The organism is Pseudomonas sp. SLBN-26 (assembly GCF_006715895.1).
Lineage (GTDB): Bacteria > Pseudomonadota > Gammaproteobacteria > Pseudomonadales > Pseudomonadaceae > Metapseudomonas > Metapseudomonas otitidis.
Window position 1 is genome coordinate 5,452,449 of sequence record NZ_VFOB01000001.1, and the last position, 227,653, is coordinate 5,680,101.

Annotated in this window: 202 protein-coding genes and 1 tRNA gene (2 of these 203 only partly in view); 115 read left to right on the forward strand and 88 right to left on the reverse strand. The window is 67.6% G+C overall.

Going from position 1 to position 227,653, the window contains the following annotated elements:
* Positions 1-112, reverse strand: partial view of a Bro-N domain-containing protein gene (locus FBY21_RS25310; RefSeq protein ID WP_142014737.1) — the 5' portion only. Its footprint begins 341 nt before the window's first position; 112 of the gene's 453 nt are visible here — the first part of the coding sequence; its start codon is at positions 110-112; its stop codon lies off the left edge, out of view.
* Between the two features lie 645 nt (positions 113-757).
* Between FBY21_RS25310 and FBY21_RS25315 the strand changes: the two genes are divergently transcribed.
* Entirely contained in the window at positions 758-1,438 is a 681-nt protein-coding gene (locus FBY21_RS25315; protein ID WP_142016606.1) for a helix-turn-helix domain-containing protein, read from the forward strand.
* An 81-nt stretch (positions 1,439-1,519) separates the two neighbouring features.
* Here FBY21_RS25315 and FBY21_RS25320 read toward each other — a convergent pair whose 3' ends face one another.
* The 3 genes from FBY21_RS25320 to FBY21_RS25330 form a co-directional block, all read right to left on the reverse strand.
* Positions 1,520-2,167, reverse strand: coding sequence for a transglycosylase domain-containing protein (locus tag FBY21_RS25320; protein WP_142014741.1), 648 nt, complete (start codon positions 2,165-2,167; stop codon positions 1,520-1,522).
* A 195-nt stretch (positions 2,168-2,362) separates the two neighbouring features.
* Complete coding sequence (locus tag FBY21_RS25325) at positions 2,363-3,247, reverse strand: sterol desaturase family protein (protein WP_142014744.1); 885 nt, start codon at positions 3,245-3,247, stop codon at positions 2,363-2,365.
* A gap of 156 nt (positions 3,248-3,403) precedes the next feature.
* On the reverse strand, positions 3,404-3,664 hold the full coding sequence (locus FBY21_RS25330) for a YebG family protein (RefSeq protein WP_069559413.1): 261 nt from the start codon (positions 3,662-3,664) through the stop codon (positions 3,404-3,406).
* A 257-nt stretch (positions 3,665-3,921) separates the two neighbouring features.
* Between FBY21_RS25330 and FBY21_RS25335 the strand changes: the two genes are divergently transcribed.
* The gene (locus FBY21_RS25335; RefSeq protein ID WP_142014747.1) at positions 3,922-4,413 is read left to right on the forward strand and encodes a phosphate-starvation-inducible protein PsiE; all 492 of its coding nucleotides are present in this window, start codon (positions 3,922-3,924) and stop codon (positions 4,411-4,413) included.
* 6 nt (positions 4,414-4,419) lie between these two features.
* Here the strand turns inward: FBY21_RS25335 and FBY21_RS25340 are convergent, their stop codons facing one another.
* Complete coding sequence (locus FBY21_RS25340) at positions 4,420-4,743, reverse strand: DUF3509 domain-containing protein (RefSeq protein WP_142014750.1); 324 nt, start codon at positions 4,741-4,743, stop codon at positions 4,420-4,422.
* A 226-nt stretch (positions 4,744-4,969) separates the two neighbouring features.
* On the opposite strand from FBY21_RS25340, the gene FBY21_RS25345 reads away from it, so the two are divergent.
* From FBY21_RS25345 to FBY21_RS25370, 6 genes are all read left to right on the forward strand, one after another.
* Positions 4,970-5,464 carry a sigma-70 family RNA polymerase sigma factor gene (locus FBY21_RS25345; protein ID WP_044404423.1) on the forward strand — a complete coding sequence of 165 codons (495 nt, stop codon included), beginning with the start codon at positions 4,970-4,972 and terminating at the stop codon, positions 5,462-5,464.
* Positions 5,461-6,414: a FecR domain-containing protein gene (locus FBY21_RS25350; RefSeq protein WP_142014753.1), complete on the forward strand. Its 954-nt coding sequence runs from the start codon at positions 5,461-5,463 to the stop codon at positions 6,412-6,414. The genes FBY21_RS25345 and FBY21_RS25350 overlap by 4 nt, the downstream gene beginning before the upstream one ends.
* A gap of 105 nt (positions 6,415-6,519) precedes the next feature.
* Entirely contained in the window at positions 6,520-8,949 is a 2,430-nt protein-coding gene (locus tag FBY21_RS25355) for a TonB-dependent siderophore receptor (RefSeq protein ID WP_052807567.1), read from the forward strand.
* A gap of 18 nt (positions 8,950-8,967) precedes the next feature.
* Positions 8,968-9,264: a DUF3649 domain-containing protein gene (locus FBY21_RS25360; protein ID WP_172434603.1), complete on the forward strand. Its 297-nt coding sequence runs from the start codon at positions 8,968-8,970 to the stop codon at positions 9,262-9,264.
* A complete protein-coding gene (locus FBY21_RS25365; RefSeq protein WP_142014760.1) occupies positions 9,261-10,778 on the forward strand; it encodes a PepSY-associated TM helix domain-containing protein in 1,518 nt (505 codons plus the stop codon). Before FBY21_RS25360 ends, FBY21_RS25365 begins: the two co-directional genes overlap by 4 nt.
* Positions 10,778-11,098 (forward strand): DUF3325 domain-containing protein, encoded by a 321-nt coding sequence (locus FBY21_RS25370; protein WP_205894982.1) that lies wholly within the window; start codon positions 10,778-10,780, stop codon positions 11,096-11,098. Before FBY21_RS25365 ends, FBY21_RS25370 begins: the two co-directional genes overlap by 1 nt.
* A gap of 241 nt (positions 11,099-11,339) precedes the next feature.
* Here the strand turns inward: FBY21_RS25370 and FBY21_RS25375 are convergent, their stop codons facing one another.
* From FBY21_RS25375 to FBY21_RS25390, 4 genes are all read right to left on the reverse strand, one after another.
* Positions 11,340-13,883, reverse strand: a complete 2,544-nt coding sequence (locus FBY21_RS25375) for a TonB-dependent receptor (protein WP_253543788.1) — start codon at positions 13,881-13,883, stop codon at positions 11,340-11,342.
* Between the two features lie 107 nt (positions 13,884-13,990).
* On the reverse strand, positions 13,991-14,953 hold the full coding sequence (locus tag FBY21_RS25380) for a FecR domain-containing protein (protein ID WP_142014763.1): 963 nt from the start codon (positions 14,951-14,953) through the stop codon (positions 13,991-13,993).
* The gene (locus FBY21_RS25385) at positions 14,953-15,462 is read right to left on the reverse strand and encodes a sigma-70 family RNA polymerase sigma factor (protein ID WP_142014767.1); all 510 of its coding nucleotides are present in this window, start codon (positions 15,460-15,462) and stop codon (positions 14,953-14,955) included. The genes FBY21_RS25380 and FBY21_RS25385 overlap by 1 nt, the downstream gene beginning before the upstream one ends.
* Before the next feature lie 419 nt (positions 15,463-15,881).
* Complete coding sequence (locus FBY21_RS25390) at positions 15,882-16,754, reverse strand: helix-turn-helix domain-containing protein (protein WP_074970759.1); 873 nt, start codon at positions 16,752-16,754, stop codon at positions 15,882-15,884.
* A 147-nt stretch (positions 16,755-16,901) separates the two neighbouring features.
* On the opposite strand from FBY21_RS25390, the gene FBY21_RS25395 reads away from it, so the two are divergent.
* The gene (locus FBY21_RS25395) at positions 16,902-17,807 is read left to right on the forward strand and encodes a DMT family transporter (RefSeq protein ID WP_142014771.1); all 906 of its coding nucleotides are present in this window, start codon (positions 16,902-16,904) and stop codon (positions 17,805-17,807) included.
* A complete protein-coding gene (locus tag FBY21_RS25400) occupies positions 17,804-18,121 on the forward strand; it encodes a cupin domain-containing protein (RefSeq protein WP_021220921.1) in 318 nt (105 codons plus the stop codon). Before FBY21_RS25395 ends, FBY21_RS25400 begins: the two co-directional genes overlap by 4 nt.
* On the opposite strand, the gene FBY21_RS25405 is transcribed toward FBY21_RS25400, so the two are convergent.
* A complete protein-coding gene (locus FBY21_RS25405; RefSeq protein WP_142014775.1) occupies positions 18,118-18,936 on the reverse strand; it encodes an AraC family transcriptional regulator in 819 nt (272 codons plus the stop codon). The genes FBY21_RS25400 and FBY21_RS25405 overlap by 4 nt on opposite strands.
* Positions 18,937-19,080: 144 nt before the next feature.
* Here FBY21_RS25405 and FBY21_RS25410 point away from each other — a divergent pair, with 144 nt between their 5' ends.
* Positions 19,081-19,959, forward strand: coding sequence for a DMT family transporter (locus FBY21_RS25410; protein ID WP_142014778.1), 879 nt, complete (start codon positions 19,081-19,083; stop codon positions 19,957-19,959).
* Between the two features lie 291 nt (positions 19,960-20,250).
* Here the strand turns inward: FBY21_RS25410 and FBY21_RS25415 are convergent, their stop codons facing one another.
* From FBY21_RS25415 to yaaA, 17 genes are all read right to left on the reverse strand, one after another.
* Entirely contained in the window at positions 20,251-20,490 is a 240-nt protein-coding gene (locus tag FBY21_RS25415) for a hypothetical protein (protein WP_074970766.1), read from the reverse strand.
* 239 nt (positions 20,491-20,729) lie between these two features.
* The gene (locus FBY21_RS25420; RefSeq protein WP_233473317.1) at positions 20,730-21,098 is read right to left on the reverse strand and encodes a hypothetical protein; all 369 of its coding nucleotides are present in this window, start codon (positions 21,096-21,098) and stop codon (positions 20,730-20,732) included.
* Positions 21,095-21,934 carry an SDR family oxidoreductase gene (locus tag FBY21_RS25425; RefSeq protein WP_074970770.1) on the reverse strand — a complete coding sequence of 280 codons (840 nt, stop codon included), beginning with the start codon at positions 21,932-21,934 and terminating at the stop codon, positions 21,095-21,097. The genes FBY21_RS25420 and FBY21_RS25425 overlap by 4 nt, the downstream gene beginning before the upstream one ends.
* 39 nt (positions 21,935-21,973) lie before the next feature.
* On the reverse strand, positions 21,974-22,438 hold the full coding sequence (locus tag FBY21_RS25430) for a multidrug transporter (protein ID WP_142014781.1): 465 nt from the start codon (positions 22,436-22,438) through the stop codon (positions 21,974-21,976).
* Positions 22,439-22,621: 183 nt separating this feature from the next.
* Positions 22,622-24,070, reverse strand: a complete 1,449-nt coding sequence (locus FBY21_RS25435; protein WP_142014785.1) for a mannose-1-phosphate guanylyltransferase/mannose-6-phosphate isomerase — start codon at positions 24,068-24,070, stop codon at positions 22,622-22,624.
* 283 nt (positions 24,071-24,353) lie between these two features.
* Positions 24,354-24,998 carry an alginate O-acetyltransferase AlgF gene (locus tag FBY21_RS25440; protein ID WP_142014789.1) on the reverse strand — a complete coding sequence of 215 codons (645 nt, stop codon included), beginning with the start codon at positions 24,996-24,998 and terminating at the stop codon, positions 24,354-24,356.
* 56 nt (positions 24,999-25,054) lie between these two features.
* Complete coding sequence (locus FBY21_RS25445; RefSeq protein WP_142014792.1) at positions 25,055-26,188, reverse strand: alginate O-acetyltransferase; 1,134 nt, start codon at positions 26,186-26,188, stop codon at positions 25,055-25,057.
* 13 nt (positions 26,189-26,201) lie between these two features.
* Entirely contained in the window at positions 26,202-27,758 is a 1,557-nt protein-coding gene (locus FBY21_RS25450) for an MBOAT family O-acyltransferase (RefSeq protein ID WP_142014797.1), read from the reverse strand.
* A gap of 173 nt (positions 27,759-27,931) precedes the next feature.
* On the reverse strand, positions 27,932-29,038 hold the full coding sequence (locus FBY21_RS25455) for a mannuronate-specific alginate lyase (RefSeq protein WP_142014801.1): 1,107 nt from the start codon (positions 29,036-29,038) through the stop codon (positions 27,932-27,934).
* 14 nt (positions 29,039-29,052) lie between these two features.
* Positions 29,053-30,483: an alginate O-acetyltransferase gene (locus FBY21_RS25460; protein ID WP_186355574.1), complete on the reverse strand. Its 1,431-nt coding sequence runs from the start codon at positions 30,481-30,483 to the stop codon at positions 29,053-29,055.
* A gap of 13 nt (positions 30,484-30,496) precedes the next feature.
* Positions 30,497-32,056, reverse strand: coding sequence for a mannuronan 5-epimerase AlgG (algG, locus tag FBY21_RS25465; protein ID WP_142014808.1), 1,560 nt, complete (start codon positions 32,054-32,056; stop codon positions 30,497-30,499).
* A gap of 26 nt (positions 32,057-32,082) precedes the next feature.
* A complete protein-coding gene (locus tag FBY21_RS25470) occupies positions 32,083-33,534 on the reverse strand; it encodes an alginate export family protein (protein ID WP_074970782.1) in 1,452 nt (483 codons plus the stop codon).
* 10 nt (positions 33,535-33,544) lie between these two features.
* Positions 33,545-34,918: an alginate biosynthesis TPR repeat lipoprotein AlgK gene (algK, locus tag FBY21_RS25475; RefSeq protein WP_142014811.1), complete on the reverse strand. Its 1,374-nt coding sequence runs from the start codon at positions 34,916-34,918 to the stop codon at positions 33,545-33,547.
* An 11-nt stretch (positions 34,919-34,929) separates the two neighbouring features.
* Complete coding sequence (locus FBY21_RS25480; RefSeq protein ID WP_044411755.1) at positions 34,930-36,096, reverse strand: alginate biosynthesis protein Alg44; 1,167 nt, start codon at positions 36,094-36,096, stop codon at positions 34,930-34,932.
* A gap of 25 nt (positions 36,097-36,121) precedes the next feature.
* Positions 36,122-37,603 carry a mannuronan synthase gene (alg8, locus tag FBY21_RS25485; protein WP_044411752.1) on the reverse strand — a complete coding sequence of 494 codons (1,482 nt, stop codon included), beginning with the start codon at positions 37,601-37,603 and terminating at the stop codon, positions 36,122-36,124.
* A 110-nt stretch (positions 37,604-37,713) separates the two neighbouring features.
* Positions 37,714-39,024, reverse strand: a complete 1,311-nt coding sequence (algD, locus tag FBY21_RS25490; RefSeq protein WP_044411749.1) for a GDP-mannose 6-dehydrogenase — start codon at positions 39,022-39,024, stop codon at positions 37,714-37,716.
* A 738-nt stretch (positions 39,025-39,762) separates the two neighbouring features.
* Entirely contained in the window at positions 39,763-40,542 is a 780-nt protein-coding gene (gene yaaA, locus FBY21_RS25495; RefSeq protein ID WP_142014814.1) for a peroxide stress protein YaaA, read from the reverse strand.
* 180 nt (positions 40,543-40,722) lie between these two features.
* Between yaaA and FBY21_RS25500 the strand changes: the two genes are divergently transcribed.
* From FBY21_RS25500 to moaE, 6 genes are all read left to right on the forward strand, one after another.
* Positions 40,723-41,907, forward strand: coding sequence for a tetratricopeptide repeat protein (locus tag FBY21_RS25500; protein WP_044411744.1), 1,185 nt, complete (start codon positions 40,723-40,725; stop codon positions 41,905-41,907).
* 68 nt (positions 41,908-41,975) lie between these two features.
* The gene (locus tag FBY21_RS25505) at positions 41,976-43,103 is read left to right on the forward strand and encodes a polysaccharide deacetylase family protein (RefSeq protein WP_142014819.1); all 1,128 of its coding nucleotides are present in this window, start codon (positions 41,976-41,978) and stop codon (positions 43,101-43,103) included.
* 311 nt (positions 43,104-43,414) lie between these two features.
* Positions 43,415-44,806, forward strand: a complete 1,392-nt coding sequence (locus FBY21_RS25510) for a PhoH family protein (protein ID WP_044411740.1) — start codon at positions 43,415-43,417, stop codon at positions 44,804-44,806.
* Between the two features lie 119 nt (positions 44,807-44,925).
* Positions 44,926-45,396: a cyclic pyranopterin monophosphate synthase MoaC gene (gene moaC, locus FBY21_RS25515; protein ID WP_044411737.1), complete on the forward strand. Its 471-nt coding sequence runs from the start codon at positions 44,926-44,928 to the stop codon at positions 45,394-45,396.
* Positions 45,397-45,398: 2 nt separating this feature from the next.
* A complete protein-coding gene (locus FBY21_RS25520) occupies positions 45,399-45,647 on the forward strand; it encodes a MoaD/ThiS family protein (protein ID WP_044411734.1) in 249 nt (82 codons plus the stop codon).
* Between the two features lies 1 nt (position 45,648).
* Complete coding sequence (gene moaE, locus FBY21_RS25525) at positions 45,649-46,110, forward strand: molybdopterin synthase catalytic subunit MoaE (protein WP_044411731.1); 462 nt, start codon at positions 45,649-45,651, stop codon at positions 46,108-46,110.
* Between the two features lie 3 nt (positions 46,111-46,113).
* On the opposite strand, the gene FBY21_RS29660 is transcribed toward moaE, so the two are convergent.
* A complete protein-coding gene (locus FBY21_RS29660; protein ID WP_164707481.1) occupies positions 46,114-46,278 on the reverse strand; it encodes a hypothetical protein in 165 nt (54 codons plus the stop codon).
* A 299-nt stretch (positions 46,279-46,577) separates the two neighbouring features.
* Here FBY21_RS29660 and FBY21_RS25530 point away from each other — a divergent pair, with 299 nt between their 5' ends.
* On the forward strand, positions 46,578-47,354 hold the full coding sequence (locus FBY21_RS25530; RefSeq protein ID WP_044411728.1) for an ABC transporter substrate-binding protein: 777 nt from the start codon (positions 46,578-46,580) through the stop codon (positions 47,352-47,354).
* Between the two features lie 281 nt (positions 47,355-47,635).
* On the opposite strand, the gene FBY21_RS25535 is transcribed toward FBY21_RS25530, so the two are convergent.
* The 8 genes from FBY21_RS25535 to FBY21_RS25570 form a co-directional block, all read right to left on the reverse strand.
* On the reverse strand, positions 47,636-48,277 hold the full coding sequence (locus tag FBY21_RS25535) for a transcriptional regulator (protein WP_044411726.1): 642 nt from the start codon (positions 48,275-48,277) through the stop codon (positions 47,636-47,638).
* A 76-nt stretch (positions 48,278-48,353) separates the two neighbouring features.
* Positions 48,354-49,478, reverse strand: a complete 1,125-nt coding sequence (locus FBY21_RS25540) for an NAD(P)/FAD-dependent oxidoreductase (RefSeq protein ID WP_142014822.1) — start codon at positions 49,476-49,478, stop codon at positions 48,354-48,356.
* Positions 49,475-50,431, reverse strand: a complete 957-nt coding sequence (locus FBY21_RS25545; protein WP_142014825.1) for an ornithine cyclodeaminase family protein — start codon at positions 50,429-50,431, stop codon at positions 49,475-49,477. Before FBY21_RS25545 ends, FBY21_RS25540 begins: the two co-directional genes overlap by 4 nt.
* A 173-nt stretch (positions 50,432-50,604) precedes the next feature.
* Positions 50,605-52,101, reverse strand: coding sequence for an ATP-dependent RNA helicase RhlB (gene rhlB, locus FBY21_RS25550; RefSeq protein ID WP_186355575.1), 1,497 nt, complete (start codon positions 52,099-52,101; stop codon positions 50,605-50,607).
* 95 nt (positions 52,102-52,196) lie between these two features.
* Positions 52,197-53,360, reverse strand: a complete 1,164-nt coding sequence (locus FBY21_RS25555) for a dipeptidase (protein WP_044411720.1) — start codon at positions 53,358-53,360, stop codon at positions 52,197-52,199.
* Positions 53,361-53,428: 68 nt separating this feature from the next.
* On the reverse strand, positions 53,429-54,367 hold the full coding sequence (locus FBY21_RS25560; protein WP_044411717.1) for a GGDEF domain-containing protein: 939 nt from the start codon (positions 54,365-54,367) through the stop codon (positions 53,429-53,431).
* 232 nt (positions 54,368-54,599) lie between these two features.
* Positions 54,600-56,507 (reverse strand): acyl-CoA synthetase, encoded by a 1,908-nt coding sequence (locus FBY21_RS25565; RefSeq protein WP_142014832.1) that lies wholly within the window; start codon positions 56,505-56,507, stop codon positions 54,600-54,602.
* A gap of 26 nt (positions 56,508-56,533) precedes the next feature.
* Positions 56,534-57,193, reverse strand: a complete 660-nt coding sequence (locus tag FBY21_RS25570) for an alpha/beta hydrolase (RefSeq protein ID WP_142014835.1) — start codon at positions 57,191-57,193, stop codon at positions 56,534-56,536.
* 464 nt (positions 57,194-57,657) lie between these two features.
* On the opposite strand from FBY21_RS25570, the gene FBY21_RS25575 reads away from it, so the two are divergent.
* From FBY21_RS25575 to FBY21_RS25590, 4 genes are all read left to right on the forward strand, one after another.
* Positions 57,658-58,686, forward strand: coding sequence for an amino acid ABC transporter substrate-binding protein (locus tag FBY21_RS25575; RefSeq protein WP_142014837.1), 1,029 nt, complete (start codon positions 57,658-57,660; stop codon positions 58,684-58,686).
* Between the two features lie 63 nt (positions 58,687-58,749).
* Positions 58,750-59,934 (forward strand): amino acid ABC transporter permease, encoded by a 1,185-nt coding sequence (locus tag FBY21_RS25580; RefSeq protein ID WP_142014840.1) that lies wholly within the window; start codon positions 58,750-58,752, stop codon positions 59,932-59,934.
* A 10-nt stretch (positions 59,935-59,944) separates the two neighbouring features.
* On the forward strand, positions 59,945-61,039 hold the full coding sequence (locus FBY21_RS25585; RefSeq protein ID WP_142014843.1) for an amino acid ABC transporter permease: 1,095 nt from the start codon (positions 59,945-59,947) through the stop codon (positions 61,037-61,039).
* 10 nt (positions 61,040-61,049) lie between these two features.
* Positions 61,050-61,811, forward strand: a complete 762-nt coding sequence (locus tag FBY21_RS25590; RefSeq protein ID WP_044411703.1) for an amino acid ABC transporter ATP-binding protein — start codon at positions 61,050-61,052, stop codon at positions 61,809-61,811.
* 203 nt (positions 61,812-62,014) lie between these two features.
* Here the strand turns inward: FBY21_RS25590 and FBY21_RS25595 are convergent, their stop codons facing one another.
* A complete protein-coding gene (locus tag FBY21_RS25595; protein ID WP_142014846.1) occupies positions 62,015-62,968 on the reverse strand; it encodes a GlxA family transcriptional regulator in 954 nt (317 codons plus the stop codon).
* Between the two features lie 124 nt (positions 62,969-63,092).
* On the opposite strand from FBY21_RS25595, the gene FBY21_RS25600 reads away from it, so the two are divergent.
* The 4 genes from FBY21_RS25600 to FBY21_RS25615 all read left to right on the forward strand — a co-directional run bounded on the left by FBY21_RS25600 (position 63,093) and on the right by FBY21_RS25615 (position 65,630).
* Entirely contained in the window at positions 63,093-63,563 is a 471-nt protein-coding gene (locus FBY21_RS25600; RefSeq protein WP_074970808.1) for a nuclear transport factor 2 family protein, read from the forward strand.
* Positions 63,564-63,643: 80 nt separating this feature from the next.
* The gene (locus tag FBY21_RS25605) at positions 63,644-64,342 is read left to right on the forward strand and encodes a glutathione S-transferase family protein (protein ID WP_044411694.1); all 699 of its coding nucleotides are present in this window, start codon (positions 63,644-63,646) and stop codon (positions 64,340-64,342) included.
* Positions 64,339-64,647 carry a GIY-YIG nuclease family protein gene (locus FBY21_RS25610; protein WP_074970810.1) on the forward strand — a complete coding sequence of 103 codons (309 nt, stop codon included), beginning with the start codon at positions 64,339-64,341 and terminating at the stop codon, positions 64,645-64,647. Before FBY21_RS25605 ends, FBY21_RS25610 begins: the two co-directional genes overlap by 4 nt.
* A gap of 50 nt (positions 64,648-64,697) precedes the next feature.
* The gene (locus FBY21_RS25615; RefSeq protein ID WP_142014851.1) at positions 64,698-65,630 is read left to right on the forward strand and encodes a glutathione S-transferase family protein; all 933 of its coding nucleotides are present in this window, start codon (positions 64,698-64,700) and stop codon (positions 65,628-65,630) included.
* A gap of 21 nt (positions 65,631-65,651) precedes the next feature.
* Here FBY21_RS25615 and FBY21_RS25620 read toward each other — a convergent pair whose 3' ends face one another.
* From FBY21_RS25620 to FBY21_RS25640, 5 genes are all read right to left on the reverse strand, one after another.
* Entirely contained in the window at positions 65,652-68,054 is a 2,403-nt protein-coding gene (locus FBY21_RS25620; RefSeq protein ID WP_142014854.1) for a TonB-dependent siderophore receptor, read from the reverse strand.
* 92 nt (positions 68,055-68,146) lie between these two features.
* Positions 68,147-69,094: a FecR family protein gene (locus FBY21_RS25625; protein WP_142014857.1), complete on the reverse strand. Its 948-nt coding sequence runs from the start codon at positions 69,092-69,094 to the stop codon at positions 68,147-68,149.
* On the reverse strand, positions 69,091-69,597 hold the full coding sequence (locus tag FBY21_RS25630; RefSeq protein WP_142014859.1) for a sigma-70 family RNA polymerase sigma factor: 507 nt from the start codon (positions 69,595-69,597) through the stop codon (positions 69,091-69,093). Before FBY21_RS25630 ends, FBY21_RS25625 begins: the two co-directional genes overlap by 4 nt.
* A 158-nt stretch (positions 69,598-69,755) precedes the next feature.
* Positions 69,756-70,763, reverse strand: a complete 1,008-nt coding sequence (gene yejK, locus FBY21_RS25635; RefSeq protein ID WP_074970821.1) for a nucleoid-associated protein YejK — start codon at positions 70,761-70,763, stop codon at positions 69,756-69,758.
* A gap of 173 nt (positions 70,764-70,936) precedes the next feature.
* Entirely contained in the window at positions 70,937-71,320 is a 384-nt protein-coding gene (locus FBY21_RS25640; protein ID WP_069559360.1) for a hypothetical protein, read from the reverse strand.
* A 216-nt stretch (positions 71,321-71,536) separates the two neighbouring features.
* Between FBY21_RS25640 and FBY21_RS25645 the strand changes: the two genes are divergently transcribed.
* The gene (locus FBY21_RS25645; protein ID WP_142014862.1) at positions 71,537-76,501 is read left to right on the forward strand and encodes a C39 family peptidase; all 4,965 of its coding nucleotides are present in this window, start codon (positions 71,537-71,539) and stop codon (positions 76,499-76,501) included.
* 48 nt (positions 76,502-76,549) lie between these two features.
* On the opposite strand, the gene FBY21_RS25650 is transcribed toward FBY21_RS25645, so the two are convergent.
* The gene (locus tag FBY21_RS25650; protein ID WP_142014866.1) at positions 76,550-77,890 is read right to left on the reverse strand and encodes a TAXI family TRAP transporter solute-binding subunit; all 1,341 of its coding nucleotides are present in this window, start codon (positions 77,888-77,890) and stop codon (positions 76,550-76,552) included.
* 138 nt (positions 77,891-78,028) lie between these two features.
* On the opposite strand from FBY21_RS25650, the gene sbcD reads away from it, so the two are divergent.
* Positions 78,029-79,249: an exonuclease subunit SbcD gene (gene sbcD / locus FBY21_RS25655; protein ID WP_142014870.1), complete on the forward strand. Its 1,221-nt coding sequence runs from the start codon at positions 78,029-78,031 to the stop codon at positions 79,247-79,249.
* 4 nt (positions 79,250-79,253) lie between these two features.
* On the opposite strand, the gene FBY21_RS25660 is transcribed toward sbcD, so the two are convergent.
* The gene (locus FBY21_RS25660) at positions 79,254-80,741 is read right to left on the reverse strand and encodes a PLP-dependent aminotransferase family protein (protein WP_142014874.1); all 1,488 of its coding nucleotides are present in this window, start codon (positions 80,739-80,741) and stop codon (positions 79,254-79,256) included.
* A 152-nt stretch (positions 80,742-80,893) separates the two neighbouring features.
* Between FBY21_RS25660 and FBY21_RS25665 the strand changes: the two genes are divergently transcribed.
* Positions 80,894-84,316 carry an AAA family ATPase gene (locus FBY21_RS25665; RefSeq protein WP_142014878.1) on the forward strand — a complete coding sequence of 1,141 codons (3,423 nt, stop codon included), beginning with the start codon at positions 80,894-80,896 and terminating at the stop codon, positions 84,314-84,316.
* A gap of 565 nt (positions 84,317-84,881) precedes the next feature.
* Here the strand turns inward: FBY21_RS25665 and rlmF are convergent.
* Entirely contained in the window at positions 84,882-85,868 is a 987-nt protein-coding gene (gene rlmF, locus FBY21_RS25670) for a 23S rRNA (adenine(1618)-N(6))-methyltransferase RlmF (RefSeq protein ID WP_142014882.1), read from the reverse strand.
* 207 nt (positions 85,869-86,075) lie between these two features.
* Between rlmF and FBY21_RS25675 the strand changes: the two genes are divergently transcribed.
* A complete protein-coding gene (locus FBY21_RS25675; protein ID WP_044406053.1) occupies positions 86,076-86,537 on the forward strand; it encodes a bacteriohemerythrin in 462 nt (153 codons plus the stop codon).
* Positions 86,538-86,549: 12 nt separating this feature from the next.
* Here the strand turns inward: FBY21_RS25675 and FBY21_RS25680 are convergent, their stop codons facing one another.
* The 8 genes from FBY21_RS25680 to FBY21_RS25715 all read right to left on the reverse strand — a co-directional run bounded on the left by FBY21_RS25680 (position 86,550) and on the right by FBY21_RS25715 (position 96,084).
* Entirely contained in the window at positions 86,550-88,379 is a 1,830-nt protein-coding gene (locus tag FBY21_RS25680) for an SLC13 family permease (protein ID WP_142014886.1), read from the reverse strand.
* 35 nt (positions 88,380-88,414) lie between these two features.
* Positions 88,415-88,711, reverse strand: coding sequence for a helix-turn-helix domain-containing protein (locus FBY21_RS25685; protein ID WP_142014889.1), 297 nt, complete (start codon positions 88,709-88,711; stop codon positions 88,415-88,417).
* Between the two features lie 51 nt (positions 88,712-88,762).
* Entirely contained in the window at positions 88,763-89,227 is a 465-nt protein-coding gene (locus FBY21_RS25690) for a hypothetical protein (RefSeq protein ID WP_142014892.1), read from the reverse strand.
* 14 nt (positions 89,228-89,241) lie between these two features.
* Positions 89,242-90,591, reverse strand: a complete 1,350-nt coding sequence (gene nhaD, locus FBY21_RS25695) for a sodium:proton antiporter NhaD (protein WP_142014895.1) — start codon at positions 90,589-90,591, stop codon at positions 89,242-89,244.
* A 79-nt stretch (positions 90,592-90,670) separates the two neighbouring features.
* Entirely contained in the window at positions 90,671-93,520 is a 2,850-nt protein-coding gene (locus FBY21_RS25700) for a valine--tRNA ligase (protein WP_142014898.1), read from the reverse strand.
* A 90-nt stretch (positions 93,521-93,610) separates the two neighbouring features.
* Complete coding sequence (locus tag FBY21_RS25705; RefSeq protein WP_142014902.1) at positions 93,611-94,114, reverse strand: DNA polymerase III subunit chi; 504 nt, start codon at positions 94,112-94,114, stop codon at positions 93,611-93,613.
* 8 nt (positions 94,115-94,122) lie between these two features.
* A complete protein-coding gene (locus tag FBY21_RS25710; protein WP_069559346.1) occupies positions 94,123-94,542 on the reverse strand; it encodes a DNA polymerase III subunit chi in 420 nt (139 codons plus the stop codon).
* A 57-nt stretch (positions 94,543-94,599) separates the two neighbouring features.
* A complete protein-coding gene (locus FBY21_RS25715) occupies positions 94,600-96,084 on the reverse strand; it encodes a leucyl aminopeptidase (protein WP_142014905.1) in 1,485 nt (494 codons plus the stop codon).
* A gap of 141 nt (positions 96,085-96,225) precedes the next feature.
* Here FBY21_RS25715 and lptF point away from each other — a divergent pair, with 141 nt between their 5' ends.
* Complete coding sequence (gene lptF / locus FBY21_RS25720) at positions 96,226-97,344, forward strand: LPS export ABC transporter permease LptF (protein WP_044406030.1); 1,119 nt, start codon at positions 96,226-96,228, stop codon at positions 97,342-97,344.
* On the forward strand, positions 97,337-98,398 hold the full coding sequence (gene lptG, locus FBY21_RS25725) for an LPS export ABC transporter permease LptG (RefSeq protein ID WP_044406028.1): 1,062 nt from the start codon (positions 97,337-97,339) through the stop codon (positions 98,396-98,398). The genes lptF and lptG overlap by 8 nt, the downstream gene beginning before the upstream one ends.
* Positions 98,399-98,447: 49 nt before the next feature.
* On the opposite strand, the gene FBY21_RS25730 is transcribed toward lptG, so the two are convergent.
* The 4 genes from FBY21_RS25730 to FBY21_RS25745 form a co-directional block, all read right to left on the reverse strand.
* Positions 98,448-98,945, reverse strand: coding sequence for an RDD family protein (locus FBY21_RS25730; protein WP_044406027.1), 498 nt, complete (start codon positions 98,943-98,945; stop codon positions 98,448-98,450).
* Positions 98,946-99,050: 105 nt separating this feature from the next.
* On the reverse strand, positions 99,051-99,263 hold the full coding sequence (locus FBY21_RS25735; protein WP_044406025.1) for a cold-shock protein: 213 nt from the start codon (positions 99,261-99,263) through the stop codon (positions 99,051-99,053).
* A 327-nt stretch (positions 99,264-99,590) separates the two neighbouring features.
* A tRNA-Leu gene (locus FBY21_RS25740) sits at positions 99,591-99,676 on the reverse strand.
* Between the two features lie 97 nt (positions 99,677-99,773).
* On the reverse strand, positions 99,774-100,109 hold the full coding sequence (locus FBY21_RS25745; protein WP_142014910.1) for a hypothetical protein: 336 nt from the start codon (positions 100,107-100,109) through the stop codon (positions 99,774-99,776).
* 173 nt (positions 100,110-100,282) lie between these two features.
* On the opposite strand from FBY21_RS25745, the gene queA reads away from it, so the two are divergent.
* The 6 genes from queA (at position 100,283) to FBY21_RS25775 (ending at position 106,446) form a co-directional block, all read left to right on the forward strand.
* The gene (gene queA / locus FBY21_RS25750) at positions 100,283-101,332 is read left to right on the forward strand and encodes a tRNA preQ1(34) S-adenosylmethionine ribosyltransferase-isomerase QueA (RefSeq protein ID WP_142014913.1); all 1,050 of its coding nucleotides are present in this window, start codon (positions 100,283-100,285) and stop codon (positions 101,330-101,332) included.
* Positions 101,333-101,346: 14 nt separating this feature from the next.
* Positions 101,347-102,462, forward strand: a complete 1,116-nt coding sequence (tgt, locus tag FBY21_RS25755) for a tRNA guanosine(34) transglycosylase Tgt (protein WP_162484937.1) — start codon at positions 101,347-101,349, stop codon at positions 102,460-102,462.
* Between the two features lie 57 nt (positions 102,463-102,519).
* Positions 102,520-102,861 (forward strand): preprotein translocase subunit YajC, encoded by a 342-nt coding sequence (gene yajC, locus FBY21_RS25760; protein WP_044406020.1) that lies wholly within the window; start codon positions 102,520-102,522, stop codon positions 102,859-102,861.
* Between the two features lie 60 nt (positions 102,862-102,921).
* Positions 102,922-104,784: a protein translocase subunit SecD gene (secD, locus tag FBY21_RS25765; RefSeq protein WP_044406018.1), complete on the forward strand. Its 1,863-nt coding sequence runs from the start codon at positions 102,922-102,924 to the stop codon at positions 104,782-104,784.
* Between the two features lie 7 nt (positions 104,785-104,791).
* A complete protein-coding gene (secF, locus tag FBY21_RS25770) occupies positions 104,792-105,706 on the forward strand; it encodes a protein translocase subunit SecF (protein ID WP_074970857.1) in 915 nt (304 codons plus the stop codon).
* Positions 105,707-105,879: 173 nt separating this feature from the next.
* Complete coding sequence (locus tag FBY21_RS25775) at positions 105,880-106,446, forward strand: glycine zipper 2TM domain-containing protein (protein ID WP_142014916.1); 567 nt, start codon at positions 105,880-105,882, stop codon at positions 106,444-106,446.
* Between the two features lie 60 nt (positions 106,447-106,506).
* On the opposite strand, the gene suhB is transcribed toward FBY21_RS25775, so the two are convergent.
* Complete coding sequence (suhB, locus tag FBY21_RS25780) at positions 106,507-107,322, reverse strand: inositol-phosphate phosphatase (RefSeq protein ID WP_044406015.1); 816 nt, start codon at positions 107,320-107,322, stop codon at positions 106,507-106,509.
* A gap of 152 nt (positions 107,323-107,474) precedes the next feature.
* Between suhB and trmJ the strand changes: the two genes are divergently transcribed.
* From trmJ to FBY21_RS25895, 23 genes are all read left to right on the forward strand, one after another.
* Complete coding sequence (gene trmJ / locus FBY21_RS25785) at positions 107,475-108,248, forward strand: tRNA (cytosine(32)/uridine(32)-2'-O)-methyltransferase TrmJ (RefSeq protein ID WP_074970859.1); 774 nt, start codon at positions 107,475-107,477, stop codon at positions 108,246-108,248.
* Positions 108,248-109,024, forward strand: a complete 777-nt coding sequence (gene cysE / locus FBY21_RS25790; protein WP_142014920.1) for a serine O-acetyltransferase — start codon at positions 108,248-108,250, stop codon at positions 109,022-109,024. The genes trmJ and cysE overlap by 1 nt, the downstream gene beginning before the upstream one ends.
* A 138-nt stretch (positions 109,025-109,162) precedes the next feature.
* Positions 109,163-109,669: a Fe-S cluster assembly transcriptional regulator IscR gene (iscR, locus tag FBY21_RS25795; RefSeq protein ID WP_044406009.1), complete on the forward strand. Its 507-nt coding sequence runs from the start codon at positions 109,163-109,165 to the stop codon at positions 109,667-109,669.
* A gap of 30 nt (positions 109,670-109,699) precedes the next feature.
* Positions 109,700-110,914 carry an IscS subfamily cysteine desulfurase gene (locus FBY21_RS25800; protein WP_074970863.1) on the forward strand — a complete coding sequence of 405 codons (1,215 nt, stop codon included), beginning with the start codon at positions 109,700-109,702 and terminating at the stop codon, positions 110,912-110,914.
* Between the two features lie 30 nt (positions 110,915-110,944).
* Positions 110,945-111,331, forward strand: a complete 387-nt coding sequence (iscU, locus tag FBY21_RS25805; RefSeq protein ID WP_044406005.1) for a Fe-S cluster assembly scaffold IscU — start codon at positions 110,945-110,947, stop codon at positions 111,329-111,331.
* A gap of 16 nt (positions 111,332-111,347) precedes the next feature.
* The gene (gene iscA, locus FBY21_RS25810; RefSeq protein ID WP_044406003.1) at positions 111,348-111,671 is read left to right on the forward strand and encodes an iron-sulfur cluster assembly protein IscA; all 324 of its coding nucleotides are present in this window, start codon (positions 111,348-111,350) and stop codon (positions 111,669-111,671) included.
* Positions 111,672-111,679: 8 nt separating this feature from the next.
* The gene (hscB, locus tag FBY21_RS25815; RefSeq protein ID WP_107329411.1) at positions 111,680-112,201 is read left to right on the forward strand and encodes a co-chaperone HscB; all 522 of its coding nucleotides are present in this window, start codon (positions 111,680-111,682) and stop codon (positions 112,199-112,201) included.
* A gap of 49 nt (positions 112,202-112,250) precedes the next feature.
* A complete protein-coding gene (gene hscA / locus FBY21_RS25820; RefSeq protein WP_142014923.1) occupies positions 112,251-114,110 on the forward strand; it encodes a Fe-S protein assembly chaperone HscA in 1,860 nt (619 codons plus the stop codon).
* Between the two features lie 4 nt (positions 114,111-114,114).
* On the forward strand, positions 114,115-114,453 hold the full coding sequence (gene fdx, locus FBY21_RS25825; RefSeq protein WP_044405997.1) for an ISC system 2Fe-2S type ferredoxin: 339 nt from the start codon (positions 114,115-114,117) through the stop codon (positions 114,451-114,453).
* 10 nt (positions 114,454-114,463) lie between these two features.
* Positions 114,464-114,664 carry a Fe-S cluster assembly protein IscX gene (gene iscX / locus FBY21_RS25830; protein ID WP_142014927.1) on the forward strand — a complete coding sequence of 67 codons (201 nt, stop codon included), beginning with the start codon at positions 114,464-114,466 and terminating at the stop codon, positions 114,662-114,664.
* 94 nt (positions 114,665-114,758) lie between these two features.
* Entirely contained in the window at positions 114,759-115,190 is a 432-nt protein-coding gene (gene ndk, locus FBY21_RS25835) for a nucleoside-diphosphate kinase (RefSeq protein ID WP_044405994.1), read from the forward strand.
* A gap of 24 nt (positions 115,191-115,214) precedes the next feature.
* Complete coding sequence (gene rlmN / locus FBY21_RS25840; RefSeq protein WP_044405992.1) at positions 115,215-116,363, forward strand: 23S rRNA (adenine(2503)-C(2))-methyltransferase RlmN; 1,149 nt, start codon at positions 115,215-115,217, stop codon at positions 116,361-116,363.
* A gap of 13 nt (positions 116,364-116,376) precedes the next feature.
* A complete protein-coding gene (pilW, locus tag FBY21_RS25845) occupies positions 116,377-117,132 on the forward strand; it encodes a type IV pilus biogenesis/stability protein PilW (protein ID WP_107329408.1) in 756 nt (251 codons plus the stop codon).
* Complete coding sequence (locus FBY21_RS25850; RefSeq protein WP_142014930.1) at positions 117,129-118,145, forward strand: helix-turn-helix domain-containing protein; 1,017 nt, start codon at positions 117,129-117,131, stop codon at positions 118,143-118,145. Before pilW ends, FBY21_RS25850 begins: the two co-directional genes overlap by 4 nt.
* A gap of 3 nt (positions 118,146-118,148) precedes the next feature.
* Positions 118,149-119,261 (forward strand): flavodoxin-dependent (E)-4-hydroxy-3-methylbut-2-enyl-diphosphate synthase, encoded by a 1,113-nt coding sequence (ispG, locus tag FBY21_RS25855; RefSeq protein WP_044405987.1) that lies wholly within the window; start codon positions 118,149-118,151, stop codon positions 119,259-119,261.
* 14 nt (positions 119,262-119,275) lie between these two features.
* Positions 119,276-120,565 (forward strand): histidine--tRNA ligase, encoded by a 1,290-nt coding sequence (gene hisS, locus FBY21_RS25860; protein ID WP_142014933.1) that lies wholly within the window; start codon positions 119,276-119,278, stop codon positions 120,563-120,565.
* 26 nt (positions 120,566-120,591) lie between these two features.
* The gene (locus FBY21_RS25865; RefSeq protein WP_044405983.1) at positions 120,592-121,236 is read left to right on the forward strand and encodes a YfgM family protein; all 645 of its coding nucleotides are present in this window, start codon (positions 120,592-120,594) and stop codon (positions 121,234-121,236) included.
* Between the two features lie 2 nt (positions 121,237-121,238).
* Positions 121,239-122,378, forward strand: a complete 1,140-nt coding sequence (bamB, locus tag FBY21_RS25870; protein ID WP_142014936.1) for an outer membrane protein assembly factor BamB — start codon at positions 121,239-121,241, stop codon at positions 122,376-122,378.
* Positions 122,379-122,456: 78 nt separating this feature from the next.
* On the forward strand, positions 122,457-123,935 hold the full coding sequence (gene der, locus FBY21_RS25875) for a ribosome biogenesis GTPase Der (protein WP_107329403.1): 1,479 nt from the start codon (positions 122,457-122,459) through the stop codon (positions 123,933-123,935).
* 127 nt (positions 123,936-124,062) lie between these two features.
* Positions 124,063-125,211, forward strand: a complete 1,149-nt coding sequence (locus FBY21_RS25880; RefSeq protein WP_142014939.1) for a pyridoxal phosphate-dependent aminotransferase — start codon at positions 124,063-124,065, stop codon at positions 125,209-125,211.
* Complete coding sequence (locus FBY21_RS25885) at positions 125,199-125,993, forward strand: amidohydrolase (RefSeq protein WP_142014942.1); 795 nt, start codon at positions 125,199-125,201, stop codon at positions 125,991-125,993. The genes FBY21_RS25880 and FBY21_RS25885 overlap by 13 nt, the downstream gene beginning before the upstream one ends.
* A 30-nt stretch (positions 125,994-126,023) precedes the next feature.
* A complete protein-coding gene (locus tag FBY21_RS25890) occupies positions 126,024-126,389 on the forward strand; it encodes a winged helix-turn-helix transcriptional regulator (RefSeq protein WP_044405973.1) in 366 nt (121 codons plus the stop codon).
* Positions 126,390-126,543: 154 nt separating this feature from the next.
* On the forward strand, positions 126,544-128,265 hold the full coding sequence (locus FBY21_RS25895) for a GEVED domain-containing protein (protein WP_142014946.1): 1,722 nt from the start codon (positions 126,544-126,546) through the stop codon (positions 128,263-128,265).
* A gap of 67 nt (positions 128,266-128,332) precedes the next feature.
* Here FBY21_RS25895 and leuA read toward each other — a convergent pair whose 3' ends face one another.
* The 7 genes from leuA to FBY21_RS25935 form a co-directional block, all read right to left on the reverse strand.
* Positions 128,333-130,003, reverse strand: coding sequence for a 2-isopropylmalate synthase (gene leuA / locus FBY21_RS25900; protein WP_074970883.1), 1,671 nt, complete (start codon positions 130,001-130,003; stop codon positions 128,333-128,335).
* 283 nt (positions 130,004-130,286) lie between these two features.
* Complete coding sequence (locus FBY21_RS29490; protein WP_172435140.1) at positions 130,287-131,960, reverse strand: flagellinolysin; 1,674 nt, start codon at positions 131,958-131,960, stop codon at positions 130,287-130,289.
* A gap of 84 nt (positions 131,961-132,044) precedes the next feature.
* Complete coding sequence (locus FBY21_RS25915; protein WP_142014950.1) at positions 132,045-133,280, reverse strand: mechanosensitive ion channel family protein; 1,236 nt, start codon at positions 133,278-133,280, stop codon at positions 132,045-132,047.
* A gap of 130 nt (positions 133,281-133,410) precedes the next feature.
* Entirely contained in the window at positions 133,411-134,232 is an 822-nt protein-coding gene (locus FBY21_RS25920) for a peptidoglycan DD-metalloendopeptidase family protein (RefSeq protein WP_142014953.1), read from the reverse strand.
* Positions 134,233-134,235: 3 nt separating this feature from the next.
* Positions 134,236-135,615: an exodeoxyribonuclease VII large subunit gene (gene xseA, locus FBY21_RS25925; RefSeq protein WP_142014957.1), complete on the reverse strand. Its 1,380-nt coding sequence runs from the start codon at positions 135,613-135,615 to the stop codon at positions 134,236-134,238.
* Between the two features lie 47 nt (positions 135,616-135,662).
* Positions 135,663-136,214, reverse strand: a complete 552-nt coding sequence (locus FBY21_RS25930; protein WP_142014960.1) for a sugar ABC transporter ATPase — start codon at positions 136,212-136,214, stop codon at positions 135,663-135,665.
* Between the two features lie 51 nt (positions 136,215-136,265).
* Positions 136,266-137,180 (reverse strand): LysR family transcriptional regulator, encoded by a 915-nt coding sequence (locus FBY21_RS25935; RefSeq protein WP_142014963.1) that lies wholly within the window; start codon positions 137,178-137,180, stop codon positions 136,266-136,268.
* 100 nt (positions 137,181-137,280) lie between these two features.
* Between FBY21_RS25935 and FBY21_RS25940 the strand changes: the two genes are divergently transcribed.
* From FBY21_RS25940 to FBY21_RS25975, 8 genes are all read left to right on the forward strand, one after another.
* Positions 137,281-138,057: a sulfite exporter TauE/SafE family protein gene (locus FBY21_RS25940; RefSeq protein WP_142014966.1), complete on the forward strand. Its 777-nt coding sequence runs from the start codon at positions 137,281-137,283 to the stop codon at positions 138,055-138,057.
* A gap of 94 nt (positions 138,058-138,151) precedes the next feature.
* Positions 138,152-139,621 carry an IMP dehydrogenase gene (gene guaB / locus FBY21_RS25945; protein ID WP_044405951.1) on the forward strand — a complete coding sequence of 490 codons (1,470 nt, stop codon included), beginning with the start codon at positions 138,152-138,154 and terminating at the stop codon, positions 139,619-139,621.
* Between the two features lie 98 nt (positions 139,622-139,719).
* Entirely contained in the window at positions 139,720-141,300 is a 1,581-nt protein-coding gene (gene guaA / locus FBY21_RS25950) for a glutamine-hydrolyzing GMP synthase (protein ID WP_142014970.1), read from the forward strand.
* A gap of 186 nt (positions 141,301-141,486) precedes the next feature.
* Complete coding sequence (locus tag FBY21_RS25955) at positions 141,487-142,506, forward strand: extracellular solute-binding protein (protein ID WP_142014973.1); 1,020 nt, start codon at positions 141,487-141,489, stop codon at positions 142,504-142,506.
* Between the two features lie 98 nt (positions 142,507-142,604).
* Positions 142,605-144,086: an iron ABC transporter permease gene (locus tag FBY21_RS25960; protein ID WP_232060875.1), complete on the forward strand. Its 1,482-nt coding sequence runs from the start codon at positions 142,605-142,607 to the stop codon at positions 144,084-144,086.
* Between the two features lie 166 nt (positions 144,087-144,252).
* Positions 144,253-145,620: a multicopper oxidase family protein gene (locus FBY21_RS25965; RefSeq protein ID WP_142014975.1), complete on the forward strand. Its 1,368-nt coding sequence runs from the start codon at positions 144,253-144,255 to the stop codon at positions 145,618-145,620.
* A 2-nt stretch (positions 145,621-145,622) separates the two neighbouring features.
* A complete protein-coding gene (gene tadA, locus FBY21_RS25970) occupies positions 145,623-146,114 on the forward strand; it encodes a tRNA adenosine(34) deaminase TadA (RefSeq protein ID WP_142014977.1) in 492 nt (163 codons plus the stop codon).
* Positions 146,115-146,354: 240 nt separating this feature from the next.
* A complete protein-coding gene (locus FBY21_RS25975; protein ID WP_044405941.1) occupies positions 146,355-147,611 on the forward strand; it encodes an amino acid permease in 1,257 nt (418 codons plus the stop codon).
* A 60-nt stretch (positions 147,612-147,671) separates the two neighbouring features.
* Here FBY21_RS25975 and mltF read toward each other — a convergent pair whose 3' ends face one another.
* Entirely contained in the window at positions 147,672-149,132 is a 1,461-nt protein-coding gene (gene mltF / locus FBY21_RS25980) for a membrane-bound lytic murein transglycosylase MltF (protein ID WP_044405939.1), read from the reverse strand.
* Positions 149,133-149,343: 211 nt separating this feature from the next.
* Here mltF and purL point away from each other — a divergent pair, with 211 nt between their 5' ends.
* The 3 genes from purL to FBY21_RS25995 all read left to right on the forward strand — a co-directional run bounded on the left by purL (position 149,344) and on the right by FBY21_RS25995 (position 154,008).
* Positions 149,344-153,240, forward strand: a complete 3,897-nt coding sequence (gene purL / locus FBY21_RS25985) for a phosphoribosylformylglycinamidine synthase (RefSeq protein ID WP_142014979.1) — start codon at positions 149,344-149,346, stop codon at positions 153,238-153,240.
* A 76-nt stretch (positions 153,241-153,316) separates the two neighbouring features.
* On the forward strand, positions 153,317-153,532 hold the full coding sequence (locus tag FBY21_RS25990) for a CDGSH iron-sulfur domain-containing protein (protein WP_232060758.1): 216 nt from the start codon (positions 153,317-153,319) through the stop codon (positions 153,530-153,532).
* Between the two features lie 158 nt (positions 153,533-153,690).
* On the forward strand, positions 153,691-154,008 hold the full coding sequence (locus FBY21_RS25995; protein ID WP_044405934.1) for a YqfO family protein: 318 nt from the start codon (positions 153,691-153,693) through the stop codon (positions 154,006-154,008).
* A gap of 59 nt (positions 154,009-154,067) precedes the next feature.
* Here FBY21_RS25995 and FBY21_RS26000 read toward each other — a convergent pair whose 3' ends face one another.
* Both FBY21_RS26000 and FBY21_RS26005 read right to left on the reverse strand, forming a co-directional pair.
* Positions 154,068-154,571 (reverse strand): murein L,D-transpeptidase family protein, encoded by a 504-nt coding sequence (locus FBY21_RS26000; protein ID WP_069559298.1) that lies wholly within the window; start codon positions 154,569-154,571, stop codon positions 154,068-154,070.
* Positions 154,572-154,605: 34 nt separating this feature from the next.
* Positions 154,606-155,160, reverse strand: a complete 555-nt coding sequence (locus FBY21_RS26005; RefSeq protein WP_044405930.1) for an NUDIX hydrolase — start codon at positions 155,158-155,160, stop codon at positions 154,606-154,608.
* 152 nt (positions 155,161-155,312) lie between these two features.
* Between FBY21_RS26005 and FBY21_RS26010 the strand changes: the two genes are divergently transcribed.
* The 5 genes from FBY21_RS26010 to FBY21_RS26030 all read left to right on the forward strand — a co-directional run bounded on the left by FBY21_RS26010 (position 155,313) and on the right by FBY21_RS26030 (position 158,654).
* Positions 155,313-155,915, forward strand: coding sequence for a CoA pyrophosphatase (locus FBY21_RS26010; RefSeq protein ID WP_142014983.1), 603 nt, complete (start codon positions 155,313-155,315; stop codon positions 155,913-155,915).
* Between the two features lie 22 nt (positions 155,916-155,937).
* The gene (locus FBY21_RS26015) at positions 155,938-156,462 is read left to right on the forward strand and encodes a gamma carbonic anhydrase family protein (RefSeq protein ID WP_044405926.1); all 525 of its coding nucleotides are present in this window, start codon (positions 155,938-155,940) and stop codon (positions 156,460-156,462) included.
* The gene (locus FBY21_RS26020; protein ID WP_170832296.1) at positions 156,462-156,653 is read left to right on the forward strand and encodes a DUF1289 domain-containing protein; all 192 of its coding nucleotides are present in this window, start codon (positions 156,462-156,464) and stop codon (positions 156,651-156,653) included. Before FBY21_RS26015 ends, FBY21_RS26020 begins: the two co-directional genes overlap by 1 nt.
* 61 nt (positions 156,654-156,714) lie before the next feature.
* A complete protein-coding gene (purT, locus tag FBY21_RS26025) occupies positions 156,715-157,896 on the forward strand; it encodes a formate-dependent phosphoribosylglycinamide formyltransferase (protein ID WP_142014986.1) in 1,182 nt (393 codons plus the stop codon).
* Between the two features lie 44 nt (positions 157,897-157,940).
* Positions 157,941-158,654 carry an SGNH/GDSL hydrolase family protein gene (locus FBY21_RS26030; protein ID WP_301308380.1) on the forward strand — a complete coding sequence of 238 codons (714 nt, stop codon included), beginning with the start codon at positions 157,941-157,943 and terminating at the stop codon, positions 158,652-158,654.
* Here the strand turns inward: FBY21_RS26030 and FBY21_RS26035 are convergent.
* The 3 genes from FBY21_RS26035 to FBY21_RS26045 all read right to left on the reverse strand — a co-directional run bounded on the left by FBY21_RS26035 (position 158,651) and on the right by FBY21_RS26045 (position 161,838).
* On the reverse strand, positions 158,651-159,967 hold the full coding sequence (locus tag FBY21_RS26035) for an MFS transporter (protein ID WP_142014993.1): 1,317 nt from the start codon (positions 159,965-159,967) through the stop codon (positions 158,651-158,653). The two genes, FBY21_RS26030 and FBY21_RS26035, sit on opposite strands and share 4 nt — an antisense overlap.
* Before the next feature lie 253 nt (positions 159,968-160,220).
* The gene (locus FBY21_RS26040) at positions 160,221-161,036 is read right to left on the reverse strand and encodes a transporter associated domain-containing protein (RefSeq protein ID WP_142014996.1); all 816 of its coding nucleotides are present in this window, start codon (positions 161,034-161,036) and stop codon (positions 160,221-160,223) included.
* A gap of 1 nt (position 161,037) precedes the next feature.
* Positions 161,038-161,838, reverse strand: a complete 801-nt coding sequence (locus tag FBY21_RS26045) for an inner membrane protein YpjD (RefSeq protein WP_074970922.1) — start codon at positions 161,836-161,838, stop codon at positions 161,038-161,040.
* Between the two features lie 156 nt (positions 161,839-161,994).
* Here FBY21_RS26045 and ffh point away from each other — a divergent pair, with 156 nt between their 5' ends.
* The 5 genes from ffh (at position 161,995) to rplS (ending at position 165,535) form a co-directional block, all read left to right on the forward strand.
* A complete protein-coding gene (gene ffh, locus FBY21_RS26050) occupies positions 161,995-163,368 on the forward strand; it encodes a signal recognition particle protein (protein ID WP_044405912.1) in 1,374 nt (457 codons plus the stop codon).
* 211 nt (positions 163,369-163,579) lie between these two features.
* Positions 163,580-163,831 carry a 30S ribosomal protein S16 gene (rpsP, locus tag FBY21_RS26055; protein WP_044405910.1) on the forward strand — a complete coding sequence of 84 codons (252 nt, stop codon included), beginning with the start codon at positions 163,580-163,582 and terminating at the stop codon, positions 163,829-163,831.
* Between the two features lie 9 nt (positions 163,832-163,840).
* On the forward strand, positions 163,841-164,377 hold the full coding sequence (gene rimM, locus FBY21_RS26060) for a ribosome maturation factor RimM (protein ID WP_044405908.1): 537 nt from the start codon (positions 163,841-163,843) through the stop codon (positions 164,375-164,377).
* Between the two features lie 10 nt (positions 164,378-164,387).
* Positions 164,388-165,140, forward strand: a complete 753-nt coding sequence (gene trmD / locus FBY21_RS26065; RefSeq protein ID WP_044405907.1) for a tRNA (guanosine(37)-N1)-methyltransferase TrmD — start codon at positions 164,388-164,390, stop codon at positions 165,138-165,140.
* 44 nt (positions 165,141-165,184) lie between these two features.
* A complete protein-coding gene (rplS, locus tag FBY21_RS26070; protein WP_044405904.1) occupies positions 165,185-165,535 on the forward strand; it encodes a 50S ribosomal protein L19 in 351 nt (116 codons plus the stop codon).
* A gap of 287 nt (positions 165,536-165,822) precedes the next feature.
* Here rplS and FBY21_RS26075 read toward each other — a convergent pair whose 3' ends face one another.
* Positions 165,823-169,479: a transporter substrate-binding domain-containing protein gene (locus tag FBY21_RS26075; RefSeq protein ID WP_142015000.1), complete on the reverse strand. Its 3,657-nt coding sequence runs from the start codon at positions 169,477-169,479 to the stop codon at positions 165,823-165,825.
* A 492-nt stretch (positions 169,480-169,971) separates the two neighbouring features.
* Between FBY21_RS26075 and FBY21_RS26080 the strand changes: the two genes are divergently transcribed.
* On the forward strand, positions 169,972-170,394 hold the full coding sequence (locus tag FBY21_RS26080; RefSeq protein WP_074970929.1) for an acyl-CoA thioesterase: 423 nt from the start codon (positions 169,972-169,974) through the stop codon (positions 170,392-170,394).
* Positions 170,395-170,409: 15 nt separating this feature from the next.
* Here FBY21_RS26080 and FBY21_RS26085 read toward each other — a convergent pair whose 3' ends face one another.
* On the reverse strand, positions 170,410-171,087 hold the full coding sequence (locus FBY21_RS26085; protein WP_044405897.1) for a hypothetical protein: 678 nt from the start codon (positions 171,085-171,087) through the stop codon (positions 170,410-170,412).
* A gap of 98 nt (positions 171,088-171,185) precedes the next feature.
* Positions 171,186-173,000 carry a cation:proton antiporter gene (locus FBY21_RS26090; protein WP_044405895.1) on the reverse strand — a complete coding sequence of 605 codons (1,815 nt, stop codon included), beginning with the start codon at positions 172,998-173,000 and terminating at the stop codon, positions 171,186-171,188.
* A gap of 75 nt (positions 173,001-173,075) precedes the next feature.
* Between FBY21_RS26090 and xerD the strand changes: the two genes are divergently transcribed.
* From xerD to thrC, 4 genes are all read left to right on the forward strand, one after another.
* Entirely contained in the window at positions 173,076-173,972 is an 897-nt protein-coding gene (xerD, locus tag FBY21_RS26095; protein ID WP_044405893.1) for a site-specific tyrosine recombinase XerD, read from the forward strand.
* A gap of 349 nt (positions 173,973-174,321) precedes the next feature.
* A complete protein-coding gene (locus FBY21_RS26100) occupies positions 174,322-175,053 on the forward strand; it encodes a DsbC family protein (protein WP_142015006.1) in 732 nt (243 codons plus the stop codon).
* A gap of 111 nt (positions 175,054-175,164) precedes the next feature.
* Positions 175,165-176,469 carry a homoserine dehydrogenase gene (locus tag FBY21_RS26105; protein WP_044405888.1) on the forward strand — a complete coding sequence of 435 codons (1,305 nt, stop codon included), beginning with the start codon at positions 175,165-175,167 and terminating at the stop codon, positions 176,467-176,469.
* 88 nt (positions 176,470-176,557) lie between these two features.
* The gene (gene thrC, locus FBY21_RS26110; RefSeq protein WP_074970934.1) at positions 176,558-177,967 is read left to right on the forward strand and encodes a threonine synthase; all 1,410 of its coding nucleotides are present in this window, start codon (positions 176,558-176,560) and stop codon (positions 177,965-177,967) included.
* A gap of 67 nt (positions 177,968-178,034) precedes the next feature.
* On the opposite strand, the gene FBY21_RS26115 is transcribed toward thrC, so the two are convergent.
* The 3 genes from FBY21_RS26115 to FBY21_RS26125 form a co-directional block, all read right to left on the reverse strand.
* Positions 178,035-178,337, reverse strand: a complete 303-nt coding sequence (locus FBY21_RS26115) for a hypothetical protein (RefSeq protein ID WP_142015009.1) — start codon at positions 178,335-178,337, stop codon at positions 178,035-178,037.
* Positions 178,338-178,498: 161 nt separating this feature from the next.
* Entirely contained in the window at positions 178,499-178,837 is a 339-nt protein-coding gene (locus FBY21_RS26120) for a hypothetical protein (RefSeq protein ID WP_142015013.1), read from the reverse strand.
* Positions 178,838-179,037: 200 nt separating this feature from the next.
* The gene (locus FBY21_RS26125) at positions 179,038-179,661 is read right to left on the reverse strand and encodes a hypothetical protein (protein WP_044405879.1); all 624 of its coding nucleotides are present in this window, start codon (positions 179,659-179,661) and stop codon (positions 179,038-179,040) included.
* 188 nt (positions 179,662-179,849) lie between these two features.
* On the opposite strand from FBY21_RS26125, the gene FBY21_RS26130 reads away from it, so the two are divergent.
* Complete coding sequence (locus FBY21_RS26130; protein WP_142015016.1) at positions 179,850-180,545, forward strand: EndoU domain-containing protein; 696 nt, start codon at positions 179,850-179,852, stop codon at positions 180,543-180,545.
* A 42-nt stretch (positions 180,546-180,587) separates the two neighbouring features.
* Here FBY21_RS26130 and FBY21_RS26135 read toward each other — a convergent pair whose 3' ends face one another.
* Together FBY21_RS26135 and FBY21_RS26140 are read right to left on the reverse strand one after the other, a co-directional pair.
* Positions 180,588-181,148, reverse strand: a complete 561-nt coding sequence (locus FBY21_RS26135; RefSeq protein ID WP_074970941.1) for an RNA polymerase sigma factor — start codon at positions 181,146-181,148, stop codon at positions 180,588-180,590.
* Between the two features lie 186 nt (positions 181,149-181,334).
* Positions 181,335-182,534, reverse strand: a complete 1,200-nt coding sequence (locus FBY21_RS26140) for a CaiB/BaiF CoA transferase family protein (protein WP_142015020.1) — start codon at positions 182,532-182,534, stop codon at positions 181,335-181,337.
* A 226-nt stretch (positions 182,535-182,760) separates the two neighbouring features.
* On the opposite strand from FBY21_RS26140, the gene FBY21_RS26145 reads away from it, so the two are divergent.
* The 8 genes from FBY21_RS26145 to FBY21_RS26180 all read left to right on the forward strand — a co-directional run bounded on the left by FBY21_RS26145 (position 182,761) and on the right by FBY21_RS26180 (position 194,538).
* Positions 182,761-183,378: a YjfI family protein gene (locus tag FBY21_RS26145; protein WP_044405874.1), complete on the forward strand. Its 618-nt coding sequence runs from the start codon at positions 182,761-182,763 to the stop codon at positions 183,376-183,378.
* Positions 183,379-183,392: 14 nt separating this feature from the next.
* Positions 183,393-184,079, forward strand: a complete 687-nt coding sequence (locus FBY21_RS26150; RefSeq protein ID WP_074970945.1) for a PspA/IM30 family protein — start codon at positions 183,393-183,395, stop codon at positions 184,077-184,079.
* 47 nt (positions 184,080-184,126) lie between these two features.
* A complete protein-coding gene (locus FBY21_RS26155; protein WP_044405869.1) occupies positions 184,127-184,768 on the forward strand; it encodes an OB-fold-containig protein in 642 nt (213 codons plus the stop codon).
* Between the two features lie 37 nt (positions 184,769-184,805).
* Positions 184,806-186,854: a flotillin family protein gene (locus tag FBY21_RS26160; RefSeq protein ID WP_044405867.1), complete on the forward strand. Its 2,049-nt coding sequence runs from the start codon at positions 184,806-184,808 to the stop codon at positions 186,852-186,854.
* Positions 186,855-186,956: 102 nt separating this feature from the next.
* Positions 186,957-187,196 (forward strand): hypothetical protein, encoded by a 240-nt coding sequence (locus FBY21_RS26165; RefSeq protein ID WP_044405865.1) that lies wholly within the window; start codon positions 186,957-186,959, stop codon positions 187,194-187,196.
* Positions 187,197-187,279: 83 nt separating this feature from the next.
* The gene (locus FBY21_RS26170; RefSeq protein ID WP_142015023.1) at positions 187,280-192,523 is read left to right on the forward strand and encodes a DNA repair ATPase; all 5,244 of its coding nucleotides are present in this window, start codon (positions 187,280-187,282) and stop codon (positions 192,521-192,523) included.
* 13 nt (positions 192,524-192,536) lie between these two features.
* On the forward strand, positions 192,537-193,226 hold the full coding sequence (locus FBY21_RS26175; protein ID WP_044405861.1) for a phospholipase D-like domain-containing protein: 690 nt from the start codon (positions 192,537-192,539) through the stop codon (positions 193,224-193,226).
* Between the two features lie 133 nt (positions 193,227-193,359).
* A complete protein-coding gene (locus FBY21_RS26180) occupies positions 193,360-194,538 on the forward strand; it encodes a GGDEF domain-containing protein (protein WP_142015027.1) in 1,179 nt (392 codons plus the stop codon).
* Positions 194,539-194,566: 28 nt separating this feature from the next.
* Here FBY21_RS26180 and FBY21_RS26185 read toward each other — a convergent pair whose 3' ends face one another.
* Positions 194,567-196,297, reverse strand: a complete 1,731-nt coding sequence (locus tag FBY21_RS26185) for a hypothetical protein (protein WP_142015030.1) — start codon at positions 196,295-196,297, stop codon at positions 194,567-194,569.
* Between the two features lie 200 nt (positions 196,298-196,497).
* On the opposite strand from FBY21_RS26185, the gene FBY21_RS26190 reads away from it, so the two are divergent.
* Positions 196,498-197,037 (forward strand): YaeQ family protein, encoded by a 540-nt coding sequence (locus tag FBY21_RS26190; protein ID WP_044405855.1) that lies wholly within the window; start codon positions 196,498-196,500, stop codon positions 197,035-197,037.
* A gap of 34 nt (positions 197,038-197,071) precedes the next feature.
* Positions 197,072-198,787 (forward strand): single-stranded-DNA-specific exonuclease RecJ, encoded by a 1,716-nt coding sequence (gene recJ / locus FBY21_RS26195; protein WP_107331321.1) that lies wholly within the window; start codon positions 197,072-197,074, stop codon positions 198,785-198,787.
* Between the two features lie 24 nt (positions 198,788-198,811).
* Here recJ and FBY21_RS26200 read toward each other — a convergent pair whose 3' ends face one another.
* The 4 genes from FBY21_RS26200 to FBY21_RS26215 form a co-directional block, all read right to left on the reverse strand.
* On the reverse strand, positions 198,812-199,120 hold the full coding sequence (locus FBY21_RS26200) for a hypothetical protein (protein ID WP_074970958.1): 309 nt from the start codon (positions 199,118-199,120) through the stop codon (positions 198,812-198,814).
* On the reverse strand, positions 199,117-199,647 hold the full coding sequence (locus tag FBY21_RS26205; RefSeq protein ID WP_142015034.1) for a thiamine pyrophosphate-binding protein: 531 nt from the start codon (positions 199,645-199,647) through the stop codon (positions 199,117-199,119). The genes FBY21_RS26200 and FBY21_RS26205 overlap by 4 nt, the downstream gene beginning before the upstream one ends.
* Entirely contained in the window at positions 199,644-200,825 is a 1,182-nt protein-coding gene (locus FBY21_RS26210) for a PepSY-associated TM helix domain-containing protein (protein WP_142015037.1), read from the reverse strand. Before FBY21_RS26210 ends, FBY21_RS26205 begins: the two co-directional genes overlap by 4 nt.
* Before the next feature lie 209 nt (positions 200,826-201,034).
* A complete protein-coding gene (locus FBY21_RS26215) occupies positions 201,035-201,337 on the reverse strand; it encodes a DUF1883 domain-containing protein (protein WP_044400048.1) in 303 nt (100 codons plus the stop codon).
* Positions 201,338-201,579: 242 nt separating this feature from the next.
* On the opposite strand from FBY21_RS26215, the gene FBY21_RS26220 reads away from it, so the two are divergent.
* The 10 genes from FBY21_RS26220 (at position 201,580) to FBY21_RS26265 (ending at position 214,550) form a co-directional block, all read left to right on the forward strand.
* Positions 201,580-202,416: a GyrI-like domain-containing protein gene (locus FBY21_RS26220; RefSeq protein ID WP_074970964.1), complete on the forward strand. Its 837-nt coding sequence runs from the start codon at positions 201,580-201,582 to the stop codon at positions 202,414-202,416.
* A gap of 235 nt (positions 202,417-202,651) precedes the next feature.
* Positions 202,652-204,076, forward strand: a complete 1,425-nt coding sequence (locus tag FBY21_RS26225; RefSeq protein ID WP_142015042.1) for a purine-cytosine permease family protein — start codon at positions 202,652-202,654, stop codon at positions 204,074-204,076.
* Positions 204,073-204,909 carry a nitrilase family protein gene (locus FBY21_RS26230; protein WP_142015045.1) on the forward strand — a complete coding sequence of 279 codons (837 nt, stop codon included), beginning with the start codon at positions 204,073-204,075 and terminating at the stop codon, positions 204,907-204,909. The genes FBY21_RS26225 and FBY21_RS26230 overlap by 4 nt, the downstream gene beginning before the upstream one ends.
* A gap of 261 nt (positions 204,910-205,170) precedes the next feature.
* Positions 205,171-206,202 carry an ABC transporter substrate-binding protein gene (locus FBY21_RS26235; protein ID WP_142015048.1) on the forward strand — a complete coding sequence of 344 codons (1,032 nt, stop codon included), beginning with the start codon at positions 205,171-205,173 and terminating at the stop codon, positions 206,200-206,202.
* Positions 206,203-206,350: 148 nt separating this feature from the next.
* Positions 206,351-207,457: an NAD(P)/FAD-dependent oxidoreductase gene (locus FBY21_RS26240; protein WP_142015051.1), complete on the forward strand. Its 1,107-nt coding sequence runs from the start codon at positions 206,351-206,353 to the stop codon at positions 207,455-207,457.
* 765 nt (positions 207,458-208,222) lie between these two features.
* Positions 208,223-208,582, forward strand: coding sequence for a DUF3509 domain-containing protein (locus FBY21_RS26245; RefSeq protein ID WP_142015055.1), 360 nt, complete (start codon positions 208,223-208,225; stop codon positions 208,580-208,582).
* Positions 208,583-208,806: 224 nt separating this feature from the next.
* Positions 208,807-211,074 (forward strand): ATP-binding protein, encoded by a 2,268-nt coding sequence (locus FBY21_RS26250; protein ID WP_142015058.1) that lies wholly within the window; start codon positions 208,807-208,809, stop codon positions 211,072-211,074.
* 6 nt (positions 211,075-211,080) lie between these two features.
* The gene (locus tag FBY21_RS26255; RefSeq protein WP_044400070.1) at positions 211,081-211,542 is read left to right on the forward strand and encodes a response regulator; all 462 of its coding nucleotides are present in this window, start codon (positions 211,081-211,083) and stop codon (positions 211,540-211,542) included.
* A gap of 36 nt (positions 211,543-211,578) precedes the next feature.
* On the forward strand, positions 211,579-213,966 hold the full coding sequence (locus tag FBY21_RS26260) for a response regulator (protein ID WP_142015061.1): 2,388 nt from the start codon (positions 211,579-211,581) through the stop codon (positions 213,964-213,966).
* The gene (locus tag FBY21_RS26265) at positions 213,963-214,550 is read left to right on the forward strand and encodes a biliverdin-producing heme oxygenase (RefSeq protein WP_142015066.1); all 588 of its coding nucleotides are present in this window, start codon (positions 213,963-213,965) and stop codon (positions 214,548-214,550) included. The genes FBY21_RS26260 and FBY21_RS26265 overlap by 4 nt, the downstream gene beginning before the upstream one ends.
* A gap of 587 nt (positions 214,551-215,137) precedes the next feature.
* Here FBY21_RS26265 and FBY21_RS26270 read toward each other — a convergent pair.
* The gene (locus tag FBY21_RS26270) at positions 215,138-216,376 is read right to left on the reverse strand and encodes an NADH:flavin oxidoreductase/NADH oxidase family protein (RefSeq protein WP_142015070.1); all 1,239 of its coding nucleotides are present in this window, start codon (positions 216,374-216,376) and stop codon (positions 215,138-215,140) included.
* A gap of 100 nt (positions 216,377-216,476) precedes the next feature.
* Here FBY21_RS26270 and FBY21_RS26275 point away from each other — a divergent pair, with 100 nt between their 5' ends.
* Positions 216,477-216,902 carry a MerR family transcriptional regulator gene (locus tag FBY21_RS26275; RefSeq protein ID WP_142015073.1) on the forward strand — a complete coding sequence of 142 codons (426 nt, stop codon included), beginning with the start codon at positions 216,477-216,479 and terminating at the stop codon, positions 216,900-216,902.
* 180 nt (positions 216,903-217,082) lie between these two features.
* Positions 217,083-217,529 (forward strand): hypothetical protein, encoded by a 447-nt coding sequence (locus tag FBY21_RS26280; RefSeq protein WP_142015076.1) that lies wholly within the window; start codon positions 217,083-217,085, stop codon positions 217,527-217,529.
* A gap of 13 nt (positions 217,530-217,542) precedes the next feature.
* On the opposite strand, the gene FBY21_RS26285 is transcribed toward FBY21_RS26280, so the two are convergent.
* Positions 217,543-218,238, reverse strand: coding sequence for a DUF4241 domain-containing protein (locus FBY21_RS26285; RefSeq protein WP_222119535.1), 696 nt, complete (start codon positions 218,236-218,238; stop codon positions 217,543-217,545).
* Between the two features lie 147 nt (positions 218,239-218,385).
* Between FBY21_RS26285 and FBY21_RS26290 the strand changes: the two genes are divergently transcribed.
* Positions 218,386-219,030: a DUF6348 family protein gene (locus FBY21_RS26290; protein WP_044400085.1), complete on the forward strand. Its 645-nt coding sequence runs from the start codon at positions 218,386-218,388 to the stop codon at positions 219,028-219,030.
* Positions 219,031-219,100: 70 nt separating this feature from the next.
* Here FBY21_RS26290 and FBY21_RS26295 read toward each other — a convergent pair whose 3' ends face one another.
* Together FBY21_RS26295 and FBY21_RS26300 are read right to left on the reverse strand one after the other, a co-directional pair.
* Entirely contained in the window at positions 219,101-219,472 is a 372-nt protein-coding gene (locus tag FBY21_RS26295) for a hypothetical protein (RefSeq protein ID WP_074973233.1), read from the reverse strand.
* 39 nt (positions 219,473-219,511) lie between these two features.
* A complete protein-coding gene (locus tag FBY21_RS26300) occupies positions 219,512-219,889 on the reverse strand; it encodes a hypothetical protein (RefSeq protein ID WP_142015080.1) in 378 nt (125 codons plus the stop codon).
* A gap of 507 nt (positions 219,890-220,396) precedes the next feature.
* Between FBY21_RS26300 and FBY21_RS26305 the strand changes: the two genes are divergently transcribed.
* From FBY21_RS26305 to FBY21_RS26320, 4 genes are all read left to right on the forward strand, one after another.
* Entirely contained in the window at positions 220,397-221,560 is a 1,164-nt protein-coding gene (locus tag FBY21_RS26305) for an efflux RND transporter periplasmic adaptor subunit (protein ID WP_142015084.1), read from the forward strand.
* A gap of 15 nt (positions 221,561-221,575) precedes the next feature.
* The gene (locus tag FBY21_RS26310; protein WP_142015088.1) at positions 221,576-224,713 is read left to right on the forward strand and encodes an efflux RND transporter permease subunit; all 3,138 of its coding nucleotides are present in this window, start codon (positions 221,576-221,578) and stop codon (positions 224,711-224,713) included.
* Between the two features lies 1 nt (position 224,714).
* Positions 224,715-226,160, forward strand: a complete 1,446-nt coding sequence (locus FBY21_RS26315) for an efflux transporter outer membrane subunit (protein ID WP_142015091.1) — start codon at positions 224,715-224,717, stop codon at positions 226,158-226,160.
* Positions 226,161-226,347: 187 nt separating this feature from the next.
* Positions 226,348-227,653, forward strand: the 5' portion of a protein-coding gene (locus tag FBY21_RS26320; protein WP_142015094.1) for an FAD-dependent oxidoreductase. The gene runs 95 nt beyond the window's last position; the window shows 1,306 of its 1,401 coding nt (coding positions 1-1,306); the start codon lies at positions 226,348-226,350; the stop codon falls past the right edge of the window.

Sequence of the window (227,653 nt, forward strand, 5' to 3'; positions counted from 1 at the left end):
CCAGGAGACGGGCGAAATCCACCGCAACGAACCAGGGCTGGTTGTCCAGCATCAGCGCACGCAGCGGGCGGTTATGGCGGAGGAAGGTCAGGGCGGGGTAGGTGTCGTGCATGGTGTGAAGCTCCATCTTCAGGTACAGGAGCCGCCACACTTCTCGCTACGAAAGGGTGGCGGACCGCGCAGGGTTAGCGAACCGGAAGATGTCACCGGCAGACCTTGCGGTCTCCCTGCGCAGTCCGCCATGGAGCGATGTGGAAGGGCGAAGCACGTCTGTAAAAAGCGTACGCCGCCTTCCACATGTACCCGTGGGTACGATGCGCCATCTTGTCGGGTCGCTAAACCCGTTCGCGGGATTGACCGCGACCGCCGGAGGATAGGGAGGGGGTATTGAGCGAACAATCGGCCCGCCTCGGGCATTGTCCTTTCCCGCTGTGGGAAAACGCCTCAAGTCGGCCCGTATCGCCGAGCCGCCGCTGCACACCGTCCCGTAGGGTGGGCTTCAGCCCACGCGGTGCCTGTGCTGGTGGGCTGAAGCGGAACGCCGCCCGGACCACCCTACGACGGAGCACCATTGCTGCCGGTTGCACCGGTGTAGGGGCGAATTCATTCGCCCGCTTCTGGATAGGGGCCGCTGCGCTGCCCTTGGCGACTGAAGTCGCCCCTACAGGGCCCCGTGAGCGAACGATCGCCGCCGCCCCTTGCCCTTGGCGCCCCGCCCCCTGAAGCTGTCCACCCCGCAACCGACAACATGTCCCCGATGATCGAGTCCCCCTGGCAAGGCGCCCTCTGGCTGGCCCGTGACTTCTGCCTGATCGACGGTGCCAACGGCGACACCCGACCTCATGCCCATTACGCCCACCAGGTCCTGCTGGCACGCGGGGCTCCCGTGCACCTGCTGGTGGAAGGAGAGCCCGTGAGCGGCCAGGCGGTGCTGGTGGAGTCCATGCGTGAGCACGCGTTGGCCCTGCCTGGCCAGGTGCTGCTGGCCGTCTACGCCGAACCCCTGGCCTTCGCTCCCCAGGCATTGCACGCATTGGTAGCCGACGCCGGTACGGACCTGCAGGCCCTGGCCGAACGCCTGCTGGCCGCGCCGCGCCCGACGCTGGACGCTCGCCTGCAACGGGCCCTGGACGAGGTGGACGAACTGCTGGCCGACAAGGTCAGCGCCCAGGCCCTGGCCAGCCGCGCCTGCCTATCCCTGAGCCAACTGGAGCGGCTGTTCGGCGAGCAGGTGGGCCTGTCGGTCCGCCGCCTGGTGCTCTGGCGCCGCCTGCGCCTCGCCGTGCGCCTGGGCCTGGAGGGCCAATCCCTCACCCAGGCTGCCCACGGCGCCGGTTTTGCCGACGCCGCGCACTTCTCCCGCACCATGCGCGCTACCTTCGGCATCCGCGCAGACCGCAATCTCGGCAACCTGCAATTGCACCTGCTGGGCGACTGAAGTCGCCCCTACAGGGCACGGCGCAATCGTAGGGTGGGATTTCATGCGGTTTGATCATGGGGCTCGCGGGGTTCACCCGCTTTAGGATGCGTCTGCGCTGTCCGTTACCGGTTGTCCACAGGCGGCCTCCAGGCCTGTCTGGTGGATGAAACGCTCCGAAGCCTCCGAGCCTGGGGCGAAGTATCTGGGGGCGCGAACCATCACCACCAAAGCCGCCAGGTCATGGCAATCCAGCTCGCGAAGAGGACGTCCGAAGTAGTGCAAGGCGGTCGCCTCCATCCCTTTTCCTGCAGGTGAGATGACCTGTGCACTCCACAGAGCCGCCATGGCCTCGTGGTCGTAGCTGATATTCAGCGACAGTTGCCACGCGATGCCGTCCAGATGGCGCCACAGGCTGGAGCGGTAGAGGCCTTCCTTGGCCGTGATGAAACGTGCGACCTGCCCGGTGATCCTTGCGTCCGGCCCATCCAACCAATGACCAGGGGTGGGATGTGCAGGATTGCCCTGGACGTTTGCCCAGACCAGGCCCCTCAGCATCCGCAGGTGCGGCGCCGGCCCCTGGTAAGGCACCAGACTCGCATCCAGCTCCGACTTGGCCGGCAGGAAACGGGTGACCACGAAGACAAGGTAGGCGCCCACCGGTATGAGCAGCAGCACGAGCAGCAGCCGGAACAGCCAGCGTGTGACGGCCCTGGCAATCGAGGCGGGTGTGTAGGTTCGTGTCTGCATCGTTCATCCCTGTGTACGAATGCGCATCCTAAGGGAGGTCGCCCCTACAGGGCACGGCGGAGCGCCTTTGCTGCCGGTTGCACCGGTGTAGGGGCGAATTCATTCGCCCGTTTTGGGGCAGGGGCCGCTGCGCTGCCCTTGGCGACTGAAGTCGCCTCTACAGCCCCTACAGGCTCCTACGTGGAGTTCGGCGGTCTACGAACGCATCAATTCCTGCGGCACTTCCGGGCTGGGGTGTTGGGCTGGGCTTTTGCGGAAGGGTTCGGCCAGTTGCGCGAGGTAGGCGTCGGGGTAGTCGGGGCGGCTGCCGATGCCCAGGTCGTCGCCGCGCATGGGGTAGTCGCTGTGGAAGGCGGTGCCGAGCAGCCTGTCCCAGACGCTGAGGAACAGGGCGAAGTTCACGTCGCCGGCGCGGCCGTATTTCATGTGGTGGAAGCGGTGCACCGGTGCCCAGGCGAACAGGTGGCGCAGGGCGCCGATGCGCATGTCGACGTTGCTGTGCTGGAGCAGCAGTTGGAGGGTGATGGCCAGGGCGAGGAGGGCGGCGACCCGTTCCGGCATGCCCAGCAGCAACAGCGGCAGGGTGCCGGCCAGGGCTTCGCAGCCCAGGTGCAGCGGGTGCTTCATCAGGCCGTTGAAGCCATACATGCGCTTCACGCTGTGGTGCACGGCGTGCAGGCGCCAGAGAGCGCCGACACGGTGGCTGGCGTAGTGCATGAGGGTGATGCCCAGGTCGGCGACGACGATGGCAACCAGCAGTTGCAACGCCAGCGGCCAGTGATGGGGCCAGAGCCCGGCCTCCGGCAGCAGCGCCGCGCTCAGGGGGATCACCAGGATGCCCAGGCAGTTGAGCCCTTCGTTGACCACGGCGTGCAAGGCATCGCGCAGGCGGTCGCGGTGGCTGCGGTTCCAGTCCCGCTCGTAGGGCAGCCAGGCTTCCGCGATGAAGGAGACGGCGATGGCCGCCGGTACCAGGGCCAGCAGCCCGGTTAGCGGCAGGCGCTCGCTTATCCACAGGGCCAGGGCGAGGAAGCCGAAGAGAAAACCGGGGGCGTAGAGGCGGGCAAGCAGGAATCGCATGGCGGAAGCTCCTTGGACGAGGGGCTTCCAGCGTGGCGGCAGGTGGTCTCCGGGGGCTTGAACAAACGGCGCAAGGTGCCGGCGCGGAATAAAAAAAGCCCGCCGGGGCAGCGGGCTCGGTGCAGGACGGGCATCGCCTGCAAGCGGGGGAATCGGTCACTGCGCCTCGGCAGACTCCAGTTCGGCCAGGGCGTCGGGTTGGTTCTTGAAGGCGCGGGCGAAGATGTCGCGGTTGCGGGCCATGTAGATGCCGAGGTCTTCGACCTGCTGCTCGCTGAGGGAGGGCACGGCCTTGTGCAGCACACCGGCCAGGGATTCGGCCAGCTCCAGCATCTTGTCGTAACGATCCGCTTCGGCCTTATCCATGAACAGGCGCTCCGGATCGCGGCTGCTGCGGTACACCACTTCGACGGCCATTCATCACCTCTCACCTTTGCAAGCGTCAATATGGAAATACTGTATGTGCGTACAGTATTTGGGGCGTTCCCTTTCGTCAACGATTTCTTTCATAGCCCAGCCTTCGGCTTCGTGCTTGCCGACCTGCGACAACCTGTCCCGTGGCGCAACGTCGCACCTTGGCATCTCATCCGCTGCCGTGGCCTCGCTCGTGCATGGACGAACCGTCATGCACAGGCGCCACGCTAGGCCAACCAGACGTACCGGGGAGTAATGACGTGAAGATCAAATGGGCGGAAGCCTTGCGCGAAAACATGCACGGCCTGGCCGAGTCGCTGGGCAACCTGCTGGTGGAGGCATTCCACTACCTGGCGCTGTTCGCCATCGGCGGGATCACCGCCTGGGCGGCGGTGGTGGCGTTCCTGGGGATGGTGGAGAAGGGGCACATCACGGTGGATGACATCCTGCTGCTGTTCATCTACCTGGAGCTGGGGGCGATGGTGGGGATCTACTTCAAGACCAACCACATGCCGGTGCGCTTCCTGATCTACGTGGCCATCACGGCACTGACGCGCCTGCTGATCTCCGACGTTTCGCACCACAACCGGCCGGACGAGAGCCTGGTGTACGTCTGCGGTGCGATCCTGCTGCTGGCGCTGTCGATCCTGGTGGTGCGCTATGCCTCGTCGCGCTTCCCGGCGGTGGCCAGCGAAACCACCCACCCGCGCCGGCAGCTGCTGGGTTCGCGGACCCTGGACGACGAGTCCTGATCGGCCTCAGTAACCCACGCCCAGGCTGCCGCCGGTGCTGCCCACCCGTGGGCGGGCCAGCGGTGGCAGGGGCTTGCCGCTGGTCATGGCGGTGAGCATTTCGCTGACGTTGCCGCCTTTTTCGATGGCGATGCCGAAGCGGATGCTCTCGATCACCCGCTGCAGGCGCTTCGGGTCGTTGCGCTGGGCGGGGCTGATCATCCGCCGCGCCACCACGCCGCTGTCGTCGGCGAGGGTGAGCATGATGTTGCCGTCGAGCCGTTCCAGGCTGAGGTTGACCCGGTAATCGGCCTGGAAGGCATCGGTCAGGATCTGGAAGGGGTTGTACATGGTGAGCCACCTGGTTGATGCACTGGATCGATTGACTGGGGTGGCCGTTGCAAAGTTCGAACCGATTGGACGAACGGAAAGCCGGTTTCACGACGTCTGTCGCAAACGGCAAACCTCGGGTCGCGCGGCCCGGCGGCACTTGCGCTGGGGAAGGGCGGCGTGACAGCATTCGCAACTGCAATTATTTCGCATTTGCGTTGGACGCCCGCCGAGGTCAGCCGTGTCGCTGCAACCTACCTCCCCCATCACCGAGCTCTACCGCGGTCACCACAGCTGGCTGCTGGGCTGGCTGCGGCAACGCCTCGGCTGTCCGCACAACGCCGCCGACCTGGCCCAGGACACCTTCGTGCGGGTGCTGCAACAGCGCGAGTCCCGCGAGGTCCGTGAGCCGCGCGCCTTTCTCGCCACCATCGCCCGGGGCTTGCTGGTGGACCATTACCGCCGCGCCAGCCTGGAGCGCGCCTACCTGGAGGCGCTGGCCAGCCTGCCGGAGCACGAGGCGCCTTCGCCCGAGTCCCGCGAACTGATCCTGGAAACCCTGCTGGAGATCGACCGCCTGCTGGATGGCCTCAAGCCCCGCGTGCGCGAAGCCTTCCTGCTGTCCCAGCTCGATGGCCTGACCTACCCGCAGATCGCCGCGCGCCTGGGGCTGTCGGTGAGTTCCATCCAGCAGTACATGACCCAGGCCCTGACCCATTGCTACAAGGCGGTCTATTCATGAGCGCACTCGACCCCCAGGTGGTGGAGCAGGCCATCGCCTGGCGCGTGCGCCTGGCTTCCGGTACCTGCGCGGCCGAAGCCTTCACGGCCTGCCAGCAGTGGCGGAGCGCGCATCCCGAGCATGAACTGGCGTGGCAGCGGCTGGAGGCCCTGGGTGGGCGCTTCGCCGGCATCCCCGCAGCCCTTGGCCACGCAGCGCTGGAGGGCGCCCGGCATGACCCGCAGCGCCGTCGGGCGCTCAAGGCCCTGGCGATCCTGCTGGCCGCTGGTGGCGCCGGCGTGCTGGGCGTCCAGGGGTCGTCCACCTTCCAGCCCTGGCTGGCCAACCTGCGCACCGGCACCGGTGAGCGCCGTTCCGTTGGCCTGCCGGACGGTGGTCGGCTGCACCTGAACGCCGGCAGCGCCGTGGACATCGACTACGACGCCGACCGTCGCCTGCTGCGCCTGTACCAGGGCGAGATCCTCGTCGAAACCGCCGCCGACCCCTCCCGCCGTCCGTTCCTGGTGGATACCGGGGCCGGCATGCTGCGGGCCCTGGGCACCCGGTTCCTGGTGCGCCAGCGGCCGGACCGCATCCAGCTCGCCGTGTACGCCGGCGCGGTCGAAGTCAGCCCCCGAGAAGGCAGTGCCCGGGTCCTGAAGGAGGGCTGGCAGAGCCAGTTCGACGCCCACGGCATGGTCGAGCCCCAGCGTGCCGAGGCGGACCGCGCCGGCTGGCTGGACGGCGTACTGGTGGCCAGGGACATGCGCCTGGACGAGTTCGTCGCCGAATTCGACCGCCAGCGCCACGGCGTGCTGCGCTGCGACCCGGCGGTGGCCGGGTTGCGCATCTCCGGGGTGTTTCCCCTGGACGACAGCGAGCGTGCCCTGGCCGCCGTGGCCCGCACCTTGCCGGTCCAGGTGGTGTACCGCACCCGCTGGTGGGTGACCCTGGCCCCTGCCAGCGCCTGAGTGCCTGGCTGGATGAAAATAATTCTCATGAAGTTCTGCAGGTTTTCCGAACTCGTTCGGCCTCCCTTCGCATCCCCATTCTTCATGGCTTTCGAAGGACCCAACATGGCCGTTCAACGCTCCCCGGAATCCCTTGCCCGCGCCGTGCGCGCGGCCCTGCTCAGCCTCAGCCTGCCGCTGGCGGCATTGCCCACCCTGGCGCTCGCTGCCCCGGTCGCCCAGGAGTACCGGGTCCCCGCCGGTTCGCTGGACAGCGCCCTCAATGCCTTCGCCCGCCAGGCCGGCGTACTGCTGAGCTTCGATCCGGCGCTGACCGCAGGCCGGCGCAGTTCTGGCCTGCAGGGGCGCTATCCGGTGGAGCAGGGTTTCGCCCAACTGCTGGCCGGCTCCGGCCTGCGTGCCCACCAGATGGCCGATGGCGGCTATCGCCTGGAGCCGGCCCCGTCCGACGACGGGCAACTGGAGCTGGACAGCCTGAACATCACCGGCAGCTCCGTGGGCGACACCGCCGTCGGCCCGGTGGGCGGCTATGTGGCCAAACGCACCCGCACCGGCACCAAGACCGACGCCTCGATCCTCGAAACCCCACAGTCCATCACCGTGATCAGCCGCGAGCAGATGCAGGCCCGCGGCGTCGCCACGGTGGAGGAGGCCCTGCGCTACAGCCCCAGCGTCAGCACCCCCTACGGCTACGACCCGCGCTACGACTGGATGAGCCTGCGCGGCTTCGACGCCAAGGGCTCCACCTACCGTGATGGCCTGATGCTCAACCGCAGCACCTACGGCCTGGCCCGCCCGGACGCTTACCTGTTGGAGCGCGTGGAAGTGCTGCGCGGCCCGGCTTCGGTGCTCTATGGCCAGAGCGAGCCCGGCGGCATCGTCAACCTGGTGAGCAAGCGCGCCCCGGACACCCCGCTGCACGAAGTGCGCGTGCGCGCCGGCAGTGATGACCTGGGCGAGCTGGCCGGGGATTTCGGCGGCCCCCTCGATGATCAGGGCCAACTGCTCTACCGCGTCACCTTCCTCGGCAATGACGCCAATGGCCAGGTGGACAAGACCGGCAACCAGCGCCAGGCCCTGGCCCCGACCCTCACCTGGCGCCCCAGCGACGACACCGAGCTGACGCTGTTCGGCATGTACCAGAAGGACGAGGGCGACTTCGCCTTCAGCCGTCGCTTCTCCCCGGTACTGATGAGCGCCTTCCGCCTGCCGGCCAACCGCGACGACGATTTCTACGAGGGGGAACCGGGCTTCAACCGCTTCTACCGCGCCTACACCTCCTTCGGCTACGAGCTGTCCCACCGCCTGAACGACAGCTGGACCTTGCGGCAGAACCTGCGCTACGAGCGGATGAACTTCGACTACCGCTACCTCAACAACAGCGGCGTCTCCTTCGCCGGTACCACCCTGTCGCGCACCGCCAACGACAAGGACGAGCAGTTCGACGGCTGGACGGTGGACAACCAGGCCCAGGTGAACTTCGACACCGGCCCGCTGGCCCATACCCTGCTGATGGGCCTGGACTGGCGCCGCGTCTCGGCCCACGAGATCAGCCGCTTCGGCAGTGCCCCCAGCCTGAACCTGCTCAACCCGGTGTATGGCCAGACGGTGCCGTGGCCGGCCAAGGATGCCGACAACGACATCACCCGGCGCCAGACCGGTTTCTACGCCCAGGACCAGATCGCCTTCGACGACCATTGGCACCTGCTGCTGGGGGGGCGCTACGACCTCGCCCGCAGCGAGACCGAGAGCAACCTCAACGGCTCGCGCACCAGCCGTGACGACGAAGCCTTCACGGGCCGTGTCGGCCTGGTCTACGTCGCCGACAACGGCCTGGCGCCCTATGTCAGCTACAGCGAATCCTTCAACCCCAGCACCTCCAGCGACCCGCTCAGCGGCCGGCCCTTCGACCCGGAAACCGGCAAGCAGTACGAGGTGGGCATCAAGTTCCAGCCCGAGGGCGCCCGCAGCTTCGTCAGCCTGGCGCTGTTCGACATCACCAAGCAGAACGTCGTCAGCACCAACCCCAACAACCCCAACGAGCGTCGCCAGGTCGGCGAGGTGCGCAGCAAGGGCCTGGAGATCGAGGCCCTGGCCAATCTGGCCGACGGCCTCGACCTGACCGCCAGCTACAGCCGCACCAATGCGCGCATCCAGAAGAGCGTCAACGCCTGGGAAGAGGGCGCGCGCCTGCAATTCGTGCCCCGCGAGCAGGCCGGCCTGTGGCTGGACTACACCCTCCAGGGCGGCCCCCTGGCGGGCTTCGGCGTCGGGGGTGGCGCACGCTACATCGGCGAGACCTCCTTCACCGGGCAGAACCCCTTCTTCGGGCTGTACGGCCCCCGCGTGCTCGAAGTGGAAACCGGTGGCTACACCCTGTTCGACGCCAGCATCCACTACCAGCTCGACGGCCTGCGCCTGGCCCTCAACGCCAGCAACCTCGCGGACAAGGAATACGCCAGCTCCTGCGACGCCCAGGCCTGCTACTACGGCTACGGTCGCACCCTGACCGCCAGCGCCACCTACAACTGGTAACTCCATGAAAGGAACGACGTGAGCAACGCCACCTCCTCCACGCGCCGGGCCGTCGCCTCGCGCGTGCTGGCGGCGGTGATCGGCGGATACGCGGTGGCCTACCTGGCCACCGCCTTCCTCACCGTCCACCTGCCGCTGGCCCGTGCCGACCGTGTCACCTTCGCCAGCCTGGGCTGCTTCGCGGTGTACACGGCGGCGATCCTCTATGCCTTTGGTGCCCGCTCGGCCTGGCGTGCCTGGCTGGTGCTGGCGGGTCTGGCCCTGCTGCTGGCCCTCGCGGCCTACCTGCCCGGTGACTACGGAGTGCGTCCATGAGCCTGCGACAATCCATGGCCGGCCTGCACACCTGGGGCGGCCTGCTGCCGTCCTGGCTGCTGTTCGTCATCCTCTTCGGCGGCAGCCTCGCCTGCTTCGACAAGGAGCTGGAGCGCTGGATGCGCCCCACCCTGCAGGCGCCTGGCGAACAGGCACTCTCCCTCGACCGGGTACGCGAACTGCTGCTGGCCCAGGCCCCTGATGCCCATGCCCTCTGGATGCGCCCGCCGAGCGAGCGCGAGCCGTTCTGGTGGGCCGGCTACGAGCCGGCGGACGAAAGCGAGATCCGCCGCTTCGCCCTCGACCCGGCCACGGGCGAGGTGCTGCCGGACACCCTCGGCGGTCGCTTCTGGTTCACCCTGCACTACGACCTCCACGCCGGCATGGTCGGGCTGTACATCGTCGGCCTGGCCGGCCTGTTCATGCTGGTGGCGCTGGTCAGCGGCATCATCATCCACCGGCGCTTCTTCAAGGACTTCTTCACCCTGCGGCCCAAGGTCAACGGCCAGCGCGCCTGGCTCGACGCCCACAACCTGTTCGGCGTGCTCGGGCTGCCGTTCCACCTGCTGATCGCCTACACCGGGCTGGTCATCTTCGTCGTCTACTACATGCCGGCCGGTATCCAGCGCGCCTATGGCGGCGACGCCAAGGCCTTCTTCGGTGACGTGCTGGGCCGCTACGAACGCGAAGCGGTGCAGCGCCCCGCCCCGCCGCCGGCGTCCCTCGATGGCCTGCTGGCGGATGCGCGACAGCGCTGGGGCGGCGGCGAGCCGGGCTGGATCAGCGTCCACCACCCCGCTGACGAAGCTGCCGTGGTGGACATCCGCCGCAGCGATGCACGGCGGGTGGCGGGCTTCCAGTGGACCCTCTCCTACGACGCCCGCAGCGGCGAGCTGCTGCACGAGCAGAAGCCCTACCTGGCCGGTTATCGCAGCTACACCTGGCTCAGCAACCTGCACATGGCCCAGTTCGGCGGGCAGATCGTCCGCGCCCTGTACCTGCTCCTGGGGCTGATGGGCTGCGCCATGGTGGTGGGCGGCCTGCAGGTGTGGCTGGCCAAGCGCGAGGCACGCGGCAGCCGGGGCATCGGCCTGGTGCGTGCGCTGAACGGTGCGGTGATCGGTGGCCTGCCCATCGCCAGCCTGGCGCTGCTCTGCGGCAATCGCCTGATTCCTGCCGACCTGGCCGAGCGTGCCAGCGCGGAAGCCTGCGTCTTCGTCGGTGCCTGGCTGCTGGTAGCGACCTGGGCGGTGCTGCGCCGCAACAGCGGCCGGGTGGCGCGCGACCTGCTCGCCGTCTTCGCCCTGCTGGCCCTCGGGCTGCCGCTGCTCAATGCCTTCACCGGTGACCAGGCCAGCCTGCTGGCCACAGTCGGCCGTGGCGACTGGGCGCTGGCGGGCATCGACCTGAGCCTGCTCGGCTGCGGGCTGCTCTGCGCGGCGCTGGCCTGGCGCACGGCAAGCGAGCGCCGGGCTTCCGAGCCGTACCTGCAGCAGACAGGGGAGCGCGCGTGATGTTGCTTGGATTCGCGTTCTGCTACCTGGCCATGACGGCGCTGAGCCTGGCCATGGCCCGCCACCACAAGGCGCTGTTCCAGGGGGCGCTGTCCCAGGCGCGGGCGCGCCTGCTGCGCGGCGTCGCGGTGCTCGCTTTCGGCGTCGGCCTGGTGCTGGCGGTGAGTGACCAGGGCGGCGAGATCGGCACCATCCTCTGGCTCTGCCAGGTGATGCTCGCCGGCCTGCTGGTGGCGGCCCTGCTGGCCTGGCGCGGTCGTTGGGTGCTGCCGGCAGCCGTCCTGCTGCCGTTGGGGAGTGGGGTGCTGGCGCTGCTTTGATGCTCCGCCGCAGGCGGGTCTGCGGCCCACCGGGCGACTGAAGTCGCCCCTACAGGGATGGCGCGGTGGGCAGATGCTTGGCCCACGCAGAAGTTGTCGCTGCGCGGGGTGGATGGCGCTCTTTCCATCCACCAAGGGCGTTCGCCGTGAGCCCACAGGGTGGACCGATGAAGCGCGGTCCACCCTGTGCACCGAGGGGCGATGTAGCCCGGGCTTCAGCCCGGGGACGGGGCCAGGCGGCTCAGAACTCGACGCTGTAGCTCAGGCTGTAGGTGCGGCCACGGCCGTGGTAGTCGAACAGGTCGGCGGTGGCGTTGGTGCCGTAGAACACCTGGGCGCGCTGGCCCCAGACGGTGGTGTAGTCCTTGTCCAGCAGGTTCTGGATGCCGAAGTTCAGCGTGCCCACCGGCAGGGCCTGGCTGCCCAGCAGGTCGAAGGTGGTGTAGCCGTCGATCTTGTGGTCGTTGCCGTCGAAGGTGCCGTTGGCCAGGACGTTGCCGTCATCGCTGAGGTTGAAGCTGCGCACGGCCTGCAGGCGCAGGCTGGTCTCGCCGTCCTGCCAGCCGGCGAAGGCGGTGAGCTTGGACGGGCTGGCGGCGGTGACGTCCTGCTTCTGCCAACGGTCCGCGATCTTCTGCTGGGAGCGGATGGCCAGGGCGCTGGCGCCGATCTGCCAGTTGTCGTCCAGCCAGTAGGTGGCCTGGCCTTCGAGGCCGTAGTTGCGCTTCTTGTTGCTCAGCTGTTCCACCAGCAGGGTGGTGCGGTTGTAGGTGATGCTCTTGTCCGACCAGGCGTAGAAGGCCGCCAGCTGGGCGTCCAGGCCGTCGGCGTAGTGGCGCCAGCCGAGTTCCACCTGCTTGGTCTTGATGCCGTCGAGGGCGGAGTTCTTGACGTTCACACCCTGCCGCAATTCCCAGTGGGTGCCGTTGCGCACGTAGTTGCCGCGGCCGTAATACTTGGCCGGGTCGGGCAGCTCGAAGCCCTCGGAGTAGTTGGCCCAGACCTGCTGCGCCTTGCTCAGCTTGTAGACGGCGCCCGCGTTGTAGAGATCGACCTGGTAGTCCTTGGAGCCGCCCGGTACAGCGTCTGCGGTCCTACCCGGGTTGCGGACGATATCGATCTGTTGCTCCGCCTGAATGAAGTCGCCGATCTCGTTCTCGATGCGCTGGTGGCGGATGCCGGCGGACAGGGTCAGGTCGGCGGTGGCCTTCCAGTTGCCCTGGGCGAAGAGGGAGGCGCTATCGGTGTCGATGCCGGGATAGCGGCCGATCTTGGCGATCTCGTCCGCCACAAGGCCACCGGTTGCTGCGGCCTTGGTCAGGTCGAACATGGCCTGGTCGGAGTCGAAGCTCTCTCTTTCGAGGTCAGCGCCGTAGGTGAGGTTGAAGCGTTCCCAGTCTTTGACCAGGACCGCTTTCAGTCCGTAATAGTCGGTGTCCTGCTGCGACGCGGAATAGTAGGAGCGTGCGGTATCGAGGGCACCACTGGTGAACGCCACGCTGGGATAGGGCTGGAAGGCCATCTCCTCGCTGCGGTAGTAGGCCTGCAGGTAGAAGTCGTGGCCGAGCACTTCCGGCACGTGCCAGGTGGCGTTGAACTGCTGGCGCTCGGTGTGCGGTTCGCGGTCGAAGCTGGCGCCGCCTTGCACCTCGAAGGGGGACTGGCCGCGCAGGCCCTGGAAGTTGCGCCCCAGGTTCACGCCCTTCTCGCCGTCGTAGCCGGAGTCGTACCACTGCATGCCCAGGTTCAGGGTCTGGCCGTTGTCGAAGGCGAAGTCCAGGCTGCCCATCACGTCCACCGCCTGGTTGTACTGCAGGTCGGTCTGGGTGATGTCGAGCATCACCTGGTCGCCGTTGCCGTCGTAGGCGGCGCCGTTCTTCTGGTAGGCCACCGAGACGCGGCCCTTGACCTGCTCGCTGCCGCCGCTGACCGACTGGGCCACGCGCCAGTCGTGGTCCTGGTGGGTCTCGAAGCCGCTGCGCACGCCGATTTCGCTGGTGAAGCGCGCCTCGCCTGCCTCGGCGCGCTTGGTGACGATGTTGATGATGCCGCCGGTGGCGCCGCCGCCGTATACGGCACTGGCACCGGAGAGCACTTCGATGCGCTCGATGTTGAACGGGTCGATGGAGTCGAACTGGCGGCTGATGCCCCGGGAGCTGTTCAGCGACACGCCGTCGATCATCACCAGGGCGCTGCGGCCGCGCATGTTCTGGCCGTAGTTGGTGCGGCCCTGGGGGCCGATGTCCAGGCCCGGGATCAGTTGGCCGAGGGCTTCCTTGAGGGGCACGCCGCCCTTGGTCTGTTCCTGCAGCTGGTGGCTGTCGATCACCCACACGGTGCCCGGTAGCTCGCTGATGCTCACCGGTGCACGGGAGCCGACCACCACCTGGCGGTCGATCTCCAGGGCCAGGCTGTCGTCGGCATTGCGCAGGCTGAAGCCACCGTCGCTGGCTTCGGCACGCAGGCCGCTGCCCGCCAGCAGGCGGTCGAGGCCCTCGGCCACGCCGAACTCGCCCTTCAGGCCCTGGGTGCTGCGGCCCTGGGTCATTTCCGGGTTGAAGGCCAGCAACACGCCGGCTTCGCGGCCGAAGCGGTTGAGCGCGGGCTCCAGGGCGCCGGCCGGGATGTCGAAGGCCTGGCGCTGGTCGGCACCGATCACCGCATCCTGGGCGCTGGCGACGGTGGGCAGCCCGGCGGCGGCCAGGCTCAGGCCCAGCAGCAGCGGTTGCAGGGCGCGGGCCAGGGGCGTGCGGGTGAAGCGGCGGAGGGTCGGGTCGGCGTTCATGGCGGCACTCGTCGAGAGAGGGAAAGGGGTTCTGCCTTCCCTGTCACGCGAGGCCGGGAAAAAGGTTCAGGTCGGTGGAAACTTTTTTCACAGGGCCGATGCGCGGCTCAGGAGGCGGCCCTGGGGTGCACGCTGATCCAGTAGCGGGTGACGCTGCGCACTTCCACCGGCAGGGTGCGCGGCAGCAGGGCGAGGATGCGGTCGGTGTGGTCCAGCGGGTAGGTGCCGGAGAGGCGCAGGTCGGCGATGGCCGGGTCGCAACCGATGCGCCCGTGGCGGTAGCGGCCGAGTTCGGCGAGGAAGTCGCCCAGGCGCATGGAACTGGCCACCAGCATGCCGTTGATCCAGGCCACGCTGTTCTCGTCCACCGCCTGGGCCGCCCCGCTGCCACGGGCGTCCAGGTCCAGGCGCTGGCCGGGGTGCAACGCCAGGCGCTGGCCATGGCTGAACACCTGGGCATCGCCGGCGAACAGGCTGACCTGGCTGCGGCTGTCCTGCAGGCGTACGGCGAGGCGACCGCTGTTGAGCAGGACCAGCCCCTGGGGCGTTTCCACCCGCAGCGGGCGCGCCTCGTCCACCGCGTTCACCAGCATTTCGCCCTGGCGCAGGTGCAGCAGGCGCTGGCGGGCGTCGAAGCGGATGTCCAGCGCGCTGTCGGTGTTCAGCGACAGGGTCGAGCCATCGTCCAGGGTCAGGTGGCGGCGCTCGCCCACGGCGGTGCTCTGGTCAGCGCGCAGGGCCAGCAGCGGCTCGCTGTCCCGCACCGCCAGGGCGCCACCACCGGCGATCACCAGCAGGGTGAGCAGCTTCAGGGCCTCTCGACGGCCGCGTGAGGCCGGGGCATCCAGCGCGGCGAGGGCGGTGGGGGTGTTCAACCCGCGCAGGCCCCGGTTGACCGATTCGATGCGCTGCCAGGCGCGCTCGTGCTCCGGGTCGGCGGCGCGCCAGCGTTGCCAGTCCTCCTCGCGCTGGCGTGAGGGCGTGCCGTCCTGCAGCTCCACCAGCCATTGCACCGCCTGGGCGGCGACGGCGGGGGCGATGCGCGGCTCGCCGCTCTTGCGCAGGGCCATCAGAGGCACTCCGCGAAGTAGCAGCGCTCGGCGGCCTTGGCCATGTAGCGCTTGACGCTGGAGAGGGAGAGGCCGAGCTGTTCGGCGATCGCGGCGTAGGTGCAGCCGTCCACCTGGGCCAGCAGGAAGACCTTCTTGGCCTGGGGCGGCAGGCCGTCCAGCAGGCGGTCCAGCTCCACCAGGGTCTCCAGGATGATGGCGCGGGCCTCCTCGCTGGGGGCCTCGTCCTCCGGCAGCGCGGCGAGGGCCAGCAGGTAGGCGCGCTCGATGTCCTGGCGGCGGTAGTGGTTGGCCAGCACGCGCTTGGCGAGGGTGGTGAGGAAGGCCCGGGGTTCGAGGATGCGATGCGCCTCGCGCCCCAGCAGCACCTTGAGGAAGGTGTCCTGGGCCAGGTCGGCAGCACTCTGCGGGCAGCCGAGCTTGCGTTGCAGCCAGTGCCGGAGCCAGCCGCTGTGGTCGCTGTAGAGCTTGTGCAACGCCTGCTCGGGGGCTGCCGGGCTGTGGGTCAAGGAAGGCTCCGGGAAGGTTCGGAAAGCGATTAAATAGGAATGCTTCGCATTCTATTTGTGCCGAGGGGCGTTGCGCAATGCGCTGGGCTATCCGCAGCGAGGCCTCATCCTTCCAGAGGGTGTTGCGGAGCCCGCGTGGGAGCGGTTTCAACCGCGATGGCGCATGCAGCCGTAGCCCGGACTTCAGTCCGGGGTTGCCAGGGGGGCCGGTCCCGGGCTGAAGCCCGGGCTACGGTGCTGTGCTGCCGGCGGCTGCGGCGGTGGGCTGAAGCGGAACGCCGCCCGGCCCACCTTACGGCCCGGTGCGGCTTCTCCGTGGGAGCGGTTTCAACCGTGATGGCGCTTGCTGCCGTAGCCCGGACTTCAGTCCGGGTTGCCGGGGGAGGCCGGTCCCGGGCTGAAGCCCGGGCTACGGGGGTTCAGCTCATGGCCGCGCGGTATTCGCCGGGTGTGCCGCCGAGTGCGCGGCGGAAGCGGTTGCTGAAGTGGCTGGCGCTGGAGAAGCCGCAGGCGAGGGCGACGTCGCCCAAGGGCAGGGTGGTGCGGGCCAGCAGGTGGCGGGCGTGGGCCAGGCGGCGGGCGAGGACGTACTGGTGCGGCGGCAGGCCGAAGCTTTCGCGGAACATCCGCGCGAAGTGGTACTCCGAGAGCGCCGAGAAGGCCGCCAGCTCGCCCAGGCTCAAGGGCTCGGCCAGGTGCTCTTCGATATAGGCCATCAGCCGCTTGCGCAGCGCCGGGGCGAGGCCGCCCTTGAGCTGCGGGCCCTGGCGCAGTCCCACCTGGGTGAGCAGGGCGTGGTTGAGCATCTCGTGGGCGAGGCTGGTGGTGAGCAGGCGCTCCCCCGGTTCGTGCCAGTCCAGCTGGACCAGGCGCTGGAAGCGCAGGACCTGCTCGGGGTCGTCGAGGAAGGTCGCCTCGCGCATCTCCAGCTCGCGGGGTTCGCGGTCCAGCAGGGTGACGGCGGCGTGGGCGAACTGCTCCGGCGGGATGTACAGGTGGGCGAGGCGGATCTCGCCGTTGACCACCCAGGACGAGTCGTGCCCCGCCGGCATGATGCACAGCTTGCCCGGGGCGCCCTTGGTGTCGGGGCGTTCGCGGCGGAAGGTGCCGGTGCCGCCGGCCAGGTAGCAGGACAGGGTGTGGTGGCTCGGCCCTTCGTAGTCGCGGGCGTCGTGGTGGTTGCTCCACTGCGCGGCGGCCAGGCCGTCGCCCAGCTCGGTGCAACGCTCCAGGCGGGCGTTGGGCGAACTGGCCATCGACTGGAAGACCTGGTGGTGCAGCAGTGGCGACATGGACAAAGCCTCCGTGGGACGAACGCCATGCTAGCGCGGGCGTGGCGTGCGAGGCAGCGGGGCGCGGTGGATAAGCGCAAGTTTTTGCAAGCCGGCCGACGGGCTGCGCGGGAGACTGGCCACTCGACGCACCACCGGAAGACCGCCATGAACCTCTCGCTGTACCTGCTCACCGTGCTCATCTGGGGCACCACCTGGATCGCCATCAAGCTGCAGATGGGCGAGGTGGCCATCCCCGTGTCCATCGCCTACCGCTTCGCCCTGGCGGCCGTGGTGCTGTTCGCCATCCTGCTGCTCAGCCGTCGCCTGCAGAAGCTCGACGGCCGCGCGCAGGCGATCTGCCTGGCCCAGGGGCTGTGCCTGTTCTGCGTCAACTTCATGTGCTTCTACACCGCCAGCCAGTGGATCCCCAGCGGGCTGATCGCCGTGGTGTTCTCCACCGCCACCCTGTGGAACGCGCTGAACGCGCGGGTGTTCTTCGGCCAGCGCATCGCTGCCAACGTGCTGGCCGGCGGCGCCCTGGGCCTGGCCGGGCTGGCGCTGCTGTTCTGGCCGGAGCTGGCCGGCCACCAGGCCAGCCGTGAAACCTGGCTGGGTCTCGGCTTGGCGCTGCTGGGCACGCTGTGCTTCTCCGCCGGCAACATGCTCTCCAGCCTGCAGCAGAAGGCCGGCTACCGGCCGCTGACCACCAACGCCTGGGGCATGTTCTACGGCGCCTCGCTGCTGGCCCTGGGGTGCCTGGCCAGTGGCACGCCCTTCACCCTGGACCTGAGTCCGCGCTACCTCGGCTCGCTGCTGTACCTGGCGATCCCCGGTTCGGTGATCGGCTTCACCGCCTACCTGACCCTGGTGGGGCGCATGGGGCCGGAGCGCGCGGCCTACTGCACGGTGCTGTTCCCGGTGGTGGCGCTGAACATCTCGGCCTTCGCCGAAGGCTATGCCTGGACCGCCCCGGCGCTGCTCGGCCTGGTGCTGGTGATGGCCGGCAACCTGCTGGTGTTCCGCAAGCCGAAAGCGCCGGTGGCCGCCGCGCCCCTGGGGAGCCGAGCATGAGCCAGCGCGTGGTACGCAGCCGCGACTTCACTGCCGAACGTGCCTGGGGCGCGCTGGACATCGCCAACCTCGACGGCACCACGGTGCGCCTGCACTGGACCGACCAGCCGTACATCTGGCACGTCAACGACGGCAGCGAAGTCTTCGTGGTGCTCGATGGCGAGGTGGAGATGCGCTACCGCGAGGGTGGCGAGGAGCACGCGGTGCTGCTGGGCGTGGGCGACCTGTTCCACGCCGGCCCCGGTTGCGAGCACGTGGCCCACCCCCGAGGGGCGGCGCGCATCCTGGTGGTGGAGCGCGAGGGCAGCGTCTAGCCGCGCAGTGCCCGTGCCAGCACACCGGGGGTGTAGCCGTAGGCACGGGTGAAATGGCGGTTGAGGTGGCTCTGGTCGGCGAAGCCGCAGGCGAGGGCGGCCTGCACCGGCGCCTCGCCCGCCAGCAACTGGCGGTGGGCCTTCTGCAACTGGCGTTGCAGGCGATAGGCGTGGGGCGGCAGGGCGGTGACGGCCTTGAAAGCGCGCAGGAAGTGATGGGGGCTGACGCCAGCATCCCGCGCCAGCTCGCCGAGGCTGACCCCTTCCTCCGGCGCTTCGTCCAGGCGCCGGATGGCCCGGGCCACGGCGCCCGTGGGCAGGCGTGGCGGGTCGGCGCGACGTGCCTCCAGCAGTGCCCCCAGCACCTGCAGCAGTTCCTGCTCGGCCACCTCCCACCAGGGCTCGTCGGCCGGCCCGGTGAGGGCCGCGTGCAAGGTGAGGAAGGCCTGTCGCGTGGCGCTGCAGGGCAGCACCGGGTGGGCCAGCTCGACGCCGGGGCTCTGGTCGAGCAGCCCGGCCGCGCGGGCGATCAGGGCGCTGTCGAAATACAGCATGCGCCAGCTGCGCGGGGCGTCCGCCACGGGGCGGCCGTCGTGCACTTCGTTGGGGTTCACCGAGATCAGGCTGCCCGGTTCGGCGCGCACCTCGCCGCGGCCGCTGGCGGAGTCCTGGGCGCCGTGGAGGATGACGCCGATGCCGAAGCCGTCGTGGGTGTGACGGCCGAAGGCGCGTTGCGAGGTGGCTTCCACGGCCAGCACGCCGGCCAGGCGGCTGGGCTGGATGTCGAAGGCTTCGGTGTGCGTCCCGCTGGCCATGGGCGGCTCCCGGTCGTGTGCGAGGCCGCAGTATAGCCAGGGTGGGCACGGGCCCTGGCAGATCAATTTCGTTCAAGAACCGAGGCGGCGGATGGGCCTGAATGGGGCCTCGCAATCCAGCGAGACGCTATTCGGGAGGTCGGGGTGTCGAGACGTGCGCAAGGCTATCTGCTGCTGTCACTGGCGATGATGACGGTGGGCACCACGGTCATCGCTTCCAAGGTCCTGGCGGGCAGCGTGCCGCCGTTCCAGGCCACCGCGCTGCGCTTCGCCCTGGCCCTGCCGGTGATGCTGTGGCTGCTGCGGCGCCAGGGCGCAGCGTGGCCGCGCCTGGGGGCGGGGGACCGCGTGTTGCTGGTGCTCCAGGCCGCCGCCGGCAGCGTGGGCTACACGGTGCTGCTGGTGATGGGCCTGGCCCACCTGCCGGCGGCGGATGCGGGGGTGATCATCGGCACCTTACCGGCGGTGTCCGCGCTGTTCTCGGTGCTGGTACTGGGGGAGCGGCCGGGGCTGCGGCAGGTGGCTAGCGTGGCCTTGGCCACCCTGGGGGTGATGGCGGTGGCCTGGAAGGCCAGCGGGCCGGGCAGCGGGTTCGGGATGCTCTGCGTGTTCGGCGCGGTGCTGTGCGAGAGCGCATTCATCCTGCTCAACAAGCGCATGCGCCAGCCGCTGGGCGCGGTGCAGCAGGCCACGGCCATGGTCGTCCTCGGGCTGCTGGTGTCGGCGCCGGCGGCCCTGCTGGAGGGGCCGTTGGCCTGGCCTTCACCGGCATCCCTGGGGGCGCTGGCGTGGTACGCCTGGGTGCCGACGGCGGCGGGCTTCCTGCTCTGGTACGCCGGCTCGTCGCGGGTCAGCGGCGGGGAGGCGGCCACCTTCACGGCGGTGGCCCCGCTCACGGCAGTGGCGCTGGCGGCCGTTCTGCTGGGGGAGCCGCTGGGGCTGTCCCAGGGGCTAGGGATTGGGGCGGTGGTCCTGGCGATTCTGGTGCTCGCCGCGCCGTCACGCGACACGGCCAGCCGCTAGCCCTCCACGCAGGTTCATCGCTGCCCGTTCCGTAGCCCGGGCTTCAGCCCGGGAGCGGTGCCGAGTGTTCCCGGACTGAAGTCCGGGCTACGGTCGGGTGCTGGCCTTGGCATTGCCCGGCATGGCCAGCCGCTAGCTGCTGGCTTCGTCGGCCTTTTTCGCGCCGCGCAGGTTCATTGCCGCCAGTTCCGTAGCCCGGGCTTCAGCCCGGGAGCGGTGCCGGGTGTTCCCGGACTGAAGTCCGGGCTACGGTCGGGTGCTGGCCTTGGCATTGCCCGGCACGACCAGCCGCTAGCCGCTGGCTTCGTCGGCTTTCTTCGCGCCGCGCAGGTTCATTGCTGCCAGGCACAGTTGCAGGACGATCAGCGCCCAGGCGTGGGCGTGCAGACCCCAGGCGATCCACAGGGCGTTGCTGGCCAGGAACACCCAGAAGCCGATATGCCGCCGGGCGGGTGTCTTCGAGCCGATCAGCCAGGCGGCGGCCACGGTGACCAGCATGGCCGGCCATTGCAGCAGGTCGAGGTAGTCCATCGAATCCCCCCTTGTTCTCCTGTTTAGTGAGGCAGCGGGGGTGAGGGTTCCGACGTTTTCACGGCGCATGGGTGGGCTTCCATTCGCGTGCCCAGGAGTCTCGAAGCCCCTCGCCCGGAGCCCGTCACGATGGGCTTCGCACAGCTCAGCCCATCCTACGGATGGAGCGGGGCCGTAGGATGCGGTGGGTTCGGCGAACCGCATCGCGGTGATGAGGACCGAGCGAGGCGCAACGCGGGTCAGCGGCGGTGCAGGAGCACGAGGCCGGCGAGGACGGGGTAGCAGAGGTAGTGCAGGACGAACAGAGCGATGGCCATGGGGCCGGGGGCGTTCTGCAGGGTCATCATGCCCAGCAGGCCGAGGTAGAGCACGCCGAGCAGGGCGCCATAGCCGAGGACGATGCGCCAGGCTTCGCCCCGGGTCGGCGGGCGTTTGTACAGCAGGCGGAAGGCGAGGGCGATGAGCAGGGCGGTGACGCCGGCGATCACCAGGGTGGCCAGCAGCCCGCCGAGGTGCACCAGGCTGCGCAGGGCGAGATTGAGCAGCATGGCCAGGGCCACGCCGCCGATCACCACGTAGCGCAGGGCCAGCGGGCGGGGTGCGTTCACGAGCGCTCCAGGGCCACGTTGAGGCCGAAGCGTTTCTTCAGCACCGCCTCCAGCAGGCCCTTGGGCACCAGGCTGGCCAGCAGCGGCAGGGCGCGGCTGCCGTTGCCTAGGCGCAGCAGGCGCGGGCGCGGGTGGTGCTGGATGGCGTTGAACAGGTCGCGGGCGAATTCGGTGGCGGGGGTGGGGTTGTCCTGGGAGGCGCGGGCCCGGGCGCGGATGCCGTCGCGCAGGGGCCACCAGGGCGAGCCTTCGGCGATCAGCGATTCGGCTTCGCGGCTGGCGTTGGCGCCGAAGCTGGAGGCGATGGCACCGGGCTGCACTTCCATGACCTCGATGCCGAAGGGCGCCAGTTCCAGGCGCAGGGCGTCGGAGAGGGCGTGCACGGCGGCCTTGGAGGCGCAGTAGGCGCCGGCGAAGGGGGTGACCAGCACGCCGGAGACGCTGCCGATGTTGACCACCAGGCCACGGCTGGCGCGCAGCACGGGGAAGCAGGCGCGGGTGAGGCCGACCAGGGAGAACACGTTGGTCTCGAACTGCCGGCGCAGGCCCTCGGTGCCGCCGTCCAGCAGCGGGCCCATGGCGCCGTAGCCGGCGTTGTTGATGAGCACGTCGAGCCGACCCGTTTCCTGCTGCAGGCGCTCACCCAGGCGCGCCACGGCGGCTTCGTCGTTGACGTCCAGCTGCACGCCGGTGAAGCCGGCGACGTTCAGGGCGTCCACGTCGTTGGCCTTGCGGGCGCAGGCCCAGACGCTGTAGCCGGCGGCCTTGAAGGCGTCGGCCAGGGCCCTGCCGATGCCGCTGGAGCAGCCGGTGATGAGGGCAACGGGTTGGCTCATTGCGAATTTCCTTGTTGGTCTTGTTGTGGTGGAAGTCGATCAGTCGGCGAATCTGCCATGCAATCGTTCGGCGCGGAACTCCAGGGTGTCGGCTCGATAGCCACGGCGCAGCGGCGGCAGCGGCAGGCAGTCCTGCCAGTCGGCACCGGCCTGCAGGCGCGGCGGGCCGAGGCTGCGCTCGGCCTCGTAGGGGGATTCGGCGAGGTTGAGGTCGTCGCCCGGGCGGTAGGCCTGCACGATCCAGGCGAGGTCCAGCAGGGTGGTGTTGCTGCCGTTGTGCACGCTGATCTTCAGCGGGCGGTCGGCGGGGCACTGGTCGGGCTGGTAGGCGAGGCGGACGTCGAGGCGGGCCAGCTGTTCGTTCACCAGGCGCTCTTCCCACAGTACCCAGGCGGCCATGAGCCCGATGACCAGCACCGCAGCCAGGGAGATGGGCAGCGCCTTGGCCGGGTGGCGGATGACCAGGATCAGCCAGGCGAAGAGGAGGATGGCGCCGAGGAGCATGAGGAGGGCCCATGACGGAAAGGCTGCAATGCTAGCGCAATCCGTGGGCAGGCAGGGGTAAAAGGCACGGGGCCGTTGGCCGTTCCTGGCCCGGGCCCCGTGAGGCGGTGCGCGCGGCGGCACCCGCTGGCACAGGCGCCGGGAGCCTCCCGATGGGGGAGGGAGGCTCCGGGGCGTGGCCCCTCAGCGCGCGGTGGACACCTGGCTGACGCGCACGCCGCTGTCACTGCGGCCGTAGACGTCCTCCAGGCGTTCGATGTCGTCCTCGCCCAGGTAGCTGCCGGACTGCACCTCGATGATCTCCAGGGGGATCTTGCCGGGGTTGGTCAGGCGGTGCACCGACGTCATGGGGATGTAGGTCGACTGGTTTTCGGTGAGCAGGAAGGTCTTGTCGTCACAGGTCACCTCGGCGGTGCCGGAGACGACGATCCAGTGCTCGGCGCGGTGGTGGTGCATCTGCAGCGAGAGCTGGGCGCCGGGCTTGACGGTGATGTGCTTGACCTGGAAGCGGCCGCCCATGTCCACCGAGTCGTACGAGCCCCAGGGGCGGTACACGGCGCAGTGGTTCTGGGTTTCCGCGCGGCCCTGGGCGTCGAGCTCGTTGACCAGCTTCTTGACGTCCTGCACGCGGTCGCGGTGGGCGATCATCATGGCGTCCTTGGTCTCGACCACGACGATGTCGTCCAGGCCGATCACCGACACCAGCTTGCCGTTGCCGTGTACCAGGCAGTTGCGGCTGTCGTGCACCACCACGTCGCCCTTGGTGACGTTGCCGTGGGGGTCCTTGTCGTGGACTTCCCAGATGGAGCTCCAGCTGCCGACGTCGTTCCAGCCGGCGGAGAGCGGCACCACGCAGGCGCGGGCGGTCTTCTCCATCACCGCGTAGTCGATGGAGTTGTCCGGGCAGCAGGCGAAGGTGGCGGCGTCGATGGTGACGGTGGTGCCTTCGCGCTGGCTGCGTTCCAGGGCCAGCAGGCAGGTGTCGTAGATGTCCACGTCGTGGTGCTTGAGCTCGTCGAGGAAGCGGCTGGCGCGGAACAGGAACATGCCGCTGTTCCAGAAGTAGTCACCGGCCTCGACGTACTGCTGGGCGCGCTCGGCGTCGGGTTTCTCGACGAACTGGGCGACTCGGCTGATGCCCTCGGGCAGCTCGCCGCTGGCCTGGCCACGGATGTAGCCGTAGCCGGTCTCGGGGCGCAGGGCCGGCACGCCGAACAGCACCATCTCGCCCTTCTCGGCGGCGATGGTGGCCAGGGCCAGGGCCTGCTGGAAGGCGCGCTGGTCTTCCAGCACGTGGTCGGCCGGCATCACCAGCATCAGCTCGTCGCGGCCCTCGGCCAGCAGCTGCATGGCGGCGATGGCGACGGCGGGCGCGGTGTTGCGGCCGAAGGGTTCGAGCAGCATGGCCTGCGGGGTGACGCCGATGCTGTCGAGCTGCTCCTGGACGATGAAGCGGTGGTCCTTGTTGGCCACCAGCACCGGCGGCTGCATGCCGTCGAAGGCCAGGCGCTGCAGGGTCTGCTGGAACAGGGTCTTCTCACCGGTCAGGGCGAGGAACTGCTTGGGGTACTGCTTGCGCGAAAGGGGCCAGAGCCGGGAGCCGCTACCGCCAGAAAGGATTACAGGGATCATGGTGTTTCTCCTAAGAAGCTTGTCTGTTTGTGAGTAGTTGCTGCTCATCACATCGATCACTGAGAACATGCCCAAGACCTGCTGCGCGTCGGGTCTGCTGCGTTGAAAGCTCACTCGGAATGCTCATTTACAGCTCGTAAACTGCGCGTCCTCGCAAGCTTTCGCCTTGCATCCCTCTAGCTCGCTAGGCCTTGGGCATGTTCAAACCTCTGTCTTGTAGTCCCACTGTCTCGTGCGGCGGGTACGAAGCGTGGCCCGGGGCGTCGGCCCCGGGCGGGGCGGATCAGGACTCGGCGGGGCGCTTGACCCAGACCGGGGAGAGCTTGCCGCCGCTGCCGGTGACGTAGAGGCAGACCACCTCGCCGCGCTGCAGGGAGACCGGCTTGAGGTCGCTGACCTTGCGGTTGCCGTCGAACAGGGCCAGGCCCACCTTCACCGGGTTGATCTCGCGCTCGCCACGGCCCTGGGGCGCGACGTCCTCGACCACGGCGGTCTTGCCGTCGGCGGTCTTCAGGGTGAGTTTCGCGTCGGAGAGGTTCTGCACCCGCAGCAGGGCCTTCTGCTTGTTCTTGAAGGCCGGCTCTTCCACCAGCTTGGGCTCGGCGCCCGGCTGGCTGACCAGGGTGTAGTAGCGGTCGGACTCCAGTTTCACCGGGACGCTGGCGCTGCCCACCTGGGCGTTGTAGTTGCCGGCGGGCAGGAACTTGAAGTCGCTGGAGCCCAGCGGGGCGACGTCGTTCAGGGCGGTGTTGCCGACGCTGACGTCCAGTTCGCTGGCACCGGCGTTGTAGGCGCGGACGAAGGCCGAACCCTTCGGCGCCTGCGGGCCGTAGAGGCCGCCTTCATCGGCCAGGGCGGAGAAGGCGCTGACGCCCAGGGCCAGGGCGCAGGCGTACGACGTCCAGGTGCGTTGCTTCTGTCGGTTCATGGTGTTTCCTCCTTTGGTGCAATGCGCATGGCGCTTGGGACCCGAAGGCCCGTTCGTTAATGGGTGGCGGCGACGCGCTCGCCGGGGGCGCCCTTGCGCAGCTGGGCGATCCACTGTGGGTCGAACTCGCTCAGGTCGTTGGGCATGGGCAGGTAGCGCTCGGGGAATTCCCAGATCACCAGCTCGGGGGCGGCGTCCTTCAGCTCGTCGCTCTTGAGGTACTTGAGCATCGGCAGGATCGGGCCGTGGCCGTCCTCGGCGTGGTTCACCAGGTCGCGCTGCAGGGACTGGCGCAGGGCGCCTGCGAAGTTCCAGTTGGGGTTGGCGCTGTAGCTGGTGCCCACCAGGGCCACTGGCACGGTGCTGTCGCCGAACAGGTCGCCGGATTCCTCTTCGCCTGCGGCGCGGGTCTCGCGCTTCTGCAGGGTGTCCGGGGCGGGCATCAGGTCGGCGAACAGCGGGTCGAGCGGCAGGAAGCGGGTCAGGTCGCCCTTGTAGTCCTCGTTCTTCACCGCTTCGGTGACGAAGGCCTGGTCGCTGCCGGAGAGGCTGACGCGCTCGCGCACCACCTGGCCCAGGCGCTGGGCCACCACTTCGGCGCCCTGGGGCGTCCAGTGGGTGTCGGTGCGCAGGAACACCTGGCCGTTGTTCTTGGCCTGTTCCAGCGGGCCGAGCAGGTCCGGGGCGATGATCCCGGCCTTGCGCACGGCGCCACGGAAGTGGGCGTAGAGGTCCTGGCGCAGGGCGGTGGGACGGGCCTCGCCGACGTGCTCGGGATACAGCCGCGACTTGGACGGGACGATGGCCAGCACCAGCTTGATGCCCCGGCTGTCCAGCTCGTCGCGCACGCCCTGGATCAGCGCCAGGTTCTCCTGCAGGTGGCGCTCGCCTTCGGCCACCGGGTCGAACTCCTCGTCGGAGAACAGCCAGCCGTCCTGGCCGATCACCACGCCCTGGCGGCCTTCGCCGAACAGGCCGTAGTCCACCAGGGCCCAGAGGTTGGTGCCGATCTGCTTGATGGGGAATTCATCGTCGTAGTGCTTCTCGAAGGCGTGGGCCAGCTTGCCGTTGAGCACGGTGGTTTCCTTGGCGACGCTGAAGCCGACGATGCCGCGCATGGACCACAGGCTCAGGGCCAGCAGCATGCCGGCGAAGGTCACGATGTAGAGGGTGTTTGCAGTTCTGCTCATGTGTGCGCTCCCTTCAGAACTGGAAGTAGAGGAAGGGGGAGAAGCTCTGCGCCGAGAGCTTCAGGATCGACGCGGCGAACAGCAGCAGCAGGGCGACCCGGGTGGCCAGCACCGGCAGCTGGGTCATCCAGGTCTGTTGCCAGACCAGGACACCGCTGGGGGAGTAGGCGATGGCGGCCGGGTCGTCGGCGGCGGCCTGCGGGCTGCGCGGCTGGGCGGTGGCCGGGCCGTTGGCGTCGACCTGTTCGTCGGCACGGGCCTTGGGCGCGCCGGTCAGCGGCTTGGCGTGGAACTGGCGGATGCCGAACCAGGCCAGCACCACGTAGGCCAGTACCAGGGTGGCGATCTGCAGGCTGGTGAGCTGGGCGCGGTTGAGTTCGGAGAGGCCCAAGTCACCGAAGCTGAACATGGCGGCGTACATGCGCCAGGCGACGTCGAGGTTCTCGGCGCGGAAGATCACCCAGCCGATCACCACCAGCAGGAAGGTGAAGGCCCAGCGCAGCGGGTTGATCACCTTCGGCGCGGCGTCCACGCCCAGGGCGCGTTCGATCGCCAGCCAGGCGCCGTGCCAGGCGCCCCAGATGATGTAGGTGAAGTTGGCGCCGTGCCACAGGCCGCCCAGCAGCATGGTGAGGAACAGGTTGCGGTAGGTCTGGAAGGTGGTGCCGCGGTTACCGCCCAGGCTGATGTACAGGTAGTCCCGCAGCCAGGTGGAGAGGCTGATGTGCCAGCGCCGCCAGAACTCGGTGATGGACTGGCTGATGTAGGGCTGGTTGAAGTTCTCCATGAAGCGGAAGCCCATCATCAGGCCGAGGCCGATGGCCATGTCGCTGTAGCCGGAGAAGTCGAAGTACAGCTGCGCGGTGTAGGCCAGGGCGCCGAGCCAGGCATCCCCCGTGGTCGGGTCGGAGAGGGCGAAGCAGTGGTCGGCGATGGGCGCGATGCTGTCGGCGATGAAGACCTTCTTGATGAAGCCCTGCATGAACCGGGTGCAGCCCTCGGCGAACTTGTCGACGGTGTGGGTGCGGTGGTTGAACTGGTCCACCAGGTCGCGGAAGCGCAGCACGGGGCCGGCGATCAGGTGCGGGAAGATCGCCACGAAGGCGGCGAAGTCCACCAGGTTGCGGGTGGCCGGGGTGTCGCCCCGGTACACGTCGATGATGTAGCTGATGGACTCGAAGATGTAGAACGAGATTCCGATCGGCAACAGGATGTGGGTGATGACGAAGGGTTCCATGCCGAACTGGGTGAAGATCGCGTTGAAGGTCTCCACGCCGAAGTTGGCGTACTTGAAGTAGCCCAGCACGCACAGGTCCACCGCGACGCCGAGCAGCAGCCAGCGCTGCGCGGGCTTGGTGCGCACCCCGGCGGCGCCGATGCGCAGGCCGATCCAGTAGTTGAACACCGTGACGGCGGCGAACAGGGCGAGGAAGTCGATCCGCCACCAGGCGTAGAACACGTAGCTGGCGATGAGCAGGAGCAGGTTTCGATAGCGTGTCCCGACCAGGTAGTACAAGCCGAGGAAGATCGGCAGGAACAGGAACAGGAACACGTTTGAAGAAAAGACCATCCGAGTCTCTCCACTTGTACGTAACTTTCTGGGCCGCCGCCGGACGTTCCAGCCCGGTGTGCGACCCGCCATTCCCTCCCCAGGGTGTGGCGTTCAAATCCTTGCGCCGCCGCGTCTGCCGCGCGGTCGGTTCGTTGCGTCAGGTGGCTCCCCCGGTGGGGGAGGGCACCGGGTCAGCTGCCGCTGCCGCCCTCCTTCTTCGGGTGGAACACCTGGGTGATGTCGCCCCCCAGGCGGAAGGTCTTGTAGGGGGCCATGGAGTCCTTCCAGCGCAGGGTCTCGGGCTTGCAGCCGTAGAGGGCGCACCAGGGTTCGAGCCAGGCGAACTTGGCGCGCTTCTCCAGGTCCTCCATGTCCTGGTCCTTGCCGGTCTTGTCGTCGAAGGGTTCCTGGTCATCCACCCCGGCGATGACCTTTTCGCCGAGACGGCGCAGGGCGCCGTCGTTCTCGTTGCGCAGGTCCACGCCGTTGGCCTGGGCGAAGGCGGCGATCATGGCCAGCGGCGGCAGGCTGTAGTTGTGGTAGGCCAGGGCGCGCTGCTCGCGCTTGAGTTCGTTGGGCAGGAAGCCGTCCTTGTCCACCTGGCTGGCGGCGACGCGGAACTGGGCGACGGACCAGTCGAAGAGGTCGCGGCGGTTGGTGGCGACGGCGGTGGCCATCACCGACCAGGCGGCCCAGTAGGAGTGGTTGTTGATCTTCTTCAGCGGCAGGCCGCTCCAGTCGTGCACCGTCTGGTCGGCCAGGCGCGAGAACCAGGACTCGATCTGCTGGCTCTGCTGGGTGTAGCCGGCCAGCGGGTGGGAGTTGGAGAACTTCAGCCGCAGGTAGGCCGAGGACAGGCTGCCCAGGGCCCATTTGCGGATGGACTTGCCGGTGTGGTTGTACTCGGTGCTCTGCAGGGCGTTGGCCTGGGCCCAGCTGCCCATCCACTGCAGGGCGCACTCCAGTTGCGCCCGCTGGCCGTCGCGCATGTACGCCATGACCATCTTGTTGACCCCGCGCTCCATGCGGGTGATGTCGGCGGTGCTGTCGCGGAAGGCCCGTTCCGCCGTGAGGTTGAGGGTGGCGCGGGCCTGGTTGGAGCCCTCGTACTTGCTGCGGAACTCCAGCTTGCCGGTGTAGGGCGGCGGCGGGGCTTCGCAGCTGTCGGCCTTGTGCTCGTCGACCTCCACCGGGGCGTAGTAGCCCGAGGGCGGGACCAGGTCGCCGGCGTGGGCGAGCGGGCCGAGCAGGGCACCGCTGAACAGGCAGGGGGCGAGCAACCGGAGTCGGGGTTTCATGATGACCTCCTTCCTCACTCGGCCTTGGCCGCGAGGTGTTCACCCGAGTGGCCTGGGCGCTTGCACAGGGTCACGTCGACGCTGAGGTTCTCAGGCATCTCGTCGGGGCTGTGGATTTCCAGGGCGAGGACGTTGAGGTCCCGCCAGTCGGGGTCGTTGCGCAGTTCGAAGGCGTAGCGGCCGCCGGTGTCGACGCGGTCGCTCTGTTCGATCTTGAAGTTCTCGCGGCGGCCGTTGAGGTACCAGACGGTGGCCTTGGACTCGTGCACGGACGGGTCGCTGAAGGTCAGGTCCACCTGGTAGTCGCCGCCACGGATGTCCTTGATCGGCTGGTTCTGGCCGTTGACGAAGACTTCGTTGGCGCCGGGCTTCATGCGCACCTTGCGGTGCATCACCGCCGGCTGGCCCTCGCAGCCGTTGTTCACCAGCGGCAGGGCCTGGCGGTAGAAGCTCTTCTGCGCCATGTCGTAGTGGGTGGCGAACTCCCAGATGATGATCTTGGGCGGGTGCTCGTGGAATTCCGGGCTGCTCATGTACTGCAGCAGGGCGCTGTCGAAGCCGCCGCCGCTGACCGCCATGTTGAGCACCTCGGCGCCGCTGTGCTGCTGCAGGAAGCCGGCGAAGTTGTAGGCCGGGCCGCTGTTGCTGGTGCCCACCAGGACGATCTGCGGGTTGGATTCGTCGCCGAACAGGGCATCGCCGGCGGCGCCGTCGCCCGAGGCTTCGGTCTCGTAGCGGTCGACGTACTGGGTGGCGTAGGTGGTGCCGCAGAGCTGGCCGGCGGTCTTGTGCAGGGTGCCGGCCTTGGGTAGCAGGCCGACGACCTTGCTGTCGAAGGTTTTCTTGGGGATCTCGTCGAAGCCGGGCATCTGCTTCAGCGTCTCGGCCACCAGCTTGGCGGTGCGGTTGGCGCCGGCCGGAGTCCAGTGGTGGTCGGCTTTGAAGTAGTAGTCGGTGTCCACGCCCTTCTCGTCGAACAGCGGCGAGAGGTCGGTGACCCAGATGCCGGTCTTGCGGAAGTCGTCCACGGCCTTGAGGTAGTTCTTCTTCGCCAGGTCGTAGTCGAAGCGGGCCTTTTCCGCTTCGGTGAGCTGTTCGCGGTTCACCAGGCCACGGGTCGGCTGGTAGACCACCATCAACTCGACGCCCTTGGCCTTGAGGGCGTCGCGCAGGCGCTTGAACTCGCTGTAGCCGAAGGCGCTGGTGCCGAAGTCGGTGCGCAGGTCGTAGCGGGTGCGGAACAGCCAGTCGCCACGGCCCTGGACCAGGGCGGTGAAGAAGCTCAGGTACTTGGTGTTGTACACGCTCGGGTCCTGGGCGACGGCGCACAGGGGGCCGGTGCGCTGCACGCTGTACTCGGGCGCGGCCCAGGCCCCCTGGGACGCGGCCAGCAGGGCAGCGGCGAGGGTGGAGGGGGCGAGCCATTTCATGGGGTGTCTGTGCATGGTGGTGTGTGCCTCAATCCTGGAGTTCGGCCTGGCTTTCGACGGGGTCGATGAGCACCGCTTTGTTGCGGCGCACCATCAGGTCGAGGATTTCCTCCTGTTTCTCGCCCAGTACGCCGGCGAAGCTGATGCCGGTGGATTTGCTCGGGGCGAGCATTTCCACGCGGTACAGCTCCACGGAGAGGGGGGAGTCGATGGACAGGGGCGAGGAGCCGTTACCGGCGAGCTTGCCGCCGACCACGATCATCGAGACCTTGGTGTCGAAGGGGTCCAGCTCGATGTCGCGGTCGGTGTTGGACAGGTCCTTGATGTGCCCGTAGACGCCGGTCAGGCCGTTGGCCATGGACAGGTTCTCGTACAGGCGGATGTTGACGCTGTTGCGCAGGCGGATGCCGTGGCGCTGGTTGCCGACGATCTTGTTGCCCCACAGCAGGTTGTTGGAGCTCTCGTAGAGGGTGATGCCGTCGGAATGGTTCTGGTAGACCTCGTTGTAGGCCACCAGGTTGTTCACCGAGTTGCGGTCGATGACGATGCCCGACAGTTTGTTGTCGTAGGTCTTGTTGTTGATGATCCAGCTGTCGTCCACCTCGCGGGAGATGATGATGCCGTGCTTCTTCCTGGTGCCGTGGACGGTGTTCTCGGCGATGACCAGGCCGTGGGAACGGTCGTGGGGGTCGATGCCGTAGACGATGTTGTCGCGGTAGGTGTTGCCCTTGATGACCACGTCGCGGGCTTCGTAGCAGTAGAAGCCGTACCAGTGGTCGACGAACTCCGAGTTCACCAGCCAGCCGGTGGGTTCCGGGCGCTTGAGGCGCTCGTGCATGCCGGGGGTGTACTGGGTGATGGAGACGCCGTAGGACTTGGAGTTGTCGTAGCCGAGGCTGGTGACGGTGCTGTCGGCGATGTACAGCTCGCTGCCGCCCCAGGAGACCAGGAACGGGCGGAACTCCGAGGGCTTGCGGAACCAGGCCGGGGTGTCGTCCTGCTCGCGCCAGGCCGTCAGCTTGGTGCCGGTGATGAACAGCTTGCCGTCGTTGACCAGGAACGCGCCGCGCTCCTGGGACAGGCGGAAGTCACGGGTCTCTTCGCCGATGCGCAGGCTGGCGCCCTGGGCCACCACCACCGGCAGGCGGGCGATGTAGACGCCCGGTGCGGTTTCGGCGAACTGGCTGTCGGGCAGGGCCTTGGCCAGGTCGGCCGGGGTGACGAAGCCGCCTTCGATGAAGATCGCCTGGGGCATGCCGCGCTGGCGGCTGACCCATTCGCGCATGCGCTCGTTGCCGCCGATGAAGTCCTTCAGGGCGTCCTGCTGGAGCATGCGCCGGACCACCACCTTGCCGGCGGTGCGGCGGTCCACCTTGGCCTCGATGGCTTGGCGGGTGTAGCCGGAGAGGTCGGGCAGCTCGGGCGGGTCCAGGTGCAGCTGGTCCACCGGGGCGCTGGTGACGGTGTAGTTCTTGGTTTCCTTGAGGCCCTTGGCCGGCTCGGCCGCGTGCACCCACGGGGCGCTGGCCAGCAGCGCGCCGAGCACCAGGCCGCTGAGCGGCCGGGGGGTTGCGAGGAGGTTGGGCATGGCTGTTCTCCCTGGGCTCGCTGGCATCAGAAGCGCCAGATGAAGTCGACGAAGGCGCGGTGCATGAGCGAGTCGGTGCCGCTGCCGTAGGCATCGCCCGGCTTGAACACGCCGCCACGGAAGCGCACCAGGGCGGAGGCGTCGTCCAGGTGCTCGGCCATCCCGGCGGGCAGCAGGCCCTGGCGGAAGTAGCGGGTCACCACCAGGTCGACTTCCTGGCCGATGTCCTTCTCGCCGTCCTCCAGCGGGGCGGTGATGCCGGCCTGGCCGACGTCCTGGTTGTCGTCCACGCGCCAGAAGCGGTGGTAGACGAGGCTGGCGTCGTAGTCGTCGTGCAGCTGCCAGGAGGCGAAGGCGGTGGCCACCTGCAGGTTGCTCAGCTCGCCGCGGAAGGCTTCGCCGAAGCGGTGCATGCGGGCTTCGGTGCCGGTGAAGTTGGAGCGGTTGCTCTCCATGCCGGTCTGGCGGAACTGGCGGGAGCTGTCGTCGTCACCGCCGCCGCTGCCACGGGCGTAGGCGCCGCCGACCTTCCATTGCTCGGAGAGGTTCCAGCGCAGGCCGAGGTCGACGCCCCAGGCGTTGACGTCGACGTTGCGCGAGCCGTTGGCGAGGCGCTGGTCACCGACCACGCTCTGGGTCAGTTCGTCGGTATCGCCGGTGAGCCAGGTGGCCTGGGCCCAGTAGTTCAGCGGGGCGGTGGAGCGCCGGTCGAAGAAGCCGCCGTCGGCGTCGATGCCGACCCAGGTGAGGTCGCCGGTGTAGCGCTTGTCCAGGGGCTCCACCACCTCGCCGGCGTCGGGCAGGCTGCCGTTGTCGCGGCTGTGGTGGACCTTGAGGCCGACCCAGTGGCCCGGGGCCCACTGGGTGGCGATGTCGCCGAAGACGTGCTGGCGGTCCTTGTCTTCGGGGGCCAGTTCGTCGAGGTCGGTGCGGTATTCGCTGAAGCGTTCGGCGACGCCGACGTGGGCGGTCAGCAGGGTGGTGTCGAAGCTCCAGCGCAGGGCTTCGATGTTGGTGTCCCACCAGGTGCCTTCGGCGCTGCGCACGCGCTGGCGGCCGAAGCGCAGGTGTTCGCCGGGGTAGGCGGTGAGGCCGCCGTAGTCGACCCAGAATTCGCGCAGGGCGAGGTAGCTCTTGTCCGGCTGGCGGCCGTCGTCGCGCGCGCCCTGTTCGCCGTCGGTGTCGCTGGATTGCAGGGTGTCGGTCTCGACGATGTCGGTGGCGCTGACGGCCTGGCCCATGGCGAAGGCGCTCCAGTCACCCCGTTCGGCGTAGACCCAGGGGCGCAGGTCGATACCCACGCCGCTGACGTCGCCACCCTTCTGGGTGCCGAGGTCGCGGTCGTCCTCGGACTGGGCGGTGATCTTGATGTCGAGGCCGAAGTTCTTGTCGCTCATCTGCACGGCGAAGGCGCTGCTGGTGGAAAGAAGCGTGAGGCCCAGGCCGAGGCTGGCGGTCGTCCAGAGGTTGAATTTCATGTCGGTTCCTTCAAGGGGTCTGCATGGCCTGCATCTGCGTGGTGTCCTGCAGGGCGACGCCGCGGAACTGGCGTTCCTCGCGCAGGCGCTGTTCGGCGCGGGCGCGGTCGGCGGGGCTCAGCTGCTGTTCCACGGTCTGCGCCAGTTCGATGGCCTGCGGGGTGTTCTTGGGCAGCGCCAGTTGGCTGAAGACGTAGGCGTTGACGAGGTCGGGGCGGATGCCCTTGCCCTGGGCGAACAGTTGGCCGAGGGCGTAGTCGGCATTGATCTGGCCGCCGCGGGCGGCGCTCAGCAGGTAGTCCAGGGCCTTGTCCGGGTCGATGTCGCCGAGGTAGCCACGGATGTAGATCTGCCCCAGCAGGTAGTTGGCGGTGGGCTCGGTGGCGGAGGCCTTGAGCAGGTGGCGCTCGGCTTTCACCGGGTCCAGGGGGACCAGCTTGCCTTCATAGTAGAGGCGGCCGAGCAGCAGTTCGGCGCGCGGCTGGGCGGCTTCGCGGCCGTGGTCGAGGTACTCCATCATCTTGTCGATGTCGCCCAGGCCCGGGTACTCGTAGAGCAGCTTGGCGAGGCTGACCCAGGCCGGCGGGTAGGCCGGGGCGATGCGTTCGAGCATGTCCTGGGACTTGCCTTCGTCAGGCTTGCCCAGCTCGGCGTCGGCCAGCACCTGGGCCACCGAGTCGACGCGCTGGGCGGGCAGGGTGCCGGCGGCGTAGCGGGCCATGACCTGCTCCACCAGGGCCTGGCGCTCGTCGGCCTTGCCCTGCTTGCTGTAGACGGTGGCCAGTTCGACGTAGCAGGCGTCGGCCTGCTGCAGGTTGCGGGTGCAGATGTCCTCGATCTCGGCCAGGTGCTGGTCGTAGGTGCCCTGGGTCCGGTAGTAGAGGATCTGCGCCAGCTCGGCCTGGGGCTGGCCGTCGGCGCGCCACTGGGCGATGCGCTGCTGCACGTTCACGCCGGGGAAGTCCTGGGGGAAGGTGAGGTAGAGCATCACCAGGGGCAGCAGGCTGTTGGGCTCGCCGGCCTTGTAGGCGTCTTCCAGCAGCTGGGCGGCTTCCTGGCGTTCGGCCGGGGTGCCGTCGGGCTTGCGCGCCAGCAGCTTGCCGAGGCGGGCCTTGGCGCGCGGCGACTGGTCCATGGCCTGGCGGTAGGTCTGCTCGGCCTGGCGCATCTGCTCCGGGTCGCCACTGTCCACCTGCAGGTCGGCGAGGCCGACCTGGGCGTTGACGTAGCCGAGCTCGGCGAGCTGGCGGAAGTTGCGCTCGGCGGTGGCGGTGTCGCCGCGCTTGAGTGCTTCGCTGGCCAGCCGCTGGTCGGGCAGGCCGGCGCAGCCGGCCAGCGCGACGGCGACGCCGAGCAGCAGGGTGCGGGAGGGAAGGGTCGCCACGGGTGTCCTCCTCAGAAGCCGGCCGCCAGGGCGCGGTTGATCATCCAGTCGAAGGAGGGACCGCGGTCGATGCTGACTTCGACGGGCTGCCCGGCGAGCTTGCTGTCCAGTACCTGGTCGGGCTGGATGACGACGCGGATGTCGGAGGACAGGCCGCTGTCGATCAGGCTGGAGCTGATGATCTTGCCGTGGCGCGGGGTGTCTTCGCCGGCCACCTGGAAGGTGACGCTTGCGCCGGGCTTGGCCTGGGCGAAGTTGCGGTAGGGGAAGCGGGCGCTGACGGTGGCTTCGAAGTCCTGGGGCACCAGTTCGAAGATGACGTCGCCCTTGCCGGCGAACTGGCCGTCAGCCACCAGCTGGCGGGCGACCTTGCAGTTGCAGGGGCTGGTGAGGGTGCCCTTCATCTGCTTGCCGAACAGTTCCTCGACGTTGGCGGGGGCGAGCTGGTCGTCGGTCAGGTGGCCCTTGAGCATCTCCAGCATGGTGGCGGAGAAGGAGGCGATCGGGGCGCCCTTCTGCACCACGGCGCCTTCGCCGCCGATCAGGCTCTGCACGGTGCCTTCGCGGGGCATGGTGACCTGCATGGCGGGCACGGCGACCATGCCGGATTCGGCGTGGGTGACGAAGTACAGGCCGTAGAGCGATTTGAAGATGAAGCCGAAGGCGGCCAGGCCGACGAGGAACAGGCCGGCGCTGAAGGTGACGGCGCGCAGGCGGCCGAACATGCCCATGCCGCCGCCGCTGCCGTTCTTGCGTGGCTTGGTGAAGTTCTCGCGCTGCAGGGTGTTGAGGATGTCGCCGGCGCTGACCACTTCGCCCGAGAGGTGGGCGCTGATCAGGTAGCGCAGGGTGGCGATGTCACGCGGCTTGAGGTTGTGGAACTGGCAGCCGGCGCGCTCCTGCTGGGGGTCGAGGAAGCGCACCTGGAACTCGACGTCCAGGCCGAGGCTGAGGTTGTCCACTTGGAACTGCATGCGACCCTGGTGGTAGTCGCCCACCTGCACCTTCTGCCCCGGTTCCACCTGGAAGGCGAACCCGCCGGCGGAGAGGTCGAGCAGGCGGTGCTCGACGCGCTCCTTGCCCACCAGGTAGCGCACCTTGGCCGGGAGCTTGACCCGGGCGTGCTGGCGCTGGGCTTCGGATTCGTGCACCACATTGACGTTGACGGCTGTATTCATGGTCTGGATTTCCTATCGGGTTCGGTCACACGAACGCCATCAGCGTGGCTACGAAGACGCTGGTGGCGGTGAAGGTCATGGCACGGGAAGACCAGGTGTTGAACCAGCGGGTGAAGCTGGCCAGGTCCCGGTTGAGCTTGGTGTTCTGGCGCGTCCAGGACTGCTGGTCCAGGCGGAAGAAGACGTAGATCTTCACCAGCGCGCCGACGATCTGGTTGTAATAGAGGATCAGCGGGTAGGCCGGTCCTATGGGGTGCCCTGAAACGCTCAGCAGCAGGGTGAGGATGAAGCGGGTGAGGCCGATCCACAGCAGGTACACCAGGAGGTAGGCGATGCTGTACTTGAGGCTGGCGATCACCGCGACGGCCAGGCCCAGCAGGCAGGTCCACATGGACACGCGCTGGTCGCTGAGCACCAGGGTGGTGAACCAGCCGAGGCGGCGCGGGCCGAGGGCCAGGGCGCGGGTGTTCTGCCGCAGGTTGTTGCCGTACCAGCGGAACATCAGCTTGCGGCTGGCCTTGATGAAGCTCTTCTCCGGCGGGTGCTCGACGGTGTTGATGGCGGCGTCCGGCACGTAGAAGGTGTCGTAGCCCAGGCGCATCAGGCTGTACCAGCTGGACTTGTCGTCACCGGTGAGGAACTGGAAGCGGCCCAGGCGCCAGTGGTCGAGGTGGTCGCTCTCCACGTCGGCGATGAAGCCGGGGTCGGTGACCACCTTGGCGCGGAACACCGACATGCGCCCGGTCATGGTCAGCACGCGCTTGGAGAGCGCCATGGAGCACATGTTGATGTGGCGCTGGGCGAAGCGCAGCTTGTGCCATTCGCTCATCAGGTAGCTGCCGCGCACCTCGCAGAACTCGTTGGTGGTGAGGCCGCCGACGTTGGGGAAGTACTTGAACCAGGGCACGGTCTTCTTCACCACGCCCTGGGTGAGCACGGTGTCGCCGTCCACCACGGCGACCACGGCGTCGTCGTCGGGCAGTTGCCGGGAGATGGCGCGGAAGCCGTAGGCCAGGCCGTCGCGCTTGCCGGTGCCGGGGATGCGCACGAAGTCCAGCTTGACGCGCTCCGGTGGGGCCAGGCGGTTCCACTGGTTCTTGATCAGCAGCTCGTCGGAGAGTTCGACGATGGAGCAGACCACGGTGGTGGGGTAGCCGCAGTCGATGGCTTCCTGGATCACCGAGCGGTAGACCATGGCGGTGGTCAGGGCGTCGATGCGGAAGCTGGTGACCAGCAGGTAGACGTGGGACGGGTCGGCCGCTGCGCCGAGCTTGCGCACCTGGCGGCGCTGCCAGGGGTAGACGACGTAGAGGAACAGGGTGCCGCGCAGGAAGTGCAGGGCGCCCATGGAATAGCGCCAGATACCGACCACGCCGATGAGCAGCAGGAAGTGCTTGGACTCGGGATCGAACACCGAGCGGGGCAGCGCCAGCGCGAGCAGCATCAGGCCCGTCAGGAAGAACAGCCAGCCGGCTGCCTCGGTGAGGCTTCGCTTGAGCTTGTCCATTGATTCATCCATTCCTTCGTGAACGCTGGACGGACCTCGGGCGTGGGCGCTGCTTGTCATTGTTTCGCTCGCCCAAGGTGCGTCATCGCGTTGCGCTGAAGCGGTCGCGGTTACCAGCAGATGCCTTCGGCGTTGCCGTGGCTGGCCTTGGGCATGAAGCCCACCAGGTCGATCACGTGCTTGCCTTCGGGGGCGCGCTGGGCAAGGGGGGCGAAGAGTTCGTCGCGGTTGCCCAGGACGATCACGTCGGCGTTGTCGACGACGCCGTCGAAGTCACTGTCGAGCAGGGACGAGACGTGGGGGATCTTCGATTCGATGTAGTCCTTGTTGGCGCCGTGGACGCGGGCGTATTCGACGTTGCGGTCGTAGATGCGCAGGTCGAAGCCCTTGCCGATGAGCATCTCGGCCAGCTCCACCAGGGGGCTCTCGCGCAGGTCGTCGGTGCCGGCCTTGAACGACAGGCCGAGCAGGGCAACCTTGCGCTTGTCCTGGGCGGCGATGATGTCGAAGGCCTTCTGCACCTGGGCCGAGTTGCTGCGCATCAGCGAGCCGATCAGCGGGGCTTCGACGTCCAGGGAGCTGGCGCGGTAGCTGAGGGCGCGCACGTCCTTGGGCAGGCAGGAGCCGCCGAAGGCGAAGCCGGGGCGCATGTAGTACTTGGAGAGGTTGAGCTTGTGGTCCTGACAGACCACGTCCATCACTTCGCGGCCATCGACCCCGACGGCCTTGGCGATGTTGCCGATCTCGTTGGCGAAGGTGACCTTGGCGGCGTGCCATACGTTGCAGGTGTACTTGATCATCTCGGCGACCTCGATGTCCTTGCGGATGATCGGGGCGTCCAGTTCGCGGTAGAGGGTTTCCAGCAGGTCGCCGGACGTCTTGTCCAGCTCGCCGATGACGGTCATGGGCGGGAAGTCGTAGTCCTTGATGGCGGTGCTTTCGCGCAGGAACTCGGGGTTCACCGCGACGCCGAAGTCGACGCCGGCCTGCTTGCCGGAGCAGTCTTCGATGATCGGGATCACCACGTTCTTCACGGTGCCCGGCAGGACGGTGCTGCGGACCACGACGGTGTGGCGCTCGGCCTTGTCGCGCAGGGCGAAGCCGATCTCGCGGCAGACGCCTTCGATGTACTCCAGGCCCAGGTCGCCGTTCTTCTTGCTCGGGGTGCCGACGCAGATGAAGGACATGTCGGTATCGCGTACGGCGGCGGCGACGTCAGTGGTGCCGCGCAGGCGGTTGGTCTTCAGGCCCTGTTGCAGCAGCTCTTCCAGGCCCGGTTCGACGATGGGGGATTTGCCTTTGTTGATCAGGTCGATCTTGGTGCTGGAAACATCCACGCCGACAACTTCATGACCACGAGCGGACAGGCAACCGGCACATACTGCACCGACGTAGCCCAAACCAAAGATGCTGATACGCATCGCTATCACCTCATTCCATTTAGTACGTGTTAATAAGTGGCTTATTAGCCACGGCCGTTTCTGCAGTTGTCACCAAACAGCAACTTTCTACTGCGTGCAGGCATGACGGATACCGGGCACCGAAACTGCGGGTACCTGAAGCGGAGCCTGTAATGACGCTGGCTCCAGAGAGTCCTGGACTGATCACCTCAACGGCTCTGGCCCTTGGTTTTTATGTCACTCGTCGAAAATGGCGTTGCACTCCTTGTTCAAGTGGAACTTTCCGTTACGCATAACTACCCCCTCGGAGTGCTCCGATAGCGGGGGCAGTTTTCATAGTCAGTAAGAAACGGAAATATGAAGAATTATGTGTCGCGGTTTATGAGTGTGGGGCTGTTTGGATAGTTCCGGCCATTCGTCAATATTTTGCGGCGTTTCACTTTTTCGATGAGCGGTAAGTTTGGCATCACAATGATGGCAAAGTTTGCTTACTTCTAACTTGCGAAAAAGTTCAAACTTTCAAGCGCCAGGCGTGGCGCGGGTTTGCGCTGTAGGGCGCGTGCTAGAGGGCGTGAAGGAAGTTGGAAAAGTATTCGCTGGTAGGCCGCTACCGTTATTGCACGGTGATATCAAAATCTGCCGGCAAGCGGTGAAGTGGGAAGTGCGTTGGGCGGGATGGTTATAAGACTCTTCATCGGGTCGGGGGCATAAGCGGGGGGAGGCACGTGCCCCTCCGGGGAGGAGGGGCGAGGGGGCGGGTCAGTCCTGCGGGGTGTCGCGCAGGAACACCAGCTTGTTCTCGCTGGAGGCTTCGGCGGCGAAGCGGTAGCCCTGGTAGTCGAAGTCCTTCAGGCCCTGCGGGTCGGTGAGGCGCTCCTTGATCACGTAGCGGGCCATCAGGCCGCGGGCCTTCTTGGCGTAGAAGCTGATGATCTTGTACTGGCCGTTCTTCAGGTCCTTGAATTCGGTGTCGATGATGCGGGCGTCCAGCACCTTGCGCTTCACGGCGCTGAAGTACTCGTTGGAGGCCAGGTTGAGCAGGACGTTGTCGCCCTGTTCGGCCAGGGCTTCGTTGAGCCAGGTGCTGATGCGCTCGCCCCAGAAGGCGTAGAGGTCCTTGCCCCGGGCGTTGGCCAGCTTGGTGCCCATTTCCAGGCGATAGGGCTGCATCAGGTCCAGCGGGCGCAGCAGGCCGTAGAGGCCGGAGAGCATGCGCAGGTGGCGCTGGGCGAAGTCGAAGTCGGCTTCGGCGAAGCTCTCGGCGTCGAGGCCGGTGTAGACGTCGCCCTTGAAGGCCAGCAGGGCCTGCTTGGCGTTCTCCGGGGTGAAGTCGGGGTGCCAGCTGCCGTAGCGCGCGGCGTTGAGGCCGGCGAGCTTGTCGGACAGGTGCATCAGCTCGGCGATGTCGGCCGGGGGCAGGGTGCGCAGTTGCTGGATCAGCTCCTGGGCGTGGTCCAGGTGGCGGGGTTGGGTGTAGCGGTCGGTGACCGGTGGGGTTTCGTAGTCCAGGGTCTTGGCGGGCGAAATCACCATCAGCATCGGCTTGTCTCCTTCGGCAATGGCGCGATTGTAGGGACTTGCCCGGGCAGGCTCCACCTATCGCCCCGATTGAGCCGGCAGGGGCCATGCCCCGTGTCACACACCGGGCCGGGAGGCTGCGCTATAGTGCGCTCCCCTGCGGCCCTGGCCGCCCATTCCCCGACTGACAAGGAGGTCGTTGTGAAGACCCTCTCGCGTATCGCACTTTCCCTGCTGTTCGCTTCCGGCGCCGTGGTGGCCCAGGCCGCGCCGGTCTCCATCGAGGTGCTGAGCGCCGTGGTGAAGGACGAGAAGATTGCCGGCGCCGAGGTGCTGCTGCAGAAGAACGGTGCCCAGACCGTGACCGGCCGCACCGACGCCCAGGGCCGCGTGACCCTGGACAGCAGCTTCGCCGATGACCCGGAAAGCCTGGTGATCGTGAAGAAGGACGGCTACTCCAACCTCGTTGCCAAGTGCCCGTGCACCGGCATGACCTATGCCATCAGCCCGGTGATGAAGGACCTGGACGGCTTGCGCATCGTGCTGAGCTGGGGCGAGAAGCCGGAGGACCTGGACTCCCACATCGCCTACCCGGGCAACCACATCTACTTCGCCGAGAAGGAAGGCACCGACGCCGACCTGGACGTGGACGACACCGACAGCTACGGCCCGGAGACCATCACCCTGCACAAGAAGCGCTACGGCGAGACCTACGTCTACGCGGTGCACGACTTCACCAACCGGGACAACCCGTCCTCCAAGGCACTGGCGGGCAGCCAGGCGAAGGTGTTCGTCTACGTCGGCCAGTCCCTGGTGCGCACCTACTACGTGCCCAAGGAACAGCGCGGCAACCTGTGGAAGGTGTTCCGCATCACCGCATCCGGCGACTTCCAGGACATCAACACCCTGGAGGGCAGCCAGGCGAAGGATGCGGCCTACGTGCTGGGCGACATCGAGCCGCTGCTCAACGAGGGCCGCAGCGTGGCTGCGCAGGCGGCTTCCCAGGCTGCACAGGGCGATGCCAAGGCGCTGAACCGCAAGGGCGAGGCGGCCTACCACGAAGGCAAGCTGGACCTGGCCATCGACTTCTACCGCCAGGCCATCGAGCTGGATGCCAACTACGGCCAGGCTTACAGCAACCTCGGCCTGGCCTACCAGAAGGCCAACCGCACCGCCGAGGCCATCTGGGCCAACCGCAAGGCCATCGCCCTGGCCACGGGTGCCAACGCGGCCACCGTGCGCGCCAGTTCCTACTACAACATCGCCCGCATCTACGAGGCGGCCGAGCAGTACGACGATGCCCTGCGCCACTACCACCTGGCCAAGGAGCAGAAGGCGAACCCGGTGTACGACAAGGCGATCCAACGGGTTCAGGACCGCCACTGATCCCTCCCTGCTGACAGCGCGCCCCTTCGGGGGCGCGTTCGTTTCCGCCGCCGTGAACGGAGAACGCCATGTTCCGTACCCTCGCTTTCGGTGCCGCACTGCTCGGCGCCACCTTCGCCCAGGCCGCCGGCCCCAGCCGCATCGCCCTGATCGACCGCTCCACCTGGCCCGCTGCGCTGGATTCGCCAGCGGCCTTCGATGACGCCTCCCGGGGCGAGATCCTGGTCTTCGCCCAGACCCTGCTGCAGAGCGAGGGGCTGGACGCCGCCGCCTGGCAGCAGCGCCTGGGCTTGAAGGCGGTGGACCTGGACGGCATCGCCACGGTGCGCAAGCGCTTCTGGGCGCGCCTGGCGGAGAACTACCGGCTGGCCAGCCAGGGCTGCGACGCCACGCGGCCGTTCTGCGAGCCGGCGGCTGACGAGGCGGCGCTGCGCGAGCGCGCCCGGCGCTTCGAGGTGACGCCGGATTCGCCGTTCTTCGCCTGGTCCGAGGCCAGCCGGGGCTTCCACCTGCGCTACCTGGACGAGCAGATGCGCCTGGCGGCGCTGTTCCCGCGCATCAGCAGCGAGATCGGCCTGTTCTCCGAGCAGGAGCGTAATGGTGATGAGCTGAGGGACCGGCAGTTCCTGCTCACCTTCGACGATGGCCCGACGCCCCGTGACGGCCTCAGCGATCGCCTCACCACCTGGCTGCGCGAGCAGCACATGAGCGCGACCTTCTACGTGCTGGGGCAGGGGTTCCAGACCCGCCTGGGCAAGTCCTCGCCAGAGGCGATGCGCCAGCTCTACGCCGGCCAGTGCGTCGGGCTGCACGGCTGGGAGCACAAGTCCCACAGCAGCTGGGAGCAGTGGCAGGACTCGGTGGTGCGGGTGCGCGACCTGGTGGCCCGCACGCTGCCGGACAACGCCGTGCCGCTGTTCCGCCCGCCCTATGGCCAGCGTCGTGCCGACAGCGGGGCGTTCTTCGCCACCCAGGGGCTGACGGTGGCGCTGTGGAACATCGATTCGCAGGACTGGAATGCGCGCATCAGCGGCGACGAAGCGGCGCAGCGGGTGCTGAACCTGATGCTGCTGTGGCGCCGGGGCGTGGTGCTGTTCCATGACATCCACCCGAAGGCCCTGGCGGCGGTGCCCTGGCTCAAGGACCGGACGGCCCTGGCGGGGGTGGACTGGATGCCGTGCAACACCTACCGCTGAGGGCAGCGGAGCGGCGAGGGCAGGGGGGACTTCGGACTTTAGCGGCGCCCCTGTCCGGCGCCAAGGGTTATTCGTCGAGGGATAAAAAAAGGTTTTTGCGGACCAAAAAGTTCTTTTTTCTGTCATCTCTCTTGGGTTATTAACGAATCAGACCGCCGAATCCTGAGGACAGGGTGGCGGCCCCAGGCCCTCATCCTCCTCATGGAGTCCCTGGCTCCCGGCATGACCCGGGCAGGCAGGGCGGCAGTCCTTCCTCGGCGGAGCGCCGTACCGGCATTCCGTCGCCCGGACCGACAAGAAGGTGACCGAGTATGGATGACCACGGACGCGCCCGCTCCACCGCTCCAACCCTCTACGCCCTCGATACCAACGTTCTGATCCACGATCCCAACGCCCTCCTCAACTTCGAAGAACACCACGTGGCCATCCCCATGACGGTGCTGGAGGAACTGGACAAGCTCAAGAGTGGCAAGCAGGGCGTGGCCGCCGAATGCCGGCAGGCCATCCGCCTCATCGACAAGATCCTCGGTGGCGCGACCCCCGAGGAGGTGGAGCACGGCGTACCGATCCAGCGCGAGAAGAGCGGCCCCTGCGGCTTCCTCTCGATCCTCATGAGCAAGAGCGCAGCCCCCATCACCTGGCTGCCGGACAACCTCAACGACAACCGCATCATCAACCAGCTGGTGGAGCTGAAGACCCGCCGGCCCGGCCTGTCCGTGGTGCTGGTCACCAAGGACATCAACATGCGCCTGAAGGCGCGCGCCTGTGGCATCGATGCCGAGGACTACCACACCGACCAGCTGGTGGACGACGTGTCCCTGCTGTCCCGTGGCTACCACGACATGCCCGGTTCCTTCTGGGAGCGCGTCAGCAAGGTGGAGACCCGCCAGGACCACGGCCGCACCTGGCACCGGGTGCAGCTCACCGACAACCTGCCGGCGGTGCACGTCAACGAGTTCATCGTCGACGAGCAGGGCTTCGTCGGCTGGATCAAGGGCATCCAGGGCACCGAGCTGACCATCCTCGACCTGCACCAGGAGCCGTTGCTGCACCAGGAGGCCTGGGGCCTGCGCCCGCGTGACGTGTACCAGGCGCTGGCGCTGTACGCGCTGCTGGACCCGGACATCCACCTGGTCAACCTGTCCGGCGCCGCCGGCTCGGGCAAGACCATCCTGGCGCTGGCCGCAGCCATCGAGCAGACCATGGTGACCAAGCGCTACCGGCGCATCATCGCCACCCGCAGCGTGCAGGGGCTGGACCAGGAGATCGGCTTCCTGCCCGGCACCGAGGCCGAGAAGATGGAGCCCTGGCTGGGCGCCATCACCGACAACCTCGAAGCCCTGCACATGGATGACGAGAGCACCCACGGCAGCGTGGACTACATCCTCAGCAAGGTGCCGCTGCAGTTCAAATCGCTGAACTACATCCGCGGGCGCAGCTTCCAGCAGAGCCTGATCATCATCGACGAGTGCCAGAACCTCACCCCGCACCAGATGAAGACCATCATCACCCGCGCCGGCACCGGCTCGAAGGTGATCTGCCTGGGCAACCTCGCGCAGATCGACACCCCCTACCTGTCGGCGCCCAGCTCGGGCCTGACCTACCTGACCGAACGCTTCAAGGACTTCCCCCACGGCGTTCACATCACCCTCCAGGGCGTCCCGCGTTCGGTGCTCGCCGAATACGCCGAAGCCCACATGTAGCCGCCGTCGCCGCCGGGCGCTCACCCGCCCGGCGGCGAAAGCGCGACCGCTGCCGGCTCTTCTGTATACAATTCGCCTCCTGCGGCCCGCTCCCACCGGGTCGCCCGAGGAGACTTGCAGTGCTGACCCATCTCGATTCCCAAGGCCGCGCCAACATGGTCGACGTCACCGAAAAAGCGGTGACCGCCCGTGAGGCGACGGCCGAAGCGCGGGTGCGCATGCGCCCGGAAACCCTGGCGATGATCCAGGCCGGCGGCCACCCCAAGGGCGACGTGTTCGCCGTGGCGCGCATCGCCGGCATCCAGGCGGCGAAGAAGACGTCCGACCTCATCCCTCTGTGCCACCCGCTGATGCTCACCAGCGTCAAGGTGGAGCTGGCCGCCGAAGGCGACGACGTGGTGCACATCGTCGCCCGCTGCAAGCTGGCCGGGCAGACCGGCGTGGAGATGGAGGCCCTCACCGCCGCCAGCGTCGCCGCGCTGACCCTCTACGACATGTGCAAGGCCGTGGACCGTGGCATGACCATCGAGTCCGTGCGGCTGCTGGAAAAGCTCGGCGGCAAGAGCGGCCACTACCAGGCGGAGGCGTGACCATGATCCGTGTGCAGTACTTCGCCCGTTACCGCGAGGCCCTCGGCCTGGATGGCGAGCAACTGGCCTGGGACCCGGCCTTCGCCCGCCTCGACGACCTGCGCCAGCACCTCGCGGCACGCGGCGGCGTGTGGGCGGTGCTCGACGAGCAGAACCTCATGTGCGCCCGCAACCAGGAGCTGTGCAGCCTCGACGAGGCGCTGGCCGAAGGCGACGAAGTGGCCTTCTTCCCCACCGTGACCGGAGGCTGACATGGCCATTCGCGTGCAGAGCGCTGCCTTCGACCCGGGCGTTGAACTCAATGCCCTGCACGCCGCCAACGTCGGTGTCGGTGCGGTGGTGGGGTTCGTCGGCTACGTGCGGGATTTCAACGACGGCCAGGACGTGGCCGGGATGTTCCTCGAGCACTACCCGGGCATGACCGAGAAGGCGCTGCAGAAGATCGCCGACGAGGCCTCGGCCCGCTGGCCGCTGCTCAATATCGACATCCTCCACCGCATCGGCCGGCTGGAGCCGGGCGAGCCCATCGTCTTCGTCGGCACCGCCAGCGCCCACCGCCAGGCCGCGTTCGACGCGTGCAACTTCGTCATGGACTTCCTCAAGACCCGCGCGCCGTTCTGGAAGAAGGAAGACACCCCCGACGGCCCCCGCTGGGTCGAGGGCCGCTGCAGCGACCAGGCCGCCGCGAAGCGCTGGGATACCCCCGAGGGCTGAGGCTCAGCCCAGCTCGATGTACATCTTGAAGACGATGGGCATGAACATGGATGCCGTGCCCAGCCCCGTCAGCCACACCCCCCATTCCTTCTCCCGGTTGCTGAAGCCGATGCCCAGCAACAGGAAGCCCGCCACCAGCAGCGTGATCATCAGGTGTACGTGGTCCATGGCCTGCCTCTCCCGTTGGGTTGCCTGTAGGCAGCCTAGACGCCCCGTCGGGTCACGGCATGACCTGGGTCAGCCGTGCCGGCCATTGAGCGGCCGATTGACGATCTGTACATAAAAGTCCAGAGTGGACTGAAATTCCAATAACAAGGCGTCGCCGTGCCGCGCGATCCCCTTTTCCTTCTCCACACCGCCTGCCTGCGCCAGCCGCAGGTGCCGGTCACTGCCCTCCTTCAACGTCCACCACGACAGGGCTCGCCCCTCAGCGGCCGGGCCCACACATGCACAGCGGGAGTCGCACCATGAAGAAACTCGTCCTCCTTGGCAGCCTTGCCCTCGGCCTCCTGGCCTCCACTGCGTTCGCGGCCGACAAGCCGTTGCGCATCGGCATCGAGGCGGCCTATCCGCCCTTTGCCTACAAGACGCCCGACGGGCAGATCGCCGGCTTCGACTACGACATCGGCAACGCCCTGTGCGCGGAGATGAAGGTGCAATGCCAGTGGGTGGAGCAGGAGTTCGACGGCCTGATCCCCTCGCTGAAAGTGAAGAAGGTGGACGCCATCCTCTCGTCCATGACCATCACTGAGGAACGCCGCAAGTCGGTGGATTTCACCGGCAAGTACTACTACAGCCCCGCACGGCTGGCGATGAAGGCCGGCAGCAGTGTCGACGACGGCTTCGCCAGCCTGGTGGGCAAGACCGTCGGCACCCAGCGCTCCACCACCACCGACCGCTTCGCCACCGAGGTGCTGGAGCCCAAGGGCGTGAAGGTGGTGCGCTACAGCACCCAGAACGAGATCTACCTGGACCTGCTCTCCGGTCGCCTGGACGCGGTGCTGGCCGATGTGTTCCCGCTCAACGAGGGGTTCCTCAAGACCGAGAACGGCAAGGGCTACGCCTTCGTCGGCCCGGTGCTGAACGATCCTCGCTACTTCGGCGAAGGCGCCGGCATCGCCGTGCGCAAGGGCGACACCGCTTTGCGTGACAAGCTGGACGCCGCCATCAAGGCCCTGCGCGCCAACGGCACCTACCAGACGATTCAGGCGAAGTACTTCGATTTCGATATCTACGGGGATTGATCGGAAGCGAGCTCTGCTCGCGAAGAGCCGGGCGACTGAAGTCGCCCCTACAGGGCCCCGGATGGTTTCCTGTAGCCCGGACTTCAGTCCGGGTTCGCGGGCTCCCGGGCTGAAGCCCGGCTACGGACGCTTTAGGAGCGAGCTCTGCTCGCGAAGAACCGGGCGACTGAAGTCGCCCCTACAGGGCGCCGGATGGTTCCTGTAGCCCGGACTTCAGTCCGGGTTCGTGCGTATGTCCCGGGCTGAAGCCCGGGCTACGGGGCTGGCGCAACGAGTGGCCCCTACCTATCCGTTTCGGGTTCTTCCTTGAGTTCGCGCAGGTGCTTGTAGACCGTGGCGCGGCCCATGTTGAGGACGTTGGCCACGTAGTTGGCGGCGCTCTTGCCCTTGAAGGCGCCCTCGGCATGCAGGGCCAGGACCAGCTCGCGCTTGTGCTCGCGGGTCAGCAGGTTGAGGCCGAGCTGGCGCTGGCGCATCCAGCTGTGGAGGAAGGTGTTGATGCGCTCCTGCCAGTCGTCGCGGAACAGCGCGTCCGGCTGTGGGATCAGCTTGCCGGGGGCGAGGAACAGATCCAGCGCCGCCTTGGCCGACTCGAACAGGGAGATGTTCAGGTTGATGCACAGCACCGCCACCGGCTTGCCCTCGGCATCGCGTAGCACGGTGCTCACCGAGCGGATCTTCTGGCCGTCCCAGTTGAGCTTCTCGTAGGGGCCGATGTTCCGCTCCTCGACCCCTTCTTCGAGCATGTCTTCCAGGGCCGAATCGTCACCCACCGAGCGCTTGGACAGGTTGTGGGCGATGTAGTCGATCGCCTGCGTGCGCAGGTCGTGCACGACCACTTCGGCGTGGGGGAAGAACAGCGTGGCGATGGCGTCGGCGATGGCCCGGTAGTTGTCCAGATCGGGGGCAGGGCTTGGCGTCATGCGGGGCTCCAGGGACGGGAAACGGCGCCGGCCCGGTGGCCGGCGCGGGGGAGTGTGGCGCAAAGCGCCGGGGCCGTCATCCCAGGCGGGCGGGGGCCAGCATCGCCTCGGTGAGACCGAAGCGGGCGAGGTGCTCGGGCAGCGGCTGGCGGCGGATCAGCGCGGCGCTGGCCTCGCCCATGGCGGCGGAGGTCTGGATGCCGTAGCCACCCTGGCCAGCCACCCAGTAGAACCCCGGCAGGCGGGGGTCGTAGCCGGAGACCAGGTCACCGTCGGCGAAGAACGAGCGCAGGCCGGCCCAGGTGCGGGCGGGGCGGCGGATGTTCAGCAGGGTGTGCTCCTCGATCTGGTAGATGCCCAGGGCGATGTCCAGCTCTTCGGGCTGCACGTCCTGGGGCTCCACCGGGTCGGCATTGGCCGGGGAGCCCAGCAGCATCCCGGCATCGGGCTTGAAGTAGAAGGATTCGTCGAGGCTCACCAGCGCCGGCCAGGCGTGGCAGTCCATGCCTTCCGGTGGGGCGAAGATGAACGCCGCCCGGCGCTTGGGCTGCAGGCCCAGGGGACGGGCCCCGGCCAGCTCGGCGACGCGGTCGCACCAGGCGCCGGCGGCGTTCACCACCACGGGGGCGCTGAAGCGGCCGGCACGGCTGTCCACCTGCCAGGTGTCGCCCTGGCGTTCGAGGGTGGCGACTTCGGCCCCGGTCAGTACCTCGCCGCCGTTGCGGCGGATGCCGCGCAGGTAGCCCTGGTGCAGGCCATCGGTGTCGATGTCGGCGGCGCTGGGGTCGAGCATGGCGCCGTGCACCTTCTCCCGGCGCAGCACCGGCACCAGGCGGCAGGCTTCGTCGGCGTCCAGCAGGCGCACGTCGGGCACCTGTTCCCGGGCGCTGTCGAACTGGCGCTGCAGTTCGTCACGGTCGCCGGTGAAGTCCACCACCATCTCGCCCCGTGGGGTGAGGATCGGGTGTTCGCAGAAACCCTCCGGCGGTGCATCGAAGAAGGCCCGGCTGGCCGCTGTGAGGGCTCGCACCTGGGGTGTGCCGTAGGCCACGGTGTAGAGCGCGGCGGAGCGCCCGGTGGCGTGGTAGCCGGCGTGCTCTTCGCGCTCCAGCAGCACGACCCGGCCGTGGCGCGACAGCCAGTAGCCGGTGGAGGCGCCGGCGATGCCGCCGCCGATGATGATGAAGTCCGCCTGGGTCATGCCGTTTCCTCGTTGCTGAGCCGGTGCAGGGCGTGGGCCAGGGCGACGTCTTCGAGGCCCAGGCCGATGGAGCGGAAGAATACCGGACGCTGGTAGTCCGGGCGGGGCGCACGACCGGCCAGCAGCTCGGGCAGGTCGCCACGCAGGGCATCGATCTGCCAGCCGTGGTGTTCGGCCGCCAGTTGCATCTCCCCGGCGCTGGCGGGGGTGGTGGCGCGGTAGTCGCAGTACACGTCCATCGCGGCCAGGGCCTCGGGCGGCACCTCGTGGGCGCGCGGGGCATTGGTGCTGATGGAGGTGACCAGCGGCGCATGGCCGAGGCTGCGCGGGTCCAGCACCGGCCCGGCGGACGAGGTGCAGAGCAGGATCACCCCTGCACCGGCCACGGCGTCGTCCTGCCGGGTGCAGAGGGTCACGCGCGGGTCCAGAGCGCGCAGGGCGTCGGCACGCTCGCCCTCGGCCTGCAGGCGCGGGGAGTGCACGCGGATGCGCTGCCAGGGCCGCAGCGCCAGGCAATGGCGAATGTGCGCGCGGGCCACGGCGCCGCTGCCGATGACGGCCAGCTCGGTGGCATCGGCCGGCGCCAGGGCATCCACCGCCAGCGCCGTGGTGGCGGCGGTGCGCTCGGTGGTGAGGGTGGCGGCGTCGCAGAGCAGCAGCGGCTGGCCGTCCTGCATGGACATCAGCAGGGTCCAGGCGGTGACCACCGCGCCCTGTGGCTTGGGTAAGTAGGGCGAGGTCTTGACCCCGTAGACCTGCTCGCGGGCCAGTACGCCGAGGTAGTTGATGAAGTCACCGCCGCCGGGAAACGGCACCAGTTGCTGGGGCGGCTGCACGGCCTCCCCGGCGGCGAGGTCGAGGAACATGCCGCGCAGGGCGGCCTGGACGTCGATCCGGGGCAGCAGGCGTTCGGCTTCGTGGGCGGGGATGACCCGGGGCAGGGCGCTGGACATGGTGGGACTCCGCTGTAAACAATTTGTCTATAGTGGAATTTATTGTATCGATCGGCAAGGGCCGGACGATGGAGGGCGAGGAAATGGTGAGGTGTTTACATCGGTCTGCAGGGGGCTGAAATGAAAAAGGCGAAGCCCGGGGGCTTCGCCTTTTTCTGTCGCCTGGTGGCGGATCAGTGCTTGTTGCGCGGAACCGACTTGAGCAGTTCGGCCGGCGGCATTTCGCAGTTGATCTTGCGGCCCAGCAGTTCTTCGATCGGCGGCAGGGCGAAGGCGTCGTCCTCGCCGGCGAAGCTGATGGAGGTGCCGCTGGTGCCGGCGCGGCCGGTACGACCGATGCGGTGCACGTAGTCGTCCGGGTCTTCCGGCAGGGTGAAGTTGATCACGTGGCTGATGCCGTCGACGTGGATGCCGCGACCGGCCACGTCGGTGGCGACGAGGACGCGGATCTTGCCTTCGCGGAAGCCTTCCAGGGTCTTGATGCGCTTGTGCTGGGGCACGTCACCGGACATCTGGGCGGCGCTGATGCCGTCCTTGGTGAGGCGTTCCTCGATGCGGCGCACTTCGTCCTTGCGGTTGGCGAAGACCATCACCCGTTCCCAGTTGTTCTGGGCCACCAGGTTGTAGAGCAGCTTGTACTTGTCGCTGCTGGCCACGGCGTAGACGTGCTGCTCGACGGTGTCGCTGGCGACGTTCTCCGGCTCGATCTCGACGATGGCGGGGTCGACGGTCCACTGCTTGGCCAGGTTCATCACGTCGTCGGTGAAGGTGGCGGAGAACAGCAGGGTCTGGCGCTCGCCCTTGGGCGGGGTCTGGCGGATGATCTGGCGGACCTGGGGGATGAAGCCCATGTCGAGCATGCGGTCGGCTTCGTCCAGCACCATGACTTCGACCATGTCCAGGTGGACTTCGCCGCGCTGGTTGAAGTCCAGCAGGCGGCCGGGGGTGGCCACGAGGATGTCGCAGAAGCGGCATTCCAGCTGCTTGAGCTGCTTGTCGAAGTCCATGCCGCCGACGAAGCTCATCACGTTCAGGCCGGTGTATTTGGTCAGCGCCAGGGCGTCCTTGGCGATCTGCACCACCAGCTCGCGGGTCGGCGCGATGATCAGCGCACGGGGCTCGCCCATGTAGCGCTCTTTCGGCGGCGGGGTCTGCAGCAGCTGGGTGATGATCGAGATCAGGAAGGCGGCGGTCTTGCCGGTGCCGGTCTGGGCGCGGCCGATGGCGTCCTGGCCCTTGAGGGTGAAGCCCAGTACGCCGGCCTGGATCGGGGTGCAGTAGGGGAAGCCGAGGTCGTGGATGGCGTGCATCAGGCTCGGGGCGAGCTTGAAGTCGTGGAAGCGGGTCTTGCCTTCCATCGGCTCGACCACGAAGTCTTCCAGCTTCCAGGTGTCCACCGGCTTGGGTGCGCGCTCACGGCGCGGCTTCTCGCTGCGGGGCTTGTCGGTCTTGGGCTTGTCGGCGCGGGGGGCGTCGGCGGTCTTCTCGGCGCGCGGCTTGCGCTCGCCACGGGGGGCGTTGTCGCGGGCCGGCTTCTCGGCGCGTGGCGCCTGTTGCGCCGGTACGGGGCTGTTTTCACCTTCGCGGGTGGGGGTGGCCGGTGCGCTGGGTGCGCTACCGGCGAAGGGCGCTTCGCCCTTGCCGAATATCTTTTTGAGTGCTTTGAGCACGGTCATCTCGTCGATTGGTTAAGGAGTGAACGGGCGCCAGTGTAAAGCAAGAAGCCATCGCGGCGAAGGCCCCGGACTTTCCGGGGCCTGCAGCCTCACTCGGTGGGCAGGTTGGCCAGCAGCAGGCGGCGCACGTTGCCGCCCATGATGGCGGCGATATCGTCCTGGCTGAAGCCGGCCTTCTGCAGGCCTTCGGTCAGCAGGGCCAGGCCGCTGGTGTCGAACGGGGTGTGCACGGTGCCGTCGAAGTCCGAGCCCAGGGCGACGTGCTGGACGCCCGCCCGGTCGGCGGTGTAGCGGATGGCCTTGACGATGGCGTCCACCGAGGTGTCGCAGACGGCGGCGTCCCAGTAGCCGATGCCGATCACCCCGCCGGTGGCGGCGATCCGTTTGATGTGGTCGTCGGTGAGGTTGCGCGGCCCCTTGCAGGTGCCCTCGACACCGGTGTGGGAGACCAGCACCGGGCGTTCGGCGATCTTCAGCACGTCATCGATCAGGGCGCGGGAGGCGTGGGCCAGGTCCACCACCATGTGCTTCTCTTCGAGGCGGGCGATGACCCGGCGGCCGAAGCGGGTCAGGCCGCCCTTTTCCATGCCGTGGGCGGAGCCGCCGATCTCGTTGTCGAAGAAGTGGGTCAGGCCGGTGATGCGGAAACCGGCGTCATACAGGCGGTCGACGTTCTCCAGCTTACCCTCCAGCGGGTGCAGGCCTTCGGTGGCGAGGATCGCGGCGACCCGCTGCGGGTCCTTCTGCCAGGCGGCGAGGAAGCCTTCCAGGTCGCCCCGGGTGCGCACCAGCACCAGCTTGCCGTCGCTGCGGCGGGCGGCGTCCTCCAGCTTCTCGCCCTGGTACAGCGCGCGTTCCAGCAGGCTGTGCCAGGTGCGCGCCGGCCAGCGCTGGGCCATGGCCAGCAGGGTGATGTTGTCGCTGTCGCTGTCGTTCTTCTCGTAGTTGATGCCGCGCGGCGTCTTGGTGACGGTGGAGAACACCTGCAGGCCGACGTGGCCCTCCAGCAGGCGCGGCAGGTCGCTGTGGCCGTAGTCGTGGCGCTCCAGCAGGTCGCGCTGCCAGAGCAGGGCGTCGTCGTGCAGGTCGGCGACGAACAGGGTCTTGTGCAGGTCGGTGGCACTGGCGCCGGCCTGATAGGGGCCGGGCTGGGCCACGGTGTTCATCCGCCGGTCCAGCAGGTTGGGCAGGGTGAAGAACACGGCCAGACCGAGCACGGCCACGACGGCCAGCGCGATGAGGACTTTGCGCATGGGAGCATCCCGCTTCTGTTGTTGTGGAGACGCACTCTAGCAAGCCGTCGGGGCCGATGCAGTGGGGCTCAGCCGCTAAGGCAGTTTCGTCCCCGCATCTTGGCGTCATAGAGGGCCTGGTCGGCCCGGGCGATCAACGACTTGAGGTCGTCGCGCGGGTCCATCTCGGTGAGCCCGATGGAGACGGTCACCCCCGGCAGCACGCCGACCGGTGAATAGAAGGAGGAAATCTGCTCCAGGCTGGCGCGCAGGCGCTCGCCGATGCGGCGGGCCTCGTCCAGGGCGATGTCCGGCAGGAGGATGACGAACTCCTCGCCGCCGAAGCGCGACATGCTGTCCTTCGGCCGCAGCTGGTTGCGCAGGGTATGGGCCACCAGGCACAGCGCGTAGTCGCCGGCCAGGTGGCCGTGGCGGTCGTTGTAGGCCTTGAAGTGGTCCACATCCAGCATCAGCAGGCACAGCGGCTGGCCGTTGAAGGCGCAGCGGGTGCTCTCGCGGGCGTACACGTGTTCCAGCCAGCGCCGGTTGTAGAGGCCGGTGAGGGTGTCGACGTTGGCGTTCTGCTCGGTGTCGAGGATGACCCGGTTGCCGCCGCGCACCCGCTCGCAGAGCAGCTCCAGCAGGTTCTGCATCATCTGCGGGGACTGCTGGAACAGCTTCAGCAGCGCCTCCCGGTGCAGGCGCAGCACGGTGCTGGGCTCGGCGGCGACCACGTAGGCAGACGGGTGCTCGTGGTCGATGAAGCTGATTTCCCCGGCGCAGTCACCCACGCCCAGGGTGGACATGGGCTGGTTGTCCAGCGAACCGAGGTAGACCTGCAGGGCGCCGCGCACCACCAGGTAGAGGTACTGGTTGCGGTCGAAGGGGGAGAGCAGCACCTCGCCCTGTTCCAGGTCGTAGGCGGTGAATTCGCGCAGGACCTGTCGGAGGCTGTGGGCGGCGACGTTCTGGAACAGCCGTTGATCCTTCAACTGCTGCACATCGGCCTGCCAATGGGCGTTCTTCATGGATCACCTCCATCACGGAGGCCAACGGAAGGAGACATTGCAGAACGGTCCGTGTCATCGCGGGAATTGCATGACCCGACATTATTGCTGCGCAGAGGCGCTTTCAACGCACGCCGGAAGTCGGGCCGACCGGTGGCCGGCGAAAATCCGAAAGGCGTCACAAACCGGCCATTCCATCGGCCGGTTGCAGGGTGGGGAGGCCCCCGTCCGGGTGGTCCGGGGGCGGTGGATCTCAGTCCGCGAGGTACAGCGCGTAGCGCACGGCGAAGCCGGCCAGGCCCTGCTCCAGAGCGCTGCGTCGGGCATCGTCCAGGCCCGGTACATGGATGTGGGCCAGCTGGCCGTGGCGGTCATCGCTGCGCACCTCGACCCGTACGCCGGGGGCGACCTCGGCCAGGCGCTCTTCGAACACGCGACGGATGGCGTCGTGGCGCAGGGCCGGCTTGAAGGTCTTGCCCACGGCGGTGACCGGCAGGGCGTCGATGATCCACACATCCTTGGGCACGGCGGCGCGCTCCGGCACGTGGGCGGCGGCGTGGGCCAGCAGTTCGTCCTCGCTGGCCTGCTGGCCGGGCTTGAGCTGCACGTAGGCCACCGGCAGTTCGCCGGCCTTCTCGTCGGGCTTGCCGACGGCGGCGGCCATGGCCACGGCGGGGTGACCGTGGAGGGCCTCCTCGATCATCTGCGGGTCGATGTTGTGACCGCCGCGGATGATCAGGTCCTTGCTGCGGCCGGTCAGCCATATATAGCCGTCGGCATCCATGCGCCCCAGGTCGCCGGTGTTGAACCAGTCCCCATCGACCCAGATGCCGGCGTTCTTGGCGGCCTGCAGGTAGCCCTTGAACACCGTCACGCCGCGCAGGCAGACGTTGCCGATCTCGTTGGCAGCGGCATCGCGCAGGTAGCGACCGTCCTCGTCCAGCACCTTGATGCTCACCTCGCAGTAGGGCATGCGCAGGCCGATGGAGCCGGGGCGGCGCTCGCCGGCATTGGGGTTGCCGCAGCTGCCGCAGGTGCCTTCGGTGAGGCCGTAGCCCTCGATGAGCGTGAGGCCGGTCTTGGCCTCGAACTGGCGGATCAGCTCCACCGGCATCGGCGCGGCGCCGCACAGGGCGTAGCGCAGGCTGGAGAGGTCATGCCCCTCGCTGGGCACCTGCAGCAGGCCGGCGTAGATGGTGGGCACGCCGCTGAAGAAGCTCACCCGGTAGCGCTCGATGACCTTCCAGAAGTTCTGGATCAGCGTGGTGCTGCGGTAGCCCTGGGGCGTGGCCAGCAGCACCTGGGCGCCGACGAAGAAGGGCGCCAGGCCGGTGACCATCACGCCGTTGACGTGGAACAGCGGCAGGCCGCAGAGCGTCACGTCCTGCGGGCCGAGGTGGATGGTGTAGGCGAGGATCATCGCCATCGCCACCTCGTTGCGGTGGGTATGCGGTGCCAGCTTCGGCGTGCCGGTGGTGCCGCCGGTGTGGAAGTACGAAGCGATGTCGTCCGGGGCGATCACCCGGCCGCTCTCCAGGTGGTCGGCCGGGCAGTCGGCGATCAGCGTGTCGAAGTCCAGCACGCCTTCCGGCAGCGGGCCGCGCTGGGCCTTGAGGGCGCTGCGCTGGGGTTCCGGCAGGTAGTTGGCCAGGTCCACGGTGACGATGGCCTTGAGCGAGCCGAGGTGGTCGCGCAGGCCGGCCACCTTGTCCCACAGGTCGGTGCCGGGGAAGGGCGCCAGGGTCACCAGCACCTCGGAGTCGGCGGCGCGGACCAGTTCGGCGATGTGCTCGGGCTCCAGCAGCGGATTGATGGCATTGACGATGCCCGCCGCCTCGCCGCCCCACAGGGTGAAGTGGGTGTGGGGCAGGTTCGGCAGCAGGAACGACACCGCCTTGCCCGGGCGCACGCCCAGACGGTGGAAGGCGTTGGCGGTGCGGGTGACCTGGGCCAGCAGCTCGGCATAGGTGAGCTGCCAGGGCGTTTCCTTGGCGCTTCCCTGGAGCAGGAAGCTCATCGCGATGGCGTCGGGGCTGCGCTCGGCGCTCTGGCGGATCAGCTCGTAGGTACTGGCGGGCATGCCGCGCTCTTCGAGCGGGGTGCGCTCGATCGCTTCGATGTCGCGCAGGGTGACGATGGGCGTGATGGGCGTCTGGGTCATGGCCGGCTTCTTGTGGATTGTTCGGGTCAGCGGACGAGGCGCTCGGCCAGCCAGGCGCCGATGTCGCGCACTTCCTCGGGCAGCACTTCGTGGCCCATGGGGTAGTCGCGCCAGGTCACCGGCACGCCGGCAGCGGCGAGCTTGTCATGGGCGGCGCGGCCCATGGCCGGCGGCACCACGTCGTCGAAGGTGCCATGCAGGCAGAGGGCCGGCAGTTGTAGTTTTGTATCCGCCAGCTCCAGCGCATCGGGGAAGGTGGGCGCGTAGGTGGACAGCGCCATCACTCCGCCCAGGGGGCCGTTCCAGCGCAGGAAGGCGGTGTGCAGCACCACCGCGCCGCCCTGGGAGAAGCCGGCGAGGAGGATCCGCGCGGGGTCGACGCCGGCATCGCGCTGGCCTTCGATCAGGTCGATCACCGTCTGCGCCGAGGCTTCCAGCTGGTCCTGGTCGATGGCCCGGGCCGGGGTCATGGCAAGGATGTCGTACCAGGAGGGCATCGCCCAGCCACCGTTGATGGTCACGGCGCGGGTGGGCGCCTGGGGCAGGATGAAACGGGTGCCGGTGAGCTGCTGCTGCAGGGCCTCGGCCACCGGCTGGAAGTCGTAACGGTCCGCCCCCAGACCGTGCAACCAGATGACGCACGAATCGACGGAGTGTGTAGGTTCCAGGATCAGGGATTCACGCATGTGGGGCTCCGGTTTGGGGCGTACGCACCAGTGTGGTGCTGGCGCATTGCAGGGTTGTGGTCTATCTGTGAAGAACATGTCGCACCATCAAAACTTTTCCTATTGACCTATCGGAAGAGTCCTTCGGAAAAGGTACTGGTACGGGCCTTGCTAAGGCCGTAGCAGACTGCTGGCACCGGCCGTGAGGTAACACTCCGGGCGGCGGCCCAACGGGTTGGGGCACGGTTCGCCGTGCCCTTGCAAACGTCCGCTGGCTGCGGGGTTCCGCGAAGCCTGTGGACGAAAATCCGTCTCCAGCCCATTTGACCAATGGGCGGGGAAAGCGCGGGACGAGTGGAGCGATGCATCCCCGCTTTCCTTAGGTCCGATTCCCCGGTTGGCCGCCCAGGCGGTTGAACCTGCCTCACGAGGGTACGGCGGTAGGACCGAGACTCCAACACAAATAAAAGCAACTGGAGGTTTTGATGAAGATGGTGAAATCCACCCTGGCTGTGCTGACCGCAGCTGCTGTGCTCGGCGCCAGTGGTTTCGTGCAGGCCGGCGCCACCCTGGACGCAGTGAAGAAGAAAGGCTACGTGCAGTGCGGCATCAGTGACGGCCTCCCGGGCTTCTCCTACGCCGATTCCAAGGGCGAATACAAAGGCATCGACGTGGACGTCTGCCGTGCCGTTGCCGCTGCAGTCTTCGGCGACGCCAGCAAGGTCAAGTACAGCCCCCTGACCGCCAAGGAGCGCTTCACCGCGCTGCAATCCGGCGAAGTGGACATCCTCTCCCGCAACACCACCTGGACCAGCTCCCGCGACGCGGCGATGGGCCTGAACTTCACCGGCGTGACCTACTACGACGGCCAGGGCTTCCTGGTGAACAAGAAGCTGGGCGTTTCCAGCGCCAAGGAACTGGACGGCGCCACCGTGTGCATCCAGGCCGGTACCACCACCGAGCTGAACCTGTCCGACTACTTCCGCGCCAACAACCTGAAGTACACCCCCATCACCTACGACACCTCCGACGAGAGCGCCAAATCCCTCGAATCCGGCCGTTGCGACGTGCTGACCTCCGACCAGTCCCAGCTCTACGCCCAGCGCATCAAGCTGGCCGCGCCGAACGAGTACGTGGTGCTGCCGGAAGTCATCTCCAAGGAACCCCTCGGCCCGGCCGTGCGCCAGGGTGACGAAGAGTGGTTCGACATCGTGCGCTGGACCCTGTTCGCCCAGCTGAACGCCGAGGAACTGGGCATCGACTCGAAGAACGTCGAAGCCACCGCCAAGTCCACCAAGAACCCCGATATCGCCCGCCTGCTGGGCGCCGAGGGTGATTTCGGCAAGGACCTCAAGCTGCCGAAGGACTGGGCCGTCCAGATCGTCAAGCAGGTCGGCAACTACGGCGAGATCTTCGACCGCAACGTCGGTGCCGGCAGCGACCTGAAGATCGAGCGCGGCCTCAACGCCCTGTGGAACAAGGGCGGTCTGCAATACGCACCTCCGGTGCGCTGACCGACCACGCTGCCGCCTGCGGAGGCGGGCGGCAGCGTTCCGTTCCAATCGTCGAGGGCTGTCATGCACAACACTTCCCAAGCCCCGCGTGCCCGAGGGTCGGTACTGACCGATCCCAAGGTGCGCGCGTGGCTATTCCAGATCATCGCCGTGGTCGCCGTCGTGGCCTTCGGCTGGTTCCTCTTCCATAACACCCAGGTCAACCTCGAGAAGCGCGGGATCCTTTCCGGCTTCGGCTTTCTCGACCAGAGCGCCGGCTTCGGCATCTCCCAGCACCTGATCGACTACCAGGAAAGCGACACCTACGGGCGCGTCTTCTTCATCGGCCTGCTCAACACGCTGCTGGTGACGGTGATCGGCATCATCCTCGCCACCATCCTAGGCTTCATCCTGGGCGTGGCCCGGCTGTCGCCCAACTGGCTGGTGCGCAAGCTGGCCACCGTGTACATCGAGACCTTCCGCAACATCCCGCCGCTGCTGCAGATCTTCTTCTGGTACTTCGCGGTGATGCTGCCCATGCCCGGGCCGAAGCAGAGCCTCAGCCTGGCCGACACCTTCTTCATCAACAACCGGGGCGTGTACATGCCCTCGCCCACCGTGGCCGATGGCTTCTGGCCCTTCGCCATCGCCGTGCTGCTGTGCCTGGTGGCCATCTATGCCCTGCGGCGCTGGGCCCGCAAGCGCCAGGACGAGACCGGCCAGCGCTTCCCCGTCCTGCTCAGCGCCATCGCCCTGCTGGTGCTGGTGCCCGGCCTCAGTGCCCTGCTGATCGGCAGCCCCTTCCACTGGGAGGTGCCGCAGCTCAGCGGCTTCAACTTCCGTGGCGGCTGGGTGGTGATCCCCGAGCTGGTGGCATTGATGATGGCGCTGTCCATCTACACCGCCGCCTTCATCGGCGAGACCGTGCGCGCCGGCATCCAGGCCGTCAGCCACGGCCAGACCGAGGCCGCCCACTCCCTGGGCCTGCGCCCCGGCCTGACCCTGCGCCTGGTCATCGTGCCCCAGGCCCTGCGGGTGATCATCCCGCCGCTCACCAGCCAGTACCTGAACCTGGCGAAGAACTCGTCCCTGGCGGCCGGCATCGGCTACCCCGACATGGTCTCGCTGTTCGCCGGCACCACGCTCAACCAGACCGGCCAGGCCATCGAGGTGATGGGCATCACCATGAGCGTCTACCTGGCCATCAGCATCAGCATTTCGCTGCTGATGAACGCGTACAACAAGCGCATCGCGCTGATCGAGCGGTGAGGGCACAGCCATGAACACCCATACCTTCAAGCCCGATCTGCCGCCGCCGAGCAACGTCGTGGGGCCGGTCGCCTGGCTGCGCCACAACCTGTTCGCCAGCCCGCTGCACGTCGTGCTCACCCTGCTGTCGCTGTACCTGTTGTGGCTGATCCTCCCGCCGCTGCTGAACTGGGCGGTGATCCACGCCACCTGGAGCGGCACCACCCGCACCGACTGCACCGGCGAGGGCGCCTGCTGGGTCTTCATCCAGCAACGCTTCGGCCAGTTCATGTACGGCTTCTACCCCAGCGAACTGCGCTGGCGGGTGGACGTCACCGTGTGGCTGGCGATCATCGGCGCCGCGCCGCTGTTCCTGAAGAAGATGCCCCGCAAGGCCCTGTACGGGATCGGCTTCCTGGTGGTCTACCCGCTGCTGGCCTTCTGGCTGCTGCACGGCGGGCTGGGCCTGCAGGAAGTGCCCACCAGCCGCTGGGGCGGCCTGATGCTGACCCTGGTGATCGGCTACGTCGGCATCGCCGGCGCCCTGCCGCTGGGCATCCTGCTGGCCCTGGGGCGGCGCTCCAAGCTGCCGGCGATCAAGGTCATCTGCGTGACCTTCATCGAGTTCTGGCGCGGCGTGCCGCTGATCACCGTGCTGTTCATGTCCTCGGTGATGCTGCCGCTGTTCCTGCCCGAGGGCATGAACCTCGACAAGTTGCTGCGCGCCCTGGTGATGGTGATCTTCTTCGAGGCGGCCTACGTCGCCGAAGTGGTCCGCGGCGGCCTGCAGGCCATCCCCAAGGGCCAGTACGAAGCCGCCGCCGCCCTCGGCCTGGGCTACTGGCGCAGCACCGCGCTGGTGATCCTGCCGCAGGCGCTGAAGCTGGTCATCCCCGGCATCGTCAACACCTTCATCGCCCTGTTCAAGGACACCAGCCTGGTGATCATCATCGGCCTGTTCGACCTGCTCAACAGCATCAAGCAGGCGACCACCGACCCCAAATGGCTGGGCATGTCCACCGAAGGCTACGTATTCGCCGCCCTGGTCTACTGGATCTTCTGTTTCAGCATGTCGCGCTACTCCATGAGGCTGGAGCGCAAGCTGCATACCGGGCACAAGCGTTAGGAGAATCTGAATGAGTGAAGCAATCCGCAATGACGCCGCTGCGCCGATCATCCAGCTGCAGGGCGTGAACAAGTGGTACGGCCAGTTCCACGTGCTCAAGGACATCAACCTGAACGTCAAGCCGGGCGAGCGCATCGTCCTCTGCGGCCCGTCCGGCTCCGGCAAGTCCACCACCATCCGCTGCATCAACCGACTGGAAGAGCACCAGCAGGGCCGCATCGTCGTCGACGGCACCGAGCTGACCAACGACCTCAAGCAGATCGAGACCATCCGCCGCGAAGTGGGCATGGTGTTCCAGCACTTCAACCTGTTCCCGCACCTCACCGTGCTGCAGAACTGCACCCTGGCACCGATGTGGGTGCGCAAGATGCCCAAGCGCCAGGCCGAAGAGATCGCCATGCACTACCTGGAGCGCGTGCGCATCCCCGAGCAGGCCCACAAGTTCCCCGGCCAGCTCTCCGGCGGCCAGCAGCAGCGCGTGGCCATCGCCCGCGCCCTGTGCATGAAGCCGAAGATCATGCTGTTCGATGAACCCACCTCCGCCCTCGACCCCGAGATGGTGAAGGAAGTGCTCGACACCATGGTCGGCCTCGCCCAGGACGGCATGACCATGCTCTGCGTGACCCATGAGATGGGCTTCGCCCGCACCGTAGCGGACCGGGTGATCTTCATGGACAAGGGCGAGATCGTCGAACAGAACGAACCCAACGCCTTCTTCGACAACCCGCAGAACGAGCGCACCAGGCTGTTCCTCGGGCAGATCCTGCACTGATCGTCAGCGCGATACGGAAAGGGGCCTTCGGGCCCCTTTTTCGTTTCCGCCGTAGCCCGGACTTCAGTCCGGGAGCGCCGGTTATTCCATTCCTGGGCTGAAAGGCTTCGCGAGCAGAGCTCGCTCCTACGGTCCGGCTGGACACGAGTAGCCCGGACTTCAGTCCGGGAATGCCGGCCACTCCGCACGGTGCATGACGCGGATCACGCGTGTTCCCGCAAGCGCCGGCGGAAGGCCCCTGGCGTTTCCCCGCACACCTGCTTGAACAGCTTGGCGAAGGTCGCCCGGTCGCCGTAGCCCACCTGCGCCGCCACCTGCTCCAGGGAGCGGCCCGGGTGGCGCAGGGCGAGCTGGGCGGCGCCGATGCGCAGGCGCTGCACGTACTCGTTCGGGGTCAGCCCGGTCACCGTGCGGAAGCGCCGCAGCAGGGTGCGGGTCGAGCAGTGGGCCCGCGCCGCCAGGCCCGGCAGGTCGATGGGCTCGGCGTAGTGGGCCTGCAGCCAGGCCAGCAAGGCACCCAGTTGCGGGTCGTCCAGGCCGGCCTCGGGGACCAGCGGGGCGAAGCGGTTCTGGCCGCCGCGCTCGCGCTCCACCACCAGCGCGCTGGCCACCCGCTGGGCCAGCCACTCGCCAGCGTGCCGGGCGATCAGGTGCAGGCACAGGTCCAGCCCGGCCTGGGCGCCGCCGGAGCAGAAGCGCTCGCCGTCCTCGGTGTACAGCGCATCCGCCTCCAGTCGCACCCCGGGGAAGCGTTGGCGAAAGGCGCCGGCCAGGGCCCAGTGGGTGGTGGCACGCCGGCCCTCCAGCAGCCCGGCGGCGCCCAGCAGGAAGGCGCCGCTGCACAGGCTGGCCACCTGCTGCCGGGCGGGCCGCTGCGCCAGCCAGCGCAGCAGCTCCGGGTTGGCGGCGATGGTGCGTTCCACCGCGCTGCCGGTGGCCGGCAGCATCACCAGGCGCGCACCTTCGGCCAGGCCCAGGTCGCCATCCACGCGGATGCTGGCCATGCCCAGGTCCACCGGCTGGCCATCCCGGCTGACCCGCAGCACCTCGAACAGCGCCTCACCGGCCAGGGCATTGGCCAGGCGGAACGCGTCGTCGGCCATGGCCAGGCTGGAGCAGACCGTCTGTGGGCAGACCAGCAGGGCGATTCGGATCATCACAAGGCTCGGCACGGGGGAGGGAAGGGTGGCGATTATTGCCACAAAGATGGCGATACAGCCAATCGCCGCCCAGCGGAAAGGCGTCGATACTCTCCTCACCCCACTTGCCGCGAGCCGCCCCATGAGCCACCCCAACGCCGCCCTCATCGAACGTTTCTACCGCGCCTTCCAGGCCCTGGACGCCGAGACCATGGCCGCCTGCTACGCCGCCGACGTGCGCTTCGCCGACCCGGTGTTCACCGACCTGCGCGGCAGCGAGGCGGCGGACATGTGGCGCATGCTGACCCAGCGCGCCCAGGCCTTCTCCCTGACCTTCGACGGTGTCGAGGCCGATGACCGCGAGGGCCGCGCGCGCTGGGTCGCCACCTACCTGTTCAGCCAGACCGGGCGCACCGTGGTCAACCGCATCGAGGCGCGCTTCCGCTTCGAGAACGGCCTGATCGTCGAGCACCGCGACAGCTTCGACCTGTGGCGCTGGGCCCGCCAGGCCCTCGGCGCCAAGGGCCTGCTGCTGGGCTGGCTGCCGCCGGTGCAGGCGGCGATCCGCCGCCAGGCCGCCCACGGGCTGGCCGCCTGGCGCGCCAACCACTGAGCAGCCGGAGCCGGGGTGGCGCGATGCCACCCGGGCAACCTGCTAAGCTCGCCGGCGGATTGTTCACCGGTAACTTCTTCATGATCAGGCTCTACCAGTTCCCTGCCGGGTTCGACGTGCCCAACGTCAGCCCCTTCTGCCTCAAGCTGGAGACCTTCATGCGCCTGGCCGGCGTGCAGTACCAGGTGCGTGCGCTCCGCGACCCGCGCAAGGCCCCCAAGGGCAAGCTCCCCTACATCGACTTCGACGGCGAGCTGATCGCCGACAGCGCCATCATCCAGCGGGTGCTCACCGAGCGCCTGCACCTGGAACTCGACCAGCACCTCGACGCCGAGGCCCGTGGCCGCGCGGTTGCCGTCACCCGCCTGTGCGACGACCACCTCTACTGGCTGCTGGTGTACTTCCGCTGGCTGGAGCCGGAGGGTTGGCAGCAGACCCGCCAGGCCTTCTTCGGCCACCTCGGCCCGGCGCTGCTGACGCTGATCACCCCGCTGATCCAGCGTCGCGTCAGGGCCGACCTGAGCGCCCAGGGATTCGCCCGCCACGAACGGGAAGACCTGCTCACCTTCGCCCGGGAAGACCTGCAGGCCCTCACCGACCTGCTCGGCGACGCCCCGTTCTTCGGCGGCGACCACCCCTGCAGCGCCGATGCCTCCGCCTATGGCGTGCTGGCCAACCTGGTGTTCTGCTCCCTGCAGACCCCGCTCAACCGCCTGGCGCGGGAATACCCCGTGCTGGTGGACTACTGCCAGCGCCTGCGAGCCGTGGCCTGGGCATGAGTGCAGCGCCACCCCGGCCCTGGTTCGTCTACCTGGTGCGTGCGTTGAACGGTGCGTTGTACTGCGGCATCAGCGACCACCCGCTACGCCGCTTCGAGCAGCACCAGAGCGGCAAGGGCGCGCGCTTCTTCCATTCCAGCCCGGCCCAGGCGCTGGTCTACGTCGAGGTCTGTGCCAGCAAGGGCGACGCCCTGCGCCGCGAGCGCGCCATCAAGGCCCTGAGCAAGCGCGCCAAGGAGGCGCTGGTGGCGACCTGCATCAGCGAGGCTGATGGCCTGTCATGCCCGCTGGGCGATAGGCCGTAGCGCGCTGGCCGGTTAAGCTGCGGCTCCCACGCCACCCGATGGAGCGCGCCATGCACGAGCTGATCCTGCACCACTATCCCGCCTCGCCCTTCGCCGAGAAGGCCCGCCTGATGCTGGGCTTCAAGCAGTTGTCCTGGCGCTCGGTGCACATTCCCCGGGTGATGCCCAAGCCCGACCTGATGGCCCTGACTGGCGGCTACCGCAAGACGCCGGTGCTGCAGGTGGGCGCCGACATCTACTGCGACACCGCCCTGATCGCCCGCCGCCTGGAGCAGGAAAAGGCCGTCCCGGCGCTGCTGCCCGATGCCCATGCCTTCAACATCGCCAGCTTCTGCCACTGGGTGGACGCGGTGATCTTCCAGCACGCCGTGACCCTGGTGTTCCAGCCCGAATCGGCCGCCGTGCGCTTCGCCGGCCTGCCGCCGGAAGCGATCAAGGCCTTCATGGCCGACCGCGCCGCGCTGTTCAGCGGCGGCACCAGCAGCCGCCTGCCGCTGGAGGTGGCCCGGCACAACTGGCCCACCTTCATGGCCCGGGTCCAGGCGCAACTGGCCGCCGGCGGTGACTTCCTCTTCGGCGAGCCGAGCATGGCCGACTTCTCCCTGGCCCACTGCCTGTGGTTCCTCAAGGGCACCCCGGTCACCGCCCCACTGGTGGATGACTACCCGGCGGTCGCCGCCTGGCTGGGCCGCGTGCTCGGCTTCGGTCATGGCGCCTCCAGCGAGCTGAGCGCCGCCGAAGCCATCGAGATCGCCCGCGCGGCCGAACCCGCCCCGCTGCCGGCCGAGCCCTTCAGCGACGCCAATGGCCTGGTGGCCGGCCAGGCGGTCAGCGTCGCCGCCACCGACTACGGCGTCGACCCGGTGGAAGGTGAGCTGCTGTTCGTCGGCCTGGAAAGCCTCATCCTGCGCCGTGAGGACGACCGCGCCGGCGTGGTCCACGTGCACTTCCCGCGGGTCGGTTTCCGCATCGAGGCGCGCTGACAACACCGGGCGTCGCTCCCTTCAGAAATCGCCGCGCAGGGTGAGCATGTAGCTGCGCGGCGTGCCGTACGTGGTGCCTCGCGTCCAGTAGCCGGTAGAGGCGAAGTAGGTGCGGTCGAACAGGTTCTCGACGTCCAGGGCGACGGTCCAGTTCGAGTCGACCTTATAGGCCGCCCGCGCGTCGAAGATCGCCCGGCCGCTGTTGTCGGTGCCGTTGTAGGCATCTTCGTAGCCGGATTGCGCGGACACACCGCCGCCGACGCTGAAGCGGTTCCACTCGCCCGGCAAGGTGTAGAGGGTATTGAGACGCAGCAGGTGCTTGGGGGTCTGCGCGGAGATGGGCCCGCCATCCTCCGAGCGGGTGGTGTTGAAGGTGTAGCCGGCCGCTACCTGCAGCCCTGGCAGTACCTCTCCGCTGGCTTCCGCCTCGAAGCCTTTGCTGCGGCTGATGCCATCGCTGTTCACCCAGCAGCGTCCCGCGACATCCTGCGTGCACTTGCCGTCGTTGGCGTAGTCGCGGGCGGCCATGTCCTCCTGCTCGATGTAGAACAGCGCGAAGGACAGATTCAGGCGTTTGTCGAACAGCTCGCCCTTTATCCCGGTCTCGTAGTTGGAGCCGATGGAGGGGTCCAGCATGCGACCGCCCACGGTGCGATAGCTGGCCTGGGGCATGAAGATGTCGGCGTAACTGGCATACAGGGTCCAGGTTTCATCGAGGTCGTAGAGGGCGCCGACGAAGGGCGTGAACTCGTGCTTCTGCTGGTTGGTGGAGAGCAGGTCACCGTTCCAGGCGTCGGTCTTGTACCAGCTCAGACGGCCGCCGAGGACCAGGCTGAGGGCTTCGGTCATGTGCAGGCGGGCGTTGAGGTAGGTGCCGTAGCGGGTTTCGAGGGTGTCGTCCTTGGCGTCCCAGGCCTGGCGGGCGAGGCGGGGCACGTTGCCGTGGTCGGGATTGAACACGTCGAGGGGGATGGGGCTGGGCAACGCGACGGTGGCGTCCTTGTCGTTCATCTTGCGCCTGGACCAGTTGGCACCCAGGGTCACTTGGTGGGACAGGCCGAAGGCCTCGAACTCGCCGTCCAGGTGGCCGTCGACGGCATTCGAGGTGGCATCGAACTTGTGGTAGCCGATGCCGCTGACCAGCGGGCCGCCGGGGCTACCGTAGGTCAGCGTATCGCCTGCGCTCCATTCGATGGCGCTGCGGTTGTAGCTGCTTTCGGAGTGGGACAGCGCCAGTTTGCCGGTCCAGGTGTCGTTGAAGCGATGGTCGAGGTCGGCGAACACTTCGTCGATGCGGCTCTGCAGCTTGGCCCAGTCCTGGCCGAGGAAGGTCGAGCGCTTGAGGTGCGGGTTGCTGCCATCGGGGTTCATCGGCAGGCCCAGCACGCTGTAGCCGTCGATGCGCGAGGTTTGCCTACGCAGCCCGAAAGCGACCGTGGTGGCGTTGTTCAGGTCGGCTTCGACGATGCCGTAGAGCAGTGGGCGCTTGGACGTGGTGACATCAATGAATGACCCGCGATCCTCATAGGAAGCGACCATGCGGCCCCGCAGGGTGCCTTCGTCGTTCAGTCGGCCGCTGGCGTCCAGGTCGAGGCGGTAGGTGTCCCAGGACCCGGCGCGGGTGGTGATGGTGAAGCGCGGGTCCAGGGTCGGGCGCTTGCGCACCAGGTTCACCGCGCCGCCTGGGTTGCCGGCTCCCACCAGAAGCCCGGAGGCGCCACGCAGTACTTCGACGCGGTCGAAGATCGCCATGTCCGGCGGCATCCAGCCGGTGTAGGCGAAGGCTTGTCCGGGCACGCCATCGACCATGTAGCTCTCGTCGGTGAGATCGAAGCCCCGGGAACTGAAGTGGTGGTTGCCGTAGCCACGGTTGGCGCGGGTGATGCCCGGTGTCTGGGCCATCACCTGGTCGAGGGACACGAGGTTCTTGTCGTCCATCAACTGGCGCGTGACAACGGTCACCGATTGTGGGGTTTCGCGCAGGGAGCGCGCGGTCTTGCCGAGGGTCACCGCGCCGGTGGTGTAGGAGCCGCTGCCTTCGGTGGTTTCGCCCAGTCCGCTGCTGTTGATGTCGGTCGCGCTCAATTCGAGTGCACCGCCGGCATCCACGGCCGGTGCCACGCTGAAGGTGCCGCTGCGGGTGACGATCACCTGCAGGCCACTGCCTCGCAGGGCACGCTGCATGGCCTGCAGGGCACTCATCTCGCCCTGTATGGCCGGCGCGTATTTGCCGGCTACCAGCGCCGGGTCGAGGGCTATCACCTGGTCGCTCTGACGGGCGATGGCGTTGAGCGTCTCCGCCAGGCCGGCAGCCGGCAGGTCGAAGCGCTGCACTGCGTGCTGGACGGAACCGTCGGCTCGGACAAAGGCCGAGGGGGCGGCAGCCAGGGCTATGGCGAGAGCAAGGGGCCAGGGTTTGAGCACGGGGGTTCTCCTGAAAGGGTGGGCGTGTCAGGAGAGAGGTGCAACGAGTACGAAAAACCGGACATGAATGCGAAAGTTTTTCACTCGCACTCTCAGAAAGTGTCGATCAGCGTCAGCCAGGGGCCGTAGCGCTCGATGCGGATTGGCAGGGTTTCCGCCAGTGCGGCAAGGGTGCGTTCGCTGTCGTCCAGGGGGAACACGCCCTGCACACGCAGGTCGCGTACTGCCGGGCTGACACGGATCAGCCCGGCACGGTAAGGGCGCAAAGCATCGACCACCGCCGCCAGGGGTTCGTCGAGCACGCTGAGGCGGCCCTCGACCCAGTCAGCCCGGAAGGCCTGGCCGCGAGGCAGTGGCTCGATGTGCTGGTTGTGCAGCAGGGCGGCCTGGCCTTCAGTCATGTCCAGCGTGGTGCGGTTGGGCAGCGAGGCGCGCACGGCATGCTCCAGCACCACCACGCGGGTGGCCCCCGCCAGCTGCTCGACCAGGAAGCGCGTGCCGAGCGCACGGATCTCACCTTGAGCACTGCGCACAACGAAGGGGCGCGACGGGTCCGCTGCCACCTGGACCACCAGGGCGCCCTGGTACAGGTGCAGCAGGCGATGCTCGGCGGAGGGGGCGAAATCGGCGGCGCTGCCGGCGTTCAGGTCCAGCTGGCTGCCATCAGCCAGGGTGAAATGGCGTCGTTCGCCGGTGCCGGTGCGCAGGCCTGCCATCAACGCCTGGCCTGGCTGGCTGCGGCCGCCGAGCCAGAGCCCGCCACCGAGCAGGCCGATGCCGACCAGGCTGCGCAGCAGGTCGCGGCGGCCTGGTTCGTGTTGCAGCAGGCTCTCGCGCAGGGCTTGGGGGGCTCGGCTCACGATGTCGTAGTGGCCGCCCAGGCCGCGTTGCAATTGCGCCCAGGCGTGCGCATGGGCGGGCGCTTGCTCCAGCCACTGCTGGAACAGCGCCTGCTGGTGTGCGTCGGTGTGCCCGTTGCGCAGGCGCACCATCCAGGCGATGGCCTCTTCGGCGGCCGGAGCCAATGCGTCGCGGCTCACGGCTGGGCCCCGCTCAGGTAGCACTGGCGCAGGGCCTGGGTCATGTAGCGGCCGACGGTGCGCTCGGAGACGCCCAGGCGCCGAGCTATCTCCGCGTAGCCGAGACCGTCGAGCTGGCTCATGAGAAAGGCCTTCTTTACCGTCAGCGGCAGGCCGGCAAGGCTGTGGTCGATGGCGTGCAGGGCTTCCAGCAGCAGGTGGCTTTCTTCCGGGGAGGGCACCAGTTCCTCCGGCAGCAGCATCAGCCGCTCCAGGTAGGCCTGCTCCAGGCGTTTGCGGCGGTGGCGATCGAAGATCAGTCGGCGAGCGATGGTGGAAAGGTAGGCGCGGGGCTGTTCGATGCTGTCCGGGTCGACCCGCGCTGCGAGCAACTGGCAGAAGGTTTCGGCTGCCGTGTCCTCGGCATCCGCGCGGTTACGCAACTGCCGCTGCACGTGCTGCAGCAGCCAGCGATGGTGGTCGCTGAAGAAGAAGCCCAGTTTGCTGGAGGAGGAGACGGGCAAGGGAGCGATCCGGGCTCAAATGAGAATGCGTCGCATCTTATCGGTGCCGGTGCCTGTTCCGCAATCACGGGAAGGCTGGGGGTGCTGCCGAGTACCCAGAGAAAACCCGGCGTGTGCCGGGTTTCCGTTCTGCATGCCTCACCAGGGTGGCGCTGCGATCAGTTGTCCTTGCGGCGCTTGAGCTGATCCTTCAGCTGGGTCGGCACCTGCCGGATGATCAGCATGTCGCGGCCCTCGTCGTACTCGATCTTCGAACCCAGCAGGTGGGCCTCGAAGCTGATGGACAGGCCCTCGGCACGGCCGGTGAAGCGCTGGAACTGGCTGAGGGTGCGCTTGTCCGGCGGGATCTCCGGAGACAGGCCGTAGTCCTTGTTGCGGATGTGCTCGAAGAACGCACGCGGGCGGTCCTCGTCGATCAGCCCGGACAGCTCTTCCAGGGTGATGGCCTCGCCCAGTTTGGCCTGGGTGGTGGCGTAGTCCACCAGGGTCTTGGTCTTCTCGCGGGCCTGTTCCTCGGCCAGGTCCTCCTGCTCGACGAAGTCGCTGAAGGCCTTGAGCAGGGTACGGGTCTCGCCGGGGGCGTCGACGCCTTCCTGGCAGCCGATGAAGTCGCGGAAGTAGTCCGAGACCTTCTTGCCGTTCTTGCCCTTGATGAAGGAGATGTACTGCTTGGACTGCGCGTTGTTGCGCCATTCCGAGAGGTTGATGCGTGCCGCCAGGTGCAACTGGCCCAGGTCCAGATGGCGGGCCGGGGCCAGCTCCAGGGACTCGGTCACCGTCACCCCTTCGCTGTGGTGCAGCAGGGCGATGGCCAGGTAGTCGGTCATGCCCTGCTGGTAGTGGGCGAACAGCACGTGGCCGCCGGTGGAGAGGTTCGACTCGTCCATCAGCTTCTGCAGGTGCTCCGCCGCCTGGCGGGTGAAGGGCGCGAACTCGCCGCCTTCCAGGTAGGCCTTCAGCCAGCCGCTGAAGGGGTAGGCGCCGGACTCCTCGTGGAAGAAGCCCCAGGCCTTGCCCTGCTTGGCGTTGTAGCTGTCGTTGAGGTCGGCCAGCAGGTTCTCGATGGCCTTGGACTCGGCCAGCTCGCTGTCGCGCGCGTGCAGGGTGGAGGCGCTGCCGTCGGGCTTCTTGTCGATGAGGTGGACGATGCAATGGCGAATCGGCATGGACGTATCCGGGAACGGTGGACGGGGCGACCGCTGGGGTCGGCTGAGGGGCGGAAGTCTAACAGGCTCCCGGCGCAACGGCGCGGCGGGTGGTCGTTTCGCGGGAGGGGGTAACAAGGGGGCGGTAAACGAAAACGCCCGCACAGGCGGGCGTTCTCACTGGAGGGACGGGATCAATCGTCGCGGTTGCCGTCATTGTCCTGGTCGGTGTCGCTGCCGTTGAAGCGGACATCCCGGTAGCTGTCGTTATCCAGGTCGGTGTCGCTGCCGCCGAACTGCGCATCGCGGTAGCCGTCGTTGTCCTGGTCGTAATCGCTGCCACCGAACTCGGCATCACGGTAGCCATCGTTGTCCAGGTCGTAATCGCTGCCGCCGAACTGGGCATCGCGGTAGCCATCGTTATCCAGGTCGTAATCGCTGCCACCGAACTGCGCATCGCGATAGCCATCGTTATCCAGGTCGTAGTCGATTGCCTGGGCCGTCACCGCCCCCAGCGCCACCACGGTCAAAAGCACGCCCACCACACGTTTGGTGAAGACACCCGCTTTTGTCGCCATCTCGTTTCTTCGCTCCTGAAGGAACCCGACGACTGCTACCCGGTTCACACCCCTGTGAACCGATGAGCCGTCGCGCAGTAGAACGCGGCTCCAGGCGCTGGTTCTGCCCGGTGCCGGGCATTATTCTTTTCAGCCTGTTTCGCGGATGAATCCGCTCTCACCTTGAGCGTGGCGCCACGTCAGCGTGGCGGCCCCGCCTGACCAGGGATGGTTCCGATGACCGACATCGCCCTCGATCTACCCGCCCACCAGCGCGCCGAGCTGCTGCACGCCATCGAGGCGCTGGCCGACCGTGGCCTGTTCCTCCAGGCCCATGCCCTGGCCGGCCGCCTGGGTGACTACCGCCAATGGCGCGACCCCGCCGCCCTGGCGCTGGCCTGCCGCCTGGTCGGCCACATGGGCGCGCCGCGCCTGGCCGACGCCCTGGCCTGGCGCACCTACCGTCGCCACCCCGAATCCCCCGAGGCACGCCTGCGCTATGCGCGCTTCCTGCTCTCGCGTCGCGGGCAGTACCGCGCCTGGCGCTTCGTCCAGGGGTTCGACGGCTGGCTGCCCGAGGCGCCCGAGCTGCGCGCCGAATGGCTGTCCTTCCTCGGTTACCTGCACGCGCTGCTGCGTGACTTCGACCGCAGCGCCGAATGCCACGCCGAAGCCGAGCGCCTGCTGCCCGGCGACCCGTGGTTGCCGGTGGAGCGCTCCTACAGCCTGGAGCAGGAGGACCGCTACGAAGAAGCCCTGGCCCTCTGCGAAGCCGTGCTCGCCGAACGCCCCGACTACCGCGGCGCCCAGCACCAGGCCGCGCAGCTGGAACTGCAACTCGGCCGCGAGGACGCCGCCCTGGCGCGCCTGCGGGCCGATTGCGCGCGCAGCGAGAGCGCCAGCCTGTGTGCCCAGCTCACCGACCTGCTGATCGAACGCGAAGCCCTCGACGAGGCCGAGCACTGGCTGGCCCATGGCGAACAGCTGGCGCCGCTGATGGAGAAGGGCATGCGCGGCTGGTACGCCGCCCGCCGTTGCGATATCGCCTGCCTGCGCGGCGACCTAGCCGCCGGGCATCGCCTGGCCCTGGAGTCGGAGTCGCCGTTCTACCGCAAGGTCGCCGAGAACCTCGCCGAGCCCCAGGGCCGGCGCTGCCTGCTGCCGGTGCGTTTCGTCCGCCAGCACCACATGACCTGCGTACCGGCCACCCTCACCGCGCTGTCCGGTTACTGGGGCCGCCCCGTCGGCCACCTCGAAGTGGCCGAAGAGATCTGCTACGACGGCACCTCCCACCAGGCCGAGCGCGCCTGGGGCGAGCGCAACGGCTGGCTGGCCCGCGAGTTCACCGTGGACTGGGCCACCAGCCGCGCCCTGATCGACCGCGGCATCCCCTTCACCCTGACCCTGCAGTACACCGGCAGCGGCCACCTGCAGGCCGTGGTGGGCTACGACGAACCCCGTGGCACCCTGCTGATCCGCGACCCCGGCCAGGCCCACTTCGGCGAATCCCTCGCCGTCGGCCTGCTGGAGAGCCAGCGCCCCTCCGGCCCGCGCGGCATGCTCCTGCTGCCCCCCGAGGAAGCCCACCGGCTGGACGGGCTGGAACTGCCCGAAAGCGACGTGTGGGATCACTACTACCGCCTGGTCAGCGCCCTGGAAGTGCACGACCGCGAAGAGGCAGAGGCCGCCCTCCAGGCCCTGCGCCAAGCCGCGCCCGAGCACCGCCTGGCCTACCAGGGCCTGCGTGCCCTCGGCTGGTACGACGGCCGCGAGAGCCAGGTGCTGGAAGCCACCGAGGCGCTGCTGCAGCGCTTCCCCGAAGACGCCAACCTGATCCTCTCCAAGGCCACCTCGCTGTCCCAGCTGGAAAGCCGCGAAGTCCACCTCGACTGGCTCGCCCAGCACTGCCAGGAACGCTGGTGCGACCCCGTGCTGCTGGTGCGCTACACCAGCGTCCTCGGCGAAGACGGCCGCGACGCCCCCGAGGCCCGCCGCCTGCTGGCCCGCGTCCTGCGCCAGGCACCGACCAACGCCCTGGCCTGGAACGAGCTGGCCAGCCAGCTGTGGAGCGCAGGTGAGCGCGAGGCGGCCTGCGACTACTACCGCATCGCCGCCTGCCTGCACGACACCAACGAAGGCTTCAGCGTCCAGTACTTCCGCGCCCTGCGCTTCCTCGGCCGCCAGGAGGAGGGCCTGGCCTTCCTGCGTCGCCGGCAGGCACGCCTGGGCAGCCTGGACGCCGGCCCGAGCCTGACCCTCGCCGAATGCCTGGAGGAGCTGGACTTCTCCCGCGAGTGCCGCGAGGTCCTGGAGCAGGCCGTCGAACAGCGCCCGCGCGACCCCGCGCTGCTGCTCAGCCTGGCCGACTTCTATGGACGCATCGGCGAGCTGGAGCTGAACCAGGCCCTGCTCGAACGCGCCGAACCGGTCAGCCGGCGCGGCAACTGGCTGCGCGCCGCCGTGCTGCACAGCCAGCGCGCCGGCGGTGACCTCGAACAGGCCCAGGCCTGGTGCCGCGAAGCCGCCGAACTGGACCCGCTGAACATGCGCGTGCACCGCCTGCAGGTGGACCTGCTGCTGCAGAGCGCCGGCGAAGAGGCCGTGGACGCCTACGTCGAAGCCCTGGTAGCGCGCTTCCCCCATCACCGGGGCATTGCCGACCTGGCCGTGGAGCGGGCCAAGCGGCGCTCCCTGGAAGACACCGAGACCGCCCTGCTGCGCCTGCTGGCCAGCCACCCCGAGCACGCCTGGGCGATCCGCGAACTGGCCGTGACCCTGGCCCGCCTCGGGCGCGACGACGAAGCCCTGGAGACCTGCGAGCGGGCCATCCAGGTGGAGCACGGTGCCACCAGCGCCCAGTCCACCCTCGGCTTCGTGCACCTGCAGGCCGGCCGCCGCGAGGCTGCCCGCGAGGCCTTCCGCCTGGCGCTGGCCCGCAGCATCGACAACGACTACGCCCTGAGCATGCTGCTGGACAGCTGCGCCAGCCGCGAGGAACTGGACGAAGCCCTGGCCTACATCCACACCCAACTGGTGCAGCAGGTGAACTTCGGCGACGGCTGGCTCACCTACGCCTACCAGGCCCGCGCCCTGCTGGACGATGCCGCGTTGCTGGAGCAGCTCCAGGCCGCCCTGGAGCGCCAGCCGGACACCTGGCAGCTGTGGGTGGTCACCGCCCGCCAACTGGCCTTCCTCGAACGCACCGACGAGGCCGACGCCCTGCTGGCCCGTGCCCAGGAACGCTTCAGCCAGATGCCGCGCCTGGGCCTGGAGCGCGCCCTGCTGCTGCGTGACCAGGGCCGCTACGCCGAGTGCCGCGAGACCCTGCGCGACAGCCTGCGGATCAACCCGCTGTGGACCCAGAGCGTGCGCCTCTACGTGGAAACCCTGGTGGAGGAGGGCACCGGCCTCGACGAGGCCGAAGCCATGCTGCGCGGCGTGCTCCAGCGCACCCCCGATAACACCGACCTGCGTGCCTGGCTCGGCTACGTGCTGGGCGAGCGCGGCGAGATGGCCGCCGGTGCCGACGAGGCCGAGCGCGTCCTGCTCGACGAGCCCGGCAACGGCTGGGCCTGGAACCAGCTGCGCCGCTACAGCGCCGCGCTGGACCAGCCCGAACGGCCCCTGGCCCTGGCCCGCAGCCTGGTGGAACGGCGCGCCGGCGACAGCGACGCCTGGCTGGCCCTGGCCGAGCAGGAAAGCACTGACGAAGCCCGCGAACAGGCCCTGCGCCGCGCCCTGCAGCTCACCCCCCGGCACCGGGGCGCCAACGACCAGCTGGCCCGCCTGCTGCTGGAAGGCGGCCGCCAGGACGAGCTGGATGCCTTGCTCCAGGCGCCCTGCTGGGGCGGCGCGCCACCGGTGGAGCTGGCGCTCTACGGCCCCCGCGTGCGCCTGCGCAACGACGACCGCGAGGGCGCCCAGGCCGAGCTCGACGCACTGCTGCGGGTGCACCCGGATGCCTACGACGGCTGGCGCGAGCTGGCCGACCTGCACGACAACGGCGGCAACGCCGAGGCTTACCTGGCCGCCGCCGACCAGATGGTCCGCCTGGAACCGCGCAAGGCCGTCTCCCACGGCTTCCGTGGCCATGCCCTGCTGATGGCCGAACGCAAGGCCGACGCACTGCCGGCCTTCCTCAAGGCCTTCGAGCTGGACCGCGACTACAGCTTCGCCGGGCTGCATGCCTTCGACCTGCTGGCCGAGAGCGGCCGGCATGCCGAGTCGGCCGACGTGGTGCGCCGCCTGCTGGCCGGCGAGGCCAGCCCCTCCGCGCTGGTGCGCGGCGTGCGGGCGGCCGGGATGGTCAACGACCGCGAACTGAAGCGCCAGGCCCTGGAGCGGGTCTGCACCACCACCGCGGGGCTGGATGCCTGGCAAGGAGTCATCGAGGTGCTGGGCGTCCCAGTGGATGATCGGATCTGGAGCGACGTGCTCGAGCAGTTCGCCCCGAGCGGCGAGCTGCACCGCATCGCCTACCGCCACTGGTTCGCCATGGAGGATGCCCGCTGGTTGCCCGGTTCCCTGTGGCGGGCCTTCCAGCGCGTGCTGCCCCAGGATGAAAGTCACGCGGCCCGCCACGGCATGCTCGACCTGCTGGCCGAGCGCAAGAACGCCAGCGGGCTGCTCACGCGCACCCTGGAAGCGTGCGCCCCGGCCATCCGCGAGAACCCCGTGACCTGGGGCATGGCCAGCTACGCGCTGAGCAGCCAGGAACGCTACTCGGCGATGCTCCACTGGATGGGCGACTGGCGCGAGCGCGACGACCTGCCCGCCTGGGCGCTGGACAACCTGTCCCTGGCGCTGCGTGCCCTCAAGCGCGATGCCGAGGCGGCGGAGGTGTCGCGCCTGTCCTTGCAGCGCGACCCCAACAACCACGACGCCATGGCCTGGCTGGTGGGCGACGCCGCCCTGGCCGATGACCGTGAAGCGGTGGCGGAGTGGCTGGCCAGGCTGGAAGGGGCAGAGTTGAGAGCCTTCTACCTGTGCCTGAAGCGGCTGGCCGAAGGCACCGCCAAGGCCTGGGAACAGGGCGACGCCCGCGCCGCCCGAGCCCTTTTCGGGGAGGCCGGCGGGTACGCCCGTCATGTCGGCAGTCATCCCTTCTACCGGCGCCTGCGCCGTGGCCTGGTGCGGCGCCTGGCCTTTGGCCCGCTGACTCCGCGCTGGGCGGCGCTGTGGCGCTGGTTGCAGTTGGCGTAGGTCGTTGAATCGGGCGTTGCGGGCCGGGGTAACCCGGCCCGCTTGCGTTCAGTCCCGCATGCCCGGTGCGTCGGCCTGGCGCTGGGCGCGCAGGGCCTTGAGGCGTTCGATGACGTAGCGCAGGTGCATGTGCAGGTCGTACAGCTCGTGGGTGTAGGAGAGCGGTACGTCGACCCGGTCCAGCTGTGCCTCCAGGGCTTCCAGCCCGCGTATTTCCTCGTCCAGGGCCGGGAAGGCGGTGCCGTGCTGCAGCTTGCGGTCGATCTCCCGCAGGTGCTTGTACCAGCGGTAGATGCGCGCGCGGACGCGCCAGCGGTACACCGGGCCCACGGCCTTGAACAGCGGGAACATCACCACCAGCAGCGGGATCAGCAGGATGATGTAGCGGTCCGCCAGGGAGGCGATGCGGAAGGGCAGGTAGCGCTGCAGGATCGGCAAGCCGTTGCGGTAGTAGTAGCTGGCCTCGTCCAGGGCGGCGAGGGTCATCGGCTGCTCCTTCGGGTAGGTGCCGGACGGGTCCAGCAGGCTGCCGTTCTGCATCACCTCGCGGGCGGCCTCGAGGATCAGCGGCGTCAGCGAGGGGTGGAAGCCTTCGCCGGCCACCAGGGTGGCCACCGGGCCGAGGGTCAGCACGTCCTGGCGGGGCACGTTGTTGGCCAGGTTGAGCAGCCCTTCGCCCACTTCCAGGCGGGTCAGGTAGGGCAGCCGCGCGCGGTAGGCGGCGCTGCGGCGGAAGCTCACCAGGTCCACCCCCGGGCTGGCGGCCAGGCGCTGCACCACGGCGTTTTCCGCCGGGCCGACGAAGAAGGCCGCATCCAGTTCGCCATTCAGCAACTGCTCGGCGGCGCGGCTGCCGCTGTAGGCCTGCCAGCTGGCCGGGTAGCTGTCCGTGGGGATGGCGTTGGCGGCGAACAGCGCATCGGCGATGGCGCGGGTGCCGCTGCCGGGCTTGCCGATGGCCACCCGCAGCTGCTGCAGGTCGGCCATGCTGTCGATGTCCACGTCGGCGCGGCGGAACAGCCACAGCGGCTCCTGGTACATCACGCCGAGGCCGTGCAGGCGCTGGCGCACCTCCACGGGCAGGGTCAGTTCCTGGCCGCTCTGCACCAGGGCCATCTCCACTTCGCCGTTGCGCAGCTTCTCCAGGTTGTCCAGCGAGCCGTCGCTGGGCACCAGCTCCAGGTCGAAGCCCTGGCGCGCCAGTTCCTCCTTGAGGCGCTGGCCGAACACCGCGTAGCCACCATTGGCACCGCCGGTGGCCAGGCGCGCGTGCATGGGCGGTGGCGGGGCGACGAAGTAGAACAGCGCGCCCACCAGCGCAGCCAGCACCGGCACCGTCCACAGGTTGGCCAGCAGCATGATCTTCAGGTCTTTCAACAGCCTCGGCATGGGGACTCCGTTGCGGGTATGACGGCTACAGGATAGTGCGTGCCGCTGCGCTGGGCAGCACGAGCCGCTTGCGGTGGTTGCCAGCGCCGGTGGCCGATGACAAGGTGGCCGCCTTCATCGTCTTCAGCGTGGTTTCCGATGCGCATCCTGCACACCTCCGACTGGCACCTGGGCCAGCATTTCATGGGCAAGACCCGCCAGGCCGAGCACCAGGCGTTCTGCCAGTGGCTGCTGGAGCAGGTGCGGGCGCATGAGGTGGACGCAGTGCTGGTGGCCGGCGATGTGTTCGACACCGGCGCGCCGCCCAGCTACGCCCGCGAGCAGTACTACCGCTTCATCGTCGACCTGCGCGCCAGCGGGGCGCGGCTGGTGGTGCTGGGGGGCAACCACGACTCGGTGGCGATGCTCGGCGAGAGCCGCGAGCTGCTGGCCCAGCTGGACACCTGGGTGGTGCCGGCGGTGGTGGCCGACCCGGACGAACAGGTGCGGGTGCTGCCCCGGCGCGACGGCCAGCCCGGTGCAGTGCTCTGCGCGGTGCCCTTCGTGCGCCCCCGCGACGTGCTGCTGAGCCAGGCCGGGCAGAGTGCCGAGGACAAGCAGCTGGGCCTGCAGCAGGCCATCCAGGCCCACTACCAGGCGCTGTTCGAGCGCGCCCTGCAATGCCGCGCCGCCTCGGGCGGCGACCTGCCGATCATCGCCACCGGCCACCTCACCACGGTGGGCGCCAGTGCCAGCGAGTCGGTGCGGGAAATCTACGTCGGCGCGCTGGAGGCCTTCCCCACCAGCGCCTTCCCGGCGGCCGACTACATCGCCCTGGGGCACATCCACCGGCCGCAGAAGGTCGGCGGCCTGGGGCACATCCGCTACAGCGGCTCGCCCATCCCCCTGGCCTTCGACGAGGCGCGCCAGCAGAAGGAGGTGCTGCTGGTGGAGCTGGACGGCAGCGGCCTGTGCGAGGTGCAGGCGCTCCCGGTGCCGTGCTTCCAGCCGCTGCTGAGCCTGCGCGGCAGCCTCGCCGAGCTGCCCGAACGCCTGGCCGAGGCCGCCCGCGAGGGCACCCCGGAGCGTCCGGCCTGGCTGGAGGTGGTGGTGACCACGGACGACTACCTCAATGACCTCCAGGCCCGCCTGGCACAGCTGTGCGACGGGCTGCCGGTGGAGGTGCTGCGCATCCGCCGCGAACGCGGTGCCGCGCGCTCCGGCCTGCAGGGCGAGGCGCGGGAAACCCTCGACGAGCTGAGCGTGGAAGAGGTATTCCAGCGCCGCCTGGGGCTGGAGGCCCTGGAAGAGGCCGAGGCCGCGCGGCTGACCGACCTCTACCGCCAGGTGCTGGAGCAGGTGCGCGACGACACGGCCTGAGCCGTCACGCCCCCAGCGCGTCGGCCAGGCGCCGCACCGCCCCTTCGATCTCGTGGTCGCTGAGGGCCGAATAGCCCAGCAGCCAGCCCTGGCGTTTCTCCGCCCCCAGGTACAACCGACTGAGCCCTGGCAGCAGCAGCCCGGCACGGGCGGCGAGCGCCTGGGTGCGCGCCTCCGTCCAGCCCTCGGCGAGCAGGCAGGGCAGTTGCAGGCCGCCCGGCGGCCGCAGGGCCTGGACCACGTTCGGCAGGTGGCGCTCCAGGGCACCCACCAGCACCCCCTGGCGTTGCGCGTAGAGCTTGCGCATGGCGCGCACGTGGGCGTTGTAGTGGCCGTCCTCCATGAAGCGCGCCAGGGTCAGCTGCAGCACCTGCGGGCTGTGGCCGTCGATGATGCTGCGGGCATGGGTGAAGGCGGGCATCAGCGCCGGCGGCAGCACCATGTAGCCCAGGCGCAGGCCGGGGTACAGGGCCTTGCTGAGGGTGCCCAGGTAGAGGGTGCGCTGCTGGTCGTCCAGGCCCTGGACGCAGGCGGTGGGCAGGCCGTCGTAGTGGAACTCGCTGTCGTAGTCGTCCTCGATGATCCAGCCCCGGCGCTCGGCGGCCCAGCCGATCAGCTCCAGGCGCCGCTGCAACGGCAGGGTTGCGCCGGTGGGGTACTGGTGCGACGGCGTCACGTACACGCAGCTGGCGCCGCTGCGGTCGGCCCGCAGCGCCTCGGTGCTCAGGCCCTGGGCGTCCACCGGGACCGGCAGCACCCGCGTCCCGGCAGCCTCGAAGGCGCGGCGGGCGCCGATGTAGCCCGGGTCTTCCAGCAGGATCGGGCGACCCTCGTCCACCAGCAGCTGGGCACAGAGGAACAGGCCCTGGCGGGTGCTGCTCAGCACCAGCACCTGGTCCGGGCTGCAGCGGGCGCCGCGTTCGAGGTTCAGGTAGGTGGCGATGGCCGTGCGCAGCGCCTCGCAGCCTTGCGGGTCGCCATGCAGCAGGGCGGCCGGGTCCTTCTGGGCCTGGCGTTGCAGGCGCGTCCAGGTGGCGAGGGGGAAGGAGCGGGTCTCCGGCAGGCCGGTGGCGAAGGCGCGCACCTGGCGGTGGTCCTGGATGCCGCCGCTGGCGAGGATGGCCTCGCCGCGACGGCTCAGCCCGCTGGTCGGGGGGGCAGTGGCGGCAGCAGGGCGGGGCGCCCGGCGTTGGACGGGGGCACCGCGCAGGCGCTGGCCGAGGCTGTCGGAGACGAAGCTCCCCGAGCCCTGCTGGCGGGCGATGTAGCCGTCGCGCTGGAGCTGCACGTAGGCGTTCTCCACCGTGTCGCGGGCCACCCCCAGGGCGGTGGCCAGGCTGCGGGTGGCCGGCAGGCGCAGCCTGGGGGCCAGGGTGCCGTCGAGGATCAGCCCCTGCAGCGCCCGCTGGATACGCTGGTGCAGGTCCAGGGGCTGCAGCTCGGCCTGGGCGATGCGCATCTTCAGGGTGTCCAGCTCGAAACGTGTCGCCATGGCGTGGCCTGTGGGTGGTCTGGCAGGAAGTCGGCGAGTGTAAGGCTTTGGCAGGCCAATGGGGCAGGGCCGCTGCGCGGGTGCGGATGCGGGTCGGCACGGGCGCGCGGGGATGACAGAATGCCGGCTTCCCGGATGAGCACGACCCCCGCATGAAAATCCTCAGCCTGCGTCTGAAGAACCTCAACTCGCTCAAGGGTGAGTGGAAGATCGACTTCACCGCCGAGCCCTTCGCCGGCAACGGCCTGTTCGCCATCACCGGCCCCACCGGTGCCGGAAAGACCACCCTGCTGGACGCCATCTGCCTGGCGCTCTACCACCGCACACCGCGCATGAGCAGCGTCTCCGCCTCGGCCAACGAGCTGATGACGCGGCACACCGCCGACTGCCTGGCCGAGGTGGAGTTCGAGGTGAAGGGCGTGGGCTACCGCGCCTTCTGGAGCCAGCGCCGGGCCCGCGACAAGGTGGACGGCGGGCTGCAGCCACCCAAGGTGGAGCTGGCGCGCATCGCCGACGGGGAGATCCTCACCGACAAGATCAACGACAAGCTCAAGCAGACCGAAAGCCTCACCGGGCTCGATTTCGAGCGCTTCACCAAGTCCATGCTGCTGGCCCAGGGTGGGTTCGCCGCCTTCCTCGAAGCCAGTGCCAACCAGCGCGCCGAGTTGCTGGAGGAGCTGACCGGCACCGAGGTGTACGGGCTGATCTCCCAGCGGGTGTTCGAGTCCACCCGCGAAGCCAAGGCGGCCCTGGAGCAGACCCGTGCCCGCGCCGAGGGTGTCGAACTGCTCGACGACGTGCAGCGCCAGGGCCTGCAGGACGAACTCGCCGCCCTCGACCCCCGCGAAGCCGCCCTCAGCCAGCAGCAGGAGGCCCTGCAACGCCAGCGCCAGTGGCGCGAGGCCGTGGCCAACGCCGAGGCCCGCCTGCACGCCGCCCAGACCCAGGGCGAGGCCGCCCGGCAGGCCCGGGACGCCGCCGAGCCGGAGCTGCAGCAACTGGCCGCCAGCGAGCCGGCCGAGCGCCTGCGCAGTGCCCACCGCGACTGGCAGCGTGCCGAGCAGGGCGCTGCCGAAGCCGCGGCGGCCCTGGCGCAGGTGCGTGAACAGAAGGCCGAGGCTGCCGGCGAGGTGGCCGACGGCCTGTGGCGGGCGCGCGGCTACAGCCAGCAGCGGGCGACAGCCCTGGCTGCCCGATGCGAGGCCCTGGCCGGGCAGAGGCGGCAGGTGGAGGCACAACTGGCGGCCAACCCGCAGCATGGCCTGCTGGGCGAGCGCCTGGGCGCCTGGCGCGAGCAGTTCGGTGCGCGCCGCAACCTGGCCCAGGCCATCGCCCAGTCGCTGGCCCGCCAGCAGCAGGACAAGCAGGACGCGGAGCGCATGGCGCAGCGCATCGCCGACCTCCAGGCTGTGTTGGCTGACAGCGACCAGCACCTGGAGCGGGCCCGCGCCGACGACGCGCAATCCCAGGCTGCCCTGGGCGACTTGCTGGCCGGTGAGTCCGAAGCCGCGTTGCGTGACCGCTGGCAGCGCCTCAGCGACCAGGGCCACCAGCTCACCCGTCTGCAGCAGCTGGCGGACACCCGCACGCGCCTGGCGCGCCAGCTGGCCGAGGCACAGGCCGGCATCGACGCCGACAGCCGTGCCCAGGCGGAGAAGGCGGCGGCGCGGGATGCCCTGCGCCTGCAGTTCACCGACCTCAAGCAACAGATCCAGGACAAGGAAAAACTGCTGGAACAGGAGCAGCGCATCCTCAAGCTGGAGGCCCACCGTGCGGCCCTGCAGCCGGGGGAGGCCTGCCCGCTGTGCGGCTCCTGCGAACACCCGGCCATCGAGGCCTACGGCGCGCTGGACACCACGGAGACCCAGCGGGCCCTGCAAGCCAAGCGCGCCGAGCAGGACCAGGTGCGCGAGCGCGGCGAGGCGCTGCGCGACGAACTGGCCGCCCTGGAGGCGCAACTGCGCCAGCGCCAGCAGGATGCCCAACGCCTGCAGGATGAATTGCAACAGCTGCAGGCCCAGTGGCAGCAGCTGTGCACGGCACTGGGCCGGCCACTGGCCGATGCCCAGGCGGTGGAGGCGGCCCAGGCGCAGCAGCAGGCGGACCTGGCCGCCCTGCAGCGCAGCCTGGGTGAGCTGGACGGCCTCAAGCAGGCCCTGGAAAACGCCCGAGCCCAGCATGTGCAGGCGCAGCGGCAGCAACAGGAGGCCGCCCAGAACCTCGCCCTGGCCGTGCAGGAGCAGGACGCCCTGCGCCGCCGCGAAGCGGAGAACACCGAGCACCTGGGCCAGCTCCAGGCGCAGCAGGCCCGCCAGGAGGCAGAACTGCGCGCCGCCCTGGAGGCACTCGGCTATGCCCTGCCCGAGGATGGCGAAGGCTGGTTGAGCGAGCGCGAGGCCGAAGCCCGGACCTGGCGCGAGGCCCAGGCCCTGCAACAACGCCTGGAGCGGGATGAACAGGCGCTGGGGGTGGAGCTGCAGGCGGCCGAAAGCGCCGCCAGCCGCTGGCAGCAACGCTGGCGCGAACTCGGCCAGGCCGATGGCGAGCCCCTGACCCCTGTGGATAACCCTGTCGCCGCCCTGGAGCAGGCCGAGCAGCGCCTGGCGTTGGCCCAGGAACGCAGCCAGGCCCTGGTCGGGCGCGAACACACCCTGGTCGAGCAAGGCGAGGCCGCCCGTGTTTCCCTCGACGCCCAGCGCAGCGCCTGGGAACAGGCCCTGGCCCGCAGTCCTTTCGGCGACGAGGCGCAGTACCGGGCGGCCCTGCTGGACGAGGACACCCGCAACCGGTTGCTGGCCCTCCAGGCGCGCCTGGACAAGGCCGCCACCGAAGCCCGGGCCCTGGAGGCCTCGGCGCGGGAGGCCCTGGATGCGCTGCTGGCGGCGCCGCAGACCGAGCAGACCCTGGCCCAGCTCGACGAACAGCTGCAGGCCGTGCAGGCGGAGCGCCGTGGCCTGGCCCAGCGCCAGGGCGAGGTCCGTGGGCTGCTGGTCGCCGATGCCCAGCGTCGCGAAGGGCAGCAGGCGCTGTTCGCCGAGATCGAGCGGCAGACCGCCGCCTACGACCTCTGGCAGCGCCTCAACAGCCTCATCGGCGCCGCCGACGGCGCCAAGTACCGGCGCTTCGCCCAGGGCCTGACCCTGGACCATCTGGTGCACCTGGCCAACCGCCAGCTGCAACGCCTGCATGGGCGCTACCAGCTGGCACGCAAGGCCGAGGGCGAACTGGAACTGGAGGTGCTGGACACCTGGCAGGGCGACGTCGCCCGAGATTGCCGCACCCTCTCCGGCGGCGAGAGCTTCCTGGTCAGCCTCGCGCTGGCCCTGGCGCTCTCCGACCTGGTCAGCCACAAGACCAGCATCGACTCGCTGTTCCTCGACGAAGGCTTCGGCACCCTCGACGGCGAGACCCTGGAAATCGCCCTCGACGCCCTGGATGCCCTCAACGCCAGCGGCAAGATGATCGGCGTCATCAGCCACGTCGAAGCCCTCAAGGAACGCATCCCCGTGCAGCTCAAGGTGCACAAGGGCGTCGGCATGGGCTACAGCCGCCTGGAACAACGCTTCGCCGTGTAGCTGGGCAGGGCTGTTCGCAGGGTGGGCTTCAGCCCATGCGGCGCGTTTGTTGGTGGGCTGAAGCCCACCCTACGGCCAGAGCAGGCCGTTGCGCGGGCCATTCGTGGCCGAGCCCTGTAGCCCGGGCTTCAGCCCGGGAATGGGTGCTTGGGTTTCCCGGACTGAAGTCCGGGCTACGGCGCTACGGCGCTGGGCGGGGCTGTTCGTCGGGTGGGTTTCAGCCCACGCGGAGCATTGGTTGGTGGGCTGAAGCCCACCCTACGGCTGGCAGGCCGTTGCGCGGGCCGTTCGTGGCCGATCCCTGTAGCCCGGGCTTCAGCCCGGGAATGGGTGCTTGGGCTTCCCGGACTGAAGTCCGGGCTACGGCGCTGGGCGGTGCTGTTCGTAGGGTGGGCTTCAGCCCACGCGGTGCGTTTGTTGGTGGGCTGAAGCCCACCCTACGGCTAGCAGGCGTTTGCGTGGGCCATTCGTGTCGAGCCCTGTAGCCCGGGCTTCAGCCCGGGGATGTGTGCACAGGTTTTCCCGGACTGAAGTCCGGGCTTCGGCAGTTTGGGCTGCGCGGTGCTTATGGCCAACGTGCCTTGCGCCAGGCGCGGCGCTGGTTCTTCTCCAGGTAGGTCCAGGCGACGAAGCGGCTCTGCTTCTGGCCCTGGGCCATGTGCACCACGCGGATGTCGGTGGCGCCGAGGGCCTTGAGGCGCTCCTGCAGGGGGGCGACGTTGCTGACCTTGGAGACCAGGGTGCTGAACCAGAACACCTGCTGGGCGAAGGCGGCGCTCTCGTCGGCCAGGCGGGCGATGAAGGCGGCTTCGCCCCCTTCGCAATGCAGCTCGTTGGACTGGCCGCCGAAGTTCAGCACCGGCAACTGGCGGCTCGGGTCCTGCTTGCCGAGGTTCTTCCACTTGCGGGTGCTGCCGCTGCGGGCTTCGTCCAGGGAGGCGTGGAAGGGCGGGTTGCAGAGGGTGAAGTCAAAGCGTTCGTCCGCCTGCACCAGGCCCTGGAAGATGTGCTGCGGGTTTTCCTGGCGACGCAGTTCGATGGCGTCGCCGAAGCGTGGGTTGGCGGCAAGGATGGCGGCGGCGGAGTCGAGGGATTGCGGGTCGATGTCGGCGCCGACGAAGCGCCAGCCGTAGTCGTGGTGGCCGATCAGCGGGTAGACGCAATTGGCCCCGACGCCGATGTCCAGCCCGCGCAGGCCGGGGCCTTGGGGAATGACGCCGTCGTGGGCGGCGCCGAGCAGGTCGGCCAGGTGGTGCAGGTAGTCGGCACGCCCGGGGATCGGCGGGCACAGGTAGCCGGCGGGGATGTCCCACTGGCGGATGCCATAGAACTGCTTGAGCAGGGCCCGATTGAACACCTTCACCGCCTCGGGGTTGGCGAAGTCGATGCTTGGCTTGCCGTAGGGGTTGGTGATGACGAAGGCACCCAGCTCGGGGCTGCCGGTTATCAGCGCGGGAAAGTCGTAGCGGCCCTGGTGGCGATTGCGCGGGTGCAGGGCGCCCTTGCCGGCCTGGGCTTCAGGCGTACGGGGGCGTTTCGGCGGCTGGGGCATGGGGCGGCTTTCGGCTGGGGTTGGGCGCGGGATTTTCCCACGGCTGGAGGCTGAAGTCAGCGGTCGGATGCGCAGCCGGAGGCTTGTGGGAAGCGCCTGTTTTGCCGTGCAACGCCGTGGCGAGGGGAACTCTGTTGATGCGTGTCATGGGGCGAGAGGGGCGGGCCGCTTAGGTTGTCGGGCAGACCGCGAGATCAGGAGGACACCATGGCTTTTCTTCAATGGCGTGACGAGCTGGACAGTGGCATCAGCGTGATCGACGACCAGCACCGGCGCATCGTCGACATGATCAACCAGCTCCACGAGGCGCAGCTCCGGGCGGATGCCGGGGTCGTCGCCACGGTGATCGAGGAGCTGGTGGACTACACCCTGTCCCACTTCGCTTTCGAGGAATCGATGATGGAGGAGGCCGGCTACGCCTTCACCCGTGCCCACAAGCGCGTGCACGAGCTGTTCATCCGCCGGGTGGGGGAATACCGCGAGCGCTTCGTACGGGGCGAGGACGTGGCCGATGAGCTGAAGTCCCTGCTGGGCCGCTGGCTGTTCAACCACATCCTCAACGACGACCGTGACTACGTGGGCGCGGTGCGCGAGAACCTCACCCGCCTGGCGGCCGAGTCCAATTGGCTGCGCCGCGCCACCAAGCGCTTCTTCCTGCGCACGGCCTGACGGGCTGCCCGCTCAGAGCGGGAACAGCCAGGGCACCAGCACCACGCTGACGAGCATCACCAGCAGGGTGAAGGGCACGCCGATCTTCACGAAGTCGCCGAAGCGGTAGTGTCCGGGGCCGACCACCAGGGTGTTCACCGGGGAGGAGATCGGCGTCATGAAGGCGGCCGAGGCGGCAAGGGCGACGATCAGCGCGAAGGGCAGCGGTGAGGCACCCAGTTGCTGCGCCGTGGCGATGGCCACCGGGCCCATGAGCACGGCGGTGGCGGTGTTGGAGATGAACAGGCCGATCAGCGCGGTGACGGCGAACAGGCTGGCCAGCATGGCGTACGGCCCGGCGTTGCCGAGCAGGGCGACCAGGCCCTGCACCGCAAGGTCGATGCCGCCGGTGCGCTGCAGGGCGGTGGCGAAGGGCAGCATGCCGACGATCAGCACCAGGGTCGGCCAGTGGATGGCGCGGTAGGCGCTGTCCAGGTCGATGCAGCGGAAGGCGCCCATCAACAGGCAGCCGATCAGGGCAGCGAGCACGTTGGGCACCAGCCCGGACACCATCAGCGCGATCATCACCCCCAGGCTGAGCAGGGCGTAGGGCGCCTTGCGCGCGGTGGGGGCGACCTCGTCCACCTCGGCCGGCAGGCTGAGCACCAGGAAGTCGCGGCTCAGCCCCTGCAGGCGGTGGATGGCCCGCCATTCGCCGGCCACCAGCAGGGTGTCGGAGGCCTTGAGCTTCTCGTCCACCAGCACCCCTTCCAGGGCCTTGCCGCTCCGGCGCAGGCCGACCACGTTGAGCTTGTGCCGGGTGCGGAAGCCCAGTTCCTGGATGGTCTTGCCCGGCAGTTGGGATTCCGGCGGCATCGCCACCTCGGCCAGGCCGAGCTGGTGGGCGTGCAGGCTGAAGTAGGAATCGGCCAGGGGCATGGGTTCCAGCCCCAGTTGCTGGTAGGCGCCGAGCAGGCCGATGGCGGGGCTGGCCAGGTCCACCAGCAGCACGTCGCCGGGCTCCAGCTGGGTGTCGCCGGTGGCCATCAGCAGCAGGGTGCGGAAGCGCCGCTGGCGTTCCACGGCGATGACGTTGATGCCGTACTGGCTGCGCAGCTCCAGTTCGTTGAGGGCCTGGCAGGCCAGGGGCGAGTCGGAGCGCACCCGCAGGCGTCGCTCGCGTTCGTCCAGGCGGTAGGCGCGGGCGAGGTCGGTGAGGGTCAGGCGTGGGGCATTGGCGTGGCCGTCATCGCCCCGTGGGGTGAGCCAGCGGCGCACCAGCAGCATGTAGCCGATGCCGAGGACCAGCACGGCGAGCCCCACCGGGGTCATGCTGAAGAAGCCGAAGCCCTCCAGGCCGGCGCGCTTGAGCTCGGCGTGGACCACCAGGTTGGGGGCGGTGGCCACCAGGGTGAGCATGCCGCTGATGAGCCCGGCGAAGGCCAGCGGCATCATCAGCCGGCCCGGTGGAATGCGCAGGCGCGAGGCGACGCCGAGGGCGACCGGGATGAAGATGGCCACCACGCCGGTGGAGCTCATCACCGAGCCGAGCCCGGCAGCGGCCAGCATCAGCAGGACCAGCAGGCGCGTTTCGCTGCTGCCGGCCCTGGCCACCAGCCAGTCTCCCAGGCGGTAGGCGATGCCGGTGCGCACCAGGCCGTCGCCGATGATGAACAGGGCGGCGATCAGCACCACGTTGGGGTCGCTGAAGCCGGACAGGGCTTCGCTGGTGTCGAGCACGCCGGTGAGGGGCAGGGCGACGAGCACCAGCAGGGCGACCACGTCCATGCGCGGGCGGTTGAGGGCGAAGAGGGTGACGGCGCCGGCCAGCAGGCCGAGGACCATCAGCAGATCGTTGTTCACGCGGGGCTTCCTGTTTCTGACGCGGCGGCAGCTTGTCAGGGATAGCCGAGCACCGCCTTGATCGGGCTCAGGTTGGCATCGATCCAGGCCGGGTCGATGGGGCCCCAGTCGTGGATGCGGTAGTGGCCGCTGTTGTTGCGCTCGCCTTCGGCCTGGTCGAAGCGGCAGTCGATGTCCAGTTCGGCGAGGGCGGCGAGGGTGTCCTGGGCGGTGCGGCGGGGCATGCCGGTGGCCGCCATCAGCGCGGGGACGCTGGTGGCGGTGCCGCTGTCGATCAGCCAGGCGACGTAGAGGCGGCGGTAGAAGCTGGTGCGGGTCTTGCTGGTTTCCATGGCAGGTCCTTGTCGAGGCAGGCGAGGGGCGTCGGGCCAGGGGCTGGGGCGCTAATCCGTGGCGGTGGCTCGGTGCCGGAGTACCCGGTGGCGTTGATTGAAGAAGAAACGGGTGAGGGTGCGAACCAGCGTAGCGGCCAGGCGCGGCTCGAAGGTCAACCGGTCGCAGAGCCGCACGCCGCCTTCGACGGCGTGCAGGGTGCGTTCGTGGCGCCACAGGCGCATGCCGGTCATGGGGGAGCATTCGACGAAGCCGTGCCCGGGTTCGAGGGATTCCAGCGTGAGGTGGGAGTGGCCCATGGGCAGGCAGCCGAGCAGCCAGAGGCGGCTGGTGAACAGGGGGCGTCCCGGTACGAGGGTGAGGTCATCGAGGGAGCGGACGCCGGGCGGGACGCTCATGCGCAGCCAGGGGCGCATTTCCGCGCGCAGCAGGTCGACGTCGGTGATCCAGCGCCAGGCGGTCTCTGTCGTGATGGGCAGGGTGGATTCGAATTGCAGCTGGATCGGGCCGGACATCCGTGTCGTTCCCTTCAGAGCTGGGCGAGGCCGATGTAGGTGGCGGCGCCGGCGAGGTAGCCGAGCAGGGCCAGGAGGCTGATGCGCTTGAGGTACCAGAGGAAGTCGATGCGCTCCATGCCCATGGCGGCGACGCCGGCGGCGGAGCCGATGATGAGGCAGCTGCCGCCGGTGCCGGCGCAGAAGGCGAGCAGTTCCCAGAAGGTGCCGTCGACGACGAAGTGGCCGAGCCAGCCGGCCTGGTCGCCGGCTGCGGCGACGGCCTCGGGGGTGGCCAGCGGGTACATCTTCATGGCGCCGGCCACCAGGGGCACGTTGTCGACCACGGAGGACAGCAGGCCGATGGCGATGTTGATGGCGTAGACGTTGCCGAGGCTGTCCTTGAGGGCGGCGGCGACCTGGGTGAGGTGGCCGGCGGTGGCGAGGCTGGAGACGGCCAGGAGGATGCCGAGGAAGAACAGGATGCTGGGGGTGTCGATGCGCCGCAGGACACCGATCACCGAGAGCGGGTGCTTGTCTTCGTCGTGCTTGCCACGGTGCAGCCATTCGGTGACGACCCAGAGGACGCCGAGGCCGAGGAGGATGCCCATGTACGGCGGCAGGTGGGTGATGCTCTTGAACACCGGGACGAAGAGCAGGGCGCCGAGGCCGAGGACGAACACCAGGTTGCGCTCGAAGGGGGTGGTGGGGTCGTGCTCGGCGGCGTCGGCTTCGTCGTCGGGACGCTGGAATTCGCCCCGCAGGATGAAGCTGAGGACGGCGAGGGGGACCAGCAGGCACACCAGGCTGGGGATGAACAGGCTGCTGATGATGCCGCTGGCGCTGATCTGGTGGCCGATCCAGAGCATGGTGGTGGTGACGTCGCCGATGGGGGACCAGGCGCCGCCGGCGTTGGCGGCGATCACCACGATGCCGGCGTAGAACCAGCGTTCGTGCTGGTGGCGGATCAGTTTGCGCAGCAGGGACACCATGACGATGGTGGTGGTGAGGTTGTCCAGCACGGCGGAGAGGAAGAAGGTGATGAAGCCGATCAGCCAGAGCAGGGTGACGCGCTTGTGGGTCTGGATGCGGTCGGTGATGACCTTGAAGCCTTCGTGGGCATCGACCAGTTCGACGATGGTCATGGCGCCGAGCAGGAAGAACAGGATCTCGGAGATTTCCCCCAGGTGGTGGCGCAGTTCGCCGCTGACGCCGTGCTCACCCTGGGCCAGGCCGGGGGCGATGCTGTCGACGCCGAGGACCAGGGCGGTCCAGCAAAGGACGGCGGTGATCAGGGCCGAGGCGGCCTTGTCCACCTTGAGCGGGTGTTCCAGGGCGATGCACAGGTAACCGGCGATGAACAGCAGGGCCATCAGCGCGTACATGGGGACATCCTTTCAGCGGTGAACGGGGTCGCAGGGAGTAAAAAGCCCGCCGATCTGTCGATGGGCGGGCTCTTGTGCATCACAGGCTGGCGATGCGCCCGCGCTGCTCGGTGAGGTTGGCCAGGGCCTGTTCGGCCTCGGCCAGCTTGGCGCGCTCCTTCTCGAGCACCTCGGCCGGGGCCTTGGCGACGAAGCCTTCGTTGGCGAGCTTGCCGCCGACGCGCTTGACCTCGCCGTCCAGGCGCTGGATTTCCTTGTCCAGGCGCGCCAGTTCGGCGTCCTTGTCGATCAGGCCGGCCATGGGCACCAGCACCTGCATGTCGCCCACCAGGGCGGTGGCGGACATGGGGGCTTCCTCGCCGCTGGCCAGGACGCGGACGGATTCGAGCTTGGCCAGCTTGTTCAGCAGGGGCTCGAAGTCGGCCAGGCGGCGCAGGTCTTCGGCATTGGTGTTGGCGACGATGATGTCGATGCGCTTGGCCATGGAGATCTTCATCTCGCCACGGATCTGGCGCACGCCGAGCATCAGGGTCTTGACCCATTCGATGTCGCCTTCGGCAGCGGCGTCGATGCGGCTTTCGTTGGCTACCGGCCAGGGTTGCAGCATGAGGGTGTCGCCGCTGACGCCGGCCTGGTCCTTGATGCGCTGCCAGATCTCTTCGGTGATGAAGGGCATGAACGGGTGGGCCAGGCGCAGGATGACCTCCAGTACGCGCACCAGGGTACGGCGGGTGCCGCGCTGGCGCTCGATGGGGGCGTTCTCGTCCCAGAGCACGGGCTTGACCAGTTCGAGGTACCAGGCGCAGTACTCGTCCCAGACGAACTCGTAGAGGGCCTGGGCGGCCAGGTCGAAGCGGAAGGCGTCGAGCTGGCGGGTGACTTCGGCTTCGGTGCGCTGCAGCTGGCTGATGATCCAGCGGTCGACGGAGGAGAGGTCGACGGCTTCGCCGTTGACGCCGGTGTCCTGGCCGTCGGTGTTCTCGATGACGAAGTTGGCGGCGTTCCACAGCTTGTTGCAGAAGTTGCGGTAGCCCTCGACGCGGCCCATGTCGAACTTGATGTCGCGGCCGGTGGAGGCCAGCGAGCAGAAGGTGAAGCGCAGGGCGTCGGTGCCGAAGCTGTTGATGCCGTCGGGGAACTCGATGCGGGTCTGCTTGGCGATCTTCTCGGCGAGCTTGGGCTGCATCATGCCGCTGGTGCGTTTCTCCAGCAGGGCGTCGAGGGTGATGCCGTCGACGATGTCCAGCGGGTCGAGGACGTTGCCCTTGGACTTGGACATCTTCTGGCCCTGGCCGTCGCGCACGAGGCCGTGGACGTAGACGGTCTTGAACGGAACCTGCGGGGTGCCGTCCTCGTTCTTCACCAGGTGCATGGTCAGCATGATCATGCGGGCGACCCAGAAGAAGATGATGTCGAAGCCGGTGACCAGGACGTCGGTGGGGTGGAAGGTCTTGAGGAACTCGGTCTGTTCCGGCCAGCCGAGGGTGGAGAAGGTCCACAGGCCGGAGCTGAACCAGGTGTCGAGGACGTCTTCGTCCTGGCGCAGCGGCTGGTCGCCGAGGTTGTGCTTGGCGCGGACTTCGGCCTCGTCGCGGCCGACGTAGACGTTGCCGGCCTCGTCGTACCAGGCGGGGATACGGTGGCCCCACCAGAGCTGGCGGCTGATGCACCAGTCCTGGATGTCACGCATCCAGGAGAAGTACATGTTCTCGTACTGCTTGGGCACGAACTGGATGCGGCCATCTTCCACGGCGGCGATGGCCGGTTCGGCCAGGGGCTTGGTGGAGACGTACCACTGGTCGGTCAGCCAGGGTTCGATGACGGTGCCGGAGCGGTCGCCCTTGGGCACCTTGAGGGCGTGGTCTTCGATCTTCTCCAGCAGGCCGAGCTGTTCGAAGGCGGCGACGATCTGCTTGCGTGCTTCGAAGCGGTCGAGGCCGGCGAACTGGGCCGGGAGGGTGGCGTCGAGGCTGTCGTTGACGCTGCCGTCGAGGTTGAACACCTGGGCGGTGGCGAGCACGGCGGCGTTCTTGTCGAAGATGTTGATCAGCGGCAGGTCGTGGCGCTTGCCGACTTCGTAGTCGTTGAAGTCGTGGGCGGGGGTGATCTTGACGCAGCCGGTGCCGAACTCGGGGTCGCAGTATTCGTCGGCGACGATGGGGATGCGGCGGCCGACCAGGGGCAGTTCGACGAAGCTGCCGATCAGGGCCTTGTAGCGTTCGTCTTCCGGGTGCACGGCGACGGCGCTGTCACCCAGCATGGTTTCCGGGCGGGTTGTGGCGACGATCAGGTAGCCGTTGCCTTCGGCGGTCTTCTTGCCGTCGGCCAGGGGGTAGCGCAGGTTCCACAGGTGGCCTTTCTCGTCGTGGTTCTCCACTTCGAGGTCGGAGATGGCGGTGTGGAACTTGGTGTCCCAGTTGACCAGGCGCTTGCCGCGGTAGATCAGGCCGTCTTCGTGCAGGCGGACGAAGGCTTCCTTGACCGCTTCGGAGAGGCCGTCGTCCATGGTGAAGCGCTCGCGCGACCAGTCGACGGAGGAGCCGAGGCGGCGGATCTGGCGGGTGATGGTGCCGCCGGACTGTTCCTTCCACTCCCAGACCTTGTCGAGGAACTGCTCGCGGCCGAGGTCATGGCGGCTGATGCCCTGGGCGGCCAGTTGGCGCTCCACCACCATCTGGGTGGCGATGCCGGCGTGGTCGGTGCCGGGCTGCCACAGGGTGTTGCGGCCCTGCATGCGGCGGAAGCGGATCAGCGCATCCATGATCGCGTTGTTGAAGCCGTGGCCCATGTGCAGGCTGCCGGTGACGTTCGGCGGCGGGATCATGATGGTGTAGGGCTCGCCGGAACCTTGCGGGGCGAAGTAGTTGTTCTTCTCCCAGGTCTGGTACCAGGAAGTTTCGATGGCGTGGGGCTGGTAGGTCTTGTCCATGTGTGCGGCGGGACCGTGTCGGCAACTGATCGGAAAGCCGCCGAGTATAACGGGCAAAACCCAGGCGGCCAAAGGCCGCTAAGCAGGCGGTCAGCTGCGTCGCGGCAGTTGGGGAAGCAGGCGGGCGAGGCGGGCGTTGAGGCGGCGCTTGAGCTCGGCTTCGATCTGCGGGACGAAGTCGTCGATGACGTCCTGCAGGATCAGTTGGGCGGCGGCGCGCAGCTCGCCGTCCAGGCGATCGAGCTGGGTTTGCGTGGCGGCTTCGACGCCGGCGCGCACGGAGGGCTGGGCGGCACTGGGCGCCGGGACGACGGGCGGTACGGGGGCGGCGGCCTTCACGGGAGCGGGCGTCGGTGCGGGTGCCTGGCGCGGGGCATTGGGCGTCGCCGGCTGGGCGGCCTGGGGCGCGGGAGCGGGGCTGAGGCTGAACGGCGGCGGTTCGACGATCTCGGACAGCAGGGGGATGCTGGCAGGGTCCACCGATTCGGTGAGCAGGGGCGGCTCGCTGCTGGTGTGTTCATCGAGCAGGGCGCGGATGGACTCGAGGTCGTCCAGCAGGTGGGCCGGGCGGGGAGGCTGGCTGGGGTTGTCCATGGTGCGGCTCAGAGTTCGACTCGTTTGGGATCATAGCCCCGCTGCCGGTAGGTGCGGAAATTCTCCCGGCAGGCGGCAAGCAGGGCTGGCTCCTGGTTGACGATCTCGATGACCCGGCTGAAGTGGCCGAGGTGGGGCGAGAGGGTCGGGTCGAGGTTGATCAGCAGGCCCTGGCTGGCGCCGGGCTGCTGGTCCCGGCCGATGACCACCGGGGCGTGCGGGTCTTCCCCGTGCTGTGCGTGGGGGATGAAGGTCTCGGCGCGGAACTGCCAGAGCAGTTCGTCCAGGGCCTGGCCCTGGGCGTCGTCTGCGCAGCGGACGAACACCGGCATGCCATGGCGCCAGGCCTTGCCGGCCAGCTGGCAGGCGGCGCGCAGGCGGTCTGCCGGGGTACTGGTGGACAGGACGTAGAACTCGACGCGGGTCATTTCGGTGTTCCTGGAAAGAGGCCCGGCGCCTGGGGCGCCGGGAGGTGTCGCAGTGGATCAGAGACGGTCGAGCAGGTACTGGGTGAGCAGCGGGACCGGGCGGCCGGTGGCGCCCTTGTCCTTGCCGCCGCTGACCCAGGCGGTGCCGGCGATGTCCAGGTGGGCCCAGTGGAACTTCTTGGCGAAGCGCGACAGGAAGCATCCGGCGGTGATGGTGCCGGCCTTGGGCCCGCCGATGTTGGCGATGTCGGCGAAGGGGCTGTCGAGCTGCTCCTGGTATTCCTCGAACAGCGGCAGCTGCCAGGCGCGGTCGTCGGCGTACTCGCCGGCCTTGAGGATCTGCTTTACCAGGGCGTCGTTGTTGCCCATCAGGCCGGAGGTGTTGGCGCCCAGGGCGACGATGCAGGCTCCGGTGAGGGTGGCGATGTCGATCACGGCCTGGGGCTTGAAGCGCTCGGCGTAGGTGAGGGTGTCGCACAGCACCAGGCGGCCTTCGGCGTCGGTGTTGAGGATCTCGACGGTCTGGCCGCTCATGGTGGTGACGATGTCGCCGGGGCGGGTGGCGCCACCGCTGGGCATGTTCTCGGCGCAGGCCAGCAGGCCGACGAGGTTGATCGGCAGCTGCAGCTCCAGCACGGCACGGAAGGTGCCGAGGACGCTGGCGGCGCCGCACATGTCGTACTTCATCTCGTCCATGCCGGCGGCGGGCTTGATGCTGATGCCGCCGGTGTCGAAGGTGATGCCCTTGCCGACCAGGGCGAAGGGTTTGTCGTCCTTCTTGCCGCCCTGGTAGTTGAGCACGATCATCCGCGGCGGCTGCTCGCTGCCCTGGGCGACGGCGAGGAAGGCGCCGGCGCCGAGCTCCTTGAGCTTCTTCTCGTCCAGCACCTCGACCTTGAGGTTCTTGTGGGCCTTGGCCAGGGCCTTGGCTTCTTCGGCGAGGAAGCTGGGGTGGCAGAGGTTCGGCGGCAGGTTGCCCAGGTCGCGGGTGTAGGCCATGCCGGTAGCGATGGCGCGGGCGTGCAGGCTGCCGCGCTCGACGTCGGCTTGCTCGGCCTTCTCGGCCAGCAGGGTGATCTTCTTCAGGGCCGGGGCATCGGCCTTGGTGCTCTTGAAACGGTCGAAGCGGTAGCTGCCGTCGGCCAGGGTCTCCACCAGCAGGCGAGCCTTGCCGTAGGCATCGCGGCCCTTGACCTTGAGTTCACCGAGGGTGAGCACGGCATCGCTGCCGCCCAGGCCCTTGAGCACGCCGCCAACGGCAGCGGCCACCTTGCGGAACTGACGGTCGGTCAGCTCGCGCTCCTTGCCGACGCCGACCAGCAGCACGCGGTCGGCCTTCAGGTTGGGCAGGCTGTGCAGCAGCAGGGTCTGGCCGACCTTGCCGGCCAGGTCGCCGCGCTTGAGCAGGGTGGCGATGGCGCCGCCGGTGGCGGTGTCCAGCGCGCCGGCAGCGGTGCCGAGCTTGCGGCCTTCTCCGACGGCGACCACCAGGGTGGCGGTCTTCAGGGTTTCCGGGCGTGCGCTTTTGACGAGGAATTCCATGTGATGTCCCCAAGACAAAGAGTCGGGATTGCAGGGTATAATGCCGGCCATTTTCCGTGGCGTGCCCGTTCGGGCGTGCCGGCCACAAAGCGGCTAGTTTGAGCGTAGCCGCCTGAGCCTGACAACCCTGGAGTGTCTGGTTTGATCGTCTTCCGTTACCTGTCCCGCGAAGTCCTGGTGACCCTCAGTGCGGTGAGCGCCGTGTTGCTGGTGATCATCATGAGCGGTCGATTCATCAAGTACCTGGCCCAGGCGGCGCAGGGTGCCCTGGACCCTGGCGTGCTGTTCCTGATCATGGGCTACCGCATACCGGGCTTCCTCCAGCTGATCCTGCCGCTTGGCCTGTTCCTCGGCTTCCTGCTGGCCTACGGTCGGCTGTACCTGGACAGCGAGATGACGGTGCTTTCCGCCACCGGCATGAGCCAGCAGCGTCTGATGGCGTACAGCCTGGCGCCGGCGACGCTGGTCGCGCTGATGGTGGCCTGGCTGAGCCTGGGCCTGGCGCCCCAGGGCGTGACGGCGGTGGGCCGCATCCTCAACCAGCAGGACGCGCTGACCGAGTTCGACACGCTGGTGCCGGGGCGCTTCCAGACCCTGAAGAATGGCAACCGGGTGACCTACACCGAGAGCCTGTCGGCGGACCGTGGCGAGCTGGGCGGGGTGTTCATCTCCGAGAAGCGCCTGTCCCAGGACAACAAGGAGCAGGGCATCGGGGTGCTGGTGGCCGAGAGCGGGCGCCAGGTCATCCATGAGGATGGCAGTCGTTACCTGATCCTGGAGAACGGATACCGCTACGACGGTAATCCGGGCAAGGCCGACTACCGGGCCATCAAGTACGGGACCTACGGCATCCTCCTGCCGAAGCCGGAGATCAGTGCCGAGATCGGCGAGCGCGAGGCGATCCCGACCCGCGACCTGCTGGGCAGCGACAACCCGCGCTACCAGGCTGAGCTGCAGTGGCGCCTGTCCATCCCGGTGCTGGTGTTCGTGGTGACCCTGCTGGCGGTGCCGCTGTCGCGGGTGAATCCGCGCCAGGGGCGCTTCCTCAAGCTGCTGCCGGCGATCCTTCTTTATATGGCTTACCTGTCGATGCTGATCGCCGCCCGTGGCCAGCTCGACAAGGGCAAGATCCCGATGGCCCTCGGCTTGTGGTGGGTGCATGGCATCTTCCTGAGCGTGGGGCTGCTGTTGCTCTACTGGGAACCGCTCCGCCTGAAGTGGGCTGCCCGTCGTTCTGCTCGTGAGGTGGCCCATGGCTAAGCTGGACAGGTACATCGGTACCAGCGTGTTCTTCGGCATCCTGGCGGTGCTGGGTGTGATCGTCAGCCTGGCGCTGCTGTTCGCCTTCATCGATGAGTTGGGCGACATTGAGGGCAGCTACACCCTGATGGACGCCATCTGCTACGTGCTGCTCACCGCGCCGCGCCGCGCCTACGAGATGCTGCCCATGGCGGCGCTGATCGGCAGCCTGATCGGCCTCGGCACCCTGGCCAGCAGCAGTGAGCTGACCATCATGCGGGCGGCCGGTGTTTCCATCGGCCGTATCGTCTGGGCAGTGATGAAGCCGCTGCTGGTGCTGATGCTGGCGGGCATCCTGCTGGGTGAGTACGTGGCGCCCTGGAGCGAGAACCTGGCCCAGGCCAACCGCGCCCTGGCGCAGGGCGGCGGCGAGGCCCAGACCTCCAAACGCGGCCTGTGGCACCGCCAGGGCAACGAGTTCGTGCACATCAACGCCGTGCAACCCAATGGCGTGCTCTATGGCGTGACCCGCTATGAGTTCGACGGTGAGCGGCACATGCAGGCCGCCAGCTTCGCCCGGCGTGCGTTGTACCAGGGTGATCACTGGCAGTTGGAGGAGGTGACCACTACGCACTTCCGCGGCGACCACACCGAGGTGGTAGAGGCGGGCAGCGAGCGCTGGGACATCCAGCTCAACCCGCAACTGCTCAGTACGGTGGTGATGGAGCCCGAGGCCTTGTCCATCAGTGGCTTGTGGAGCTATGTGCACTACCTGGCGGAGCAGGGGCTGAACAACAGTCGCTACTGGCTGGCCTTCTGGACCAAGCTGCTGCAGCCATTGGTGACGGGGGCGCTGGTGCTGATGGCGATTTCGTTCATCTTCGGGCCGCTGCGTTCGGTGACCCTGGGGCAGCGCATCTTCACCGGTGTGGTCATCGGTTTCGTGGTGCGTATCAGCCAGGATCTGCTGGGACCGTCGAGCCTGGTGTTCGGCTTCCCGCCGTTCCTGGCGGTGCTGATTCCTGCGGGTATCTGCGCGTTGGCAGGTGTCTGGCTGTTGCGCCGGGCTGGCTGATCAGATCGCTCATGAAAAAGCCGGCTTCGAGCCGGCTTTTTCGTGTTCGCTATTTCTTGTGAGCGCTCTTGGGAAGTTGCACCACGATGCTCTCCGAGTAGCGGTCGTGCCAGGTGCGTTTGTCCTTGTCCCAGAGCATCCACAGGAAGCCGAGGCCGAAGCAGAGCCAGGAACCCATGGCGACCACGAAGCGCAGCAGGGCCTGCCACAGGCTGACCGCCGAGCCGTCGCGATTCTGGATGCGCACGCCCCACACTTGCATGCCGAGGGTCTGGCCGTTGTGGGTCCAGAACTTGGCGAAGAAGGCGAACAGGCTGAAGAGCAGCACGGTGGACAGGACCGGGTCATGGGCCAGCAGGCCCTGCTCGGCCATTTCCCGCAGGCGCTCGCCGCCGTAGATCGAACGCAGGATGACCTGCTGGTAGAAGAGGGTGACCACCATCAGCAGGGCGACGCTGAGGAGGAAGTCATAGAAGATGGCGGCGAAGCGGCGAACGGCCCCAGCTGTGGGGAACTCGCCTTCCGGGCGCAGAATGTGTTTCGGCATGGAGGGCCCTTGTCACGTGTGAAGACGCCGCATTCTAAGGGCAGGCACTGAAACGCGGGCATAAAAAAACCCCTGATGAAACATCAGGGGTTCTCTTGCAGCGACTTAGGCCAGGACTTGGACTTTGTCAGCTTGCATGCCTTTCTGGCCTTGGACGGCTTCGAAGGTAACCTTCTGGCCTTCCTTCAGGCTGCGGAAGCCGCTGCCTTCGATGGCGCGGAAGTGTACGAACAGATCCGGACCGCTCTCGGGGGTGATGAAGCCAAAGCCCTTCTCGTCGTTGAACCACTTAACGGTGCCGGTTTGACGATTCGACATGTCTCAATTTCCTTGGAACTGGAGTTGATTTTCAGCCTCTGCCCGACATTGGGCCGAGGGCTAGGAACTGGTTGCAAAGAGTAAGAGAAGTCGAGCGGGATGTAGCGGATCTGTCGGATCTACTGCATCAGGTCACGATTCAACAGCGACCCATGCAAACACAGTGCGTGACACTCTACGCTAACTGTCCGGGGCTGCCAATCCCCCGTGCGGGCGAGTTTCGACGCGGCATGTGCGCAAGCGACGACATGTCGTTCTGGGAACGCTGAACAGCGCAGACAAGGACGAATTGATACGAGGGGAGGTGGTCTTGCGACCTAAGGATCGTGGTGCCCCGGGAGAGACTCGAACTCTCACTCTGTCGCCAGAAACGGATTTTGAATCCGCCGCGTCTACCATTCCGCCACCGAGGCACGATGGCGGCGCAGTATAGGGAGGCTGCCAGGGCTGGTCAATCTAGCTGCTACTGGGGCGAATGATTACTTAGGAGCTTTGTGAGATGGGCCCTTTTCAGCTGCCGAAAGTAAAGGTGAAGCGCTCACCGCCAAGCTCTCCAAATCCTGTCCCTTTGCTTCCCGTCGATACGAAGCTGAAGGGGCCACTACGTTTATCGTCGCAGGCGAACACCCCTTCTCCCTGACGGGTGGTTACATACACAAAATTACCTTCGCAGACGCTGCCTTTGCTTGTGACGATCTTGAGAACTCCGCTGCCATCCATATAGCCGGTAGCTGTGCCACTGAAGTGCTCATCCGTTTTTTGCAGTTGTCCTTTTACAGGAAGGGTCATGCTGCACCCGCTCAGGCAAAAAGCGGCAATACCTGCAAGTGTTAGAGCTTTTCTCATAAGTCGTTCCTTGAGTGATGATGGCGCAATGATACTTATCGTTCGCTGGCGGCGCTATTCCTGGGGGCTCGCTAAGCAGTTTGTCCCGGATTGCGCGCTTAGAGGCGGGACCGCCTGCGTGGTCAGATTTACCTAATTCCGCTACTATTCGCGCCCCTGTGAGACGACCCACCATGCGCGTTGCCGATTTCCATTTCGACCTTCCCGAACACCTGATCGCCCGCCACCCGCTGAGCGAGCGACGTGCCAGTCGCCTGCTCGTGCTCGATGGCGCCAGCGGCGAAATGGCCCACCGTGGCTTTGCCGATCTGCTCGATTACCTGCGCCCTGGCGACCTGATGGTGTTCAACAACACCCGGGTGATCCCGGCGCGTCTGTTAGGGCAGAAGGCTTCGGGCGGCAAGCTGGAGATCCTGGTAGAGCGCGTGCTGGACAGTCATCGCGTGCTGGCCCACGTCCGTTCGAGCAAGTCACCCAAGCCGGGTTCGACGATTCTCATCGACGGCGGCGCCGAGGCCACCATGCTGGCTCGCCATGACGCGCTGTTCGAGCTGGGCTTCGCCGAAGAGGTGCTGCCGCTGCTTGAGCGGGTCGGGCACATGCCATTGCCTCCTTATATAGATCGCCCTGACGAGGACGCCGACCGCGAGCGCTACCAGACGGTGTACGCGCAGCACGCCGGTGCCGTCGCGGCGCCCACTGCGGGCCTTCATTTCGACCAGGCCCTGCTGGACGCCATCGCCGCCAAGGGCGTCGAGCGCGCCTTCGTCACCCTGCACGTGGGGGCCGGTACCTTCCAGCCGGTACGGGTGGAGCGTATCGAGGACCACCACATGCACAGCGAGTGGCTCGAGGTGAAGCAGGATGTGGTGGATGCCGTCGCCGCCTGCCGGGCGCGCGGCGGGCGCGTGATCGCCGTCGGCACCACCAGCGTGCGTTCGCTGGAAAGCGCCGCGCGGGATGGTCAGCTCAAGCCCTTCAGTGGCGACACCGACATTTTCCTGTACCCCGGGCGACCCTTCCATGTGGTGGATTCCCTGGTCACCAATTTCCACCTGCCCGAATCCACCCTGCTGATGCTGGTCTCGGCCTTCGCCGGCTATCCGGAGACCATGGCCGCCTACGGGGCGGCGGTGGAGCAGGGCTATCGCTTCTTCAGCTACGGTGATGCCATGTTCATCACCCGCAATCCCGCTCCGCGCGGGCCCGAGGACCTCGCATGACGCGCACCTGCCGCATGAGCTTCGAACTGCTCGCCACCGAGGGCAAGGCCCGTCGCGGGCGCCTGACTTTCCCCCGTGGCGTGGTCGAGACGCCCGCCTTCATGCCCGTAGGCACCTACGGCACGGTGAAGGGGATGCTGCCGCGTGATATCGAAGGCATCGGTGCGCAGATCATCCTCGGCAACACTTTCCACCTCTGGCTGCGCCCGGGTACCGAGGTGATCAAGCGCCACGGCGACCTGCACGACTTCATGCAGTGGCAGGGCCCGATCCTCACCGACTCCGGCGGCTTCCAGGTGTTCAGCCTGGGGGCGATGCGCAAGATCAAGGAAGAGGGCGTGACCTTCGCCTCGCCGGTGGATGGCGCCAAGGTGTTCATGGGGCCCGAGGAGTCCATGCAGGTCCAGCGTGATCTGGGCTCCGACATCGTGATGATCTTCGACGAATGCACCCCGTACCCGGCGGACTTCGACACCGCGAAGCGCTCCATGGAGCTGTCGCTGCGCTGGGCCAAGCGTTCCAAGGCTGCCCATGGCGAGAACACCGCCGCGCTGTTCGGCATCGTCCAGGGCGGCATGCACGAGGAGCTTCGTCTGCGCTCCCTCGAAGGCCTGCTGGAAATCGGCTTCGACGGCTTGGCCATCGGCGGGTTGTCGGTGGGCGAGCCCAAGGAAGAGATGATCCGCGTGCTCGACTTCCTCCCGCCGCACCTGCCGGCGGACAAGCCGCGCTACCTGATGGGTGTCGGCAAACCGGAGGACCTTGTGGAAGGCGTGCGCCGTGGCGTCGACATGTTCGACTGCGTGATGCCCACCCGCAACGCGCGCAACGGCCATCTTTTCATCGACACCGGCGTGCTGAAAATCCGCAACGCCGTGCACCGTCACGATGATTCGCCGCTGGAACCTGGCTGCGACTGTTACACCTGCAAACACTTCTCACGGGCTTATCTCCACCATCTGGATAAATGCGGCGAAATGCTCGGCAGCATGTTGAATACAATCCACAACTTGCGGCATTACCAGCGCCTGATGGCTGGTTTGCGCGAGGCTATTCAACAGGGTAAATTGGCCGACTTCGTCGATGCCTTCTACGCCCGGCGCGGACTACCGACACCGCCCCTGGACTGATAACGCCGCATTTTTCCAAGCCGAACACTTTTCAAATTTCCGCAACAGGAGTGCTACATGAGCTTTCTGATCCCCGCCGCCTACGCCGACGCAGCCGCTCCGGCCGCCGCCGCAGGTCCTGCCGGCACCGGCTTCGAGTGGGTTTTCCTGATCGGTTTCCTGGTCATCTTCTACCTGATGATCTGGCGTCCCCAGTCCAAGCGCGCCAAGGAGCACAAGAACCTGCTCTCCGGCCTGCAGAAAGGTGACGAAGTGGTCACCTCCGGCGGCATCGCCGGCAAGGTGGTCAAGGTGTCCGATGACTTCGTGGTCATCGAGGTGTCCGACACCGTCGAGCTGAAGATCCAGAAGGTCGCTATCGCCGCGACTCTGCCGAAAGGCACGCTGAAAGCCATCTAACGAATCATCTTCACCATTCACGGGGCGCCTTGGGCGCCCCGCGTCATAACGGGCGGTGTCATGCTCAACAAATATCCCCTGTGGAAGTACCTGCTGATCCTGGCGGTCCTCACCGTCGGCCTCATCTATTCCGCACCCAACCTCTATCCCGATGATCCGGCGATCCAGATTTCCGGTACCAGCACCGCGCTGAAGATCCAGCAGCCCGATGTGGACCGCGCGCTGGCGGCGCTGAAGGAAGCCGGCATCGAGGTCAAGAGCTCCAGCATCAGCGAGCGTGGTGGTCTGTTCCGCCTGACCAAGCTGGGCGACCAGCTGCCGGCCAAGGACGCCATCCGCCGTGCACTGGGTGACGACTACGTGGTTGCTCTCAACCTGGCCCCCACCACGCCCCAGTGGCTGCGCAGCCTGGGTGCCTCGCCGATGAAGCTGGGCCTCGACCTCTCCGGTGGTGTGCACTTCCTGCTGGAAGTGGACATGGAGAAGGCCCTGACCTCGCGCCTGAAAATCTACGAAGGCGAAGTCCGCACCCTGCTGCGCAAGGAGCGCGTGCGCTACCGCAGCCTGCCGGGCGTCGACAACGGCTTCCAGCTGGGCTTCAGCGACCAGGAGAGCCTGGACAAGGCCCAGTCCCTGATCCGCAAGACCTTCAATGACTTCGACCTGAAGACCGGCGAGCGCGGCGACCAGCAGGTCCTGACCCTCACCCTGACCCAGGCCAAGGTCACCGAGATCCGCGAATACTCCATCAAGCAGAACCTCACCACCGTCCGCAACCGCGTGAACGAGCTGGGTGTCGCCGAGCCGCTGGTCCAGCGCCAGGGCGCCAACCGCATCGTGGTGGAACTGCCCGGCGTGCAGGACACTGCCGAAGCCAAGCGTATCCTCGGCAAGACCGCCAACCTCGAATTCCGCCTGGCGGCTGCGGCCGATGCCAACAAGGCCAGCACCGAATCCTTCGAATTCCGCGAGCCGGGTCGTCCGCCGGTGCCGCTGGAGCGCAGCCTGATCATCACCGGTGACCAGGTCACCGATGCCCAGGCGAGCTACGACGAGAATGGCCGCCCGCAGGTGAACATCCGCCTCGATGGCCACGGTGGCGAGCTGATGAACCGTGCCACCCGCAACAACGTGGGCCGCAGCATGGCGGTGATCTTCATCGAGCAACGTCCGCAGAGCCGCTACGTGAAGCAGGTGGTGGATGGCGTCGAGAAGGAAGTCGAGGTCCAGAGCTTCAAGGAAGAGAAGAAGATCATCAGCCTGGCGACCATCCAGTCGCCGCTGGGCAGCCAGTTCCGTATCACCGGCCTGAACGGCCAGGGTGAATCCTCCGAGCTGGCCCTGCTGCTGCGTGCCGGTGGTCTGGCTGCGCCGATGTACTTCGCCGAAGAGCGCACCATCGGCCCGAGCCTGGGTGCCGAGAACATCGTCAAGGGCATCGAGTCCACCGAGTGGGCGATGGTCTTCGTGTCGCTGTTCATCATCGCGATCTACCGCTTCTTCGGTGTGTTGGCCACCGTGGCTCTGGCATTCAACCTGGTGCTGCTGGTCGGCCTGATGTCGGTGATCGGTGCCACCCTGACCCTGCCGGGTATCGCCGGTATCGTCCTGACCCTGGGCATGGCGGTGGACGCCAACGTGCTGATCTACTCGCGGATACGCGAGGAGCTGGCCAATGGGATGGGGGTCCAGCGTGCGATCCACGAGGGCTTCGACCGTGCCTACACCGCGATCGTCGACTCGAACCTGACCACCCTGCTGGTGGGCGGCATCCTCTTCGCCCTGGGTACCGGGCCGATCAAGGGCTTCGCCGTCACCATGTCGCTGGGTATCGTCACCTCGATGTTCACCGCGATCATGTTCACCCGAGGCCAGGTCAACCTGATCTTCGGTGGCCGCAACTTCAAGAAACTGTGGATCTGAGGCAGCCATGATCAAGTCAACCATTCGCTTCATGGCGATCCGCAACCTCGCGTTCGCCATCACCGTCGTCATCAGCCTGATCGGCATCGGTGCCCTGTTCATGAAGGGCCTGAACTTCGGCCTGGACTTCACCGGCGGGACCCTGATCGAGCTGTCCTACGAGAAACCGGCCAACCTCGAGCGCATCAAGGAAGAGCTGGGGCAGGCCGGTTACCGCGATGCGGTGGTGCAGAGCTTCGGCGCCACCACCGACGTGCTGGTCCGCCTGGCTGGCGAAGACCCGCAGCTAGGTAACCAGGTGGCGGCTTCGCTGCGCAAGATCGACGCCGACACCCAGTTCACCGTGAAGCGCGTCGAGTTCGTCGGCCCGCAAGTGGGTGAGGAGCTGCGCGACCAGGGCGGCCTGGCGATGCTCCTGGCGCTGGGCGGCATCCTGCTGTACCTCGGCTTCCGCTTCCAGTGGAAGTTCGGCGTTGGTGCGGTGGCATCGCTGATCCACGACGTGATCGTCACCCTGGGCATCCTGGCGTTCTTCCAGGTGCCGTTCGACCTGACGGTGCTGGCGGCGGTGCTGGCGATGATCGGTTACTCGCTCAACGACACCATCATCATCTTCGACCGGATCCGCGAGAACTTTCGCGTCCTGCGCAAGGCGGACCTGATCGAGAACATCGACGTGTCCTGCACCCAGACGCTGCTGCGTACCATCGCCACTTCCACCTCCACGGCATTGGCCCTGCTGGCGCTGCTGCTGTTCGGTGGCGACAGCCTGCACGGCTTTGCCCTGTCGCTGATGGTGGGTGTCGTGGTGGGGACCTACTCCTCGATCTACATCAGTGCGCCGGTGCTCATCTGGCTGAAGCTGACCTCCGAGGACCTCATCCCGCCGGCCGCGACTGCCGAAGTAGACGAGCGCCCCTGACAGCAGGTGTGCTTCATCGGAAAGGCCCGCGAAAGCGGGCCTTTCTCGTTTCTGGCTTTGTGAAAGACATCCCATTGGCTGTGTTGCTGGTCGGTCTGTAGGAACTTGGGTGAGTGCGTGTAATCCAAGGCAAGGCATAGGGCGAAAGCCCGGAGTGAAACCAGGAGGTTCAAGTGAACAAGTCGATGCTCGTCGGCGCGGTGCTGGGTGCGGTCGGTGTAACCGCCGGTGGCGCCGTCGCAACCTACAGCCTTGTGGGCAATAGCCCGGAATACGCCGAGGTGCTCGCGGTACAGCCCGTCAAGGAGACCATCAAGACCCCGCGCGAGGTCTGCAAGGATGTCGCCGTGACCCGTCAACGGCCGGTCCAGGACCAGCACCAGATCGCCGGTACCGTGCTCGGCGCGGTGGCGGGAGGCCTGCTGGGCAACCAGGTCGGCGGCGGCAACGGCAAGAAGATCGCGACCGTGGCTGGCGCCGTGGGCGGCGGTTATGCGGGTAACAAGGTGCAGGAGCACATGCAGAACAGCGACACCTACACCACCACCGAAACCCGTTGCAACACCGTGCACGAGACCAGCGAGAAGGTGGTCGGCTATGACGTGCAGTACCAGATGGACGGCCGTGTGAACCAGGTGCGCATGGATCACGATCCGGGTGCTCAGATCCCGGTGGGCAAGGACGGTCGCCTGATCCTGTCGCAGCGCCAGCCGTTGCAGCAGGCCGGCGTCAACCAGTAACCGCTGGTTTTCGCCCATGAAAAAGGCGCCGTAAGGCGCCTTTTTCGTTGCAGTCGCGGTTCAGCGCTTCAGCGAAGGCGGCAGGTGCGGCTGGATGGCAGTCAGCACGGCCTTGAAGCACTTGGTGTTGCCGGCCACGACGTGGCCCTTTTCCAGGAAGTCGTGACCGCCGGTGAAGTCGCTCACCAGGCCGCCGGCTTCCTGAACCAGCAGGGCGCCTGCTGCCATGTCCCACTCGGACAGGCCGAACTCCCAGAACGCATCGAAGCGGCCGGCGGCGACATAGGCCAGGTCCAGGCTCGCGGAGCCGGCGCGGCGCAGGCCTGCGGTCTGGCCGACCAGGCTGCGAAACATGTTCAGGTAGTTGTCCAGGTGGTCGAGCTGGCTGTCACGGAAGGGGAAGCCGGTGCCGAGCAGGGCGCCTTCCAGACTTTTGCGGTTGCTGACGCGCAGGCGGCGGCCATTCAGGGCGGCGCCACGGCCACGGCTGGCGGTGAACTCTTCCTGGCGGACCGGATCGAGGACCACGGCATGTTCCAGGCGGCCCTTGTATTTGCAGGCGATGCTGACGGCGAAGTGCGGGACGCCGCGGATGAAGTTGGTGGTGCCGTCCAGCGGGTCGATGATCCACTGGTAGTCGGCGCCCTCGCCGGTGCCGGCGATGGAGGTGCCTTCCTCGCCCAGGATGCCGTGGGTGGGATACGCCTTGCGCAGGGCCTGGATGATGGTTTCCTCGGCAGCGCGGTCGACTTCGGTGACGTAGTCCTTGGCGTCCTTCTCGTTGATGGCGATCACGTCCAGGCGCTCGATCGAACGGAAGATCAATTCGCCGGCGCTGCGAGCGGCGCGCAGGGCGATGTTCAGCATGGGCTGCATGGGGGCGTATACCTGGGGTCGTTAAAGAAAGCCGCGAATTCTAGCAGAAAAGCCCGGGCCATGTAGATGCGCCCATCGGCCTTCGTGGTGTTTACCCGACTGTTTCTGTAAGATTTCCCACCCTTTTGTAGTCCAGGTGGGAGCAGGCGGGCGTGCTGCAGAACATTCGTGTGGTGCTGGTCGGCACCAGTCATCCCGGCAACATTGGCGGTGCCGCGCGGGCGATGAAGAACATGGGCCTGTCGAAGCTCGTGCTGGTCCAACCGGAGCAGTTCCCCGACCGCGAGGCCTATGCCCGCGCCTCGGGTGCCGACGATATCCTCGAATCCGCCCTGGTGGTGGACACCCTGGAGCAGGCGCTGGTGGGCTGCAGCCTGGTCTATGGCACCAGCGCGCGGGATCGCCATATCCCCTGGCCGCTGCTGGACCCTCGCGAGTGCGCGGCCAGTTGTGTCGAGCAGATCAGCGACGGGGCCGAAGTCGCCCTGGTGTTCGGGCGCGAATACGCCGGCCTGACCAACGACGAGCTGCAGCGTTGCCAGTTCCATGTGCATATCCCGTCCGACCCGGCCTTTGGCTCCCTGAACCTGGCGTCCGCCGTGCAGGTGTTGACCTACGAGGCACGCATGGCCTGGCTGCAGGTCCAGGGCCAGCCGACCAAGATGGAGAAGGTGGAGCTCACGGCCGAGGAGAACGTGCAGCCGGTGACGGTCGACGAGCTCGAGCGCTTCTTCGGTCACCTGGAGCAGACCCTGGTGGACATCGCCTTCCTTGACCCTGAGCGTCCCCGCCACCTGATGACCCGCCTGCGCCGCCTCTACGGGCGCGCCTCCATCAGCAAGCTCGAGATGAACATCCTGCGCGGCATCCTCACCGAGACGCAGAAGGCAGCGCGCGGCGAGATCCAGAAGCGGAGGGAGAAGTGATGCTGGCTCGCATGCGAGAAGACATCCGGGGTGTATTTCACCGTGACCCGGCAGCGCGCACGGCCTTCGAGGTGCTCACCTGCTACCCGGGGCTGCACGCCATCTGGCTGCATCGCGTCGCGCACGCGCTGTGGGTTGCCGGGTGGAAGTGGGCGGCGCGGCTGGTGTCGAACTTCGGTCGCTGGTTGACCGGTATCGAGATTCACCCCGGTGCGCGGATCGGTCGGCGCTTCTTCATCGATCACGGCATGGGCATCGTCATTGGCGAGACGGCCGAAATCGGTGACGACGTCACTCTCTACCAGGGCGTGACCCTGGGTGGCACCAGTTGGAACAAGGGCAAGCGCCACCCGACTCTTGAAGATGGCGTGGTGGTGGGAGCGGGGGCCAAGGTGCTTGGCCCGTTCACGGTCGGGGCGGGTGCCAAGATCGGCTCCAATGCGGTGGTGACCAAGGCCGTCCCGGCTGGCGCAACGGCGGTCGGCATTCCTGCGCGGATCATCATCAAGGAGGATTCCGAGCAGGCTGCGCGGCGCCAGGCTCTCGCCGAACGCTTCGGCTTCGATGCCTATGGCGTCGGTCAGGACATGCCGGATCCGGTGGCGCGCGCCATCGGTCAACTGCTCGATCACGTCCAGGCGGTGGATCAGCGCCTCGATGGCATGTGCAAGGCGCTGACCGAGCTGGGTAGCGATTACCGCGCGGCAGCCCTGCCCGAGTTGCGTTGCGAGGCCTTCGAGGATGAAAAGGGCGCTACGGAGCGTCCGGCGGTCTGATAGGCGAGGGGGTGAAATTCTGATATCATTCGCGCCCCTGTCTAGCGCAATACCTGACTTATTTAATCAGGCTTATAGTTGACTTAAATAGTCGGGAATAGCATACTCGCTCGCACCTCAGCGAACCGTGGACTTCCCATGCGACTGACCACCAAAGGCCGCTACGCCGTCACAGCCATGCTCGACCTGGCTTTGCACTCGCAGCAAGGTCCGGTTTCTCTGGCAGATATTTCCGAGCGTCAGGGCATCTCCCTCTCTTATCTCGAGCAGCTGTTCGCCAAGTTGCGCCGTGGCAACCTGGTCAGCAGCGTTCGCGGCCCGGGCGGCGGCTACCAGCTGTCCCGCGACGTTTCCAGCATCTACGTGGCGCAGGTCATCGATGCGGTCAACGAGTCCGTCGACGTCACGCGCTGCCAGGGCCAGGGCAACTGCGACTCCTCCGGCGGTGCCTGCCTGACCCATCACCTGTGGGATGACCTCAGCCTCCAGATCCACGACTTCCTCAGCAGCATCAGCCTGAGCGACATCGTCAGTCGCAACGAGGTCCAGGAAGTCGCCCAGCGTCAGAACGAGCGCCATGGCCAGCGTCGTCCCAGTGGACGGAATTCGAGCCCCGAAAAGATTGAAGTGTCCGCTATCGAATGAGCAGGGCACCCGCCTGATAGGAGACAACCGATGAGATTGCCGATTTACCTGGATTACTCCGCAACCACTCCGGTCGACCCCCGCGTTGCTCAGAAGATGAGCGATTGCCTGCTGGCCGACGGCAACTTCGGTAACCCCGCTTCCCGCTCCCACGTGTTCGGCTGGAAAGCCGAAGAGGCGGTGGAGAACGCCCGTCGCCAGGTGGCTGAACTGGTCAATGCCGACCCCCGCGAAATCGTCTGGACCTCCGGTGCCACCGAGTCCGACAACCTCGCCATCAAGGGTGTCGCGCACTTCTACCAGAGCAAGGGCAAGCACCTGATCACCTCCAAGATCGAGCACAAAGCGGTCCTGGACACCACTCGCCAGCTGGAGCGCGAAGGCTTCGAGGTCACCTACCTGGAACCCGGTGAAGACGGTCTGATCACCCCGGCGATGGTCGAGGCGGCCCTGCGCGACGACACCATCCTCGTCTCTGTCATGCACGTGAACAACGAGATCGGCACCGTCAACGACATCGCCGCCATCGGCGAGCTGACCCGCGCCCGCGGCATCCTGTTCCACGTGGATGCGGCCCAGTCCACCGGCAAGGTGGAAATCGACCTGGAGAAGCTCAAGGTCGACCTGATGTCCTTCTCCGCCCACAAGACCTACGGCCCGAAAGGCATCGGCGCTCTCTACGTACGCCGCAAGCCGCGCGTGCGCCTGGAGGCGATGATGCACGGCGGCGGTCACGAGCGCGGCATGCGTTCCGGCACCCTGGCCACCCACCAGATCGTCGGCATGGGCGAAGCCTTCCAGATCGCCAAGCAGGAAATGGCCTCCGAGAACGAGCGCATCCGTGGTCTCAGCCAGCGCTTCTGGGCTGCCCTGGAAGGTATGGAAGAGCTGTACCTGAACGGCAGCGCCACCGCCCGCGTTCCGCACAACCTGAACCTCAGCTTCAACTACGTCGAAGGTGAGTCGCTGATCATGGCGCTCAAGGACCTGGCCGTGTCCTCGGGGTCGGCCTGCACCTCCGCCTCCCTCGAGCCGTCCTACGTGCTGCGTGCCCTGGGCCGTAACGACGAGTTGGCGCACAGCTCCATCCGCTTCACCTTCGGCCGCTTCACCACCGAGGAAGAGGTCGACTACGCGGCCGCCAAGGTGCGCGAGGCGGTGGACAAACTCCGTGAATTGTCCCCCCTGTGGGACATGTACAAAGAGGGCGTCGACCTCTCCAAGGTCGAATGGCAGGCGCACTGACGCCACCCCTGATGAGCGAGGAATAAGCACATGGCATACAGCGAAAAGGTCATCGACCACTACGAGAACCCCCGGAACGTCGGCAAGCTCGACGCCGAGGACCCGAACGTCGGCACCGGCATGGTCGGCGCCCCGGCATGCGGCGACGTGATGCGCCTGCAGATCAAGGTCAACGAGCAGGGCGTGATCGAAGACGCCAAGTTCAAGACCTACGGCTGCGGTTCCGCCATCGCCTCCAGCTCCCTCGCCACCGAGTGGATGAAGGGCAAGACCCTGGACGAGGCCGCTGCCATCAAGAACACCACCATTGCCGAAGAGCTGGCACTGCCGCCGGTGAAGATCCACTGCTCGGTCCTGGCCGAGGACGCCATCAAGGCGGCCGTCCAGGACTACAAGCAGAAGAAGGGTCTGATCTGATCATCGAGGAGTCGTTATGGCCATCAGCATGACCGAAGCCGCCGCCAGCCATGTCCGTCGCTCTCTCGAAGGGCGCGGCAAGGGCGAGGGCATCCGACTCGGCGTCCGCACCACCGGCTGCTCCGGCCTGGCCTACGTGCTGGAGTTCGTCGACGAGGTGGCGTCCGAGGATCTCGTCTACGAGAGCCACGGGGTCAAGGTGATCATCGATCCCAAGAGCCTGGCCTACCTCGACGGCACCGAACTGGACTTCGTCCGCGAAGGCCTCAACGAGGGCTTCAAGTTCAATAACCCGAACGTTCGCGGCGAGTGCGGTTGCGGCGAAAGCTTCAACGTCTGAGGTTCGGTGTGGGTAGTCCCTGTCACTTCGCGCTGTTCGATCTCAAGCCCGGCTTCGAGATCGATCCGGAGCGCCTGGCGGTTCGCTATCGCGAGCTGGCCCGTACCGTCCACCCCGACCGCTTCGTCGATGCGCCCGAGCGCGAGCAGCGTCTGGCGCTTGAGCATGCCGCCCAGCTAAACGAGGCCTACCAGGTCCTGCGCAGTGCCCCGCGGCGCGCGCTCTACCTGTTGGCGCTGAAGGGGCGCGAGCTGCCGCTGGAGGCGACCGTCCAGGATCCCGGCTTCCTGCTGCAGCAGATGCAGTGGCGCGAAGAGCTGGAAGACCTTCAGGACTCCGCCGATCTCGATGGTGTGGCCTCGTTCAAGCGCCGCCTGCGCTCGGCCCAGGCCGAGCTCGAGTCGGCGTTTGCCACCTGCTGGGATGACGAAGCCCGCCGCGATGAAGCCGAGCGCCTCGTGCGCCGCATGCAGTTCCTCGACAAGCTCGCCCAGGAAGTGCGCCAACTCGAAGAGCGCCTCGACGACTAACCCTGTCGCCCTCGCCATGGCGGGGGCGCCGCCTGACTAGCAGACCAGCATGGCCCTACTGCAGATCGCCGAACCCGGACTGAGCCCCAAGCCGCACCAGCGTCGCCTGGCCGTGGGGATCGACCTCGGCACCACCAATTCCCTTGTCGCCGCCGTCAGAAGCGGTGTCGCCGAGCCCCTGCCCGATGCCCAAGGCGACGTGATCGTCCCTTCGGCCGTTCGCTACCATGCCGACCGGGTCGAGGTCGGGCGTACCGCCCGTGACACCGCCCTTGAAGATCCGCTGAACACCATCCTCTCCGTCAAGCGCCTGATGGGGCGTGGCCTGGAGGATGTGAAGCACCTCGGCGAGCATCTGCCCTACCGCTTCGTCGCGGGCGAATCCCACATGCCGTTCATCGAGACCGTGCAGGGCGTCCGCAGTCCGGTCGAGGTGTCCGCCGAGATCCTTCGCGCATTGCGCCAGCGTGCCGAGTCGAGCCTGGGGGGCGAGCTGGTGGGTGCGGTCATTACCGTGCCGGCCTATTTCGATGACGCCCAGCGGCAGGCCACCAAGGACGCCGCGCGCCTGGCTGGCCTGAATGTGCTGCGCCTGCTCAATGAGCCGACGGCGGCAGCGGTCGCCTATGGTCTGGACAAGCAGGCCCAGGGTGTTGTCGCCATCTATGACCTGGGCGGCGGCACCTTCGACGTTTCCATCCTTCGCCTGACCCGTGGCGTCTTCGAGGTCCTGGCCACCGGCGGTGACAGCGCCCTCGGCGGTGATGACTTCGACCATGCCATCGCTGGCTGGATCGTCGAGCAGGCCGGTCTTTCCGCTGACCTGGATGCCGGTGCCCAGCGCAACCTGCTGCAGGTGGCCTGCGCTGCCAAGGAAGCGCTTACCACGGCCGACGAGGTAGACGTTGCCTACCGTGGCTGGACGTCCAGCCTGACCCGTGCCCACTTCGAGTCACTGATCGAGCCCATGGTGGCGCGCAGTCTCAAGGCCTGCCGCCGCGCCGTGCGGGATGCCGGCATCGAAGTCGAGGATGTGGAGGCGGTGGTGATGGTCGGCGGTTCGACCCGTGTGCCTCGCGTTCGCGAGGCGGTGGGTGGCCTGTTCGGGCGTGAGCCGCTCACCGACATCGATCCGGACCAAGTGGTGGCCATCGGCGCCGCCATCCAGGCTGACATCCTGGCGGGCAACAAGCGTGGCGAAGAGCTGCTGTTGCTCGACGTGATCCCGCTGTCCCTTGGCCTCGAGACCATGGGCGGACTGATGGAGAAGGTCATCCCGCGCAACACCACCATCCCGGTGGCGCGTGCGCAGGACTTCACCACCTACCGCGACGGCCAGACCGCCATGATGATCCACGTGCTCCAGGGCGAGCGCGAACTGGTCAAGGATTGCCGCTCCCTGGCCCGCTTCGAGCTACGCGGCATCCCGCCGATGGTGGCGGGTGCGGCCAAGATCCGCGTCACCTTCCAGGTGGATGCCGACGGCCTGCTGGGCGTGACCGCGCGCGAGCTGGGCTCGGGTGTCGAGGCGAGCATCCAGGTCAAGCCGTCCTACGGCCTGACCGATGGCGAGATCGCCCGCATGCTGCAGGACTCTTTCCAGTACGCCAATGACGACAAGCAGGCCCGGGTGCTGCGTGAGCACCAGGTCGAGGCCCGCCGCCTGATCGAAGCAGTCGAGGCGGCTGTCCAGGCGGACGGCGACACCCTGCTGGACGCCGACGAACGTGCCGCTATCGCCTACCAGCTGGATCAGTTGCGCGAGCTGCTCGAAGGCAGTGACGGCGTGGCGATCGAGCAGCAGACCAAACGACTGGTCCAGGTGACCGACGCCTTCGCGGCGCGGCGCATGGATGCCAGTGTCAAGGCAGCCCTCGCCGGGCGCCGACTGAATGAAATCGAGGAATGACCCCATGCCGCAGATCGTATTCCTGCCCCACGCCGAGCACTGCCCCGAAGGGCTGGTGGTAGAGGCCCAGCCGGGCGAGACCATCATCGCGGCGGCCCTGCGCAACGGCCTGGAGATCGAGCACGCCTGCGAGATGTCCTGTGCCTGCACCACCTGCCACGTGGTCGTGCGTGAAGGCTTCGCCTCCATGGAGCCCTCCGACGAGCTGGAGGACGACATGCTGGACAAGGCCTGGGGGCTTGAGGCCGAGTCGCGCCTGTCCTGCCAGGCCGTCGTAGGCGAAGAGGACCTGGTGGTGGAGATTCCGAAGTACACCATCAACCAGGTTTCGGAAAAGCACTGAGGGCCGCGCCATGAGTCTGAAATGGGTCGATGTGCTGGAAATCGCCATCCAGCTCGCCGAAAGCAAGCCTGACGTGGACCCGCGCTACGTCAATTTCGTCGATCTCCACAACTGGGTGACCAACCTGCCCGAGTTCGACGATGACACCCAGCGAGGCGGGGAGAAGGTCCTGGAGGCGATCCAGGCGGCCTGGATCGAAGAGGCCGACTGAGGCCTGCTCAGCCACCCTACGCATTTAACAGGAACCCGCGTATAATTCGCGGGTTTAATTTTTCGCTTTAATCCATAGTTTCCGGAGTAATTCCATGGCTGTTGAACGTACCCTCTCCATCATCAAGCCGGACGCCGTTTCCAAGAACGTCATCGGCGAGATCGTCACCCGCTTCGAAAAGGCCGGCCTGCGCGTCGTTGCCGCCAAGATGGTCCAGCTGTCCGAGCGTGAAGCCGGTGGTTTCTACGCCGAGCACAAAGAGCGCCCGTTCTTCAAGGACCTGGTGTCCTTCATGACTTCCGGTCCGGTCGTTGTCCAGGTCCTGGAAGGCGAAGGCGCCATTGCCAAGAACCGTGAACTGATGGGCGCTACCGATCCGAAGAAAGCCGATGCCGGCACCATCCGCGCTGATTTCGCCGTTTCCATCGACGAGAACGCCGTACACGGTTCCGACTCCGAGGCCTCCGCTGCTCGCGAGATCGCCTACTTCTTCGCCGCCACCGAGGTGTGCGCTCGCATCCGCTGATCGCGGCTGGGAGAGGGTGAAGCCATGACTGCATCGACCGGTAAAGTGAACCTGCTGGGTCTGACCCAGCCGCAACTGGAAAGCTTCTTCGAAACCATCGGGGAGAAACGCTTCCGCGCCGGTCAGGTGATGAAGTGGATTCACCACTTCGGCGTCGAGGACTTCGACGCCATGAGCAATATCGGCAAGGCCTTGCGCGAAAAGCTCAAGGCCTCTGCCGAGATCCGTGGCCCGGAAGTGGTCAGCCAGGACATTTCCAGCGATGGCACCCGCAAGTGGGTGGTCCGGGTGGCGTCGGGCAGCTGCGTCGAGACCGTCTACATCCCCCAGGGAGGGCGCGGCACGCTGTGCGTCTCGTCCCAGGCTGGTTGCGCGCTGGACTGCAGCTTCTGCTCCACGGGCAAGCAAGGCTTCAACAGCGACCTCACCGCCGCCGAAATCATCGGCCAGGTCTGGATCGCCAACAAATCCTTCGGCACCGTGCCGGCCAAGATCGACCGCGCCATCACCAACGTGGTGATGATGGGCATGGGCGAGCCGCTGCTGAACTTCGACAACGTCGTCGCCGCCATGACCATCATGATGGACGACCTCGGCTACGGCATTTCCAAGCGCAAGGTGACCCTGTCCACCTCGGGCGTGGCGCCGATGATCGACAAGCTCGCTGAGGTCACCGACGTGTCCCTGGCGCTGTCCCTGCACGCGCCCAATGACGAACTGCGTAACGAGCTGGTACCGATCAACAAGAAGTACCCCCTCGCGGTGGTGCTGGATGCCTGCAATCGCTACATCTCCCGCCTTGGCGAGAAGCGCTTCCTGACCATCGAGTACACACTGCTCAAGGATGTGAACGATCAGCCTGTCCATGCTGAGCAGATGATCGCACTCCTCAAGGATTTTCCTTGCAAGATTAACCTCATTCCGTTTAATCCCTTCCCCTTCTCCGGGTACGAGCGGCCGAGTAACAACGCCATTCGCCGTTTCCAGGACCTGTTGCACAAGGCTGGCCACAACGTCACCGTTCGCACCACCCGTGGCGACGACATCGACGCCGCGTGTGGGCAACTGGTCGGGCAGGTCATGGACCGTACCCGCCGCAGTGAGCGTTACATCGCCCTGCGTCAGCTCGATACCGATGCGGACGCCGGCCTGAACGCCGCCAATCGAAACTGAAGGGAGGAACCCCATGACCCTGCGCGCTGCGCTCATTCTCGTACTCGCTGGCCTGACTGGCTGCGTATCCACCGGTTCGGTGGACCCGATGAGGACCGCGGAGGGGCGTGAAAAGGCCCGGGATGCCTACATCCAGCTGGGCCTCGGCTACCTGCAGCAGGGGGCTGCGGAGCGTGCAAAGGTTCCGCTGCGCAAGGCCCTCGAACTTGATTCCTCCAGTGCGGATGCCAACGCTGCGCTGGCCCTGGTTTTCCAGACCGAGATGGAGCCCAAGCTGGCCGACGAGCACTACCGCAAGGCGCTCTCGTCCCGCCGTGATGCGCGGATTCTCAACAACTACGGCGGATTCCTCTTCGAGCAGAAGCGCTACGAGGAAGCCCTCGAGCGTTTCCAGGAAGCAGCGGAAGACAGCCTCTATCCCGAGCGTTCCCGAGTGTTCGAGAACCTCGGCCTGACGGCCCTGCGCATGAAGCGTACCGACCAGGCCAAGCAGTATTTTGACAAGTCCCTGCGCCTGAACGTCCAGCAGCCTGTGGCATTGCTGGAAATGGCCAGCCTCTCGTTCGACGAGAAGCAATACGTCCCCGCCCGTGACTACTACGAGCGTTACACCAAGATCGCCCCCCAGACAGCCCGCAGCCTCCTGCTCGGCGTGCGCATCGCCACGGTCTTCGACGACCGTGACCAGGCCGCCAGCCTGGGCCTGCAGCTCAAACGCCTCTATCCCGGTACGCCCGAGTACCAGCAATACCTGTCGGAGCAAAGATGAAATCGTCGCAACCCGAACCTGTTGCAGCGACCCGGGGAAATCCGGGCGAAGTGCTGCGCCAGGCGCGAGAGAACCAGGGCCTGGACCTGGCCGACATCGCCCGCCAGCTGAACCTGACCGAATACGCGTTGCGCCAACTGGAGGCCGGCTCTTTCGAGCAGCTTCCCGGGCACACCTTCGCGCGCGGTTACATCCGCGCCTACGCCAAGCTCATCGGGCTCGACCAGGCTGAACTGGTTGCCGAGTTCGATCGTTACACCGGTACCGATGCCACCGGCAGCAACGTACACAGCCTCGGTCGTATCGAGGAACCGGTTCGCCTGTCCCAGAGCGTGCTGCGTTTCGTCAGCTTCGCGATCCTCGTCGCCCTCGGCGTCATCGGCTTCCTCTGGTGGCAGGACCAGGCCGAGCGTCGCGCCAGCGACAACAGCGAGCTGAGCCTGGAGCACGTGGAAGTCGAGAGTGCCGACGGTACCACCCAGATCCACCCGCTGGACGAGCCGGAAGACCAGGCCGTTGTCGAAGCCGAGCAGGAAGCCCAGGCCGCTGGTAGCGAGACCGCCGCCGTTCCCCCGGTTTCGCCGCAGCAGCCCGCTACGCCGTCCCAGGCGCCGGCTGCTACCGCAACCACCCCCACCGTCAATTCCGCTACCGCTCAGCCCGCGCAACCCAGCACCGCAGCACCGGCCACTGCGCCGGCCCAGCCCGCTATCCCGGCCCAGGCACCCGCGCCTGCCGCGTCGCCCAGTGCCCCGGTCGTGGCCGCTGCCGGTGAAGGCGTGGTGCGTGTGCAGTTCACCGCCAACTGCTGGTTCCAGCTCACCGATGCTGGCGGCGCTGTGCTGCAGAGCGGGATCAAGCGCTCCGGCGAGAGCATCGAGGCTGCCGGCAAGGCGCCCCTCGAACTGCGACTGGGCTATGCCCGAGGCGCCCAGGTCAGCTACAACGGCCAGCCCGTGGATATCGCGCCGTTCATCCATGGCGAGACCGCTCGCCTGAAACTGGGTCAATAAACGATGCATTGCGAATCCCCGATCAAACGCCGTCCCTCCCGCAAGATCTGGGTCGGCTCCGTGCCGGTGGGGGGCGATGCCCCCATCGCCGTGCAGAGCATGACCAACACCGACACCTGCGACGTCGCCGCCACCGTCGGCCAGATCCGTCGCCTGGAGGAAGCCGGTGCCGATATCGTCCGTGTATCCGTGCCGGACATGGAGGCAGCCGAAGCCTTCGGCCTGATCAAGCAGCAGGTCCGTGTCCCGCTGGTGGCCGATATCCACTTCGACTACAAGATCGCCCTGCGCGTGGCGGAACTGGGTGTCGACTGCCTGCGGATCAACCCCGGCAACATCGGCCGCGAGGACCGCGTCAAGGCCGTGGTCGACGCCGCCCGTGACCGCAATATCCCGATCCGCATCGGCGTCAACGCCGGTTCCCTGGAGAAGGACCTGCAGAAGAAATACGGCGAGCCCACCCCGGAAGCCCTGCTCGAATCGGCCATGCGACATGTGGACTACCTCGACAAGCTGGACTTCCAGAACTTCAAGGTCAGCGTGAAGGCCTCCGACGTGTTCATGGCCGTCGCCGCCTATCGCCTGCTGGCCAAGCAGATCGAGCAGCCCCTGCACCTCGGCATCACCGAGGCCGGTGGCCTGCGCTCGGGTACCGTCAAGTCGGCGGTCGGACTAGGCATGCTGCTCGCCGAAGGCATCGGCGACACCATCCGCATCTCCCTGGCCGCCGACCCGGTGGAAGAGATCAAGGTCGGTTTCGATATCCTCAAGTCCCTGCGCCTGCGCTCCCGTGGTATCAACTTCATCGCCTGCCCGAGTTGCTCGCGGCAGAACTTCGATGTGGTCAAGACCATGAACGAACTGGAAGGGCGCCTGGAGGACCTGCTGGTCCCGCTGGACGTCGCCGTCATCGGTTGCGTGGTCAACGGCCCCGGCGAAGCCAAGGAGGCCCATGTCGGCCTCACCGGCGGCACGCCGAACAACCTGGTCTACATCGACGGCAAGCCGGCGCAGAAACTGCAGAACGAGAACCTGGTGGATGAGCTGGAGAGGCTGATCCGTCGCAAGGCGGCCGAGAAGGCCGAGGCTGACGCGGCCGTCATCGCCCGCAGCTGAATTAAGGACACCCCGTGAGCAAGACCCTCCAAGCCATCCGTGGCATGAACGACATCCTGCCGGAGCAGACCCCTGCCTGGCGCTACCTGGAAAACACCTTCGCCACGCTGCTCGACGGCTATGGCTACAAGGAAATCCGCCTGCCCATCCTCGAGTTCACCGAGCTGTTCGCACGGGGCATCGGCGAGGGCACCGACGTGGTCGACAAGGAGATGTACACCTTTCTCGACCGCAACGAAGAGTCGCTGACCCTGCGCCCCGAAGGCACAGCCGGTTGCGTGCGTGCCGTCCTCGAACACGGCCTCACCGGCGGTGGCCAGGTGCAGAAGCTGTGGTACGCCGGCCCGATGTTCCGCTACGAGAAGCCGCAGAAAGGCCGCTACCGCCAGTTCCACCAGATCGGCGTGGAAGTGTTCAACCTCCCGGGGCCGGACATCGACGCCGAGCTGATCGTGCTCACCTGGCGCCTGTGGCAGAAGCTCGGCATTGCCGACGCCGTGACCCTGCAACTGAACAGCCTGGGTTCCAGCGAGGCCCGTGCGCGCTACCGCGACGCCCTGGTGGCCTACCTGCAGGAGCGTTTCGAGCGCCTGGACGAAGACAGTCAGCGTCGCCTCACCACCAACCCGCTGCGCATCCTCGACAGCAAGAATGCCGATACCCAGGCACTGCTGGTGGATGCGCCGACGCTGCACGACTACCTGGACGAAGAGTCCGTCGCGCACTTCGAGGGCCTCAAGGCGCGCCTGGATGCCGTCGGTATCCGCTACGAGATCAACCAGAAGCTGGTACGTGGCCTCGATTACTACAGCCGCACCGTCTTCGAGTGGGTGACCGACAAGCTCGGCGCCCAGGGCACCGTCTGTGCCGGTGGCCGCTACGACGGGCTGGTCAGCCAGTTCGGTGGCAAGCCGACCCCGGGCGTGGGCTTCGCCATGGGCGTCGAGCGCCTGGTGCTGCTGCTGGAGACCCTGCAGCAGATCCCCGACACCCTTAACGCCCCGGCCGACGTCTACATCTGCGCCTTCGGTGAGCCGGCCGAGCTGGCTGCCCTGGCCCTGGCCGAACGCCTGCGTGATGGCCTGCCGGGCCTGCGCCTGCTGGTCAATGCCGCCGCCGGCAGCTTCAAGAGCCAGTTCAAGAAAGCCGACAAGAGCGGCGCACGGTATGCGCTGATCCTGGGTGAGGACGAACTGGCCAAGCGCGTGGTAGGTTTCAAACCCCTGCGCGAAGACCAGGAACAACAGAACATTGCCTGGGATGCTCTGACCGAGCACCTGGCCGCCTGCCTGCAACAGGCTTGAGCTTTGGAACATAGGAGTTGATTGGGGTGAGCACGCGTAGCGAAGACGAAGAACTGGCGGCGATCAAGGATTGGTGGCAGCGCAACGGCAAGCCCCTCGTCACTGGCGGCGCACTGGCGCTGGCCGTGGTGTTCGGCTGGCAGGCCTGGCAGAAGTACCAGACCAACCAGTCCCAGGGCGCCTCCATCGTCTACCAGCAACTGCTGGAGACGGCCCTGAACCCCAGCGGCAAGCCCGACGCCGGCAAGGTCGCGGAGCTGGCCAACAAGCTGAAGAGCGATTTCGGCGGCACTCACTATGCCCAGTACGGCAGCCTGTTCGTCGCCAAGGTGGCGGTGGAGTCCGGCAAGCTGGACGACGCGGCCGCCGAGCTCAAGGCCATCGTCGACAAGCCGGCCGACCCGACCCTGGGCGAGCTGGCACGCCAGCGCCTGGCCCGTGTCCTGGCGGCCCAGGGCAAGGTCGATGACGCCCTGAAGCTGTTGGAAGGCGACGCCACCAAGGCGTTCCTCGCCAGCCGTGAAGAACTCAAGGGTGATCTGCTGGTCCAGCTGGGCCGTGCCGATGATGCCCATGCCGCTTACGAGAAGGCCAAGGCCGCGCTGTCGGATGACGCCGCAGTCGGTGGCCTGCAGATGAAGCTCGACGACCTCGCCAAAGGGGACGCATGACGATGCGCTGGAAATTCGCCGCACTGCTGGCCCTGGCCGTCCTGGCCGCCGGTTGCAGCAGCAACAGCAAGAAGGAACTGCCGCCGGCCGAGCTGCCGAAGATCACCGAAGAGGTCCAGCTCAAGGAAGTCTGGAGCCGCTCCATCGGCGAAGGCCAGGGCGAGACCTACAACATGCTGGTGCCCGCCGTCGACGGCGAGGTCATCTATGCCGGTGACGTCGAAGGCCTGGTGGTCGCCATGGACCGCATGACCGGCGACAAGCTGTGGACCAAGGAACTCGACCTGCCGGTGTCCGGCGCGGTCGGTGCCGGCTACGGCCTGGTGCTGGTGGGCACCCTGAAGGGCGAGGTCATCGCCCTCGACTCCAGCAACGGCGAAGAGCGCTGGCGTGCCCGCGTCAACGGCGAGGTGCTGGCTCCGCCGGCCACCAACGGTGACGTGGTGGTCGTGCAGACCCAGAACGACACCCTGTTCGGCTTCGACGCCTCTACTGGCAACCAGCGCTGGATCTACGAGAACACCCCGGCGGTGCTGACTCTGCGTGGCACCGGTGCACCGGTCGTGACTAACCGTCTGGCGGTGGCCGGCCTGTCGTCCGGCAAGGTGATCGCCCTCGACGTGCAGCGCGGCCTGCCGGTGTGGGAGCAGCGTGTCGCTGTGCCCCAGGGCCGTTCCGAGCTGGATCGCGTGGTGGACATCGACGGTGGCCTGCTGCTGTCCGGTGGCACCCTGTACGTCTCCACCTACCAGGGCCGCGTCGCCGGCCTGGACCTGGAAAGCGGTCGCGTGCTGTGGCAGCGCGAAGCGTCCAGCTACGTGGGCGTCGCCCAGGACTTCGGCAGCGTCTACGTCAGCCAGGCCAGCGGCACCATCGAAGGCATCGACGAGCGTTCGACCTCGGCCCTGTGGAGCAACGACTCCCTGGCCCGTCGCCAGCTCTCGGCACCCGAGGTGTTCTCCAGCTACGTGGCGGTCGGTGACTTCGAAGGCTACCTGCACCTGCTGAGCCAGGTGGACGGCCACTTCGTCGGTCGCGAGAAGATCGACGGCGACGGCCTGCGCGCCCGTCCGCTGGTGGTGGGCGACATGCTCTACGCCTTCGGCAACGGTGGGAAGCTGGTTGCCCTGACCATCCGCTAAGCTGGTGTTCAATGTCCGGCCGCTGCCGTTCGACGGCAGCGGCCGTTGTGTTTTCTGAAAAATGCAGTGGAGAGCCTCATGGTTCCCGTAATCGCCCTGGTGGGCCGCCCGAACGTCGGCAAGTCCACCCTGTTCAACCGCCTGACCAAGACCCGCAACGCCATCGTCGCGGAGTACGCCGGTCTGACCCGTGATCGCCAGTACGGCGAGGCGAAGTGGCAGGGACGCACCTACATCGTCATCGACACCGGTGGTATCTCGGGTGACGAGCAAGGCATCGACGCGAAGATGGCCGAGCAGTCCCTCCAGGCGATCGAGGAAGCCGATGCCGTGCTGTTCATGGTGGACTCCCGTGCCGGCATGAGCGCTGCCGACCAGTCCATCGCCGAGCACCTGCGCCGCCGCAACAAGCGCACCTTCCTGGTGGCCAACAAGGTCGACACCGTCGACCCGGACCTGGCCCGTGCCGAGTTCAGCCCCCTGGGCCTGGGGGACGCACTGCCCATCGCCGCCGCCCACGGCCGGGGCATCAGCCAGATGCTGCAGGCCGCCCTCGGCGAGTTCCCCCGTGACGACGATGCCGACGAGCAGGAAGCCGCCGAGACCGAAGAGGTCGCCGAAGGCGAGGAGGCCACGCGCATCCCCGGCCCGAGCGAGAAGGACGGCATCAAGATCGCCATCATCGGCCGCCCCAACGTCGGCAAGTCCACCCTGGTGAACCGCATGCTCGGCGAGGAGCGGGTCATCGTCTACGACCAGGCCGGCACCACCCGCGACAGCATCTACATCCCCTTCGAGCGCAACGAAGAGAAGTACACCCTGATCGACACCGCCGGCGTGCGCCGTCGCGGCAAGATCTTCGAGGCGGTGGAAAAGTTCTCGGTGGTGAAGACCCTCCAGGCGATCCAGGACGCCAACGTGGTGATCTTCGTCATGGACGCCCGCGAAGGCGTGGTCGAGCACGACCTCAACCTGCTGGGCTTCGTGCTGGAGACGGGTCGTGCCCTGGTCATCGCCCTGAACAAATGGGACGGCATGGAGGCGGGCGAGCGCGACTACGTGAAGACCGAGCTGGAGCGCCGGCTGTTCTTCGTCGACTTCGCCGACATCCACTTCATCTCCGCCCTGCACGGCACGGGCGTGGGCCACCTGTACAAGTCCGTCCAGGCCGCCTTCCACTCCGCCATCACCCGCTGGCCCACCAGCCGCCTGACCCAGATCCTCGAGGACGCGGTGCAGGAGCACCAGCCACCGCTGGTCAACGGTCGCCGCATCAAGCTGCGCTACGCCCACCTGGGCGGCGCCAACCCGCCGCTGATCGTGATCCACGGCAACCAGGTGGAGGCGGTGCCCAAGTCCTACACCCGTTACCTGGAGAACACCTACCGCCGGGTCCTGCGCCTGGTCGGTACGCCGATCCGCATTGAGTACAAGGGTGGCGAAAACCCCTTCGAGGGCAAGAAGAACAAGCTCACCGAGCGCCAGGTGAACAAGAAGCGTCGCCTCATGTCGCACCACAAGAAGGCCGAGAAGAAGCGCCGCGACAAGAAGCGCTGATCCCGCTGCCGGTTGGAAGAGGGCGCCTGGGGGGCGCCCTTTTTCATGGCGTGCGGCGGCTGTGGTCGGCGGCCCGCACAGCGCTTAAGCTATGGCGCATTTCCCAGTCGCCAACAGCCGGATTGCAATGATCACCAGCAAGCTGCCCAACGTCGGCACCACCATCTTCACCCGCATGTCGCAACTGGCCGCCGAAGTCGGCGCCATCAACCTGTCCCAGGGCTTTCCTGACTTTGCCGCACCCGCCGCGCTGTGCGATGCCGTCGGCCAGCACATCGCCCAGGGGCACAACCAGTACGCGCCCATGACCGGGTTGCCGGCGCTGCGCGAGCAGGTCGCCGCCAAGGTGGCGACCTTCTACGGCCGCACGGTCAGCGCCGACAGCGAAGTGACCATCACCCCCGGCGCCACCGAAGCCATTTTCTGCGCCATCCAGGCGGTGGTCCGCGCCGGTGACGAGGTCATCGTCCTCGACCCCTGCTACGACAGCTACGAGCCTTCGGTGGAACTGGCAGGCGGGCGCTGCGTACACGTACCGCTGGCCCTGCCGGGTTTCGCCATCGATTGGCAGCGGATGCAGGATGCGCTCAGCCCGCGCACCCGCATGATCATCCTCAACAGCCCGCACAACCCCAGCGGCGCGCTGATCTCCCGTGCCGAGCTGGACCAGTTGGCGGCGCTGATCCGCGGTCGCGACATCTACCTGGTGTCCGACGAGGTCTACGAACACCTGGTGTTCGATGGCGTCCAGCACGTCAGCGTGCTGGCCCATGACGAGCTCTATGCCCGCGCCTTCGTGGTCAGCTCCTTCGGCAAGACCTACCACGTCACCGGCTGGAAGACCGGCTACGTGGTGGCGCCCCCGGCGCTCTCCGCCGAGCTGCGCAAGGTCCACCAGTACGTCAACTTCTGCGGCGTTACCCCGCTGCAGTGGGCGCTGGCCGATTTCATGGCCGCCCACCCCGAGCACCTGGCCGAGCTGCCCGGCTTCTACCAGGCCAAGCGCGACCTCTTCTGCGACCTGCTGGCCGACTCGCGCTTCCGCTTCACCCGCGCCGCCGGCACCTATTTCCAGCTGGTCGACTACAGCGGCATCCGCCCTGACCTGGACGATGTCGCCATGTCCGAGTGGCTCACCCGTGAGCACGGCGTGGCCGCCATTCCCGTCTCGGTGTTCTACCAGCACGCCCCGGCCGACCTGCGGCTGGTGCGCTTCTGCTTCGCCAAACGTGAGGAGACGCTGCGCCAGGCAGCGGAAAAACTATGCGCGATCTGAGCCTTCTGCCCGACCTGAAGCTGGCCCTGGTTCAGACCACCCTGGCCTGGCACGACCGCGACGCTAACCTGGCCTGGTTCGAAACCCTGCTGGATTCCGCGCAAGGCGCTGACCTGGTGATCCTGCCGGAGATGTTCACCACCGGCTTCTCCATGGACTCCGAAGCACTCGCCGAACCCGAACAGGGCCCCACCCATGCCTGGCTCAAGGTCCAGGCTGCCCGGCTGGGTGCCGTGATCACCGGCAGCGTCATCATCCGTGCTGCCGATGGCAGCCACCGCAACCGCTTGCTCTGGGCCCGCCCGGATGGCGAGGTGCTGCATTACGACAAGCGCCACCTGTTCCGCATGGCTGGCGAGCACAAGCACTACAGCCCGGGGGAGACCCAGGCGCTGTTCGAGCTCAAGGGTTGGCGGGTACGCCCGCTGATCTGCTACGACCTGCGCTTCCCGGTCTGGAGCCGTGACCCGCACGACACCGACCTGCTGCTGTACACCGCCAACTGGCCTGCTGCTCGCCGTCATCACTGGAATCGTCTGATCCCCGCCCGTGCCATCGAGAACCTCTGCTACGTCGCCGCCGTCAACCGTGTAGGCAGCGACGGAAAAGGCCACCCCTACAGCGGTGATAGCCAGGTGCTCGATTTCCAGGGGGAGCCCTTGCTGAATGCCGATGACGGCGATGGCGTTTTCCGCACGACCCTGTCGGCCACCGCACTGGCCGCCTACCGCGAGCGTTTCCCGGCCTACCTCGACGCCGACTGCTTCCAGCTTGCGCCCTGAGCGCCAGGCGACGACGGAAGAGGATCAAGCATGAGCGAACAGAAGCCGCTTCCTGCCTCCGGGCCCCGGCTGGTGCTTGGGGACCGGGTGTTCAACACACCGGTGGAGGTCACCCTCGCGGTGGTCGGGGGCAAGTGGAAAGCGCTGCTGGTCTACCACCTGATGGGGCAGACCCGGCGCTTTTCCGAACTCAAGCGCCTGGTACCGGACATCACCGAGAAGATGCTCGCCCAGCAACTGCGGGAGCTGGAGCGCGACGGCGTGGTCACCCGCACCGTATACGCCGAGGTGCCGCCGCGGGTGGAGTACAGCCTCACCGAGCACGGCCTCAGCCTGCGCCCGGTGCTCGATGCAATGTGTGCCTGGGGCAAGTGCCACTGGCAGCAACAGGGCTGAATCGTCGTGATGGCAGTTTGCCAATAATTCCCGGAAAGCCGTTGCCGTAGCCCTTAACATGGCCGATGCAGGGATGCGTCGATGACAGGTCACAAGGTGTGCCTGGTTTGGTGTTGCCGCTCCCTGCCCAACATGAACGCAAGGAGCGAATTCAATGCACAAGACACTCATGGCGCTGGGCACCTGCCTGGCGATGGGCCCGGTGATGGCCGCCACCTACTGCGACAGCCGGGGCAACAGCAGCAGCGAGTGGGTGGCCGGGGTCAGCGTCAATGGCACGGCCCAGGTCTCCGGCAGTGACGGTGGCTACCTGGATGCCACCGGCAAGCCACCTTTCCAGCTCACTGGCAAGGGCGACCGCCTGGAACTGCGTCCCGGCTTCCGTGGTTCCCAATACAACGAGAACTGGGGTGCCTGGATCGACTTCAACCAGAACGGCACCTTCGAGGCCAGCGAAAAGGTCCTGACCGCCCAGGGCAGCGCGGCTGTGTCCGCCCCCATCGCCATTCCCTCCGGCGTCACCGGCACCACGCGCATGCGCGTGCAGATGCGCTGGGGCTCTGCGGCCCAGCCCTGCGGCAGCAGTGGCTACGGTGAGACCGAGGACTACACCGTCAAGCTGCCGGATGGCCCGGCACCATCCACGTTCCCCTACACCCTCACCCTGGAGCCTGGTTTCTGGGTGACCCGTAGCGGTGAGCTGGGAGACAAGCTGGGCATGATCGTGGAGATGGACGGTGAGCGCGTTCTCGACCGCAATGCTGCCGGCAATCTGCGTGATCGGTACTGGCGCAACCTCGCTGGAAGTCGCTACCGAATCTGGCTCGAAGCCAACAACGGTGATGGTTACAAGACCGTGTCCAATACCGTCAGCTACCAGCCCGGTGTAACCGATCGCGTGGTACTGACCCGTGATGCCAGCCAGGGCAGCATCAGCCCCTCGGCCGCGTTCCAGGGCAACTGGGTGATTGCCCGCCAAGGGGCCGAGGTGGTGCGCCAGCCGGCCCAGGCGGGCGTTCCGTTGCAGTTCGCCTTCACCTATGGCGAGCGCTACCAGGTCTGGGCCGAGGCCAACGTGAATGGCAAGGATGAGGCGATCTCCGTCCCGCTGGCCTTCCGCGAGGGGTTTCCGTCGCCCTACATCGACCTGGAGGTGGAGGCGGACTTCCAGCTCCACCACAACGGACCGAGCGGCAAGCCGCTGAGCTGGGTCATCCGCGAGAACGGAGTCGAAGTCCTGCGCCAGCCCACCGGCGGTGCGTCCGAACTGCGCTATCCCTTCCAGAAGGGGCGCCAGTACAAGGTCTGGATCGAACAGACCGTTGGGGGCGAATCGGTGCAGGTCTCCGATGCCGAGTACTTCTCACCGGGGCTCACCGATCTCTTCCAACTGACCATTGGCGCGAACAATCAGTTGACTCGCAGCGGTAGCCTCAACGATCCCCTGACCTGGGTGATCGAAGAGGACGGCAATACCGTGCTACAGCGCAATGCAGCGAACGAGCTGAGCTTCACCTACTCGCCCTTCTATCCCACCAAGCGCTACCGTGTCTGGCTGACCCGCTTCGAGAACGGCTACTACCAGCGCGTATCCAACGTGGTGCGTTACGGTCGGGCCGCGGCACCGGTCGAGGACTACCTGCCGCTCTACCAGTTGTCGGTGGACGGCAGCCAGAACCTGACCCGCACCCAGGGCACGCACACCATGTTGACCTGGGTGATCGAAGAGGATGGCCAGATCGTGCTGGAGCGCGGTGCAGAGAACGAGCTGAGCTACCACTACTTCGCCTACACCCCGGGCAAGCGCTACCGCACCTGGCTGAAGGCGTTCATCGATGGCCGCTACCAGCGGGTGTCGCCGGTGGTCAGCTACTGAGTCCGACGCTCCCCTGAAATGAAGAACCCCGCCAATCGGCGGGGTTCTTTTTTCAGCGCGGCTGCACTCAGGCCGCCTCGGCCTCGGCCTGGCTCAGGGCGCGGTTGAGGGCGCTGAACAGGGCGCGGAAGCTGGCGGTGGTCAGGTTCTCGTCGATGCCGATGCCGTGCAGGGCGCGGCCGCCGTTCACCCGCAGCTCGATGTAGGCAGCGGCTTTGGCGTTGCTGCCGGCCCCGATGGCGTGCTCGGAGTAGTCCATCACTTCCACTTTCACCGGCAGGCTGGCCACCAGCGCTTCCAGCGGGCCCTTGCCCATGCCGCGCAGGTGCTGGGTCTCGCCCTTGACCTGGACCTCGATGTCCACCGCGCTGGTGCCGTTCTCTTCCTGCAGGCGATGGCCTTTCAGGGTGTAGGGCGTAGTGGCTTGCAGGTACTCGGCGTCGAGCAGCTTGTGGATCTGCTCGGCGGTCATTTCAAGGCCGAGGCGATCGGTTTCTTTCTGCACCACCTGGCTGAACTCGATCTGCATGCGGCGCGGCAGGCTGATGCCGTATTCCTGCTCCAGCAGGAAGGTGATGCCGCCCTTGCCCGACTGGCTGTTGACGCGGATGACTGCCTCGTAGCTGCGGCCGATGTCGGCCGGGTCGATCGGCAGGTAGGGCACCTCCCAGAGCGCGCCGTCCTGCTGCTGGGCGAAGCCCTTGCGGATGGCGTCCTGGTGGGAGCCGGAGAAGGCGGTGTGCACCAGGTCACCCACGTACGGGTGACGCGGGTGGACCGGCAACTGGTTGCACTCTTCCACCACCTTGCGCACGGCGTCGATGTCGGAGAAGTCCAGCTTCGGATGCAGGCCCTGGGTGTACATGTTCAGCGCCAGGGTCACCAGGTCGACGTTGCCGGTGCGTTCGCCGTTGCCGAACAGGCAGCCTTCCACGCGGTCGGCGCCGGCCAGCAGGCCCAGCTCGGTGGCGGCCACGCCGGTGCCGCGGTCGTTGTGGGTGTGCAGGCTGATGATCACGCTGTCGCGCTTGTTGATGTGGCGGCCGAACCACTCGATCTGGTCGGCGTAGACGTTCGGCGTGGCGCACTCAACGGTGGCGGGCAGGTTGAGGATGATCTTGTTGGTCGGGGTCGGTTCCCAGACGTCGATCACCGCATTGCACACAGCCAGGGAGAAGTCCTGCTCGGTGGAGCTGAAGATTTCCGGCGAGTACTGGAAGGTCCACTGGGTTTCGGGTTGTTCGGCGGCGAGTTGCTTGATCAGGCGCGCGGCGTTGGTGGCGATGTCGATCACGCCCTGGCGGTCCTGGTTGAAGACGATGCGGCGGAAGGACGGCGCGGTGGCGTTGTAGACGTGGACGATGGCCTTCTTTGCGCCCTTGAGGGATTCGAAGGTGCGGGTGATCAGGTCTTCGCGGGCCTGGGTCAGCACCTGGATAGTCACGTCATCGGGGATGTGGCCGCCTTCGATCAGCTCGCGGACGAAGTTGAAGTCGGTGTCGGAGGCGGAGGGGAAGGCCACCTCGATCTCCTTCAGGCCCACCTGCACCAGGGTCTTGAAGAAGCGCATCTTCTTCTGCGCATCCATCGGCTCGATCAGCGACTGGTTGCCGTCGCGCAGGTCGGAGCTGCACCAGATCGGCACTTCGGTGATGGTCTTCGACGGCCAGGTGCGGTCCGGCAGGTTGATGGCGGGGAACGGACGGTACTTGCTGGACGGGTCTTTGAGCATGCTCATGGCGAAATCCTTGTGTTGGGCCTGGTCGTTGCGGGGCCCTGGGCGAATGAAAAAGCCGGGATGAGGCGACGCTGTTCAGCTACGCAGTCGCGGGCTGACCAGGCGGAGGCAGGCATGCTGCCGGAGGAGGATGAGGGTGTGAGCGTTTTGCATGCGGACAACCCTATTGATTCGGGTTGTGGATGGCAAGTCTTGCGGAAAAATTGGTGGAAAGCAGCTTAAAGCTGATTTTTAAAAGGTTTTTATGCTTTCTGGGTGGGCGTTGCTTGAGGGGAATTGCGCGTCAGCGGAGCAGCGTCAGGACCGACTGCGGTATCTGGTTGGCCTGCACCAGCACGCTCTGGGCGGCCTGGCGCAGGATCTGCTGGGAGGCGAGGGTGGCGGTTTCGCTGGCGTAGTCGGCGTCGAGGATGCGCGAGCGGCTGGCGCTGACGTTCTCGCCGATGTTCTGCAGGTTGGAGATGGTGGCGTCCAGGCGGTTCTGGATGGCGCCCATGTAGGCACGCTGGCTGTCGACGTAGGCCAGCGCATCGTCGATGTCCATCACCGCCAGGCCGGGTGTCTTGATCAGGTCGATGTTGTTCAGTGCCATGGCGCCGACGTTGAACGCGTCCAGCCCCACGTCGATGGTTTCAAAGGCCTTGGCGCCCACCTGCAGGGAAACCTGGGTCCCGCCGCCGGTGGCGTTGGGGTCGAACAGCTTGGGTGGGATGAGCTTGAAGCCGATGGAGCCTGGCACGCCAACGCCTCGGTTGGGCAGCACGTTCTCGGCGGTCAGCACGTCGCCGCCATCGGCATCGAAGCCGCCGATGGCGCCGGTGTCAGCATTGGTCAGGTTCATGGCGGCGATGAAGGCCGCGCCATCGGTGTTGAATTTCGTGGTGAAGTCCGCCGTGCTGGCGAAGGCCCCGCGGCTGGCGTTGGCCAGGGCGTCGTCCAGGGTGGAGTTGGCGTGGCCGGCGAGGTATTGCATCACGTCGCGAATGCCCAGCCCGCCGGCTGCCTTGATCTCGGCGTGCATGTAGCGCACGGCCGCGTAGGAGGCCGAATAGCCGGCGCTGCTGGCGATGCTGCCGAAGGCCCCCATCACCCCGCCGATACCGCTGGCGGCGATGTCGCCGGCCAGGCGCTCGTCGGCGCCCTGGGCGGCCTCCGCCGTGCCCTCCTTGAACCAGCCGGGCAGGGCGTTGAAGTTCATCGTCCGCCCCATCACCGCGTGCACCATCTCGTGGGCCAGCACGCGGTCGGTGTACTGGCCGGGGTTGGTGCCGCCGTTGGGCAGGGTGGAGCCATCGAAATAGGCCAGGTTCACATTCAGCACCTGGTCGTAGTACTTGCCGCCAGCCCCCGGAGTGCCGGAGACGGAGGCCAGTGCGTTGCTCGACGGATCATTGGTCAGGGTGATGGTCAGCGGAGCACCGTCCGCCTTCAGTCCGTAGGCATCCAGCACGCGCTTTTCGCCTTCGCCGATCCAGAACCCCTGCAGCGAGTTGAGCACGGCGCGTTCATCGAGCTTGCCCAGGCGTGAGCTGTTGTCCTGGTTGAACACCTGGCGACCACCGAAGGTGGTGGTTTCGTTGACCCGGTTGATCTCCTGCAGGAGCTGCTGTGCCTCCTGGTTGAGCGCGGCGCGCTCGGTGGCGGTGTTGGAGCCGTTCATGGCCTGCAGCCCGAGCGTGCGGATGCGCTGCAGCGCACCGGTCACGCTTTGCAGCGCGCCTTCGCCCACCTGCAGCATGGACAGGCCGTCATTGGCGTTCCGCACGGCAATACCGAGGCCGCGCACCTGGGACGTGAGGGCATTGGAGATCTGCAAGCCGGCCGCATCGTCCTTGGCGCTGTTGATGCGCTGGCCGGTGGAGAGGCGCTGCATGGCCCTGTCGAGTGTCCTGTTGGTGTCGCCCAGTTGCCGCTGCGTGAACGATGAGGCGGTGTTGGTATTGACCGTCAGCATCAGTCGATCGCTCGGACCCTGAGGCCGGGAAATTCCGGCTCGTCAGGGTCATCGGCGGTCGTGCTGGCTTCTTGATGGCCGTCCGTCTCAGGCCGACGAATGGCGGGGACGCGGGCGCTGCAGTTCGCGCAGGTCCGCACCGCTGGGATGCTGGAAGACCCGCAGGCCGAACTCCGGGAGGATCGCCAGGAGGTGGTCGAAGATGTCCGACTGGATGGCCTCGTAGCGGGCCCAGGCCGTGGTGCTGGTGAAGCAGTACAGTTCCAGTGGCAGGCCGTCGGCGGTCGGCGCCATCTGCCGTACCAGCAGGGTCATGTCCTGGCGGATCTCCGGGTGGTGGCGCAGGTACTGCTCCACGTAGGCGCGGAAGGTGCCGATGTTGGTCAGCTGACGGCTGTTGACCGGCAGGCGGGCCGACTCGTCCAGCTGGGCATTCCAGCTCAGCAGCTCGCTTTCCTTGGCCTTGAGGTAACTGTCCAGCAGGCGGAAGCGGCGCAGGCCGGCCTGCTCGTCGGCGCTGAGGAAATGCACGCTGTTCTGGTCCAGGTAGAGGCTGCGCTTGATCCGCCGTCCGCCCGACTCCTGCATGCCCCGCCAGTTCTTGAACGAGTCGGTGATGAAGCGCTTGGTGGGGATGGTGGTGATGGTCTTGTCCCAGTTCTGCACTTTCACCGTGTGCAGGGCGATGTCGATCACGTCGCCGTCGGCGTTCAGCTGGGGCATCTCCACCCAGTCGCCGACACGGATGATGTCGTTGGAGGTGATCTGCACGCTGGCCACCAGTGACAGCAGGGTGTCCTGGAAGATCAGCATCAGCACCGCGGCCATGGCACCGAGGCCGGACAGCAGGATCAGCGGCGAGCGGTCGATCAGGCTGGCCACCATGAGAATCGCGGCGATGGCGAACACGGCGATCTTCAGCACCTGCAGGTAGCCCTTGATGGGCCGCAGGTGCGCGTCTGGGCGGCGGTTGTAGAGGCTGTTGACGATGTCCAGCAGGGCGCTGATCGCCAGGGCCAGGGTGAGGATGATGAACGCCGCGCAGACATTGGTGACCACCGTCACCAGCGCAGCGGGCAGGCCGGGCACCACCTTCACCCCGGCGGTCAGCACCAGCGCGGGGACGACGTTGGCCAGGCGCTTGATCAGCCCCTGGTCCTGGATCTGCCCGCCAACGAGGCGCAGCAGACCCTTTAGGAGGATGCGCCGGACGATCCAGTTGGACAGCCAGGCCAGCAGGAGGAGGACGGAGGAGGCGACGAGCGTGTGCAGTTCCGGGTGCTGTCGCAGCCACTCCAGGGAATGGTTGAGCGTGTCTTGCATGGGCTGCTCCCTTCAGGGTTCCGATGGGTGGGGGTCTGCCCCAAAACCGCCGGACCTTAGCAAAACGCAGCCCGGCGGCCCAAGCCCGGGGGTGTAAGCGCAGGTGTCGCTGCGCCCTGGGCCGTCATGTTCAGGGCGTGTAGGCACCGATGAAGATGGCGGGGTCGACCCGCACGTCATTGAGGCTGACGTTCCAGTGCATGTGCGGCCCGGTGGCCCGGCCGGTGGCGCCGACGCGCCCCACCACGCCGCCGCGCGGCAGTGCCTGGCCGAGCTTAACGTCCACCTTGGACAGGTGGCAGAACATGCTGATCAGCCCCTGGCCGTGATCGACGAAAACCGTCTTGCCGTTGAAGAAGTAGTCGCCGATGAGGATGACCTTGCCGGCCGCCGGGGCCTTGATCGGGGTGCCGGCTCCCACCGCGAAGTCCAGGCCGGAGTGCGGGTTGCGCTCCTCGCCGTTGAAGAAGCGGCGCAGGCCGAAGGGGCTGGAGAGCGGGCCGTTCACCGGCTTGTCGAACAGCAGGTTGCTCGGCGTGCCGGGGCTGAAGCTGCGGTAGGCGCGGGTCTGTTCCGCTAGTTCGCGGTCGATGCGCTTCAGGTCCTCGGGCAGCGGGTTCACCTGGCGGGTGTTTTTCAGGGTGATGCGCTGTTCCTTGTAGTGGCGGGTGCCGACCGTGAAGGCCAGGCGGCGACCGTCGCTCACCTCGATGCGCTGTTCGCCAGCGGCGGTGCCCAGCGGAATGCCGACGATGGCGATCCAGTCGCGTCCCTCTTCCTTGACCACCAGCACCGGCTTGCCCTGGTAGCGGGCCGTGGGCGCCTGGGCGCCCTGGCCGAGCTGGACCACGGCGACACCGCCGGGCACCGGCTTGTCCAGCAGGCGGGTGATGAAGCCCTCGGCCTGGACGGGGAGGGCAACGAGAAGAAGCAGGGCGAACAACAGGCGCATCGATCAGTCCAGCAGTGAGAGGGTAACGGGGGCCAGGTGGTTGTCCTCGACCCGTACCTCCAGCTCGCCTTCGCCGAGGCGTGCCTTGAGGCGTTGGCCGGGTTGGGTCTGGCTGGCGCTGCGGATGGCCTGGCCGCGCTCGTCGAGGAGGATGCTGTAGCCGCGGCCGAGGGTGGCCAGGGGGCTGAAGGCGTGCAGCGTCTGCACCTGGCTCTGCAGTTCCAGGCGACGGGTACCGAGGGTTTCGCGCATGGCCCGGGGCAGTCGCGCGGCCAGGGCGTCGAGGCGCTGGCGCAGCAGGCCGAGGGCGCGCCCCGGGTGCTGGGCCGCCAGGCGCGTCTCCAGGCGTGCCAGGCGCTCGCGGCGCTGGCTCACTTGGCGGTCGAGTGCGCGCTGCAGGCGCATCTCCAGGTCATCCAGGCGCTGGGCCTGCTGGCGCAGCCGTTCGCCCGGGTGGCGCAGGCGTCGGGTCAGCCCGTCCAGGCGCAGGTGCTGGTGGGCGATCAACTGGCGCATGCGCAGCTGCAGGCGGCGCTCCAGACCCTCCAGGCGCTGGCGCAGGCCGCTGGAGTCCGGTGCCAGCAGCTCGGCGGCCGCGGAGGGTGTCGGCGCGCGAACGTCGGCGACGAAGTCGCTGATGGACACGTCCGTCTCGTGGCCCACGGCGCTGACGATGGGGGTCTTGCAGGCGGCGACGGCGCGGGCCACGGCCTCTTCGTTGAAGCACCAGAGGTCTTCGAGGGAGCCGCCGCCTCGGGCCAGGATGAGCGCGTCGAAGCCTTGGGCATCGGCCAAGGCCAGGGCGCGGACGATCTGCGCGGTGGCCTCGCGGCCCTGCACGGCTGTGGGCACCAGGGTCAGGCTGACCTGGGGTGCGCGACGGCGGAACACGCTGATGATGTCGCGGATCACCGCGCCGGTGGGGGAGGTGACGATGCCCACGCGCTGAGGGTGGGCCGGAAGCGGGCGCTTGCGCTCGGTGGCGAACAGGCCTTCGCCGGCGAGCTTCTCCTTGAGCGCTTCGAAGGCCAGGCGCAGGGCGCCGTCGCCGGCGGGCTCCACGGCGTCGGCGATCATCTGGTAGTCGCCACGGCCTTCGAACAGCGAGACCTTGCCCCGCACCTTCACCGCCAGCCCGTCACGCAGGGCCTGGCGCACCTTGAGGGCGTTCTGCCGGAACAGCGCACAGCGCACCTGGGCCTGGCTGTCCTTGAGGGTGAAATAGAGGTGGCCGGATGCGGGCCGGGCGAGGTTGGAGATCTCGCCTTCCACCCAGACCTGGGGGAACACATCCTCCAGCAGGTGGCGGGCGCGCTGGTTCAGTTGGCTGACGGTCAGCACCTCGCGGTCGAGGCCCAGCCGTTGGAAGGGGTCCTTGTACATGGCGCGGGATGATACGGGCGCACGGGGGCGGCGCCAATGCGCACGCGTCAGTCTTCGACGCGCACCACGCGCACGGGGAAGCCCAGGCGGTCGGCGAAGCCATCGAGGAAGGCGCGGGTGAAACCGGCCTCTACCCAGTGGTTGAAGATGAAGGCCAGGTTGGAGAAGCCGCAGGGCTGCAGGTAGAGGAAGCCGTTGATGTCGTCCTCGAAGCCGCATTCGGGGCAGGTGAAGTTGTCCGTCTCGCCCGGCCACCAGGCTTCCAGGCTGTCGAACAGCGGTTCGCCGATCTCCCGGCGGCATTCCGGGCAGCCGGCCTCGTTGAGGAAGCCGCGCACCGGGGTATAGATGCAGCGCTTGTCGACGATCTCCAGGCCGCAGCCCGGCTGGCCGATGGGCAGGCACTCGGGATGTTCCACCACGCGGCGGGCACCGGCAGCGGGGGCGTGCAGTGCGCGGTTGCCGCCCCGGCCGAAGGCGCTCGGTACTGCTTCGACTACACCGCTCTGCACCAGCCAGCGCAGCAGGCGCCCGGCCAGGGCCTGGTGGCCGGGCACGCTGGAGACCTGGGGAACGATGATCAGCTGACGGGTTTCCATGGCCGGCTCCGGTGGACGAGGGCGCGCAGCTTACCCGCCCCGCCGGCCTCGTCAATCGGCGGTGGTCGGGTCGCTGGCGAGGTGCTGGCAGAGGTGCTCCACCAGGCCCCGGTCCAGGGCGTGGGTCTCGCTGCGCCAGGCCAGTGCGACCTCGCTGTCTGCCTGGGGATCGGCCAGCGGCAGGAAGCGCACGCCGGCAGGGGCGATGCGGCTCATGGAGGCCGCCACCAGGGCCACGCCAAGGCCGGCTTCGATCAGGTGCAGCTGGCTGGTCTTGCGCGACACCACCCGCGCGGCACGGGGAAAGAAGCCTTCCCGCAGGCACAGTTCGGCGGCGCGGTAGCTCAGCCCGCCCCGTTGCAGGTGGGGGATGGAGACGAAGGCCTCTTCACGCAGATCGGCCAGGGGCACCGGCCCGTCGCGTCGCGCCAGCGGGTGGTCGACGGCGACCGCCAGTAGCAGGGGCTCGCGGTACAGCGGGCGGAGACTCAACCCGGGGTGCTGGCGCAGGACCGGCAGGCGCAGCAGGCAGGCGTCCAGGCGCCCTTCGCGCAGGTCCGCCAGTTGTTGTTCGGAGGATTGCTGGATGAGTTCGAGGCTGACGCCGGGGTGCGCTTCCAGGTAGCTGCACAGTGCCGCCTGCAGCGGGGCGATAAGCGGCACGGAGCTGGAGTGGCCCAGGCGCAGGCTGCCGTGCTGCCCCTGGCCGACCTGGCGGGCCAGGTCGCTGGCGGCTTCCAGGTCCAGCAGCAGGCGCCGGGCCCGGGGCAGGAAGGCCTGGCCGGCTTCGGTCAGCGTCACCTGGCGCGGGCCGCGTAGCAGCAGTTCGGTGCCCAGGTCGTCCTCCAGCTCACGCAGTTGGCGGCTCAGGGCCGATTGGGCGATGAACAGGCGCTCCGCAGCACGGCTGAGGCTGCCGGCGTCGACGATTTCCACGAAGTAGCGCAGTTGGCGAAGGGAGACCATCGATCCATGCCTTTTTGAGATAGAGAGAGGGCTTGGATTGTATTGGTGAGATGGCAGGCGTGCTCGCTAGAGTCCACCTGTTTTTCGGAAGGAGTCGTTCATGCACCTGTTCGAGCTGTTGGGGACGCTGCCGTTCACGCCGCTGGAGTGGCTGCTGCTGGAGGGTGTCATCGCGCTGGCCTATGTGGTCTTCGGCATCGCCGGGTTCGGTACGGCGCTGGTGGCCGCGCCCTTGCTGGTGGGTTGGCTGCCGTTGTCCCAGGTGATCCCGTTGCTGGTGCTGCTGGATTTCACCGCCTCGTTCGGCAACTGGCTGCCGGCGCGTCGGTCGGTGTCGGGTAGCGAGTTGCGCCGGCTGCTGCCCTTGATGGCGTTGGGTTGCGGGGTAGGGGTCTATGGCCTGGCGACCTTGCGCTCGGAGCTGTTGATGCTGCTGCTGGGGGTGTTCGTCTGCCTCTATGCCGTGTATTCGCTGTTCCTCCAGCCGGTGCGCCGTGCGCCGATGGCGGTGGGTTGGGTGGTGCCCTTCGGGCTGTTCGGCGGTTTGTTCGGGGCCTTGTTCGGCAGTGGCGGCTTCCTCTATTCCCTCTACCTGAGCGGGCGGCTGGGGGCGAAGGAGCAGATCCGCGCCACCCAGAGCGCGCTGATCGGGTGCAGCACCTTCGTCCGCCTGGGGTTGTTCCTGCTGGCGGGCTTCTATGCCGATGCCTCGTTGCTGCTGATCGCCCTGTGCTTGCTGCCGGGGATGGCCGCCGGGTTGTGGGTGGGGCGGCGGGTGACGTTGCGCCTGTCGCGGGAGGCGTTCGTCCGGCTGGTGACCTGGCTGGTGCTGTGCAGTGGGGTGGCGCTGGTGGCGCGTTATCTGACGCAGGCATGAGACCCGTCGTCGTTGTGTGATGGCCAATTGAGCGCCCGTGCGCAGCTGGGATATAATGCCGCGCTTCCAATTTTCCCGCCTGGGAGCCCCCGCCATGCTGCGCATCAGCCAAGAAGCCCTTACCTTCGACGACGTACTCCTGATCCCGGGGTATTCCGAGGTCCTGCCGAAGGACGTCAGTCTCAAGACCCGACTGACCCGTGGCATCGAACTGAACATTCCCCTGGTGTCCGCCGCGATGGATACCGTGACCGAAGCCCGGCTGGCCATCGCCATGGCTCAGGAAGGCGGCATCGGCATCGTTCACAAGAACATGACCATCGAGCAGCAGGCTTCCGAGGTCCGCAAGGTCAAGCGTCACGAGACCGCCATCGTCCGTGATCCGGTCACCGTCACCCCCTCCACCAAGATCCTCGAACTGCTGCAGATCGCCCGCGAGTGCGGCTTTTCCGGCTTCCCGGTGGTGGAAGAGGGCGAGCTGGTCGGCATCGTCACCGGTCGCGACCTGCGCGTGAAGCCGAACGTCGGCGACACCGTGGCGGCGATCATGACCCCCAAGGACAAGCTGGTCACCGTCCACGAGGGCACCCCGCTGGACGACATCAAGGCCAAGCTCTACGAGAACCGCATCGAGAAGATGCTGGTGGTGGACGAGAACTTCTACCTGCGTGGCCTGGTGACCTTCCGTGACATCGAGAAGGCCAAGACCTACCCGCTGGCCTCCAAGGACGAGCAGGGCCGCCTGCGCGTCGGCGCAGCGGTCGGCACCGGTGCCGATACCGGCGAGCGCGTCGCAGCCCTGGTTGCCGCAGGCGTCGACGTGGTGGTGGTGGACACCGCCCACGGCCACTCCAAGGGCGTGATCGACCGCGTTCGCTGGGTCAAGGAAACCTACCCGCAAGTCCAGGTGATCGGCGGCAACATCGCCACTGGCGAAGCTGCCAAGGCCCTGGCCGAGGCCGGGGCCGATGCGGTCAAGGTCGGCATCGGCCCGGGCTCCATCTGCACCACCCGTATCGTCGCCGGCGTCGGCGTACCGCAGATCTCCGCCATCGCCAACGTTGCCGCCGCTCTGGCCGGCACTGGCGTTCCGCTGATCGCCGACGGCGGCATCCGCTTCTCCGGCGACCTGTCCAAGGCCATCGTGGCCGGCGCGTCCTGCGTGATGATGGGCTCCATGTTCGCCGGTACCGAAGAGGCGCCGGGCGAGGTCGAGCTGTTCCAGGGCCGCTCCTACAAGGCCTACCGCGGCATGGGTTCGCTGGGTGCCATGGCGCAGTCCCAGGGCTCGTCCGACCGCTACTTCCAGGACTCCGCCGCCGGTGCCGAGAAGCTGGTGCCGGAAGGCATCGAAGGCCGCGTGCCGTACAAGGGCAGCCTGACCGCCATCGTCCACCAGCTGATGGGCGGCCTGCGCGCCTCCATGGGCTACACCGGCTGCGCCACCGTCGAAGAGATGCGCACCAAGCCGCAGTTCGTGCGCATCACCGGTGCCGGCATGGCCGAGTCCCACGTGCATGACGTGCAGATCACCAAGGAAGCGCCGAACTACCGGGTCGGCTAACTGACACTTCACTGGAGCTGGAGGCTGGGGGCTGGACGGACAGGGTTTCGTCCAGCCTTCAGCCTTCAGCGTTTCAGCCACTTTCCCAGGGGAAGCACATGGCTCATCAAGACATCCACGCTCACCGCATCCTGATCCTCGACTTCGGTTCCCAGTACACCCAGCTGATCGCCCGCCGCGTTCGCGAGATCGGTGTGTACTGCGAAATCCACCCGTTCGACATGGAAAACGATGCCATCCGCGCCTTCGCGCCCAAGGGCATCATCCTTGCCGGCGGCCCGGAGTCGGTGCATGAGGCCAACAGCCCGCGCGCTCCGCAGGCGGTGTTCGATCTCAACGTCCCGCTGTTCGGCATCTGCTACGGCATGCAGACCATGGCCGAGCAACTGGGTGGCAAGGTGCAGGGTTCCGACCTGCGCGAATTCGGCTACGCCCGTGTCGACGTGGTCGGCAAGGCGCGCCTGCTGGACGGCATCGAAGATCATGTCGACGCTGACGGCCTGCTGGGCCTGGACGTGTGGATGAGCCACGGCGACAAGGTCACCGCCATGCCCGAGGGTTTCCACATCCTCGCCAGCACCCCGAGCTGCCCCATCGCCGCCATGGCCGATGACACCCGCGCCTACTACGGCGTGCAGTTCCACCCGGAAGTGACCCACACCAAGCAGGGCGGCCGCATCCTCTCCCGCTTCGTGCTGGACATCTGCGGCTGCGCCGCGCTGTGGACCCCGTCGAACATCGTCGAAGACGCCATCGCCACCGTGCGCGCCCAGGTGGGCAGCAACAAGGTGCTGCTGGGCCTGTCCGGCGGCGTCGATTCCTCCGTGGTCGCGGCCCTGCTGCACAAGGCCATCGGCGACCAACTGACCTGCGTCTTCGTCGACAACGGCCTGCTGCGCCTGCACGAAGGTGACCAGGTGATGGCCATGTTCGCCGAGAATATGGGCGTGAAGGTCATCCGCGCCAACGCCGAGGACAAGTTCCTGGGCCGCCTGGCCGGCGTTGCCGACCCGGAAGAGAAGCGCAAGATCATCGGCCGCACCTTCATCGAGGTCTTCGATGAGGAAGCCACCAAGCTGCAGGACGTGAAGTTCCTCGCCCAGGGCACCATCTACCCGGACGTGATCGAGTCGGCCGGCGCCAAGACCGGCAAGGCCCACGTGATCAAGTCCCACCACAACGTCGGCGGCCTGCCGGAAGACATGCAGTTCGAACTGGTCGAGCCGCTGCGCGAGCTGTTCAAGGACGAGGTGCGCAAGATCGGCCTCGAACTGGGGCTGCCCTACGACATGGTCTATCGCCACCCGTTCCCGGGCCCGGGCCTGGGCGTGCGCATCCTCGGCGAAGTGAAGAAGGAGTACGCCGACCTGCTGCGTCGCGCGGACCACATCTTCATCGAGGAACTGCGCGCCTTCGACTGGTACCACAAGACCAGCCAGGCCTTCGTGGTGTTCCAGCCGGTGAAATCCGTGGGCGTGGTCGGTGACGGCCGTCGCTACGCATGGGTCGTCGCCCTGCGCGCCGTGGAAACCATCGACTTCATGACCGCACGCTGGGCGCACCTGCCCTACGAGCTGCTGGAGAAGGTTTCCAACCGCATCATCAACGAGATCGAAGGCATCTCCCGCGTCACCTACGACGTATCGAGCAAGCCGCCGGCGACCATCGAGTGGGAGTGATCCAGCTCCCCTGATCGCTGGATGAACGAAGGCGCGGACCGCACAGGCGATCCGCGCCTTTTTCGTGTGGTGGCCCTGCGACCGTCCCTCGCCTGATGCCTTGTGTCGCAGACATTTCTTGAGAATGAGCAGCAGTTGATCCGTATAATCATTACAGATCATTGCTGAGTTCAGAGGAGTGGTTACATGTCGGTACGTCTCGCAACTGCGTTGGCCCGCGCCTGTGGCGCCGGCCTGCTGTCCCTCGGCCTGCTGCTGCCGCTGGCGGCCCGCGCCGATGACGCAGTGACCCTGACCCTCTACAACGGGCAGCACGAAGCCACCGGCAAGGCCGTGGCCGAGGCCTTCACCAAGGCCACCGGCATCCAGGTGCGCATCCGCAAGGGCGGGGGTGGCCAGTTGGCCAACCAGATCGCCGAGGAAGGCGAGCGCTCGCCCGCCGACATCATCTACACCGAGGAAGCGCCGCCGCTGATCAAGCTGGCCAACCAGGGCCTGCTGGCCAAGGTAGACGACGTGCTGCTCAAGCAGGTCGAGCCGCAGTACGCCGACCCTGCCGGCCACTGGATCGGTGTCACCTCCCGGGTCCGCGTGCTGGCCTACAACCCCAAGGAGCTGGGCGACCAGCCCCTGCCGCAGAGCGTGCTCGATGTCGCCGATCCGGAGTGGAGCGGCAAGATCGCCTTCGTACCCAGCAGCGGTGAGTTCCTCGGCCAGGTGGCCGCGATCATCAAGCTGCAGGGCCGCGAGAAGGCCGAGGAGTGGCTGACCGGCCTGAAGGCCTTCGGCTCCACCTACACCAACAACGTCATCGCCATGAAGGCGGTGGAGAACGGCGAAGTCGCCGCCGCCCTGATCAACAGCTACTACTGGATGGCGCTGAAGAAGGAGAAGGGCGAGCTGAACAGCAAGCTGCACTACTTCGCCGATGGCGATGCCGGCGGCCTGGCCAGCGTGTCCGGCGTGGCCGTGGTGAAGGCCAGCAAGCACCCGAAGGAGGCCCAGCAGTTCGTGGCCTTCATGCTCAGCGAAGAAGGCCAGAAGGCCATCCTCAGCCAGTCGGCCGAATACCCGGTGAACCCGAAGGTGCCGGCTGATCCGCTGCTCAAGCCCTACGACCAGCTGCGCCCGCCGAAACTCAGCGCCTCCGACATCGGCCTGGCCGAGGACGCCCTGGAACTCGAACGCGAGGTCGGGCTGAACTGATGCACGCCGAAGCCGTCGACCCGGCGCTGCCGGACACGCCCTCGCTGGTGCCCAGCCGCCGGCGACGCACGCCGCCGATCTGGCTGCAGGTGCCGGTCATGGCGCTGCTGCTGGTGGCGGCCCTGCCGCTGTTCTACGTGGCGGTGCGCAGCTGGGAGTCCGGCTGGCACACCGCCTGGCAGCTGCTGTGGCGGCCCTTCGTGTTCCACCTGCTGGGCAACACCCTGAAGCTGATGGTGGCGGTGACCGCCGGCTGCGCGCTGCTCGGCCTGGCGCTGGCCTGGTGCGTGGAGCGCAGTGACCTGCGCGGTCGCCGGCAGTGGAACGTGCTGCTCTGCCTGCCGTTCGCCATCCCGGCCTTCGTCGCCGGCTTCAGCTGGATTTCCCTCAGCCCGCTGTTCGAGGGGCTGTGGGGCACGGTGCTGGTGATGGTGCTGTCCAAGTACCCGCTGGTGTACCTGCCGGTGATGGCCACCCTGCGCAACCTCGACCCGGCCCTGGAAGAGTCCGCGCGCATGCTCGGCTACACCCGGCGCCAGGTGTTCTGGCGAGTGACCCTGCCGCTGCTGCGCCCGGTGCTGATGGGCACCAGCCTGCTGGTGGCGCTGCACATGCTGGTGGAGTTCGGCGCGCCGTCGATCATGCGCTACCAGACCTTCACCACCGCCATCTATCAACAGTTCGAACTGGAGTTCAGCAACGCCAACGCGGCGATGCTCTCCGCCCTGCTGCTGGCCCTGTGCATGCTGCTGATGGGCCTGGAGCTGCGCCTGCGTGGCCGTGGCCATGCACGCACCGGGCAGGGCGTGGCGCGGCGCATCGCGCCGGTGCGCCTGGGGCACTGGGACTGGCTGGTGCAGGGGGTACTGGTGGCCCTGGTGGTAGTGGGTTCGCTGGTGCCGCTGGTGACCCTGGGCTTCTGGATTCACGAAGGCAGCTCCGCCGCCTTCCCGCTCGGCGACATCCTCCGCACCCTCGGCTCGTCCCTCTATCTTTCCTTCGGCGGGGCGCTGATCAGCTGCCTGCTGGCCCTGCCGGTGTGCCTGGTGGTGGTGCGCTACCACGGACGCCTGGCGCGCCTGGCAGATCGCCTGCCGTACCTGCTGCACGCGCTGCCGGGGCTGGTCATCGCGTTGTCCCTGGTGTTCTTCGCACTGGGCTATGCGCCGTCGCTGTACCAGACCACCCTGCTGTTGCTGGTGGCCTACGCCCTGCTGTTCATGCCCATGGCCCAGTCGCCGTTGCGGGTGGCCCTGGAGAAGGCCTCGCCACAGCTGGAGGAAGCCGCCCGGACCCTGGGGCAGACGCCGTTCCTGGCCTTCCTGCGGGTGACCTTGCCGATCATCTTCCCGGCCATCGGTGCCGGCTTCGTGCTGGTGTTCCTCGATTGCATGAAGGAGCTGACCGCCACCCTGATCCTCGGCCCCACCGGGCTGGACACCCTGGCGACCGCCGTGTGGTCCCACACGGCCAACCTGGAATACGCCGCGGCGGCGCCCTATGCGGCGCTGATCGTGCTGGTGTCCGGCCTGCCGGTGTACCTGCTCACCACCCGCGCCTACCTCGGGCGCCGTGGCTGATCCCGCTGTGGCATCGCGCCACGGCGGGCGGCCGCCCCGCAAGGGGAGGGCTGTGCGAAAATGCGCGACCTGCGAGCGGCCCCCGGGCCGCGATGATGAGGCCGCCAACAGAGTGGCCGCGTAACGCCTGATGGGCCCGATGCCTTACTCACAGGAGCCTGCACCCGTGTCATTCACCCGCAGACAGATTCTCGGTGGCCTCGTCGGCCTCGGCGTGGTCGGCCTTGGTGCCGGCGGCGCCGCCCGCTATTGGCTGGGCCGTTCCCTCGATGCCAAGACCCACGATTACGAACTGATCGCCGCCCCCTTCGATCTCGAACTGGTCCCCGGCCACACCACCCCCGCCTGGGGCTATGGCGGCCAGGCGCCGGGCGTGGAACTGCGCTCGCGCCAGGGCGACTGGCTGCGGGTGCGCTTCATCAACAAGCTGGACGAACCCACCACTGTCCACTGGCATGGCATCCGCCTACCGCTGGAGATGGACGGCGTGCCCTATGTGTCGCAGCTGCCGGTGCTGCCGGGCGAATACTTCGACTACCGCTTCCGCACCGACGATGCCGGCAGCTTCTGGTACCACCCCCACGAGTCCAGTTCGGTGCAGCTCGGTCGCGGGCTGGTCGGGCCGCTGATCGTCGAGGAGCGCGAGCCGTCCGGCTTCCGTCATGAGCAGGTGCTCTCGCTGAAGACCTGGCACGTGGATCAGGAAGGCGCTTTCACCGCCTTCAGCGTGCCCCGCGAGGCCGCGCGCGAAGGCACCCGGGGCCGGCTCACCACCATCAACGGCAAGCCCACGCCGACCCTCGACCTGCCGGCCGGGCAGGTGGTTCGCCTGCGCCTGCTGAACCTGGACAGCACCATCACCTACCGGCTCAACCTGCCGGGCGCCGAGGTGCGCATCTACGCCCTGGACGGCCACCCCATCGAGCCGCGCCCGCTGGGCAAGGAATACTGGCTGGGCCCGGGCATGCGCATCGAGCTGGGCATCAAGGTGCCGGAGGCCGGCCAGGAACTGTCCATGCGCAACGGGCCGCTGCGCCTGGCCACCCTGCGCAGCGTGCCGAGCAACGAGCCGGCCGGTGACTGGCCGGCTGCACTGCCGCCGAACCCGATTCCCGAGCCCGACCTGGCCAAGGCCGAGACGCTGAGCTTCCGCTTCGAGTGGGCGGCCACCCTGGTCAGCGCCGCCGGCAAGCCCAGCAACTACTGGCAGATCAACGGCAAGGCCTGGGACATCAACGACAAGACCTGCGCCGACCGGCCCATCGCGACCCTGAAGAAGGGCGGCCACTACATCTTCGAGCTGCGCAACATGGCCCAGTACCTGCACCCCATCCACCTGCACGGCATGTCCTTCAAGGTGCTGGATTCGGACCGCAAGTCGATCATCCCGTACTTCACCGACACCTACCTGCTGGGCAAGAACGAGACCGCGCGCATCGCGCTGGTGGCGGATAACCCCGGTGTATGGATGTTCCACTGCCACGTGATCGACCACATGGAAACCGGCCTGATGGCCGCCATCGAGGTGGCCTGACCGTGCGCCAGCCGATGTTCATCGACCGCACCCAGGACGAGCGCTTCATGCAGGAGGCGCTGGCCCTGGCCGCCGAGGGTGCGGCCCTGGGCGAGGTGCCCGTGGGCGCGGTGGTGGTGCACGACGGGCAGGTGGTGGGGCGCGGCTTCAACTGCCCCATTTCCCGCCACGACCCCAGCGCCCATGCCGAGATGGTGGCGATCCGCGACGCGGCCCAGGCGCTGGAGAACTACCGGCTGGTGGGGGCCACCCTCTACGTCACCCTGGAGCCCTGCAGCATGTGCGCCGGGCTCATCGTCCACTCGCGCATCGCCCGGGTGGTCTACGGTGCCACCGAGCCGAAGGCCGGGGTGGCGATCAGCCGTGGCCAGTTCTTCGAGCAGGCCTTCCTCAATCACCGGGTGCTGGTGGAAGGCGGGGTGCTGGGGGAGGCCTGCAGCGAACTGCTGTCCGGTTTCTTCCAGGCCCGTCGCGCCGCCCGTCGGGAGAGCTGAGGGCCTGCGACCAAGGTCGCAGGCTGTCAGTCTTGTCCTACAGAAATGCTGTGTTAAGGTGCGCGGCCGCCAGAAGTGGCGTCCTAGAGCGGTTCTTTGGTGAATCGAGCTGGGAGGTTGCATTGCCAGGAGGCGCCCGCAGTACCGTTGTCCCGCAGTGCCCGTTTTCGACGATGACGCAAGGCCGTGGCAGTTCGGTGTGGCCCTCCTGATCCGTTGAATGTTGTCGAGGGTGCTGTGATGAGTGAAACGCAAGTGCGGTCCCACCTCGGGGCGGCGGAAGAGGGCGCGGTCGATGCGTCCGGGCTGGAGGTCAAGCGACTGACCTTCCTCGAAGCGGTGGCCATGATCGTGGGCACCAACATCGGCGCCGGCGTGCTGTCCATGGCCTACGCCAGCCGCAAGGCCGGCTTCATGCCGCTGTTGCTGTGGCTGGCGGTGGCCGGCGTGTTCACCACCATCTCCATGCTCTACGTCTCCGAGACGGCCCTGCGCACCCGCACCCACTCCCAGTTGAGCGGCCTGGCCCAGCGCTACGTGGGGTCGTTCGGCTCCTGGGCGATCTTCCTGTCGGTGGCGGTCAACAGCATCGGTGCACTGATCGCCTACATGAGCGGCAGCGGCAAGATCCTCGCGGCCTTCCTCGGCATCAGCCCGGCGGTGGGCAGCCTGGTGTTCTTCATTCCGGCTGCGCTGGTGCTCTACCTGGGCCTGGGTGCCATCGGCAAGGGTGAGAAGTTCATCAGCATCGGCATGGTCAGCATGATCGTGCTGCTGGTGGTGGCGACCCTGCTCAACGAGCACACCGACGTGGCGCGCCTGCTGGAAGGTGACTGGATCTACATGGTGCCGGTGTTCAACATCGCCGTGTTCTGCTTCTCCGCGCAGTACATCGTCCCGGAGATGGCCCGAGGGTTCAGCCATGCGCCGGAGCAACTGCCCAAGGCGGTGATCACCGGTATGGTGCTGACCTTCTGCCTGCTGGCCATCGTGCCGATGTCGGTGATCGCCCTGACCGGCCTGGACGGCCAGACCGAGGTGGCCACCCTGGCCTGGGGCGAGGCGCTGGGCCAGTGGGCGTTCTACACCGCCAACACCTTCGCCCTGTGCGCCATGCTCACCTCCTACTGGGGTCTGGGCGGCAGTTTCCTGACCAACATCTTCGACAAGTTCCATGCCCTCGGCTCCGAGTCCCAGCCCAAGACCCGCCTGGTGGTGCTGGGCATCGTCTGCGTGCCGCCCTTCGTGCTGGCGTACAGCGGCATGGTCGGCTTCGTGAACGCCCTGTACTTCGCCGGTGCCTTCAGTGGGGTGATCCTCTCCATCATGCCGATCCTCATGCTGCGCTCGGCCCGCCGCCAGGGTGACCTGCAGCCGGCCTGGTCCTGTGGCTGGATCGCCCACCCGGCCATCCAGGTGGTGATCGTGATGATCTACCTGGCCAGCGCGGCCTATGCGATCTGCAGCGCGCTGAACCTGCTGCCTTCGGGTTGGTAAGACCCCAGGTACGAGAAAGCCCGGCATCTGCCGGGCTTTTTTGTGGGGGCGGTTCGAGCTTCAGAGCTTCTCGTTGGCACCGTCCGCCGGCGGCGTCTTGTCGATGCCCGGCACATGGAGGCTGCCCTCGGCCACTTCGGTGCCCTCCATCTGCGGCTGGGTCACCCAGGTGAGGATGTCGTAGTAGCGGCGGATGTTCTGCACGAACTGCACCGTCTCGCCGCCCCGTGCATAGCCGTAGCGGGTCTTGCGGTACCACTGCTTCTGCGAGAGGCGCGGCAGCATCTGCTTCACGTCGAGCCACTTGTTGGGGTTCAGGCCTTCGGCTTCCGCCAGCTTGCGGGCGTCGCCCAGGTGGGCGATGCCGATGTTGTAGGCGGCCAGGGCGAACCAGGTGCGATCCGGCTCCTTGAGGTCGTCCGAGAGGCCTTCCTTGATCATGGCGAAGTACTTGCTGCCGCCGCCGATGCTCTGGCGGGCGTCCAGCCGGTTGGACACGCCCATGGCCTTGGCGGTGTCCTGGGTCAGCATCATCAGGCCGCGCACGCCGGTCTTGGAGGTGGCAGTGGGCTGCCAGAGCGACTCCTGGTAGCCGATGGCGGCCAGCAGGCGCCAGTCCACCTGGTTGCTCTGGGAGGCCTGGCGGAAGTGCTGTTCGTACTTGGGCAAGCGTTGCTGCAGGTGCTTGGCGAAGGTGTAGGCGCCGACGTAACCGAGGACGTCGACATGGCCGTAGTAGCGATCCTTCAGGCGCTGCAGGGTGCCGTTCTGCTTGGCCTTGTCGAGGAAGCCGTTGACCTGGTCGAGCAGGCTGTTGTCCTCGCCGGGGGCGACGGCCCAGGCCAGGTTGCTGGCGTCGCCCAGGTCGAAGGCGACGCGCACGTTGGGGAAGTAGACCTGGTTCATGGCCAGTTCGTTGGAGTCCACCAGGGTCAGGTCGATCTGGCCTTCATCCACCATGCGCAGCAGGTCGACGATCTCGACTTCGTCGGATTCCTCGTAGTTCAGCTCCGGGTATTGGGCCTTGAGGGCGGCGAGCTGTTCGGCATGGCTGCTGCCCTTGAGCACGAGGATGCGCTGGCCCACCAGGTCTTCCGGGCGGGTAGGGCGGCGTTCACCGTTGCGGTAGATGACCTGGGGGGTGACCTCCAGGTACGGGTGGGAAAAGCGCACCTGGCGCTGGCGGGCATCGCTGGCCACCAGGCCGGCGGCGGCCAGCACCGGGCCCTTGGCCTGGCCGAGGCGGCCGAAGAGGTCGTCGATGTTGTCGGCGGTCTCGATTTCCAGGCGTACGCCCAGGTCATCGGCGAAGCGCTTGACCAGTTCGTACTCGAAACCGGTTTCGCCGTTGCGGTCCTGGAAGTAGGTGGCCGGGCTGTTGCGGGTGACCACGCGTAGGACGCCCTCCTCCTGGATGCGCTCGAGGGTATTGGGCTGTTTGCAGCCGCCGAGCAGCAGGAGGATTCCGGTCGCCATCAGCCACAGGGCACGGCGCGTGCGGAACACGGGTGGGGTGAACATCGGCGCAGTATACGCAAACGCCGTTTCTTGCCATATCTCGACAGCGAGATTCTTCTCTGCTAACCGAAACGGCTTGAGGCGCCGTGGGACGGGGAATACAGCGTCCTCAGAGCCTGCTGTCGTCCCGCCTTGTCGAAGGTGCCGAAAAGAGGTCCTTTAGGCTAGAATGCACGGCCTCCAAGTACACCCCTTCCCAGAGGCTGTCCCGACGATGTTGATCCTGCGCGGTGCCCCCGCCCTTTCCGCCTTCCGTCACGGCAAACTGCTCGAGCAACTGACCCAGAAGGTACCCGCCGTCTCCGGTCTGTACGCCGAGTTCGCCCACTTTGCCGAAGTCACCGGCGTGCTCGACGCCGCTGAGGAGAAGGTGCTGGCACGGCTGCTCCAGTACGGGCCGAGCGTACCGGTGCAGGAGCCCGCAGGGCGCCTGTTCCTGGTGGTTCCGCGTTTCGGCACCATCTCGCCCTGGTCCAGCAAGGCCACCGACATCGCCCGCAACTGCGGCCTGGCGAAGATCCAGCGCATCGAGCGCGGCATCGCCTACTACGTTGCTGGTCAGCTGTCGGACGCCGATGCACAACTGATCGCCAGCGTCCTGCACGACCGCATGACCCAACTGGTGCTGGGCGAGCTGGAAGCCGCGTCCGCCCTGTTCAGCCATGCCGAGCCCAAGCCGCTCACCGTGGTGGACGTCCTGGGGGGCGGTCGCGCCGCCCTGGAGAAGGCCAACGTCGAGCTGGGCCTGGCCCTGGCCGATGACGAGATCGACTACCTGGTGAAGAGCTTCAACGAGATGGGGCGCAACCCCCATGACGTCGAGCTGATGATGTTCGCCCAGGCCAACTCCGAGCACTGCCGCCACAAGATCTTCAACGCCAGCTGGGACATCGACGGCCAGGCGCAGGAGAAGAGCCTGTTCGGCATGATCAAGAACACCTACGAGATGAACCGCGAAGGCGTGCTGTCCGCCTACAAGGACAACGCGTCGGTCATCGAGGGCTTCACCGCCGGCCGCTTCTTCCCCGACCCGGCCACCCGCCAGTACGGCGCGACCGAAGAGCCCGTGCACATCCTGATGAAGGTGGAGACTCACAACCACCCGACCGCCATCGCCCCGTTCCCCGGCGCCTCCACCGGCTCCGGCGGCGAGATCCGTGACGAAGGCGCTACCGGCCGCGGCGCCAAGCCGAAGGCCGGCCTGACCGGCTTCACCGTTTCCAACCTGCAGATCCCCGGCTTCGAACAGCCCTGGGAGAAGCCCTACGGCAAGCCCGAGCGCATCGTCACCGCGCTGGACATCATGATCGAGGGCCCGCTGGGCGGTGCCGCGTTCAACAACGAGTTCGGCCGCCCTGCGCTGAACGGCTACTTCCGCACCTTCGAGCAGGCGGTCCAGTCGCCCCGTGGCGAAGAAGTGCGTGGCTACCACAAGCCGATCATGCTGGCTGGCGGCATGGGCAACATCCGTGCGGACCACGTACAGAAGGCCGAGATCTCCATCGGCGCCAAGCTGATCGTCCTCGGTGGCCCGGCCATGCTCATCGGCCTGGGTGGTGGCGCCGCGTCCTCCATGGCCACGGGCGCCAGTTCCGCTGACCTGGACTTCGCCTCCGTGCAACGCGACAACCCCGAGATGGAGCGTCGCTGCCAGGAAGTGATCGACCGTTGCTGGCAGCTGGGCGCCGAGAACCCCATCAAGTTCATCCACGACGTGGGTGCCGGCGGCATCTCCAACGCCCTGCCGGAGCTGATCAACGACGGCGGCCGCGGTGGTCGCTTCGAACTGCGCGCCGTGCCCAACGACGAGCCGGGCATGAGCCCGCTGGAAATCTGGTGCAACGAGTCCCAGGAGCGCTATGTGCTCTCGGTCGATGCCGCTGACTTCGAGCGCTTCAAGGCCATCTGCGAACGCGAGCGCTGCCCCTTCGCGGTGGTCGGCGAGGCCATCGAAGAGCCGCACCTCACCGTGGCCGACAGCCACTTCGGCAACAAGCCGGTGGACATGCCGCTCAACGTGCTGCTGGGCAAGCCGCCGCGCATGCACCGCAGCGTCACCCGTGAAGCCGAGCAGGGCGATGACTTCGACGCCACCACTGTTGCGCTGGAAGACGCCGTGTCCCGCGTGCTGCGCCACCCGGCCGTGGCCAGCAAGAGCTTCCTGATCACCATCGGCGACCGCACCATCACCGGCCTGGTGGCCCGCGACCAGATGGTCGGCCCCTGGCAGGTGCCGGTAGCCGACTGCGCCGTGACCGCCACCAGCTTCGACGTCTACACCGGCGAAGCCATGGCCATGGGCGAGCGCACCCCGCTGGCCCTGCTGGATGCCCCGGCGTCCGGTCGCATGGCTGTCGGCGAGGCCATCACCAACCTGGCGGCGGCACGCATCGAGAAGCTCTCCGACATCAAGCTGTCCGCCAACTGGATGGCCGCCGCCGGCCACCCCGGCGAAGACGCGCGCCTGTACGACACGGTCAAGGCCGTGGGCATGGAGCTGTGCCCTGCGCTGGGCATCACCATCCCGGTGGGCAAGGACTCCATGTCCATGAAGACCCGCTGGCAGGACGAGGGTGTGGACAAGTCCGTCACCTCGCCGCTGTCCCTGGTCATCTCCGGCTTCGCCCCGGTGCAGGACGTGCGCCGCACCCTGACCCCGCAGCTGCGCCTGGACAAGGGTGACACCGACCTGATCCTCATCGACCTGGGCCGTGGCCAGAACCGCATGGGCGGCTCGATCCTCGCCCAGACCTACGCCAAGCTCGGCCAGGCCGCGCCGGACGTGGATGATGCCGAGGACCTGAAGGCCTTCTTCGCGGTGATCCAGGGCCTGAACCAGGACGGCCTGCTGCTGGCCTACCACGACCGTTCCGACGGTGGCCTGATGACCACCGTGCTGGAAATGGCCTTTGCCGGCCACTGTGGCCTGGACCTGCAACTGGACGCCCTGGCCGATGCCGCCGCCGAGCTGCCGGCCGTGCTGTTCAACGAGGAGCTGGGTGCCGTCATCCAGGTCCAGCAGGGCGCCACCGCCGAGGTGCTGGCCCAGTTCAGCGCTGCCGGCCTGGGCGATTGCGTGGCGGTGATCGGCCGTCCGCTCAACAGTGCCAGCGTCGCCATCGCCTTCAATGGCGAGGCGGTCTTCACCGGCGAGCGCCGCATGCTGCAGCGCCAGTGGGCCGAGACCAGCTACCAGATCCAGCGCCTGCGGGACAACGCCGTGTGTGCCGACCAGGAGTTCGACGTCCTTCTCGACGAAGAGAACCCCGGCCTGAGCGCCAAGCTGTCCTTCGACGTCAACCAGGACATCGCTGCGCCCTACATCAAGAAGGGTGTGCGTCCCCAGGTGGCGATCCTGCGTGAGCAGGGCGTCAACGGCCAGGTGGAGATGGCGGCGGCGTTCGACCGCGCCGGCTTCTCGGCCATCGACGTGCACATGAGCGACATCCTCGCCGGTCGCATCAGCCTGGAAGACTTCAAGGGCCTGGTGGCCTGCGGTGGCTTCTCCTACGGCGACGTGCTCGGTGCCGGCGAGGGCTGGGCCAAGTCCATCCTCTTCAACGCCCGTGCCCGTGATGGCTTCCAGGCCTTCTTCGAGCGCAAGGACAGCTTCGCCCTGGGCGTGTGTAACGGTTGCCAGATGATGTCCAACCTGCACGAGCTGATCCCCGGCACCGAGTTCTGGCCGCACTTCGTGCGCAACCGCTCGGAGCAGTTCGAGGCGCGCGTCGCCATGGTGCAGGTGCAGGAGTCGGCCTCGATCTTCCTGCGTGGCATGGCCGGTTCGCGCATGCCCATCGCCATCGCCCACGGTGAAGGCCATGCCGAGTTCGAGAGCGAGGAAGCCCTGCTGGAGGCGGACCTGTCCGGTTGCGTGTCCCTGCGCTTCGTCGACAACCACGGCAAGGTCACCGAGAGCTACCCGGCCAACCCCAACGGCTCGCCCCGTGGCATCACCGGCCTCACCAGCCGCGACGGCCGCGTGACCATCATGATGCCGCACCCGGAGCGCGTGTTCCGCGCCGTGCAGAACTCCTGGCGCCCGGACGAGTGGCAGGAAGACGCCGGCTGGATGCGCATGTTCCGCAACGCGCGTGTCTGGGTCGACTGACGACCCTGCCGGCCCTCCTCTCCCGGCCCCGGGGGAGGAGGGCAGGCTGCCCGAAGTGCGCCAGGTCGAGCCTGGCGTGCGCCTCCTGCTCTGCCGCTGTGGGCATTCGCCCCGGCTTCCCGACTGTCCCCTCGATTGTCGACAAGGGCTCGCCTTCCAGGCCGAACGCCCGCGTATCCTCCTGCTCTGTCGTTGTGGTCGATCCCGTCGCCTGCCCTGGTGCGATGGCAGCCATGCGCCCGAAGCCGTCGGTTTCAAGGCGCGTTGGCGGCGCTTCTGGGCCGGACGGTGAACCGTCGTTTTTTCCGGACCCGGCTGAACGCGACACCTTCCCGCTAGTCGAATGGCGGGTCGATTTCACGGATTCATAAAATCTTGGCGGACGGCCTCGATTAAGTGGCATCATCGTGCCATCACTGTCCAGCCTGTAATTTCCTGACGGAGTTATTGATGTACAAGCTGTGCTTCTATGTGCCGGAGTCCCATGTCGAACCCGTCAAGCAGGCGGTCTTCGCAGCGGGTGGAGGGCGCATCGGCGCCTATGACAGCTGCTCCTGGCAGGCCCTGGGTCAGGGGCAGTTCAGGCCCCTCGATGGCGCCGACCCGTTCATCGGCCAGGTGGGGCAGGTCGAGCATCTGCCCGAGTGGAAGGTGGAGATGGTGGTAGCCGACGAGCTGATCCACGATGCGGTGCGGGCCCTGAAGAAGGCCCATCCCTACGAGACCCCGGCCTTCGAGGTGTGGCGGTTGTCGGACCTGGTGTTCTGAGCTGATCGACCAGGCATGAAAAAGGCGCCTTCAAGGCGCCTTTTCTATTGGGGCTGGGCTCAGGGGCGGATCTCGATCAGCGTCCCGTCCTTCACCAGGCTCCAGATCTCGCGCATGTCGGCGTTCTTCATGGCGATGCAGCCTTCGGTCCAGTCGAGGGTGTGGAAGTACCACTCGGGGTACTCCTCGTCCAGCGGGGTGCCGTGGATCATGATCATGCCGCCCGGGGGCACGCCCTTTTCGCGGGCCAGTTTGGCGTCGCGGGCGTTGGGGTAGGAGATGTGCATGGCCAGGTTGAACTTGTCGCTGGTCTTGCGCCAGTCGATCCAGTAGAAGCCCTCGGGGGTGCGCTGGTCGCCCTCGCGCAGCTTCGGCCCGTTGGGCTGCTTGCCCAGGGAGATGCGGTAGCTCTTGAGGATGTCGCCGCGATTCATGAGCAGCAGCTTGCGCTCGGACTTCACCACCAGCACCTTGTCGATGGGCTTGCCGCCCAGGGCGGGTGCAGCGCTGGCGTGGGAAAGGGTGGTGAACAGGAAAACAAAGGCTAGGAGCATCCAGCGCATCTACAGCATCCCCGGGAACACGTGTTGGCAGCGATCAGGCTTTCTTGTCATGGGCCACCAGAGGGGCCAGCGGTTCGTTGCGCACCGGGTAGACCTGCTGCACCCGGTCGGCGAAGAAGCATTCTAAGGTACGGCCCACAGTGGGAAAAGCCAGCTCGGACCAAGGGATCTCGTGCTCGTGGAACAGCCGCACCTCAAGGCTTTCCTCGCCAGCGGCGAAGTCCAGGTCGGTGAGGTCGGCGAGGAACAGGGTGTAGACCTGGCTGATGTGGGGCAGGTCGAACAGCGTGTACAGGCGCAGGTTGTGGACCCGGGCGCAGGCCTCCTCGGCGGTTTCCCGGGCGGCGGCCTGTTCCATGGTCTCGCCGTTCTCCATGAAGCCGGCCGGCAGCGTCCAGTAGCCACGGCGGGGCTCGATGGCCCGGCGGCACAGCAGCACCTGCTGGCCCCAGACCGGCAGGCAGCCGGAGACGATGCGCGGGTTCTGGTAGTGCACCGTGTCGCAGGCATCGCAGACGTGACGCAGGCGGTTGTCGCCCTGGGGGATGCGTTGCACCACGGGGGTGCCGCACTGGCTGCAGAACTTCATCGGGGGCCCTCGGTTGGAGGTCGTCATCTTGGCGCGCCGGCCAGGGGCTCGGCAAGCGTGGCGGGTGGCCGGATCGAAGGGCGGAACGGGGCTTGGGGGCCCCTGGCGGTTCGTGCCATGATGCCCGGCACAACAAGAGACCGAGACCTTCCATGCTGGATGAGCTTCTCCGCCGGGTGCGGAGCCATTCCCCCACCGACCTGCCCATCGAGCGCAGCTTTCCCGAAGCGGCGGTTCTGGTGCCGGTGACCCGCAGCGACGAACCCGAACTGATCCTGACCCTGCGCGCCAGTGGCTTGTCCACCCATGGCGGCGAGGTGGCCTTTCCCGGTGGACGACGTGACCCCGAGGACCACGACCTGATCCACACCGCCCTGCGCGAGGCAGAAGAGGAGATCGGCCTGCCGCCAGGCCTGGTGGAAGTGGTCGGACCCTTGAGCACCCTGGTGTCCCGCCACGGCATCAAGGTCACGCCCTATGTCGGGCTGGTGCCCGATTACGTCGAGTACCACGCCAACCGGGGCGAGATCGACTCGGTGTTCAGCGTGCCGCTGTCGTTCTTCCGTGATGACCCCCGCGAGGTCACCCACCGCATCGACTACCTCGGGCAGAGCTGGTACGTGCCCAGCTATCACTACGACGGGTACAAGATCTGGGGCCTCACCGCGATCATGGTGGTGGAGTTGGTCAACCTCATCTTCGATGCCGGCATCGAGCTGCGCGAGCCGCCGGAATCCTTCGTCAAACTCACCTGAGTCCCGCATACAGGAGCGCCTGATGAAATACCGCCTGGGCAACGCCCGTGTCGAAACCCATCCAGACAGCTGGATCGCCCCCGACGCCTCGGTGATCGGCAAGGTGCGCCTGGAGGCGGGCGCCAGCGTCTGGTTCGGTGCCGTGCTGCGCGGCGACAACGAGCTGATCCACATCGGCGAGCACAGCAACGTGCAGGACGGCGCGGTGATGCACACCGACATGGGCTACCCGCTGACCCTCGGCAAGGGCGTCACCGTCGGTCACAACGCCATGCTCCACGGCTGCACGGTCGGCGACTACAGCCTGGTCGGCATCAATGCGGTGATCCTCAACGGGGCGAAGATCGGCAAGTACTGCATCATCGGCGCCAACGCGCTGATCGCCGAGGGCAAGGAAATACCCGATGGCTCGCTGGTGATGGGCTCTCCCGGTAAAATCGTCCGCGAGCTGACCGAGCCACAGAAGAAAATGCTCGAAGCCAGTGCCGCCCACTACGTACACAACGCCCAGCGCTACGCCCGCGAGCTGGTCGAACAGGAAGACTGATGGAAATCGAACGCCCCGTACCGTCCCCTTGCGTACACGTCTGTGCGCTGGACGATGACGATACCTGCCTCGGGTGCCAGCGCAGCATTGATGAAATCAGCCGCTGGGGGCGCATGGACAACACCGAGCGCCGCGAGGTCCTGGCCCGTTGCCTGGAGCGCGCGCGCGACAAGGGCCAGCTGATGGCCTGACCCTTCCAGGCGCCGGTCGCGCCGGCGCCTCACCGACTCTTCATCCTTCGAGGAAACACCGATGCCCCGTATTGGAACCCCGCTGTCGCCGAGCGCGACCCGTGTACTGCTCTGCGGCTCTGGCGAGCTGGGCAAGGAAGTGGTGATCGAACTGCAACGCCTGGGCGTTGAAGTCATCGCCGTGGACCGCTACGAGAACGCACCGGCCATGCAGGTCGCCCACCGCAGCCATGTCATCAGCATGCTGGACGGCGAGGCCCTGCGCCGTGTCATCGAGCTGGAAAAGCCGCACTACATCGTGCCGGAGATCGAAGCCATCGCCACCGCCACCCTGGTTGAGCTGGAGGCCGAGGGCTACACCGTCATTCCCACTGCCCGCGCCGCGCAGCTGACCATGAACCGCGAGGGCATCCGGCGCCTGGCGGCCGAGGAACTGGGCCTGCCCACCTCGCCCTACCACTTCGCCGATACCTTCGAGGACTACCGCGCCGCCGTGGCCAGCGTCGGCTACCCCTGCGTGGTCAAGCCGATCATGAGCTCCTCCGGCAAGGGCCAGTCCGTGCTGAAGAGCGACGCCGACCTGCAGGCCGCCTGGGACTACGCCCAGGAAGGCGGCCGGGCTGGCAAGGGCCGGGTCATCGTCGAGGGCTTCATCGACTTCGACTACGAGATCACCCTGCTCACCGTGCGCCACATCGGCGGCACCACCTTCTGCGCACCCATCGGCCACCGCCAGGTGAAGGGCGACTACCACGAGTCCTGGCAGCCCCAGGCCATGAGCCCGAAGGCGCTGGCCGAGTCCGAGCGCGTGGCCAAGGCCGTGACCGAGGCACTGGGCGGCCGTGGCCTGTTCGGCGTGGAGCTGTTCGTCAAGGGCGACCAGGTGTGGTTCAGCGAGGTCTCGCCTCGTCCCCATGACACCGGCCTGGTGACCCTGATCTCCCAGGACCTCTCCGAGTTCGCCCTGCACGCGCGCGCCATCCTCGGCCTGCCGATCCCGGCCATCCGCCAGCAGGGGCCGTCGGCTTCCGCCGTCATCCTGGTGGAGGGCAAGTCCGGCGAAGTCAGCTTCGGCAACCTCGCCGCCGCACTGAGCGAGCCGGACACCGCGCTGCGCCTGTTCGGCAAGCCGGAAGTCGATGGCCAGCGCCGCATGGGCGTAGCCCTGGCGCGTGACGAGTCCACCGACCTGGCCCGCGCCAAGGCGACCCGTTCCGCCCAGGCGGTCGACGTCAAGCTGTGAGCCGCTGGGCCGGGGCACTCTGGTGGGCATCGGCGGTCACGCTGATGCCCCTCATGCTGCCCCTCGCCCTGCATACCCGCCGCACCGCCCTGCGCCTGCCGCCGGCAGCAGGCCCCGAGCAGGGGGTGACGGGCGTGGGGCTCGCCGGTGAGCCGCTGCGGCTGCTGGTGATCGGCGAGTCCACCGTCGCGGGTGTCGGAGTCGACCTGCTCGAACGGGCACTTCCGGGGCAACTGGCCAATGCGCTGTCGCGCCGCCTGAAGCGCCCGGTAGCCTGGCGGGCCTGTGGGGAGAACGGCATCACCGCCGTGGAGGCCTGCGAGCGCCTGTTGCCGCAGGTGGCCGATGAGGCACCCGACCTGGTGGTGATGGCCTTCGGCGTCAACGACACCACCCATTTCACTTCGCGATCCCGCTGGCGCCAGGCGCTGGAAGGGCTGGGCAGGCCCTTCCTCCAGCGTGGCGCCTGCGTGGCGTTTTCCGCCGTGCCGCCGCTCGGTCACTTCCGGGCCTTGCCCTGGCCGTTGCGCCTGCTGCTGGGCTGGCGTGCGCGTTTGATGGACCGGGTGCTGGCGGAGACGACCAGCCCCATGGGCGCCCTTCATTGCACCGCCACCCTGGCGATGCGCCCCGACTACCTGGCGATCGATGGCTACCACCCGTCCGAGCTGGGCTGCGAGGTCTGGGCCGGCCTGCTGGCCGACCGCCTGTGGCTTGAGATGGTGCCGCAACCGCCCTTGGCTGCGGCAGCCGGTTAACGCGGGCCGGATAAGTCCCGGTCGCGAGTCTCCTTCAGGCACAGCACGGCCAGCAGGCTGAGCAGCGCCGCTGCCGATACATAGCCCCCCACCCATGACAGGCCGCCGAGGCTGACCAGCTTCTGGGCGAAGAACGGCGCCACCGAAGCGCCCACGATGCCCCCCAGGTTGTAGGCCGCCGACGCGCCGGTGTAGCGCACCGGGGTGGGAAACAGCTCGGGCAGCAGCGCGCCCATGGGGGCGAAGGTCACCCCCATCAGGAACAGCTCCAGGCTGAGGAACAGGGTCACCGAAAGGGTGGAGCCCTGGGTCAGCAGTGGCTCCATGGAGAAACCGGAGAGGATCGCCAGCACGCAGCCGCCGATCAGCACCGGCTTGCGCCCGAAGCGGTCGCTGAGCCAGGCCGAGAGCGGGGTGGCCGCCGCCATGAACAGCACCGCGAAGCACAGCATGCCGAGGAAGCTCTCGCGGCTGTAGCCGAGGCTCGCCACGCCGTGGCTGAGGGAAAACACCGTGGAGATGTAGAACAGCGCGTAGCACACCACCATCGCCAGAGCGCCCAGCAGGATCGGGCGCCAGTGGCTGGCAAAGGCTTCCACCACCGGCAGATTCACCTGGCGATGCTGGGCCAGGGCCTGGGCGAAGACCGGGGTTTCCTCCAGCTTCAGGCGCACATAGAGACCGACCATCACCAGCACGGCACTGAGCAGGAAGGGAATGCGCCAGCCCCAGGCCCGGAACTGCTCGTCACTGAGCAGTAGAGCCAGGGAGAGGAACAGGCCGTTGGCGGCGAGGAAACCGATGGAGGGGCCGAGTTGCGGGAACATGCCGAACCAGGCGCGCTTGCCTGGCGGTGCATTCTCGGTGGCCAGCAGTGCCGCACCGCCCCATTCGCCCCCCAGCCCCAGGCCCTGGCCGAAGCGCAGCAGGCACAGCAGGATCGGTGCCCAGGCGCCGATGCTGTCGTAGCCGGGCAGCACACCGATCAGGGTGGTGGAAACCCCCATCAGCAGCAGCGAGGCCACCAGGGTCGACTTGCGTCCGATACGATCGCCGAAGTGCCCGAACAGGGCCGAACCCAGCGGCCGCGCGAGGAACGCGATGCCGAAGGTGAGGAAGGCCGAGAGCATCTGCGCGGTCGGCGAGCCCTGGGGGAAGAACACCGGGCCGATCACCAGGGCGGCGGCGGTGGCGTAGATATAGAAGTCGTAGAACTCGATGGCCGTGCCGATGAAGCTGGCCGTGGCGACGCGGGCGGGTGAGTTCGCGGGAGGCGTGGTGGCCGGAGTATAGGTGCAGGCAGTGGAAGTCATGCGGTTGTCCCCTGGCGGGCGTCGGCACGGGCGACGCCCCTGGTATTGGCGTGTGGACTGAGGGGCTGGGGCGAGGTCGGCGGATAGCCGGCTTCAGGGCCTTGCGACTGCTCCGTTGCGGCGGGTGGCGACAGGGCAGGGTGGTCTCAGGTGGCCGGGTCTGGCCGTGGCGGGGGCGGGTAGCCGGTGCGCGAGAGGGGCTGGATGAGCCGAGGGCGATTATAGGAAGGCCGGGAAAAAGCCGGCAAGGCGGTCAGGTTCGCCAGGCGCGCACACGCTGGATCCGGTTCTCGCCGGATTCGAGGATTTCCAGGCGGTAGCGGCCGATCTTCAGGCAGGCGCTGGCATCGGGCAGCTGTTCCAGGGCTTCGGTGATCAGGCCATTGAGGGTCTTGGGGCCGTCGCACGGCAGGTGCCAGCCGAGCAGGCGGTTGAGCTCGCGCAGGTGCAGGCTGCCATCGAGTTCGTAGCTGCCGTCCTCGGCTGGGGTGATGGTGCGGGTGGGGGCGAAGTCCTCCAGGCTGCCGAACTCGCCGATCAGCTCCTGGAAGATGTCCTCCAGGCTCACCAGCCCGATCACGTCGCCGTATTCGTCGACCACGATGGCGACGCGGCGCTGTTCCTTCTGGAAGTTCACCAGCTGGGTCAGCAAGGGCGTGCTCTCAGGGATGAAGTAGGTTTCGCGGCACACGCCGAGCAACTCGTCGGCGGTGATCCCGGCCTTGGGCAGCAGCCGCGCCACCTGGCGCATGTGCAGCATGCCTTCCACCTGGTTGATGTCCTCGCGGTACACCGGCAGGCGGGTGTGGGTGGTGGCGCGCAGTTGCTCCAGGATGCGCTCCGGCGACTGGGCGATGTCGATGCCCTGGATCTCGCTGCGCGGAACCATGATCTCGCTGATGGTGACTCGCTGCAGGGCGCGGGTCAGCTCATGGGGCAGGCGTTGCTGGGGGCTCTCGTCTTCCTGGATGCGCTCGGGAGCCGGCTTGCGGCGCGCCAGCACCCAGGCGCCTGCCGAGGCGATCAGCAGGCCGAGGATCAGGCCAAGGAGGAGGCCGGGGGCGGGCATCTCAGATGTGCAGGATGAATTCGCGGACCAGCTTGCTGCCGAAGTAGGCCAGCATCAGCAGGCAGAAGCCCGCCAGGGTCCAGCGGATCGCCTTGTGGCCACGCCAACCCAGCTGGTGGCGGCCCCAGAGCAGCACGGCGAACACCACCCAGGCGAAGCAGGAAAGGATGGTCTTGTGTGCCAGGTGCTGGGCGAAGAGGTTCTCGACGAACAGCCAGCCCGAGATCAGTGACAGCGACAGCAGGCCCCAGCCGGCCCAGAGGAAGCCGAACAGCAGGCTTTCCATGGTTTGCAGGGCGGGGAAGTTGCGGATCAGCCCGGACGGGTGCTTGTGCTTGAGCTGGTGGTCCTGGAGCAGCAGCAGCAGGGACTGGAACACGGCGATGGTCAGCATGCCGTAGGCCAGGATCGACAGCAGGATGTGGGCGAGGATGCCCGGCTCCTCGTCGATCGGCTGCACTGTGCCCGAGGGCACGAAGATCGCCAGCAGCACCGTGAGCGCGCCAAGCGGATACAACAGCAGGAGCAGGTTCTCCACCGGCATGCGGCTGCAGGCCAAGAGTGTGAGGCCGATCACGGCGGCGGCGATGAGGCTCGCGGCGTTGAAGAAGTCGAGGGTCAGGCCGGCCGGGGCGATGAGCTGGAAGAACAGCGCAGTGGCATGGCTGATCAGGGCCAGCAGGCCGAGCACGGCGAGCATGCGCTTGTCCGGCGTCTTGCGCTCGCGCAGGCGAAGGCCCTGGTGGATGGCGCCGCCTACATAGAGGAAGGCAGCCAGGAGGCTGGGCAGCAGAGGGTGCATAAGTCCTTGTAAGGCAAGCCCGAAAGGCGCTGAGTGTGGCACAGAACGGCGTGCTCACGAAAGACCGCTGGCGGTGTCGGCGCCGCCCGCTCTTCGCTATACTCCGCCGCCTGCCGCAAGCTCACCCGGGGCCTCCAGGGCCTGAAAGGATCGCGCATGTTCGAAAATCTCACAGACCGCCTCTCGCAGACGCTGCGCCACGTCACCGGCAAGGCCAAGCTGACCGAGGACAACATCAAGGACACCCTGCGCGAAGTGCGCATGGCGCTGCTCGAAGCCGACGTGGCGCTGCCCGTCGTCAAGGACTTCGTCAACAAGGTCAAGGAACGCGCGGTCGGGACCGAGGTCTCCAAGAGCCTGACCCCGGGCCAGGCCTTCGTGAAGATCGTCCAGGCCGAACTGGTCGACCTGATGGGCGCCGCCAACGAAGACCTGGCGCTGAATGCCGCACCGCCGGCGGTCATCCTCATGGCCGGCCTGCAGGGCGCGGGCAAGACCACCACCGTCGGCAAGCTCGCGCGCTTCCTCAAGGAGCGCAAGAAGAAGTCGGTCCTGGTGGTGTCCGCCGACGTCTACCGCCCGGCGGCGATCAAGCAGCTGGAAACCCTGGCCAATGACCTGGAGGTGACCTTCTTCCCCTCCGACACCAGCCAGAAGCCGGTGGACATCGCCCAGGCGGCGATCCGCGAAGCCAAGCTGAAGTTCATCGACGTGGTCATCGTCGACACCGCCGGTCGCCTGCACGTCGACGGCGAGATGATGGAGGAGATCAAGCAGGTCCACGCGGCGATCAAGCCGGTGGAGACCCTGTTCGTGGTCGACGCCATGACCGGCCAGGACGCGGCCAACACCGCCAAGGCCTTCAACGATGCACTGCCGCTGACCGGCGTGGTGCTGACCAAGGTCGACGGTGACGCCCGTGGCGGTGCTGCCCTGTCGGTCCGTGCCATCACCGGCAAGCCGATCAAGTTCCTCGGCATGGGCGAGAAGAGCGAAGCGCTCGATCCGTTCCACCCCGATCGCGTGGCGTCGCGCATCCTCGGCATGGGCGACGTGCTCAGCCTGATCGAACAGGCCGAGCAGGGCCTCGACCGCGAGAAGGCCGAGAAGCTCGCCAAGAAGATCAAGAAGGGCAAGGGCTTCGACCTCGAAGACTTCCGTGACCAGCTGCAACAGATGAAGAACATGGGCGGCCTCGGCAGCCTCATGGACAAGCTGCCCATGCTCGGTGGCGTCAACCTCTCCCAGATGGGGGGGGCGCAGAATGCCGCTGAGAAGCAGTTCAAGCAGATGGAAGCCATCATCAACTCCATGACGCCCGCTGAGCGCCGTGATCCCGAGATGATCAGCGGCTCGCGCAAGCGCCGCATCGCCCTCGGCTCCGGTACCCAGGTGCAGGACGTCGGCCGACTCATCAAGCAGCACAAGCAGATGCAGAAGATGATGAAGAAGGTCACCGCCAAGGGCGGCCTGTCGCGCATGATGCGTGGCATGGGCGGCATGTTCCCCGGCGGCATGCCGAAGATGTAAGACCGCGCCAGCGGTCCTCTCCGTCAGCCGTGGTGAGGCGCTAGCGCCTCCAAGCCCCGCCCGGGGCGCGGCTTTCGGGGCCACCGACAGGTGGCGCGTACAAACAGATTTGCATTCGGCCGGATAATCCTTAGAATATGTGGCCTTTCGGGCCCATGGCCCATGTGTGCACACACGCTTGAAAAGCACCGACCTACAGGAACGAAGTTCAATGGTAACCATCCGTCTTGCCCGTGGCGGCTCCAAGAAGCGCCCCTTCTACCACCTGACCGTGACCAACAGCCGCAACGCGCGCGATGGCCGCTTTGTTGAGCGCATCGGTTTCTTCAACCCGGTTGCCCAGGGTTCCGAAGTCAAGCTGTCCGTCAACCAGGAGCGCGTCAGCTACTGGCTGAGCCAAGGCGCCCAGCCGTCTGAGCGCGTTGCTCAGCTGCTGAAGGAAGCTGCCAAGGCTGCTGCCTAAGCAACTCCCATGAGCGCGACGCCGGCCGCCGCCGATGAACTGATCGTTCTCGGCAAGATTTTCTCGGTGCACGGCGTACGTGGCGAGGTGAAGGTGTATTCCTTCACGGACCCACTGGATAACGTGCTCGACTACCCCCGCTGGACGCTCACGCGTGACGGCGAGGTCAAGCAAGTCGAAGTTGCCAGCGGACGTGTCCAAGGCAAGTTCCTGGTAGTGAAGCTGAAAGGGCTGGACGACCGCGATGTTGCCAGGACCTACGCGGGTTTTGAAATCCGTGTTCCCGAAAGCGAGCTGCCTGAACTTGAGGAAGACGAGTTCTACTGGCACCAGTTGGAAGGTCTCTCCGTGATCAACCAGGACGGGCAGCTGCTCGGCAAGGTCGATCATCTGCTGGAGACCGGCGCCAACGACGTGATGGTGGTCAAGCCCTGCACCGGCAGCCTGGATGACCGCGAACGCCTGTTGCCCTACACGGAGCAATGCGTGCAAGCGATCGACCTGGATGCGGGTGAAATGAGGGTGGACTGGGACGCCGACTTCTGAGCCGCATGACATGAAAAGCATGCAGGTCGAAGTCATCAGCATCTTCCCGGAGATGTTCGCCGCCATCAGCGAGTACGGCATCACCAGCCGCGCGGTCAAGCAAGGGCTCCTGAAGCTCAATTGCTGGAACCCACGGAGCTTCACCGAGGATCGCCACCAGACGGTGGATGATCGGCCTTTCGGTGGTGGACCCGGGATGGTGATGAAGATCGAACCGCTGGAACGGGCACTGGCAGCCGCCAAGGCCGCAGCGGGAGATCGGGCGAAGGTGATCTACCTTTCGCCGCAGGGGCGCCAGCTGAAGCAGGCGGCCGTGCGCGAACTGGCGCAGGAGGAAGCCCTCATCCTCATCGCCGGTCGCTACGAAGGCATTGACGAGCGTTTCATCGAGACGCATGTCGACGAGGAATGGTCGATTGGCGATTACGTCCTGTCCGGCGGTGAGCTGCCGGCCATGGTGCTGATCGACGCGGTAACGCGATTGCTGCCCGGCGCGCTGGGCCACGCGGACTCCGCCGAGGAGGACTCGTTCACGGACGGCCTGCTCGATTGTCCTCACTACACCCGACCTGAGGTGTACGCGGATAAGCGTGTTCCTGAAGTGCTGCTCAGCGGCAACCACGAACACATCCGGCGATGGCGTTTGCAGCAGGCGCTTGGGCGCACCTGGGAACGTCGGGCCGATCTTCTGGATTGCCGCTCGCTTTCTGGAGAAGAGAAAAAGCTGCTGGAGGAGTACATCCGCCAGCGGGACGATAGTTAACGTATCGATGGCACGCCCGAAAGGCCTGTCTTAGGAGCACAGCGATGACCAACAAGATCATTCAGCAGATCGAAGCTGAACAAATGAACAAAGAGATCCCGGCGTTCGCCCCTGGCGACACCGTGATTGTGCAAGTGAAAGTGAAGGAAGGCGAGCGTTCCCGTCTGCAGGCCTTCGAAGGTGTGGTCATCGGCAAGCGTAACCGCGGCCTGAACAGCGCCTTCACCGTACGCAAGATCTCCAACGGCGTTGGCGTTGAGCGTACCTTCCAGACCTACTCCCCCCTGGTCGACAGCCTGACCGTCAAGCGCCGCGGCGACGTGCGCAAGGCCAAGCTGTACTACCTCCGCGACCTGTCCGGCAAGGCTGCTCGCATCAAGGAGAAGCTGGTCTAAGACCCGCTTCCACAACAAAAAGCCCGCCCCGGGAAACCGCGGCGGGCTTTTTGCTGCCCTGCAGAAAGCGATATGCAGGCACTCGGGTAGGCAGGGTGTTCGAGCCTGTCGGGAAGCGGCAGTGGGAGTCGGGGGTTGGCTCTTGTCGTAGCAAACGAGCCTTATCGTCATCTGGCGTTGTTTGCATGGTTGTAGGCGGTTGACCGCCGGCGCTCGTCACACCGGCGGGCCGGGTTGGTAGGGTAAGCACCCCCGAGGCGGCCATCGGCACGCCGTTGGGGTGAGGCTCATACCGGCTCGGCGCAGAACTCCAGCAGTGCCTGCTCCAGGCGTTCGACTTCCAGGGTGACGTCGTGGGCGAGCTGCTCCATCACGTCTTCGGGTTGCCGACCTTCCCAGCCCTCTTCCAGCGCCTCGCAACAGCTGACCAGGGGCTGTGCATGGACGATCCGCGCGGCACCCTTGATCTTGTGGGCAGCTGCGGCGACTTCCTCCCAGTCTTTCTCACCCAGGCTGCGATGCAACTGATCGAGGTCCTCGCGATTGGCAGTAAGCAGGGTGTCCAGCAGGCGCTGGCGCAGTGCCGGGTCGCTGCCGGCCAGTTGCAGGAATTCCTTCATGCCGAAGAGGCCCTCCGGGTGCGTCGCCGGCAGTGCCGGAAGCTCCGGCATCTCAATGGGCTCCAGCGCCTGTGAGGGCTGCAGGGTGGCCAGCTGCCGGGCCAGTTGACGCAGGCTGATGGGTTTGAACAGGCAGGCGTCCATGCCCGCCTTGCGGCAGCGCTCGTGTTCCTCGCTCTGGGCGTTGGCGGTGTAGCCGATGAAGTGTACCCGTCCGCTTTCCCGGCGGGCTTCTTCCTCCCGCACGGCGCGGGCCAGGGCGTAGCCGTTCATCACCGGCATGTTGCAGTCGCTGATCACCAGGTCGAAGTGGCCCTTGCTCCAGTGGTCCAGCCCATCGCGGCCGTCCACCGCCTCGGTGACGCGGTGGCCGAGGAAGGTCAGCTGCTGCTTGAGCAGTTCGCGGTTCGCGGGGTTGTCGTCCACCACCAGCACGTCCAGCGGCACCTGCCGTGCCACGGGGGCGTCTTCTTCCTCCTGGCGGGCGTGGCGGGGGAGCGGGTCCAGCTCCAGCAGGTCCAGCTCCACCCAGATGCAGGTGCCCCGGCCCAGTTCGCTTTCGAGGCGGATGGTGCCGCCCATCATTTCGCAAAGCACGCGACAGATCACCAGGCCCAGGCCGGTGCCCCGGCGTGCCTCGTCGGCGCCTACGCTGCCCTGGCTGAAGGCTTGGAACAGCTGTGCCTGGTCCTCGTCGGAGATGCCGCGGCCACTGTCCTCGACCTTGAGCAGGATGCCCAGGCGCTTGTCCGGGCGCGGTTGTGCCTGGATGTCGATGGAGACCCCGCCGGCGTCGGTGAACTTGATGGCGTTGCCCACCAGGTTGGTGAGGATCTGGCGGAAGCGCACCGGGTCGACCAGCACGTCACCACCCGCGCGGTGGTCGAACTCCAGGGTCAGTCGCAGGTTCTTCTGCCGGGCCAGGCCGTCGAACACCCGGATCACCGCTTCCGCCTGCTCCCGCAGGTTGCTGCGCACCGGAGACAGGCTGAGACGCCCCGACTCGATGCGGGCGATGTCGAGGATGTTGCCGATGAGCTCCAGGAGGTCCCGCGCGGAGCCGTGGGCGATCTCGATGGCGGCGCGGTCCCACTGGCCCTGGTCGGCCCGTTCGAGGGCCAGTTCCAGCATGCCGATCACGGCGTTCATCGGCGTGCGGATCTCGTGGCTCATGGTGGCCAGGAAGGTGCTCTTGGCCCGGTTGGCGTCATCGGCCCGCTCCTTGGCGGCCTGCAGGTCCTCCACCAGTTGCAGGCGCTCGCTGATGTCGATCCAGCCGCTGACCACGCCCTTGATCTCGCCACGGAAGTCCCGGTACGGCTCGATCCAGTGATAGATGCTGAGGGGGCCGGCCTGGCTGTACAGCTCCCGGTCGCAGCGCAACGGCACACCGGACTCGGTCACCTTGCGGTAGTCGTCCAGCAGCGTCTGGCGCTGCCCCTCGCTGCCCAGCTTGGCGGCGGGCGGCGGTTGCCCGATCACGTCCTCGCGCCGGAGGGCCAGGGCCTGCAGGTAGTTGTCGTTGCACATCAGCAGGCGGCCATCGCGATCGCGAACGTAGATCGGGTGCGGCGTACCGTTGACCAGTGCCTCCATCAGGTGGAACTGGTCGTTGAGGGCTTGCTCGGCTTTCTTCCGGCGGCCGATCTGGCGCCTGAGGTAGAGGATCCAGCCCAGCGACACCAGCAGCAGGAGCCCCGAAATGGAGAGGATCTGCATGATCAGCTCACGGTTCACCGTGGTGCGCGTGCCGCTGATCTCGACGTTCGAACGCCATCGTTGCTTGACCAGTACCGCCAGCTCATCCGGCGGGATGGCAGCGGTTGCCTTGTCGAGGATGGACTGCAGCAGGGTGTCTTCCTTGCGCATGGCGAAGGCGATGCTTTCCTGGGGCACGTCGATGAGTTCGGAGATGCGCAGCTGCTCCGGGAACATCCGGCGGATGTAGTACTCGGCGACGATGGTGGACATCACGGCGCCCTCCGCCTCGCCGTTGGCGACGGCCACCAGGCAGTCCAGCAGCGAGCTGGTCTCCACCAGGCGAATACCGGGGTAGCGGCTGCGGATGTAGTCGTTGAGGAAGTAGCCGCGGATCACCGCCAGGCGCTGGCCGTGCAACTCGCTGAGTCGGGACGGGGACTTCGCGTCGTTGAGGGTGATGGTGGCGAACGGCACGTGCATGTAGGGGCGCGAATAGGCCATGTCGCGCTGGCGGATGCGGGCTATGCCGTCAGCGCCGACGATGTCGGCTTCGCCGTTCAGCACGGCATTCATCATGTCTTCGGGCTGGGGAGTGCGGACGATCTCGAAGCGCAGGCCGGTGCGGATGCGGATCTGGTCGAGGATGTCGGCCGTGATGCCGTGGTAGTTGCCCTCATTGTCGAAGAACGACACCGGCGCGTAGTTGCCGTAGGTGGCGACGCGTATGACCGGATGCGCCGCCAGCCAGGCGCGCTCCTCTTCGGTGAACGGCAGTTCCGGGTCCAGCAGGCTCGGGCTGGCGCCGCCGCTCCAGCGCTTGATCAGCGGCGTGCGGTTGCCCGTTGGCAAGCGCTGCAGGACCTTGTTCACCAGCGCCAGCAGGCGGGTGTTGCCGCGTGCGCTGGCGAAGCTGATGCCGCTGGCCTTCAGGTCTGCCAGGCGGACGATGTGCAGGTGGTCGTCATAGACTTGGTTGATCTGGTAGTTCGCGCTGATCAGGTCCCCCAGGTACAGGTCGTTGTCGCCGTCGACCACCGAGTTGAGGGCCGCGCTGGTGGAGGGGTAGAGCGTCAGGATGGCGTCCGGATAGCGGTTCTGCACCATGTCCAGGGGCAGGTAGTTGCCGACGATGGCGATGCGCAGGCTGTCCAGGTCCCGGGGCCAGTCGCGCTTGTCCTGTTGCCGGGCGACCAGGCTGGGCTGGTCGGGGGCATAGGGAAGGCTCAAGGCCAGTGCCTGCTCGCGGCCTTCGAAGTCGTTGGACGCACTGAGCAGGTCGGCCTCTCCACTGCTCACTGCGCGCAAGGCTGCGCTCCGACTGGGGTAGCGTTCGACACGGACGGGCACCTGCAACTGGCGCGACAGCAGGCCGGCGACGTCGGCAGTGATGCCCTCGAAGTCGCGGCCGCTGGACGTGATGTCGAAGGGGGGCAGGTCGTCCGCAATGGCCAGCCGCAGCTCACCGCGCTGGGCGAGCCAGGCCCGTTCCTCGGGCTCCAGGGTGATGTCCTCTTCCAGTGCAAGGGGACGGGCACCGAGGGGAATCGACTGGGAGGCGGCTTGCGCCAGCAGGGGCACGGTGAGTGCGAGAAGCACGAGGGGCTTGAGCAGACGGAGGCACATGGTCGTTTCCTAATGGTGGCGGGCGGTCTGGATTGCAGACCCTGGGCGCCGCGCAGAGAAAATATCCCAGTGCCCCGGTCGGGCCTATGCAGGGGGAGGGGGAATGAGCATGTTTCAGGTTTTTCCCGCTTTTTGATCGGACGTTACTTACCTGAAGTCGGAAATTCTGGTTATTCCGAGCATGTCCGGCGCAAGTGCCTGCAAGGGGCGAGAGACCCGGCTGATACAGGGCCGGATTTCGGGAAAGACCGTTGTCAGTTGCCGGAACCGGACCTTCTCCAGGGAGGGGTATCCCGTCGTTGGCTCCTCACCCCATCGTCGAGGCAGTGGCTGTGGAATAATTCGCGCCCCGCGGCCTGGCCGTGGGGAGAGCGCTCCTGCCGAGGATCGACAGGAGCGTGGAGGCCCGGCGTATACCGCAGGGTGCACTTGCAAGCCCAGCCGTCACCGAAACGTGGCCGCCACAGTGGGATTCACCGAGGTAGTCGTGGCATGACCCCGAGAGAACGAGAGATAGAACGGCGCATCGCCTTGTCCGAGAGCCGTGTGACCAAGGCGGTGTTCCCGCCGACCACCAACCACCACAACACCCTGTTCGGCGGCACCGCGCTGGCCTGGATGGACGAGGTGTCCTTCATCTGCGCCACCCGCTTCTGCCGGCTGCCGCTGGTGACGGTTTCCACCGACCGCATCGACTTCAAGCACCCGATACCGGCCGGCTCCATCGTTGAGCTGATCGGGCGTGTGGTGAAGGTGGGCAACACCAGCCTCAAGGTGGAGGTCGAGGTGTTCGTCGAAGGGATGTACGAGGCCGGGCGCGAGCGCGCCATCAGCGGCGCGTTCAGCTTCGTCGCCATCGACGACGACAAGCGCCCGGTGCCGGTGCTGCCGGAAGCGGCAATCCCCGCCGACTGAGTCGGCGGGCTGCCTTCAGGGGCGCATGGCTATCTTCAGGGACGCCTGGGAGAGGTCGATGTCGTGCAGCGTCAGGCTGCCGAAGCTCCCGGCGTTCGGGCCGCTGCCGGCCACGCGGATATTGTCGAAGCGCAGCTCGCCGATGGAGCTGGGCAGGCGCACGTTGATGGAACCGTCGGCGTTCATCGTCGAGGTCAGCCGTGAGGTGTCGTAGACCACGCCCTTCATCGAGGTTTCCGCCTCCAGGCTGTTCAGCACCGGCATCACCAGGCGCGCCAGGCTCTGCACCGTGGCGATGCCGTCGCCTGCCTCCGCCTGCACGAACAGCCCCTGCAGCACATCGTCCAGGCCCTGGGCGCTGACGCTGCTCATCTCCGCCTCGCTCAGCGGCTGCATGCCGGGCGGCACGTAGTCCTGGCTCATGGCGCTGGGCAGTTGCTGGGCCTGGGCGCTGATCATCTGGAACGGGCTCAGCAGCGCCGCCACCAGCGTCGCCGCCAGTCGCAGGTTGCTCTGGCGCTTGAGCGCCTTCTCCAGTTGCCGCTTGCTGAGCAGGCCCTGCTCAATGAGCACCTCACCCAGGCGTTTGTCGCTGGTGAGCTGAACCTTGATGGCAGCATCCAGCTGCTGGGTGGTGATCAGTCCCTTGTTGACCAGGATCTGGCCAAGACGCGAGTTCTGATGGTTGGACATGGGGGCGGGACCAGGGCAGGGATAGTGGCAAGGTAGAATCATCCTCTTGTGGGAAGAGGCTGTCACCCAACGAAGGATAGGCTTACATCGCCATCGGTCTATGACTCCGCATCACTGACAGTGTCGGCGTCCACCAGGGCCACCAGGCTCCAGCCCGGCTGGGGTTCCAGCGCCTGCGAAGGCCCGGCGATGTGCACCCAGCCCCGGGTGTCACGGGCCAGCAGCAAGGTCGCACGGTTCCCGTGGAACGCCTGGTAGGCCGCCCAGTCGAAGGCCTCCGTCAGCGTGGTGATGCGGATCTCCGCCCCACGGCCGAGGCGGCTGGCGAACTGTGGATAGGTGAGTGCCGGCAGGCCCAGCTCACGGCCGCGAACCTGCTCGCTGCTGCGGTGCTTGTCGCTGCGCCGGCTGTCCGCCCCGCTGGGCAGGGTGAAGCGGCGAGGCTCGGCGAAATCGTGGCGAAAGCGCATGCAGGCCAGGGCGTTCATCTCGCTGGAGGGTGACAGCGCCAGCAGGTGCCCGAGCCCCACCAGGTCCAGGTGGGCGTCCGCATGCTGGGAGGTGGGGTTGCCGAAGTAGGTGGGCAAGCCGTCCATGCGCGCCGCGCGGATGTTCTCCCAGCTGGAGTCGGTGAGCAGCACCCGGCTGCCGAGCTGGTTCAGCGCCTTGCCCAGCGCCCGCGCCACCGGGTTGGCACCGATGATCAGGAAGCCTGCCGGTGCGGGCTCGGCCACCCCCAGCAGGCGCGCGAGGGGACGTGCAGTGGCGCTCTGCAGCACCACCGTGCCGATGATCACCAGGAAGGTCAGCGGCACCAGCAACTGGGCATTCGGGTCGCCGTGTTCCTGCAGGCGCAGGGCGAAGATGGCGGACACCGCCGCTGCCACGATGCCTCGGGGAGCGATCCACGCCAGCAGCGCCCGCTCGCGCCAGCCCAGAGCCGAGCCCAGGGTGCTCAGGCCGATGTTCAGCGGTCGTGCGATGAACTGGATCACCGCCAGCAACGCCAGGGTGGCCGGCCCCAGGGCCAGCAGCGCCTTCAGGTCGAGCCGCGCTGCCAGCAGGATGAACAGCCCCGAGATCAGCAGCACGCTGAGGTTTTCCTTGAAATGCAGGATCGGCTTCACATCGACCCCACGCATGTTCGCCAGCCACATCCCCATCAGCGTCACTGCCAGCAGGCCCGACTCGTGCACCAGCAGGTTGGAGGCGATGAATACGCCCAGCACCGCCGCCAGCGCCGCCAGGTTGTGCAGGTACTCCGGCAGCCAGTGGCGGCGCAGCACCACGCCGAGCGCCCAGCCGCCCAGCACGCCGAGCAGCGTGCCGCAGCCGATCACCCCGGCGAAGGTCGCCAGGCTCTGGCTCCAGCCGCCCTGGTCGCGGCTGACGATGAAGCTGAAGGTCACTACCGCCGCCAGGGCGCCGATGGGGTCGATGACGATGCCTTCCCAGCGCAGGATGTTCGCCACCGAGGCCCGGGGCCGCACCACCCGCAGCATCGGCACGATCACCGTCGGCCCGGTCACCAGCGTCAGCGAGCCGAACAGCACCGCCAGCTCCCACGAGAAGCCCAGCAGCAGGTGCGTGGCCACGGCGATCACCACCCAGGTCGCCAGTGCCCCCAGGGTCACCATGCGGCGGACCACCGAGCCGATCTCGCGCCATTCCGACAGGTGCAGCGTCAGGCTGCCCTCGAAGAGAATCAGCGCCACCGCCAGGGACGTCAGCGGGAAGAGCAGGGGGCCGAACAGCGCGCCCGGATCCAGCACGCCGAGCACCGGCCCGGCGAGGATGCCCGACAGCAACAGGAAGAGAATCGCCGGCAGGCGCAGGCGCCAGGCCAGCCATTGGCTGCACAGCGCGGCCAGGCCGATGCCGCCGAGTGCCAGAAGGATGCGGGTTTCGTCCATCAGGACTCCTTGTCGCTGGTGAGGGGCGGGAACCTTGTGGAAGACTAGACGCCGTTCATCCCACCAGCGTTCCCCATGCCTGCACTCGACCACCCCCTGATCGACCGCTTTCTCGATGCCCTCTGGCTGGAGAAAGGCCTTTCGCCCCACACCCGCTCCGCCTACCGCAGCGACCTGGCGCATTTCAACGGCTGGCTGCACGAGCGCGGCTGCAACCTGGCGGAGGCCGGGCGCGACGTATTGCTGGACCACCTCGCCTGGCGCCTGGAGCAGGGCTACAAGGCCCGCTCCACGGCACGCTTCCTGTCCGGCGCGCGAGGCTTTTACCGCTTCCTGCTGGCCGAGGGCGAGATCGCCGAGGACCCAACCCTGCAGGTGGAGATGCCGCTGCTGGGCCGGCCGTTGCCCAAGTCGCTGTCCGAAGCCGATGTGGAGGCCCTGCTGGAGGCGCCGGACCTGGAGGACCCCATCGGCCTGCGCGACCGCGCCATGCTGGAGGTGCTCTACGCATGTGGCCTGCGGGTCAGCGAGCTGGTGGGGCTGACCCTGGAGCAGGTGAACCTGCGCCAGGGCGTGGTCAAGGTCTTCGGCAAGGGCAGCAAGGAGCGCCTGGTGCCGTTGGGCGAGGAAGCCATCGCCTGGATCGAGCGCTACGTCCGCGAAGCGCGGCCCTTCCTGCTGGATGGCAAGCCCAGCGACGTACTCTTCCCCAGCCTGCGCGGCGAGCAGATGACCCGCCAGACCTTCTGGCACCGCATCAAGCACCAGGCGAAGGTGGCCGGCATCCTCAAGCCCCTGTCACCCCATACCCTGCGGCACGCCTTCGCCACCCACCTACTCAACCACGGTGCCGACCTGCGGGTGGTGCAGATGCTGCTCGGCCATGCCGACCTGTCCACCACCCAGATCTACACCCACATCGCCCAGGCCCGTCTCAAGGACCTCCACGCCCGCCACCACCCGAGGGGGTGAGCCGGAATAGGCGACGCATGCGTCGCCCCGGCGAACGACCGGCCATGGATGGCCGGGCCGGGGTCCAACTGAGCGATGCGGCCCCGACAGGGACGTCTTGCACGGAGCTCTACTTCGCTCCGCGTCGCCCCGCTTTTTGCCTACATCCCCCCAAGGCAGCCGCCTGCATCCTTCGAGGGCTGCTTCAGGGAACCTGGCCGCCCACACCGGCTCCAACCTCCGCGCAGCCCTCACAGCACCGCCCAGCCGTCCCCGGCGAGCCACCGTTCGGCTCCTCTGCACGGCCCGGCAGGCCTTCTGTGTTAGGCTTTCGCACCTATCCGACAGTCGCCGCTCCACAGGAGTAACCATGCGCGTGACCCGCCTTTTCGCGGCCATGGCCCTCGGCCTGGTCAGCTCCATCAGCCTTGCCGACGATCCGGACCAGGCCATCCGCAAGACCCTCGCCAGCCTTGACCTCGGCCTGCCCGTCGAATCCATCGGCGAAAGCCCGCTGGACGGCATCTACCAGGTCCAGCTCAAGGGCGGTCGCATGCTCTACACCAGCGCCGACGGCCAGTACCTGATGCAGGGCTACCTGTACCACGTGCAGAACGGCAAGCCGGTGAACCTCACCGAGCAGTCCGAAAGCCGCTCCATCGCCAAGGAAATCAATGCGATTCCCGCCAGCGAAATGGTGGTCTTCGCGCCCAAGGACCAGCCGGCCAAGGCCCACATCACCGTCTTCACCGACACCGATTGCGGCTACTGCCAGAAACTGCACAGCGAAGTGCCCGAGCTGAACCGTCGCGGCATCGAAGTGCGCTACGTCGCCTTCCCGCGCCAGGGCATCGGCAGCCACGGCTACAACACCCTGGTCAGTGTCTGGTGCAGCAAGGACCGCCAGGCCGCCATGAACCAGGCCAAGTCCCGCCTCGACGTGCCCGCCGCCAAGTGTGATAACCCGGTGGCCAAGCAGTTCGAACTGGGCCAGATGATCGGCGTGAACGGCACCCCCGCCATCGTCCTGGGTAACGGCCAGCTGATTCCGGGCTACCAGCCCGCCCCGCAACTGGCCAAGCTCGCGCTCGACGCCAAGTGAGGCGAGGGCGCCAGCTCGATTGACCAACAATCGGGCGCTTCGTAAAGTGCGGTTCTTTTATACGGCCGGCGATTCGCCGGCCGTTTTTCGCAGTGAAATGGGGAGTTCAGCGTGAAGCCGGTAAAAGTAGGCATCTGTGGCCTGGGGACCGTCGGTGGCGGCACTTTCAACGTACTCAAACGCAACGCCGAGGAGATTGCCCGCCGTGCCGGGCGTGGAATCGAGGTTGCCCAGATCGCTGCCCGTCGCCCCAACCCGAAGTGCGAAACCGGTGCCACCCCCATCACCGCCGACATCTTCGACGTGGCCAACAACCCTGAGATCGACATCGTCATCGAACTGATCGGGGGCTACACCCTGGCCCGCGACCTGGTGCTCAAGGCCATCGAGAACGGCAAGCACGTGGTCACCGCCAACAAGGCGCTGATCGCCGTCCACGGCAACGAGATCTTCGCCAAGGCCCGCGAGAAGGGCGTCATCGTCGCCTTCGAAGCCGCCGTCGCCGGTGGCATCCCGGTGATCAAGGCGATCCGCGAGGGCCTGGCCGCCAACCGCATCAACTGGCTGGCCGGCATCATCAACGGCACCGGCAACTTCATCCTCACCGAAATGCGCGAGAAGGGCCGTGCCTTCGAGGACGTCCTCAAGGAAGCCCAGGCCCTGGGCTATGCCGAAGCCGACCCGACCTTCGACGTGGAAGGCATCGATGCCGCCCACAAGCTGACCATCCTCGCGTCCATCGCCTTCGGCATCCCGCTGCAGTTCGACAAGGCCTATACCGAGGGCATCTCCAAGCTCACCAGCGCCGACGTCAACTACGCCGAAGCCCTGGGCTACCGCATCAAGCACCTGGGCGTGGCCCGCCGCACCAGCAGCGGCATCGAGCTGCGTGTGCACCCGACCCTGATCCCGGCCGACCGCCTGATCGCCAACGTCAACGGCGTGATGAACGCCGTGATGGTCAACGGCGACGCCGCCGGCAGCACCCTCTACTACGGCGCTGGCGCCGGCATGGAGGCCACCGCCTCTGCCGTGGTCGCCGACGTGGTGGACGTGGTCCGCGCCCTGACTGCCGACCCGGAGAACCACGTACCGCACCTGGCCTTCCAGCCGGATGCGCTGTCCGATCACCCGATCCTGCCGATCGAAGCCTGCGAGAGCGCCTACTACCTGCGCATCCAGGCCAAGGACCACCCGGGCGTACTGGCCCAGGTGGCCACCATCCTGTCCGAACGTGGCATCAACATCGAATCCATCATGCAGAAGGAAGTCGAAGAGCAGGATGGCCTGGTGCCGATGATTCTGGTTACCCACCGGGTCGTCGAAGCGCGCGTTAACGACGCCATCGCCGCACTGGAAGCCCTCGACGACGTGGTGGGCAGCGTAGTCCGCATCCGCGTCGAACAGCTCAATTAACTCGGAGCCGCCCGCGCGCAGGCCCGCCCGGTGCACAGACGCCGCCGGGCGCCGCGCTGCCGGCGGCTCGAACCGAAGGTTTGAAGAAATGCGCTATATCAGCACCCGCGGCCAGGCCCCGGCCCTGAACTTCGAAGACGTCCTGCTGGCCGGCCTCGCCAGCGACGGCGGCCTCTACGTCCCGGAAAACCTGCCGCGCTTCACCCAGGAAGAAATCGCTTCCTGGGCCGGCCTGCCCTACCACGAACTGGCCTTCCAGGTTATGCGCCCCTTCGTGACCGGCAGCATCCCGGACGCCGACTTCAAGAAGATCCTCGAGGAAACCTACGGCGTCTTCGCCCACAACGCCGTCGCGCCGCTGCGCCAGCTCAACGGCAACGAGTGGGTGCTGGAGCTGTTCCACGGCCCGACCCTGGCCTTCAAGGACTTCGCCCTGCAACTGCTCGGCCGCCTGCTGGACTACGTCCTGGCCAAGCGCGGTGAGCGCGTGGTGATCATGGGCGCCACCTCCGGCGACACCGGCTCGGCCGCCATCGAAGGCTGCCGCCGCTGCGACAACGTCGACATCTTCATCATGCACCCGCACAACCGCGTGTCCGAGGTGCAGCGCCGGCAGATGACCACCATCCTCGGCGAGAACATCCACAACATCGCCATCGAAGGCAACTTCGACGACTGCCAGGAAATGGTGAAGGCCAGCTTCGCCGACCAGGGCTTCCTCAAGGGCACCCGCCTGGTGGCCGTGAACTCGATCAACTGGGCGCGGATCATGGCCCAGATCGTCTACTACTTCCACGCCGCCCTGCAGCTGGGCGGCCCGGCGCGTTCCGTGGCCTTCTCTGTGCCCACCGGCAACTTCGGCGACATCTTCGCCGGCTACCTGGCGCGCAACATGGGCCTGCCGATCAGCCAGCTGATCGTCGCCACCAACCGCAACGACATCCTGCACCGCTTCATGAGCGGCAATCAGTACGTCAAGGAAACCCTGCACCCGACCCTGTCGCCGTCCATGGACATCATGGTCTCGTCCAACTTCGAGCGCCTGCTGTTCGACCTGCACGGCCGCAACGGCGCCGCCATCGCCCAGTTGATGGACACCTTCAAGCAGGGTGGCGGCTTCAGCGTCGAGCAGGACCGCTGGACCGAAGCCCGCAAGCTGTTCGACTCCCTCGCCGTGACCGACGAGCAGACCTGCGAGACCATCGCCGAGGTCTACAAGGAGTGCGGCGAGCTGCTGGACCCGCACACCGCCATCGGCGTACGCGCCGCCCGCGAATGCCGCCGCAGCCTGTCCACCCCCATGGTCACCCTGGGCACCGCGCACCCGGTCAAGTTCCCCGAAGCGGTGGAGAAGGCCGGCGTTGGCCAGGCCCCGGCACTGCCGGCACACCTGTCCGACCTGTTCCAGCGCGAAGAGCGTTGCACCGTGCTGGCCAACGACCTCAAGCAGGTCCAGGCCTTCGTTGCGGCTCACGGCAACCGCGGCAAGCCGCTCTGAGCTGAACGGCCATGAAAAAGCCCCTGGTGAGTGATCGCCAGGGGCTTTTCAGTTTCTGGTGCCGGGATCAGTCCGTCTGGTCTTTTCCTGCGTTGTCCCGCTCCGTCAGGGGCAGCGCCTCGTGGAGCGAAGGCCCCAGCTTCGCTGCATCTACGTGGGCAGGCGCGAAGCCCTCACCGGTCTTGTCACCCTTGTAGAGGCTGTAGCCGGCGTCGAAGTCGATCCACGTGGGCGGCGCCGCGGGCGTCGGCGCGCACCAGACCGGGTTGCATGAGCTGCCCGGCTTCTTGGCTGTGATGAGCGTGTATTTCGGCTTCTCAAGGCGCTGGATGGCGTCTGCATCGATGTCGATCTTGTGTGTGTATTCCATGTGCCTTCTCCATCGGGCCCCGCGAACGGTGCGAGCACTGATCATGGGCCAGTCCCCACCCCTTTGCCGGTTGATGGCTGTTCACAGATGCAACCTGAAAAAGGCCGGCTCCCCTCAGGGAGCCGGTCTTGTCCAGGTGCGGGAAACGGTTGATGGCAGCCTCAGTCGTTGGCCAGGTTCCAGCGATGCAGCAGACGGTGGGCGAACGGGGTGACCACCACACCGAGGGCCACCAGGAAGACGCTGTCCAGGAACAATCCATACAGCGCGGCGAAGTATTTGCCAGCCAGGCTGCTCGGCGGGTGTGCAAGGCCCACCGAGCCCAGCATGGACAGTGCGTTCAGCGTGGCCTCGTGCCAGCCAAGGCCATCCAGCAGGTAGAAGCCCACGATCCCTGGCAGCAGGCCCAGCATCAGAAAGGCCAGGGCCATGGCCTGGAAGCGCAGCGCGCGCAGTATGAAGTGATCCAGTCGGGCCAGATCCTCGGTAAAACGTTCCATTTTTCACCTCTCCTGGCGCCTGGTGGCGCAGTGCTGACGTCGGGCCCCGATCCTACCCCAGGTGCTGCGGACTCCGGCGCCACGCCCCTGCTGTTCCGAGCCATCCCACGGCATGCCGAGTGAATGCCGCAGGATGCCAGATGCCAAGAAGCCCCCGGCGATCACTCGCCGGGGGCTTCTTCATGCGGGGCGCCAGGGCTTCAGCGGGCGATGAAGTCGAAGGTCCACAGGCCACTCGGGCGGGTCAGGGTCACGTCCACTTCGGTGGCGGTGATGGGCGCCACGTAGCGGGTCATGTCCGAGAAGTTCTGCACGATGTAGGTCTGCCCGATCATGGGCGGGGTGGCGACCATGAAGTAGAAGTTGGGCTCGTACTCGAAGCTCACGGTCATGCGCGAGTCCACCTTGGGCATGGTCACCACCGGGCGGCCGTTGACGTACCAGTTGCTGTCGAACTGGGTGTAGGGGTTGGTCTTGTTGATCACCCCGCACTGCTGGGGCGTCAGTTTCTCCAGCGCCAGCGACGTGGAGGCCGGCTCCAGTTGCGGCGACAGGCCGCTCGGGCTGACCGCCTGCAGCAGCTGGCCGGGCAGGATGGGGCGGCGCCCGGAGATGATCTGGTTGCCGGCCTTCTCGCCGAGGCTGCTCACGTCGGTCTCGATCACCGCCTCGTAGTCGAAGGACTCCGTGGCACCGGCCGAGCCGGTCAGCACCTGCCAGGCGTGGACGCGGTAGTCGCGCTGCGGGTTCTGCGGCTTGAGGAAGACCAGCACGGTCTTGCCTTCCATGTCGTCCACATTGAAGTTCACGTTGAAAGTCGTCATGTCCTTTTCTCCTTGGTTCCGTTGTGACCCTGGCGAATGCCCGGGTCTGTCTCCCTGACGGCCGGCAGGGGCGGCTGTGAAGTGCCGTGCCGTCGCGTGCTGGGTGTCGGTGCGGCCTTCACGGATGCAGCCGCGTTGCGTCTTGCCTGCTGGGCACCTTCCGCCCAGTCCAGTCAAGGAGAAATGCCATGGATCGCTTCGTTAACGCACTGCCGCTCGGCCTGCTGGCCGCCTGCTGCAGCCTCCCGGCCCTCGCCCAGATCGACTGCTCGGCCGGTGCCGCCGGGGTCAACCCGGTGCCGGTGCAGATCGGAGGAGGCCTCGCCAACAGTCGCATGAACCCGCAGATCAACCAGCGCCACGTCTTCTGCGGCGAGGTCAATGCTGCCGGGGTCGCGACGGGCTTCCACTCGCGGCCCAACAGCCATGATCCACTGTTGGGGGCAGCGCCTGGCGCGCCCTTCGCCGCCCGGATCACCGCCGGGGTGCATTACATCGTCCAGCCTGGCATCAACCACCCCGGCCCCTATCGCTACCTGGGCAGAGGGATTCAGGTGGCCAATGCCGCTGGTGTGATGGTGCCCAAGGCTGCTCCGTCCACCTTCTTTCCGGACAGCTGCAGCCAGGTACAGGTGATCGCCTCGATCCGCTACGCCTATACCCATCCCTTCAAGGATGTCGGCCCATTCGTTCCTCCGCCGCCGCCTGGTGGCCCTGCACGTCCCCCGTATGCCAACTTCTTTGCCGGCCCGTCGGCTCCCTCGATCGGCGCCGTGGGCTACTGCACCGGTGAAGGGGGCAATCCCTTTACTGTCGGGGGCTACATCAAGCAGGTCGCGGGGCTCTGGACGCTGAGCACGGTCTACCCCATCGCCAGCTTCTGAACCTGGGCCCACCTCGCGTGCGAGGTGGGCTCTCCGGTGCCCTCAGGGCTGCAGCCCCTGACACAACCCGCCGACCTGTTGCCTCAGCTGATCGCGGGCCAGTTGCACCCGCTTGCGCAGGTTGGGCTCCTTGATCTGCAGGTGGCGCGCCAGCTCGCCGTAGGCCATGCCGTCCACGCAGTGCTGCCAGAGTGCATCGCCGAGGTTGGGCGGCAGTTGGTGGAGCGCCTTGCCGAGGGTCTCCATCGCCTCCCGCAGGCAGGCCTGGCGTTCGGGTTCGTTGCCGGCGCTGTCGGCCGGGTGCAGGTCCAGCCAGTCGAGGCTGCAGGTGCTCGGGGTGCTGCGCAGCCGGTCGATGCAGTGGTTGCTGGCCACCCGTCGCAACCACGCCGGGAGGTTCTCGATGCGCTCCAGGCGCTGGGGCTCGCGCAGCAGCAGGGTGAAGAGCCGCAGGCGCAGTTCGCTGAGGGCGTCCTCGGCATCCTGGCGGTTGGCGGTGAGTTGCTGGCAGCGTCTGCGCAGCACGGGTTCATGATCGATCAGCAGTTTCCACACGTGATGCGGCGTGCCTGTCTCGAGGCTCGCGTCCGGGTTGCTCGCCATGCTCGTACCTTTCCTTGTTGGTGCCGGTGGCGGTACTGCAGGGGCAGCCCTTGCCAGGCCGGCTGGAGCAAGCAGGACGAAAGGTTTCCCGGGTTTGTGAAGGGGACGAAGGGGACGTACGAGGGGGTAGATGGCGCCCCGTTGGGCAGGGCGCGCGGAGAGAACGCTAGGGGAAGGGCAGGGGCGTCAGATCGCCCCGGCGGCACGCAGGGCGTCGATGCGGGCTGCGTCGTAGCCCAGCTCGCCGAGCACCTCGGCGTTGTGCTGGCCCAGCTCCGGGCCGATCCAGTCCGCCGAGCCGGGGGTGTCCGAGAGCTTGGGCACGATGCCCGGCATGCGGAACGGCTGGCCGTCCGGCAGGCGGGCCTGCAGCAGCATCTCCCGGGCGAGGAACTGCGGGTCGCTGAACATGTCCTCGGCGGAGTAGATGCGGCTGGCCGGCACCTCGGCGCGGGTCAGCGTCTCCAGCACCTGCTCCAGCGGCAGCGCCGCCACCCAGCGGTCGATCACCCCGTAGAGCTCGTCGCGGCGCGCATCGCGGCCGTCATTGCTGGCCAGTTGCGGGTCGTTGGCCAGGTCCTCGCGGCCGATGGCGAGCATGAAGCGCTTGAAGATCGCATCGCCGTTGGCGCCGATCTGCACGTGCCGGCCGTCCGCGCTGGTGTGGATGGAGGAGGGGGTGATGCCGGGCATGATGTTGCCGGTGCGTTCGCGGATGAAGCCGAACACGTCGAACTCCGGGACCATCGACTCCATCATCGCGAACACCGCCTCGTAGAGCGCCACGTCCACCACCTGGCCGAGCCCGCCGTTCACCTCCCGGTGCCGCAGGGCCATCAGCGCGCCGATCACCGCCCACAGCGCGGCGATGGAGTCGCCGATGGAGATGCCGGTGCGCACCGGCGGGCGGTCCTCGAAGCCGGTGATGTAGCGCAGCCCGCCCATGGACTCGCCCACCGCGCCGAAGCCCGGCTGGTCCTTCATCGGCCCGGTCTGGCCGAAGCCGGACAGGCGCACCATCACCAGCTTCGGGTTCAGCGCGTGGATCACCTCCCAGCTCAGCCCCAGCTTCTCCAGCACGCCGGGGCGGAAGTTCTCGATGAGGATGTCCGCCTCCGCCAGCAGGCGCTTGAGCACCTCCAGGCCTTCGGCGTGCTTGAGGTTGAGGGTGATGGACTTCTTGTTGCGCGCCTGCACGAACCACCACAGCGAGGTGCCTTCGTAGAGCTTGCGCCACTTGCGCAGCGGGTCGCCGCCATCGGGCGACTCCACCTTGATCACCTCGGCACCGAACTCGGCGCACAGGCGGGAGGCGAAGGGGCCGGCGATCAGCGTGCCGAGTTCGATCACTTTCAGGCCGGCGAGGGGCTTGCGGGAGGTGTCCATGGTCGTCCGGGAGGGCAGTGGAAAAGGTCGCGCTAGCCTAGACGATCCCTTCGCCCCTGGCAGCCACCGGCGTAACGCGAACCCCGTCGCGCCCCGGGACATCCGTGCTGTCCCTGGCCGGCATCGGCAGGTCTAATCGGCTCGGGAATCGGTGGTGTGAATCGGTGCGCGACTATTACATGTGAGCTATTGCGGGCTCACATGTGATGGTCTAGGCTCCGACCCCATGCAGAAATCATCCGCCCACTACCAGCGACTCTTCCGCCAGCGCCTGCGTGACCAGGGGCTGGTCAAGAAAGAGGTCTGGATCCTCCCCGAGAACGCCCGCGCGCTGCTCGCGGTGGAGCGGACGCTGCGCCAGCCCCAGCCGGGGCCGGTCCACCTGGAACAGGAGAATGCGATGGAGATGCCGCAGATCTGGAACGCCCGCGCGCTGTGCGACGCCCTGGCCGCCACCGAGCTGTTCCGCCAGGGCGAGGCCCAGGTGGAGCTGATCGAAGGCGCCGAGCCGAGCCTGCTGGTGACCATGCGCGAGTTCGGCGACCTGCCCCTGTTCCTCGCCGTGCACGGCGAGCAGATCCTCGTCGAGGCACTGCTCTGGCCCCAGTCCGAAGTCCGCGACGTGGCGCGCTTCAACGAAGAAATCCTGCTCAGCCGCCAGCTCTTTCCGCTCTCCAGCATCGGCCTGGAGACGCGTCCCGGCGGCGAGCGTTGCTACATCATGTTCGGCGCCTTGAGCGCCCGTTCGATCCTGTCCAACGTGGTGTTCGAGATCGAGACCCTGGCCAGCAACGTCATCCGCGCCACGGAAGCCTACGAAGGCTACCTGGCGCCCCAGGCCTGACCCCGGAGAAACCCATGAACGTATGGAGCAAGCTGATCGACGCCCTGCGTGGCGGCCTCGGCGAAGCCGGCGACGCCCTGGTGGACAGCCAGGCCCTGCGCATCCTCGACCAGGAGATCCGCGACGCCGACCAGGCCCTGCGCCAGGCCCGCGAAGCCCTGGCCGGCGTCATGGCCCGGCAGAAGCTCGCCGACGAGCGTGCCGCCCAGTGCCAGGCCAAGGTCGACGAATACGAAGGCTATGCCCTCAAGGCGCTGGAAAGCGGCAACGAGGCCCTGGCCCGTGAAGTGGCGGAGAAGATCGCCGAGCTGGAAGCGCAGCACCGGAGCGAGCGCGGCCAGGCCGAAGGCTTCAGCGCGCAGGTCGCCCAGCTGCGCAAGGCCGTGACCCAGGCCGAGGCCAACATCCGCCACCTCAAGCAACAGGTGGACACGGTCAAGGCCACCGAAAGCGTGCAGCGTGCCCAGCAGGCCGTGGCCCAGCGCCAGGGCGATACCCACAGCCGCCTGGGCACCGCCCTGGACTCGCTGGAGCGCCTCAAGCGCCAGCAGGCCGAGCGTGCCGCGCGGCTGGAGGCGGCCGACGAACTGGCCAGTGCCGAGCGCGGCGACGACCTGGAAGCGCGCCTGCGGGCCGCCGGCATCGCCACCGGGCCCAGCAGTGCCGACAGCGTCCTGGCGAGGCTGCGGGACAAACGCTGACAAACCCGACCGCGGCCCCGCCCGCCCTGTTTCAAGGACTGGAAACGATGGACCTCTTCCTGATCACCGCCCTCTCGTTCCCCACCGTGGTGTTCAGCTTCCTGCTGCTCATCGCGGTCATCTACTGGACCGTGGTCGCCTTCGGCCTGCTGGAGGTGGACCTGCTGGACGTCGAGGCCGACTCCCTGCTCGAAGGCCACGGCAATGCCGAAGGCCTCGCCGGCCTGCTGTCCAAGCTCAAGCTCAACGGCGTGCCGGTCACCCTGGTGCTGACCCTGCTGTTCTTCTTCGGCTGGTTCATCAGCTACTTCGTCGAACTCTGGCTGCTCGGCCAATTGCCCCTCGGCTGGCTGCGCTACCCGCTCGGCCTGGTGGTGATGATCGGCGCCCTGGTGCTGGCCGTGCCAATCGCCTCCACCCTGTGCCGCCCCCTGCGCCCGCTGTTCCTCAAGGCCGAGGCCACCAGCACCCGCAGCGTCATCGGCCAGACGGCCGTGGTGCGCAGTGGCCGCGTCACCGCCGGGCAGGGCGAAGCCGTGCTGGAGGACGGTGGCGCTGGGCTGATCCTCAAGGTCCGTGCCGACGAAGCCCTCGGGCTCAAGCGCGGCGACCGCGTCGTGTTACTGGAATACCTGGAGGCGCAGCACGCCTATCGGGTCATCACCGAGGACGAATTCCGCGGGCTCTGACCCCGGTGTGCCTCAGCATCAAAGGAGAATGATTGCAATGAACCTAGCCTCGCTGCTGCCCATCCTGATCGGCGTCGGTCTCGTCGTCCTCGTGGTCGTCGGGCTCCTGGCCCTGTTCAAGGCCTTCTACATCAAGGTCCCGCAGGGCACCGCACTGATCGTCAACGACATGTCCTCCACCCCCAAGGTGCACTTCACCGGCGCCCTGGTGTACCCGGTCATCCACCTCAAGGAGTTCATGCGCATCTCGCTGATCACCCTGGAAGTGGACCGCCGTGGCAAGGACGGCCTCATCTGCCGTGACAACATGCGCGCCGACATCACCGTCGCCTTCTACCTGCGCGTCAACGAAACCCAGCAGGACGTGCTCAAGGTGGCCAAGGCCATCGGCGTCGACCGCGCCTCCGACCGGGGCGCGGTGAACGAACTGTTCAACGCCAAGTTCTCCGAAGCGCTGAAGACCGTCGGCAAGCAGTTCGACTTCGTCGAACTGTTCGAGAACCGCCAGGACTTCCGCGACCGCATCATCGAAGTGATCGGCAACGACCTGAACGGCTACGTGCTGGAAGACGTCGCCATCGACTACCTGGAACAGACCGCCAAGCACTCCCTCGACCCGAGCAACATCCTCGACGCCGAAGGCATCCGCAAGATCACCGAACTGACCGCCAACCAGAACGTCATCACCAACGAGCTGGAGCGCAACCAGGAACTGGCGATCCAGAAGAAGAACGTCGAGACCCGCGAAGCCGCCCTGGCCCTCGAACGCCAGCAGGCCGACGCCGAGGCCCGGCAGAAGCGCGAGATCGAAACCATCCGCGCCCGCGAGGAAGCCGAGACCGCCAAGGTCAAGGAAGAGGAACGCCTCAAGGCCGAGCAGGCCCGCATCCAGGCCCAGCAGGAGATCGACATCCGCGTCGAGAACCACCAGCGCGAAGTGGAAGTGGCCCAGCAGAACCGCCAGCGCGCCGTGGTCATCGAGGTGGAGAAGGTCACCCGCGCCAAGGACCTGGAAGTGGTCGCCCGCGAGCGTGAGGTCGAGCTGCAGCGCATCGAGAAGGAAAAGGCGCTGGAAGAACAGCGCAAGAACATCGCCAACGTGATCCGCGAGCGCGTCGCCGTCGAGAAGACCGTCGCCCAGGAAGAAGAGCGCATCAAGGAAGTGCGTGAAGTCTCCGAAGCCGAGCGCGCCAAGCAGGTCATCGTGCTCCAGGCACAGGCCGAAGCCGAGCAGGAGCTGGTGCGCCAGGTCAAGCAGGCCGAAGCCGACGAGACCCGCTCCAAGCACAAGGCCGTCGAGATCAACAACCTCGCCCAGGCCGAACTGGAAGCCGCCGCCAAGCAGGCCGAAGCCAAGAAACGCATGGCCGAAGGCATCGAGGCCGAGCGCGCCGCCCCCGGCCTGGCCGATGCCCGCGTGCTGGAAGCGACCGCCACCGCGAAGGAGAAGGACGGCCTCGCCGACGCCCGCGTGCGCGCCGAACAGCTGATCGCCGAAGCCCGTGGCGAGCAGGAGAAGGGCCTTGCCGAAGCCCGCATCCTCGAAGCCCAGGCCGCCGCCAAGGAGAAGGACGGTCTCGCCGAAGCCAAGGTGCTGGAAGAGAAGCTCGGCGCCCAGGCCCGAGGCGAAGAACAGCTCGGCGCCGCCAAGGCCAAGGCCACCAAGGACCTGGGTTCGGCGGAAGCGGAAATCCTCCTGCAGCGCCTCAACGCCGAGGCCGAAGGCCTGGGCAAGAAGTTCAGCGCCCTCGACGCCCTCAGCGACAGCGCCCGCCAGCACGAAGAGTTCCGCATGCAGCTGGAGAAGAGCTTCGAGGAAGCCATGGCCGCCATTGCCGCCAACAAGGACATCGCCAAGGACCAGGCCGAGGTGCTCGCCACTGCCCTGGGCAAGGCGAAGATCGAGATCGTCGGCGGCGAAGGCGACTTCTTCAACTCCTTCGCCAAGTCGCTCTCCGTCGGCAAGGCCATCGAAGGCGTGGTGGGCAAGAGCCCCGTGGTGCAGGACGTGCTCGCCCGCCTGCTCAACGGCCGCACCCCGGCCGTCGCGCCCAAGGCTGACGCCGCCCCGGCTGCCGAAGCCTGATCGAGCGGGCCCCGGAACCCCCGGGGCCCGACGCCGCGCACAGGGTCCGCCCCGCCTTGCGAAAGGGGCCGGGCCCGCCTACCCGCCAAGAGGAACCTCGCCATGGCCGAATCCCGTGACTACCTGGAGCTGTCCTTCCGCTCCATCCACTGCTTCGCCAACGACGGCCGCCTGGACGTGCACGAACTGGCCGCCCTGCTGGCCATCGCCGAGCGCGACGGCGTCATCGACGACAACGAGAAGCGCGTGCTGAAGAAGATCCTCGCCCACGTCAGGCCCGAGGAAATCGACCCCGCCCTGCGCGAGCAGATGGCCGAAGTCGCCCGCAAGATCGGCGCCTGAGCCCAGGCCCCGCGCCCCCGCGTACCCGGCCCCTCCGCCCGAGGGGCCCTGTTCGCAGACCCAGCAGATTCAGGAAGAACACGATGTCGGACGTCACCGCCGCAACCCCCGCACAGGATGTATTGGACAAGGCCGTCGCCGAAGGCGGCGCCTACGAGGTGCTGCACAAGCGCCTGCAGGACCAGGGGCAGCGCCTGCGGCAGACCACCGACAGCCTCAACCAGCGGCGCCTCGAAGCCTTCGGCGACAGCCGTATGGACGTGGTCGGCCGGGTGCGCATCCGCACCGAGAACAACTGCATCGCCCGCGACATCGTCCAGGTCGGCGACTGCCTGCTGTTCGGCTACAACGTCTTCATCGGCCTGAGGAAGGAAACCGGCATCGCCGACGTCTTCTCCCTCTACCGCCTGGTGGAAGGGGAGGAGGGCTATGAGGCCGAACCGGTGCCGCTGGAAGGCACCTTCCTCGCCGCCCAGGGCTTCCTCAACGACTTCAACGAGCTCTACACCTACTACAAGAACACCCGCCTGCTGCAGCTGGCCATCCGTGACGGCAAGCTGCTGGCGAGCTTCCAGATCGGCGAGCGCATCACCGACATCCGCGTGTTCCGCTGGTCCCTCTCCAGCGACGGGCGCGAGGTGCGCTACATCGACAACCGCGGCGAGCGCGACATCGCCCTGCCGTCGCCCTTCGACTTCGAATGGAAGAAGGCCACCCGCGAGATGGTGGTCCAGGGCCGCCACCCGCACCTGAACATCCTCGACACCGTGTTCGTCGAGACCATCGGCGGCGACCTCACCATCAAGGTGGAGAACAACACCGAGGACGGCCTCGGCATCTACCGCGAAGAGGTGGTGGACAAGACCCAGTCCCTCGACGACGCCCAGATCGAATTCGCCCGCCTCGGCAGCCTGGTGCTGCTCAAGGTGCTGCCCTACCGCGAGGAACAGTGGCGCTACCTGGTCTACAACAGCCTGACCCGCCAGGTGGAGCGCATCGACGCCATCGGCCAGGCCTGCGTCCAGCTGCCCGAGGACCACGGCATCATCTTCCCCGGCGGCTGCTACCTGCAGAACGGCGAATACAAGACCTTCGACGCCTCCATGGCCGGCATGCGCTTCAAGCGCAGCGTGCGCTCGCCCAACGGCGAAGACGTGCAGTACATCTTCTACCACCCCGAGGAGGGCCGTTCGGTCCTGCTCACCTACAACCTCATCAGCCGCCAGCTGCAGAACCCGCTGTTCGGCCACGGCTACGCGCGCCTGGAAGACGGGCGCATGGTGATCTTCGCCGCCGAGGGCGACGAGCCGACCCGCATCCACCCCATGCAGATCTGGCAGACCCCGTTCTTCACCGAGGAGTACGCCGCTCGCCAGCCGGCCCGCAGCGGCTTCTTCGGGCGCATCGGCAACGCCGAGCTGGTGCGTGGCGTCTCCGACCTGTACGGCCTGTGCCGCGAGATCGAAACCCCCTCCGTCTCGGTGCAGCGCTACACCCAGCTGTGCCAGGGCACCCGCCGCCTGTTCGACGTCTACCACTGGCTCGGCAGCGACGAGCTCGACGGGCTCGCCCCGCTGCTGCGGGAAGTGGCCGCCACCGCCGAACGGGTGCTGGACGAATACGAGAAGGTCGAGAGCATCCGCCGCCAGTCCGACCAGGCCATGGCCGGCGCCGAAGCGCAGCAGAAGGCCCTGCTCGGGCGCCTCCAGGCCGCCGGCTGGGAACAGGCCCAGGACTACGTCGACGCCCTCAATGGCATCACCGCCCAGCGCGGCCTGCTGCTGACCATCCGTGACTACCGCTACATCGACGTCGCCCGCATCGACGCCATGGAAGCCGAGCTGCAGGAGGCCCAGGCGCGCACCGCTGCCGCCACCGCCACCTTCCTCGCCAGCGACCAGGCCCTGCAGCCCTTCGTCACCCGCCTGGAGACGCTGGACGCCGACGCGCAGAAGGCCGAGACCGTCGCCCTCCTGGCACCGCCGCTGGAGGCCTTGCAGGCCATGGCCGGCGACCTGGACATGCTGTCCAACCTGATGGGCTCGCTGCAGATCGACGACGCCACCCAGCGCACCCGCATCATCGAGTCCATCTCCGAGATCTACGCCCGCCTCAACCAGGCCAAGGCCCGCGCCGAGCAGCGCCGCAAGGCCCTAGGCTCCACCGAATCGGTGGCCCAGTTCGGCGCCCAGTTCAAGCTGTTCGGCCAGGGCATCGTCAACGCCCTGGCCCAGGCCCAGGACCCCGAGCGCTGCGACGAGCAGCTGTCGCGCCTGCTGGTGCAGCTGGAGGAACTGGAGAGCCGCTTCGGCGACCACGAGCAGTTCCTCGGTGACATCCTCAGCAAGCGCGAGGAACTGCTGGAAACCTTCGAGGCCCACAAGCAATCCCTGCTCGACGAGCGCCAGCGCAAGGCCCAGGGCCTGCAGGACGCCGCCCGGCGCATCCTCGACAGCCTCGGCCGACGTACCGCCAAGTTCACCCAGGCCGAGGAGCTCAACGCCTTCTTCGCCGCCGACCCGCTGATCCTCAAGCTGCGCGAACTGGCCCAGCGCCTGCGCGAGCTCAATGACAGCGTCAAGGCCGACGACGTCGAAGCCCGCCTCAAGGGCGCCCGCGACCAGGCCGTGCGCGCCCTGCGCGACAAGAGCGAACTGTTCGAAGCCGGCGGCAACGTCATCAAGCTCGGCCCGCGCCACCGCTTCAGCGTCAACACCCAGGAGCTGGACCTGACCCTGCTGCCCCGGGGCGACGGGCTCTACCTGCACCTCACCGGCACCGACTTCCTCGAACCCCTGCACGACCCCGAGCTGGACGCCCTCAAGGCCTACTGGCAGGTGGCGCTGGAGTCCGAGTCCGAGCGCCTCTACCGCGCTGAATACCTGGCCGGGGAAGTCCTCGACGCCGCCGATGGCCAGCGCGAAGGCCTCAGCCTGGACGGCCTCAAGGCCCTGCTGGCGCAGCCCGAGGAACTGGCCCGGGTGGTGCGCGACTTCGCCGCCCCGCGCTACCGCGACGGCTACGAGAAGGGCATCCACGACCACGACGCCGCCGCCATCCTCCAGCACCTGCTGCCCCTGCGCGAAAGCGCCGGGCTGCTGCGCTTCGGCGCCGTGCCCCGGGCCTTCGCCACGCTGTTCTGGGACGCCGCCCGGCAGGGCGAGAGCGGCACCGCCTGGCCGGAACGTGCCCGCACCAGCCGGCACATCCAGCAGCTGTTCGGCCGCGCCGACGGCCTGCTGGCGCTGCAGGCCGAAGTGACCGACGCCCTGCAGGCCTTCCTCGCCGAGCACCCGCTGCCCCTGCAGCCGGGCCAGGTCGCCGAGGCCGCCGAGTACCTGGTGCAGGAACTGGCCGCCGAGCGCATCGAATTCACCTTCAGCAAGTACGCCCGCCAGCTGCACGAAGGGCTCAAGCTGCGCCTGCAAGGCGCGCGCATGTGGGACGACTACCAGGCCGCCGTGGGCCGCCTGGACGGGCGCCCGGCGGCCCAGTGGGCGCTGGTCGGCCACTGGCTCGACGGCCTCTGCGGCGAAGAGGGCTTTGCCGGCCTCGCCGATTACCGGGCTGAAGCCGTGGCCCTGGCGCTGCTGCGTGCCGACTTCCCGCAGCGCTTCACCGAAGTGGACCTGCGCTTCAGCGTCAGCGGCCTGATGGGCGAGCACCCGCGTATCCAGGACCACAGCCTGGCGCTGGCGGTGGACGACTTCTTCGGCCGCCTGCGCGAGCACCGCGAGCAGGTGCTGCCCGGCCTGCGCCAGTACCAGGCGCTGCGCCAGGCCCTGGTCGCCCGCCAGCGCGAGGCCCTGCGCCTGGCCGAGTTCAAGCCGCGCCCGCTGACCTCCTTCGTGCGCAACAAGCTGATCAACGACGTCTACCTCGGCATCATCGGCGACAACCTGGCCAAGCAGATGGGCACCGTCGGCGAGAACAAGCGCACCGACCTGATGGGCCTGCTGATGCTCATCTCGCCCCCCGGCTACGGCAAGACCACCCTGATGGAGTACGTCGCCCACCGCCTCGGCCTGATCTTCATGAAGATCAACGGCCCGGCCCTGGGCCACGAGGTGCGCTCGCTGGACCCGGCCCAGGCGCCCGACGCCACCTCGCGCCAGGAGCTGGAGAAGCTCAACCTGGCCCTGGAGATGGGCAACAACGTGATGCTCTACGTCGACGACATCCAGCACACCCACCCGGAGTTCCTGCAGAAGTTCATCTCCCTCTGCGACGGCACGCGCCGCATCGAGGGCGTGTGGAAGGGCCGCACCAAGACCTACGACATGCGTGGCAAGAAGTTCTGCGTGGTGATGTCCGGCAACCCCTACACCGAGTCCGGCGATGTGTTCCGCATCCCCGACATGCTCGCCAACCGCGCCGACATCTATAACCTCGGCGACACCCTGGGCGGCATGCAGGACGCCTTCGCCCTCAGCTACATCGAGAACGCCCTGACCTCCAACCCGGTGCTGGCGCCCCTGGCCACCCGCGACATGGCCGACGTCTACCGCTTCGTCGACCGCGCCGAGGGCAAGCCCTTCTCCGCCAACGAACTGGGCCACAGCTACAGCGGCGCGGAGATCAACGAGATCACCACCACCCTGCAACGCCTCATGCAGGTGCGCGACGTGGTGCTCAAGGTCAACCAGCAGTACATCGCCAGCGCCGCCCAGGCCGACCAGTACCGCACCGAGCCGCCGTTCAAGCTGCAGGGCAGCTACCGCAACATGAACAAGATGGCGGAGAAGATCTCCGCCGTGATGAACGACGCCGAGCTGATGCAGCTGCTGGCCGACCACTACCAGGGCGAATCCCAGCTGCTCACCATCGGCGCCGAGGAGAACCTGCTCAAGCTCGCCGAACTGCGCGGCAACCAGAGCGCCGAGCAGGCCGAGCGCTGGACCCAGATCAAGCGCGACTTCATGCGCAACAAATCCATGGGCGGCAGCGACAGCGACGTCGGCACCCGCGTGGTGGCCCAGCTCAACGACCTGGTGGAGAGCGTGCGCGGGCTGGCCCGCAGCGAAGCCCCCGCACCGGACGCCGCCGAGGTGCCGTGGGAGGCCCTGCTGCAACGCCTGGAGGCGCTGGTGCAACCGCCCGCCGCGTTCAAGGTGGACGTCACCGCCCCGGCCCAGGAGGGCGTGCGCGAAGTGCTGCTGAGCCTGGCCGACTGCCTGGAGAACAGCTTCATGCCGCTGATCCGCATCATGGACAAGAAGATCGACGTCGACCTGCGCACCCACCACCGCATCACCGACATCGCCAACCGCCTCAACGAACTGGGTGGCGCCCTGCCGACGCCCGGCACCGACGGCACGCCCACCTGACCCGGAGGTCGCCATGGATTTCGCAGGACTCGACCAGCAGCTGCGCGACAGCCTGCAGGACCTGAAGCTGAGCAACGAGGAGCGCGACGAGCTGCGCGAACTGGGCAGCGAGCTGGGCCCGGACCAGGTGCGCTACCTGCGCAACCGCGCTTTCGACCTGGTGCGCGAGCTGTGCCAGGCCGACCCGGCCAACCTGCAACCGGCGCTCAAGTGGCTGGAGCAGGTGGTGCGCACCCTCGACCTCGCCGGTGCCGTCGCCCCGGCCGTGGCCAGCGCCCACTTCAGCCCCGGCGAGGAGTGCCGGCGCAAGATCCGCGAGCTGTGCCGCCAGGCCCGGCACAGCGTGGACATCTGCGTCTACACCATCTCCGACGACCAGCTCAGCAGCGAGATCCTCGCCTGCCACGGGCGCGGCGTGCGCGTGCGGGTGATCAGCGACAACGAGAAACAGCACGACGAAGGCAGCGATATCCAGGCCCTGCGCCACGCCGGAGTCGATGTGCGCATCGACGACAGCCCCTTCCACATGCACCACAAGTTCGCCCTGTTCGACGGCCGCCTGCTGCTCAACGGCAGCTTCAACTGGACCCGCAGCGCCAGCACCAGCAACGAGGAGAACCTCCTGGTGATCGACAACGCCCACCTGGTGGCGCGCTACCTGGCGGAGTTCGACAGCCTTTGGGGGCGCTACGCCCCACGCTGAAACGTCGTGCGTGACGCTGTCACAGTCGGGGAGTAAAGTGCGAAGCCGTTCGCATTACGGCCGATAACCCCACCGCCCGCGCGTCGCCTTCCCCAGGCTGGCCGCCGGGAGCTTCCCGCCCTGGACCGTGCAGATGGACCTTCACATCCCCACCCTGGTGCTGGTGGACGTCTACATCCTCGCCCTGCTCGGCATCCTCGCCGGGCGGGCCTGGCGTCGCGGCACCCCGGAGCCGACCCTCGGCTACCTGAGCCTGACCCTGCTGCTCGGCGCCTTCTGCACCGTGCTCGGCAGCCTGCGCGGCCTGGGCATGGACTGGGTGCCGATCATCATCGGCAACGTTCTGCTGCAGCTCAGCTGCGCCGCCAGCTGGACCTCCATGCGGGTGTTCGCCGGCCGGCCCGTTCATCTCGCCGGCTTCCTCGCCGGGCCGCTGCTGTGGCTGGCGCTCTGCGCCGTGCCGGCGTTCTACGCCTCGCTGCCGGCGCGGATCATGCTCAGCTGCGTGCTGATGATCACCTACACCGCGCTCGCGGCCTTCGAGCTGTGGCGCGCCCGGCGCAGCCTGCAGGTGTCCATCGCCCCGGCCATGGCGCTGCACCTCATGCACGTGGCGACCTACGGCGTGCGCCTGGCGCTGGACCGGGGCGAGCCGTTCCAGCGGCTGGTCAACGGCCAGGCCAGCCCCTTCTTCGCGATGCTGGTGTTCGAGACGCTGCTGTACGCCATCGGCGTCGCCTTCGTCACCCTGGCCATGGTCCGTGAGCGCGCCGAGCTGCAGTACAAGCACGCCGCCTACAGCGACCCGCTGACCGGTGTCGGCAACCGCCGTGCCTTCATGGATTCCGGCCAGGCCCTGCTGGAGCGCTGCGCACGGCGCGGGGAGGGCGTGGTGCTGCTGCTCTGCGACCTGGACAACTTCAAGCGCCTCAACGACTCCTACGGCCACGCCAGCGGCGACGCCGCCCTGGTGGACTTCACCCGTATCGTCTCCGCGCGCATGCGTCGGCACGACGTATTCGGGCGCATCGGTGGGGAAGAGTTCGCCTGCCTGCTGGCCGATGCCGATGGCGCCACCGCCGTGCTGGTGGCCGAGCGCATCCGCCGCGAGTTCGCCGAGAGCTGCCCCGAGGCGCCGGGGCCGCTCAGCGTCAGCATCGGCGTGGCCGGCAGTGGCGAGGCGGGGTACGACCTGTCGCGGCTGCTGTCCCTGGCGGACAAAGCCCTGTACCGGGCCAAGGCCCAGGGGCGCAACCGCGTGGAGTGCTACCGCGAGGCCCCGGCCGAGCCCAGCGGCGAGTCGGCGGCCTGAGCCGCCGGCCTCCGTTGCTGGGCGGCCTTCAGGCCGCCACGGGAAGGGGTTGGACCAGGCCGTTGTTCAGCGCGTCCAGCAACTGCTGGCGCAGGGCGGCGGCCCGTGGCGGGTCTTCCGCCTGCAGGCGGTCGATGGCCTGGTGCAGCTGGGCGAGGGGGTTCTCCTCCCGCATCACGTTGGTCAGCGACAGGCTGGCGATGGCGTCTTCGAAGCGGCCGTGCCGGATGTGGTCCAGCAACAGGGCTTCGTCCAGCCTGCGTTCGGCGCTTTGCATCGCCTGCAGCCGAGCCTGCAGGGCCTGGGCACTGGCCGTGTCGCCCAGGGCCAGGTAGGCCAGGCCGATGGCTTCCAGGTAAATGCCGAGGTCCTCGTCGTCTTCCAGAGCCTCGGCCTGCTGTGCATCGTCCAGGGTGACGAGGCAGGCCTCCACCCAGCGCTGGGCGCGGGGTGCTTCGCCCAGGTCGCGCAGCAGCGGGGCCTGCTCGGCCAGCTTGGTCACGCGGCCGTCCAGGTCCAGGGCGGCATTCAACTGCTCGATCTCCTCCAGGTGCGTGCGCACCCCGTAGGCGTCGCGCTGGTGCGCCGGCAGGGCGGCCTGCTGGCGCAGCCAGCCTTCCAGGGCGAACAGGCGCAGCCAGCCCCAGTTGTCCTCGCCACGGATCCGCTCCAGCTCGGCCAGCGCCTGGCGCCGCAGCTCGTCGGCCCAGGACGGGTGTCGGCCGAGGTGGTGCTCCCACAGGGTGAGCAGCAGCCAGATGCGCTGGCCCGGCTCGTGGGCGCGGGAGTCCAGCAGGGCGTTGGCCTGGGCCAGGTCGCCCTGCTCGGCGTGCCAGTCCACCAGGCGCAGCAGCAGTTCGTCGTAGTGATGCGCCGGCGCGCAGTCCACCACCCGCAGCGCGGTGTCCGGCTGCGCCGTGGCCAGGGCGTGGTCCATCAGCTCGGTGTGGGTGAAGTAGCCGGTCTGCTCGCCCAGGTCGGCCAGCAGTTCGAAGGCGGCTTCGGTCTGGCCACCCTCCATCAAGGCCAGCACGGCCTGGCCCTGTTCCTCCACCGGCAGTTGCCTGGCCAGCGCCAGGGCGCGGGGCACCTCGCCCAGTTCGGCAAGGCCGGCGAGCACCGCCTTCAGGTCATGGAGGGGCAGGCTGGTGTCCGGCTCCGGGTGGGCCAGCAGCTCCCAGGCCCGCTCCAGGCTGCGCAGGGCCGCCTGGGGTTGCTGCAGGCGACGCTGCAGCCCGGCGAGGATGAGGTTCTGCGGGCCGGACAGGCTCTGGCCGGTGCCCTGTTCCTGTTGCTGGGTGAGGGTGTCGAGCTGGGCTCGGGCCTGGGCGTCCTGGCCGCAGGCAAGCAGCAGCGGGATCTGCAGCAGCGGCGACTCCGGCAGCGGGCGCTCCAGGCGCTCCAGCAGGGACAGCGCCGCGTGCGGGTCCTGGGCTTCCAGGTAGTGCTCCAGCATGTTGTCCAGGGCGCTCTGCTGGTAGCCGTCGCGCAGCTCGGCCAGGGCGGTGAGTGCGGCCTGTTCCTCGCCGGCACGCAGCAGCGCCGGGGCCACCTGGTGCAACGCCAGCTGGCGGGCCTCGCCTTGCAGGCCCTGGGCCATGTCCAGCGCCAGGCGCGGCTCGAACAGGCTCAGCAGGGCCGTGCGGTTCACCTGGCCAGCCTCCTGCAGATAGGCTTCCAGGCTGCCGTCGTCGCGGTTGACGGCGTACAGCACCGCCGCGATGAGCACGACCACGACCAGGGCAATGAGTAGTTCCATGGGCTTCCCTTTCCTGTGTTCCATGCGCCCGAGCGGGCGCGGCGTCGGTCTTATAAAGGCCGTCGCCGGGCCTGGCAACCCGCGCTGCGCATACCTGGGACTGATTGCCCATTTCCGTCCCGCGCGCCGCCGTACGGGCCGGGCATGGGGGGCGCTTTCAAGGTAGACTTGCCGCCTTTTCGCCAACCAGGAAGCCCTTCATGGCCCTCCAAGCGACGCCTTACAAAGTCGAACTCAACCTCACCGACCTGGACCGTGGCGTCTACGAGACCCTGCGCTTCACCGTGGCCCGGCACCCCTCCGAGACCGAGGAGCGCCTGGCGGTCCGCCTGATCGCCTACGGCCTCTGGTACCACGAGCAGTTGGCCTTCGGCCGTGGCCTGTCGGACGTGGACGAGCCGGCGCTGTGGGAGAAGAGCCTGGACGACCGCGTGCTGCACTGGATCGAAGTCGGCCAGCCCGATGCCGAGCGCATCACCTGGTGCTCGCGCCGCTGCGAGCGCTTCAGCCTGCTGGCCTACGGCAGCCTGCGGGTGTGGCAGACCAAGGTGCTGGACAGCGTGCGCAACCTGAAGAACATCAACGTCGTCGCCGTCGGCCAGGAAGCCCTGGAAGAACTGGCCCGCGACCTGCCGCGTTCCATCAGCTGGACCCTGATGATCAGCGACGGCTCGCTGTTCATCACCGACGAACGCGGCCAGCACGACGTGCCGCTGGAATGGCTGGTCGGCGAACGCTGATCCACCCCCTTTTCGCCCCGGAAGACCGAGTCGCATGCGTATCGAGCCCCGCCCCCTGCCCGCCACACTGCCCGACCTGGGCAACCTGCCGCCCCTGCTGACCCGCCTCTACGCCGCCCGAGGCGTGAGCTGCGCGGAGGAGCTGGACAAGGGCCTGGCGCGGCTCATCCCCTACACGCAGATGAAGGGCATCGACGCTGCGGTGACGCTGCTGGTGGAGGCCCTGGAGCAGCGCCAGCGCATCCTCTTCGTCGGTGATTTCGACGCCGACGGCGCCACCGCCAGCTGCGTCGGCGTGCTCGGCTTGCGCATGCTCGGCGCCGCCCACGTCGACTACCTGGTGCCCAACCGCTTCGAGTACGGCTACGGGCTGACCCCGGAGATCGTCGCCGTCGCCCTGCAGCGCGAACCGCAGCTGCTGGTGACCGTGGACAACGGCATCTCCAGCGTCGACGGCGTGGCCGCCGCCAAGGCCGCCGGGCTCAAGGTGCTGGTCACCGACCACCACCTGCCGGGCCCGGAACTGCCGGCGGCGGACGCCATCGTCAACCCCAACCAGCCGGGCTGCGAGTTCCCCAGCAAGTCCATGGCCGGGGTCGGGGTGATCTTCTACGTGCTGCTGGCCCTGCGCGCGCGCCTGCGCGAGCTGGGCTGGTTCGCCCGGCGCGGCATGGCCGAGCCGAACCTCGCCGAGCTGCTGGACCTGGTGGCCCTGGGCAGCGTTGCCGACGTGGTGCCGCTGGACGCCAACAACCGCATCCTGGTGCACCAGGGCCTGGCGCGCATCCGCGCCGGCCGTGCCCGTCCCGGCCTCAAGGCGCTGCTGGAGGTGGCCGGCCGCCCGGCGGCGCGCATCACCTCCACCGACCTCGGCTTCATCCTCGGCCCGCGCCTCAACGCCGCCGGCCGCCTGGACGACATGAGCCTGGGCATCGAATGCCTGCTCTGCGAAGACCAGGCCCTGGCCCAGGACATGGCCGTGGAGCTGGACCAGCTCAACCAGGACCGCAAGCAGATCGAGCAGGGCATGCAGCGCGAGGCCCTGGCCCAGCTCAAGGACCTGCCGCTGGAAGACCTGCCGTTCGGCCTCTGCCTGTTCGAGCCGGACTGGCACCAGGGCGTCATCGGCATCCTCGCCTCGCGCCTCAAGGAGCGTTACCACCGCCCGACCATCGCCTTCGCCGATGCCGGCGACGGCCTGCTCAAGGGCTCGGCGCGCTCGGTGCCGGGGTTCCATATCCGCGATGCGCTGGACGCCGTCGCCGCCCGCCATCCCGGGCTGATCAGCAAGTTCGGCGGCCACGCCATGGCCGCCGGCCTGTCGTTGCCGGTGGAGCACTTCGGCGCCTTCGCCAGCGCCTTCGACGCCGAGGTGCGCCGCCAGCTCACCGAGGACGACCTCACCGGCCGCCTGCTCTCCGACGGCCAGCTGAGCCTGCAGGAATTCCACCTGGAACTGGCCCGCGCCCTGCGCCAGGCCGGCCCCTGGGGCCAGCACTTCCCCGAGCCGCTGTTCCACGGCGTGTTCCAGATCGCCCAGCAGCGCCTGGTGGGCGAACGCCACCTGAAGCTGGTGCTCAAGAGCGAGTGCGGCTCGCTGCAGCTGGACGGCATCGCCTTCAACATCGACCGCGACGTCTGGCCGAACCCCACCGTGCGCTGGGCCGAGCTGGCCTACCGCCTGGACGTGAACGAGTTTCGCGGGCAGGAGAGCGTGCAGTTGATGGTGGTGCACATCGCCCCGCGCTAGCACCCCGTTCCCGCCCGCGGGTTCTCAGCGCGGGCGGATCGCCTCGGGCTCCACTTCCGCCGTGTGTCCGGGGCCCAGTTCCAGCAGGACGTGGAACGCCCCGCTCGGGCGTTCGAAGGTGAAGCTGGAGTCCTCGCCCAGGGTGCCGTGGATGAGCACCTGCCCCTCATCGTCGAGCACGTCCAGGGTCGCCCCCGGCGTGGCGGTGCCGTCCGAGAGACCGCCCACGCAGCGCACCTGCGTGGCGTCCAGGGCCTGGCATTCGCAGTAGATCCCGTGGCCCCAGGCGTTGCCGCCGGCCAGCAGGAGCAGGGCACCGAGCCAGCGCTTCATCGGCCACCTCCACGCTTGCCGAGCCAGGCCACCACGTCGGGGGAGGCCTGGGCGAGGGGCAGGGCGGCCTGGTGCACCGAGCCGTCCCAGCCTTCCACTGTCAGCCACAGCTCGGCATCCGCCGGGGCGTCCTCGGGGATGCGCACTTCCGCCAGGCGCCGGTAGGGGCTGCCCGAGGCGAGGGCGCCGGCCGCGCGCAGGTAGCGCGGCTTGCCCACCCGCAGGTAGGCCGCCTTGATCGCAGCGCCGCACTCGCGGCAGAACGCCAGGCTGAAGTCCTTCATGTAGCCGGCCTTGCCTTCGCGCACCGGCTCGCCCCGTTCCCATTCCGCCAGGCGCACGTGCCAGGGGCCGACCGCCAGCTCGCCGATGGGGCGCTCGCCCAGGCCCTGGAGGCCGCGTTCCAGGCTGGCCTCGTGGAAGTAGGCGGGCATGTAGCCGAGGGGGATGAGCACCAGCAGGGCGCTCAGGTGGAAGCGCCAGCGCAGCCAGAGGCGGGCAGGGCGGGAGCGGACGGGGGCGGTCATTCGGTCACCTCGGTGGCGGGGCGCGGGGCGGGCCGTGGGCGCGGCGGGCGTTTCATCGCCTTGGCGGTGGCCAGCACGGTGCGCTTGCTCCAGATCAGCAGGCCGCTGAGCACCATCAGCGTCAGCAGCAGGCCGAACACGAACCACAGCAGCTTGACCCAGATGCCGCCGAAATCGCCGGTGTGCAGCGGGCGCATGGACTCGGTGACGAACTCCAGGGCGTTGCGGTCGCCGAGCAGGTGCGAGCCCAGCAGGGTGCCGTCGTAGGGGTTCACCTCGGCGGTCTGGAACATCAGCGGGTACCAGCCCCGGCCGCCCACCTCCAGCGGGGTGAAGGCGTCCGGCGGGAAGGTCACGAAGCTCACCTCGAAGCCGGGGATGGTGCGCGTCGCCACCTCCACCGCCTGGTCCACGCCGATGCGCGGCACCGGCTGGCCGGGCTCGGGCCGCGGCAGCGCCTCGCGGGCGATCAGCGTGGGCGGGCCTTCGCTGGAGATGGAGATGTGGTTGTCGTAGAGCACCGCGCGGATCAGGAACCAGGTGCCGGTGACGGCGATCACCGCGATGAACCAGATGGACCAGATGCCCACCAGGCGGTGGAAGTCGCCCCAGAAGATCCGCGCGCCCTGGCGGATGCGCAGGGTCGGCCGCAGGAAGCCGCGCCAGAAGCGCTTGTACACGACCAGCCCGGTGACCAGCGAGGCGAGCATCGGCAGGGCCAGCAGCGACACCAGGTACCAGCCCCAGCTGTAGCCGTTGGTGAAGGGCACCAGCCACCAGCCGTGCAGGGCGCGGGTGAACTGGCGGAAGTCGAACAGCGGGCTGCTGCCCTGGATCACCCCGGTGTACGGGTTGACGTAGAGCGTGGCGGTGCGGGTGTCGGGGTAGCTGACCGCCGCCGTGAGGGCGAAGTGGTCCTCCTCCGGCTTGGCCAGCCATTCGATGGCGGCATCCGGCTGCTGACGGGCGATGGCGGCGACGACCTGGTCGAAGCCGAGGGGCTGGGCGTCATCGGCGGGGCGGGTGGCGCGCACGTCGGGGTTGGCCAGCCAGATGATCTCCTCACTGAGCACCGCCAGGGTGCCGGTGGCGCAGACGAGAAAGACGAAGAACCAGATCGGCAGGGCCAGCCAGCTGTGGACCAGGAACCAGGTTCGCGAGCGGGACTTCTTGGACATGACGGAGCGCGGTCCTGACTGTTCGGGGCGATGAAAAAGACCGCCCGCCGGGATGGCGGGCGGAAACTAGCCAAAGGGGCGCTCGGCACCGGCCCGCCCCGGCAAGGGCGCGGCAGGTGCATGGAGAGGAGTGCCTAACAGTAAGGACGGATGAGCGCGGAAAAACCGACAGGGTCAGGTGAAAGAAAATGTTTCCGCGCCGGCCGGGCTCAGCCCATGTGGGAGCTGGAGCGGCGCACGAACTTGATGGAGTGCTTCAGGGTGGGCTTGCGGGTGACGCTGATGGCGCGGCGGGTCACCGTGTCGATGGTGATGTTCCAGAAGCCGGTGCTGGGCACCGTGATGCGCGCCGGGAAGCGGTCGAAGGCACCACCGTGGTAGGTGTGGCGGCCGCCGTTCTTGAAGCTGCGGAAGTTGGCATCGCTCATCAGGCGGATGTTGCAGACCTGCGAGCACTCGATGACGACCAGGTCGCCTTCGTTGAGGTGTTCGCGTTGATGGATGAACTTCATGGCAAGGCTCCGGAGCAGGGGTGACGCGGGGGCGCAACGATAGCACGGCCGGCCGGCGTCCCGCTGCCCCGGGCACGGCGTGCGCGACGGAATGCCCGGATTCGCCAGGGCGCGGTTGCCGGGCGCCGGCGGCCCGGGAATGATCCCCTGCTGCGGGCGCGAGCCCGGTCTACGCTGCGCAGCGAAAGATCGCAATTCCTGCAAATCCGCTGCCGCTAGCGTCTGGTCCAGGGAGGCTGACCATGAAACCCGAAACCCTCGCTCACTACGCCCGCCGCATCGATCCGGTGCTGCGCTGGCTGGCCGCTCACCCGGACGCCGATCCGGACCTCCACCACCTGGCGGAGCTGGCCTGCCTGTCGCCGTACCACTTCCACCGCGTGTACCGCGCGATGCTTGGCGAGACGGTCAATGCCACGGTCCAGCGGCTGCGCATGCACCGCGCGGCGGTGGCCCTGGCCGGTACGGGGGATTCGCTGGAACGGGTCGGCCGGCGTGCCGGGTATAGCTCGCACGCCGCCTTCAACCGCGCCTTTGGCGCCCACTTCGGGCTGCCCCCGGGACGCTACCGCGAAACCCGGGCCCGCCCGCTCGACCCCCAGGAGCTCGCCATGTACCCCATCGCCATCGAAACCTTCCCAGGCGCCGTCCTCGCCACCCTGCCGCACCAGGGCAGCTACCAGGGCATCGGCCCGCTGTTCGGCCGCGCCTTCATGCTCGCCATGGGCCAGGGGCTGCTCGGCCCCGACTGCCTGATGTACGGCGTCTACTTCGACGATCCGGCCCAGGTGCCCGAGGCGCGCCTGCGCTCGCTGGCGGGCATTTCCGTGTCCCCGCAGGCGGTGATCGGCGGCGAGCTGGAGCGCTACGAGATACCCGCCGGGCGCTGCGCCATGCTCACCTACACCGGGCCCTACAACGAGATGGGCAAGGCCTATGACTGGCTGTACTCGCGCTGGCTGCCGGAGAGCGGGCTGGAGCCGGGCGACTGCCCGATGTTCGAGCAGTACCTGAACGACCCGCGCAGCACCCCGCCCGCCCAGTTGCAGACGCGCATCTGCATGATGCTCGCGGGCTGACGCCCGGCGCCGCCTTCCCGGGGAAGGCGGCGCGATAGTTTGCAGAATCCGCAACTGAGTATTTGTCCTGTCCGATGTATCCCGAGCAACCGCTTGGCTAGAGTCCGGCGCACAACCATTACAACAACGCCGAGCACTGCCATGCCTGACGCCTCGTTCGCCCTGCGCCCCGTCCCCTCGTCCTGATCCGCGCCGTCGCCGCGCCTTCAACTTCCCTACCGGACGAGGACTTTCCATGACTCAACACCACGACGCGCGCCCGATGATCGAGGTGCGCTCCATCGACTACGTGCCCCGCCACGAACGCCACGGCAAGGTGTGGCACCAGGGGCCGTTCTGGTTCACCGGCAACTTCGTGCTCACCACCCTGGTCACCGGTTTCACCGGGCCGGCCCTGGGGCTGGGGGCGCTGGGTTCGATCCTGGCGATCCTCATCGGCGTGTGCATCGGCACCTTCTTCATGGCCTTCCACGCCAACCAGGGGCCGCGCATGGGCCTGCCGCAGATGATCCAGTCGCGCCCGCAGTTCGGCGTGCGCGGCGCGGTGGTTCCGTTCCTCGCCGTGGTGTTCGTGTACATCGGCTTCAACGTGTTCAACGTCATCCTCGCCACCGACGCCATCAACACCGTGCTGCCCGGCGCCCGCACCCCCTGGTACGTGCTGCTGGTGGGGCTGGCGGTGCTGCTGGCCATCGTCGGCCATGACCTGCTGCACGCCGTGCAGCGCTGGCTGACCTGGCTGATGATCGCGGTGTTCGGCGCCCTGACCCTGTTCGCCGTGACCCAGCTCAGCGCCGATGCCGCGCTCCAGGGCAGCGGCTTCAGCTGGAGCGCCTTCCTCGTGCAGCTCTCGGCGGCCGCCGGCTACCAGATCAGCTATTCGGTGTACGTCTCCGACTACTCGCGCTACCTGCCGGAGGAAACCCCCGCCGGCAAGGTCATCTTCTGGACCTACCTGGGGGCCGGCGCCTCGGCGCTGTGGCTGATGTCCCTCGGTGCCTTCCTCGCCTCGGCCCTGCCGGCGCCGGACGCCATCGGCAGCGTGCGCGAGCTGGGCAACCAGCTGTACGACGGCTTCGGCACCCTCATCGTGCTGGTGGCGGTGCCCTCCCTGGTGGGCATCATGGCGGTCAACTGCTACGGCGCCATGCTCACCGGGCTCAGCGCGCTGGACGCCTTCTCCCGCGTGCGCCCGACCCTGGGCGTGCGGGTGGCCGGCATCAGCGTGGTGGCGCTGGTGATCCTGCTGGTGGCACGGATGATCCCGGAGAGCTACCTGGGCAGCTTCAACACCTTCGTGCTGCTGATGCTCTACTTCCTCGTGCCGTGGACGGCGGTGAACCTGGTGGACTTCTACCTGGTGCGCAAGGGCCGCTACGCCATTGCCGAGATATTCAACCCCGAGGGCGTCTACCGCGGCTGGTCGCGCCCCGGCCTGGTGGCCTACGGCCTGGGCCTGCTGGCCATGGTGCCGTTCATGTCCCTGAGCTTCTGGAGCGGCCCCTTCGCCACCGCCCTGGGCGGTGCCGACATCGCCTTCGCCATCGGCCTGCCGGTGGCGGGCCTGGCCTACTGGCTGCAATGCCGCCACCAGGACCGCAGCGAGGAAGAACGCCTCGCCGCCCTCGACCCGCAACGCCTGGAGGACCCGCGCCCATGAACACCCGCCCCGTCGCCCCCGTGAAGGTGGCCTGCTGCCAGGTGGCGCCGCGCATCGGCGAACTGGCCCACAACCGCGCCCTGGCCGAGGGCGCCATCCGCCGTGCGGCCCTGGAGGGCGCACACATCATCGTCCTGCCGGAGCTGGTGCAGAGCGGCTACCTGTTCCGCGACAAGGCCGAGGCCCTGGCGCTTTCCGAGCCCCTGGACGGCCCGGCGGTCAGCCATTGGCAGGCCCTGGCGCGGGAGCTGGGGGTGGTGATCGCCGCCGGCTTCTGCGAGCGCCGTGACGACGGCGAGCTGGCCAACAGCGCCGTGCTGGTGGACCCGGACGGCCTGCGCGCGCATTACCGCAAGGCCCACCTGTGGGATGCCGAGAAGGCCCTGTTCATCCCCGGCGACGCAGCGCCGCCGGTGGTGGACACCGTCCACGGCCGCCTGGGGCTGATGATCTGCTACGACCTGGAGTTCCCCGAATGGGTGCGCCTGCCGGCCCTGGCCGGCGCCCAGCTGCTCTGTGCCCCGGTGAACTGGCCCCTGGGCCCGCGTCCCCAGGGCGAACGCCCGGCGGAAGTGGTGCGGGTGCAGGCCAACGCGGCGGTGAACCGCATGTTCATCGCCGCCTGCGACCGCCACGGCCACGAACGCGGGCAGGACTGGGTGCAGGGCTCGGTGATCGTCGATGCCGACGGCTTCCCCCTGGCCGGCCCGGTGGAGGGCGGCGAGCGCCTGCTGCTGGCGACCCTCGACCTGGCCCAGGCCGACGACAAGCGCATCAGCGCCCGCAACGACGTCCACGGCGACCGCCGCCCCGCGCTCTACCAGGCCCCCTGAGGGGCCTGCCTCCCTTTCTGCGTAAAACGTGAAACAGGCATGCCAGAGCCTGTGAAGCAGTCGTCACTGTGACGGAGCGCATACCCTTCGGTGAGCGATGGGTTCAGACTACGCGCCCCCGTTTCACAACGGCGACAAGGGTGCCGAGGGTGGCTTCGCTGCGCGACGCCAGGCATCCGGTCCGTCATCACAAACACAATAAAGGGGCGACCGGTCACAGCGCCGTGCCCCGCGAACCAACAGCAAAAGAGGGAGTTTTCCATGGTTGTTGCGGTAAGACGCGCCCTGGGCCTGGCGCTGGCAGTCACCTGCCTGCCGGCCTCGGCGGATTTCGTCACGGTCATCACCTTCGGCGGTGCCAACAAGGACGTGCAGAAGGAAGCCTTCTTCAAACCGTTCAAGGCCAGCACCGGCGACGCCGTGGTCCACGGCTCGTACAACGGCGATCTCGACAAGCTCAAGAGCATGATCGACATCAGCCACGTGACCTGGGACGTGGTGGAGGTGGAGGCCCCCGAACTGGCACGCGGCTGTGAAGAAGGCCTGTTCGAGAAGATCGACCCGGCCCTGGTGGGCAACCCCAGCGACTTCGTCGCCGGTGCCCTGCAACCCTGCGGCGTGGGCATCTTCGTCTGGTCCACCGTGCTCGCCTACGACTCCGCCCGCATCAAGGACGCCCCGCGCAGCTGGGCCGACTTCTGGGACCTGCGCAAGTACCCCGGCAAGCGCGGCCTGCGCCACGGCGCCAAGTACAACCTGGAATTCGCCCTGATGGCCGACGGCGTGCCGCCGAACGAGGTCTACCAGGTGCTCGACACCCCCGCCGGTGTCGACCGCGCCTTCCGCAAGCTCGACGAGATCAAGTCCAGCGTCGTCTGGTGGAAGTCCGGCGCCGAGCCGGTGCGCGCCCTGCAGGACGGCAAGGTGGCCATGAGCTCCGCCTACAACGGCCGCATCGCCACCGCCCAGAAGGAGACCCGCAGCCTGGCCATGGCCTGGGGCGGCAACATCTACGACTTCGACTACTGGGCCCTGCCCAAGGGCTCGTGGAAAGGCGAGCTGGCGAAGAAGTTCGTCCACTTCGTCAGCCAGCCGGACCAGCAGAAGGCCTTCGCCGAAGGCATCTCCTACAGCCCGGTGAACAACAAGGCGATCGCCATGATCAACCCGGCCATCGCCGCCACCCTGCCCACCGCCCCGCAGAACATCCGCGATGCCCTGCCGATGAACGTCACGTTCTGGGCGGCCCATGCCGACCTCGAAGCGCGTTTCGAGAACTGGGTGAAGAACTGACCCCGCCCCACCACGAAGCGGCCGTCCAGGCCGCTTCGTTTTTCCGGCAGCGCCTTCCGCTGCGGTCGACGTCCGGCCCGCGCCTCTGGCACGCTGCGCCAGCCCCGGCACCGCGTTGCCGGGCAGCCGCCTGACAGGGAGCGAAGCGATGGCAGTGGATATCGAATGCGTGGTGGTGGGTGCCGGCGTGGTCGGCCTGGCCGTGGCCCGCGCACTGGCCCAGGCAGGGCGCGAAGTGGTGATCGTCGAAGCGGCCGACGCCATCGGCACCGGCATCAGCTCGCGCAATTCCGAAGTGATCCACGCCGGCATCTACTACCCGCCGGGCAGCCTCAAGGCGCGCCTGTGCGTCGACGGTCGCCATCGGCTCCTGGCCTTCTGCCGCAGTCACGGCGTGGCCGTGCAACAGCTCGGCAAGCTGATCGTCGCCACCGACGACGCCCAGGTGGCGCCGCTCCAGGCCCTGCTGGCGCGGGGGCTGGCCAACGGTGTGGCGGACCTGCGCCTGCTGAGCCGCGGCCAGGCCCTGGCGCTGGAACCCGACCTGCACTGTGTGGCCGCGCTGCATTCGCCGTCCACCGGCATCGTCGACTCCCACGGCCTGATGCTGGCGCTGCTCGGCGACGCCGAGTCTGCCGGTGCCGCCCTGGCCCTGGGTTCGCCGTTGCTGTCGGCGCAGGTGCAGGGCGATGGCTTCCAGCTGACGGTAGGCGGCGCCAGCCCGACCACCCTCGGTTGCCGCCTGCTGGTCAACGCCGCCGGCCTCGGCGCCCCAGGCCTGGCCGGCCGCATCGACGGGCTGCCGGCCGCCCATGTCCCGCGCGGCTACCTGTGCAAGGGCCACTACTTCAGCCTCGCCGGACGGGCACCGTTCAGCCGCCTGGTCTACCCCGCGCCGGAGGCCGCCGGCCTGGGCGTACACATGACCCTCGACCTGGGCGGCCAGGCCCGCTTCGGCCCCGACGTGCAATGGACGGACACTGAGGACTACCAGGTCGACCCACGCCGCGCCGACGGCTTCTACGCCGCCATCCGCCGCTACTGGCCGGGCCTGCCCGACGGCGCGCTGCAGCCGGACTACGCCGGCATCCGCCCGAAGATCAGCCGCCCCGACGAGCCCGCAGCGGACTTCCGCATCAGCGGCCCCGAGGACCACGGCATCGCCGGCCTGGTGAACCTGTTCGGCATCGAATCCCCCGGCCTCACCTCCAGCCTGGCCATCGCCGACGTGGTGCGGCAGGCGTTGGAGCGTTAGGGGGCGAGGTGTTGCCTGTAGCCCGGACTTCAGCCCGGGAGTGCCCCGCGCCATTTCCCTGGGCTGAAGCCCAGGCTACGGGTGCCAGGGTGTTGCCTGTAGCCCGGACTTCAGTCCGGGAGTGCCCTGCACCTTTTCCCTGGGCTGAAGCCCAGGCTACGGGGGCGAGGCGTTGCCTGTAGCCCGGACTTCAGTCCGGGAGTGCCCCCGCGCCATTTCCCTGGGCTGAAGCCCAGGCTACCGGGGCGAGGCGTTGCCTGTAGCCCGGACTTCAGTCCGGGAGTGCCCTGCACCATTTCCCTGGGCTGAAGCCCAGGCTACGGGTGCCAGGGGGCTGCCTGTAGCCCGGACTTCAGTCCGGGAGTGCCCCGCGCCATTTCCCTGGGCTGAAGCCCAGGCTACGGGAGCGAGGTGTTGCTTGTAGCCCGGACTTCAGTCCGGGAGTGCCCGGCGCCATTTCCCTGGGCTGAAGCCCAGGCCACGAATTGCCCTGGGCCCCTCACATTGCTGAAACCTTGCCGCCAAGGTGTTGCCTGATTCTGGGAGGCGGCGATGTGTGGTTCTCATCCGGATGCGCCAAGGCGTGGGTTCGACCTTGCATTTTGCAAGGCGATCAACATGCCATCGTGCAGGCTGCATATATCAAACTGCCTTCATTTCTAATAAATTCCTTTTAAATCAAATAGATAGATTTGACGTTCGGCTGGCATGCGCCCTGCAAATGCCTGGGTCCAAAAGCCCAATCCACTGACAGGGAGCCGAACAATGCAGATCGCCATCAAGGAATTCTTCGACGCTTTTCCCGGTTACGAAGTGTCCATCCGCCCGCGTCCGGACGGCATGTTGCTGCTGACCCTGGGCAAGGACGGCGAGGAGCCGTTGCGCAAGGCCATCCCGAGCGATGCGGTGTTCTGCATCGAGCGGGTGCGTGGGGTGATCCGCGAGATGCAGCGGGAAATGAAGCTGGCCTCCGGCGAAGTTACCTGGAAGGGCGAAGGCGACACCTGGCTCGACCGCGAGCTGCCCACCTTCACCGGTGGCCCGATCCACATGACTGCCGCCAAGACCCTGGTCGAACGCCGCCGCCTGGAACTGCTCAACGCCCGTCGCGCCGTGGCCAGCTGAGGCCCGGCGCAGCGGATCGGCGATGTCGTCGGTCCGCTGACGGGGAATTTTTCGCGATTTCCGTACTCCACCATTCCGAACCCCGTCGGAAGAATCGTTATGCCAGCAACGACTGCTGGTAGAGGTTCTGATAGTTTGTGCCCTCGTTCACGTCAGTTCCGGCCTATTACCCGGTAAGTCGTGTGGGTTTTCCCCGCCGCGAGGACACGAAAGGAGATCGCGTTGTGACACCCATCGACAGCACCGAGGACCTGGCGGCTGCGACCGAAGCCTGTGCCAAAGAGCCCATCCACATCCCGGGCAGCATCCAGCCCCACGGTTTCATGCTGGTCTTCGACGAAGACCGTGGCTGCGTGGTGCAGGCCAGCGAGAACGTCCAGGACTGGCTCGGCCTGCCCGCCAGCGAACTGATCGGGCTCCCGTTCGAGCGCCTCTTCGAGCACGCCGCCGTGCTCCAGGGCCGCCTGCAGGGGCTGGCCCTGGAAGACCCCAATCCCTTCCACCTGGGGGACGTGCGCTTTGCCATCGGCCGGGAGCGTTCGCTCCCGGTGGCGATGATGGTGCACCGCCACGACCAGGTGCTGATCGCCGAGTTCGAGCCGGCCAGCGACGCCATCACCGCCTACGGCAATTTCTACCCGCTGGTGCGCAGCTTCGTCGCCCGCCTGCAGGACGCCGACAACGTCGACGAGCTTTGCCGCCACGCGGTGCAGGAGATGAAGCGCATCACCGGTTTCGGCCGGGTCAAGGCCTACCGCTTCGACACCGAGGGCAATGGCCTGGTGCTGGCCGAAGAGGCCGACGAGGGCTACCCGCGCTACCTCGGCCTGTGTTTTCCCGCTTCCGACATCCCTCCCCAGGCGCGCGCGCTGTACCGCGCCAACCGCATCCGCGTGATCGAGGACGCCCACTACACGCCCTCGCCGCTGTACCCGGCGCAGAACCCGCTCACCGGACGCCCGCTGGACCTCAGCTTCGCTGCCCTGCGCAGCGTCTCACCGGTGCACCTGCAGTACATGCGCAACATGGGCACCCTGGCCTCCATGTCCGTCTCCATCGTGGTGCGTGGCGAGCTGTGGGGGCTGATCTCCTGCCACGACCTGCACCCCCGGGGCGTCGGCTTCCAGACCCGCACCGCCTGCGAAATGCTCGGCAGCGTGCTCTCGCTGCAGATCGAGAGCCGCGAGGCCCACGACCGCACCGAGCACCTGCTGAGCCTGCGCCAGCACATCGTCCAGATGCTCTCGGCCATGGCCGACCGCGACAGCATCAGCGGCGGCCTGCTGGCCCAGCCGGAGACCTTCCTCGGCTTCGCAAAGGCCAGCGGCGCAGCGATCATTTCCGCCGCCCGCTGCGACCTGGTGGGCGAGACCCCGCCCCAGGCCCAGGTGACGGCGCTGGTGCACTGGCTGGCCCGGCGCCCCGGCATCAACGTGTTCCACAGCGACAACGTCGGCCGCGACATCGACGAACTGCCCGAACTCGCCCGGCATGCCGCGGGTGTACTGGCCGTGGCCATCTCGCAGATCCATTCCCACTACCTGGTGTGGTTCAAGCCCGAGCAGGCGCGCACCGTCGAATGGGCCGGGCGCCCGGAAAAGAGCGTCGACCCCAGCGGTGGCCTCAGCCCGCGGCACAGCTTCGAACGCTGGCAGCAGACCGTGCGCGGCTACTCGAGTCCCTGGGACCCGCTGGAGATCGAGGGCGTCTGGGAGCTGCGCACCGCCGTGCTCGGCATCGTCCTGCGCAAGGCCGAGGAGATGGCAGCGCTGGCCAGCGAGCTGAAGAAATCCAACAAGGAACTGGAAGCCTTCTCCTACAGCGTGTCCCACGACCTGCGCGCACCGTTGCGGCACATCGCGGGTTACGCCGAGCTGCTGGGGGAATTCGAAGGCAGTCGCCTGTCCGAACGGGGGCTGCGCTTCCTTGACCATATCGGCGAATCCGCCCGCTTCGCCGGCACCCTGGTGGACAACCTGCTGAGCTTCTCGCAGATGGGCCGCGCAGCCCTGCGCTTCTCCGACGTGGACCTGCAGGCCCTGGTGGACGCCATCCTCAAGGAGATGGAGCCGGACCTAGTAGGCCGCAACATCCAATGGCACATCGCCGGGCTGCCCACGCTCATCGCCGATGCCGCCTTCCTCCACCTGGCCATGCGCAACCTGCTGGCCAACGCCGTGAAGTACAGCCGCGACCGCGACCCGGCGGTGATCGAGGTCAGTGCCCGCACCGAGGGCGACGAAGTGGTGGTGACGGTGAGCGACAACGGCGTGGGCTTCGACATGGCGTACGCCGGCAAGCTGTTCGGCGTGTTCCAGCGCCTGCATCGCATGGAAGAGTTCGAGGGCACCGGCATCGGCCTGGCCAGTGTGCGCCGCATCATCGAACGCCACGACGGCCGCGTATGGGCCGAGGGACGCGTGGGCGAGGGCGCCCGATTTCATTTCGCACTGCCCCTGAGGGCGCAGCACAGTCAACTACCCACTGAGTGATTACCCATGCTCAAACCCATCCTGCTGGTCGAGGACAACCCCCACGACCTGGAACTCACGCTGGTCGCTTTGGAGCGCAGCCAGCTGGCCAACGATGTCGTCGTCATGCGTGACGGCGCCGACGCCCTCGATTACCTGTTGCGTCGCAACCACTACGCCCAGCGTGACGACGGCAACCCCGCCGTGCTGCTGCTGGATCTGAAGTTGCCCAAGGTCGACGGCCTGGAAGTGCTCAAGGTGGTGCGCGAGACGCCCGAGCTGCGCAGCATCCCCACCGTGATGCTGACTTCCTCCCGCGAGGAGCCGGACCTGCAGCGCGCCTACGAGCTGGGCGTGAACGCCTACGTGGTCAAGCCGGTCGAATTCAAGGAATTCGTCACCGCCATCTCCGACCTCGGCGTGTTCTGGGCCGTGCTCAACGAGCCGCCGCCGGGCTCGCTGCGACTGCAGCGCCGCCCCGGAAGCTGATACGGCCCGCCGACCCACAGGAAGCCCCCACACTCCATGCCGCAAACGCCACTCAAACTGCTGCTGGTCGAAGACAGCCCGCGGGACGCCGAACTGGCCCTGCTGATTCTGGAACGCAGCGGCCTCGAGGTCGACTCGACCCTGGTCTACCACCACGCCGGGGTCGAGCAGGCCCTGGCAGCCGCCACCTTCGACCTGATCCTCTGCGATTTCATCCTGCCCGGCTCGTCCGGCGCCCAGGCCCTGGAAGTGGCACGGCGCCTGGCGCCGAAGACGCCCTTCATCTTCCTCTCCGGCGTGTTCGGCGAAGAACACGCGGTGGAGATGATGCGCCAGGGCGCCGTCGACTACGTGCTCAAGCAGAACCTCAGCCTGCTGCCCAAGGCCGTGGGCCGGGCCCTGGCCGAGGTGCGCGAGCGCGAACGCCGGCGCCGCGCCGAAGAGGCGCTGATGGAGGTGGAGGTGCGTGCGCGCCTGGCCATCGACGCCGCGCGCATGGGCATGTGGGACTACAACCCGCAGACCGGCCGGCTGCTCTGGGACGAACGCTGCAAGGCCCTCTACGAACTGCCCCGGGACGCCGAGGTGGACCTGGTCACCTTCTTCGACCGCTGCCACCCCAAGGACCGCCCCCTGCTGGAGCGCAAGGTCCAGGAGGCGCTGGCCGTGGACAGCGGCAACGAGTACCAGGCCGAGTACCGCGTGCAGCTGCCGGGCGGGCGCGAGCGCTGGGTGCTCACCAGTGGCCGGGCCTTCTTCGAGGCGGGGCGCTGCGTGCGCTTCATCGGCGTGCTGCAGGACATCAGCGAGCAGAAGTACGCCACCGAGGCCCTGCAGCGGCTCAACGAAATGCTCGGCGAACGCGTTGAACGGCGCACCCGCGAGCGCGACCGCACCTGGGAGCTCTCCCGCGAGCTGCTGGCAGTGATGCGCTTCGACATGACGCCCATCGCCCTCAACCCCGCCTGGGAAGACACCCTCGGCCTCACCCGCGAGCAGCTCACGCGGGTGCAGCTGTGGCAGCTGATCCACCCCGATGACATCGAGGCGACCTTGCGCGAGACCGAGAGCGTGGCCGACGGCAACGTCTCCACCCGCTTCGTCAACCGCATGCGCCACACCGACGGCGACTACCGCTGGCTGTCCTGGACCATCGTCCCCGACGAGGGGCTGATGTACGCCGCCGTGCGCGACATCACCGGCGAGCGCGCGGTGCTCGACGAGCTGGCCACCACCAACCAGCGCCTGCGCGAGCAGATCCGCGAGCGCGAACGCATCGAGGCGACCCTGCAGCAGATGCAGCGCCTGGAAGCCATCGGCCAGCTCACCGCCGGGGTCGCCCACGACTTCAACAACCTGCTCACCGTCATCCTCACCAGCGCTACCTTCCTTGAGCGCGACGTCGAGCGTGGCAACCACGAGCGCATCCTCGGCCGCCTGCACAACATCCGCGAGGCCGGCGAGCGCGGCGCCAAGCTCACCGGGCAGTTGCTGGCGTTCTCCCGCCGGCAGCGCCTGGAGCCGGTGCCGGTCAACCTCAACGACACCCTGCAGGGCCTGCTGGAGCTGCTGCAGCGCACCCTCGGCGGCGGCATCTGGGTGGAAACCCGCACCGCCCCCGACCTCTGGCGGGCGCTGGTGGACCCGACCCAGACCGAGATGATCATCCTCAACCTCGCCATCAACGCCCGCGACGCCATGCCCCAGGGCGGCACCCTGCGCCTGGTGACCGCCAACGAGGTGGTGCAGGCCGCCGCGCAGCGCCCCGAAGACCCGGAGCCGGGCCCCTATGTGGTGCTGAGCATCGAGGACACCGGCGTGGGCATGACCGAGGAGGTGCTGGCCAAGGCCTTCGAGCCGTTCTTCACCACCAAGGAGGTGGGCAAGGGCTCCGGGCTCGGCCTGGCCCAGGTGTTCGGCTTCGCCAAGCAGTCCGGCGGCGGCGTCAGCATCCACACCGAGCCGGGGCGCGGTACGCGGGTCAAGGTCTACCTGCCGTGCATCCACGACGACCCCGGCGAGGCCTGCGTCGAGCGCCCGGCGGCCGTGCCGGTACCGGGGCCGAGCAGCACCGCGCGGACCATCCTGCTGGTGGACGACGACCCCCGCGTGCGCGAGGTGACCGCCGCGCTGCTGGACTCGCTGGGCTACCGGGTGCTGGAGGTCGGCAGCGGCAGCGAAGCGTTGCAGCGCCTGGAACAGGGCGTCGACCTGCTGCTCACCGACTACGCCATGCCCGGCATGAACGGCGCCGAGCTGGCCAACCTGGCGCAACAGCAGCGGCCCGATCTGCCCGTCATCTTCATCACCGGCTACGCCGAACTGGGCGGGCTGGACCTGCCCGACCAGGTGGTGGTGCAGAAACCCTTCCGTGAAGCGGACATCGCCGCCAAGCTGCGCGCCGCCCTGGAGGAGCGCCCATGAGGGTGCGCGAGCAGCTGCGCCAGGCCGGCGCCCCGTGGCACGAGGCCGTGGACGCCGCCTTCTCCCGCTTCGACCTGGGCCAGGCGGACGGCTACCGCGCCTTCCTGCGCGCCCATGCCCGCGCCTTGCCGGGGCTGGAGCAGGCCCTGGAGCAGGCCGGCATCGCCCAGCTGGTGCCGGACTGGCCGGCACGTCGTCGCCGCCAGGCCCTGCTGGCGGACCTGGCCGACCTGGGGTTGCCGCCGCCACCGACAGCCGCGCCCCGCCTGGACGCCAAACCGGGCCTGCTCTGGGGCCTGGCCTACGTGCTGGAAGGCTCGCGCCTGGGCGGTCGACTGCTGGCCCGACAGGTCACCGGCGCCCAGGCTGACCTGCCCGTGCGCTACCTCGGCCACGGCCAGGACCAACCCCTCTGGCCCGACTTCCTCCGCCAGCTGGAAGCCCGCGCCCACGACCTGCCCGAAGCCGACCTGGAACAGGGCGTGATCCTCGGCTTCCGCCACTTCCTGAACGCCGCCGAGCCTCCTGCCGAACAATCCGCAGGATGCGCTGAGCTCGGCGAACCGCATCGAATCCCCGCATGAGCCCGCCATGATGGGCTTCGCACAGCTCAGCCCATCCTACGTTTGCCGCCGTGCCCTGCCGGACACCATTTCGACGTCAGACACGTAGCCCGGGCTTCAGCCCGGGACCACGGCGCATCCCTGGGCTGAAGCCCAGGCTACGGCTGAGCGTAGGGTGGGCTTCAGCCCACCATCGGAGCCGGCGGCACACCCTTTGGTGGATGGATAAAGCGCCATCCACCCTACACACCGGGCACCCCCGTAGGATGCGGTGAGCTCGGCGAACCGCATCGCCCCGTGCCCGAGCTCCGCCATGATGGGCTTCGCACAGCTCAGCCCATCCTACGTTTACCGCCGTGCCCTGCCGGACACCATTTCGACGTCAGACACGTAGCCCGGGCTTCAGCCCGGGACCACGGCGCATCCCTGGGCTGAAGCCCAGGCTACGGCTGAGCGTAGGGTGGGCTTCAGCCCACCATCGGAGCCGGCGGCACACCCTTTGGTGGATGGATAAAGCGCCATCCACCCTACACACCGGGCACCCGTAGGATGCGGTGAGCTCGGCGAACCGCATCGACCCGCGCCATTCCCCGCAGCCGTCTCCATACCTACCCCTCACTACGCTCCGCCATGAGCCGGCGGTAATGGCGGGTGCGGTGGAGGGTGTGCCATTGCTCCTTGAGCAAGGCGTGCAGGGGGGAGACGCCGGGGCGGGGGGATTGGCCGTCGCCGAGGCGGCGCATCTGGTATTTCACGGCCGACATGTAGGCCAGCGCAGCGAGGGATTTGTTGCGCCAGCGGATGGGCGGCAGCTCGGCGCTGGCGGCGTTGTCGCCCTCTCGCCAGCGGCGCGGCAGGGCCGGGTCCAGCGCCAGGGCGGTGGCGATGCCGGCCAGGCTCACGCCGCTGGCGAGCACCTGCTCCACCACCGGCAGCCGGCGGATGCCGCCGGTGACCATCACCGGCATGCGCGCTTCGGTGGCCAGTTCGCGGGCGAACTCCAGGAAGTACGCTTCCCGCGCGAGGGTGCGACCGTCCCGGGCGTCGCCCTGCATGGCCGGTGCCTCGTAGCTGCCGCCAGAGAGTTCCACCAGGTCCACCGGCAGGTCGTTCAGCCACAGCAGCACCTGGCGGGCGTCTTGTGGCTCGAAGCCGCCGCGCTGGAAGTCCGCCGAGTTCAGCTTCACCCCCACGCCGAAGCGCGGTGATACCCGCGCCCGCACCGCCTTCACCACCTCCAGCAGCAGGCGCGCGCGGTTCTCCAGGGAACCGCCCCAGCGGTCCTGGCGGCGGTTGGTCAGCGGCGAGAGGAACTGGCTGAGCAGGTAGCCGTGGGCGGCGTGGATCTGCACGCCGTCGAAGCCGGCCTGCTCGGCCAGCACGGCGCTGTGGGCGAAGCGCTCGATCAGGGCGGCGATGTCCTGTTCCTCCAGCGCACGCGGGGTGGGGAACATCCGCGACAGGCTGCCCATCTCCAGGGCCACCGCCGACGGGGCCACAGTCGCCTGGCCGAGGTTGGCCTGCATCTGCCGGCCGGGGTGGTTCAGTTGCAGCCAGAACTGCGCGCCATGGGCCTTGCCCACCGTTGCCCATTCGCGGAAGCGCGGCAGCTGGCGGTCATCCTCCAGCACCACGCCGCCGGGGCCGGTCATGGCGCGGGCGTCCACCATCACGTTGCCGCTGAGCAGCAACCCCACACCGCCTTCGGCCCAGGCCGCGTAGAGGCGCATCAGCGCATCGGACGGCGCCTGGCGGGGATCGGCGAGGTTCTCCTCCATGGAGGCCTTGGCGATGCGGTTGGGCAGGGTGGTGCCATTGGGCAGGCTGAGCGGCTGGAAGGGCGACATGGTGGGTGTCCTCGGGCGGGCATCGACGAAAGGTAGAAGAGCTGCGGCAGAGCCTAAGGTTAAAGTCAGCTTCAAGGTCAATAGGTGGAGAACCCCTGCCATGAAAATCGGCGAACTGGCGCGACGCAGCGGCCTGACCGCCTCGCGCATCCGCTTCTACGAGGCCAGTGGCCTGATCGCCGCCCAGCGCCTGGGCAATGGCTACCGGGACTACCCCGAGCAAGCCCTCGCGGTGCTGGAGCTGATCGCCTGCGGCCAGCAGGCCGGCTTCAGCCTGGAGGAGATGCGCCACCTGCTGCCCAGCCCCGGCCAGGTACACGGCAACCACGAGCGGATGCTGGAGGGCCTGCGGCGCAAGGTGGCGGAGATCGAGGCCATGCAGGCGCGCCTGGTGGTGGCCCGCGAGCGGCTCCTGCAGGTGATCGACAGCATCGAGGACAAGCCCGAGGGCATGGGCTGCCAGGAAAATGCCGAGCGCGTGCTGGGGCGCCTGCGCAGTGGCACACAGGCGCTGCCGCAGCGCTGAGTTGGCGTTTTTGCCGGGCCACTTCGCGGCGGCGCGGGACGTTTGCAGCGACACTGCGCGCGGTTCCGGGGCGCGCAGGGTTCGCCCATCGATCAGTCAGTGGAGGGCAGGGCAATGAAAGGATTGGCAGCGGTGTGTGCAGGGATAGCGTTATCCACAGGGGCGGCCTGGGCAGGCGCATTGCCCGATCCGCAGGCATCCGGCGCGGCGGCCAAGGCGCCGGCAGTGCTGGAGCACTACGCCGGCGCGCTGGGCTGCAGCTTCTCGATGCCGGTGAAGACGCTGGTGCCCTTCACCGTGGTGGAGCCCGCCACCCTGGAGGAACACCCCCTGTACCTGGCGCTGTTCCAGGTGGACGAGGGCTGCGTGGGCGACGCGAGTGCAGTGCGCACCCACATCGCTGCGCTCCAGCCCGCCCGGAACGGTGGCCTCTATGTGGTGCCGGGTTATTCCCAGACCTCGCCCTACCTGCCCCAGCGCATCGACCGCCTGTTCGTCGAGGGCGAGGCATTGCGCTACACCGGCCAGGCCAGCCTGGACCCGGCCAACCCCGAGCCGCAGGCCGGCCAGCTGAGCCAGGAAGGCGGCCGCTGGATCGACGCCAACCTGGAGCCTCTAGGCGACTGAGCCGGCCCCGGCCTCAGTGCCAGGGCACCAGCAGGAAGTCGGTCACCACCGCCACCAGCCGGCCACTGGCGTCGTAGCCGAAGTAGCTGGGGTAGGCGCCGTCGCCATAGCCGCTGGAGAACAACGCCACGTTGCCGGCCTCGGTCGGCAGCAGGGTCCAGCTGCGGGTGTGCCGGTAGGTCCTGTCCAGCTCGGCCAGCAGGCGCTCGTCGAAGGCTTCGCCCTCCTGCTCGCGCTGCGCTTCGTAGCGGCGCAGGGCGGCGGCGTCCATGAAGCCGCCGGTGCCGCTGTCCACGCCGTAGCCGAAGAATTCGTCCGGGCCCAGGGTGCTCGGGTCCTGGCCGTCCACCAGGGCCATTTCCCAGCGGGTTGCCGCGCCGGGCGCGAAGACGATGCGGGCGAAGGCGATGCGCTCATCCTCGCCGATCCGCGCGATGGCCAGCTGCAGCGGGAAGCGGCCCTTGGGCACCGCTTGGGTGAAAGGCGCGTCGCAGCTCACCAGCGGGTCACAGGCCACCAGTTGCCCGGTGGGCAGCTCCAGTTCGCCAATGGCCTGGGTGTAGAAGCGGTAGTCGATCCCCTCCACCTTGACCTGGTAGCCCTCGGCGAAGGCGGCATCGAAGGGCGGGTGGTTCATGGGTGCAACTTCTTCGGCGTGGAGCGTGGGCAGGGCCAGCAGCAGGGTGAGGGCGGCGAGGGGGCGTTTCATCGGCTGCATGGCTCCAGGCGGTGGGGCGGGACTGCTGAGGTCCGGTCACATTCATTGACGAACGACCGGCTCGTGATGCGGAAGCGCGTTACTCTACGCGCCGTTTCGGCCCGTGTCGGGCGCGCCATCATTACATAAGGATCGAAGATGGAACCGGTCTCTGTTTCGCAGCTTCTGGCTGCACTGTTCGAAGCCCACGGCGTCGAGTTCGTCGTGCACGAAGGGTGGGTTGCGCCGGGTGGCCGGCTGCCGGCGATCCGTGCCACCTGGTATCCCCGCGGCAAGACCGGCCGGCTGGATGTGGACGTGCTGCTGGAGGATGACAACCGCCACTTCCAGGAAGCCTTCGCCGGCGTGGGTGAGGGCGAGGCCGGCCTGCGTGATGCCTGGGAGAACTTCTGCCGCAACAGCTTCCACGTGCTGCTCTCGGCACTCTGGGGCCGTGTCGACGAGGACCAGGTGACGGTGGAGACCTGGCAGGTGGGTGAGCAGCGCTTCGAGGCGCACCTGGGCAACTTCTGCACGCGCGGTGCCGACGGCAAGGTGCCGGCGCTGCCGGAGGACCTGTTCCCCAGCATCGAGGCGCAGATCCGCGCCCTGCCGCTGGATGGGCGCATCCACTGGTTCCGGCACTTCTTCTGCGCCTTCGACAACCAGCGCACGGTGGAGGCGCTGTTCGACAACGAGCCCTGGCAAGCGGGCATGGACAGCTTCGCGGGGCTGGCCTGGCAGGATTCCGAGGCCTATTACAGCGCGCGGAATTTCCTGGTGATCAAGCCCGTCCCGGCCTGATCGGAGCGGGTCGTCCCCTCAAACAAGAAGCCCCGCATCATGCGGGGCTTCTTGTTGGGCGAGGCGCGGATCAACGGTTGTTGTAGCCGTCTTCGCTCGGGTCGTAGGTGATCTGGTAGACGTTGAAGTTGGCACCGGTGGCGCCTACGCCGGTGTAGGTGATGCGGCCCTGGCCCTTGTACAGCTCTTCCATGCGCATGGCGTCGCTACCGAAGTAGAAGGGGATGAACATCTTGCCGGTCATGCGGTTGTAGCTGTCGGTGGGCTGGCCGATCAGGTCATGCACCTGCTTCATGGACATGCCGGGCTGGACCTTGGCAAAGGGGCTGCCCGCCGGGATCTGGCCGATGATCTGTTGTTGCGGGGCACGCGGCGAGGAGCCGCAGGCGGCCAGCAGGCCCATGGCGGCGATCAGGCCGATGTGCAGGATCTTGGTACGCATTGAATCTCTCCAGAGGGTGACGGTAATTCAGCGGGCTGCTCAGCCCTTGTAGCCTTTCTCGACCAATTCCGTGGTCACTTCCTTGGCCGCCTGCACGCACTCTTCGTGAGTGCTGTCGACGAACCTCAGGAAATGCCAGGCACCGTCCTTCTTCATCGCGAAGCCTTGCATGTCGCCGGTGTCCTGGCCGTCGGCCCGGACGCTGTTGACGGTCTGGCAGGCGGCGATGCCGTCGATTTCGGTGAATTCGCCGAACTTGTAGACGTCCTTCACCAGCAGGTTGTCGATCACCACCTTCTGGACTTCGGATTCGGAGGAGTTGCAGCCACCGAGCACGGCGGCGAGCCCCACCGCGACGGCGCAGCGGAGCAGGTTGGCAGGGGTGGAGCGGCGTTTCAGGGCGTGGAAAACAGTCATGACGCAATCATCCATGTGGGTTCTTGTTGGGCGTGGAGCGCCTGGTTGTCACTGCAAATTCACAGAAGAAGCTGTTGGTCGAGGTTCACTCCCGCTCGGGAACGCTATTTTCCAGCCACGACGAAAAGCCACGACTTGGCGGCAGGATCAGCGGAATTCAGGGGGATTTTGCAGATACTCGCGAGGGTGTTTCTGGGTCGCTTTGTACTTGCAATCCTTTGCAACATTTGTACAGCGAAGCGGAATCTGACAGGGGCGTAAGAAATATTCAACGGAAATCGTATGACAATCTGAAGGCCGTCACAGCGGCGCAATCGCCCTCCATTGCCGCTCCAAGGTCATGCCTGAAGAGGGCCGTATGCCTCTTGGCTCATGACGTGCCCGCCCCGCCTCCACACGATCTCCACAAAACCTCGAATCAATCCCAACGGTGGGCCGCCAGACTCGCGTTTTCTGGGGCTTTCGGCCGTTCTGGCCGGGGCCGTTCATCCGTGAGGGCAGTGGGTCATGGGATTGCTGAAGGGGCGGCTGCGTGCCGTGTGGATCGGGGTGTTCGCGTTTGGCCTGGCGGGGTGTGATCCGTCGCCGACGGCGGAGGAGGGCATGCCGCCGGCGCGGGTCACGGTGATGACCCTGGCGCCGACCGAGCTGGTGGTCGACGAGGACCTGCCAGGGCGTGTCGCGGCCCTGCGCACGGCGGAGATCCGCCCCCAGGTCAGCGGCATCCTGCAGCGCACGCTGTTCAGCCAGGGCGCCGAGATCCAGGCCGGGACGGCGCTGTTCCAGATCAACCCGGCGCCCTTCAAGGCCGAGGTGGAAACCGCGGCCGCCGCCCTGCAGCGTGCGCGGGCGGTGCTGGAGCGTGCGCGCATCCAGGCCGAGCGGCTGGCGCCGCTGGTGCGGGCCGAGGCGGTGAGCCGGCAGGTGTATGACGACGCCGTGTCCCAGCGCGAACAGGCGGCGGCCGACGTGGCCCAGGCCCAGGCGGTGCTGGCGCGGCGGCAGCTGGACCTGCGCTTCGCCACGGTGGAGGCGCCGATCTCCGGGCGCATCGACCAGACCCTGGTCTCCGAAGGCGCACTGGTGACTTCGACCGATGCCTCGCCCATGGCCACCCTGCAGCAGATCGACCAGGTGTACGTGGACGTGCGCCAGTCCGCCGCCTCCCTCGAACGCCTGCGCGAAGCGCTGGAGGCGCGGGGCGGGCCCGGCGACGGCGGGCTGCCGGTACAGATCCTCGGCAGCAGCGGCAAGCCCTACGGCCTGCACGCACGCATCCTGTTCTCCGGCATCAACGTCGATGCCGGCACTGGCGATGTGCTGCTGCGCGTGCTGGTGGACAACCCCGAGCGGCGCCTGTTGCCGGGCATGTTCGTGCGGGCGCGGGTGGTGCGGGCGCATTACCCGGCGGCCCTGGCCGTGCCGCAGCAGGCGGTGGTGCGCGCCGGCGAGGCGGCCAGCGTGTGGGTGATCGACGAGCAGCAGCAGGCCAAGCGGATCGCCGTCGAGCTGGGTGAGCTGGTGGACCGCCGCTACCGCATCGCCGCCGGCCTCGGTGCCGGCCAGCGGGTGGTGGTGGAAGGCATCGAGCGCCTGGAGGAGGGCGCCGCCGTCGACCCGCGCCCCTGGCAGCCCAGCGTGGCCGCCGGGTTGGCCGCCACCGCGCACTGAGTCGAGGAGACGACCATGCCGCAGTTCTTCATCGAGCGCCCGGTGTTCGCCTGGGTGATCGCCTTGTTCATCGTGCTGTTCGGGGTGATCGCCATTCCGCAGCTGCCGATTGCCCGCTACCCCTCGGTGGCGCCGCCGTCGGTGACGCTCTACGCCTCCTACCCCGGCGCTACGCCGCAGACCCTGGACGACTCGGTGGTGAGCCTGATCGAGCGCGAGCTGTCCGGGGTCAAGAACCTGCTCTATTTCGAGTCCTCGGTGGACACCTCCGGCTCGGCGCAGATCACCGCCACCTTCAAGCCCGGCACCGACCCCGAGCTGGCCCAGGTGGACGTGCAGAACCGCATCAAGGCGGTGGAGCCGCGCCTGCCCCAGGTGGTGCGGCAGAGTGGTCTGCAGGTGGAGTCCGCGGCCTCCGGCTTCCTGATGATGGTGGGCATGACCTCGCCGGACGGGCGCTTCGACGAGGTGGCGCTGAACGACTACCTGGCGCGCAACATCGTGCAGGAGCTGCGGCGCATCGACGGCGTCGGGCGCGTGCAGCTGTTCGGCGCCGAGCAGGCCATGCGCATCTGGGTGGACCCGCACCAGCTGACCGCCTACGGGCTGACCATGGGCGACCTGGCCCAGGCCATCGAACAGCAGAACGCGCAGATCGCCCCCGGCCGGGTCGGCGACGAGCCGACGCTGCCCGGCCAGCGGGTGACCGTGCCACTGACGGTGGAGGGGCAGCTGTCCAGCCCGGAGCAGTTCGCCGCCATCGTGCTGCGCGCCGGCGCCGACGGTTCGCGGGTGGTGATCGGTGACGTCGCGCGGGTGGAGCTGGGCGCGCAGTCCTACGGCTTCGCCAACCGCGAGAACGGCGTGGCGGCCACCAGCGCGGCCATCCAGCTGTCGCCCGGGGCCAACGCCGTGCGTACCGCCCAGGCCGTGCGCGACCGGCTCGCCGAGCTGGCGCCGAGCATGCCGGCGGGCATGGGCTATTCCGTCCCGTTCGACACGGCGCCCTTCGTCAAGGTCTCCATCGAGAAGGTGGTGCAGACGCTGTTCGAGGCCATGGTGCTGGTGTTCCTGGTCATGTACCTGTTCCTGCAGAACGTGCGCTACACGCTGATCCCGGCCATCGTCGCGCCCATCGCCCTGCTGGGCACCTTCGCGGTGATGCTGGTGGCGGGTTTCTCCATCAACACCCTGACCATGTTCGGCATGGTGCTGGCCATCGGCATCATCGTCGACGACGCCATCGTGGTGGTGGAGAACGTCGAGCGGCTGATGGCCAGCCACGGCCTGTCGCCGCGGGAGGCCACTGCGCGGGCCATGAAGGAGATCAGCGGCGCGGTGGTGGGCATAACCCTGGTGCTCACCGCGGTGTTCATCCCCATGGCGTTCGGCTCCGGCTCGGTGGGGGTGATCTACCAGCAGTTCACCCTGTCGATGGCGGTGTCGATCCTGTTCTCGGCCTTCCTCGCGCTGACCCTGACCCCGGCGCTGTGCGCCACGCTGCTGCACCCGGTGGCGCCCGGGCACCACGCCCGGCGCGGCTTCTTCGGCGCCTTCAACCGTGGCTTCGAGCGGCTGACCGAGCGCTACACCGGCGGCGTGGCCGGCATGGTCGCCCGCAGCGGGCGGATGATGGCGGGCTTCGCCGCGCTCTGCGGTGTGCTGGCGCTGGCGGCGTACCAGTTGCCGTCGTCCTTCCTGCCGGAGGAGGACCAGGGCTACTTCATGACCTCCATCCAGCTGCCCACCGGCGCCACCGCCGAACGCACCCTGGACGTGGTGCGCACCTTCGAGGCCCACGTGGCCAGCCGCCCGGCGCTGGAGGCGAACCTGGTGGTGCTGGGCTTCAGCTTCTCCGGCTCCGGCCCCAACGCCGCCATGGCTTTCACCATGCTCAAGGACTGGGACCAGCGCAACGGCGCAACGGCCGGCGAGGAGTCGGCCCTGGCCCAGGCGGCGATGGCGGAGATTCCCGAGGGCACGGTGATGAGCCTGCTGCCGCCGGCCATCGACGAGCTGGGCACTTCTTCCGGTTTCACCCTGTTCCTCCAGGACCGCGCCGGCCGGGGTGAGGCGGCGCTGCGCGAGGCCCAGGCGCAGCTGCTCAAGCTGGCGGCGCAGAGCAGCGTGGTGAGCGACGTGTACCCGGACGGTCTGCCGCCGGGGCCGAGCATTCGCCTGGAGATCGACCGGCGCAAGGCCGAGGCCATGGGTGTGTCCTTCGCGGCGGTGAGCAGCACCCTGTCGGCGGCCATGGGCTCGCTCTACGTCAATGACTTCCCCAATGCCGGGCGCATGCAGCAGGTCATCCTCCAGGCGGACGCTGCCGCGCGCATGCAGCTGGACGACGTGCTCGGCCTGCGGGTGCGCAACGCCGCCGGCGGCATGGTGCCGCTGCGCGAGGTGGTGACGCCGATCTGGACCGAGTCGCCGCAGCAGATGATGCGCTTCCAGGGTTTCCCGGCGGTGCGCATCGCCGGCGGCCCCGCGCCGGGCGTGTCCAGTGGCGACGCCATGGTCGAGATGGAGCGGCTGGTGGCGCAGCTGCCGGCGGGCTTCGCCGTGGCCTGGACCGGGCAGTCCCTGCAGGAGCGCCAGTCGGCGGCCCAGGCGCCGCTGCTGATGCTGCTCTCCGCGCTGGTGGTGTTCCTGGTGCTGGCGGCGCTGTACGAGAGCTGGTCCATCCCGCTGTCGGTGATGCTGGTGGTGCCGCTGGGCCTGCTGGGCGCGGTGGCGGCGGTGATGCTGCGCGGCCTGCCCAACGACGTGTTCTTCAAGGTGGGGATGATCACCATCATCGGCCTCTCGGCGAAGAACGCGATCCTCATCGTCGAGTTCGCCCGCCAGCTGCACGCCGAAGGCCGCAGCCTGGCGGAGGCGGCGGTGATGGCGGCGCGCCTGCGCCTGCGGCCGATCCTCATGACCTCGCTGGCCTTCACCCTCGGCGTGGTGCCGCTGATGCTCGCCTCCGGCGCCAGCGCCGAGACCCAGCACGCCATCGGCACCGGGGTGTTCGGCGGCATGCTCAGCGGCACGCTGCTGGCGGTGTGCTTCGTGCCGGCGTTCTTCGTGTTCGTCATCGGCCTGCAGGAGCGCCTCGGCGCCCGACGGGCCCGACGCACCGCCCCCCAATCCCCGCGCGAGGAGGCCTGAGATGCGCCTGTTGATCCCGCTGGCCCTGGCCGCGAGCCTTGGCGCCTGTTCCCTGGTGCCGCCCCTGGAGCGGCCCGCACCGCCGGTGCCGGCGCAGTTCCCGCAGCTGGCGGGCGCTCCGTCCATCGCGGCCGCGCCGCTGCCGGGCTGGCGCCGCATGTTCGGCGACCCGCGCCTGCAGCGCCTGATCGAGCAGGCGTTGGAGCAGAACCGCGACCTGCGCCTGGCCGCCCTCAATGTGGAGGCGACCCAGGCGATGTTCCGCATCCAGTCTTCCGCGCGCCTGCCCTCGGTGGCGCTGGAGGCCAACCAGACCCGCGAGCGGGCCCTGGCGGCCGATTCCAGCGAGCACTCCAACCGCACGGTGAGCAAGCAGGTGGGGGTGAACCTGGGCGTCAGCGCGTTCGAGCTGGACCTGTTCGGCCGCGTGCGTGCGCTCTCCGATGCCGCGCTGGCGCGCTACTTCGCCAGCGAAGAGGGGCGTGACGCCGCGCAGGTGGCGCTGGTGGGGGCGGTGGCCGATGCCTACTTCGCCCAGCAACTGGCCGCCGAGCAGCAGCAACTGGCCGAGCAGACCCTGGCGGACTGGCAGCAATCCCTGGCGCTGGCGCGCCTGTTGAAGCAGGCCGACCAGAACAGCGCGCTGGACGTGGCCCAGGCCGAAGGCCAGGTGGCCACCGCCCAGGCCGACCTGGAGGCGCGCCGACGCGCCCGCGCCCAGGCGGACAACGCCCTGCAGCTGCTGGTGGGTGGCGAACTGTCGGCAGACCTGCCGCCGGCCTTGTCCCTGGCGCAGCAGCCGTTGCTCGGCCGCCTGCCGGCGGGGTTGCCGTCGGAGCTGCTGCTGGCCCGGCCCGACCTGCGCCAGGCCGAGCAGGTGCTGGAAGCGGCGAACGCGGACGTCGGCGCGGCGCGGGCGGCGTTCTTCCCGCAGATCTCCCTGACCGCCTCCTTCGGTTATGCCAGCACCTCGCTGGACGGGTTGTTCGACCCGTCCCGGCAGGTCTGGCGCTTCGCCCCGCAACTGACGGTGCCGCTGTTCCAGGGCGGGCGCTTGCGGGCGGAACTGCGCCTGGCCAAGGTGCGCAAGTCCGAGGCGGTGGCGCAGTACGAGCGGGCCATCCAGATCGCCTTCCGCGAGGTGGCGGACGCCCTGGCGGGCACGGCCACCTTCGACCGGCAGATCGAGGCGCAACTGCAGGCCGTCAGCGCCGCCGAGCGCCGGCTGGACCTCTCCGGCCAGCGCTACCGCGCGGGGCTCGATGGCCGGCTGGAATTGCTCGATGCCCAGCGCCAGCTGTATGCCGCGCGCCAGGCACTGCTGGAGCTGCGCCGGGAGAAGACCAGCAACGCCGTGGCCCTCTACAAGGCCCTGGGCGGTGGCCTGAACGCGCAGGACGGGGACGCGCCGGCGTCGCTGGCGGGGGCATATGCCGGGCGTGGCTGAGTGGCGTGGCCGACGCTCGCGCTAGCGTGCGCTTTACTGATGCGCTCCACCTGTTCTCCACACAAGCTCGAACGAATGGCAATGCAGGCCCCTCAGACTGGCACCGATCGGCCTCGCCCGGTCCGGTGCCTGCCTATGCGGGGGCCATGGCGGTGTGAGGCCGCAAGTTGAATTCTTGAGGTGATACATGAAGCGTCGACATTTCATTCTGGCTGCAGGCAGTTTGCTGGGGGCGTCCCTGCCCCTGTCCCCCGTGTTGGCCAATGGCCTGGGAACCCAGGGCCAGCGCGCAGGGCGAGCGGACCCGGGGCAGGCCGATGTGCTGGTGATCGGTGCTGGCATCGCCGGGCTGGCCGCCGCTCGCAAACTGCACGATGCCGGGTACCGGGTGATCGTCCTCGAGGCGCGCGACCGCCTGGGGGGACGGTTGATGACCCACCAGGCGTGGGACGGGATCAATGTCGACCTTGGGGCGACCTGGATCCACGGGGCCGGCCCCAACAACCCCATTGCGCGGCTGGCCAAGCAGGTTGGCGCGCGGTTGGCCACCACCAGTACCGATCGCACCGAGACCTTCGGCAGCGACGGCCATCGCTACGACGACGATGAGGAGGAGGTACTGGAGGCGCTGCGGGAAGCCATCGAGGATGCCATCGAGCAGACGCAGGACAGCGACGAGGACCGTCCGCTGGGTGATGCCGTGCGCGAGGAGATGGACTACCGGTCCCTGGGGCTGGCCCAGCGTCGGCAGGTCGACTTCCTGCTCAACACCACCTACGAACACGAGTACGGCGAGAGCGTCCAGGCGCTTTCCTTGCACACCTTCGACAGCGGCGGTGAGTACGCCGGCGACGAGGCATTGTTCCTGGACGGCTACCGGGTGCTGGTGGAGCACCTGGCCAAGGGGTTGGACATCCGTCTGGGTCAGGTCGTCAGCGCCATCGACAGCGAGGACGAAGGCGTTACCGTCCGCGTCGGCGGGCGCAGCTACCAGGCTGCCCAGGTGTTGCTGAGCGTGCCGCTGGGCGTGCTCAAGAGCGGGGCGATCGACTTCTCCCCGGCGCTTCCGCCCGAGAAGACCCGGGCCATCGAAGGACTGGGGGTCGGGGTGCTGAACAAGTGCTGCCTGAAGTTCCCCGAGGCCTTCTGGGACACCCGGACGGACTGGATCAACATGGTGCCGGAGCAGCATGGGCAGTGGGCTGAGTGGGTGAGCCTGGCGCGGGCGACCGGTGCGCCGATCCTGATCGGCTTCAACGCGGCGGACTTCGGGCGCGAGATCGAGGGCTGGACCGACGAGGCGATCGTGGAGGACGCGATGACGCGCCTGCGAGCGGTGTACGGCCCGGACATCCCGCAGCCCAGCGACTGGGCGATCACCCGCTGGGCGAGCGATCCCCATGCGCTGGGCTCCTACTCCTGCAACGTGGTGGGTTCCACGGTGCCGATGCGCAACGACCTGGCGTCGCCCGTCGACGGCAAGCTGTTCTTCG

Coding starts and splice junctions, on each gene's coding strand:
- FBY21_RS26215 (WP_044400048.1), bottom strand. CDS start 201,337: ATGAAGTTCATCCATCAACGCGAACACCTCAACGAAGGCGACCTGGTC.
- FBY21_RS25600 (WP_074970808.1), top strand. CDS start 63,093: ATGAGCCACCCCAACGCCGCCCTCATCGAACGTTTCTACCGCGCCTTC.
- suhB (WP_044406015.1), bottom strand. CDS start 107,322: ATGCAGCCCATGCTGAACATCGCCCTGCGCGCCGCTCGCAGCGCCGGC.
- FBY21_RS26315 (WP_142015091.1), top strand. CDS start 224,715: ATGCGCCTGTTGATCCCGCTGGCCCTGGCCGCGAGCCTTGGCGCCTGT.
- FBY21_RS25455 (WP_142014801.1), bottom strand. CDS start 29,038: ATGAAACCCCGACTCCGGTTGCTCGCCCCCTGCCTGTTCAGCGGTGCC.
- FBY21_RS25560 (WP_044411717.1), bottom strand. CDS start 54,367: ATGAAGAACGCCCATTGGCAGGCCGATGTGCAGCAGTTGAAGGATCAA.
- leuA (WP_074970883.1), bottom strand. CDS start 130,003: ATGAGCATGCTCAAAGACCCGTCCAGCAAGTACCGTCCGTTCCCCGCC.
- FBY21_RS26125 (WP_044405879.1), bottom strand. CDS start 179,661: ATGACGACTTTCAACGTGAACTTCAATGTGGACGACATGGAAGGCAAG.
- tgt (WP_162484937.1), top strand. CDS start 101,347: ATGAGCTTCGAACTGCTCGCCACCGAGGGCAAGGCCCGTCGCGGGCGC.
- FBY21_RS25920 (WP_142014953.1), bottom strand. CDS start 134,232: ATGCGCCTGTTGTTCGCCCTGCTTCTTCTCGTTGCCCTCCCCGTCCAG.
- FBY21_RS26205 (WP_142015034.1), bottom strand. CDS start 199,647: ATGACCGCCCCCGTCCGCTCCCGCCCTGCCCGCCTCTGGCTGCGCTGG.
- FBY21_RS25505 (WP_142014819.1), top strand. CDS start 41,976: ATGTTCCGTACCCTCGCTTTCGGTGCCGCACTGCTCGGCGCCACCTTC.
- yejK (WP_074970821.1), bottom strand. CDS start 70,763: ATGCCGATTCGCCATTGCATCGTCCACCTCATCGACAAGAAGCCCGAC.
- guaB (WP_044405951.1), top strand. CDS start 138,152: ATGCTGCGCATCAGCCAAGAAGCCCTTACCTTCGACGACGTACTCCTG.
- FBY21_RS26290 (WP_044400085.1), top strand. CDS start 218,386: ATGGAACCGGTCTCTGTTTCGCAGCTTCTGGCTGCACTGTTCGAAGCC.
- FBY21_RS26220 (WP_074970964.1), top strand. CDS start 201,580: ATGAAACCCGAAACCCTCGCTCACTACGCCCGCCGCATCGATCCGGTG.
- FBY21_RS25535 (WP_044411726.1), bottom strand. CDS start 48,277: ATGACGCCAAGCCCTGCCCCCGATCTGGACAACTACCGGGCCATCGCC.
- secD (WP_044406018.1), top strand. CDS start 102,922: ATGCTCAACAAATATCCCCTGTGGAAGTACCTGCTGATCCTGGCGGTC.
- purL (WP_142014979.1), top strand. CDS start 149,344: ATGTTGATCCTGCGCGGTGCCCCCGCCCTTTCCGCCTTCCGTCACGGC.
- FBY21_RS26300 (WP_142015080.1), bottom strand. CDS start 219,889: ATGACTGTTTTCCACGCCCTGAAACGCCGCTCCACCCCTGCCAACCTG.
- FBY21_RS26185 (WP_142015030.1), bottom strand. CDS start 196,297: ATGGAACTACTCATTGCCCTGGTCGTGGTCGTGCTCATCGCGGCGGTG.
- FBY21_RS26275 (WP_142015073.1), top strand. CDS start 216,477: ATGAAAATCGGCGAACTGGCGCGACGCAGCGGCCTGACCGCCTCGCGC.
- FBY21_RS26265 (WP_142015066.1), top strand. CDS start 213,963: ATGAGGGTGCGCGAGCAGCTGCGCCAGGCCGGCGCCCCGTGGCACGAG.
- iscR (WP_044406009.1), top strand. CDS start 109,163: ATGCGACTGACCACCAAAGGCCGCTACGCCGTCACAGCCATGCTCGAC.
- rplS (WP_044405904.1), top strand. CDS start 165,185: ATGACCAACAAGATCATTCAGCAGATCGAAGCTGAACAAATGAACAAA.
- FBY21_RS25675 (WP_044406053.1), top strand. CDS start 86,076: ATGGCTTTTCTTCAATGGCGTGACGAGCTGGACAGTGGCATCAGCGTG.
- FBY21_RS25930 (WP_142014960.1), bottom strand. CDS start 136,214: ATGGAAACCCGTCAGCTGATCATCGTTCCCCAGGTCTCCAGCGTGCCC.
- FBY21_RS25640 (WP_069559360.1), bottom strand. CDS start 71,320: ATGGCGACAAAAGCGGGTGTCTTCACCAAACGTGTGGTGGGCGTGCTT.
- FBY21_RS25590 (WP_044411703.1), top strand. CDS start 61,050: ATGAGTGAAGCAATCCGCAATGACGCCGCTGCGCCGATCATCCAGCTG.
- FBY21_RS25715 (WP_142014905.1), bottom strand. CDS start 96,084: ATGGAATTCCTCGTCAAAAGCGCACGCCCGGAAACCCTGAAGACCGCC.
- bamB (WP_142014936.1), top strand. CDS start 121,239: ATGCGCTGGAAATTCGCCGCACTGCTGGCCCTGGCCGTCCTGGCCGCC.
- FBY21_RS25395 (WP_142014771.1), top strand. CDS start 16,902: ATGAACCTCTCGCTGTACCTGCTCACCGTGCTCATCTGGGGCACCACC.
- FBY21_RS25730 (WP_044406027.1), bottom strand. CDS start 98,945: ATGCCGAAACACATTCTGCGCCCGGAAGGCGAGTTCCCCACAGCTGGG.
- ndk (WP_044405994.1), top strand. CDS start 114,759: ATGGCTGTTGAACGTACCCTCTCCATCATCAAGCCGGACGCCGTTTCC.
- FBY21_RS26160 (WP_044405867.1), top strand. CDS start 184,806: ATGAACCTAGCCTCGCTGCTGCCCATCCTGATCGGCGTCGGTCTCGTC.
- secF (WP_074970857.1), top strand. CDS start 104,792: ATGATCAAGTCAACCATTCGCTTCATGGCGATCCGCAACCTCGCGTTC.
- FBY21_RS25415 (WP_074970766.1), bottom strand. CDS start 20,490: ATGGACTACCTCGACCTGCTGCAATGGCCGGCCATGCTGGTCACCGTG.
- FBY21_RS25330 (WP_069559413.1), bottom strand. CDS start 3,664: ATGGCCGTCGAAGTGGTGTACCGCAGCAGCCGCGATCCGGAGCGCCTG.
- FBY21_RS25440 (WP_142014789.1), bottom strand. CDS start 24,998: ATGAACCGACAGAAGCAACGCACCTGGACGTCGTACGCCTGCGCCCTG.
- FBY21_RS26045 (WP_074970922.1), bottom strand. CDS start 161,838: ATGCACCCTCTGCTGCCCAGCCTCCTGGCTGCCTTCCTCTATGTAGGC.
- FBY21_RS26245 (WP_142015055.1), top strand. CDS start 208,223: ATGCAGATCGCCATCAAGGAATTCTTCGACGCTTTTCCCGGTTACGAA.
- FBY21_RS26295 (WP_074973233.1), bottom strand. CDS start 219,472: ATGCGTACCAAGATCCTGCACATCGGCCTGATCGCCGCCATGGGCCTG.
- iscA (WP_044406003.1), top strand. CDS start 111,348: ATGGCCATCAGCATGACCGAAGCCGCCGCCAGCCATGTCCGTCGCTCT.
- FBY21_RS25520 (WP_044411734.1), top strand. CDS start 45,399: ATGATCCGTGTGCAGTACTTCGCCCGTTACCGCGAGGCCCTCGGCCTG.
- FBY21_RS26085 (WP_044405897.1), bottom strand. CDS start 171,087: ATGTCCAACCATCAGAACTCGCGTCTTGGCCAGATCCTGGTCAACAAG.
- rlmN (WP_044405992.1), top strand. CDS start 115,215: ATGACTGCATCGACCGGTAAAGTGAACCTGCTGGGTCTGACCCAGCCG.
- FBY21_RS25890 (WP_044405973.1), top strand. CDS start 126,024: ATGAGCGAACAGAAGCCGCTTCCTGCCTCCGGGCCCCGGCTGGTGCTT.
- alg8 (WP_044411752.1), bottom strand. CDS start 37,603: ATGGACAAGCTCAAGCGAAGCCTCACCGAGGCAGCCGGCTGGCTGTTC.
- pilW (WP_107329408.1), top strand. CDS start 116,377: ATGACCCTGCGCGCTGCGCTCATTCTCGTACTCGCTGGCCTGACTGGC.
- FBY21_RS25470 (WP_074970782.1), bottom strand. CDS start 33,534: ATGAAATTCAACCTCTGGACGACCGCCAGCCTCGGCCTGGGCCTCACG.
- FBY21_RS25585 (WP_142014843.1), top strand. CDS start 59,945: ATGAACACCCATACCTTCAAGCCCGATCTGCCGCCGCCGAGCAACGTC.
- xerD (WP_044405893.1), top strand. CDS start 173,076: ATGCCTGCACTCGACCACCCCCTGATCGACCGCTTTCTCGATGCCCTC.
- FBY21_RS25690 (WP_142014892.1), bottom strand. CDS start 89,227: ATGTCCGGCCCGATCCAGCTGCAATTCGAATCCACCCTGCCCATCACG.
- FBY21_RS25595 (WP_142014846.1), bottom strand. CDS start 62,968: ATGATCCGAATCGCCCTGCTGGTCTGCCCACAGACGGTCTGCTCCAGC.
- queA (WP_142014913.1), top strand. CDS start 100,283: ATGCGCGTTGCCGATTTCCATTTCGACCTTCCCGAACACCTGATCGCC.
- FBY21_RS25995 (WP_044405934.1), top strand. CDS start 153,691: ATGTACAAGCTGTGCTTCTATGTGCCGGAGTCCCATGTCGAACCCGTC.
- FBY21_RS26090 (WP_044405895.1), bottom strand. CDS start 173,000: ATGGACGAAACCCGCATCCTTCTGGCACTCGGCGGCATCGGCCTGGCC.
- hscA (WP_142014923.1), top strand. CDS start 112,251: ATGGCCCTACTGCAGATCGCCGAACCCGGACTGAGCCCCAAGCCGCAC.
- FBY21_RS25935 (WP_142014963.1), bottom strand. CDS start 137,180: ATGGTCTCCCTTCGCCAACTGCGCTACTTCGTGGAAATCGTCGACGCC.
- FBY21_RS25370 (WP_205894982.1), top strand. CDS start 10,778: ATGTTGCTTGGATTCGCGTTCTGCTACCTGGCCATGACGGCGCTGAGC.
- FBY21_RS25325 (WP_142014744.1), bottom strand. CDS start 3,247: ATGCGATTCCTGCTTGCCCGCCTCTACGCCCCCGGTTTTCTCTTCGGC.
- FBY21_RS25895 (WP_142014946.1), top strand. CDS start 126,544: ATGCACAAGACACTCATGGCGCTGGGCACCTGCCTGGCGATGGGCCCG.
- FBY21_RS25645 (WP_142014862.1), top strand. CDS start 71,537: ATGACCGACATCGCCCTCGATCTACCCGCCCACCAGCGCGCCGAGCTG.
- xseA (WP_142014957.1), bottom strand. CDS start 135,615: ATGTACAAGGACCCCTTCCAACGGCTGGGCCTCGACCGCGAGGTGCTG.
- lptG (WP_044406028.1), top strand. CDS start 97,337: ATGGCTAAGCTGGACAGGTACATCGGTACCAGCGTGTTCTTCGGCATC.
- FBY21_RS26180 (WP_142015027.1), top strand. CDS start 193,360: ATGGACCTTCACATCCCCACCCTGGTGCTGGTGGACGTCTACATCCTC.
- FBY21_RS25800 (WP_074970863.1), top strand. CDS start 109,700: ATGAGATTGCCGATTTACCTGGATTACTCCGCAACCACTCCGGTCGAC.
- FBY21_RS26135 (WP_074970941.1), bottom strand. CDS start 181,148: ATGGCGAGCAACCCGGACGCGAGCCTCGAGACAGGCACGCCGCATCAC.
- FBY21_RS26100 (WP_142015006.1), top strand. CDS start 174,322: ATGCGCGTGACCCGCCTTTTCGCGGCCATGGCCCTCGGCCTGGTCAGC.
- FBY21_RS26035 (WP_142014993.1), bottom strand. CDS start 159,967: ATGACTTCCACTGCCTGCACCTATACTCCGGCCACCACGCCTCCCGCG.
- purT (WP_142014986.1), top strand. CDS start 156,715: ATGCCCCGTATTGGAACCCCGCTGTCGCCGAGCGCGACCCGTGTACTG.
- FBY21_RS26130 (WP_142015016.1), top strand. CDS start 179,850: ATGGATCGCTTCGTTAACGCACTGCCGCTCGGCCTGCTGGCCGCCTGC.
- ispG (WP_044405987.1), top strand. CDS start 118,149: ATGCATTGCGAATCCCCGATCAAACGCCGTCCCTCCCGCAAGATCTGG.
- FBY21_RS25745 (WP_142014910.1), bottom strand. CDS start 100,109: ATGAGAAAAGCTCTAACACTTGCAGGTATTGCCGCTTTTTGCCTGAGC.
- FBY21_RS26005 (WP_044405930.1), bottom strand. CDS start 155,160: ATGAAGTTCTGCAGCCAGTGCGGCACCCCCGTGGTGCAACGCATCCCC.
- FBY21_RS25530 (WP_044411728.1), top strand. CDS start 46,578: ATGAAGAAACTCGTCCTCCTTGGCAGCCTTGCCCTCGGCCTCCTGGCC.
- FBY21_RS26140 (WP_142015020.1), bottom strand. CDS start 182,534: ATGGACACCTCCCGCAAGCCCCTCGCCGGCCTGAAAGTGATCGAACTC.
- FBY21_RS25445 (WP_142014792.1), bottom strand. CDS start 26,188: ATGAGCAGAACTGCAAACACCCTCTACATCGTGACCTTCGCCGGCATG.
- FBY21_RS25545 (WP_142014825.1), bottom strand. CDS start 50,431: ATGTCCAGCGCCCTGCCCCGGGTCATCCCCGCCCACGAAGCCGAACGC.
- FBY21_RS25565 (WP_142014832.1), bottom strand. CDS start 56,507: ATGACCCAGACGCCCATCACGCCCATCGTCACCCTGCGCGACATCGAA.
- FBY21_RS29660 (WP_164707481.1), bottom strand. CDS start 46,278: ATGGACCACGTACACCTGATGATCACGCTGCTGGTGGCGGGCTTCCTG.
- FBY21_RS25460 (WP_186355574.1), bottom strand. CDS start 30,483: ATGCACAGACACCCCATGAAATGGCTCGCCCCCTCCACCCTCGCCGCT.
- FBY21_RS25660 (WP_142014874.1), bottom strand. CDS start 80,741: ATGGCGACACGTTTCGAGCTGGACACCCTGAAGATGCGCATCGCCCAG.
- FBY21_RS25955 (WP_142014973.1), top strand. CDS start 141,487: ATGTCGGTACGTCTCGCAACTGCGTTGGCCCGCGCCTGTGGCGCCGGC.
- FBY21_RS25665 (WP_142014878.1), top strand. CDS start 80,894: ATGAAAATCCTCAGCCTGCGTCTGAAGAACCTCAACTCGCTCAAGGGT.
- FBY21_RS25940 (WP_142014966.1), top strand. CDS start 137,281: ATGCACCTGTTCGAGCTGTTGGGGACGCTGCCGTTCACGCCGCTGGAG.
- FBY21_RS25735 (WP_044406025.1), bottom strand. CDS start 99,263: ATGTCGAATCGTCAAACCGGCACCGTTAAGTGGTTCAACGACGAGAAG.
- algG (WP_142014808.1), bottom strand. CDS start 32,056: ATGCCCAACCTCCTCGCAACCCCCCGGCCGCTCAGCGGCCTGGTGCTC.
- FBY21_RS25430 (WP_142014781.1), bottom strand. CDS start 22,438: ATGCTCCTCGGCGCCATCCTCCTCTTCGCCTGGCTGATCCTGGTCATC.
- mltF (WP_044405939.1), bottom strand. CDS start 149,132: ATGTTCACCCCACCCGTGTTCCGCACGCGCCGTGCCCTGTGGCTGATG.
- FBY21_RS25555 (WP_044411720.1), bottom strand. CDS start 53,360: ATGCGCAAAGTCCTCATCGCGCTGGCCGTCGTGGCCGTGCTCGGTCTG.
- FBY21_RS26270 (WP_142015070.1), bottom strand. CDS start 216,376: ATGTCGCCCTTCCAGCCGCTCAGCCTGCCCAATGGCACCACCCTGCCC.
- FBY21_RS26235 (WP_142015048.1), top strand. CDS start 205,171: ATGGTTGTTGCGGTAAGACGCGCCCTGGGCCTGGCGCTGGCAGTCACC.
- FBY21_RS25915 (WP_142014950.1), bottom strand. CDS start 133,280: ATGCAAGACACGCTCAACCATTCCCTGGAGTGGCTGCGACAGCACCCG.
- FBY21_RS25975 (WP_044405941.1), top strand. CDS start 146,355: ATGAGTGAAACGCAAGTGCGGTCCCACCTCGGGGCGGCGGAAGAGGGC.
- FBY21_RS26115 (WP_142015009.1), bottom strand. CDS start 178,337: ATGGAATACACACACAAGATCGACATCGATGCAGACGCCATCCAGCGC.
- FBY21_RS25885 (WP_142014942.1), top strand. CDS start 125,199: ATGCGCGATCTGAGCCTTCTGCCCGACCTGAAGCTGGCCCTGGTTCAG.
- FBY21_RS25380 (WP_142014763.1), bottom strand. CDS start 14,953: ATGGCCCTGCGCAAGAGCGGCGAGCCGCGCATCGCCCCCGCCGTCGCC.
- FBY21_RS26305 (WP_142015084.1), top strand. CDS start 220,397: ATGGGATTGCTGAAGGGGCGGCTGCGTGCCGTGTGGATCGGGGTGTTC.
- FBY21_RS26000 (WP_069559298.1), bottom strand. CDS start 154,571: ATGCGCTGGATGCTCCTAGCCTTTGTTTTCCTGTTCACCACCCTTTCC.
- FBY21_RS26155 (WP_044405869.1), top strand. CDS start 184,127: ATGGACCTCTTCCTGATCACCGCCCTCTCGTTCCCCACCGTGGTGTTC.
- FBY21_RS25350 (WP_142014753.1), top strand. CDS start 5,461: ATGAGCGCACTCGACCCCCAGGTGGTGGAGCAGGCCATCGCCTGGCGC.
- FBY21_RS25450 (WP_142014797.1), bottom strand. CDS start 27,758: ATGGTCTTTTCTTCAAACGTGTTCCTGTTCCTGTTCCTGCCGATCTTC.
- FBY21_RS25425 (WP_074970770.1), bottom strand. CDS start 21,934: ATGAGCCAACCCGTTGCCCTCATCACCGGCTGCTCCAGCGGCATCGGC.
- FBY21_RS25365 (WP_142014760.1), top strand. CDS start 9,261: ATGAGCCTGCGACAATCCATGGCCGGCCTGCACACCTGGGGCGGCCTG.
- yajC (WP_044406020.1), top strand. CDS start 102,520: ATGAGCTTTCTGATCCCCGCCGCCTACGCCGACGCAGCCGCTCCGGCC.
- FBY21_RS25850 (WP_142014930.1), top strand. CDS start 117,129: ATGAAATCGTCGCAACCCGAACCTGTTGCAGCGACCCGGGGAAATCCG.
- FBY21_RS26200 (WP_074970958.1), bottom strand. CDS start 199,120: ATGAAGCGCTGGCTCGGTGCCCTGCTCCTGCTGGCCGGCGGCAACGCC.
- FBY21_RS25570 (WP_142014835.1), bottom strand. CDS start 57,193: ATGCGTGAATCCCTGATCCTGGAACCTACACACTCCGTCGATTCGTGC.
- FBY21_RS26240 (WP_142015051.1), top strand. CDS start 206,351: ATGGCAGTGGATATCGAATGCGTGGTGGTGGGTGCCGGCGTGGTCGGC.
- FBY21_RS26010 (WP_142014983.1), top strand. CDS start 155,313: ATGCTGGATGAGCTTCTCCGCCGGGTGCGGAGCCATTCCCCCACCGAC.
- FBY21_RS25960 (WP_232060875.1), top strand. CDS start 142,605: ATGGCGCTGCTGCTGGTGGCGGCCCTGCCGCTGTTCTACGTGGCGGTG.
- FBY21_RS25685 (WP_142014889.1), bottom strand. CDS start 88,711: ATGGAAACCAGCAAGACCCGCACCAGCTTCTACCGCCGCCTCTACGTC.
- FBY21_RS25480 (WP_044411755.1), bottom strand. CDS start 36,096: ATGAATACAGCCGTCAACGTCAATGTGGTGCACGAATCCGAAGCCCAG.
- FBY21_RS26170 (WP_142015023.1), top strand. CDS start 187,280: ATGTCGGACGTCACCGCCGCAACCCCCGCACAGGATGTATTGGACAAG.
- FBY21_RS25320 (WP_142014741.1), bottom strand. CDS start 2,167: ATGCAGACACGAACCTACACACCCGCCTCGATTGCCAGGGCCGTCACA.
- FBY21_RS25510 (WP_044411740.1), top strand. CDS start 43,415: ATGGATGACCACGGACGCGCCCGCTCCACCGCTCCAACCCTCTACGCC.
- FBY21_RS26230 (WP_142015045.1), top strand. CDS start 204,073: ATGAACACCCGCCCCGTCGCCCCCGTGAAGGTGGCCTGCTGCCAGGTG.
- FBY21_RS25405 (WP_142014775.1), bottom strand. CDS start 18,936: ATGGCCAGCGGGACGCACACCGAAGCCTTCGACATCCAGCCCAGCCGC.
- rimM (WP_044405908.1), top strand. CDS start 163,841: ATGAGCGCGACGCCGGCCGCCGCCGATGAACTGATCGTTCTCGGCAAG.
- der (WP_107329403.1), top strand. CDS start 122,457: ATGGTTCCCGTAATCGCCCTGGTGGGCCGCCCGAACGTCGGCAAGTCC.
- rlmF (WP_142014882.1), bottom strand. CDS start 85,868: ATGCCCCAGCCGCCGAAACGCCCCCGTACGCCTGAAGCCCAGGCCGGC.
- ffh (WP_044405912.1), top strand. CDS start 161,995: ATGTTCGAAAATCTCACAGACCGCCTCTCGCAGACGCTGCGCCACGTC.
- sbcD (WP_142014870.1), top strand. CDS start 78,029: ATGCGCATCCTGCACACCTCCGACTGGCACCTGGGCCAGCATTTCATG.
- FBY21_RS26120 (WP_142015013.1), bottom strand. CDS start 178,837: ATGGAACGTTTTACCGAGGATCTGGCCCGACTGGATCACTTCATACTG.
- FBY21_RS25575 (WP_142014837.1), top strand. CDS start 57,658: ATGAAGATGGTGAAATCCACCCTGGCTGTGCTGACCGCAGCTGCTGTG.
- iscU (WP_044406005.1), top strand. CDS start 110,945: ATGGCATACAGCGAAAAGGTCATCGACCACTACGAGAACCCCCGGAAC.
- FBY21_RS26075 (WP_142015000.1), bottom strand. CDS start 169,479: ATGTGCCTCCGTCTGCTCAAGCCCCTCGTGCTTCTCGCACTCACCGTG.
- FBY21_RS26040 (WP_142014996.1), bottom strand. CDS start 161,036: ATGCCCGCCCCCGGCCTCCTCCTTGGCCTGATCCTCGGCCTGCTGATC.
- FBY21_RS25435 (WP_142014785.1), bottom strand. CDS start 24,070: ATGATCCCTGTAATCCTTTCTGGCGGTAGCGGCTCCCGGCTCTGGCCC.
- FBY21_RS25390 (WP_074970759.1), bottom strand. CDS start 16,754: ATGTCGCCACTGCTGCACCACCAGGTCTTCCAGTCGATGGCCAGTTCG.
- FBY21_RS25615 (WP_142014851.1), top strand. CDS start 64,698: ATGCACGAGCTGATCCTGCACCACTATCCCGCCTCGCCCTTCGCCGAG.
- FBY21_RS26165 (WP_044405865.1), top strand. CDS start 186,957: ATGGCCGAATCCCGTGACTACCTGGAGCTGTCCTTCCGCTCCATCCAC.
- FBY21_RS25705 (WP_142014902.1), bottom strand. CDS start 94,114: ATGGACAACCCCAGCCAGCCTCCCCGCCCGGCCCACCTGCTGGACGAC.
- algD (WP_044411749.1), bottom strand. CDS start 39,024: ATGCGTATCAGCATCTTTGGTTTGGGCTACGTCGGTGCAGTATGTGCC.
- FBY21_RS25605 (WP_044411694.1), top strand. CDS start 63,644: ATGATCAGGCTCTACCAGTTCCCTGCCGGGTTCGACGTGCCCAACGTC.
- FBY21_RS25700 (WP_142014898.1), bottom strand. CDS start 93,520: ATGGACAAGACCTACCAGCCCCACGCCATCGAAACTTCCTGGTACCAG.
- FBY21_RS26310 (WP_142015088.1), top strand. CDS start 221,576: ATGCCGCAGTTCTTCATCGAGCGCCCGGTGTTCGCCTGGGTGATCGCC.
- moaE (WP_044411731.1), top strand. CDS start 45,649: ATGGCCATTCGCGTGCAGAGCGCTGCCTTCGACCCGGGCGTTGAACTC.
- fdx (WP_044405997.1), top strand. CDS start 114,115: ATGCCGCAGATCGTATTCCTGCCCCACGCCGAGCACTGCCCCGAAGGG.
- FBY21_RS25710 (WP_069559346.1), bottom strand. CDS start 94,542: ATGACCCGCGTCGAGTTCTACGTCCTGTCCACCAGTACCCCGGCAGAC.
- yaaA (WP_142014814.1), bottom strand. CDS start 40,542: ATGCTGATGGTGATTTCGCCCGCCAAGACCCTGGACTACGAAACCCCA.
- FBY21_RS26150 (WP_074970945.1), top strand. CDS start 183,393: ATGAACGTATGGAGCAAGCTGATCGACGCCCTGCGTGGCGGCCTCGGC.
- nhaD (WP_142014895.1), bottom strand. CDS start 90,591: ATGTACGCGCTGATGGCCCTGCTGTTCATCGCCGGTTACCTGTGCATC.
- trmD (WP_044405907.1), top strand. CDS start 164,388: ATGAAAAGCATGCAGGTCGAAGTCATCAGCATCTTCCCGGAGATGTTC.
- iscX (WP_142014927.1), top strand. CDS start 114,464: ATGAGTCTGAAATGGGTCGATGTGCTGGAAATCGCCATCCAGCTCGCC.
- thrC (WP_074970934.1), top strand. CDS start 176,558: ATGCGCTATATCAGCACCCGCGGCCAGGCCCCGGCCCTGAACTTCGAA.
- FBY21_RS26015 (WP_044405926.1), top strand. CDS start 155,938: ATGAAATACCGCCTGGGCAACGCCCGTGTCGAAACCCATCCAGACAGC.
- FBY21_RS25540 (WP_142014822.1), bottom strand. CDS start 49,478: ATGACCCAGGCGGACTTCATCATCATCGGCGGCGGCATCGCCGGCGCC.
- FBY21_RS26285 (WP_222119535.1), bottom strand. CDS start 218,238: ATGAAACGCCCCCTCGCCGCCCTCACCCTGCTGCTGGCCCTGCCCACG.
- guaA (WP_142014970.1), top strand. CDS start 139,720: ATGGCTCATCAAGACATCCACGCTCACCGCATCCTGATCCTCGACTTC.
- FBY21_RS26225 (WP_142015042.1), top strand. CDS start 202,652: ATGACTCAACACCACGACGCGCGCCCGATGATCGAGGTGCGCTCCATC.
- FBY21_RS25650 (WP_142014866.1), bottom strand. CDS start 77,890: ATGCCGAGGCTGTTGAAAGACCTGAAGATCATGCTGCTGGCCAACCTG.
- FBY21_RS25880 (WP_142014939.1), top strand. CDS start 124,063: ATGATCACCAGCAAGCTGCCCAACGTCGGCACCACCATCTTCACCCGC.
- FBY21_RS26145 (WP_044405874.1), top strand. CDS start 182,761: ATGCAGAAATCATCCGCCCACTACCAGCGACTCTTCCGCCAGCGCCTG.
- FBY21_RS26030 (WP_301308380.1), top strand. CDS start 157,941: ATGCCCCTCATGCTGCCCCTCGCCCTGCATACCCGCCGCACCGCCCTG.
- cysE (WP_142014920.1), top strand. CDS start 108,248: ATGCTGGCTCGCATGCGAGAAGACATCCGGGGTGTATTTCACCGTGAC.
- FBY21_RS26080 (WP_074970929.1), top strand. CDS start 169,972: ATGACCCCGAGAGAACGAGAGATAGAACGGCGCATCGCCTTGTCCGAG.
- FBY21_RS26255 (WP_044400070.1), top strand. CDS start 211,081: ATGCTCAAACCCATCCTGCTGGTCGAGGACAACCCCCACGACCTGGAA.
- FBY21_RS25315 (WP_142016606.1), top strand. CDS start 758: ATGATCGAGTCCCCCTGGCAAGGCGCCCTCTGGCTGGCCCGTGACTTC.
- FBY21_RS26260 (WP_142015061.1), top strand. CDS start 211,579: ATGCCGCAAACGCCACTCAAACTGCTGCTGGTCGAAGACAGCCCGCGG.
- FBY21_RS26210 (WP_142015037.1), bottom strand. CDS start 200,825: ATGTCCAAGAAGTCCCGCTCGCGAACCTGGTTCCTGGTCCACAGCTGG.
- recJ (WP_107331321.1), top strand. CDS start 197,072: ATGCGTATCGAGCCCCGCCCCCTGCCCGCCACACTGCCCGACCTGGGC.
- FBY21_RS26190 (WP_044405855.1), top strand. CDS start 196,498: ATGGCCCTCCAAGCGACGCCTTACAAAGTCGAACTCAACCTCACCGAC.
- FBY21_RS25580 (WP_142014840.1), top strand. CDS start 58,750: ATGCACAACACTTCCCAAGCCCCGCGTGCCCGAGGGTCGGTACTGACC.
- FBY21_RS25375 (WP_253543788.1), bottom strand. CDS start 13,883: ATGAACGCCGACCCGACCCTCCGCCGCTTCACCCGCACGCCCCTGGCC.
- FBY21_RS26020 (WP_170832296.1), top strand. CDS start 156,462: ATGGAAATCGAACGCCCCGTACCGTCCCCTTGCGTACACGTCTGTGCG.
- FBY21_RS25400 (WP_021220921.1), top strand. CDS start 17,804: ATGAGCCAGCGCGTGGTACGCAGCCGCGACTTCACTGCCGAACGTGCC.
- rpsP (WP_044405910.1), top strand. CDS start 163,580: ATGGTAACCATCCGTCTTGCCCGTGGCGGCTCCAAGAAGCGCCCCTTC.
- FBY21_RS25610 (WP_074970810.1), top strand. CDS start 64,339: ATGAGTGCAGCGCCACCCCGGCCCTGGTTCGTCTACCTGGTGCGTGCG.
- FBY21_RS26175 (WP_044405861.1), top strand. CDS start 192,537: ATGGATTTCGCAGGACTCGACCAGCAGCTGCGCGACAGCCTGCAGGAC.
- FBY21_RS25355 (WP_052807567.1), top strand. CDS start 6,520: ATGGCCGTTCAACGCTCCCCGGAATCCCTTGCCCGCGCCGTGCGCGCG.
- FBY21_RS25340 (WP_142014750.1), bottom strand. CDS start 4,743: ATGTACAACCCCTTCCAGATCCTGACCGATGCCTTCCAGGCCGATTAC.